The following is a 221,996-nucleotide window of genomic DNA, read 5'->3' as shown; positions in this document are numbered from 1 at the left end:
TCAAACGGGTCGCCGGCACGGAGGGGGCACCGGACGGCGAGGTCTCCAACCTGCTGTTCGGCGACGTGTGCCGCGGTGACGAACTGACCCTGTCGACGCCGTCCGGCGACATCGTCCTGGACGACGCCGAGGACTCCGCCCCCGTCGTGCTGGTCTCGGCGGGCATCGGCTGCACGCCCCTCACCGGCATGCTGTCCCACCTCGCGGCGCTCGGGTCCACCCGCCCGGTGCTGGTCCTGCACGCCGACCGCTCTCCCGCCGAGCACGCCCTGCGCGCCGAGACGCGGGAGCTGGTCGAGCGGCTGCCGGACGCCCGTGCCGTGTTCTGGTACGAGCGCCCCGGCCCGGAGGAACCGGAGGCGCGCAGTGGCCTGATGGACCTGTCCGGCCTCGAACTGCCTGACGGGGCCGCGGTGTTCATGTGCGGTTCGCTGCCGTTCATGCGCGGGGTGCGCGCCCAGCTGCTCGCCGCCGGTGTCCCCGCCCGCCGCATCCGGTACGAGGTCTTCGGTCCCGACCTGTGGCTGGCGGACAGCGCGGACACGGCGCCGGCGCAGACCTGATGACGGTGTCCTGCCCCCTCCGGTCACGCGGCCGGAGGGGGCAGGGCGCTGCCCGCCCGCGCCCGCACGGCCTCGACGGCCTCCCACTGCTCGGTGGTCAAGGTCGCCAACGCGGCGGGGAAGACGCCGTCCTGTTCCTTGAGGATGTGCTCGCGCAGCTGGGCGAGGACGTCCAGCAGCCGGTCGGGCCGGGCCGGGTCGGCCGGCACCCCGTCGGCGGCCTCGGCCAGTACGGCCTCGATCCGGCGGTGTTCCGCTTCCAGGGCGGCGATCCGGTCGGGGAACTCGGCGGCCATCGCGGGGAACAGGCCGTGCTCCTCCACCTGGGTGTGGGGCGCCAGGACGGCCGCGATGCGCCGCGCGAGACCGGCGGCGGTGACGGTGTCGCCCGTGCCGCGGGCCGTGCGCACCCGGCTGAAGAGGGCCACCACCGCGTCGTGTTCGCGGGTGAGTTCGTCGATCGAGGTCAGCGACTGGCAGCCGCAGTACTCGCACATCGCGGCCTCCTGATTGTCTCGCAGAGGGTGGGAGCCGGGGGACGCCGGGCCCGAAGGCCCGGCGGCTCAGTCGGCGGGGGCGGCGGAGGCGTTCGGACGGCTGCTCCGCGGCCGTCCGGCCGAGGCGGGTGGCGGCGTAGGCCAGTGCCGCCGCCGCCACGGCGCCGAAGAGGACCAGGCCGAGCGCGTACGACCCGTACGTGCCGTAGCGGGAGCCCATGACCAGGGGTGGCACGAAGCCGCCCAGGCCGCCGGCGGCGCCCACGACACCGGTGACCGACCCGAGCTTGTTCGCCGGGGCCGGCAGCAGGGCCACCAGGGCGAACACCGCGCCGCTGCCCGCGCCGAGTGCGGCGGCCAGGGACAGGAACGCGGCGGTGCCGACCGGCGTCAGTGCGGGCGTCGAGGACTGGACGAGCGCCGCGGCCAGCACCACCACCAGCGTGCCGGTCACCACCCGCACCGGGCCGATCCGGTCGGAGAGCCAGCCGCCGACCGGGCGCATCGCCACGGCGAGCAGCACGAACCCGGCCATGCGGTTCGCCGCGTCGGCCCGGGTGAGCCCGTAGCCGGTCTTCAGGTAGGTGGGCAGGTAGACGGAGAAGGCGACGTAGCCGCCGAAGGCCACCGCGTACAGCGCGGACGCCTGCCACGTGGTGCCGAGGCGCAGGGTCGGCCAGCCTGCGGGCGAGCGGCACGGTGGGCGCGGTGTGTCCGGGGGCGTCCCTCAGCAGCAGCGCCGCCGCGACCGCGCAGACCGCCAGCACCGCCGCGGTGATCAGGAACGGTGCGGACAAGCCGTGTGCGTCCACGAGTCTCACCGTCGTCAGGGCGCTGATCGCGGTGCCGCCCATGCCCATGCCGAAGACGCCGATGGCGAGGCCGCGCCGCTCGGGCGGGAGCCAGAGGCCGTGGGCGTCGACGAACACCTCTGCCACGCGGGTGCGGTGTGGGCCGGTTCGGTGGCGGGCGTGGCCATGGTCGCGGGGCTCGGCATGCTGTGCGCCCGGCGGCTGCTGTCCAGACGGATCCGGCTGGGCACCGACCCCAGCGACAAGGTGCTGTTCCCGCTGCTGTCCCTGACCTTGCTGCCGCGCACAACGTCTTCGGCGGCGGGTACGACCACCGGGGCACGGTGTCGGTGTGGTTCCGCGCCCTGTTCGTGCTCGGGCCCCGGCCGGAGGCGATCGCCGACGCCCCGCTGCTCTTCCGGCTGCACGCGCTGAGCGCCTGCCTGCTCTTCGCGGCCTGGCCGTTCACCCGGCTGGTGCACGTCTGGAGCGCACCGGTCGGATACCTGGTCCGGGCCTGTCTGGTTACCGGCGCCGCGGCACCCCGGAACCGGTCTCGCGGGCCCGGGCGAAAGCCAGGACGTAGTCCTGGGCGGCGGGACCGGGTCCGGCATCAGGTCGACGGACGTGTTCGCCGTCCTCCCGGGCCGCCCTCGGCCCGCGCCGACCGGCGCGAGCAGGCCGAACGCCTTCCCGTCCTCGCCCTGGACGGCCTGCGTCCCGGGGCACCGCGACCCGCATGACAGTGCCTGCCCTCGCGTAGACTCCGCGCCATGGGTCGATGGGAGCCGAACGCGCGCGGCCGCCTGGAGCAGGCGGCGCTGGAGCTGTACGCGGAGCGCGGCTACGAACAGACCCCGGTGGCCGAGATCACCAAGCGTGCGGGGCTGACGGAGCGGACGTTCTTCCGGCACTTCGCCGACAAGCGGGAGGTTCTCTTCGCGGGCTCCGGCAGGCTGGCGGAGCTGTGCGTGGGCGCCGTCGCGGCGGCGCCCACGACGGCGACGCCGATGGAGGCGGTGGCCGCCGCCCTCGACGCCGCGGCGGGCGTCTTCGAGGAGCGCGGCGACCTGGTCGGCCGGCGGCAGAGCGTCATCGACGCGAACGCGGAGCTGCGGGAGCGGGAACTGATCAAGCTCGCGTCCCTCTCGGACGCGCTCGCCGACGCGCTGCGCGACCGCGGCGTGGACGAACTGACGGCGCGGCTGACCGCCGAGGCGGCGATCGCCGTGCTCAAGGTCGCCTTCAGGCGCTGGATCGACGGGGGGCAGGAGCGACTGCTGCGACCACTGCTCACCGAGTGCTTCGACGTGCTCCGCACGGCATCCGCACGAGGTGCGGTGGGCGCCGGTTAGCCATGCGGCCCGGCCTCCGTGCGGCGCCGGGCGGCGTGCGGGGACCCGAGGAGGTCGACGGACCTCGCTCCGGCCGGCCCGTCTCCCGTACGCCGGGGCCGTCGGTGTCCGGCCGTGCACGCCCAAGATCCGGGACCGCATGGGAGCGACGCCGGGCCCGTCGGTGAACCGGTGTGCAGCGTCGGTGAACCGGTCTACAGCAAGGGGCCGTTGCGACGTAGGTTGTGGTCAAGCACCCACGCCTCGGCTGAAAGACGGACCGCACCCATGAGCGACCCCTCGACGACCCCCGGCAACGCGACGCAGCAGAAGATCGACACGTCCGTGCCGCACTCGGCCCGGATCTGGAACTACTGGCTGGGCGGGAAGGACAACTACCCGGTCGACGAGCAGGCCGGCGACGCGTACACCGCCGTCTTCCCCGGCATCGTCACCATCGCCCGCAGCAGCCGCGCGTTCCTGCGCCGCAACATCACCCACCTGGTCGCCGAGGCGGGCATCCGGCAGTTCCTCGACATCGGCACCGGTCTGCCGACCGCCGACAACACCCACGAGGTCGCCCAGCGCATCGCGCCCGAGACGCGGATCGTCTACGTCGACAACGACCCGATGGTCCTCGCCCACGCCCGTGCGCTGCTCTACTCCACCCCCGAGGGCGCGACCGCCTACATCGACTCCGACGTGCACGACCCCGACGCCGTGCTGGCGGCCGCCGCCGAGACGCTGGACTTCGACAGGCCCGTCGCCCTGATCCTCAGCAACATCCTGGGCCACATCCCCGACTACGACCGGGCGCGCTCCGTCGTCACCCGGCTCGTCGGCGCCCTGCCGTCCGGCAGCTACCTCTCGATCAACGACGGTTCGCGAGGGATCGACCCGGAGTTCGAGCGGGCCCAGGACGCCTACAACGAGAGCGGTGCCGCACCGTACATCCTGCGCACCGTCGACCAGATCACGGCGTTCTTCGACGGTCTGGAACTGGTGGAGCCCGGCGTGGTCCCGGTGACCCTGTGGCGTCCGGAGGCGGGCGCCGACGACCCGAAGCCCATCGGCGAACACGGTGGACTCGCCCGCAAGCCGTGACGTTGTGACCCGCGCCGTACGGAAAGGAAACCGCACCATGTCCACATGGCCGTTGCCCGAGTCGTTCCCCAGCGGTTCGGGCACCGTCCGCTGGAACCGGCTGGGCGCCCCGGGCGGGCGTCCGCTGGTCCTGCTGCACGGCACGCCCTTCTCCTCGTACGTCTGGCGCGCGGTGGCCCGCTCACTGGCACGCGACCACCAGGTGTTCGTCTGGGACATGCCCGGCTACGGGCTGTCGGAGAAGGCCGCCGGTCAGGACGTGTCGCTGGCCGCGCAGAGCCGGGTCTTCGCGGAGCTGCTGGACCACTGGGGGCTGGAGCGGCCCTTCGTGGCCGCCCACGACTTCGGCGGTGCCGTCGCGCTGCGGGCGCATCTGCTGCACGGCGCCCGGTACGGGGCACTCGCCCTGGTCGACCCGGTCGCGCTGGCGCCCTGGGGATCGCCGTTCTTCCGGCTGGTCCGCGACCACGCCGAGGTCTTCGGGCAGCTGCCCGAGGCGCTGCACCGCGCGCTGGTGCGCGAGTACGTCGGTTCCACCGGTGGCCCGGGGCTGCACCCGGCGGTCCTGGACCGGCTGGTCGAGCCATGGCTCGGCGAGTCGGGGCAGCCGGCCTTCTACCGGCAGATCGCCCAGGCGGACCAGCGGTACACCGACGAGGTACAGGACCGGTACGCCGGTATCGACGTCCCCACGCTGGTCTGCTGGGGTGAGGACGACGCCTGGATTCCCGTGGCCAAGGGACGCGAACTCGCCGGTCTCGTCCCCGGCGCCCGGTGGGAGCCGATCGCCCACGCGGGCCATCTGGTGCAGGAGGACGCGCCCGCCGAGCTGACGGCGGCCCTGCTCGACTTCTTCCGCCGCCTCTCCTGACGCCCGCGCGCCCCGCGGGGCGGCGGGCGTGCCACAGGGCGGGGCCCCGGGAAACCTGCGTTTCCCGGGGACCCCGCCCTGCTGGGCGATCTCCCGGTCAGGCGGGGGTGATGTTCTCCGCCTGCGGGCCCTTCTGGCCCTGGGTGATGTCGAAGGTCACGGCCTGGCCTTCCTGCAGCTCGCGGTAGCCCTGAGCGTTGATGTTGGAGTAGTGCGCGAAGACGTCGGGGCCGCCGCCGTCCTGCGCGATGAAGCCGAAGCCCTTTTCAGAGTTGAACCACTTGACAGTTCCGCTGGCCATGCCTTTTTGCCTTTCAGCCGTTATCGGATCCGCACCGCGCGAACCCGGAGGTGGTCGTCCTGGTCCTCCGGCATTGCACAGCAAACCGCCCGCACTCCGGCGCGGGCGGTCTGGGCGAACCACGACATCTGCTGCTGACGCTACACGGCATGTCCGAGCCTCACCAGTGAGTAAGGGGTGTGAGCGGGAACCTTGTTGCCGACCGGGGCCCTCGGTCACCGCCTCGCGGGCCCTCGCTGCGCCATCCGGGGGACACGGCGAGGCGGCCGCACGACCCGGTTCCGGAAGTGGTCTAGCTATGAAGAGTCCACACACGGAGTCGGAGATCGATATGACCGTCAGGAAAGCGCTGGCCCTGGTGATCGGCGCTGTCATGTGCACCGGCGTGCTGGCCACCGGCTGCGCCCGGGAGCACGCGGGCGCCTCCTCGCAGGACGCGCACGCAGCCGGGAGTTCCGCGACCCCGCCCCCGGCCCCGCGCCCCGCTCCCCCGCGTTCCTTCCCCCGTCCGCTGCCCGGGGTCGGGCCGGTCCTGCGCGACCGTCTCCCGGCCGGGACCCGGCAGGCCCTGGTGGTCACGGGTGAGACCGAGAGCTCGTCGCAGGCCCAGGTGGTGCTCTACGAGCAGTACCCGGCCGAGGGCTGGCGCGCGGTCGCCGGTCCGTGGCCCGCCCACAACGGCCTGCGCGGCTGGACCGACGACCACGAGGCGGGCGACCTGCACACGCCCATCGGTGTCTTCGGGCTCAGTGACGCGGGGGGCCGGCTGCCCGACCCGGGCACCCTGCTCCCCTACGACGAGGATCCGGACTTCTCCGTGTCGGGTACCGGCTATCTGGGCGAGCCCCTGGAGGGGTCGTTCGACTACGTGATCGCCATCGACTACAACCGGGTGCCCGGCACCACGCCGCTGGACAAGACCCGCCCCCTCGGCGAGGACAAGGGCGGCGGGGTCTGGATCCACGTGGACCACGACGGGCCGACCAACGCCTGCGTGTCCCTGAGCCAGGAGCACATGCGCGCGTTGCTGACCGCCCTGGACCCGGACAAGGAGCCGGTCGTCGTCATGGGCCCTCGAGAGGTCCTGACGCGGTAGGGCGTCCCGGACCGCGTGGCGGCCCGGGTGCCGTGCTCAGCCGACGGGCGGCATGTCGGTGGGCTTCGAGTCGAGACCGGCCCTGCGCTCCCGCCAGGCGCCCCGGGTGAAGTCCGGTATCTCGACGGGGCGGCCGCCCCTGGCCAGCGACGTGACGCTCAGCGGAACGGGCGCGCACCAGGCGGCCGAGTCGTAGACGTCGATGTCCGGCACCAGGCCCGCGCGCATCAGCTGGACCGTGCGCCACTGCAGGACGTAGTCCATGCCGCCGTGGCCGCCGTTGTTCGCGGCGTCGTCGCCGACCTTCTGCCACAGCCAGTGGTCGTACTCCTTGCGGTAGCCCTCGAAGTCGCGCCAGGTGTGGCCGCTGTGGTCCGGTTCGACGTAGATGCGGGCGCCGGTCGGGGCGGGTCCCGCGTAGTCCTCGACGATGCCGCGGCTGCCGGCGAGGGTGTTGATCCGGCTGTAGGGCCGGGGCGAACTCACGTCGTGCTCCGCCCGGATCGTCCTGCCCTTCGCCGTTTCGATCATGCAGGTGACCAGGTCGCCGTTGATGTAGGTCTCCTTCCAGGAGGGGTGGTCCCGCGGGACGAAACGGGCCCGGTAGTCGGCCAGCCCCTTCGGGGCCGTCGTGGTGGCGCGCAGGGTGGTCATGCGGTCGCCGCGGTTGACGTCCATGGCCGCCGCGATCGGGGCCAGCCCGTGCATGGGGTAGAAGGAGGCGGTGCTGCGGGTGTGCCACAGGCGTCGCCAGGAGTCGGTGTAGTAGGTGTCGGAGAAGAGGAGTTCGCGCAGGTCGTGCAGGTAGCCGCCGTGGCCGTTGGTGATGTCTCCGAACAGGCCGTCGTGCGCCGCCTTCAGCATGGCCAGCTCGTTGCGGCCGTAGTTGCAGTTCTCGGACAGGAGCAGGTGCCTGCGGGTGCGTTCGGAGGTGTCGACGAGGTCCCACAGCTGGCGCAGTTCCGTCGCGATGGGGAGTTCCACGACGGCGTGCCTGCCGCTGAGCAGCGCGGCCCGGCCGTGCTCGTAGTGGAACTCCCAGGGCGTGGCGACGTACACGAGGTCGATGTCGTCGCGTCGGAGCATCCGGGCGTAGGAGTCGGCGGAGCCGCCGTACTCGGCGGGGCGCGGGTTGCCCTTGCTCTCCAGGCGGTCGGCGGCGCTCTTGGCCCGGTCGGCGCGGATGTCGCAGACGGCGGTCACGGTGCAGCCGGGCACGGCCGCCCAGCCGGTGATCATGCTCCCGCCCCGGTTGCCGAGGCCGATGATCCCGACGCGGACGGTTCTGTGGGCGGCGAAGGGCACGCCGATCATCGACTTCTGGCCGGGCCTGCGGCGGGGCGCCTGCTCGGCCGCGGCCGACGCGGAGGGGGCGGCGGTTCCGAGCCCGGCCGCGAGCGCGCCGGTGGCGGCGGCCGAGCCCAGGAGCAGGCGGCGGGAGACAGCGGGCGTTTCGGGCATGACGGCAACACTCCTCGTGGCGTTCGCATCACGGTCGGGGCGCGGTCGGGCAACGTCGGGCTGTCGAACACTTTCGGGGCATGACTCTGCGGGGTCTGCCGTGACATGTCAATACGTGCTCGATACAAAGCCGTTCCGAGCACTTCCGCGCACCAAAATGGGCCTATCGAGGTGCCTGAGGGGCGCCGGAGGGGCGCCGGAGGGGCGCCGGAGGGGCGCCGGAGGGGCCGCTACATTCCGTCCTGCACCACCCCGCGCGTGGAGAGCGTGACGGGGTCCTTGTTGGTGAAGTCCCTCGGCGGGATGCCCGGGTGGTGGCCCTCGCCGGGTGGTGGCGCCTGGTCGCGCGGGCCCAGGGTGAGCCGGGAGACGACGCGGTACCGGTCGCTCCGGCAGAGGGAGTGCACGTACTCGACGGGTCGGCCCCGGGTGTCGGTGGTCAGGCGTTCGAAGGGCAGCGCCGGGGAGAGTTCGGGCACGTCGAGCAGGTCGGCCTCCGCGCGGGTGACCACGGTGGGTTCGATGGACTGCACGGCCTCGCTGACCCGGACGTCGTGCCGCTCACCCAGGTGCTCGTACAGGTCGCCCTGCTCCAGTTCCTCACTGGTCAGATCCGAGACGAGGTCGGCCGGTACGTGCAGGTACTCGATGGCCATGGGCGAGCCGTCGACCAGGCGCAGGCGCGCCACGTAGTGGATCTGCGCCGCCGGTGACATGCGCAGCTTGCGGCCCAACCGGGCGCCCGCGGGCAGGGTGCGGACCTCCAGGAGCCTGCTGGTCCAGGCACCGGAGGCCTGCGGGAGGCTGAAGGCCTGCCGGCCGGAGACCAGTTCCTGGGTGATCTTCTCGGCGGCGACGAACATGCCCCGGCCGTGCTCGCGCACCAGCAGTCCTGCGACCACCAGTTCGTCGACGGCGGCCCGCAAGGTGGGCCGGGAGACGCCGAGTTCGGCGCACAGGGTGCGCTCCGAGGGGATCGCGTCCCCCGGGCGCCGTTCCTCGACGAGTTCCAGGATGGCGTCGCGGACGCGCTCCCGCTTGAGCACCGCACCGGAGGCGGCGGCGATCTCCATGCAGTGCTCCCTGACTGGTCTGCTGGTCAGCCGAGCTCACCTGTCCAGATCGGCCGCGAACCAGCCACATCTCGCACCGGACCGGCCGAGAAACCGCGCATACGTGAGGGGTTGACGCCCTCATTGGTCCATGCCACCTTCGAGCAACGCCGACCGGTAAGCCCTGCGTCCCTTACTGGTCAAGTGCGGGTGCGTCGTCGTCCCTTCCAGCTCTCCCCGAGGAGGGCGGTCAGAACAGCCGCTCCTGAGCGGGCGAGGGCCGTGCCCGTCCCTTGCGGCGCGGGGTGCCGGGGGCGGGTGCGGTCTCGCCGAACAGGGGGGCGGTGCCGTACTCGTCCGGCTCGGCCGGGACGGTGGCGGGTCCGGTGCCGACGTTGAGGACCAGTGGGGCGTCCCGGTCGAAGTCGCCCGGCGTCATCGCCACCCACTCACGGTCCTGCCGCTCTCCCACGCACCGACACCTCTCTCGCGCCGCCCGCCGCGACCACGCGACGCTACCAGCCCCGTGAGGGCCGTGTGATCACGGCTCCCACCCGGCACGCATCCATCGTTCCCGGACAGCCGGGGCCCGACGCATCATGATTGATCTCACCTGGACGGTGTTCGACAAGGGCGAGGCCCGGCCGAAGGCCGCCCGTACCTTCCTGACCTGGCTGGCCCGGCCCGAGCAGGACGTGCGCTGGGACATCGAGAAGGCGTTGGAGACGGCGCGGGTACGCCCCCGTCCACCCGGCGTACCCGGAGGTCCCGAAGGCGCTCGGGCAGGCGGTCGTCGCCGTGTTCCTGGGGCGCAGCACCCCCGAGAAGGCGCTGCGGGCCTGCGCCGACGACGCCGACGCCGCCCTGCTCATACCGCGTTGAGGAGCCACACCGCCATGCCGCGCCTCCCCCGCCCCGACGGAGACCAGCGAGCACTCCTGCGAGTACGTCCCCTGGTACCTGCACCACGACAGCGAGATCGACCGGCTGCGGCTGCCCGGAGGCGCCTGTCTGGGCATCGTGGACGAGAACGTGGCCGAGTACGAGCGCACCCGCGACGCGCTGGAGTGCGGGGCGCCGCTCACGGTCGAGGGCACCATGGAGTACGCGCCGCAAACCATCCACAGCATCGTGACCGGCACGCCGCGCACGGTCTGCGGCAACGTGCCGAACCACGGTCTGATCGAGAACCTGCCCGCCCGGGGCACCGTCGAGGTGCCGTGCCTGGTCGACTCCGCGGGCATCCAGCCCACCCGCATCGGCGTGCTGCCCCCGCAGTCGGCGGCCCTCAACCGGGCCTGCCTGAGCACCACCGACCTGGTGGTGCGGGCGACGACGGAGGACGGCCCCCGGCACATCAGACACGCGGCGACGGCCGACCCGGCGACGGCGGCGACCCTCAGGGTCGAGGAGATCTGGCGGCTGTGCGACGACGTGGCCGCGCCCACAGGGACCGGCTGCAACCCGGGCTGCGGGGCGCACTGGCCCTCTGAGCCGACCGTCACGCGGCCGGACTGGTGCGGCCCCGCGTACGGGGGAGAACGCGGGGCCGCACCAGCAAGCTATCGGAGTAACCGGCCGTCTGCCAGACCCGGCGTCGCCCCGACCGCCACGAACCGGCCTCCCCCGGCCCCGACTCGGCCCTCCGCCCCGGCCTTCCGTCGGGCGCCTTCACCCGACCGGCGGACAGGAGCGTCGCCGGGAGCGGGGCGCGCCGCGACGCCGTGCCTGCGGGGCGGGCCGTGCCGGGCACACACTGAGGTCATGGGTAGCTCCGATCCGCCGACGGCGGTGTCACGGCGTTTTTCCGACGGGCCCATGAGCGTGGCGGCGGCCCGCCGGTTCGTGCGTGCCGCCCTGGACGGTGCCGCCTCGGACCTGGTGGGCACGGCCCAGCTCCTGGTGAGCGAGCTGGTCACCAACGCGGTGCTGCACGCGCGCACCGAGGTCGAGGTGAGCGTGGCACGCCTCGACGGCCGGGTGCGGGTACGGGTCGGGGACCGGCGGCCGAGCCGCGGACTCGTACCGCAGCGCTGCTCTCCGTACTCGGGTACGGGACAGGGACTGGCGCTGGTGGAGCACTTGGCCTCGCGGTACGGGACGGACAGTGGTGACGCGGGCAAGACGGTGTGGTTCGAGCTGTGGCCCGACGGTCCCCCGCCGCCGTCGTCCGGGTGGGGGGCCGCCGGGCCGGCGCGGGCCGGCGAGCGGACGGTGACGCTCGTCGACGTGCCGACCGCCCTGGAGTCGGCGTGCCGACAGCACCGGCACGTGGTGCTGCGCGAGCTGGTGCTCGCCGCGTCCGCGGGAGACCTCCTCGGGGTGCCGCCCAGGGACCTCGTGGCAGCCGACGACGTCAACAACGTGATCAGTGCCTGTGTGACGGCGGCGCTGGAGGGACCGGTCCCCGACTCCGGCCTGCGCACCCTGACCCTTCCGCTGCCGGCCGACGCCGTGCCCGCGGTGAGAGCCCTGCGCCGCGTACTCGACCTGGCCGAGGAGCGGGCCCGGGAGGAACGGCTTCTCGCCCTGCCGGCCCTGCCCCGCGGCCGCGCCTTCCAGGAGTGGCTCTTCGACGAGATCACCGCACAGCTGACCGGGGACCCGCCGACCGCCTGGACCGTGGTCCCCCGCGAGCCCGAGATCAGCTCCGCCGAGCTCGTGCCGTGGGACGTCGGCCAGGTAGGGGCCAGCAGGATGCCGACCATCGCCGCCGACGAGGGCAACCGGATCGTCGCGGCCAACGGGGCGGCGGCGGACCTGCTGGGCTGGGGACCGGACGACCTCGTCGGGCGCCGCCTGACCACCCTCATCCCCGAGCACCTGCGCGGGCGGCACACTGCCGCGTTCACCTCGATGCTGCTCACCGGTCGCACCCGCATCGTGGGACGCTCCGTACCGCTTCCGGCGCTCCACCGTGACGGGCGGCTGGTCCCGGTCCGGCTGTACATCCAGACACAGGAGACGGCCGAGGGCCGCACCGTGTTCGTCGCCCAGCTCGTCCCGCGGGCGACCACGTTCCTCGACGGGCCGAGGACTCCCGGCAGAATCAGGGAGGCGGCCGGCGGGGAACCCGACGGAGGCCGGTCACGGACCGTCCCGGAGGCCGACGCCGGGACGGCCGGTGCCCGGGACGGCTTGTCGGCGCTCGACCGGCTCACCCTGCTGGCCGAGTTGGGGGCGCAGCTGAACAACACGCTCGACCTGGAAGAGGGGCTGCAGCGCGCCGGTCGGCTGCTGACGCGGCGGCTGGCCGACTGGTGCGTGGTGGACCTGTTCACCGCCGACGCGCGCGTGGACCGGGCCTGTGTCGTCCACCGGGATCCCCGCGCCCTGCGTCCTGGGGCGTACGAGGGGACGCTCCCGGAGGTCTCCGAGGAGTCGCGCGGCCCGCTGGCCCGGGTGCTGCGCGGCGCCGGGCCACTCCTGCTCACGCACGCCCCGCAACCGGGCCAGACCGAGAGTGCGCTGGACCGGGCGTACGTCGCCCTGTTCCGGGAGCTGGGGGCGGGCAGCGCCGTCGTCGCTCCGCTGCGGGCCCGCCGCAGGATCTTCGGCGCCCTCACGCTGGCCCGCTCGCCCGGCGGCCGGCCGTTCACGGAGGAGGACCTGACGCTGGTCGACGACCTGGTGCACAGTCTCGCGCTGGGGGTGGACAACGCCCGCCTGTACCAGGACACCCGCTCCATCGCCGAACGGCTCCAGCGTTCGCTGCTGCCGGTGCTGCCGGAGGTCGAGGGGCTGCGGCTGGCCGCCCGCTACGCCGCCTCCTCGACGACCGCGCAGGTCGGCGGGGACTGGTACGACAGTTTCGTCGTGCCCGGCGGGAACACCGCGGTGATCATCGGTGACGTCACGGGGCACGACCTCGACGCGGCCATCGCGATGAGCCAGTTGCGCAGCATGCTCCGCGGCATCGCCGTGGACCACGAGGAGCCGCCCGCCGAGGTGCTGCGCCGGCTGGACCTGGCGAACCACAGTCTCCACCGGGAGGCGACCGCCACCTGTGTCTACGGCCTGGTCAAAGGCCCCGCGCACGGCCCCTGGGAGCTGACGCACTCCTCCGCCGGCCATCCGCCGCCGCTGCTCACCACGCGGGACGGCCGGGCCCGCTATCTCGACGGCGGTGCCGGGATGCTGCTCGGCATGGACCCCGACGCGGCCCGTCGCACGGCGCGTGACGCGCTGCCTGCCCACTCGACGCTCCTGCTGTACACCGACGGCCTCGTCGAGCGCCGCGACGAGCCCCTAGACGACGCCCTGGAACGGTTGCGCCGGTACGCCGCCGATCTGGCCCACGAGCCCCTGGAGACGTTCTGCGACGAGCTGTTGATCGGTCTGGGGGCGGACACCGCGGACGACATCGCGGTCCTTGCCGTCCGCCCCGTGCCGCCCTCGTCCGGGCGGCCCGGGGCGGACGAGGAGTGACGATCGGGCCGCCGGGCGCCGTCCGCCCTGCCCGTTCGGGCATCTCCTTCTGCCTCGGCGGCTCCTGACGTCGGCGCGAGGGCGGCGATAGCGTCACCTCGTGAGCATCACGTCCCGGCGAGCGGCCAGATGAACGACGAGCGGCTGACCGTGGCGCAGACGGCCGACGACCCGCACGGCCCCCGGCCGAAACCCGATCGGCCCGGGTCGGACCAGCCGGAACAACCGGAGCAGCCGGAACAGCCGGAGCAGCCCCGCAAGCGAAAGCGCCGTGGGCCGGGGCCTGTCGCCCTGTTGCTGCTGCCGGCTCTCGTGACCGTCACCGGCGTGGCCGCCTTCCTGGCGCTGGGCGGACTGCCGAACCCGTGGCCCGACGACGACTCCGCCGCCGACCCGTCCGCCGCGGTCGGCGTCGACCCCTCGTACATCCCCTGGCTGCGCAAGGCGGCCTCGGCCTGCACCGTCCTCGAGCCGTCCGTGCTCGCCGCGCAGATCGACCAGCTCTCGGGCTGGAGCGACGACTCGGACGAACTCTCGGGACAGAAGGGCATCGCCGCCTTCACCGACGACGAGTGGCGGACCTGGGGCAAGGACGACGACGGCAACGGGCGGTCCTCGCCCCGCGATCCGGCGGACGCCATCATGGCGCTGGGCCGGCGGGACTGCTCGCTGGCCGGGAAGGTGACCGAACTGCGCACCGAGGGCAGGGTCAACGGCGACCTCGTGGAACTGACCCTCGCCGCGTACGCCGCGGGACCGGACGCCGTGACCGAGGCGGGGCGCGTGCCCGCGGCGGCGAAGACGTACCTCGCCGAGGTCCAGGCCCTGCTGCCCCGTTACGAGGCACTCGACCGGGAGGACTCCGGCAGCGCGGGCTCGGCGGCGGGCGCCCTGCTGACCGCGCCGGTGAACCCGCTCACCATCACCTCGCCCTTCGGGTCGCGGGAGCACCCGCTGACCGGGGTGACCAAGCTGCACACCGGCGTGGACTTCGCCGCGCCGCAGGGCGCGCAGGTCGTGGCGGCGCGACGGGGCCGTGTCGTGTTCGCCGCGCTCACCAGCGCGTACGGCAACCGCATCGTGATCGACCACGGAACCATTCAGGGCAAGCGGGTGGAGACGACCTACAGCCACCTCTCCTCCCTGGGGGCGACGGTCGGACAGACCGTGGAGGCCGGGGCCCCGATCGGGCGGGTCGGCTCCACCGGCCTGTCCACCGGCCCCCACCTGCATTTCGAAGTCATCCTCGACGGGTACTACACCGATCCGCGCCCCTGGGTCCTCCCGAGCGGGGTTTGATCCGGCGGATCGTGTCGAAGGACTCAACATGACCCAGTCCAAGCGCGAGACAGAGCGGAAGTACGAGCCGCCCTCCGGCGGCGTCGCCGGGCTGCCCGACCTCACCGGCGTCGGGCCCGTCGCCTCGGTCACCGCGACCGGGTCCGAGGAACTCGACGCGGTGTACCACGACACCGGGGATCTGCGGCTCGCCGCTTCCTCGGCCACGTTGCGCCGCCGTACGGGCGGTCCGGACGCGGGCTGGCATCTGAAGCTGCCACTGACCGGGGACACCCGGGAGGAGGTGTGGGCTCCCCTGTCGGACGACGTACCCGAGTCGCTGCGCGAGCTGACCTTGTCCCGCACGCGAGGCGTTCAGCTGCGTCCGGTCGTGCGCATCCGGTCCACCCGGACCGTGCGGCAGCTGCGCGACGCGGAGGGCAGGGTGCTCGCCGAGCTGAGCCTCGACGAGGTACGCGCGGACGCGGCGGCGTCCGGCGGTGGCCGTGCGGAGTGGGGCGAGCTGGAGGTCGAACTCGCCGACGGTGTTCACGCCGGGCTGCTGGACGTCGTCGAGAAGAAGCTCCGGAAGAAGGGGATCGTCCGCGCCGACAGCCCGTCCAAGCTCGCCCGGGCGCTGCGGGAGACGGGGGCGGCGGTGGAACGAGCGCGTCCCTCGGAGGTGGTGGCCGGATCTCCCGGCGCGTACGTGCTCGCGTACGTGAGCGAGCAGGCCGGCAAGCTGGTGTCGCTGGATCCGGCGGTCCGCCGTGACCTGCCCGACGCCGTGCATCAGATGCGCGTCACGTGCCGACGGCTGCGCGGTTGCCTGCGCTCCTACCGCTCGGTGCTCGACCGGCGGGTCACCGATCCCGTGCGCGCGGAACTGCGGTGGCTGGCGGGCGAGTTGGGAGTGACGCGCGACCAAGAGGTGCTGGGCGAACGGATCGGCGCCGCGCTGGCGGAGCTGCCGGACGAACTCGTGCTGGGTCCCGTCGCCGCCCGGCTGCGCGTGTGGGAGGTGTCCCACGGCGGCGAGGCGCGGTCCCGTACGCGGGAGGCCCTGGCCTCGCCCCGCTATCTGCGCCTCCTGGACGCGCTGGACGCCCTGGTCCGGCAACCGCCCCTGCGCGCCAAGGCCGCGGGGAAGCCCGCCCGTACGATGGCCCGGGCGGTACTCAAGGAGTACGGCCGTCTCGCCGGACGGATGGACCACGCGCTGGCGCAGCCGGCCGGCCGGTCGCGGGAGACAGGGCTGCACGAGGCGCGCAAGGCCGCCAAGAAGCTCCGCTACGCGGCCGAGGTCGCGCGTCCCGCCCTCGGCAAGCCGGTCGCCCGGCTCGGCAAGCGTGCCAAGGCGGTGCAGCAGCTGCTCGGCGAGCACCAGGACGCCGTGGTCGCCCAGGACACCCTGCGGAGGCTGGCGGTGGCCGCCCACGGGGCGGGCGAGTCCGCGTTCACCTGGGGACTGCTGCACGGCCGGGAACGGGCGGGGGCCGACGCCCGGCAGCTGGAGCTGCCCGAGGTGTGGCGGGCGGCGTCGGACCCCGCGCTGCGGGCACCGCTCGAACACTGACCGGCGGTCGCGCCCGGATCGGGGGCCGACTCGCACGATCACGCGAAACGGGCGACCCCCGCGAACATGCGAGACGGCCGACCCCCATCAGCATGCGAGACGGCCGACTCGCACGAGCATGCGAAACGGCCGACTAGCATGATCATGCGAGACGGTCCGCTCTCACGCCGCGCGGGCCCGCTCCGGCACCGCGCGCAGCGGCGCCGCCGGGGTGCGGGTGGCGCTGACCCGGTAGGTGATCCGGTCCGGGTCGGCGAGCGGCTCGCCGAGCGCTATCCGGCCCGCGGCGTGCAGCGTGTCGCACTCGGCGGTCGGCAGCGCGACGTAGCAGCCGCCCCGGCCGGTGGCGGAGTCCAGGGGGCGCCAGTAGCTGTATCTGCGCCGCCCGTCCGCCCGCACGGTGACGAAGACGGGGGTGCGCGCGTCGGTGACGATGCGCAGGACCTCGGCCTCGGCGGCACCGAGCCGGTCGGGGCGCCGGGCCCCACGGAAGTCGGTGGTCTGCGGGCGGGCGGCGGCGGTGAGCGGCATCGGCTGTGGCCTTTCCAGGTCAGTGACTCGAGAACGCCTACCCGGTCCGGCCGGTGTTGATCTCGATGGACGGCATTCTTCAGCACGGCACTGACAACTCCTGCCCGGAGTCTTGCCGGATCGATGACTCAGCACTTAAATCACACCTTGAACTAAGCCTCCGCGCCAAGCGGTTGGCGGATCCTGTCCGCTTCCCCAGAAAGCTCTCGCATGAGACTCAGATCCTTGGGTGTCGCGCTCGTCGCCACGGCGGCGCTCGTCACCCTCCCCGCCCCGATGACGGCCACCGCGGCCGACACTCCCCTCTCCCAGGGCCGGACGGCCACGTCGTCCTCGGCCGAGAACTCCGGAACTCCGTCACGGAACGCCGTCGACGGCGACACGAACACCCGGTGGTCGTCGGCCGCGAGCGACGACCAGTGGCTCCAGGTCGACCTCGGCGCCACCGCCTCCGTCACCCGGGTCGTGCTCGACTGGGAGGCGGCCTACGGCAAGGACTACAAGATTCAGCTCTCCCAGGACGGGAACACCTGGACCGACGCGAAGACGGTCACCGGCGGCGACGGCGGCACCGACACGCTCGACGTCTCGGGCCAGGGCCGCTACGTCCGCATGCAGGGCGTGCACCGGGCCACCCCGTGGGGCTACTCCCTGTGGGAGTTCCAGGTCTTCGGCACCACCGGCGGCACCACGCCCGGCGGTTCGTGCGACACCGCCGACGCCGCGCAGGGCAGGCCCGCCTCCGCCTCCTCCGTGGAGAACGCCGGGACTCCCGCCGCGGCGGCCTTCGACGGCGACGCCGGCACCCGCTGGTCCAGCCAGGCCTCCGACCCGCAGTGGGTGCGGGTCGACCTGGGCGCCGTACGGGACCTGTGCAAGGTCGACCTGAACTGGGAGGCCGCCTACGCCAAGGACTTCCGGATCGAGGCCTCCTCGGACGGGCAGAGCTGGCAGACGCTGAAGAGCGTCACGGGCGCCACCGGCGGCAAGGCCTCCTACGACGTCAGCGGTGCTGGCCGCTACGTCCGCATCCACGGCACGGCCCGCGCCACCGGCTACGGCTACTCGCTCTGGGAGGTCGCCGTGCACACCGGCACCACCGGCACTCCCCCGGTCGAGGGCGGCGGCGACCTGGGACCGAACGTCATCGTCGTGGACCCCTCCACGCCGAACCTCCAGCAGAAGTTCGACCAGGTCTTCGCCCAGCAGGAGTCCAACCAGTTCGGCAGCGGGCGCTACCAGTTCCTGCTGAAGCCGGGCACGTACAACGGGATCAACGCGCAGATCGGCTTCTACACCTCGATCTCCGGTCTGGGTCTCAACCCGGACGACACGCAGATCAACGGTGACGTCACCGTGGACGCGGGCTGGTTCAACGGCAACGCCACGCAGAACTTCTGGCGTTCGGCCGAGAACCTCGCCATCACGCCGTCCAACGGCACCGACCGCTGGGCGGTCGCCCAGGCGGCCCCGTTCCGCCGGATCCACGTCAAGGGCGGCCTCAACCTCGCCCCCAACGGCTACGGCTGGGCCTCCGGCGGCTACATCGCCGACTCGAAGGTCGACGGCACGGTGGGCCCCTACTCCCAGCAGCAGTGGTACACCCGGGACAGCTCGGTCGGCGGCTGGACCAACGGCGTCTGGAACATGACGTTCTCGGGCGTCGAAGGGGCTCCGGCGAGCAACTTCGAGACCGGTCCGTACACCACCCTCGACACCACGCCGGTCTCCCGCGAGAAGCCCTTCCTCTACCTGGACGGCAACGAGTACAAGGTGCGCGTGCCCGCCAAGCGCACCAACGCCCGTGGCGTCTCCTGGCCGGCCAACGCGGGCGGCACCTCCCTGCCGCTCAGCCAGTTCTACGTCGTCAAGCCCGGCGCGACCGCGGCGACCATCAACGCCGCGCTCGACCAGGGACTCAACCTGCTGTTCACGCCGGGTGTTTACCACATCGACCAGACCATCGAGGTCGACCGGGCGGACACCGTCGTGCTGGGCCTCGGTCTGGCCACCATCATTCCGGACGGCGGGGTCGACGCCATGCACGTGGCGGACGTCGACGGCGTGCGGCTCGCGGGCTTCCTCATCGACGCGGGCCCGGTGAACTCCGACACGCTGCTGCGGATCGGCACGCCGGGCGGGAACGCCGACCACTCCGCCAACCCGACGACCATGCAGGACGTGTTCATCCGCGTCGGCGGCGCGGGACCGGGCAAGGCCACCGACTCCGTCGTGGTGGAGAGCGACGACGTGATCATCGACCACACCTGGATCTGGCGGGCCGACCACGGCGAGGGCGTCGGCTGGGAGACCAACCGCGCCGACTACGGCCTGCGGGTCAACGGCGACGACGTCCTCGCGACGGGGCTGTTCGTCGAGCACTTCAACAAGTACGACGTCTACTGGAACGGTGAGCGCGGCCGGACCATCTTCTTCCAGAACGAGAAGGCCTACGACGCCCCCGACGAGGCCGCCGTCACCCACGACGGCATCGTCGGCTACGCGGCCTACAAGGTCGCCGACTCGGTCAACGTCCACGAAGCGGTGGCGCTGGGCAGTTACTGCAACTTCACGTCCGACCCGAGCATCGTCCAGCACCACGGGTTCCAGGTGCCGGTCAAGCCGGGCGTCAAGATGCGCAACCTCCAGGTGATCTCGCTCGGCGGCATGGGCCAGTACCGCCATGTCATCAACGACACCGGCGCGGCCACGTCGGGGACGGACACCGTGCCGTCCAAGGTCGTCCAGTTCCCGTGACCGGCGACGGCGGGGCCGAGTAGAGGGCCCCAGTACGCGTGACGCGCCCCGCAGTGGTGCGGGGCGCGTCACAACCGCCCGGGCCGAAGACCCGTAGCGCTCAGGCGAGTTGGACGAGGAGGTCGCCGCCCTCGACCTGCTGGATGCGGTTGATGGCGAGCCTGGTCACCGTGCCGGACTTCGGGGCGGTGATGGAGGCCTCCATCTTCATCGCCTCGATGGTGGCCACGGTGGCTCCGGCCTCCACCTCGTCGCCCTCGGCGACGGCGAGGGTGACCACACCGGCGAACGGCGCCGCGACATGGCCGGGGTTCGCCCGGTCGGCCTTCTCCGTCACCGGGACGTCGGAGGCGGCCGACCGGTCGCGGACCTGGATCGGGCGGAGCTGGCCGTTCAGGGAGGACATCACGGTGCGCATGCCGCGCTCGTCGGCGTCGCCGACCGCCTGGAGTTCGATGAGCAGCCGGACGCCGGGGTCGAGGTCGACCGTGTACTCCTTGCCCGGGCGCAGCCCGTAGAAGAAGTCCTTGCTGTCGAGGACGCTGGTGTCGCCGAACGAGGCGCGGTGGGCGTCGAACTCGCGGGCCGGGCCCGGGAAGAGCAGCCGGTTGAGCGTCGCGCGGCGGTCCTTGTCGAGACCGGTGCGGTCGTCCTCGGACAGCTCGGCGAGTGGCCTCGCCTCGGCGCGGCCCCGCAGCGCCCTGCTGCGGAACGGCTCGGGCCAGCCGCCGGGCGGGGTGCCCAGCTCGCCGCGCAGGAAGCCGACCACGGAGTCCGGGATGTCGAAGCGGTCCGGTTCGGCCTCGAAGTCCGCCGGGGAGACACCGGCGCCCACGAGGTGCAGGGCCAGGTCGCCGACCACCTTGGAGGACGGGGTGACCTTCACCAGGCGGCCCAGCATCCGGTCGGCGGCGGCGTACATGGCCTCGATGTCCTCGAAGCGGTCGCCGAGGCCGAGCGCGACGGCCTGGGTACGCAGGTTGGAGAGCTGGCCGCCGGGGATCTCGTGGTGGTAGACGCGGCCGGTCGGGGAGGCGAGGCCCGCCTCGAAGGGGGCGTAGACCTTGCGGACGCTCTCCCAGTACGGCTCCAGGTCGCCGACGGCCTGGAGGTCGAGGCCGGTGGGCCGCTCGGTGTGGTCGGTGGCGGCCACGATCGCCGACAGCGACGGCTGCGAGGTGGTGCCCGCCATGGACGCCACCGCTCCGTCGACGGCGTCCGCCCCGGCCTGGACCGCGGCCAGGTAGGTGGCGAGCTGACCGCCGGTGGTGTCGTGGGTGTGCAGGTGCACCGGAAGGTCGAACTCCCGGCGCAGCGCGGAGACCAGCGTCGCGGCGGCCGGGGCGCGCAGCAGGCCGGCCATGTCCTTGACCGCAAGCACATGGGCGCCGGCGTTCACGATCTGCTCGGCGAGCCGCAGGTAGTAGTCGAGGGTGTAGAGCCGCTCGGAGGGGTCGGACAGGTCGGCGGTGTAGCAGAGCGCGACCTCGGCGACGGCGGTGCCGGTCTGCCGTACGGCCTCGATGGCGGGCCGCATCTGCTCGACGTCGTTGAGGGCGTCGAAGATGCGGAAGACGTCGATGCCGGTGGCGGCTGCCTCCTGCACGAAGGCGTCGGTCACCTCGGTCGGGTACGGGGTGTAGCCCACGGTGTTGCGGCCGCGCAGCAGCATCTGGAGGCAGAGGTTGGGCACCGCCTCGCGCAGGGCGGCCAGCCGCTCCCACGGGTCCTCGGCGAGGAAGCGCAGGGCGACGTCGTAGGTGGCGCCGCCCCAGCACTCCAGGGACAGCAGCTGGGGCAGGGTGTGGGCCACGACGGGCGCCACGGCGAGCATGTCCTTGGTGCGCACCCGGGTGGCGAGCAGGGACTGGTGGGCGTCGCGGAAGGTGGTGTCGGTGACGCCGATGGTGGAGGACTCGCGCAGCCGTCGGGCGAAGCCCTCGGGGCCCAGCTCGGCCAGCAACTGCCGGGAGCCGGCCGCGGGTTCGCCGGCGGGCACGGCCGGCAGCTTGGTCAGCGGGTCGATCAGCTCGGGGCGCTCGCCGTGCGGCTTGTTCACCGTGACGTCGGCGAGGTAGGTCAGCAGCTTGGTGCCGCGGTCGGCGGAGTGCCGGGCGGTGAGCAGGTGCGGGCGCTGCTCGATGAACGAGGTGGTGACCCGGCCGGCCTGGAAGTCGGGGTCGTCCAGGACCGCCTGGAGGAAGGGGATGTTGGTGGCGACGCCGCGGATGCGGAACTCGGCGACCGCGCGCCGGGCGCGGTTCACGGCGGTGGTGAAGTCCCGTCCCCGGCAGGAGAGCTTGACCAGCATCGAGTCGAAGTGCGCGCTGATCTCCGTACCGGCGTGGGTGGTGCCGCCGTCGAGCCGGATGCCCGAGCCGCCCGGCGAGCGGTACGCGCTGATCCGGCCGGTGTCCGGGCGGAAACCGTTGGCCGGGTCCTCGGTGGTGATGCGGCACTGGAGGGCCGCACCGCGCAGGGTGATGTTCTCCTGGGCGAGCCCGAGGTCGGCCAGCGTCTCACCGGCGGCGATGCGCAGCTGGGACTGGACCAGATCGACGTCGGTGACCTCCTCGGTCACCGTGTGCTCGACCTGGATGCGCGGGTTCATCTCGATGAAGACGTGGTTGCCGTCCCGGTCGACGAGGAACTCGACGGTGCCGGCGTTGCGGTAGCCGATCTGCCGGGCGAAGTTCACGGCGTCGGCGCAGATCCGCGTCCGCAGGGCCGGGTCGAGGTTGGGCGCGGGCGCCAGCTCGATCACCTTCTGGTGGCGGCGCTGCACCGAGCAGTCCCGCTCGAAGAGGTGGATGACGTTCCCCTCGCCGTCGGCGAGGATCTGCACCTCGATGTGGCGGGGCTCGACGACCGCCTTCTCCAGGAAGACCGTCGGGTCGCCGAAGGCGGATGCGGCCTCGCGGGACGCCGCCTCGATGGCCTCGCGCAGCTGGGCGGGCTCCTCGACGCGGCGCATGCCGCGTCCGCCGCCGCCCGCGACCGCCTTGACGAACACCGGGAAGCCGACGTCGTCGGCGGCGCGCACGAGTTCGTCGACGTCGGTGGACGGCGCGGAGGACCCGAGCACCGGTACGCCGGCCTCGCGGGCGGCGGCCACGGCACGGGCCTTGTTGCCGGTCAGTTCGAGGATCTGGGCGCTGGGTCCGACGAAGGTGATCCCGGCCTCCTCGCAGGCGCGGGCGAGTTCGGGGTTCTCGGACAAGAATCCGTACCCCGGGTAGACGGCGTCGGCCCCGGCACGGCGGGCGGCGCGGACGATCTCCTCCACGGAGAGGTACGCGCGCACCGGATGCCCCTGCTCCCCGATCTCGTAGGCCTCGTCGGCCTTCAACCGGTGCAGCGAGTTGCGGTCCTCGTGCGGGAAGACGGCGACGGTGCGCGCGCCGAGCTCGTAGCCCGCCCGAAACGCACGGATCGCGATCTCCCCGCGGTTGGCGACCAGCACCTTGCGGAACATTCTTGATCCCTTCAGCCTGCCGGGTGACGAGACCATGGTGTCGGCGCCGCCCTCGGTACGCCATGTGAGCCGGGCCACTCCCGGCTCCGTCATGAACCCGTGCCGCGGCCGTCTGGTCAAGGACTTGCGTGCACCGCGGAGGGGCATGCGTCCACCGCAGAGCGGCTTTCGTTCACGGCAGGGCGGTGGCGAGCCGGTGGCGGATGCGTCGACGCCGGCCGGGGCGCGGGAGGGGGCGGGCGGGGCCGGGGGCGGCGGGGCCGCACTTCCTCAACGGACTTTGGTGGCTCTTTTAAGGCTTTCTGAAGATGACCTTCGAACGGCCGTTTCCACGCCGGTCGCGTCCTAGGCTCTCGAACACCCCCCACAGTCCCGGTGGGCGCGGTCGCGTCCACCGGGTACGGGGGCTCCGTCAGCCGACCGACAAGCCGAGGTGTCCTGCGTATGGGTTCCCGCCGAGCCTCTCGCCCGTCCCGCTCCCACGCTCGTCCCCGTGGCGGGCTCAGGACCCGGGGTACCGCGCTGGCACTGGGCGCCGTCACCTTGACGGCGGGCGTCGGGATCAGGCTGGCCGTCACCGACGGCGACGACGGCGGGGCCTTTGACCGGGTCACCGCGAACGCCGCCGGCCAGGCGCCGAACGCCGAGGACGCGGCGGGCGGTACGGCACCGCTCGTGTCCACGTCGGCGGGCCCGAGCGCCACGGCAAGCCCTTCCCCGAGCAAGAGCGCCGAGCAGAAGAAGAAGCCGAAGAAGACGGCGAGCCCGACGACCAGCGCCGCCGAGGCTCCCGCGCCGACCTCCAAGGCGCCCGTCAGGGCCACCACGAAGAGCGGCAACGACGGGTCCGGCGGCAACGGGTCCGGCGGCGGCAGCGGCTCGGGGTCGGGGTCGGGGTCGGGGTCGGGCAGTGGATCAGGCTCCGGTTCCGGCTCGGGCTCCGGCTCGGGCTCCGGCACCGGCGCGACCGGCGGAGCCGAGGCACAGGTCCTCGCGCTGGTGAACGAGGAGCGGGCCGCGGCGGGCTGCTCTCCGGTCACCGCGAACGACAAGCTGACCCGGGCGGCGGACGACTACAGCGACGTCATGGCGAACAGCGGTGTGATGTCCCACACGGGGCCCGACGGCTCCACCATGGCGAGCCGGGTCGAGGCCGCCGGCTACCAGTGGTCGACGCTGGGCGAGAACATAGCCCGGGGCCAGGCGGACGCCGCCTCGGTGATGGACTCCTGGATGAACAGCCCCGGCCACCGCGCGAACATACTCAACTGCTCCTTCAAGGAGCTCGGCGTCGGCGTCCACTTCGGCGACGGCGGCCCCTGGTGGACCCAGGACTTCGGCACCGGCCGCTGACGCCGGTCACCGCTGCCGGCCCGCGCCCCTCACCGTTCACCGCCGCCGACCGCACGCGCGTCCGCCAGCGCGAACGACACCGTCACCCGTGCGCCCCCGAGCGGGGCACGGGTGATCGTCAGTTCGCCGTCCGCCGTGCGGGCCGCCCGGGCCACGATGTCCAGGCCCAGCCCGGTGGAACCGCCGACGCTGACGCCCCGGGTGAGGGCCGCCTCGGGATCCGCCACGCCCGGTCCGGCGTCGTCGACGGTGAGGTGCACGTGCCTGTCCCGCCGTTCCACGCGCACGAGGAAGCGGGTGCCCTGCGGGGTGTGCCGGAAGACGTTGCCGATCAGGGCGTCGACGACGGCGGCGACGTCGTCCTCGGGGAAGGCCACGGGCGTCGGACGCGGGGTGAGGGAGCGCTCGAACGGCCGCTGCTGCTGGGTGGCGAGGACCGACCAGAAGTCCAGCCGCATGGCGACCACCTCGGCGACGTCGCACGGCTTCGCCGCACCCGCCCCGGCGAGCTGCGCCGACGCCAACGGGGTGCGCGCCGCCGCGATGATCGAGTCCAGCTCGCGCTCGAGCTGCCCCGCCGCGTCCGTGACCCGCTGCGCGCTCGGCGTCGCGCCCATCCGGTCGGCCTCCAGGTAGAGGGCGGTCAGCGGGGTGCGCAACCGGTGCGAGAGGTCCGCGACCAGCTCGCGTTCGACGGCGAGCAGGTCGACGACCCGGTCCGCCATGGTGTTGAACGCCACTCCCGCCTCCTGGAGCTCGGGCGGGCCGTCCGGTTCCACCCGTACTCCGAGGTCGCCGGAGCCGAGGGCGAGCGAGGCGCGCTTGAGTCCCCGGGAGGAGCGGACCACGCGGGCTCCGAGCCGGTCGGCGACCAGCACCGAGCCGCCCACCAGTCCGAGGGCGAGCAGCGCCATCACGCCCCAGGAGGCCGTCACCCCCCGGGTGAGGTCCGCGGCGGGCACGTAGGCCTCGACGACCGCGACCCTCTCGCCCCGCAGGACGACGGGCTGGAGGTACGCCCAGCCGTCCGCGGTGTCGACGGCGAGGGTCTCGCGACCCCGTACGGCCCGGTCGAGCGCCTCCTCGGGCGCGTGCGGGGTCCCGACGAAGCCGCCGTCGGGCAGCCGCACGACCAGCTGGTCGGAGGAGCCGAGTTCCGCGACGGCCTGCTGGACGTCGGCGCGCCGGGTGGTGAGGGCGAGCACCGGCGACAGGGCCGCGGCACGCTGCTCGGCGGCGGTGGTGACCCGGTCGCGGGCCTGTTCGCGGACGAGGAGGGCGAGCGGGATGAGGAACGACAGCGCCACCATGGAGGTGACGGCCAGGGCGATCCCGGCGAGGGCACGTCTCATGGCGCGCTGACCAGCTTGATGCCGATGCCTCGCACGGTGTGAAGGTAGCGGGGCTTTCGCGCCTTCTCACCCATTTTGCGGCGGAGTGCGGAGAGATGGACGTCCACCGTCTGGTCCTCCACGTACGGCTGCTGCCACACCTCGGTGAGGATGCGCTGTCTCGAGATGACCTGGTCGGCATTGGCGGCCAGGTAGGCGAGCAGGTCGAACTCGCGCCGGGTGAGGGGCAGTTCCCGGCCGGCGAGGTGGGCGGTGCGCGCGGTGGGGTCGATGCGCAGGTCGGCGACCTGGAGGACGGGCCGCCGCGCGGCCCGGAGGTCTTCGGGTGCGGAGCGGCGCAGCACGGCGGCGAGCCGGGCCGCGAGCTGACCGCCGGAGAACGGCTTGACCATGTAGTCGTCGGCCCCGGCGTTGAGCAGCCTGATGATCTCGGTCTCCTCGTCCCGTGCGGTGGCGACCAGCACCGGGACGCGGGATATGCCCCGGATCATCCGCAGCACGTCGAGGCCGTCGAGGTCGGGCAGCCCGAGGTCGAGCACGACGATGTCCGGCGGGCTCTGCGTGATGTCGCGCAGCGCCTCGAAACCCTGGTGTGCGGTCTTCACCGCGTAGCCGTGTCCGGTGAGGACCTCGATCAGCGCGGCCCGGATCACAGGGTCGTCCTCGACGACAAGTACGGAGGCCATGGGCAGGCACGTTAGCCGGTCCGTCACTATGGTGTCGTGTCCCGCCTCCTGCGCTACCTGATCATCTGGCTGTCCTGCACGGCGGCCAGTGTCACGGCTGTCATCATCACGATCCACTTCGTGGTGGGCTCGACCCGGCCGACCGCGCCGGTCGCGCAGACGGCGCCGAAGGAGCTGCCGGCCTCGCCCCGGCCGACCGCCTCCAAGACCGTGCGCCCCTCTCCGACCCCGTCGCCGACCAGCCGGAAGCCCAGCCCGACGCCGTCCCGCACCAGCGAGGAGCCGCCGGAGCCGACCGAGACCCCGACGCCGACGCCGAGCCCCCGCACCACTGCCCCGCGACCTCCCGCGGGCGGGGGCGACCCGGGGTGCGAGGAGGGCGGGGCCGGCGTGTACACGGTGCCGTCCGAGGGCGGCAAGGCGACCGTACGGTTCGGCGGCAGCGGGGTGTGCCTGATCTCGGCGGTGCCGAACCAGGGCTTCACGGTGAGTACGGAGCAGAGCGCGCCGCAGACGCTGAAGGTGACGTTCGCGGCGAGTCGTCACCGCTCGGAGATCACCGCGACGACGCAGCCGCAGAGCCGGGCCGACGTCCGCGAGGTCTCATGGTGACGTCCCTCACCCTCCCCCACTCCCTCACTCGCCACCGGCCGGCCGGGGCGGTACCTGCCCGCCGCCGGCCGGCCGGGACGTACGGTCACGTCGTGGCGCAGGCCGTTCCGTCGGGACTGAACGCGGTCGGGGCGGTGTTGGTGCCGCCCTTCCGCGCGGTGAAGCCGAGGGTGACCGTGCCGCCGACCGGGATGGTGGAGGTGCAGGAGGCCGGGGCGACGCTCACCGCGCCGGCGTTCTGGGTGGCGGTGCCTCCCGCCATGTCGGTGATGGTCTGGCCGTCCCCGAAGGCGAACGCCGGCGTCCACGGACCGATGGCGGCGCTCTCGGTGCTGCGGACGCCGATCTCGCCCTGGAAGCCGCCCGTATGTCCTCGGCAGTGGCAAGCGTGTGGGGAAGGGGGACGCGCATTCTTCCGCAGGGGGACCCGTCGGGTGGCGGACGGGCGATGAGACATCATCACTGTTCGCGCAGACCCCAGTGTGAGCCGTATGCGGTGAGCAGGTCCAGGAAGGGGCGTGGCGGGAAGGCTTCCGGGCCGAGGACGCCGCTGCCCTGCCAGGCGCCGGTGGCGAGGAGTTCGAGGGCGACCACCGGGTTGAGCGCGGTCTGCCAGACGACTGCCTGGGAGCCGTACTCGCGCATCGACCACTCGTTGTCGACGACGTGGTACAGGTACACCTCGCGCGCTGCGCCGTCGCGGGTGCCCCTGACCCAGGTGCCGGCACAGGTCTTGCCGGTCATCCGGTCGCCCAGGGTGGCGGGGTCGGGCAGGCAGGCGGCGACCACGTCCCGGGGTGAGACGGCGACCGGCCCGTTCTCGCCGGGAACCAGGACCCCGGCGGTGGAGTCCAGGCCCAGTTCGTGGAGCGTCCTGAGCTTGGCGATGAAGTCCTCACCGAGGCCGTACTTGAAGGTCACGCGGCGCGCGTCCACCCAGCGGGGGATCAGCAGCACCTCCTCGTGCTCGACGTTGACACACTCCACCGGACCGATGCCTTCGGGAAAGTCGAAGGTCTCCGGCTCGCTGAACGGCGCGGTGGTGAACCAGCCGCGGTCCCTCTCGAAGACCACGGGCGGGTTGAGGCACTCCTCGATCGTGGTCCAGATGCTGAACGACGGCGCGAAGTCGTAGCCCTCGACGGTCAGGTTCGCGCCGTCGCGCACGCCGATCTCCTCGATGTCGTCGAAGAGTTCGTCCGCGGCGTACCGGGCGAAGACGTCCGAGAGTCCCGGTTCCACTCCCATGCCGACCAGGGCCAGCCGCCCGGAGCCGGACCAGCGCTCGGCCAGGGCGAACTGTTCGTCGCCGAGCTTCACCCCGCACTCCTCGTGCGGGCGGGAGGCGTGCGGGACGGACAGTGACATCGCCATGTCGAGGTAGTCGGCGCTGCCCGTGAGAGCCGCTTCGAACAGGGGCATCACGAAGCGCGGGTCGGTCGCGTTGAGCAGGACGTCGCAGCGGTGCTCGGCGAGCGTCCGGCGCACGGCGTCGCGGTCCGAGGCGTCCAGCCGCAGGGCGGTGAAGCGGTCGCCGTGCTCTTGGAGGGTCGCGACGGCCGCCTCCGCACGGGCGAGGTCGTAGTCGGCGACGACCATGTGGGTCAGGAACTCCCTGCGGGCCGCGATCCGGGTGACGGCGGTGCCGACACCGCCCGCACCGACGAGAAGTACACGCATGCCGGACACCTTTCTGACTCCTGCCGGGAGGCGGACGTCCCCGGGTACGCCCGATGCAACGGGACGTCGCACGACAAGGTCAACCGTGTTGGCATAAGGTCACCGGTCACGGAACCGGCCGGAGGAGACCGGGACGACGAGGAGGGCACGCGATGGCGAAGCCAGTGGTACGGGAAGGGGCGCGCCGCAGGCGACGGCCCACCCGCCAGGGCACGGTGCTGTCCGAGACGCTCATCGTGCACACCGCGCTGCGGCTGCTGCGCGAGCACGGCGGCGCCGGACTGACCGCCCGGCGCTTGGGCCTCGCCCTGGGCGCGGACCCGAGCACCCTGTACCGGTACTTCGCGGGCATGGACGACCTCACCCGCGCCATCGGCGACGAGTTGATGGGCCGGGCCCTGGAGAGCTGGACGGCGACCGGTCACTGGCGGACCGACCTGCGTGCCCTCGGGCTCGCCATCCACTCGGCCTACCTCGCCCATCCGCAGGCCGCCGTGCTCACCGCGAGCCGGGTCACCGGCCGTCCGCGGGAGATCGCGGTGGACGAGGCCATCCTCGGCATCCTGCGTGGCGCGGGACTGCCGGACGACGACGCGGTCCGGATCTATCACACCTTCATCGACCAGAGCCTGGCCTTCGCGGCGCTCGACGCCGGGGCGCTGGCGCTGACAGCGGAGACGCGCGCGGCGGACGAGGACATGTGGGGCACCACCTACGCACGGCTGCCCGCGACGTCCCACCCCCACATCGCCGCCACCGCCCGGCTCCTGAGCGCGCGGATGCCGCACAGCGCCTATCCGGGCGCCCTGGAGATGCTGCTGGACCACACGGCGGCCCGTCTCTCCCGGAGTGAACCGGTCTCCCGGAGTGAACCGGCCGACGGGTTCCCGACCCGGTAGCCCGGATACCGGTCGCCCCCTGGCGCAGCTCGGTTGGCCCCCCCTGGCGCAGCCCGGTCGCCGCCTGCGCGGCGAGCGGCGAAGGGCCCCTGTCACACATTCCGGGGCTGCCCTGTCAGTAGGGGGTAACGACCACTCGACCGGGAGAACCTGATGGAACCGCGTCTCAACTTCTTCGGCAACCCCTTCGCCGGCAAGGTACTCAAGCACATCAACTCGGCTGCCAAGGTCGCCTCCGAGTCGGGCGTGCCCACGGCGACCCAGGAGCTCGTGAAGATCCGCGCCAGCCAGATCAACGGCTGCGGTTTCTGCACGGACATGCACACCAAGGACGCCACCGCCGTCGGCGAGACCCAGCAGCGGCTCAACCTGGTCGCCACGTGGCGGGAGGCCACGGTCTTCACCGAGGCCGAGCGTGCCGCGCTGGAGCTGTCGGAGCAGGGCACCCGTATCGCGGACGCGGCGGGCGGCGTCACCGACGAGGCCTGGGCCGACGCGGCCAAGTACTACGACGAGGACCAACTCGTCGCGCTGCTCTCCCTCATCGCCATCATCAACGCGTACAACCGCATCAACGTGATCAACCGGCAGCCCGCCGGCAGTTACCGGCCCGGTCAGTTCGGCTGACGACACCGGCCCGGCCGGCAGGCCCGGCCGGGCCTGCGCGTGGTCCGTGTCCGAGACGTCCCCGGGCCCGCTCCGGGAGAACAGGACGGCGCTCGGCGCCGGTTGTAGTGTGGGTGGCCTCCAGGCCGGAAGGAACGTCCATGCACGCCGGGGACGACGTCGACTCACTCGAGAAGGCGACCGAGGACTTCGTCGCGGCGCGCCCGCGGCTCTTCGGCATCGCCTACCGGGTGCTCGGCAGCGCGGCGGAGGCCGAGGACGTCCTCCAGGAGGCATGGATGCGGTGGCAGAAGGCCGACCGCGCCGGGGTGGTGGAGCCGGCGGCCTTCCTGGCCACCATGACGACCCGGCTCTCGATCAACACGGCTCAGTCCGCCCGGGTGCGGCGGGAGACGTACGTCGGGCCCTGGCTTCCGGAGCCGGTCGACACGAGTGCGGATCCGCAGCTGGGTGCCGAACGGGCGGAGGCGGTCGAGCTGGCGGTGCTGCACCTCCTGGAGAAGCTCAACCCGGTGGAGCGGGCCGCCTACGTCCTGCGGGAGGCGTTCGACTACCCCTACGGGCAGATCGCCGAGATACTGGAGACGAGTCAGGCCAACACCCGTCAGCTGGTGAGCCGGGCCCGCAAGCACCTGGCCGCCGAGCGCGGCGAGCGGGTCGGCGCGGCCGAGCACCGGCGCCTGCTGGACGTGTTCCTCACCGCGGCCCGGACCGGTGATCTCAGGGCACTGGAGGACGTCCTCGCCGCGGACGTGGTCAGCTACACCGACGGCGGAGGAATGCGGGGCGCGTCCAGGGTTCCGGTCGTCGGGCGGCCGCGTGTCGCCAAGTACTTGGTGGCCTTCGCGCCCCGTTTCTGGCCGGGGTCACGGGTCCGCCGGGTCGAGGCCAACGGCCGTCCTGCGGTGCTCGTCCAGGTCGGCGAGGACGCGGTCGCCCTCCTGTCCGTCGACGTCTCGCCGGAAGGCATCGACCGGATCATGTGGGTGATGAACCCGGCCAAGCTCTCCCCCTACGTGGACTCGCCGGCCCGCCGAGCGGGAAACCGGTGATCAGTCCACCGTCACCACGACGGAGTGCCGTCCACTCGCGCCGTCGGGCACGGTGCGGGTGCGCTTCTCGGTCTGCACCTCGCCGGTCCGGTCGGTCGCACGCACGGTGAGGTTGTGGCCGCCCTTGGTGGCCGACCAGGCGTACGACCACTGCCGCCAGGTGTCGCGGGAGTCCTCGGCGGCCAGAGTGGCCTCCTGCCAGGGACCGTCGTCGACGCGGATCTCGACCTTGTCGATGCCGCGGTGCTGGGCCCAGGCGACTCCGGCGACCATCACCGTGCCCGCCTTGGGCCGGGCGAACGGTTTCGGGGTGTCGATCCGGGACTGGGTCTTGATCGGTGCCTCGCGGGCCCAGTCGCGCTTGACCCAGTACGAGTCGTAGGAGTCGAACGTGGTCAGCTCGATGTCCTCGATCCATTTGCAGGCCGAGACGTAGCCGTAGAGGCCGGGCACGAGCATGCGGACGGGGAATCCGTGATCGAACGGCAGGGGCTCGCCGTTCATGCCGACGGCCAGCATCGCGTCGCGGCCGTCCATGACGTCCTCCACGGGGCTGCCGATGGTCATGCCGTCCACGGAGCGGGCCACGAGCTGATCCGCCGGGCCGCCCGCCGACGGCCGCCGGACGCCGCACTCCTCCAGCAGGCCGGCGAGCCGGACGCCGATCCAGCGGGCGTTGCCGGCGTACGGGCCGCCGACTTCGTTGGACACACAGGTGAGGGTGATGTCCCGCTCGATCAGCTCCCGCCGCAGGAGGTCGTCGAAGGTCAGCGTCTTCTCCCGGGTGACCCCCTCGCCGTGGATGCGCAGCCGCCAGGCCGTGGCGTCCACCTTAGGGACCACCAGGGCGGTGTCGACCCGGTAGAAGTCGCTGTTGGGGGTGACGAAGGGGCTGATCCCCTCCACCCGGACCTGTGCCCGCCGGGGCACCGCCGGGGCTCGTGAGCCGGGCGGCGGAAGGGTGACGTTCTTCCGGGAGGCGAGCGCCTCCCGCCCGCCCGCGCCGCTCAGGGCCCGGCCCAGGACACCGGTCCCGGCCGAGGCCGCGGCCGCGGCGGTCGCCGCGATCACGAAACGGCGCCGGTCCCAGCCCTCGCCCCGCTCCCCCGGCGCCTCCCGGCGCGGTGCCGGGAGGAGTCCGACGAGGAAGTACACAAGCACCGCGCCGGCGATCGCCCCCAGGACGGAGGGGAAGGCGTCCGTGACGCCGGCGGAGTCGGGCCTGCCGAGGGCCGCCGCGGCGCCGACGACCCCGAAGACGAGGACTCCCGCGGTGCCGGTGCGCCGACGGCGGACGGCGAACGCGCCGAGTGCCAGGGCGAACAGGGTCAGTACGGCGAGGATGCCGAGTTGGAGCACCAGCTTGTCGTTGGTGCCGAAGGTGCGGATCGCCCAGTCCTTCACGGCGGTCGGCGTACGGTCGATCGCGGCTGCGCCCACCGCGACGACCGGGCCGGCCTGCGGGCGTAGGGCCGCCGCCACCAGCTCGGCGACGGCGAGCGCGGTGCCACCCGCCAGGAGACCGCTCAGCGCACCCAGCCCGATGCGGGTCCCTGTCCCGGCCGACGCTTTCCGTGGGGTCTTGTCTTCGTCACTCACGTCGGTAATCCGGGGCTGCGCGGCACGCGGATTGGTGATCGCCTCCGACGAGGCGCAGCATCGGGTCCGCGCACGGCCGGCCGCCGGGGCGGGAGCGGTGCCGGGTCATGGCACATCGCCCCGCCAGTCGAAGCGGCGCGCGTCGCCCGGCCGCGGGGCGTAGGCGGAGCGGCCGCCCGGACCGTAGCGGCCTATCTCTGTCGCCAGTGCCACCCCGCGGCCGCGCTCCTGTTCCGTGAGGTCCGTGACGTCCAGCAGCAGGCCGTCCAGGGGGCCGCCCACCAGATGCGCGTAGACGCGCCCGGCGCGCGGCCCGGGGTTGTCGTGGTCGGCGCCGTAGACCCTGCCGCGCATGAACTCCACCTCATCCATGACGTGAAGCTTCGCATCCGCCACTGACAACGGCCCGCGCGCCGAGGGGCGAGCCGCTGTCAGAACGGTGGTTCGTCCAGCAACTCGAGAAGGCAGCGTGCGCCCGCCGCGGCCGTGGCGGAAGCGGCGGCGCCGGACGCGGTGGGGAAGAGCCTGCCGTAGGCGGCGGCGCGGTTCAGGGCGCTGAGCCGCCAGGCGAGGCTCGCCGCACGCCGCAGCTGGGCCGTCGTACGGCCGGTGTCCGTCCAGGGTTCGAGGTAGGCGTCGCGCAAACGCGGAAGCACCTGTGGTCCGTGGTGCTCGGCGGCCCGGCGGGCGGGGACGGCAAGGCTGGAGAAGGGGTGGGCGACCACGGCGTCGCCCCAGTCGAAGAAGGTGAACCTGCCGGGCGCGGGGTGGAACAGCTGACCGTCGTGCAGGTCCGCATGGTCGAGGGAGTCGGGGACGCCCAGGGCGGCGAGTTCCGCGCACCAGTCCGGCAGGCGGGGGCGCAGTTCCCGCAGCGCGGCCCGGTCGCGCGACGGCAGCGGGGTGTCGTCGAGCCGGTCGAGGACGCCGGGCAGCGCGCCCACGGGCACGGCGGGGACACCCAGGCGTTCGATCTCGCTCGCGCGCGGGCTCAGGGCGTGTTGCACGGCCGCGTACTGGCGTACGAGTTCTTCCCACGCGCCGGGAGTGACCGACTCCCGTGCGAGGACGTCCCGGAAGAGCGGTCCCCCGTCGGGCAGCAGCGACCAGCCCCGGTCGGTGTCCACCGCCAGCGGCCGCAGTACGTGCCCGGGGACCCAGCGGGCCAGCGCCGCGGTCAGCGCGCCTTCGAAGGCACTGGCCGGCGGGTTCGCCTTGAACCAGACCGCGCCGGGTCCCTCCACGCACAGCCGCAGCAGGACGGACCACGGCCGCAGCCGCACCCGCCACTGTCCCGTCGGCCGCAGACCGTGGGCGGTGAGCCCGGCCCGCACCCAGTCGAGTGCCTCGGCGCGCCAGGCCGGTTCCTCCCAGGGGGTGACGGTGTCCTGGTACCGCCCCCGGTCCACGGCCACCGGCGCGTCACTGAACATCAGGTCATCCCAGCATCGTGCGCCGTACGGGGCCACCGGTTTTCGCGCCGCCCGGGGCGGCCGGCACCGGCTGGTGCCGGTACCGGCCGCCCCTCAGGCCGCTGGATCGGACGAGGCGGATCAGGCCAGGTCGAAGCGGTCGAGGTTCATGACCTTGACCCAGGCGGCGACGAAGTCGTGCACGAACTTCTCCTTGGCGTCGTCGCTCGCGTAGACCTCGGCGAGCGCCCGCAGTTCGGAGTTCGAGCCGAACACCAGGTCGGCGCGGCTGCCGGCCCACTTGACCTCGCCCGTGGCGGCGTCGCGGCCCTCGAACGTGGTCTGGTCCTCGGACGTCGACTTCCACGTCGTGCCCAGGTCGAGCAGGTTGACGAAGAAGTCGTTGGTCAGCGAACCGGGCGTCCGGGTGAAGACACCGAGCTGGGACTGCCGGTGGCCGGCGCCCAGCACGCGCAGACCGCCGACGAGGACGGTCATCTCGGGCGCGCTCAGGGTGAGCAGGTTCGCCCGGTCGAGGAGCAGGTACTCGGCCGGCAGCCGGTTGCCCTTGCCGAGGTAGTTGCGGAAACCGTCGGCGGTCGGCTCGAGCGCCTCGAACGACTCGGCGTCGGTGTGCTCCTCCGTCGCGTCCACGCGGCCCGCGGCGAAGGGGACCTCCACCTGGAAGCCGGCTTCCTTGGCGGCCTTCTCGACGGCGGCGGACCCGCCGAGGACGATCAGGTCGGCCAGGGAGACCTTCTTCGCACCGGACCCGGAGTTGAACTCCTGCTGGACGCCTTCCAGGACGCGCAGCACCTGCGCCAGCTCGTCGGGTTCGTTGACCTCCCAGCCGCGCTGCGGCTCGAGGCGGATGCGGGCGCCGTTGGCACCGCCGCGCTTGTCGCTGCCGCGGAAGGTGGACGCCGAGGCCCAGGCGGTGGTCACCAGCTGCGCCACGGACAGGCCGGACTCCAGGACCTTGGTCTTGAGGGTAGCGACGTCCTCGGCGTCGATGACCTCGCCGTCCGGCTCGGGCAGCGGGTCCTGCCAGATCAGGGTCTCCTCGGGTACCTCCGGGCCGAGGTACAGGGACTTCGGGCCCATGTCACGGTGGGTCAGCTTGAACCAGGCGCGGGCGAAGGCGTCCGCGAATTCCTCCGGGTTCTCGTAGAACCGGCGGGAGATCGGCCCGTAGATCGGGTCGAGGCGCAGCGACAGGTCGGTGGTGAGCATCCGCGGGCGGTGCTTCTTCGACGGGTCGTGCGCGTCGGGGATGATCTCCGGAGCGTCCTTGGCCACCCACTGGTTGGCGCCGGCCGGGCTCTGCTCCAGCTCGTACTCGAACTCGAAGAGGTTCTTGAAGAAGCCGTTGCCCCACTGGGTCGGCGTGCTGGTCCAGGTGACCTCGAGGCCGGAGGTGATGGCGTCGCCGCCCTTGCCCGTGCCGTGGGTGTTCTTCCAGCCGAGGCCCTGCTGCTCCATGGGGGCGGCCTCGGGGTCGTCGCCGACGGCGTCGGCGGGGCCTGCGCCGTGGGTCTTGCCGAAGGTGTGGCCGCCGGCGATGAGCGCGACGGTCTCCTCGTCGTTCATCGCCATGCGGCGGAAGGTCTCACGGATGTCGCGGGCGGCGGCGATGGGGTCCGGGTTGCCGTTGGGGCCCTCCGGGTTGACGTAGATCAGGCCCATCTGGACGGCGCCGAGCGGGTTCTCCAGCTCGCGGTCGCCGGTGTAGCGCCGGTCGTCGAGCCAGGTGGTCTCGGGGCCCCAGTAGACGTCCTCCTCGGCCTCCCAGACGTCGGCGCGGCCGCCGGCGAAGCCGAAGGTCTCGAAGCCCATCGTCTCCAGGGCGACGTTGCCGGTGAGGACCAGCAGGTCGGCCCAGGAGAGGTTCTGGCCGTACTTCTTCTTGACCGGCCACAGCAGGCGGCGGGCCTTGTCGAGGTTGCCGTTGTCGGGCCAGCTGTTGAGCGGGGCGAAGCGCTGCTGGCCGGCGCCCGCGCCGCCGCGGCCGTCGCTGATGCGGTAGGTGCCCGCGCTGTGCCAGGCCATCCGGATCATCAGCGGGCCGTAGTTGCCGAAGTCGGCGGGCCACCAGTCCTGCGAGGTGGTCAGCACCTCGGCGATGTCCCGTTTCACGGCCGGCAGGTCGAGGGCGTCGAAGGCCGCGGCGTAGTCGAACTCCTCACCCAGCGGGTTGGCGACGGCCGGGTTCTTGGCGAGGATCTTCAGGTTGAGCCGCTCCGGCCACCACTGACGGTTTCCGCCGCCCTGCGTGGGGTGCGGGGCGCGTCCGTGGGGGACCGGGCAACCACCCGTCTCCTCGGCCTTCGCGTCGGTCACGATGGCGTCGTGGTTCTCGGACATGGGAATCCTTCCGAACGGGGCGGATCAAGGTGCTGGGGAACTGCCTGGGGTGGAGCAGTCGGGGCACAGGCCCCGGTAGATGACCTCGGCCTCGTCTATCACGAAGCCGTGGTCGTCGGAGGCGGTCAGACAGGGCGCGTCGCCGACGGCGCAGTCGACGTCGGCGAGGGCACCGCAGGACCGGCACAGGACGTGGTGGTGGTTGTCACCGACCCGTCCCTCGAACCGCGCCGGGCTGCCGGGCGGTTCGATACGGCGCACGAGCCGTGCCGCCGTGAGGGCGTGCAGGGCGTCGTACACGGCCTGGAGGGAGACGTGCCCCACGCGCCGGCGCACTCCGGAGGTGAGGGCCTCCGCGTCGAGGTGGTCCCCCGCCCGGACGGTCTCGAGCAGCGCGACACGGGCGGCCGTCACCCGCAGTCCCGCCCGACGCAGCTCGTCGGCGGTGGCCGGATTCCGGGAGTTCCGGGATGCCGTCATGGCGGCGAACCTACTCCCTGACACACGAACTACTCAAGGAAACGAGCTACTCCAGCGTGGTAAACAACGTGCGTGGCGGGCACTGGCATGGGATGCCGCCCCGTACAGTGCGTCGACAGGAATGAGTTGCCGGTGCTTTTGAAGACGTTCCGCTGGGCTTTCGTCGTCACCGCCCTCGGCCTGGCCGCGGGCGTGCTCTACGACGGCTGGACCGCCCTCGGCATCGTGGCGATCCTCTCCGTCCTGGAGATCTCGTTGTCCTTCGACAACGCGGTGATCAATGCCGGGATCCTGAAGAAGATGAACGCCTTCTGGCAGAAGATCTTCCTCACCGTCGGCATCGTGATCGCGGTCTTCGGGATGCGGCTGGTCTTCCCGGTGGTGATCGTGGCGATCAGTGCCCGGCTGAGTCCGTGGAACGCGGTGCACCTGGCGCTCACCGACAAGGACCGCTATCAGGAGCTGGTGACGGACGCGCATCCGTCGATCGCCGCCTTCGGTGGCATGTTCCTGATGATGATCTTCCTCGACTTCGTCTTCGAGGACCGGGAGATCAAGTGGCTGGGGTGGCTGGAGCGTCCGCTGGCCAAGCTCGGCAGCGTCGACATGCTGTCGGTGTGCATCGCCCTGATCGTGCTGCTGATCTCCGCGACCACCTTCGGCGCCCACGCCCACCAGCACGGCGGCACGCACGCCGACAAGGCGGAGACCGTCCTGCTGGCGGGCATCGCAGGTCTGATCACCTACATGGTCGTCGGCGGCCTCTCCGGCTTCTTCGAGCAGAGGCTGGAGGACGAGGAGGAACGGGAGCACGAGGCGGAGGAGGCGGCCCGGCGCGCGGGACGGCGGGGTTCACCCGTCGAGCTGGCGGGCAAGGCTGCGTTCTTCATGTTCCTCTACCTGGAGGTCCTGGACGCGTCCTTCTCCTTCGACGGGGTCATCGGCGCCTTCGCCATCACCAACGACATCGTGCTGATGGCCCTCGGCCTCGGCATCGGCGCCATGTACGTCCGTTCGCTGACGGTCTACCTGGTCCGCCAGGGCACCCTCGACGACTACGTCTACCTGGAGCACGGCGCCCACTACGCCATCGGCGCGCTGTCGCTGATCCTGCTGGTCACCATCCAGTACCAGATCAACGAGATCATCACCGGCCTCGTCGGCGTCGTCCTGATCGGTGCGTCGTTCTGGTCGTCCGTGCGCCGCAACCGCGCTCTGCGGACCGCCTCTTGAGCGACCTGGCAGGTGCGCTACATTTTGCATCGCCTTGACCACGATCACTCGCGATCTCTCACGCTACGGAGCCGGCAACGCCATGAGCGACATCGTCAACGGACTCGGCCGGGCCGCCGCCTACGGCGGCCTGGGTCTGGTCCTCCTGGTCCTCGGCATCGTCCTGGTGGACATGCTGACACCCGGAAAGCTCGGCCGGCAGATCTGGGAGCAGCGCAACCGCAACGCCGCCATGGTGCTCAGCTCCGCGCTGCTGGGCATCGGCGGCATCGTCTTCACCTCCATATGGACGACGTACGAGGACTTCGGCAAGGGCCTGGTGTCCACGGCCGTGTTCGGACTGCTGGGGCTGGTGATGATGGCCGTGGCCTTCCTGGTGGTCGACCTGATCACCCCGGGGCGGCTGGGCGCGACGCTGGTCGAGCCGGAGCCGCACCCGGCCGTGTGGGTGACGGCGTCCTGCAACCTCGCGGTCTCCGCCGTCATCGCTGCCTCCATCGCCTGACGCCACTCCTCTTCAGCTGGAGACTCCATCGCCTGACGCCGCTCCTCTTCACCGGAGGCGCCTGATGTCCCCGCGCACCCGGTAGAAGCCGCCCGACGCGGCGTGCAGCGCGTCGACCACGTACCGCGCGCCGGGTTCCCTGATCGCCCTCGGGAACTGGACGTTCCACGAGTGGTCGTACCCTTCCGACACCACGTGGATCCGGGTACGGCCGTTCTCCTGGACGCACTCGACCACGACCGAGCCCGCGGGCGCCGCGGTCACGGTCGCCACGGCGGCGACCGCGGTGGCCGGCGCGTACGTCGGCAGGGTGGCCGCGAGCTTGACGTCGCGGGCGACGGGCACCGAGCCCTGCTGCGCGGCCGCCACCGCCGCCTCGCTCGCGTCCACGCACACCAGGGAACCGTCCGTGGTGACGAGGAAGAGCCGCTCGTCGCGGTACTGCATGGACAGCGCGGAGCCGCCGCCCGTGCCGAGCTTCCACAGCCGGGTGCCGTCCCGGTCGAAGCAGTACACCGAGGACGCGGAGTCCCCGGCGAAGACGAACCGGCCGCCGGGCGAGGTGGCGCACGAGTAGACCGGACTGTCGCAGTGGTACGTCGCCTCGACGGCACCGGTCGCCTTGGACAGCCGCTGAACGGTGTGGCGCGCGGTTCCCGCGTACACCGCGTCGTCCTCCTGCCAGCCGAAGAGCACGGCCCCCTGGGTGGGCGTGTGCCACAACTCGGTGCCACCGTCCGGGGAATGGGCGGTCACGCCGCGGGTGTGGCCGTGGTAGACGGCGCGGTCGTCGGCGCGCACCATCCAGGCGTGCTCACCGCGTCCGCCGCGCGCCCACTGGTGCTCGTCCTCGTGGTCGATGACGGTGAGCCGTCCGGCGCGGTCCGCGACGTTCAGCACGCCCTCGTGGATGTCGAGCCAGAAGATGTCCACGTCGGCCGCGATGTCGTAGGCGGCGAAGGGCAGTTTGGACGACAGGTCGTAGACCCGGCCGTCGTCACAGCCCGCGTAGATCCAGAAGTCGTCGGCGACCAGGCACTTGACGCCGTCCGGCAGTTGGTAGCGGGCGAGGACCTCACCGCCGTGGGCGAGGGTGTAGACGTCGCCCGCCTGGTTTCCCACCCAGCACTTGTCCTCGTCGATGTGGATGCCGAACGCCGCGGAGCCGGTGCGGAACCGCCACAGGACCGGTGCGACGGCGCGGGCCGTGGAGGGCGCGGAGGTCACCTGCCGGCGGGTGACCGCGCGGGGCGCGCGCTGGCCCTGCACGGCGGGCTCGTAGCCCTTGCGGATCTTCTCGCCTATTTTCTTGGCCGCGGCGGCCTCGGCCTTCTGGACGGTGGGGAAGGTCGACGTCTGGATCTGCCCGGTGGCGCCGATCCGGCCGTAGCGCACCGACACGACCTGTCCCTGGACGGTGACTTCGTAGAACTTGTGCGCGCTCCCGTCGTCCTGCGACAGCTCCAGGTACGTCCTCGACATGGCAGACCTCTCCCCGATCGGGCCCCGCGGCGAGTTCCGCGGGTTCCACTGACCGAACCGTAGAAGGTGCCACTGACAATCGGTCGTGGTGAGCGGCCGGGCCGTCCGGTCGGAACGTGCGGTGGTTCAGGAGACGGTCGCGGGCGGCGGAGTGATGCGGGGAACAGGTGTCAGGCGCCCCGCACGCCGCGGGGTCCCCCAGTGGCGCAACATCAGCCCTCCCTTCGCCGGACTCCGTGCCAGGCTGACTCCCGGTACACGCAACCGCCGGTCCGTGCCGACCGGCGCGGACAGAGCGGAGACGGTGATGCTGCTCAGTCTTCAGGAGCGGGAGCGACTGATGATCTACACGGCGGCCAGACTGGCCCAGGAACGCCGGGAGCGGGGTCTCAAGCTCAACCTCCCGGAGGCCACGGCGATCATCTCCTCCTTCCTTCTCGAAGGGGCCCGCGACGGACGTACCAAGGCGGACCTCCAGGACGCGGGCCGGAACGTGCTGCGCCGGGACGAGGTGATGGACGGGGTGGCCGACATGCTCGCCCAGGTCCAGGTCGAGGCGACCTTCCTGGACGGCACGAAGCTGATCGCGGTACAGGGGCCGATCCAGTGAGCGAGCGGCAGCGGCGTCCGGGCAGTGGCAAGTCCCTCGTTCCGGGGTCGGGCAAGGGGGAGTCGACCGGGTTGGTGCAGCCCGGGGCGGAGTCGGCCGACGAGCCCGGCGCGCCGGGCCAGATCCTCTACGGTCCCGGGCCGGTGACCATCAACGCGGGCCGTCCGGTGATCAGTGTTTCGGTCGTCAACACGGCGGACCGCCCGGTCAGTGTCGGTTCGCACTATCACTTCGCCGAGGTCAATCCGGCGCTGAGCTTCGACCGTGACCGTGCCTGGGGGCACCGGCTGAACATCCTGGCCGGCGGGATGCGGCGCTTCGATCCGGGTGCCACCGTCGAGGTCGAACTCGTTCCACTCGGCGGCCGGCGCATCGTGCGCGGGCTGCGCGGCGCATGCGGAGGAGCCCTCGATGGCTGAGATCGACCGGCGCGACTACGTCGCCTCGCTCGGGCCCACCAAGGGCGACCGGATCCGGCTCGCCGACACCGACCTCCTGATCGAGGTCGAGGAGGACCGGTGTGTCGGCGGCGACGAGACCGTCTTCGGCGGCGGCAAGTCCGGACGCGAGTCGCAGGGGCAGTCGCACGCCACCCGGGCCGAGGGAACTGTGGACCTGGTGATCGGCGGCGTCGTGGTGCTCGACCACTGGGGCGTGGTGAAGACCGACGTGGGGATCCGCGACGGGCGGATCGTCGCGCTCGGCAAGTGCGGCAACCCCGACATCATGGACGGTGTCCATCCGGACCTGGTCGTCGGGCCCTGCACCGAGATGGTCAACGGCAGCGGGCTGATCCTGACGGCCGGCACGGTGGACACCCATGTCCACTTCGTCTCCCCGGACATGTCGGTCGTCGCCCTGGAAGCCGGCACCACGACCCTCGTGGGTGGCGGCACGGGCCCGACCGACGGGTCGAAGGCGGCCCTGGCCACGCCGGGCGGCTGGTGGATGGAACGGATGCTGGAGGGGTTCGAGCCGTGGCCGGTCAACGTGCTCTTCCTGGGCCGGGGCAGCACGGTGAACGAGGAGTCCCTGTGGGAGCAACTGCGCTCGGGGATGGGCGGCTTCAAGGTCCATGAGGACTGGGGCGCCACTCCGGCCGTCATCGACACCGCGCTGCGCGTCGCCGACGCGGCCGGGGTCCAGGTGGCGATCCACAGCGACACCCTCAACGAGGCCGGGTTCGTGGAGGACATGCTGCGGGCGGTCGACGGCCGCACGTTTCACGCCTTCCACACCGAGGGCGCCGGCGGCGGCCACGCGCCGGACATCATCCGGATCGCGGGCGAGTCCTGTGTCCTGCCGTCCTCGACCACTCCGACCCGGCCCTTCACCGTCAACACGGCCGACGAGCAACTCGACATCTGCCTGATCGCCCATCACCTGAACCCGAACATCCCGGCCGAACTCGCCTTCGCCGAAAGCCGGGTGCGCGCGTCCACGATGGCCGCGGAGGACGTCCTCCAGGACATGGGCGCCATCTCGGCGATGACCTCCGACGCCCAGGCGATGGGCCGGCTCGGCGAGGTGGTGCGGCGGACCTGGCAGACCGCCCACGTGATGAAGAAGCTGCGCGGTCCCCTTCCCGGCGACGGCCGGGCGGACAACCACCGCGCCCGCCGCTACGTCGCCAAGTACACGATCGTCCCCGCGATGATCCACGGTCTCGAACGCGAGGTCGGGTCCGTCGAGCCGGGCAAGCTCGCCGACCTCGTCCTGTGGGAGCCCGCGCTGTTCGGGGTGCGGCCGACGGCGGTCTACAAGTCGGGCATGGCCGCGATGGCGCTGCTCGGCGATCCCAACGCCGCCGTGCCCACCCCGCAGCCGGTGCTGCCGAGGCTGGGCTACAACGTCCACACCAGGGCCGCCGGGGCGACCAGCGTGGCGTTCGTGGCGCCGGCCGCGATCGAGGACGGCCTGGCCGACCGGCTCGGGCTCGACCGCCGTCTCGTCCCGGTGGAGAACGTACGCCGCCGGACCAAGGCCGACCTGCCGGAGAACGACGCGCTGCCGGACATCGAGGTCGACCCGGACACGTTCACCGTACGCATCGACGGGGAGGTGGTCGACCACGAGCCGGCGACCGAACTGCCGATGAACCACCGTTACTTCCTGTTTTGACCGGGCTCGTCGACCCGTCCGCCGGGACCGCCGCCCTGCTGATGCTGGCGGACGGGCGTTTCCCCGCGGGCGGTCACGCCCACTCCGGCGGCCTGGAGGCGGCGGTCGTGGCGGGGCGCGTGTCGGACCCCGGCACGCTGGAGGCGTTCCTGCGCGGCCGGGTCGCCACCAGTGGGGCCACCGCCGCCGCCTTCGCCGCCGCGGCCTGTGCGGCGTTCGGCGGGCTGCCGGAAGCGGAGACGGGGACGGTCGGGGAAGGTCGGCTCGGCGCGCTCGACACCGAGTTGGAGGCGCGCACCCCGGCTCCCGCGTTGCGTGCCACCTCCCGCAGGCTCGGCCGGCAACTGCTGCGCACGGCCCGGGCGATCGGTCACCATCCCGGGCTCGACGCGCTCGCCGCCGCGCTGCCGGGCGGTCCGCATCAGCCCGTCGCCCTGGGCGCGGCGGCCCGGGCGCTGGGGCTCGGCCCGCACGCGGCGGCGGCGGCCGCGCTGCACGACGCCGCGACCGGCCCGGCCACGGCGGCGGTCCGGCTGCTGGGGCTCGACCCCTTCGCCGTGCACGGCGTTCTCGCCCGGCTGGCACCCGACCTCGACCGACTGGCCGCCGCGGCCACCGGCCACGCCGACGCTCCCGCCGCCGAACTGCCCGCGTACGGTGCCCCGTCGCTGGACATCTCAGCCGAACTGCACGCCACCTGGGAGGTGCGTCTCTTTGCGTCCTGACCGTCACGATACCGAGGAAGAGCACACACACGAGCACCCGCACCCGGCTCCCGCCCCGGGCCGCCTCGCCCGGACTCCGGGGCGGCCGCTGCGGATCGGCCTCGGCGGTCCGGTGGGGTCCGGCAAGACCGCGTTGGTCGCGGCGCTGTGCCGGTCGCTGGCCGACGAGCTGCAGCTGGCCGTCGTCACCAACGACATCTACACCACCGAGGACGCCGACTTCCTGTTGCGCAACGGGGTGCTGCCCGCCGAGCGCGTCCGGGCGGTCGAGACGGGCTGCTGCCCGCACACCGCGATCCGTGACGACATCTCCGCCAACCTCGAAGCAGTCGAGGACCTGGAGCGGAGCCTGCCGCCGCTGGACCTGATCCTGATCGAGAGCGGCGGAGACAACCTCACGGCCACCTTCAGCCACGGCCTGATCCACCAACAGATCTTCGTGATCGACGTCTCCGGCGGCGACAAGGTGCCCCGCAAGGGCGGGCCCGGGGTGACCGCATCCGACCTGCTGGTCGTCAACAAGACGGACCTCGCCGGTCAGGTGGACGCCGATCTGTCGGTGATGGCCCGCGACGCCAAGGCCAAACGCCACGACCTGCCCGTGTGCTTCCTGTCCCTCGTCGAGGACCCCTCGGCGGGCGGGGTCACAGCCTGGGTGCGCGAACGACTGGCCGACGGCGGCTGAGGAGCGTGCGATGACCGAGGCATCCGCCCGGCTGGCCACCGAGCTCGCCCAAGGCGGACCGGGACGGCCCCGCACGAGGATCTCGGTGCTGCGCTCGGGGTGGCCGCTGATGCTGCGCGCGACGGCACCGCTTGCCGCCACCCCGGCCACGGCCTGGGTCTGCCGCACGGCCGACGCCGCCCGCGTCCATCTCGCGGCCGGCGCGGCGGGACCGCTCGGCGGCGACCGGCTGCGCCTGGAGGTCCGGGTGGGGCCCGGCAGCGCTCTCGTACTGGGCGAGATCGCCACCACCCTGCTGCTGCCGGGAACCCACGGCGGTCAGTCGCGCCTGGACGTCCGCATCCACGTGGGCGCGGGTGCCGCCCTGGCCTGGCTCCCGGAGCTGGTGATCGCCGCCCGGGGCTGCCGGCATGTCACGGACACCCGGGTCGTGCTGGAGCCGGGCGCCCGGCTCGTCCTGCGTGAGGAAGTGCTGTTCGGCCGGCACGGCGAGCCCTGCGGCCGGTTCCGCCAGCGGGTTCGCGTCGAGACCGGGGGCGGCCCGCTCTACGACCAGGAACTCGGCGCGGGCCCGGCGGCGCCCGGATGGGACGGCCCGGCCGTTACCGCGGGGCGGGCCGCGGCCGGGACTCTCCTGGTCGTGGACCCCGGCCGCCCGGCGCCCGACGACACCGCTCCCGGCGCGTGCCCCGAACCCGACACGGCCCTCATGGAGCTGTCCGGCGGGGGGATGCTGTTCAGCGCTCTCGCCCCCGACACGGCTGTCCTGCGGCGGCGGCTGGACGGCGCGGCGGCGCGTCTGCTGGGCCGCGCGCACGAGCCCGCGGCCCTCCGGCCGGCCGCCGTGTGACCGGATCAGCCGGCCCGCTCGACGCTCCAGCGCGGCAGCATCTCGAAGAAGGCGACGGCGTCCTCGCGCCACCGAGGCCGCCAACGGGCCGCCACCAGGCGGGCCTGCTCGGCGTACTGCCGCATGTCGGCGCGCATCCGGTCGGCGACGCCGACACGCTCGCCGATCGCGCGAATCTCGGCGATGGTCTCCGGGGTGCAGGCATGATTGCCCAGGGCCTCGTTCACGAAGGCCCGCTCGGAACCGCTCACGGCGGACAGCAGGCGGACGACGGTGTACGTGTGCCTGCCCTCGCGGATGTCGGTGCCGGTCGGCTTCCCCATCGCCTCCGCGTCACCGAACAGGTCCAGGTAGTCGTCGCGCATCTGTCCGCAGATGCCGATCAGGCGGGCGTAGTCGCGCAACTCGGACTCGTGGGCGGCCGGTTGCTCGCCGGCGGCCAGCAGTCCCAGGCGCATGGGTGCGAGGACGGAGTAGCGGGCCGACTTGTGGTCGGCGACGGCGTGCAGGACGTCGTCGCCCGGCGGGGTGTCGGTGAAGTCCCGTTCCAGGTCGACGATCTGCCCCACGAAGGTGTCCGCGGCGGCCCGCGTCTGGACCTCGACCATGGCCTGCCGCACCCCGAGCGGCAGCCCGGCGTCCAGCAGCACCCGCAGGCTCAGGGCGAGCGCGAGGTCGCCCGCGAGCACGGTGAGCCCCAGCGCCGCCCGCGGGTGCGCGGGAAACCGCTCCCGGTAGGCGTAGTACGTGGTGGGGCCGCCCCGGCGAGTGGCGCTGTCGTCGATGAGGTCGTCGTGCACCAGGCCGTGGGTCTGGAGCAGTTCGACGCTCAGCGCGGCGGCGTCCAGCCCTTCGACGGGTTCCCCGGTGACGAGGCGGGCGGCCTCGTACAGCAGCACCACCCGCATCCGCTTGCCGCCCCGCATCGACAACTCGCGCAGCAACTCCAGGCACTCCGGTGCGAAGCGGCTGAACGCCGGTATTTCCAGCACCGCCCCCAGCTCGTCGAAGTACTCGGCGAAGAGCTTCTCGAACCTCCGCTGATGCCCGACGAGCCGGTCCGGCAGCCGCTCGACGCTCACGAAGTCCTCCTGGGGTGGGGCGGATGACACGCACGCAGTGTGTCAGGAGGCTCGGAGTGCCGAACGGTGCGGGTCGAGGTCGTCGCAAACCGGGATAAATGGTCGTTGGAGTTGAAGAAGGTGTGGGCATACCTCCATCCTTCCTTCATGTCTCTCGCGTCTGCCGCCTCCGAACTGTCCGACCTGCGCGACTACGCCTTCGAATGGGCGCTGGTCGACGTGGAGACATCCGGTCTGGTGCCGCGCCGCGACCGGGTGCTGTCCGTGGCCGTGGTGACACTGGGACCGGACGGCGAGCAGACCGGGGAGTTCTCGACCCTGCTGAATCCCGGGTGCGATCCGGGGCCGGTGCACGTGCACGGCCTGACGGCCGAGCGGCTGCTCGGGGCACCGGCCTTCGACCAGGTGGCCGGGCGGATCGGCGCGCTGCTGGAGGGCCGGGTGCTGGTCGCCCACAACGCCCAGTTCGACTACGACTTCCTCGCCCACGAGTTCGCGCGGGCGCGGCTGCGGCTGCCCGTGGCCAGGCGGCTGTGCACCCTGGCCCTGAACCGGCGCGTCGACCCGCCGACCGACGACCTGAAGCTCGGCACGCTCGCCGCGCACTACGGCGTGCCCCAGCTCAAGGCGCACGACGCGCTGGACGACACCCGGGTACTGGCCGGTGTGCTGCGCGCCTCGCTGCGGGAGGCGGCGGAGCTCGACCTGCCGCTGCCCCTGGTGGCCTGCCCGCCGCGGCAGGACCCGCGGTTCGCGCCGCAGCCGCCGAAGACGCCGTGCGCCTTCCGCAACCCGGGACGGCTCACCACGGGCGGGCCGCTGATGCAGGGCATGAAGGTCGCCGTCACCGGGGAGACCCGTACCGCCCGGGCGGACCTGGTGCTGCGGGGCGTCGCGGCGGGGCTCAACATGATGACCTCGGTGAGCAAGCACACCAGTGCGCTGGTCACCAACGACCCCGCCGGAGGCTCGGCCAAGGCGCGCCGGGCACGCGCCGAAGGCGTCCCGGTGATCGACGAGTCGGCTTTCCTGCGGCTGCTCGGCGATGTCCGCCCCGGCACCTCGCACGAGGGGGCGGCGGTCCCCGACCCCGTGCAGGCCCCGCACGCCGTGCCGACCCCCGAAGCCGTGCCCGCCCCGGAGCCGGCGCCCGCGTCCTCCCCCGCGCTGCCGGCCGTGCCGACGCCACGCGAACCGTCCCCGAGCGAGGCCGCCGCTGGTCCCGACCCCGGCAAGAAGCGCGCCGCCAAGCCGCGCGGGCCGCTCTCCGGGCGGCGGGTCCTCGTGCTCGGCGGCACCCACCCCGACGCGGTCGCCGCCCGCACCCGCGTCGTCGAACTCGGCGGGGCCGCGGCCATCAACCTCTCCGCCGGCGTCACCGACGTGGTCGTCCTCGACGGCGGCCACACCGACCGCCGGCTCCCCAGGATCACCGCGCTGCTCCTGCCCGTCCATGACGCCGCTTGGCTGGTCGCACCGGTGGTCACGGAGACGTCGGGGGCGGGTGGCAGGCGCGCGGCCGCCCACGTGCTGCCGCGCGGTGGCGTCGTCGACCTTCCCCTGCCGAAGGGGCGGGGACCGGCGAACCGCTGGACGGTCACCGCTTCCTGGGCCCAGCAGACGGCGTGCGAGATCGACGTGGTGGCCTTCGTGCTGGACGAGGACGAGCAGGTCTCCTTCGACGAGGACTTCGTCTTCTACGGTGCCCCGGAGAACCCGGGCGGCACGGTGCGGCTGCTGAGCGACGGCCCGACCGAGCAGACCGTCAGCGTGGACCTCGCCGCGCTGCCGCCCTCGGCCCGCAAGGTCGTCGTCGCCGCCGCGATCGACGGCTCCCCCGCCTTCGGCGACGTGGGCGCCCTGCACATCGTCTCCGGCCCCGGCACCAGCGCGGCCGCCCTCGTCCAGGCCACGCTGGACGCGGCCACCACCGAGCGCACGATGCTGCTGGCGGAGATCTACCGGCGCGGGCAGGGCTGGCGGCTGCGGGCCGTCGGCCAGGGCTACGACCACGGCCTCGGCGCCCTCGCCCGGGGCTACGGCGTCGACGTGGCCGACTGATCCCAGCCGGGTGCACGCGCGTACACGCCACGGCCCGGCCCCCGCCGAAGCGGGGCCGGGCCGGGATGCGCGCGTCCGCTCAGCCCTGGCGGGCCTTGAAGCGCGGGTCCTTCTTGTTGATCACGTAGGTCACGCCACGGCGGCGCACCACCTGCGCGCCGGGCCTGGCCTTGAGCGACCGCAGGGAATTACGCACCTTCATGGGTCTCTCCTCGCTCGGTCGTGCCGTCGTGCCGTCGCGTCGCTCAGCGTTCCTCGCGGAACGGCACGTGCTCCCCCGCCACCGGGTCGTACTTGCGCAGGACGAGCCGGTCGGGGTCGTTGAGCCGGTTCTTGCGCGTCACGTAGGTGACGCCGGTCCCCGCCGTCGACTTCAGCCTGACGACCGGGCGTGCGGTACTGCGTGCCATGGGTGCTCCTTCCGACCGAAAGCGCGGCAGCCGTTCTGACCCGCGCATGTCAGTCACACCGGCTCAACACCGTCCCCCGCCCGTGCATTCCCCGCGTACCGGCCGGCCCCAGTCCCGGCTCAGCACTCCTGCCACAGCCGGGTCATCACCCGCACCCCGAAGCGCAGCCCCTCCAGCGGCACCCGCTCGTCGACGCCGTGGAAGAGCCGGCCGTAGTCGAGGTCGTGGGGCAGCTTGAGCCCCTTGAAGCCGAAGCAGCGGATGTCCAGCTTGGTGAAGGCCTTGGCGTCGGTGCCGCCCGGGTTGCAGTACGGCACGGGGTGGCCCTCGGGGTCCTCGGCGCGTACGGCGGCGCACATGGCCTCGACGAGCGGGCCGTCGAAGGCGGTCTCCATCGCGATGTCGTGGTTGACCCACTCCCGGGACACCGAGGGCAGGAGCAGGGCGTCGATGGTGTCGATCAGCTCCTGCTCGTGGCCGGGCAGGAAGCGGCCGTCGACGCGGGCGGTGGCCCGGCCGGGGATGACGTTGGTCTGGTAGCCGGCCGTGAACATGGTGGGGTTGGCCGAGTTGCGCAGCACGACCTGCATGAAGTCGGCCACATGGCCCAGCTTGGCCAGTTCGGCGTCCAGGTCCTCGGCGTCGAGGTCGAGGTCGACCCTCTGGAGGCGGGCGGCCTCGGCGAGCAGGGCGCGCACCGGTTCGATCAGCCGGACGGGGAAGGTGTGCCGGCCGATGCGGGTGAGGGACTCGGCGAGGTCGGTGACGGCGTTCTCGTCGTTCGGGGAGGACCCGTGCCCGGCACGCCCGGCGGCCGTCAGCTCCATCCACGCCATGCCGCGCTGGGCGTTCTCGATCGGGTACAGGCGCCGGGTGTCGTCCAGGGCGTAGCTGAAGCCGCCGCCCTCGCCGATCGCCTCGGTGACGCCCGCGAACAGGTCGGGCCGGTGCTCGACCAGCCAGTGGGCGCCGTACTTGCCGCCGGCCTCCTCGTCGGCGAGGAAGGCGAGGACGATCTCGCGGGCGGGCCGGGTGCCGGTGCGGGCGAAGTGCCGGGCGGTGGCCAGCATCACGGCCACCGTGTCCTTCATGTCGATCGCGCCGCGGCCCCACAGGTAGCCGTCGCGGATCTCCCCGGAGAACGGCGGCACCCGCCACTCGGCCGGGTCGGCCGGTACGACGTCCAGGTGGCCGTGGACCAGCAGCGCGCCGCGGGAGGCGTCGGTGCCGGGGATGCGGGCGACGACGTTGGCGCGGCCCGGGGCGCTCTCCACCAGTTCGGAGGCGATGCCGGCCTCGGCGAGCCTGTCCACGACCCAGTCGGCGCAGGCGCGCTCGTCGCTGGTCGGGTTGGAGGTGTCGAAGCGGATCAGCTCCGCGCACAGGTCGACTGCTTCCCGCTGCGCCTCCTCGGAGGCCGGAACGTCCGGAACGGGGCCGGGGACGGTGGTGCTCACGGTGCTCCTACGGTGGCCGTGCCGGAGGCGGCCGGGGTGGGTTCGGTGGTGTCGTCCAGGGCCGTGGTGCCGTACGTCCTGACCCAGCCGGCGAGGCCGAGGACGCAGTAGAGGACGAAGGCGGTCAGCAGGGAGTTCAGGGCGGGGATGCCGCCGTCGTAGAACTTGCCCACGCAGAAGGCGACGGCCCAGATGACCAGGGACATCGGCACCCAGGTCGGCGAGGTGGCGGGCAGGGTGCCCGACTCCCGGGTGGCGTCCAGGGGTGCCCGCATGCGGCGCACCACCCAGTACTCGGCGACGATGATGCCGCCCACCGGCGGGATGGCGACGCCCAGCACGGACAGGAAGTCGGTGAAGTGGGTCATCATGCCGACGGCGGAGAGCAGGGTGCCCGCGATGCCGAGGACGATGGTGACCGCGCCGCGGTGCACGCGCTTGCCGAAGACGACCTGGAAGAAGTTGACGACGCCGAGCGAGGAGCCGTACAGGTTCCAGTCGTTGATCTTCGCGGTGGACATCAGGACGACGAGCACGCCGAAGACGCCGGAGGTGGAGAGCACGATCTGGGAGACCTGGCCGCTGCCGACCATGTGGCCGAGCAGGACGCCGGTGAGACCGACGATGTACTCGGAGAGGATCATCGACGAGGCGCTCTGCAGGAAGACGTGGCTGCCCTTGCGGTTGTAGCGGGTCATCTCCGGGGAGACGATCGCGCCGGTCATGAAGCCGCCCGCGATGGCGGTCGCGGCGACGGCGAGCGGGATGGTCTCGCCGGGCGCCGGGGAGTGGATCAGCTCGGAGAACGAGTGGTCGCTCAGCGCGTCGGTGACCGACCAGGCGACCATGGCGAAGAACAGCGGCGTGACGATCTTCGCGAAGACGGCCATGTACCGGAAGCCGAAGATCACCAGCACGGTGATGGCGACACCGGCGGCCGTGCACCACAGCCAGGAGGGACCGCCGACGAGCGCGGACACGCTGTCGCCGAAGATCGTGTTCTGTACGCCGAACCAGCCGACGAGGCTGACCGAGATGACCAGGCTGACCAGCGCGGAGCCGTTGCGGCCGAAGCCCGCCCAGCGGGTGAGCAGCGGGGTGGCCAGACCCTCGCGCATGCCGGCGAGGCCGATCGCGAAGATCACGACCTCGAGGATCACCGCGCCGAGGGTGAAGGCGAGGAACGCGTCGCCGAACGTCATCCCGACGCCGATGGTGGCACCGAGGGTGAACTGCGAGATGGAGCCGGACTGCGCGAGCCACTGCAGCAGCATCGTCCAGAAGCCGAGCCGTTTGTCGCGCGGGACGCGGGAGAGGGCGTAGTCGTCGCTGCCCACGGCTCCGGTGGCCGCTTCTCCGGCGGGGTTCTTGTGCGTGGTCATGATCACGATCCCCCGGGTTCGCGGCCGAGGGTCTGCAGCCGGGTCAGCGAGCCGTAGCGGGACACGAGGGCGTCGAACTCCTGGTCGTCGTGGAAGTCGAGCTGTCCGCCGCCGTAGGCCTTCGCGGTCTCGACGGCGAACCGGGCGGCGGCCGCGATGTCGGTCTCGTGGCTGGCGCCCGTCTGACAGCCGGGCACCGCCGCCGCGGAGGTGATCGCGAGGCCGACGACGGGAGCCGCCGTCGCCGTGGCCGGCTGCAGGATCGAATTGATGTGGTGTACACCGTTACCGTACGGGGTGATGTCCTGGGTGGTCACCGGGTACGTGACCAAGGGCTCACCGGTCACCACGGCCAGCAGCTCACCGAGCCGCTCGCTCACCTTGAGCACCCAGCCCTCCTTGACGGTGGGCGACAGGGCGAGGCCCTTGTGGTTGATGATCCGGTTGCCCTTGGTGGTGTCGACGGAGAGCACGGCCTCCATCTCGCCGGTGACCTCGTGCCGGTTCATGGTCGCGATGTCGACGGGCGAGTCCATGAACGGCACCGGGTCGTGCGGCGCGGTCGGCGCGGTCGGGCAGATGTGCGTGGCCACGATCACATCACCGTCGAGCACGTCGCCCCGGCGGCGCATGTCGAGCAGCTTGGCGGCGGTGGCGAGCGCCGCGACGGCGCCGTCCGCGTCGGAGACCAGGCCGACCGCCTCCGGTCGCGCCCCGACGCCACCCAGCCGCCCCACCACGCCGAGCGTCCGCGCCGCACCGCCGCTGGTACGGCCGGCCCGGCCCGGTATCCGCACGAGCACGAAGTCCGTCGAGCCGCGCTCGCCGGTGACGGTGGTGACCTCGGCGCCGGAGCCCTCGGGGCCCGCCACGGAGTCGAGGTGGGCGGCGACGCGCTTGCCGTCGACGTCGGGATCGTCGAGCAGATCCACGAGGTCCAGGACGTACTTCAACATGGGCAGTTCTCCTGATCCGCACCGGGGGCGGTGCTCACAGCAGGTTCGGGATCGACTAGCGTTGTCCGCAACTGTTTCCCGTTATCTGCAATACGGGTCTGAATGGTGAGATGCGAGGGAGAGGAGCCGTCATGCCCGGTCGATCCGTCGAGCCCGTGGACCGCAGGACGCCGGCCGGGGCGCTGCAGACCGTCGACCGCGCCCTGCTGGTGCTGCTGGCGTTCGAGCGCACCCGTCCGGACTGGGGCGTCACCGAGATCGCCGCGGAGTTCGGCTGGGACACCTCGGTCGCCCAGCGGCTGCTGTCCACGCTCGCGGGCCGCGGCTTCCTGGTCTCCGACCCGGCGACCCGCCGTTACCGGATCGGCCCGGCCGCCCTGCGCCTGGGCCGCCTCTGGGAACGCTCGGGCTCCCTGGAGCTGCTCGCGGAACCGGTGCTGCAGGAGCTGCGGGCCGCCACCGGTGACACGGTGCTCTTCTGCCTGCCCGACAGCTTCCACATGCGCTGTGTCGCCGCCGTCGAGGGCGAGGAGGGGCCGCTGCGCTACTACCCGCTGGTCGGCGAGCTGTACCCGGCGCACGCGGGCGCCACCAGCAAGTCGTTCTACGCCTTCCTGCCCGACGAGCAGCGCCACCGGCTCTTCCGCGGGCGCCCGATGGCGCGCTTCACCGAGCGCACGGTCACCGACCCGGACCAGTTGGAGAGCGAGTTCCGCACCGTCCGCGCGCAGGGCTACGCGTGGACGGTCGGCGAGTACGACGCCGGCATCGGCACGGTCGCCATGCCGGTGTTCCTCGGCTCGGAGCCCTACGGAAGCCTCAGCCTCGGCGCCGCCAAGGAGCGCTTCCCCGAGGGGCCCGAGGACCGGCTGGAGGTGCTGCACCGCGCCGTCCGGCTGCTGGAGCAGCGCCTGACGCATCCGCCCCAGCACCACCGGCGTCCGCGTTCACCACGCACGTCCCCCACCGCCTGACCGACCGATCCACCGTCTGCGAGGACCGACCCCGTGAATCTCCTGCTCCTGTCCAACTCCACCCAGCACGGCCGCGGCTACCTGGAACACGCTCTCGACACCGTGACCGGCTTCCTGCCGGCCGGGGCCCGGCTGGCCTTCGTCCCGTACGCGCTCGCCGACCACGACGCCTACACCGCCCGGGTCCGGGGCGCGCTCACCGACGCCGGGATCGAGGTGCGGGGCGTGCACGAGGGCGGCGATCCGCTCGCCCGGCTCGGCGAGGCGGACGCCGTGTTCGTCGGCGGCGGCAACTCCTTCCGGCTGCTCTCCGCGCTGTACCGCACGGGGCTGCGGGAGGCGCTGATCAAGGGCGTGGCCGACGGGTTGCCGTACATGGGTGCCAGCGCCGGGACCAACATGGCGGCGCCCTCGCTGCGCACCACCAACGACATGCCGATCGTCGAGCCGCCGTCCTTCGAGACGCTCGGCCTGGTCCCGTTCCAGATCAATCCGCACTACCTCGACCCGGACCCCGACTCGACGCACAAGGGCGAGACCCGCGAGGAGCGGCTCAGGGAGTTCCTGGAGGAGAACGACGTTCCCGTGCTGGGCCTGCGCGAGGGTTCCTGGCTGCGGGTCGAGGGCGACCGGGCCGTGCTCGGCGGCGAGCGCGACGCCCGGCTGTTCCGGCGGGGCGCGGAGCCGCGCGAGTGCGCGGTGGGCTCGGACCTGTCCGAACTGCTCGACGTCCGGTCCGAGTTCGACACCCGCGACTGACAAAGCGGTCTGTCAAAGGCGCCTCGTCGACAATAGCCTGGTGCGGCAAGGCCGTTGTCGACCGAGGAGCCCCATGTCCACCGCGCAGCAGGTACCCGACATCCTCTCCCCCGAGTTCGCGGCGAACCCGTATCCGGTCTACCGGACGATGCGGGACAGCGCGCCCCTCATCCGGCACGAGGCCACTCAGAGCTGGATCGTCTCGCGCTACGAGGACGTCGAGCGCGTCTTCAAGGACCGCGGCGGTCAGTTCACGACCGAGAACTACGACTGGCAGATCGAACCCGTGCACGGCAGGACGATCCTCCAGCTGAGCGGCCGGGAGCACGCGGTCCGGCGTGCCCTGGTCGCCCCGGCCTTCCGCGGGGCCGACCTCCAGGAGCGGTTCCTGCCGGTGATCGAGCGCAACTCCCGTGAGCTCATCGACGCCTTCCGGCACACCGGCCGCGCCGATCTGGTCACCGACTACGCCACCCGGTTCCCCGTCAACGTCATCGCGGACATGCTGGGCCTGGACAAGGCCGACCACGACCGGTTCCACGGCTGGTACACGTCGGTCATCGCGTTCCTGGGCAACCTCTCGGGGGACCAGGAGGTCGCCGCCGCCGGTGCGCGCACCCGGGTGGAGTTCGCCGAGTACATGTTCCCGATCATCCGGCAGCGCCGCGAGAGGCCGGGCGACGACCTGCTGTCCACGCTGTGCGCCGCGGAGGTGGACGGGGTCCGGATGAGCGACGAGGACATCAAGGCCTTCTGCAGCCTGCTGCTCGCGGCGGGCGGTGAGACCACGGACAAGGCGATCGCCGGCATCTTCGCCAACCTGCTGGCGCATCCGGAGCAGTTGGCGGCCGTGCGCGAGGACCGGAGTCTGATTCCACGTGCCTTCGCCGAGACGCTCCGCTACACCCCGCCGGTGCACATGATCATGCGTCAGACGGCGACGGACGTCACGCTGAGCGGCGGCACGATACCCGCCGGTGCCACCGTCACCTGCCTGATAGGCGCGGCCAACCGGGACGGGAGCCGTTACCGCGACCCGGACCGCTTCGACATCATGCGTGACGACCTCACCGCGACGACCGCCTTCTCGGCCGCCGCCGACCATCTCGCCTTCGCGCTCGGCCGGCACTTCTGCGTCGGGGCGCTGCTGGCGAAGGCCGAGGTCGAGATCGGGGTCGGACAGCTCCTGGACGCCCTGCCCGACCTGCGCACGGAGGACGGGTTCGAAGTGGTGGAGCGGGGCGTGTTCACCCGGGGCCCGCAGTCGCTGCCGGTGCGCTTCACACCCGTGGCCCGATGACCCGTGGCCTGACGGCCGGCGCGCCGGCCGTCAGGCCNCGACCGCTGGAACGGCGGCCTGTTGGTGGCGGGCACCCCGGGCAACCGGGAGCAGTACGCCAACGACCGGGCCGACATCATCACGGCACCGGCGCGCCGGCCGTCAGGCCACGACGGGAGTGAAGAGGGCGGGCAGGGCCGTCAGACCGCGCATCCAGATGGACGGGCGCCAGGTCAACTCCTCGGGCTCGACCGCGAGTACGAGGTCGGGGAGGTGCTCCAGCAGGGTCTCGACCGCGGTGCGGGCGATGACGTCGGCGAGCAGGGGCGCCGGGTACGGGCACCGGTGCTCGCCGTTGCTGAAGGACAGGTGCGCGGAGTTCTCGGCGCCGACGTGTGCCTCGGGCCAGAGCTGCGGGTCGGTGTTGGCCGCGGCGAGGCCGAGCACGAGGCAGTCGCCGGCCCGGATCTGCCGGCCGCCCAGCTGGGTGTCGTTGACGGCCCAGCGGCCGATGAAGTTCTGCGTCGGGGTGTCCAGCCACAGCACCTCGTTGAGGGCCTCTCCCACGCTGAGGCGGCCGCCGGAGACGTTGAGGGCGAAGCGTTCGTCGGTGAGCAGCAGCCGGAGCGTGTTGCCGATCCAGTTGGCGGTGGGCTGCTGGGCGGCGGCGATGACGGAGATCAGGTCCTGGACCGTCTCCTCGTCGGTCAGTCCCGCCGGGTGGGTCAGCATCCGGGAGGTGACGTCGGGTCCGGGGCGTTCGCGCTTGTGGCGGACCAGTCGGTGGATGCGCTCGCCCACGCGCGTGTAGGCGGCGACCGGGTCGTCGCCCTCGGCCGCGTCGAGGGAGATGCGCAGGTCCTCGACGAGCTGATGGGTCTCGGCGCCGTTGTGGGGCATCCCGCACATGCGCACGGCGGCGAGCATGGGCAGGGGGTGTGCGTAGCCGCTCATCAGTTCGGCCCGGCCGCTGCCGGCGAAGGCGGCGATGAGCCGGCCGGCGAGCTGCCGGCAGTCCCGGGCCAGCTCGAACTGGTCGATGCCGGCCAGTGCCTGGGTGATGACGCCGGCCCGCCGCCGGTGTTCCTCGCCCTCGGTGAACAGGACGGACGGCTGATGACCGACGTAGGGCAGCAGGGGCCAGTCGGGCGGGATGCTGCCCCACTGGTTCCAGCGGCGCGAGTCCCGGGCGAACAGGTCGTCGTGGCTGGTGACATAGCTGACCTCGGGGTAGCCGAGAACCAGCCAGGCGGGGATGCCGCCGTCGAGGAGCACGGGCGCGACGGGGCCGTGCTCGCCGCGCAGTCCGCGGTACAGCTCCGACGGTGTCTGCTGGTACTCCAGTCCGGCCAGCGGTACGGCGTCCGGGTGCGCGGGGCAGCCCGGCGCGGCGACGGGGTGGGGCGAGGGGTCGAGGTCGGTCACGATGCGCTCTCCTGGGCCAGGGCCAGTTGGTAGAGGTGGTCCACGAGGGTGACCAGCACGTTCTTGCCCGACGTCCGCACCCGCGCGTCGCAGTCGATCAGCGGCACGTGGTCGGGCAGCGCGAGGGCCAGCCGGATCTCGTCCAGGGAGTGCCGGGCGGTGTCGTCGTCGAAGCGGTTCACGGCCACCACGAAGGGGGTCCGGTGGTGTTCCAGCCGGTCTATCGCGTACCAGGAGTCGTCCATCCGGCGGGTGTCCACCAGGACGACCGCGCCGAGGGTGCCGGAGAACAGCCGGTCCCACAGGAACCAGAAGCGCTCCTGACCGGGGGCGCCGAACAGGTACAGCACCATGCGGTCGTTGAGGCTGATGCGGCCGAAGTCGAAGGCCACCGTGGTGGTGGTCTTCGCGGTGACCGAGCCGGTCTCGTCGACGCCGACTCCGGCCTGGGTCATGACCTCTTCGGTGTTGAGCGGCCGGATCTCGCTCACGGAGCGGACGAGAGTGGTCTTGCCGACTCCGAAGCCACCCACGACGACGATCTTCAGCCCGGTCTCCGCGGCATCGGTCAGGGGCTTGCGTCCGGAGGGCGCGGTGGCTTCCGAGGCCGTGGTCGCGGCTGCGGAGGTCGTCGGGTCAGAGGTTGCGGAGCCCATGGAGCACCTCCTGGAGAAGGGCGGTATCGGGGTGCGACGCGGCGGTCTGGCCCAGGCGCGGATGGCGGGCGGTGATGGTTCCGGTGGCGAGCAGGTCGCCGAGCAGGATGCGGACCACCGTGATCGGCAGGGCCAGCTCGGCGGCGAGTTCCACCACGGCCGTGGGGTGCCGGCACAGGTCGAGGATGCGGACGTGTTCCGACTGCATGCCGGCCGACGGCCCGCACTCGGCGACCACCAGGGTGACGAGGTCGAACGAGTCGTCGGCGCGGCTGCGTCCGCCCGTGACCGTGTAGAGCCGGTCGGGTGCGCCGGTGTCCACGGGCCTGCGCGTCACGACGAGCTGCTCCCGGGGACGGCGTGGCGCGGCTCGGCCCTCAGATGGTCGCCGATCTGTTCGACCATCTCGGTCATCTGGTGGCCGACCACGCCGGGGTCGGCGTCCTCCACCGCGACGACGGCCAGGTGCGCGCCCTCGCCCGCCTCCACGATGAACAGCAGGCCACCGTGGAACTCGGTCATGGAGTGCCGCACGCCGCCGGTTCCGTTGCCGAACTCGACCGAGGCTCCCTGGGCGAGGGCCTGGATGCCCGAGCAGATCGCGGCGAGCTGGTCGGCCCGGTCCAGGGTGAGGTGCTCGGTCCAGCAGAGCTTGAGGCCGTCGCGGGAGAGGACGAGGGCGTGGCGGGTACCGGGGGTGCGGTCCAGGAGGTTCTGCAGGAGCCAGGTGAGGCTGTTGTCGGTGGTCTGCATGGTGGGTGCGGGGACGGTGGTTCCTGGTGCTGCGGTCACCGGCCCGTTCCTCCAATCTCACGAGCGACACGAGCGATAAGGGCGAGAGGCGGGGCGAGGGGGGCCGAGGGGGACCGGCATGCGCCGTACGGTGCGATGCGGTGCCGACACGGGCGCCGGTCCTACCCCCTAGTCCGGGGCGGGCGGTTCGGACTCCGGCGCCCCGCCGGCCGCCCCGGACCGCCGCCCGCGGTGGAAGGCGCCGAAGCTGGCCCCGGCGTCGCGGTGGGCGTAAGCCGCCGGGTCGGCGGGCTGCCGGTGGTGGTCCCGCCGTTCGCGCTCGGCCTCGGCCATGGTGCGGCCCGGGGAACGCACGGGCAGGCCGCCCGGCGTGGCCGGTGCGGGGCCGGGTCGCGCCGCCTGTGGGGGCAGGCCGGTCCGCTCCACCGGCCGGACGTCCGGGACGCGCCGCGTGAGTGCCGGGGCTTCCGCGGCAGGGGCGGGACCGGGGACGGTGGAGGCGACGCCACCGCCGAAGGTACGGCCGGTCAGGGCGGGGCCCGGGTCCCGTTGCTGGGCGAGCAGCTGGGGCGGCACCAGGACGACGACGCCCGTGCCGCCGCGTGACGAGGGCCGGTAGCTCACGCCGACGCCGTACTTGGCGGCCAGCCGCCCCACCACGGCGAGGCCGAGGCGCGTGCCCTGCAGCGAGGCCAGGTCGTTCATCCGCCCCGACACCGCCTCTTCGGCGTGGCGCATGGCGGCGTCGGCCATCTTCAGTCCGCTGTCCTCGATGGTGACGACGATTCCGGCGGTGCGTTCCTCCACGTAGACGTGGACCTCGTCGATGGGCGGCGAGAAGTTGGCGGCGTTGTCCATGAGTTCGGCCAGCAGGTGCATGACTCCCTCGGCCGCGTAGCCGGAGATCGCGGCGTTGGTGGAGCAGTGCATCCGGACCCGCTGGTAGGCGGCGATCCGGCCGACGGCGCCGCGCAGGATGCTCTCCATCACGATGGGCCTGTTCCAGGCACGGCTGGAGCGTCCGCCCATCAGGAGGGCCAGGCGGTCGGTGATGAGGCCGAGCTGCGAGGTGCTGTGGTCCAGGCGCAGCAGATCGCCGAGGACTTCCTCGCCGTGACGATCCTGCATGTCCCTCAGGTCGGCGAGCATGCTGACGGCCTTGGCCTGGACGCGGCTGAGGGACTTGGCGGAGGCGGCCTGCGCGGCGGCGGTGCGCCGTTCGCTGTGGGCCAGTTCCCGGACGAACAGCTCGGCGCAGGCACGCGCCCCGGCCCCCCGCGGCCACTCCAGCTCGGCGAGGATGATCTCCGCCGAGGTGCCGTCCCGCAGTTTCTCCACCGCGGCGGGCAGGGTGCTGTTCGTCAGCTGCTCCAGCTCGGCGGTGCCCCTGCGCGCCTCCTGCACCGCCTGCTGCCGCCGTGACTCGGCGTCCGCGGCCTGCCGTACGGCGTCCTCCACCAGTACGGCGAAGCTCTGGACGATCTGACGCAGGTGGGGACCGGAGGCGGGAGCGGTGTTGGCGACGGCCTCGTCCGCGCCGGAACCGTCGCGCACTTGCTGCGCGATGCCCGGCAACGCGACGTTGACCAGGTGTACGAGGCCGGCGTTCTCCTGCGCGAGCTGGGCCTTGAGGGCGCCGATCTCCGACCGCCGGGCCACCGCCGTCCGGCGTGCCCGTCCGACCAGGTAGGAGCCAAGGCCGACGGACACGGCGACGCACAGCCAGGACGTGACGGCGAGGGTCGCGGTCCAGCTGCGGGCCGCCTCCGGAGCGGCCGCCCAGGCGGCGCCCGCGGCCGCGGCGGCGGCCGGCAGCACGAGCAGCGGGATGGCTGGGGTGGAGCGGCGGGGTTTCTGCGTCCGGGGCGGGGTGGGGGGTGCAGACACTGACATTCCGCGGTCCCTCGGGTCCTTGAGAGCGGGGAGAAGGCCGGTCGACCTGGGGCGGCCGCGGGCCGGAGCCGTGCCACCGGGTGAGTCGTGATCACTCCGGCGGGCTTGCGGCTCATGCTAGTCACGGCGTTGACCGCACATGCCGGACCGACCGCAGACCCCACCGAGGAGCGAACTTTCCCGACATCTTGCCAATCGAACGCACCGATGTGGTACAGGCGTTCTGCCTGGGCCGGACGTTCCAGGCGGACGTTCCAGGCCGGACGTTCAAGGCAGATGTTCAAGGCAGACGTTCAAGGCCGGATGTCCCGGGGCGGACGTCGTGGGACCGGGGGTCGCCGAGCGGCTGCCGCTCAGTCGCCCAGATGGCGGGCGAGTGCCCGCGCGACCTCCCGCGCGGCGGGTGCCGTCCAGCGCCTGCGGTGCCGGGCGAGCCGTACCGGCGCGTCGGGGAAGCCGGGTCCCTCGACCCGCACCAGGCGCCCGCGCCGCAGTTCCTCCGTCACCGTGGTCAGGGGCAGCAGGGTCAGCCCCAGCCCGGCCGCGACGCAGTTGCGCGCCGCGTCCACGCTGCCGAACCTGGTCAGCCTCGGCCTGCCGTCCGGCACCTCCAGCAGCCGGCGGGCCAGCGCGTCGCTGTAGGAGCAGCCCTCTTCCAGCAGGAAGTACGTCTCCCCCGCGAGTTCCGGCCAGCTCGCCGTCCGCGCCCGGCCGGCCAGGGGGTGTCCGGGAGCGGCGACGAGGACGAGCGGCTCGCGGCCGACCGGTTCTGACGTCACGTCGGGGAACTCCGCCTCCTCCAGCAGCAGGGCGAGGTCGAGGCGTCCGGACCGCAGTCCCTCCACGCACTCCCGGGTCCCGGCCGCGTACAGGTGGACGTCCACCTCGGGGTGGCTCGTGCGCAGGGCGGCGACCAGACCGGGCAGCCGGCTCGCGCACAAGGACTCCGGACTGCCGATCACGACCCGCCCCGACACGGCACCGCCGTCGTCGCTCCCGGCCCGCAGCCGCGCCACCGCGTCGAGCACCTCCTCGGCCCGCTCCAGGAGCCGGCGGCCGGCGTCGGTGAGCAGCGCGCCGGTGGGCAGGCGGTCGAAGAGCCGCACACCGAGGTCCTGTTCGAGGGCGCGGATGTGCACGGTGACCGTGGACTGGGCCAGATGCAGTTCGGCCGCGGCGGCGGTGAAGCCGCCGGTGCGGGCGAGCACGGTGAAGGTCGTCAGCAGCCGGGTGTCCACGGGAGCCAGGGTATGCGGTTTTCCGATGGAGGGGATCACGAACGATCGTTGGACACGATCAACCCCGGCTGGCAGCGTGGCCGTCATGACGACAGAGATCCTGCGCTACGCGGCCTTCACCCACGACCCGGCGGGCGGAAACCCGGCCGGGGTGGTCCTCGACGCGTCCGGGCTGGACGACACGGCGATGCTCGCGATCGCCGCCGAGGTGGGCTACTCCGAGACCGCGTTCGTCACCGGCAGCGACGTGGAGCGACGGCGGTTCGAGGTCCGCTACTTCAGTCCGCTCGTCGAGGTGGCGTTCTGCGGTCACGCGACGGTCGCGCTGGCCGTCGCCCTGGCCGAGCGGCTGGGCCCCGGCGAGATCGTCCTCGACACGCCCGCCGGTGAGATCCCGGTGTCCACCGCGGCGACGGGAGTGGGGCTGTGCGGGCCACCCTCACCAGCGTGCCGGCGCGGTCGCGCCCGGCTCTCCCCGCCGAACTCGACGCCACGCTGCGGGCGCTCGGCTGGACTTCCGCCGACCTGGACCCCGCCCTGCCCGCCCATGTGGCGTTCGCGGGCAACGACCACCTCGTTCTCGCGGCCGCGTCCCGGGCCCGGCTGGCCGACCTCGACTACGACTTCGACGCGCTCGCCGTGGTCATGCGGCGGTACGGCTGGACGACGGTGGACCTGGTGTGGCGCGAGTCGGCGGAGCGCTTCCATGCCCGCAACCCGTTCCCCGTCGGCGGTGTCGTGGAGGACCCGGCGACGGGCGCGGCCGCCGCGGCGTTCGGCGGGTACCTCCGCGAGCTGGATCTGGTCACCCGGCCGGGCACGATCGCGGTCCGCCAGGGTGAGGACATGGGCCGGCCCAGCGAGCTGGTGATCCAGGTGAGTCCGCGCGATCCGCGCACGCGGGTCACGGGTCAGGCCGTGCCCGTCCCCGGGGCATCCGTCTGAGACCGCCCCGCAACACCGTCTGGGCGACTGTGGGATGCGGTGGGACCCGACTCCGGTTCGGATGGGTGCCATGCGCAGACCCATAACCGTGGCGAAACGCCACTCACGCCTGCTCACCTCAGGCGTCATCCTCGCCGCCCAGTCACTCCTCCTGACCCTGTCCGCGGTCCCGGCCTCGGCCTCGGCCTCGGCCTCGGCCGACGACACCCGGACGCCCGCTCGTGGTACCGCGCACATGGGCGCGGGTGTCCTCGCCCACGAAGGGGTCCAGGGCCGGCCCGTCGGCACCCGTGTCGCCCAGACGGAGGGTGTGGACGTCTCCAGCCATCAGGGCAACGTCGCCTGGTCGACCCTCTGGAAGAGCGGCGTGAAGTGGGCCTATGTGAAGGCCACCGAGGGGAACTCCTACCGGAACCCCTACTTCGCCCAGCAGTACGGCGGTTCGTACGACGTCGGCATGGTCCGCGGCGCGTACCACTTCGCGACCCCGGACACCGCCGGCGGCGCCGCCCAGGCCGACTACTTCGTCGACCACGGCGGGGCCTGGTCCAAGGACGGCAAGACGCTGCCGGGCGTCCTCGACATCGAGTACAACCCGTACGGGGCCACCTGTTACGGGCGGACGCACAGTCAGATGGTGAGCTGGATCCGGGCCTTCCTGGACCGGTACAAGGAGCGCACCGGCCGCAACGCCGCCATTTACACCTCCACCAACTGGTGGACGCAGTGCACCGGGAACTACAGCGGTTTCGGCGCGAGCAACCCGTTGTGGATCGCCCGGTACGCCTCGACCGTGGGGGCGCTCCCGGCCGGCTGGGACTTCCACACGATGTGGCAGTACACCTCGTCCGGGCCGACCGTCGGGGACCACGACAAGTTCAACGGGGCGCTGGACCGCGTCAAGGCCCTGGCCAACGGCTGACGCGGTCCGGTGGAGCGCCGGCCGCCGGTTCAGCGGCCGGTGAGGGTGCCCAGGATGTCGGCGACCTGCTCGCGCACCACGTCCCGGGCCCCGGCGGGCAGGGCACCGATGTCCGTCCGCTCGAGGGTGTGCAGGGCCTCGTCGGCACCCGCGTCGCACGTAGTGGTCTCGCTGAGCACGTCGTAGCCGTCGCGGACGGCGACGCGCAGCCGGTGCCGGCCCTCGCCGTCGGCGTGCACAGCGGTGGCGACCACCAGGGGCGGCGGGCCGCCGGCTTCGGCGGGCTGCTTGCGGTAGCCGCTGGCCACGGGGGTGCGCCAGCGCAGACCGAGCAGCAGGTGACGCTTCGCCATCACCTCGGCCAGGTCCGTCTCGTAGGGGCGGTCGGGGCCCAGCACCGTGGCGCGGGCGTCCAGTACGAGGGCCGCGGGCAGCAGGCAGCGCAGGCTGCTGCCGACGAGGTTGCCGCCGACGGTGGCCGTCCGGCGTACCGCTCCGGTGCCCACCGAGCCCGCCGCCCGGCGCAGTACCTCCGGTACCCGGTCGTCTATGCGGTGCAGCACCACGGCCGCGCCCAGCGACTCGGGTTCGACGGTGGTCGCCTCCGGCAGCCCGCGCAGCGACATGGCCAGCTCCGGGAAGCCGTCGCGTTGCCAGGTGGCCCACACGAGCGTGGCCCCGCCGATGGGCACCGCCCCCTGCGCCATGCACTCCTGTGCTTCGGACACGGACGTGGGCTGACGCAACAGCATGGCGATCGACCTGCTTCCCGGGAGTCGGCGGCCGGACGACACCGCGTCTTCCGCCAGGTGATCACGGTCAGTGGGATTGTCCGTACCGCGGAGGGGGCGCGTACAGAGCTCACTCGTTTCCCGTGTGCGCCCTTCACGCGCCGCCCCGTCACACCAGCGTGGCGAGGAACTCCAGCAGCGCGGCGTTGAACCGGTCGGGCTGCTCGGCGCCCGGGAGATGGCCGGCCTTCTCGACGACGGCCAGGGTGGAGTGCGGGACCAGGCGGTGGATGGACTCCGCCTCCGCCACGGGGGTGTAGACGTCGTCCGCTCCGACGACGACGAGGACGGGCGCCTCCACGGCGGCCAGGACGTCCCGGTAGTCGGGGCGTTCGGCCCGTCCGCGCAGCGCCGCCGCGGCGCCGCGGGGGTCGGTGGCGCACATCATCTCCAGGACGCGGGCGGCCACGTCCGGCATCTCGGTGACGTTGTAGGCGGCGAGCATCTTGTCGATGACCTCGTGCGCGTAGCCGTCCATGCCCTCGGCCAGGAGCCGGTCGGCGAGCCGGTTGCGGAACTCCTTGCCTTCGGGCGTCTCCGCGGGTGCGGAGGTGTCGGACAGGACGAGTGCCCGTACCCGCCGCGGGTGGCGGAGCTGGAACTCCATGGCGATCTGACCGCCCATGGAGACACCGCCGACCACCGCGCGCTCGATCCCCAGGTGGTCCAGGAGCCCGGCGAGGTCGTCGGCGAAGTCGGCGAGCAGAACCTTGCCCGAGCTGACGCTGCTGCGGCCGTAACCCCGCAGGTCGGGAGTGAGGACCCGGTGACCGGCCGCCGCCAGTGCCGTGGCCTGCGGCGCCCACAGGGTGCGGTTGAAGGGGTGGCCGTGGATCAGGAGGACCGGGAGCCCGCCGCCGGGGCCGAAGTCGTCGTACTCGAGCGTGGCGCCGCGCACGGTTGTGGAGTTCATCCACGGAACCCTAGGTCCAGTACGGAGGGTGGCGTACGTCGTCTCACGGGCCGAGCAGCGCGTCGGCCAGTTCGGCGCTCAGTCGCTCGCCGTCCTTGCGGACCAGTGCGGGGACCTGTGCGTTCCACGCCGCCGCGGCACGCTCCAGGGCCTCGGCCCAGGCCCTCCGGGCGCGGCGCCCCATCACCGCCGCGGCGAGGGGCAGGAGCGGGCGGGCGACGGAGCGGCCCCTGACCCGCGCCTTCACGGTCACCCGCCAGCGTCCGTCCGGGGCGGGGCACGGTACGACCGTGACGGTGACGCGGGCGAGTGCGTGCGTCAGGGTTCCGCTCAGGGGGGCGCGGGAAGGGTGGCGGCCATCGCTCGTCGCCTGCCACCATCTGCCGAGGTCGAGGTGCGCGCGTCCGGTGCCGCCCAGGTACTTCTCCCGCTTGCCGTCGCTCGGGCGCAGCGTCGCCGACAGCAACGCCTCGCGCGGCCGTTCGGCACTCGTGAGCCTGAGGACGCAGTCCAGTCGGGCGGGGTGGCTCGGGTCGTCCTCGACGGTGACGACCTCCAGCGCGGTCTCCCGGCGGCGGTCCCAGGCGAGCACGGTGAGGCACTGGTCCGCGTCCGGTTCCCCGTCCTTCTCGTTCACGGGCCGGTACCGCGCGCCCGGCCGCAGGTGCCGACCCTGTGCCAGCACCAGGCCGGGCAGTGGACGGCCGTCGGGCAGCCGCAGGCGCGCTCCCTCGACGTCCGTGCCCTCCGCCAGGTCGTGCAGCGTGGCGACGCACGACTCGAACCAGCGGCGCGGCACGGGGACCAGGGTCACGGTGTGCTGAAAACGGGCCATGCGGCGAGGATGGACGCCCGGAGGGTGCCGCGTCACGAGGGCGGCCGGGCAATGAGGGGGCGACGCTGGCTGCCGGTTTCCGGACGTCGGCGCGGTGCGGGCGGCGTCAGCGTCCGTCCGTCTCCGGACGCCGCGCGACGAACACCAATTCCCGGCCCTCGCGGTCGGGGGCCCCACGCACCTCCCGCAGCACGTACCCCTGTTCGGTCAGGTCGGCCGCCACCTCGTCCCGCTCGCGGAAGCGCAGCGTGGAGTCGGAGGTCAGCACTTCGCCGTCCGCGCCGAAGACGTAGGTCCACCGGAAGGTGACCAGCGGTCCGCTCACGTCCAGGAGCCGGCACCAGCTCTCGACGGTGCCCGTACCGGGGACCTCCGCCACCTGGTGGGTGTGTTCGCGGGTCCACTCCTCCCAGGCGCGCCGGGCCGGGTCCCGCGTCTCGAACACCAGGTGCCCGCCGGGCCGCAGGGCCTCGTACGCGCCGCGCAGCGTCCCCTGCCACGCGGCCCGGCCGGCGATCGCCTGGGCGACGTTCGCCGTCATGGTCGCCAGGTCGACGCGCAGCGCGGGGAGCGAGGTGGCGTCGCCCTCGATCCAGCGCACCCGGTCGGCGCCCGTCCTGCCCCGGGCCACGTCGAGACTGGCCCCGGCGGGGTCGGCGCCGACGACGTCCAGGCCGCGGCCGGCCAGCAGCAGGGCGAACACCCCGGTTCCGCAGCCGATGTCCAGCACGCTCCGTGCGCCGAACTCGTCGGCCATGCGCAGGTACGGGCCGAGGTCGCCGCGGTCGGCCTCGAACACGTCGTAGAGCGCGGCGAGCCGCGGATGCCGGAAGCACTCGTCAGCCATACGGCCGACGATAGCGCCGGGTCTGCCGGGGAACAGGGGTAGGCATGCGCGCACTCGTCATCAACTGCACTCTCAAGCCCTCGCCCCAGCCGTCGAACACGGAAGCCCTCGCCGCCACGGTCATCGCGGCGCTCAAGGGCCACGGGGCGGAGGTGGACGTCGTACGGGCCGTCGACCTGAACCTGAAACCGGGGGTCGAGACCGACATGGGCGACGGGGACGACTGGCCGGACGTGCACGAGAAGCTGCTGGCCTCGCAGATCCTGGTCATCGCGTCGCCGACCTGGCTCGGCCGCCCCTCCTCCGTCGCCCAGCGGGTCCTGGAACGCATGGACGCCATGCTCAGTGAGACCGACGACGAGGACCGCCCGGTCGCCTACAACCGTGTCGCCGGCGTCCTGGTCACCGGGAACGAGGACGGCGCCCACCACGTCATCAGCGAGATCAGCGGCGGGCTCGCGGACATCGGCTACACCATTCCCGGCCAGGCCTGGACCTACTGGCATCTCGGCCCCGGTCCCGGTCCGGACTTCCTCGACGACGAGCGCGGCCACGACTGGTCGGTGTCCACCGGCCGGGCCATGGCGTCCAACCTCGTGCACGCGGCACGCGCGCTCGGTGCGATGCCGCTGCCGGCTCCGCCGTCCTGATGGCGGCGCCGCCCGGGCATGTCTGCCGGGGCGGATACGGGGCATCCGTGCACGAGCAACGACGTACGAAACGCATGAGGAGCTGAGGTCCGCCATGACGCACGACCTGACCCCGAAGTACACGGTCCCCGGCATCGAGCGCGAGGCCGCCGGACGGCTGATCGGTGTGCTGCGGCTGCGCCTGCACGCCCTCAACGACCTGCACCTGACCCTCAAGCACGTGCACTGGAACGTGGTGGGTCCGCACTTCATCGCCGTGCACGAGATGATCGACCCCCAGGTCGACCAGGTGCGCGACATGGCCGACGACGTCGCGGAGCGCATCGCCGCGCTCGGCGGGGTGGCCCAGGGCACGCCCGGGGCGCTGGTGAGCGAGCGGAAGTGGGACGACTACTCCATCGGCCGGGCCGACGCCATCGCCCACCTCGGGGCGCTGGACGTCGTGTACACCGGCGTGGTCGAGGGCATGCGCGCGGCGGTCGAGGAGGCCGGGAAGATCGACACCGCCACGGAGGATCTCCTGATCGGTCAGCTCAGGGACCTGGAGCAGTTCCAGTGGTTCGTGCGGGCGCATCTCGAGAGCGCGGGCGGCACCCTTGCGACGGGCAGTGCGACGTCCGAGGCGGAGGCGGCGGCACGCGGTGCGGACGTCTCGTGACCGGGTCGTCCGGCTCCCGGGGCCCGTGTCCCGGCCGCGCGGCCGGGACACGGGCCCCGGGACGGTTCAGCGGCGGCCGAGGCGGCGTTCGCCGCGACTGCCCTGCTCGTAGGGCAGGTGGTAGTGGGTGAAGACCGCGCCCTCGTCCTCGGCGGCGAGCTCACCGTCCGGGTCGATCCCGGGGGCGTCCTTGACCAGCGACTTGTCGTAGGTCACCTTCAGGTACGACGGCCCTACGGTGGCCTTGTCCACCGGCACGAAGACGAGCCGCCGGCGGGTCGGCAGGCCGATCGTGACCGTGGCGAACGCGGGCCGGTCGGTGAGGGTGTCGAAGTAGATGGACTCCAGGGTCCCGATCTTGCGGCCGTCGTAGTCCACGACGTCGAGGCCGCGCCAGTCACGAATGTTTTCGGCTTCAAACATGCCCAGTTTTCCCTTCCGAGGACGCGCTCACTGTCTTGTTCCCCACTTCGCCCGGCTGTCGCCTGTTTGTCCCCTCAGCGGCGTACGGAGTCCGATCCGGGATAGGCTTCCTGGCCGGAAGGGGGCGCCCGGGCGGCGGACGGGTGCCCGGTGGAGTTCCGGAGGGGGGTACGAGTGTGGATGGCGCAGGCGCCCCGGGTGGCCCGGCCCGCGTGCGGACCGGTGCGGTGTTGGACGTGGGCCCGCTGCCCGGCCGTCCCGGCATCCGTGCCAGCGGTGAGATCGGCGTGAGCACCCGGCTGTCCTGGGAGAACGCCCTGACCGAGCTGTCCCGGCGGCACACCGACGTGTCCTACGTGGAACTGTCCGGCGTGCGGTTCGTCGACGTGGCCGGGGTGACGGCGCTGGCCGTCACCGCCATGAACCTGCCCGTCGGCCGGGTCGTGGTGGAGCGGCCGCCCCCGCAGTTGCCGCGGGTGCTGAACCTCTTCTGGCCGTCCTTGCACCGGATCGAGGTGACGCCACGATGAGCACGGTGACCACCGACGGGACGTTCACCCATCCGGCGCTGTTCTACCGCTCGGAGGGCGAGTACGCCGACCGGACGGTGGCGTTCGTACGGGAGGGGCTGGCCGCGGGCGAGCCGGTGGCGGTGGCCGTGCCCGGCCCCAACCTGGAGCTGGTCAGGGACGGGCTGGGCACCGACGCGCGGGATGTCACCTTCCTGGACATGACCGAGGCCGGGCGCAACCCGGGCCGGATCATCCCCGGGGTGCTGCGGGCGTTCGCCGACGCGCACGCGCGGGTACGGGTGCGGATCGTCGGCGAACCGGTCTGGTCCGGGCGCAGCGCCGCGGAGTACCCGGCGTGCGCCCAGCACGAGGCGTTGATCAACGCGGCCTTCGCGGGCCGTCCCGCGACGATCCTGTGCCCGTACGACGAGACCCGGCTGGCCGCGGATGTCCTGGCCGACGCCCTGATCACCCACCCGACGGTCATCGCACAGGGACGTGAGCGGGCCAGTGAGGCGTACGACTGGCGTGCGGTCGTCGCCCGCTACAACGAGGCGCTCACCTGCCCGCCCGACGCCGACGTCCTCGGTTTCGGGTCCGGGGAGCTGCCCGAGGCACGCCGCTTCGGGGTCGACCGGGCCGCTTCGCTCGGGCTGACCGGGCAGCGGCTGCGGGACGCGGAACTGGCGGTGGCCGAGCTGACCACCAACAGCGTGATCCACGGCGGCGGCAGCGGAACGCTCGCGGTCTGGGCCGAGGCGGGACAAGTGGTGTGCGAGGTCCGCGACACCGGTCGGCTGACGGATCCGCTCGCCGGACGCCGGCCCCCGGAGCGCGGGCAGATCGGTGGCCGCGGACTGCTGCTGGTCCACTACGTGGCCGATCTGGTGCGGGTGCACACGACCGACGAGGGCACCGCGGTCCGCTTCTACCTGGGCGTCTGAGGCCCTTCCGGCCGGGCGTCCGAGGCCCTTGCGCCGGGTGTCCGAGGCACCGTTCCGGGGCTTTCGCCGACCGGACGGCGCTCCGCCAGGTGTGCGTGGCCTGCCACGGGGTAGGCGACCGGGCGTCGGCCGACAGGGTGACAACGACGACCGATCCACCGGGAGGGCACATTATGACGACGACGACCGCACGAGCCGCCGAGCACGCCACGACGGGCATGCCGGAGATCGCGGACCCGTCGAAGGTGGCGCCCCGGGACGCGCGGGAGTTGTCGAAGCTGTTCACCGGGAGGGCACATTATGACGACGACGACCGCACGAGCCGCCGAGCACGCCACGACGGGCATGCCGGAGATCGCGGACCCGTCGAAGGTGGCGCCCCGGGACGCGCGGGAGTTGTCGAAGCTGTTCTTCGGGCAGCTGACCGTGCTGGAGGAGGGCACGCCCGAGTACCAGTACGCGCGCAACACGCTGATCGAGATGAACATGTCCCTGGTCCGCTTCGCGGCCGGCCGGTTCCGCAGCCGCGGGCCGGAGGAGATGGAGGACATCGTCCAGGTCGGCATGATCGGCCTGATCAAGGCCATCGACCGGTTCGAACTGACCCGCGAGGTCGAGTTCACCTCCTTCGCCGTGCCCTACATCGTCGGGGAGATCAAGCGGTTCTTCCGGGACACCTCCTGGGCCGTGCACGTGCCCCGCCGCCTGCAGGAGGCCCGCGTCCAGCTCGCCCGCGCCACCGAGGAACTGCGCAGCCGGCTGGGCCGCAACCCCACCACCCAGGAGCTGTCGGAGCTGATGAGCCTCCCGGAGGACGAGGTCGTCGAGGCCCGTCTGGCGGCCAACGGCTACAACTCCGCCTCCCTGGACGCGACCATCAACGGCAGCGAGGACGGCGAGTCCGCACTCGCCGACTTCATCGGCGCCGACGACGCCGCCCTGGCCCTGGTCGACGACTTCCACGCCCTGGCCCCGATGATCGCCGAGCTGGACGAACGCGACCGGCAGATCATCCACTGGCGCTTCGTCGAGGAACTCACCCAGAAGGACATCGGCGAGCACCTCGGCGTCTCCCAGATGCACGTGTCCCGCCTGATCTCCCGACTGCTGGCCCGCCTGCGGGCCGGCATGCTCANATCATCCACTGGCGCTTCGTCGAGGAACTCACCCAGAAGGACATCGGCGAGCACCTCGGCGTCTCCCAGATGCACGTGTCCCGCCTGATCTCCCGACTGCTGGCCCGCCTGCGGGCCGGCATGCTCACCACCACCTGAGGCGCGGTCCGGCTCAGGCGGCGGTCGTCTTCTTCTTCCGGCTGCCGCGGGTGCGGCTGCCGCTGAGCGCGTCGACGAGTTGTTGGCGGCTCATCTTCGACCGGCCGGCGATGTCCTGTTCGGTGGCCCGCTGGTAGAGCTCGGCCTTGCTCAGCTCCCGCAGCTCGCCACGGGCGGCCGGCGTCCGGCGGGAGGGTGTGGCGGCCTTCTTCCGCGACGTGGCAGACCCTTCGGCGTCCGAGCCGTCGGCGCCCGTCTTCCCGGACCTGGACGCAGCCTGCTTGCCGCCGGAGCTCCCCGGCCTGGACGCGGCCCGCTTGCCGCCCGCGCTCCCGGACTTGGACTCGGCCCGCTTGCCGCCGGTGTCCTTCGCCTGCTCCAGGCTGCCGCGCAGGACTTCCATCAGGTCGACGACGTTGGTGGCCTCGGGCGCCTCCTCAGCGACGGCGACCTGCTCCCCCTCGGCCTTGGCGCGGACCAGCTCGCGGACCTTCTCCTGGTAGGTGTCGTGATAGCGGGCGGGCTCCCAGTCGCCGCTGAGCGCGTCGACGAGACGCAGCGCCATGTCCAGCTCCTTGCCGCGGCCCACCCGCTCCGCCGGCAGTTCCGGCAGCTCCTCGACGGGGTCGCGGACCTCGTCGGCCCAGTGCAGCGTCTGGAGCAGCAGGACCCTGTCCTCGGCACGCAGGGCGGTCAGGTACTGCCGGTTGCGCATGACGAAGGTGGCGACACCCACCTTGCCGGCCTCGGCGAGGGCGGTGCGCAGCAGCTCGTAGACCTTGAGGTACTCCTTGCCGCGCGGGGCGAGGTAGTAGGTGCGGCCGAAGTAGACCGGCTCGATCCGGTCCAGGTCCACGAAGTCCGTGATGTCGAGGGTGCGGGAGCGTCCCGGCGCGATCTCGTCGAGCTCCTCGGGTTCCACGACGACGTACTCGCCCTCGCTCACCTCGTAGCCCTTGACGATGTCCGCGGGGTCGACCTCCTTGCCGGTGCGCTCGTTGACCCGCCGGTTGCGGATCCGGTCCGATGTGCCGCGCTGCAACTGGTGGAAGTGGACCGTGTGGTCCCCGGTCGCCGTGAACAGACCGACGGGCACCGAGACCAGCCCGAAGGTGATCACGCCCGTCCAGATCGCCCGCGCCATGGCCGTCCGCTCCCTACGTGCCGCCCGCACCGCCCGGGCGTGCCCGCTCCGCCCGGTCCTGCCACGCTGCCATCCGGCTGACGTTCCCGCGCGCCGGACGGAGCACACGGGTGGGGAGCCGGGTGACAGCGCGCGGATCGGCCGCGGGCGTTGTTCCCTGTGAGGTGCGGGACGGCAACCGCGCCCAGCGCCCCGGCCGTCTCCCCCGTCGGACAGTCGAACGACTCCGAAGCAATGCCGGAACGAAGCCGAACAGAGGGACGCCCCATGAGCTGTCGCCTGAAGCCGATCACCCGCGAGGAGCATCTGCGCTTCGTCACGGCCCGGCCTTCCGTGAGTCACCTGCAGGTCCCCTCCTGGGGCGACGTGAAGCCGGACTGGCGGGCGGAGAGCCTGGGCTGGTTCGACGAGGGCGGTGAACTGGTGGGCGCCGGGCTGGTGCTGCTGCGGCCGCTGCCGAGGCTGAAGCGGTACCTGGCGTATCTGCCCGAGGGCCCGGTCATCGACTGGGCGGCGGACGGTCTGGAGCGGTGGCTGGAGCCGATGCTCGCGCACCTGAGGGAACGCGGCGCCTTCACGGTGCGGATGGGGCCGCCTGTGGTGGCGCGGCGCTGGAGCACCGACGCCGTCAAGGCGGCGATCGCCGACCCGGGGTCCCGGCGGCTGGGCGACGTGGAGGCGACGGTGCGCGAGCCCGGCGCGGACGACGTCGCCGAGCGCCTGCGCCGGATGGGCTGGCGGCGCACCGAGCCGGGCGGCGAGGACGGCTTCGCCGCGGGCCAGCCCCGGTACGTGTGTCAGGTGCCCCTCGCGGGACGTTCGTTGGAGGATCTGCAGAGCGGCTTCAACCAGCAGTGGCGGCGGAACGTCAAGAAGGCCGAGAAAGCCGGCGTCAAGGTCGTCCGGGGCGACCAGGAGGACCTGCCCACCTTCTACGAGCTGTACGTGGAGACCGCGGAACGGGACCGGTTCGTGCCGCGCCCCCTCGCCTACTTCGAGCGGATGTGGACCGCGCTGACGGCCGAGGACCCGGACCGCATGCGCCTGTACCTCGCCCATCACGACGGCGAGGTGCTCGCCGCGGCCACGATGCTGACGGTGGGAGAACACGTCTGGTATTCGTACGGCGCGTCCACCAGCCGTCGGCGCGAGGTACAGCCCAACAACGCCCTCCAGTGGCGGATGATGTGCGACGCCCGTGAACTGGGCGCGGCCGTCTACGACTTCCGCGGCATCACTGACACCCTGGACGAGAACAACCACCTGCTGGGACTGCTCCGGTTCAAGGTCGGTGCGGGCGGACAGGCCGTCGAGTACCTCGGCGAGTGGGACTATCCGTTGAACAGGGTGCTGCACAAGGCTGTGGCCCTGTACATGGCGCGCCGCTGAAGGGCGCGCCGCGAGGGGGTGGGGGATGTCACGGCTCCTGGTCGTGCAGAACCATCGGGGTGGCGGGCCGGGCCGGTTCGGCGACTGGCTGCTCGCGGACGGGGTGTCACCGGACGTGGTGCACGCCTACGCCGGTGTGCCGCTCCCCCGGCGTCCGGAGCACGACGGCGTGATGGTGCTCGGCGGTGGCTACCTGCCCGACGACGACGTGCGCGCCCCCTGGCTCGCGCCCACCCGGACACTGGTCGCCGAGGCGGTGGAGCGGGGTGTGCCGGTCTTCGGCATCTGCCTGGGCGGACAGCTCCTCGCCCAGGTCGCGGGTGGCACGGTACGGGGTGAACACGGCGAGCCTGAGGTGGGCAGCACGCCGTTGACGCTGCGGCCGGAGGCCGGGGCCGACCCGCTCTTCCGAGGGTTGCCGGAGCGGGTGACGGCGGTCGAGCACCATGTGGACGCGGTCACCGCGCTGCCGCCCGGGGCCGTGTGGCTCATGGCGAGCGAGCGGTGCCCGTACCAGGCTTTCCGGGTCGGCGAGCGGGCGTGGGGCGTTCAGTTCCACCCCGAGGCGGGAGCGGACCGGGTCAGGTCGTGGGACGCCGGTCGGCTTCGCGCCCGGGGGCTGGATCCGGTGGATCTCTGCCGCCGGGCGGAACTCGACGAGCCCGCGGCCGAGGCGGTCTGGCGCGAGGTGGCCAGGCGCTTCGCCGCGGTCGTCGTCGGGTCGTGAGAACGGTCGGTGGATACCGGGCCCATGGGATTCAGCCCTTGAAGGCGCCTCGGTCGGTGAAGGCCAGCTTGGCGAAGCGTTCCCCGATGAGGCGGGTGGGTCGCGGCGTCCGGGTGGATGTCGTCGGGCAGGGGCAGGTCTGCCGCGTCGGCCTCTCCGTAGAGTTCGCGGCCGTCGAGGTAGTACAGGTTCTCGTCGTCGGCGGCCCGCTCCGTCACGATCCGGGACAGCTCGTCCCGGATGACGTTCAGGGTCAGCTTCCCGCTCGCGCGTTCCGCCGGGTCGCCGGTGGCGACGAACCGCAGGCGGCCCTCGGTGAAGTCGGGGGCGAGCGGGCCGGGGGTGTCCTCGTGCACGGGGCACAGGATGGGCGAGACGACGAGCAGCGGGGCGTTGGGGTGGCCCTCCCGGATGGTGTCGAGGAAGCCGTGCACGGCGGGGCCGAAGGCGCGCAGGCGCATGGCGTCGGCGTTGACCACGTTGATGCCGATCTTGACGCTGATCAGGTCGGCGGGGGTGTCGCGCATCGCCCGTGCGGTGAACGGGTCGAGCAGGGCGCTGCCGCCCAGACCCAGGTTGATCAGTTCGACGCCGCCGAGGGAGGCGGCGAGGGCGGGCCAGGTGGTGGTGGGGCTCGCGGCGTCGGAGCCGTGGCTGATCGAGCTGCCGTGGTGCAGCCAGATCCGGCGGCCGGGGTCCGGGGTGGGCTCGACGGGGCCGTTGGTGCGCAGGGCGACGAGTTCGGTGGTCTCGTTGTGCGGCAGCCAGATCTCGATGTCCTTGCTGCCCCCGGGCAGGTCCGCGAAGCGGAGGGTACCGGTCGGGCCGGGCTCGAGGCCCGTCGTGCCGGTGGTCATGTCGATGGTGAGGGTGTTGCCGCCCGCGACACTGCCCCGGCCCGCCGGACGGCCGTCGACGAGCAGGTCGTACACGCCGTCCGGACGCGGCGGGACACCGACGTAGACCCGCTTGGTGGGCAGGGTGTCCAGTTCGAGGACGGTGGCGCGGGTGCGCAGGGCGAGGCGTACGCCGGAGGGCTGGGACTCGGCCATGGCCAGCTGGCCGTCGCTGTTCTGCGCGCGGGCCCGGGCGGGCAGCCGGTGGGGCAGCAGACCGCGCTCGGTGCGCTCCAGGTCCAGGGCGCCCCGCAGGAGATCCGAGGTGATCGGCGTGGTGATCCAGTCGTCCGTGGTGTTCATGTCGCCTCCGGCTGTGGTGCGTCTTGCGAGTCCCGGGTTCCTTCGTTGATTATGCATAAACCTAATTGAGTTAGGCAAGCTGCTTGGACCCGCAGGATTGCGGTCATGGCTTCCTGTGGCAGGAGCGACAGCTTCCAACGGGAAAACGCCACAGGCACCGATCGCCGCTACCGGATCCGTGTGTGTACCGAGCCCCCCGAGATCGACCTGTGCCTGCACATGATCCGGCGCGACTACGGCTCGGCGGTCGCCTCGCACGCCGCCCGGCTGACCTGGCCGCGGGAGAACCTGGCCGGCGACCTCACCTCGCCGGCATCGCCACCCACGCCGGGATGAGCACCCGGACGCTGATCCGCCGGTTCCGGGGGCAGGCCGGCAGCACTGCGCTGCAGTGGCTGCACCGTGCCCGCGCCCGGCAGGCACAACACCTTCCCGTCCCGGTCGCGGCGCGGCCTCGGTGACCGTAGACAGGAGGCATGGGCGCACGCGGCGAGGGGGCCGGCGACGACATGTCGCGGCCTCATCCGGTCACGGTCGGGCACGGCACCGCGGGGCGCGCGGAGCCGGCCGGACTGCCGCGTGATGCCGGTGTCACCTCCGTGGTCGACGTCAGGATGCCCCCCCCGGCAGCCGCCGCGACCCGGCCTGCTGCGGGACCGGTCGGCCCGGTGGATGCCCGAGGAGGGCCTCGCCCACCCGGGGGTGGGAGCGGCGTCTGGGCGGCTTCCGCAAGCCGGGCGCCCGACTCACCCGACGCCCCGGGCGCCCGGCTGCGGGCGGACGACCTGCTCGTCCACGGCAGCGAGGAGGAGGCGGCGGCGAAGTGGGCCGCCCCGGCGTCGGGGCGTTCGTAGCGGTCAAGGCGGAGGCGAAGGCGGAGGGCCATGCAGCGCAAGAGCGGGCGTCGCGGGAAGACGGGCGGCCAGGAGCCGGGAGCGGTCGAGCAGGTCCTGGACGAGCTCTACACCACGCCTCCGTCCGCCTTCGTCGCCCACCGTGAGGAACGCGCCGCGGCCGCCAGAACGGCCGGTCGCAAGGAGGACGCCCGCCGCATCCACGCCGCCCGCCGGCCCACGCTCGCGGCCTGGGCGGCGAACCTGCTGGCGCGCTCCCGGCCGGAGGAGACCCGGCGGTTCCTGGAGCTGGGGCAGGCACTGCGCGAAGCACACCGCACCCTGGACGCCGCCGGGCTCAAGGAGCTGTCGGCGCAGCGCCGGCGCATCGTGACCGCCCTCTCCCGGCAGGCCGCACAGCTCGCCGGCGAGGCCGGGCACCGGCTCTCCCAGGCGGCGCAGCGGGAGGTCGAGTCCACCCTGCGCGCGGCCCTCGCGGACCCGGACGCGGCCGGCCGGTGGGCCGGGGGGCGTCTGGAGGTCTCCCTGACCCCTCCGTCGGCCTTCCCCTCGGGCACCGCTCCGACGGAACCCGCCCGGAGCGAACCGGAGCCGGCACCGGTCCCGAAGTCCCCCCGCACAACGCCCGGGTCCCGGGCGAAGGACGAACTCGCCGAGCGGCGCCGCAAACGGCAGGAGGAACTCGCGCGGGCCGAACGGGAGGCCGAGCGTGCCGAGCGTCGACTGCACGACGCACGCGCGGAGCGGGCGGACGCCGAGGAGTCACTTCGCGCGGCCGACGACGAACTCGCCCACGTCCAGGAGACGGTGGCCGACGCCGAGGAGCGGCTGCGGGCGGCACACGAGGACCGCGACCGGGCCGAACGGAACCGGCGGGAGGCCGAGGAACGGGACCGCACGGCCGCGCACGCGCTGACCGAGGCCGAGCGCGAGGCACGGGCGAGCACGCGCAGGGCGGACCGTCTGAGCGGCCGGGTCAAGTAATACGGCTCGTTCGATTGAGTACCCGTACTCATGAGGCACTTCCCTCCACCGGGGGACGCTTGCCGCACCAGTCGCCCACAGGGAGCCAACCGTGCGTACCACCGCCCCAGTTCGCCGGCCGTCGGCCGCGCGTACCGTCCGCGCCACTCGAACCGTCCGCGCCACTCGAGCCGTCAGCGCCGCTCGAACCGTACGCGCCACTCGAACCGTCCGCCGTCTCGTCCTGGCCTGTGTCGCCGCCGTGGCCGTCCTGACCGGGTGTTCCATGGAGGAGGCCGTCTGCGGCGGTGGCGAGTACCCGGTCCTGACCATCGGTGGCACCGGTGCGGCGTGTGTGCCCAACGGCGAGGAGCCTCCCGAGGGTTACACCCGCTACCCCGAGGGCAAGGTCCCGCAGCACGTGGGTGACAAGTGGGACACCTACTGGCAGACACACACCGTCGACGAGCACGGGAAGGTCGTGGAGGTGCCCGAGGGCGGGTGACTGCCGGTCTCCGCGGTCCGAACACACGCACTGGGTTGCGGCGGCACATACCACGGCGGCGGCCATACGTGGTATACCGACTCGTCAACGCACAGGGCAACAACCGGGGCTGCTCGTCAGCCTTCACGGCCGTGAACCAAGGAGAGTCAACACCATGTCCGAGAGCACGACGCAGTCCGCCACGGAACTGGCCTCGCAGTACAGCGTCCAGGTGAACGACGACCTGGAGCGCAACGTCAAGGAGCAGGAACGTGTCAGCACGGAGATCACGGCTCTCCAGCAGCAACTGGCCGCGCTGCAGCACGACCACGCCCTGCTGGTGAACATGCAGCAGGCACTCGGCATCACCTCGCCGCCCCAGTCGCCCACCGCGCCGGAGCCCGCGGCCGACGCGGCCAGCGTGCCGGCACCGCGGGGCGGTACCGCCCCGGAGTCGGCCACGGGCAAGCGGACACGGGGCAAGAAGGCCACCACCGCGCCCAAGCGCGCCGCCGCCCCGAAGCCGGGCGTCAAGCCGGCCTCGAAGCCGACCGCGAAGAAGGCCACCAGGTCGACGGCCACGACCGCGACCGAGGCGGCCGCCGAGGCACCCACGAAGACGACCGCCAAGCCCGCCACCAAGCCCGCCGGGAAGCCCGCCAGGAAGCCCGCCGGGAAGCCTGCGGCGAAGAAGACGGCGGCCCGGGCCGCCGCGCAGCCCACGCTGGTGGAGCTGGTGCGCGAGCACCTCGCCGGGCAGCGGGAGCCGCGCTCCGCCGCCGAGGTCGCCACGGCGCTGGGCGAGGCCCACTCCGGACGCACCGTCAAGACCACGGTCGTGCGCACCACACTCGAAGGGCTCGTCGCCAAGAACCAGGCCCAGCGCACCAAGCAGGGCACCTCGGTCTACTACACCGCCACCGACGCCACCGCGCAGAAGCAGGACGCCGCGGCCGAGGCCACGTCCGCGCAGAGCGGCAGCTGAGCAACCCCCGGCACCCCGGCGTGACGCGGCGCGCGGCCAGGTGAGAACCGGGTGAGTATCGGTGGATGGGTGTTGTACTGCCGGTGCTCTTCGCACTCCTCGCCGCGTTCAGCAACGCGCTGGCCACCGTGCTCCAACGACGCGCCGCGCTGAGCGTGCCGCAGTCCCAGGGCTTCCGCCCCGGGCTCGTCGTCGATCTGCTGCGACGGCCCGTGTGGCTCGGCGGCATGCTGGCCGTGGTGGTGGCCGGTGTGGGGCAGGCGGTGGCCCTGGCGACGGGGCCGCTGTCACTCGTACAGCCCCTGTTCGTGCTGGAACTTCCGCTGGCCCTGCTGCTGGCCTCGCTGCTGACCGGCAACCGGCTGCCGGAGGCCATGTGGCTCGCCGTGGGCGGGGTCGTCGTGGGGCTCGGTGTCGCGCTGGCCTCGGCCGCGCCGGACGGCGGCGAGGCCGACGTGCCCCTGGACCGCTGGGTGCCGGCGCTGGCGGCCTGCGCCGGGGCGGCCGTACTGCTGGCGGCGGCGGGCCTGAAGCGGCCCGTCGGCAAGGCCCGCGCCGGGTGCCTCGGCGCGGCCACGGCGGTGTGTTACGCGCTGACGGCGGCTCTGATGAAGGACTCCATGCGCGTCCTGGACGCTGACGGCATCGTCGGCTTCTTCACTGCCTGGCAGACCTACGGCTTCGCCCTGGCCGGGGTGTGCGCCGTGCTCCTGCTGGAGCACGCCATGCAGGGCGGCCCGCTCGTCGCCTCCCAGCCCGCGCTCACGCTGGGCGACGCGACGGTGAGTCTGCTGCTCGGCGTGGTCCTGTACCGGGAGGACGTACGCGGCGACTGGTGGGTCCTGCCGCAGCTGCTCGGGGTGGCGCTCGTCGTCGTGGGGGTCCTCAGCCTGGCCCGGCGCGGCGTGGATCTGCGCACCGCCCAGTGAGCGTCCCGCGGGCCGGGCGGCGAAGTGTGCGCACTCCCCCACGGACCCGCGGGTCAGTCGTTTCCGGCCGTCGACCGGCGGCCGGCGGTGCTGGTCGGGATCCCCGAGCCGGCGGTGCTGGTCGTGGTCCCCGAGCCGGCGGAGCGCTGCTGGGCCGGCGGATCGCGCACGCGCTGCCCGCCTGCCGTCCGAAGACGCCCTGATCGCGATGCTGTTCGCGCTCGCCCCACCTCGCCCCGCGCGGCTGACCAAGATGCCCGAAGCGACCACCTGATGCACAGTGGTCACAATCGATCGGCCATCCGGAGGGACGGCATGTCGCAGGCCGCTGCTTCCGACGTCGACAGCACAGCCCCGCCCACCGCGAAGGTGGGGCTGTTCACGCTGACCGCCATGGTCGTCGGGTCGATGGTGGGCGCCGGTGTGTTCTCGCTGCCGGGGCGCTTCGCCGAGGAGACCGGCGTCGCGGGCGCGCTGATCGCCTGGGCGATCGCCGGCACGGGCATGCTGACGCTGGCCTTCGTCTTCCAGTCCCTCGCCGTGCGCAGGCCCGATCTCGACGCCGGTGTGTACGCGTACGCCAAGGCGGGCTTCGGTGAGTACCTGGGCTTCTTCGCGGCCTTCGGCTACTGGGCCGGCTCGTGCGTGGGCAACGTGACCTACTGGGTCCTGATCATGTCGACCGTCGGGTCGGTCTGGCCCGACCTCGGCGACGGGGACACGGCACTCGCCGTCGTACTGTCCTCCGTCGGGCTGTGGGCGTTCTTCTGGCTGATCCGGCGCGGGGTGAAGGAAGCGACGGCCATCAACAGGATCGTCACGGTGGCCAAGCTCGTCCCCATCGTCTTCTTCGTCGTCCTGGCCCTGGTGTACTTCGAACCGGCTGTGTTCGCGGACAACTTCGGCGGCGCCGACTACGCGGGCTCCCTGTTCTCGCAGGTGCGCGGCACCATGCTGGCGACCGTGTTCGTCTTCCTCGGCGTCGAGGGCGCCAGCGTCTACTCCCGGCACGCCCGGCGCCGGTCCGACGTGGGCAGGGCGACGGTGCTGGGCTTCCTCAGCGTCTTCGCCGTCTTCGCGTCGGCGACCATCGTGTCGTACGGCATCATGCCGATGGCCGGGATCGCCGACCTGCGTCAGCCGTCCATGGCGGGCGTCCTGGAGGCGGCCGTCGGCACCTGGGGCCGGGTGTTCATCAGCGTCGGTCTGATCGTGTCGGTCCTGGGCGCCTATCTGGCCTGGACGCTGATGGCGGCGGAGGTGCTCTTCGTCGCGGCCAAGGACGACGACATGCCGCGCTTCCTGCGCCGTGCCAACGCCGCCGACGTGCCGGTGCCGGCGCTGCTGATGTCCTCGCTGCTCACCCAGGTGGTGCTGATCGCCACCAGTTTCTCCAGCGACGCGTTCGACTTCGCGCTCAACCTGACCAGCGCCCTCTCCCTGATCCCGTATCTGCTGGCGGCGGCGTTCGCGGTGCGGATCGGCAGCCGGGACGACCCGCTCACCGCGGGCGGCCGCACCTCGCGGCGCGAGCCGGCCGTCGGGGTCGTCGCCACGCTGTACACCGCGTTCCTGCTGTACGCGGCGGGGCTGAAGTTCGTGCTGGTGTCCTTCATCGTCTACGCCCCGGCGACCGTCCTGTTCGTGATGGCCCGCCGGGAGCAGGGCCGTCGGCTGTTCTCGCCCGGTGAACTCGTCGTCCTGGCCGTCTCCGTGACCGGCGCGGTGCTCGGCCTCGTCGCCCTGGTGGCCGGGTGGATCAGCCTGTGAGTCGTTCCCCCGTCCGTTTTCCCCGCCTCGTACCGCATCCCTCAAGGAGGCCGTGTGACCAGCAACGAGAGCGCCGTGAGGCCCGCGCTCGGCGTCCATTCCGAGGTCGGCAGGCTGCGCAAGGTCCTGGTGTGTTCTCCCGGACTGGCGCACCGGAGGCTGACCCCCACCAACTCCGACGAGCTGCTCTTCGACGACGTCATGTGGGTGGAGAACGCCCAGCGCGACCACGCCGCCTTCGTCGGTGAACTGCGCCGGCGCGGGGTGGAGGTGGTCGAGCTGCACGACCTGCTGGCGCAGATCATGGCGGTGCCGGAGGCGAAGGCATGGCTCCTGGACCGGAAGATCGTCGCCAACCAGGTCGGCACCGGCCTCATCGACGCGACCCGCGCCTATCTGGAGACGCTTTCACCGAGGGAACTCGCCGAGTACCTCGTCGGCGGGCTCGCCACCAGTGACCTGCCCGAGGACTTCCGTTCCCCGCACTTCGCACTGGCCCGCGAGGCGACCGGCGCCCGCGAGTACCTGATGCCGCCGCTGCCCAACACCCTGTACACGCGTGACACCACCTGCTGGCTGTACGGCGGTCTCACCCTCAATCCGCTGTACTGGTCGGCGCGGCACGACGAGACGCTGCTGATGAAGGCGATCTACACCTTCCACCCCGACTTCAAGGGCTCGACGGTGTGGTGGGGCGACCCCGAGCAGGACTGGGGCCAGGCCACCCTCGAGGGCGGTGACATCATGCCGGTGGGCAACGGGGTCGTCCTCATGGGCATGAGCGAGCGCACCTCGCGGCAGGCCATCACCCAGGTCGCCGCCGCGCTGTTCCGCAACGGGGCCGCCGAGCACGTCGTCGTCGCCGGGATGCCGAAGCTGCGGTCCGCCATGCACCTGGACACGGTCTTCACCTTCGCCGACCGCGACGTGGTGACCCTCTACCCCCGCATCATGGACGCGGTGCACAGCTTCTCGCTGCGCCCCGGCGACCGGGCCCCGGGCTTCGACGTCGTCGACGAGGGATCGACGCCCTTCGTCGACGTCGTCGCCAAGGCCCTCGGGCTGCCGAAGCTGAGGGTGGTGGAGACGGGCGGCGACGCCTACGCCTCCGAGCGCCAGCAGTGGGACAGCGGCAACAACGCCGTAGCGGTGGAACCCGGTGTGGTGTTCACCTACGACCGCAACACCCTGACCAACGCGCTGCTGCGTGAGGCCCGGGTGGAGGTCGTCACCATCGTGGGCGCGGAACTGGGCCGGGGGCGCGGCGGCGGGCACTGCATGACATGTCCGCTGGTGCGCGACCCCGTCGGCTTCTGACCGCGGCGACCTCAGCGGCAGAAGCCGTACGCCTGCTCCAGCCACCGGTGCAGTGCCGTGTGCACACTGCCGGGGAGCACGCTGAGCTGTTCGATGGCGGCCCGGTCCCCGGCGGAGGGCGCGATGCCGGCGGTGGTCAGCAGGGCGAGCAGGTCGAGACGGCGCAGGTCGACGGGGTCGACGCGGCAGGGGACGCGCTCGGCGGGGTCGGGCGGCTGGAGCAGGAAGTCGCCCCGGGTGTCGCGGGCGCGCGAGCACGCCGGGGTGGCGGCGGTCGGAGCAGTCGTCGTGTGCATACCGCGGTCCTCCACTGGATGGGTCGCCTCGATGGGGCGCCGTTCTTGACGGCATGAGACACCGGGGCGTCCACGGCGGTTGCGGCCCGCCGCGAGGACCACACGGGGGATGCAATCGGCGTCTTGTCGCACGAACCGGACGGCCGGGCCGGCGCCCGGGCCGGCGCCCCCGGGGTCCCGGCCGCTGCTCCGTACGAGTGGTGCGTTCACGGACACGGTCGTACGGTCGGAACGGAGAAAGGGGAAAGCGGAGACAAGCGACCCCGAGACGGCGGGAGCAGACATGGGCAGGAACCCGATGAGGGCAGCGGTCACACTCTGTGCCGCCGCCGCGCTGGCAGTACCCCTGGGCACGTCCTCCGCCGCGCCGTCGGCGCAGCCGAGGGCACACACCCAGCAGACGCAGGATCCGGCACTGGTCGACTGCTCCGGGCAGCCGCAGATCGGACCCGAGGCGTACGTGCTCGCCTGCGGGGACGGCAACAGCCGCCTGGTCTCCATGCGCTGGTACCGCTGGGACCCGCAGGCCGCGGTGGGCCGGGGCACGAACGCGGTCAACGACTGCGACCCCTACTGCGCGGCCGGTGCCTTCCACTCCTACCCCGTGACCGTCCGCCTCGACCAGCCGACGGCGAGCGGTCAGGGCACGGGCGAGCCGCACTTCACCCGGATCACCCTCACCTACACCGACGGCAGGCCGGACGGTTCCCCCCGCACGGTGACCTACCCCCTGCCCGGCTGACCGGCTGCCGGACCGACGGGCTCGCCGGTCAGTCCGGCAGCGCCAGCCGGCAGGTGTCGCCCGGCTGGAGGCGCACCTCGCGGTCCGGCAGCCGGACGTCGATGGGCAGCGGTCCGGCCTCGGGCACGGCGATCTCCAGCCGGCCGTGCTCCAGCCGGAACCGCACGCCCCAGTGGCCCTGGTAGCGGACGGAGAACCCGTACGACGACAGCGCCGGCAGCGGCACCGGGTCCAGCCACAGGGCGCCCGCGCGGGTCTCGAGGCCGGTCAGGCCGCGCTGGACGAGGTCGAGGGTGCCCGCCATGGCGCCGAGGTGGATGCCCTCGCCGGTGGTGCCGCCCTGGAGGTCGGCGACGTCGCCCTTGAGCGCCTCCTGGAAGTAGTCCCAGGCGTCGGCGCGGCGGGCGCGGGCCAGGATCCAGCCGTGGACGAGTCCGCTGAGGGTGGAGCCGTGGCTGGTGCGGGCCAGGTAGTGGTCGACGGTGCGCTGCCAGGTCCGCTCGTCCAGGCGGTACCCGAGGCGTCCGAAAAGTGCGCGGAGTTCGGCCGGGGAGAACAGGTAGCCCAGCATGAGGACGTCGGCCTGTTTGGACGCCTGGTAGTTGTTGACGCTGTCGTTCTCGGCCTCCAGGACGCGGTCGAGGCGCCGGATGTCGCCGTACTGCTCGCGGTAGCCCGCCCAGTCCAGTTCGGCGAGTTCGCCGTACCCCTCGAACTGGCTGACGACGCCTTCGTGGAAGGGCACGTGGAGGGTGCGCGAGACGCTGTCCCACTGTTCCAGTTCCGCGTCGTCCAGCGCGGTGCGTTCGACGAGTTCGCGGCGGCGGGGTTCGGGCAGGTCGTCGAGGACTTCCAGGGTGCGGGACAGCACCCATGCGGCGGTGACGTTGGTGTACGCGTTGTCGTCGAGGCCCGGTCGGTCGGCGCCGGGGTAGGCCTCGTGGTACTCGTCGGGGCCGACGACGCCCCGGATGCGGTGCCGGCCCACCTGTTCGTCCCAGGTGGCGGAGTCGGCCCAGAAGCGCGCGATCTGCAGGAGCATCTCGGCGCCCCTGGTGTGCAGGAACTCGGCGTCGCCGCTGGCCTCGCAGTACTGCCACACGTTGTACGCGATGGCGGACCCCACGTGGTGCTGGAGGTGCGAGTGGTCGGGGAGCCAGCGGCCGGAGCGCGGGTTGAGGTGCAGCTGCTGGGTCTCCTCGCGGCCGTCGCTGCCGCTCTGCCAGGGGTAGAGCGCGCCGCGCCTGCCGATCGCGCGGGCCGCGGAGCGGGCCTTCTCCAGGCGGCGGTGCCGGTAGTGCAGCAGGGCGCGGGACACCTCGGGGAAGTGCAGGTTCAGGTAGGGCAGGACGAACAGCTCGTCCCAGAAGACGTGGCCGCGGTAGGCCTCGCCGTGCAGTCCGCGCGCCGGTACGCCCACGTCGAGGTCGGCGGTGTGCGGGGAGAGGGTCTGGAGCACGTGGAAGAGGTGCAGGCGCAGGATGCTGCCCGCCTCGCCGGGAACTTCCAGTTCGGCCCGGCGCCACAACTGGCCCCAGGCGGTGCGGTGGGTCACCAGCAGGTCGTCGAAGCCGGGGACTTCGGCCACCCGGTCGACGGCGGCCTGGAGCGGGTCGCTGATCGCCGGGTCGCGTGAGGTGTGCAGGGCGACGACCTTGTCGACGGCGGCGGTGCGGCCCGGTTCGGCGCGCAGCGTCGTGCGCTGGGTGACGCACAGGTGCTCGCGAGCCGCGGTGACCGGCGCGTCGGCGGTGGTGCGGGCGGCCATGCCGATCCGGATGTCCGAGGTGCGGGTCCGGCAGCGCAGCCACACGGTGTCGTCGTCGGCGCATCCGGTGTGCACGTGCGTGAGGTGGTGGCCGTCGAGCTCCCGGTAGCGCGGCACGCCGGAGTTGGTGACGCCGCCGTCGAGGGCGGCCGCCACCTCCAGGTCGGCCGGGCCGCCCTCGACGGTGAACTCCGTGCGCAGGGCGGCGAGGTGGGGATCGGCCATGTGGACCAGGCGCAGCTGCCGCACGGACAGCACACGCTCCCCGTCGAGCCCGAAGCGGGTGAGCCGTTCCAGGACGCCCGAGTCCAGGTGCACGGTCTGGCGGTGGTCGAGCACCTCGGCGGTGTCCGGTGTGAGCCAGTCCCCTCCGGCGGGCCTGAAGCGCAGCGGCAGCCAGTTCGGGAGGTTCACCATGTCCTCGTTCTCCACCTCGCGCCCGGCGACGGTGGAGATGAGGCGGTTGTAGCAGCCCGCCGCGTAGGTGCCCGGGTAGTGCACGTCGTCCGCGGCGCACTCGGGCAGTGCGCCGCGGGTGGCGAAGTAGCCGTTGCCGAGGGTGCACAGGGACTCGCGCAGCCGCTCCTCCGCGGCGTCGTAGTGGTCGTAGTCCCAGGTCGACGGGGTCGCGGTCACCGCGAGCCCGTCCAGGTCCAGTCGGCGACCTCGGGCAGGTCCACCCCGTGTTCGCGGATCCAGTCGTGGTGCCGCAGCCGGGCGTCCTCCATCCGCTGCCGTACGGCCGCCGCGCGCACGGCGAGGCCGGGCACCCGGTCGATGACGTCCATGACGAGGCGGTAGCGGTCCAGGTCGTTGCCGACCACCATGTCGAACGGTGTGGTGGTGGTCCCGATCTCCTTGTAGCCGCGCACGTGCAGATGGGCGTGGCCGGTGCGCCGGTAGGCGAGCCGGTGGATCAGCCAGGGGTATCCGTGGTAGGCGAAGATCACCGGTTTGTCGGCGGTGAACAGTCCGTCGTACTCGAAGTCGCTCATGCCGTGCGGGTGTTCCCCGCTGGGCAGCAGGCGGGCGATGTCGACGACGTTGACCACGCGCACGGCCAGTTCCGGCAGGTGGTGGCGGACGAGCTGGGCGGCGGCCAGCACCTCCTGGGTCGGCACGTCACCGGCGCAGGCGAGCACCACGTCGGGTTCGCGGGTGCCGTCCTCGGTGCCGGCCCAGTCCCAGATGCCGGCCCCGCGCGCGCAGTGCGCCTTGGCCTGTTCCATGGACAGCCAGTCGAAGCAGGGCTGTTTGCCGGCGACGATCACGTTGACGTAGTCGCGGCTGCGCAGGGCGTGGTCGGCGACGGAGAGCAGGGTGTTGGCGTCCGGCGGGAAGTAGACCCGCACGGCTTCGGGGCTCTTGTTGAGGATGTGGTCGACGAACCCGGGGTCCTGGTGGGAGAAGCCGTTGTGGTCCTGGCGCCACACGTGGGAGGTGAGCAGGTAGTTGAGGGAGGCGATGGGAGCGCGCCAGGGCAGGCGGCGGGTCACCCGGAGCCACTTGATGTGCTGGTTGACCATCGAGTCGACGATGTGGACGAACGCCTCGTAGCAGGAGAACAGTCCGTGCCGGCCGGTGAGGAGGTAGCCCTCCAGCCAGCCCTGGCAGGTGTGTTCGGACAGGATCTCCATGACGCGGCCGTGCCGGTCCAGGTCCTCGTCGACGGGCAGTGTCCGCTCCTGCCAGGCCTTGCCGCTGGCGGTGTAGACGGCCTGGAGGCGGTTGGAGGCGGTCTCGTCGGGGCCGACGAGGCGGAAGTCGCGCCGGTCCGTGGTGGCCGCCATGACGTCCCGGAGCAGGTCGCCGAGGACCCGGGTGGGTTCGTGCATGCTCGCGCCGGGTTCGTCGACGGGCACGGCGTACTTCTCCAGCGCGGGCACGGGCAGCTCGCGCAGGAGGAGACCGCCGTTGGCGAACGGGGTGGCGCCCAGGCGGCGCGGCCCCTCGGGGACGGCGGCGAGGACGGCGGGCCGCGGGGCTCCGGCGTCGTCGAACAGCTCCTCGGGACGGTAGGAGCGCAGCCACTGCTCCAGCTGGGCGAGGTGCTCCGGGTTGGTGCGTACGGCGGACAGGGGCACCTGGTGGGCGCGCCAGGTGTTCTCCACGGGCAGTCCGTCGACCTCGGCGGGGCCGGTCCAGCCCTTGGGGGTGCGCAGGACGATCATCGGCCAGCGGGGGCGGCCGGTGGCTCCCTCCTCGCGGGCGGCCCGCTGGATCGCGGCGACGCGGTCCAAGGCGGTGTCCATGGCCCGGGCCATGGCGCGGTGGACGGCGGCCGGTTCGTCTCCGGTGACGTGGATCGGGTCGTGTCCGTAGCCGCGCAGGAGTTCGTCGAGCTCGCTCTCGGGGAGGCGGGCGAGCACCGTCGGGTTGGCGATCTTGTAGCCGTTGAGGTGCAGGATCGGCAGGACGGCACCGTCGAGCACCGGGTCGAGGAACTTGTTCGAGTGCCAGGACGTCGCCAGCGGGCCGGTCTCCGCCTCGCCGTCGCCGATCACACAGGCGACCATCAGGTCGGGGTGGTCGAAGGCGGCGCCGTAGGCGTGCGAGAGCGCGTAGCCCAGCTCGCCGCCCTCGTGGATCGAGCCCGGCGTCTCGGGCGCGACGTGGCTCGGTACGCCGCCGGGGAAGGAGAACTGCTTGAACAGTCGGGCCATGCCGGCCGCGTCGCGGGTGATGTCCGGGTAGGTCTCGGTGTACGAGCCCTCCAGCCACGCGTTGGCCAGCACGGCGGGCCCGCCGTGGCCGGGGCCCCAGACACACAGGGCGTCGAGGTCACGCGCCTTGATGACCCGGTTGAGGTGGGTGTGGACCAGGTTGAGGCCGGGTGAGGTGCCCCAGTGGCCGAGCAGGCGCGGCTTGACGTGCTCCGGGCGGAGGGGTTCGGCCAGCAGGGGGTTGGCCATCAGGTAGATCTGGCCGACGGCGAGGTAGTTCGCGGCGCGCCAATGGGCGTCCAGCCCGGCGAGCTCCTCGTCGGTGAGCTCGGGGGGCGCCTGCTGCGTGTCGACGGACATCGGTGGTCCTTCCGTGTCGGGACAGCCGGTCGGGGCGCGCGGGCACGGGGTGCCCGTGCACATCCCAACCCTGCGCCGACCGGGCGGGTACCCGAGAGGGCCGTTCGGGTCACGTGGTGTTCCGAACGGGTCACGGAGCGCCGGTACCGCGGTGCCGCGGCCGGCGGTGCGTGACGAGGAGAGCACGGTCGTCACCGGCGCCGACCCCGGTGTCGACCGTGCTGGTGCACCGGGTACCCCAACTTCTGCATCACACGCAGGAGTTGCCCAATTTCTGCGGCACGGCTCCGGGACGGCGGCGCGGTGGGCCCGCGATGCTCCCGGCAAGCGGCCGGACAATACCCCCCTGGGTATATCTGTTACGGTGGCCGGGAGAGATACCCCAGGGGGTAATTCGGAAGCGGAAGGAGAGCGTGCCGTGTTCTTTGTCGACGTCCTGGAGACCGAGGGGCTGGGCAATCGCAGCTACCTGGCGGGCGGCCCCGGCTCGGCCGTGGTCGTGGACCCGCCGCGGGACATCGACCGCGTCGTCGCCGCGGCCGCCCGGCGCGGGGTGCGGATCACCGCCGTCGCCGAGACCCACGTGCACAACGACTACGTCACCGGCGGACTGGAGCTGGCCCGCCTCACCGGCGCGCGCTATCTGGTGCCCGCCGGGGCCGAGGTGGCGTACGCGCGCGTGGCGGTGGCCGACGGCGACGTGGAGCCGGTCGACGAGGGGCTGGAGCTGCGCGCGGTGGCCACGCCGGGCCACACCCCGCACCACACCTCGTACGTCCTCCAGGAGGCGGGGCGGGCCGTGGCCGCCTTCACGGGCGGGTCCCTGCTGATCGGCACCGTGGGCCGGCCCGACCTCGTGGAGCCACGGCTGACCGAGGAGCTGGCCCGCGCGCAGCACGCCTCCGCGCACCGTCTCGCGGACCAGCTGGAGGACGGCGTGAGCGTGCTGCCCACGCACGGCTTCGGCAGCTTCTGCTCGTCCTCCGCCTCCGGCGGCGAGCACAGCACCATCGGGGCCGAGAAGGCGGCCAACCCGGCGCTCGTCCAGGACGTGGACACCTTCGTCCGCGAGCTGCTGGCGGGGCTGGACGACGTGCCCGCGTACTACGCGCACATGGCGCCGGTGAACTCCGACGGCCCCGCTCCGCTGGACCTCACCGAACCCCGGCGCGCCGACGCGGCCGAGATAGCCCGGCGCCTTGCCGCCGGCGAGTGGGTGGTGGACCTGCGCTCCCGGGTGGCCTTCGCCGCCGGTCATGTCGCCGGGTCGGTCAACTTCGAGATCGACGGACAGCTCGCGACCTATCTGGCCTGGATGATCCCGTGGGGCAAACCGGTGACGCTGCTCGCGCACAGCGCGGACGACGTCGCCCGCGCCCAGCGCGAACTGGCCCGGGTGGGCATCGACCGCCCGGCCGCGGCGGCGGTGGGCTCGCCGGCCGACTGGGTCGCGGACGGGGACCGGCCGGCCTCGTTCCGGCGCGCCACCTTCGCGGAGCTGGCCGCGGCCCGACGGGACGACGAGGACGTGGTGGTCGTCGACGTGCGCCGGGACGCCGAACGCGCCCACGGGTGGGTCCGGGGCAGCGTGCACCTGCCCGTCCACGAGATGCACCGGCGCCTGGGCGAGGTGCCGCCGGGCACGGTGTGGGTGCACTGCGCGGGCGGGATGCGCGCGGCCGTCGCCGCGTCCGTGCTGGACGCCGCCGGGCGCGAGGTGGTCGCGATCGACGACGGCTTCGCCGCGGCGGCCGAGGCCGGTCTCCCGCTCGTGACGCCCTCGGACGACACCGCCGCATGACGCCGCTGATCCTCGCCCTGGCCGCCGGCGCCGTGGCCGGTGTGTCCCTGGGCGCGCTCGGGGCCGGCGGCAGCATCCTCACCGTGCCCGCGCTCGTCTATCTGCTCGGCTTCACCCCGGCGGCGGCGACCACCGCGAGCCTGGTCGTCGTGATCGTCACGTCGGTCACCGCGCTGGTGGCCCACGCCAGGGCGGGGGCCGTGCGGTGGCGGGCCGGGCTGCTGTTCGCGGCGGCGGGTGTGCTGCCCGCCGCCGGGGCCGGGGCCCTGTCGGCGCGCGTCCCGGAGGCGGTGCTGACGCTGCTGTTCGCGGCCCTGGCCGCACTGGCCGGCCTGCACATGCTGCGCCTGCGCACGCCGCGCGGGAACGGCACCGTGTCGGGGACGCGCGCGGCCGGGGCCGGGGCCGGTCTCGGTGCGGTGACCGGGTTCCTCGGGGTCGGCGGCGGCTTCCTGGCGGTGCCCGCGCTGGTGACCGTTCTCGCGGTGCCGATGAGCGCGGCGGTGGGCACGAGTCTGCTGGTGGTCGCCGCCAACGCCCTGGTGGCCCTCGCGGGCCGGGCGTACACCGCCGTGCACCTGGACCTCGCGCTGCTCCTGCCGTTCCTGGCCGCCGCCGTCCTCGGCGCGTGGGACGGCAGGCGGCTGGCCGCGAAGGTCCCCGCGGGGACGCTGCGACGCGTCTTCGGTGCCGTGCTGCTCGCCGTCGCCGTGGCGATGGGCGCGACGGCGGTGCTGTGATCCGCCCGGCACGCCCGGCGGACGGACGCGGGTCGGGCCGGGCGCCGGGCCGGGTCAGGCCAGGGAGAGGAAGAGCTTCTCCAGCCGGGCCCGCATCTGCGCCGAGTCCCGCACCTCCGGATCGTCACTGGTCATGCACTGCTGCAGTCCCGTGGCGATGATCGAGAAACCGGCCCGGTCCAGGGCGCGGGAGACGGCGGCGAGCTGGGTGACCACGTCCTCGCAGTCCCGGCCCTCCTCGATCATCCGGATGACTCCGGCGAGCTGCCCCTGGGCGCGCCGCAGCCGGTTCAGCGCCGACTTCAGTTCGTCGGCCGACATGTCGAGCTCCACGGTTCTCCCTGTCCTCCACCCGATACCTCACCGATCCCCACATACCCCCGCGGGTATCCTACCCCGCGGGGGGGGGCGAGCAACGAGAAAGGTTTCCCTACGTGAGCACTCCCATCGAACCGGCCACCCCCCTGGCCGCCACCGCCGTGACCACCGGGCAGGCGGCGGCCCGCCTCGGCGAGTTCACCGTCGTCGACGTCCGTTCCGCGGGTGAGTACGCGGGCGGTCACCTGCCCGGCGCGCACAACGTTCCGCTGGAGCGTCTCGACGAGGCGGCCGACGCCCTGGCGGCGGCCGCCGCGCGTGGACCGCTGCTGCTCGTCTGCGCCTCCGGGAACCGGTCCGCCAAGGGCTGCGCGCGCCTGGCGGCGCGGGGCGTCGAGGCGGCCACGCTCGAGGGCGGCACGAACGCCTGGGCGACGGCCGGTCACCCCGTCGAGCGTCCGGCCGGGGCGCGTACGCCGTGGCCCATGGACCGGCAGGTGCGCCTCGCCGCCGGGTCGCTCGTCGCCGCCGGTTTCGTGGCGGGCCGGTTCTGGCGCCCCGCGCACTGGCTGTCCGGCGCGATAGGCGCGGGACTGGTCTTCTCCGGGGTGACCGACACCTGCGGCATGGCCGCGGCGCTGGCCCGGCTGCCGCACAACCGGCCCAGCGGGGACGCCGTCCCCTTCGAGGAGACGCTGGCGCGACTGGCGGCGTGAGCCACGCCTACGACGGCGGGCGCCGATCCCTTTCCGGGGTCGGCGCCCGCCAATTTTGCATGTCGTGCATCTTTGCATACCATGCAGCTTATGTCGGAGAAGGGTGCCGCGGGGGGCGGTCTGCGGGAGCGGAAGAAGCGGGCCACGCGTGCCGCTCTGGCCGAGGCCGCGGTGCGGCTCGCCGCCGAACACGGGGCGGAGAAGGTCACCGTCGAGGCGATCAGCGCCGCGGCCGGGGTGTCCGTGCGTACGTTCTTCAACTACTTCGACAGCCGTGACGACGCCTTCGTGGTCATGGACGCGGACGCGGGCGCACGCATGCGGCGCGCCGTCCTCGACGCACCGGCCGGACTCTCCCCGCTGACAGCCTTGCGCGAGGCCATGGCGGCGGAACTGGCCGAGGCGGAGCAACAGCACGAGCTGTGGCAGCTGCACGCCGAGGTGCTGCACGCCTCGCCGCACCTCCTGGCGCGTGGCGTGGGGGCCCACATGGCGGCCGAGGCGGACCTGGCCGACGCCATCGCCGAACGCCTGCGCGGGGTCGGCGACACGAGCGGTACCGGGTCCGGACCCGGGTCGGGGCCCGGAACCGGCCCCGGGTCGGGGCTCTACCCGCGGCTGCTGGCCGCGGTCGCGGGCGCCGCGGTGCGCACCAGCATGGACCACTGGTCCGCCCATCAGGAGGAAGCCGCCTTCCTCGACGTCTTCCACGAGGTGTTCACCCTCCTCGCCGCCGGTCTCCCGGCACCCTCCGCGTAGCCTCCGCGCCGGGCTCGCGATCCAACAGGACCACCACCGAAAGAGATGCCGTGACCGCTGCTCAGGCGCCCGCCGACGCGCCGCCCACCTCCATGAACCACCGGCAGATACTCCAGGCGATGTCGGGTCTGATGGCCGGCATGTTCGTCGCGATCCTGGCCGGCACGGTCGTGGCCAACGCGCTGCCCACGATCATCGCCGACCTGGGTGCCAGCCAGTCGTCCTACACGTGGGTCGTCACCTCCGAGCTCCTCGCGATGACAGCGACGGTGCCCCTGTGGGGCAAGCTGTCCGACCTCTTCAACAAGAAGCTGCTGCTCCAGCTGTCGCTGAGCATGTTCGTGGTCGGCTCGCTGCTGGCCGGCTTCTCGCACGGCGTCGGACTGCTGATCTTCAGCCGGGTCGTGCAGGGCATCGGCGCGGGCGGCCTGACCGCTCTCGCGCAGGTCGTGATGGCCTCCGTCATCCCGCCCCGCCAGCTGGGCAAGTACGCCGGCATCTTCGGTGCCGTCTTCGCCGTGGGCACCGTGGCCGGACCGCTGGTCGGCGGTGTCCTGGTGGACACCTCGTGGCTGGGCTGGCGCTGGTGCTTCTTCATCGGCGTGCCGTTCGCGCTGCTCGCCATCGCCCTGCTGCAGCGCACCCTGCGCCTGCCCACCGTGAAGCGCGAGGTGCGCATCGACTGGCTCGGCGCCTTCCTGATCGTCGCCGGTGTCTGCTCGCTGCTCATCTGGGTGTCGCTGGCCGGCAACGAGTTCGACTGGGCGTCCTGGCAGACCGGTGCCCTCACGGGCGGCGGCGTACTGCTGCTGGTCGCGGCGGTGTTCGTCGAGTCGCGCACCGCCGAGCCGGTCATCCCGCTCGGCATCTTCAGGAACCGCACGGTCACCCTGACCACCGTCGCCAGCCTCCTGGTCGGTGTCGCCATGTTCGGCGGGACCGTCTTCCTCTCGCAGTACTTCCAGATCTCCCTGGGCAAGTCGCCGACCGTCGCGGGCCTGATGAGCCTGCCGATGATCCTCGGTCTGCTGGTGTCGTCGACCGTCGCCGGACAGGTGATCAGCCGGACCGGCAAGTGGAAGCGGTACCTGGTGGCGGGGGCGGTGATCATGGCCGTCGGCCTCGCGCTGCTGGCCACGATCGACGCCAGGACCAACTTCGGTCTGCTCAGCCTCTACATGGCGATCCTGGGTGTCGGCGTCGGCATGCTGATGCAGAACCTGGTGCTGGCCGCCCAGAACGACGTGCCCGCCGCCGACCTGGGCGCCGCCACCTCCGTGCTGTCGTTCTTCCGCAGCATGGGCGGCACCATCGGCGTCAGCGTCCTCGGCGCGATCCTCGCCAACCGGGTCGCCAGTGAGACGGCCAAGGGGCTCAGCGACGCGGGCATCACCGTGCCGGGTGGCGGAAGCTCGGGCGAGGGCAGTGTCCCGGACATGTCCACGCTGCCCGCCCCGATGCGGACGATCGTCGAGCACGCCTACGCCGTCGCCACGGCCGACCTGTTCCTGATCGCCACGCCGTTCGCGGTGCTCGCGCTGGTCGCCGTCGTGTTCATCAAGGAGAAGCCGCTGAAGACCACCAGCGGTATGGAGCGTCTGGCCGAGGAGTCCGGCGAGGGCCCCGCCACGCCGACCGCCAAGGACCCGGCGCCCGTAGCCTGAGGCACCCGGCGAGAAGACAGCGGGGCCGCCCGTCCGATCCGGACGGACGGCCCCGCTGCCGTGTTGCCGTGTTGCCGTGTTGCCGTGTTGCCGTGTGCCGTGTGCCGTGTGCCGTGTGCCGTGTGCCGTGTGCCGTGTGCCGTGTGCCGTCGGGAGGATTACCCGACGGCACACGGCAGTGCCGGTTCGGCCGCGGATCAGATACCGAACGGTGCCGCGTACCGGACGGTGCCGGCGGGCAGCGGGTGGGCGGCGTTCAGGGTGAGGGCCATCAGGGCCTCGTCCGGGACGTCGATGGTCAGTCGGATGCCGTGGGCCGAGGCTCTGCCGAAGCCGAAGCGGGGGTAGTACTCCGGGTGCCCGAGGACGACGACGTGGTGCTCGCCGAGGCGCTCGGCCGCGAGGAGCCCGGCCCGGACGGCGGCCGTACCGGCACCGCTGTTCTGGTGCTCGGGCCGGACGGCGACGGGGGCCAGGCACAGCGCCGGGCTGTCCCCGATGTGGCAGCGGGTCAGCAGGGCGTGGCCGACCGGGTGGCCGGAGTCGTCCACCGCGACGAGGGACAGGCCCGCGATCCACGCCCCCGGGTCGGCGCGCAGCGCGTCGACGAGGGCGGCCTCCTCCGGGGTGGGGAAGGCGGCGCGGACGATGTCACGGATGACGGGGACGTCGGCGCCGGTCTCGGCGCGGGTGTTCCAGGAACGAGAAGGAGACATGACGGGACGGGAATCCGTTTCTTGTGTGCGTTCGTGGGGTGCGGGGTCAGGCCGCCGCTCGGGACGCGAGGGAGATCCGGGCGCCGCGAAGGACGGCGTCGTGCACGGTCATCAACCTCACCTCCCTGTCCTCCCGCTCCCCTGGAGCCCGATCGAACGCGAACGGTGACCACTCTACCCGTGGGAAGGTCTGCGTCGGGCGAAGTCACCGCGGTTTCCCGGGGCCCGGGACCAATCCGCGGGCCGCGCGGGCCCGGATTACGCGGGGGCATCCCCGCCCGTCGCATTCTTTTGGAGCAACCGTCGTGAAGGAAGCCGTACGCATCGGCAGAAATCCATCGTCCCAACCGGATCTGCAACAGCTGATCCGTGAGGTGGCCCTGGGCGATCAGGACTCCTTCGCCGCCGTGTACGACGCGGTGGCGGGGTCCGTGCTCGGGGTGGCCCGGGCCGTGCTGCGCGACCGGGCGCAGTCGGAGGAGGTCGCGCAGGAGGTGCTGGTGGAGGTGTGGCGCACGGCGCCCCGCTACCGGCCGGAGCGCGGCACGGTGGTCAACTGGATCCTGACCCTGGCCCACCGGCGGGCCGTGGACCGGGTGCGCTCGGTGGAGGCCGCCGCGGCCCGCGACCACAAGGCCGCCCTGCTCGACCGGACACCGGAGTACGACGAGGTGACCGAACAGGTCGAGACCCGGCTGGAACGGGAGCAGGTGCGGCGCTGTCTGCGCACCCTGACCGAGATTCAGCGCCAGTCCGTGACCCTCGCCTACTACCGCGGCCTGACCTACCGGCAGGTGGCCGAGGCCCTCGCGCTGCCGCTCGGCACGGTCAAGACGCGGCTGCGCGACGGTCTCGTCCGGCTCCGTGACTGCCTGGGGGTGAGCGCGTGATGCGCACCGACGACCTGCACAGCCTGACGGGCGCCTACGCCCTCCATGCCCTGCCCGACGACGAGCGGGACGCCTTCGAACGCCATCTGGCGGACTGCGCCACCTGCGAGCAGGAGACCCGGGAGTTCGCCGCCGCGACGGCCCGGCTGGGGCTGGCCGGGACGGTCGTTCCGGGTCCGGCGCTCAAGGACCGGGTGCTGCACCGCATCACCACCGTGCGTCAGGTCCCGCCGGGCGGCGGCACGGTGGAGAAGGCGCGCCGTGTCGTGCCCCGCGGGCGTGGCCTGGCCCGCTGGGCGCTGGCCGCCTGTCTGGCCGCGGCGGCGGGGCTCGGCGGTACGGCGGTGTGGCAGTACGAGCGCGCGCAGGACGCCGGGGAGCGGGCCGCCCGGGCCGGGCAGCGGGCGGAGACCCTCGCCGGGGTGCTGGCCGCGCCGGACGCCGAGTCCCGTACGGCGCGGCTGGCCGACGGGGCGAGCGGGACACTGGTCGTCTCCGAGCGTCAGGACCGGGCGGTCTTCCTGGCCTCGGGCTTGGTCGAACCGCCGCAGGGCAAGGTCTACCAACTCTGGTTCGACGACCACGGCACGATGCGCTCGGCCGGCCTGATGGACCCCGGCAGCACCAGTCAGGCGGTGCTGATGGAGGGCGCCGTCGACGGTGCGGCGGGGGTGGGCATCACGGTCGAGCCGGCCGGCGGGTCGAAGCAGCCGACCTCCGACCCGATCGCGCTGCTGAGCATGCCGGCCTGAAGGGGGTGAGGGCCGGCCCTCACCCCTCACGCACCCGAGTCCTCCGCGGATCGGCGCGGCGGACGCGGGAGGAAGCCGCTGGTGCGTGCCGCGCACTCGGCCCGTCCCGGCCGGTGCCCTCCTTCGTGAACAGGTACTGCTGGACGTCGAGGCAGGCGGCGCGTAAGCCGGCCTCGGAGTAGGCGAGGCAGAAGGTCCACGGGCGCCGGAAGGTCTCGTCGATGCCGAGGGCGTCCACCTCGGCGGCGCGCTCGGTGAACCGCTCGTGCCACAGCCGCAGCGTCTCGGCGCAGTGCACGCCGAAGTCGTCGCGGCCTGCACGGCGACCGCGACCGCGTCACCGACCCCGCCGAGTCCGTCGCGTACGTCTCCCGGGCCCGTGCCGCCGGGGCCCGGGCGGGCATGCTGCTCGTGGCGAACGGCGACCACGCCACGCTCCGCCACCACGCCCGCCGGCACCGCGCCTCGACCGCGGCCGTCGCCCACCTGATCGCGCCGGAAACGGCGCCTTCCGAGCTGTTCGCCCCGGCCCTCGCGGCGGCCGAGCCACCGGTTCTCCGCTCGGCACGGCGCGCCCCGTGCGACTCGGCGCCGGAACCGGTGCGGGAGCCCGGCTGTTAGGCTGGTGGAGACGTTGATCGTGCAGCGAGGAGTCGCGGACATGGTGGGTGACGACGACATCTCCGGGTGAGTCCCGGTCCCGGTAGGCCGCTAGCGGGCGCTTTGGAGCGCCGTCGCAGTGGTCCCGTCGTCGTTCCCTTTTCCCGTCCTCCTTCCCGGGCAGAGGTCTGTTTCCTGCCCCTCACCTCCACGAGGTCGTCTTCATGTCCGACGCCGTCCTTCGCTGCTCCGGCCTGTCTTTCTCCTGGCCCGATGACACCCCCGTCTTCGAGGACCTGTCGTTCACCGTGGGCACGGGCCGCACGGGTCTCGTGGCCCCCAACGGGGCCGGCAAGTCCACCCTGCTCAAACTGATCGCCGGCGAGCTGCGGCCCACCGCGGGCTCCGTGACGGTCTCCGGTGTCCTCGGCCATCTGCCGCAGGCGCTCCCCCTGACGGGCGGCCTCACCGTGGCCGAGGTCCTCGGCGTCGACGCCGTGATCCGGGCCATCGATGCCGTGGAGTCCGGTGACGTGGCCGAGGAGCACTTCACGGCCATCGGCGACGACTGGGACATCGAGGAGCGCACCCGCGCCCAGCTCGACCGCCTGGGCCTGGGCGGCCTCGCCCTGGACCGGCGGCTGCGCACGCTCAGCGGCGGTCAGGTCGTCTCCCTCGGACTCGCCGCCCAACTGCTGAAGCGGCCCGACGTCCTCCTGCTCGACGAGCCCACCAACAATCTCGACGGGGCCGCCCGGAGCAGGCTCCACGACGTGCTCACGGACTACAACGGCTGCCTGCTGCTGGTCAGCCACGACCGGGAGCTGCTCGACCGCATGGAGCGCATCGCCGAACTCGACCGCGGTGAACTGCGTTTTCACGGCGGCAACTTCACCGCGTACGAGGAGGCCGTCCGCTCCGAGCAGGAGGCCGCCGAGAAGAACGTCCGCAACGCCGAACAGGAGTTGAAGCGGGAGAAGCGGGAGCTGCAGCAGGCCCGCGAGCGCGCCGACCGCCGCGCGAGCAACGCCGCCCGCAATCTCAAGAACGCCGGGCTCCCCCGCATCTTCGCGGGCAACATGAAGCGCGGGGCGCAGGAGTCCGCGGGCCGGGCGGGCCAGACCCACGCCAACCGGGTCGGTGAGGCGAGGGCGCGGCTGGACGAGGCGGAGCGGTCGCTGCGCGAGGAACAGCGCATCGCGCTGGACCTGCCGGAGACCCATGTCCCCGCGGGACGCACCCTCTTCCTCGGTGAGCGGCTGCGGATCCGGCTCGGCGAGCGGGACGTGTTCACCTCAAGGGGTGTCGACCTGACGGTCCGGGGGCCCGAACGGATCGCGCTGACCGGAGCCAACGGCGCGGGCAAGAGCACACTGCTGCGGCTGCTCAACGGCGACCTGGACCCGGACGGCGGCGACATCAGGCGCGCCGACGGGCGCGTCGCGTACCTCTCCCAGCGGCTCGACCTGCTGGACGAGGAACGCACCGTCGCCGAGAACTTCGCCGCCTACGCCCCGGACCGGCCGGAGGCCGAGCGGATGAACCTCCTCGCCCGCTTCCTCTTCCGGGGTGCCCGCGCCCATCTGCCGGTCGGCCTGCTCTCCGGCGGGGAGCGGCTGCGGGCCACGCTGGCCTGCGTCCTGTGCGCGGAACCGGCCCCGCACCTGCTGCTCCTGGACGAGCCGACGAACAACCTCGACCTGGTCGGTGTGGGCCAGTTGGAGAGTGCCCTGAACTCCTACCGGGGTGCTTTCGTGGTCGTCAGCCACGACCGGCGGTTCCTGCGCGAGATCGGCGTCGGCCGCTGGCTGCGGCTGGCCGACGGCGTGCTGACGGAGACCGGGGCGCCCGAGATGTGAGCCGCCGGCGGGGAGCGGACGGGCCAGACGGGGCAGACGATCAGGGCATCGTGGTGCCGGGGTGTGCCGGGGTGGCGTGGTGTCCGTTTGCGGTCGGAGGGTGCCGGGCGGCAGGCTGCTGGTGTGGCCACTTTGCTGATCGTGCATCACACGCCGTCGCCGAACTGCCAGGCGATGCTGGAGTCCGTCGTGTCGGGGGCGACCGCGCCCGAGATCGAAGGGGTACGGGTGGTCCGGCGGGCGGCCCTGGCGGCCACGGCCGTCGACGTGCTGGAGGCGGACGGCTGGCTGCTGGGCACCCCGGCCAACCTGGGCTACATGTCGGGTGCGCTCAAGCACTTCTTCGACCAGATCTACTACCCGTGCCTGGACGAGACGCGTGGCCGCCCCTTCGGTTACTACGTGCACGGGGGCAGCGACACCACGGGCGCGGTGCGCGGCATCGAGTCGGTCACCACCGGCCTCGGCTGGCAGCGTGCGGCGCCCGCGGTGAACGTGGCCGGTGAGCCCGGCAAGGCCGACCTGCAGGCCTGCTGGGAGCTGGGGGCCACGCTCGCCGCCGGCCTGATGGACGACTGATCCCGCGGGCGTCTCCCCCGGTGACCGCTCGCACAAGCCACCTGGCCCGGCAGGGTGCCCGGGAAGCGCACGTGCCCGCGCAGTCGGACGGGGACAGGCGGGCCGGCACGCCGAGTTCCGTGAATTGTTCGCGGGTGGCCACGCCGCCGGCGCCGAGCGCGGACGCGAAGGAGGCGGCGACGGAGTCGGGTTCCGCGTCCAGGACCGTCTCGAAGGAGGGCATGTCGTCGGCGAGCCGGGGAACGCCGGCCATCGCCTTCTCCAGTCCCTTCATGACCGGATCCGTCCAGGTGGCGGTGCCCGCCGTACGGTCCGCGAGGCCGAGCGAGAGCAGGATCTCCGTGCTGCCCTGGTTGAGGGAGACCGCCCGTCGCGGCGGCTCGGTGCCCCGGACGTCGTGCCCGCAGCCGCGGACGGTGCGTGGGTGACCGGCCGCGTCGACCGGGGCGCCCGAGTCGTCGGTGGCCGCACCGGCACGGCAGCCGGAGGCCGGCAGGGCGCCGGACAGAAGCAGGAGGGGACCGCGCAGGGCGCGGCGGGAAGGGAGCAGTCGCCGGGGAGCGGGCCGCTGCCCGGCCCCGCTCCCCGGGCCCATGCGCCCGCCCGCGCGTCAGCTCTTGGGCATGAGGACGGTGTCGACGATGTAGACGTTGGCGTTGGCGGTCCTCACGTTGCCGCAGACGACACTGGCGGAGTCGTCGACCTTGTAGGACTCGTCCGAACCCGAGGTGGTCAGCTTGGACTTCTGCAGCGTGTCGAAGGAGCCGTTCTCCAGGTCCTTGGGCGCGAGCTTCTGGCCCACCACGTGGTAGGTCAGGATGTCGGTGAGCATCGCCTTGTCGTTCATGACCTTGTCCAGGTCGGCCTTCGGGATCTTGGCGAAGGCGTCGTTGGTCGGTGCGAACACGGTGATGTTCTCGGCGTTGTTGAGCGTGTCGACCAGACCTGCCTTCTTCACCGCGGACACCAGCGTGGACAGGGCCGGGTTGTTCGAGGCGGCCGTGGCGACCGGGTCCTCGGCCATGCCGTCGAACGAACCGGCGCCCTCCTTCGGCACCGTGGAGCAGGCCGGACCGAAGGGCTCGTCGGAGTCCGCCATGCCGCCGGAGGTGTCGGCCGACTGGTCGTCGGTCGCCGCGGGGGCCGAGGAGGCGGCCTGCGCGGAGTCCGAGGAGCCGCTGTCGCCGTCGTCGGAACAGGCGGCCAGGGACAGGGGCAGGACGGCGGCCGCGACGACGGCGACGGCGGAGCGACGAATGCGGGTGTTCATGGATGATCTCCCTGGAAACGGGCAGCGCGAAGGCTGCGTTGACGCGGAGTTGTGGTGCGGAGCTGAAGTGATGTGCGGCGGGCCGCCGAGTACGCGGTGCCGTTACGTGGTGGCCGGCCGACCCGGGTCCGGGGTCAGCCGCCGGTTCGCTGTCGGCGTGGTGTCGGTTCTTCCCTCACACGGGGAATCCGGAGCGGCCCCCGATCCGGATTGGTCGCTCACCCGATCGAGTGAGGCAGTTTCGGCGACGCCTCTGTGAACTGCGGATTTCCCTGAAATCGCCCGTCAAGGAGTGAGGGGTGCTCAGAACGGCGTCGCGGCCCGCAGGATGAGGAACATCGTGACGGCGGCGTTCGCGGACGACATCGCCGAGACGGCGGTTCCGGCGGCCGCGGCCCAGGCCGCCAGACCTACCGACGTGAACACCGGGGGCCAGGTGCGGACGGCGGGAGCGGGGCCCAGCAGGGCAGCCACCCGGCGGGGCACCGGGCCGGGCGCCGCGAGGCCGGCGAGGGTGGCGACGGGGGTGCCACGGGAGACGAGGGCCGCCTTGCCGATCGCGGTCGCGACCGCGCGGCGGTCGCCGACCACCCCTGCGGCCTCCTCGTCCGCCCACCGCTCCGCCGTGTAGGACACGGCCGTCCGCAGGGGACGCAGGAACGGGTTGGCCAGCGCGGCGAGCCGGACGGCGAGCAGGAAGCGGTGGTGCCGGGCGGCGAGATGGGCACGCTCGTGGGCGAACAGCGCGCGCCGTTCGCCCGGTTCGAGGCAGTCGAGCAGGGCCGTACTCACCACCACGCGGTCCCGCCGTCCGCCGGGCAGCGCGTACGCGTAGGGCACGTCGTCCGGCAGCACGGCCACCCCCGTGCCCGGCAGTCCGGCCAGCGCGCGATGGGCGCGGCGGCGCACCCTGCCGTGTCGCCACAGGGCCCGCGCCGAGGCCGCGACCACCGCGCAGAGCGCGGGAATCGCCGCCTTGCCGACGACTTCGTCGTAGGGCACCGCCGCCCGCACCTCGGGGTCCGACCAGCCGTCGGGCAGCGGGTTGCCCGGCAGTTGGGCGGTGCCGACCACCATCACCAGGGCCAGGCACACGGTGCTGCACAGGGCCATCACCGCGGCGACGGCGGTGAGCAGCCGGGTCGCGGTCCGCGGGTGCAGGTGCTGCTCGGCCAGCCTGGCGATCGGCCACGCCGTCAGCGGCAGGACCAGTGGCAGGAAGACGAAGACCCCCATACGGTGTCAGCCGTCCTCCGCGGCGCGCACGTGCCCCAGCAGTTCGCGCAGCAGCCGCTCGTCGTCCGGGTCGAGGCCGGTGACGAAGCTGGCCAGTACCGCTTCCCGGTCGCTCTCGGCGTCCAGGACCTTGCGCATCTTGCGCGCGGCCAGTCCGGCCTGGTCCGAGGCGGGTGTCCAGGCGAAGGAGCGGCCCGCGCGCTCACGGCTGACGGCTCCCTTCTCAAGGAGCCGGGTCAGGATCGTGATCACCGTCGTGTAGGCGAGGTCGCCGCCGAGGTGCTCCTGCACCCAGCCGGCCGTCGCGGGGCCGTCCGCCTCGCGCAGCGCGGACAGCACCAGCGCCTCGAGCTCGCCCTGCCCCCGCCGCCGCGGACGCCGGTCATCCGTCACGGCCCGCCTCCTTCCACCACCGATCGTCTTCCGGAGCGACATCGTATAAGGCCTTCTTCTACAGTGTTGTAGATTGACGGCAGGCACACGGAACGCGACGAAGGAGAACACAGTGGGAGTTTCCCTGGCCAAGGGCGGCAACGTCTCGCTCAGCAAGGAGGCGCCGGGCCTGACCGCCGTGCTGGTCGGCCTGGGCTGGGACGTGCGCACCACGACCGGCACCGACTACGACCTCGACGCCTCCGCGCTGCTCCTCGACGCGTCGGGCAAGGTGCTCTCGGACGGGCACTTCGTCTTCTACAACAACCTCACCAGCCCCGACGGCTCGGTCGAGCACACCGGTGACAACCTCACCGGCGAGGGCGAGGGCGACGACGAGGCGGTCAAGGTGAACCTCGCCGCGGTCCCGGCCGAGGTGGACCGGATCGTCTTCCCGGTCTCCATCCACGACGCGGAGAACCGGGGCCAGAGCTTCGGCCAGGTCCGCAACGCCTTCATCCGGGTCGTCAACCAGGCGAACAACCAGGAACTCGCCCGCTACGACCTGTCCGAGGACGCCTCCACCGAGACCGCGATGGTCTTCGGCGAGCTGTACCGGCACGGCGCCGAGTGGAAGTTCCGGGCGGTCGGCCAGGGGTACGCCTCGGGTCTCGCGGGCATCGCCGCGGACTTCGGCGTCAACGTCTGATCCGCGTACGGCTCCAGGGCCGGATCCGGGCCCACGCCCGGACCTGGGCCCGGGTGCGGGTGCGGGTCCGGCGGGGTCAGTGGTCCGAGGCGCAGCAGCCGGCCCCGCCGTCGGTGGCCGGGGCGGCGGCCCGGGTGGTGTCGAGGCGGCAGAAGCAGGACGTCTCGACCGGTACGTCCGCGTCCCCGCCGGACGCGGTGCGCCCGGCGGGGGTGGGGGGGAGAGGGTGGCGCGGGTCAGCCGAAGTCGACGTCGCTGCACAGGAAGTACGTCTGGTCCATGTGCGCGGCCTGCCAGATCGTGTAGACGACGTGCCGGCCGCTCAGCCCCGAGGTGCTCACCGGGATCTCGTAGTTCTGGCTGGGCCCGTAGCTGCCCGTACGCGCCACCTGCTGGAGGTCGCCCCAGGTCAGGGCCTGCGTGGCGGGGTCGAAGCCCTGCTTGGTGACGTAGACCAGGAAGTAGTCGGCGCCGTGGCTGGCCTGGTCGTAGAGCTTGACGGTGAAGTCGTCGGTGACGTCCGTGGTCTGCCAGGGACCCACGGCGTCGAGGGAGTTGTAGCGTCCGCTCTCGGTCCGGCCGCCGCTGCAGAGCTGACCGTCGGGGACGACGGCCTCGAAGTTGCTGGCCGAGCCGTTGCGGTACAGGCCGTTCCAGTTCCACATGGCGTTGGGGTTGTCCTGCCACGCCTGCCAGCACATGGGGTCCTCCTCGGCCATGGCCGGGTTCTGGAAGTCGTCGCCCCAGCGCTCCCAGCAGCCGTAGTTGCGGGAGGCGGGGTCGACGACCGAGCCGTGGGCGACGGCGGTGCCGCTCCAGGGGAGCAGGGTGAGCAGGACCGCGGTCAGGGTGCTGAGGGCGAGGGTCGTCGCCCGTCGGGCCCTTCCGGAAGGTGCGGCGCTGGCAAGATTGATGCGATCATGACAACTCATGGGGTCCTTCTTTCGCGTGGGGGACAGGGCGGAGCAGAGGCCTCACGAGCGCGGGTGGGAGCGCTCCCAAAAGTCTTTCGCAGACCAGGCTGCGTCTGGGTAAAGAGATTGACAACACCCCGAATGAGCCAGTTCCCACCGCGCGATGGCGCGTTCGATACGTTCGATACGTTCGACGCTTCTCGATCCGACGGGTGGGCGGGGGAAACGTCCCCCGCCCCCCGTCGTCATGCCGGTGCCTCAGCTGTCACAGCACACGTCGCCTGGAGCGGATCAGCAGCACACACCCGCCGGCGAAGAGCACGCCGCCGACCGCCGCGGGCCACAGACCGAGCCCGGAACCCGTCTCGGCGAGCCCGCCCTGTGCCTGCGGTTCGGGCGCCGACCCGGCGCCACCGCCGTTGCCACCGTTCCCGGTGTTCCCGGTCTCCTCGGGTGCGGCCACGGCGCTGCTCACGTCGTCCGGGGTGTCGGCGGGTGTCGTCGCGGCCCTGGGCTCGGCGCTCGCGGAGGCATCGCCGTCCTGGGTCTCGGCGGCCGGGGGTGCGGTCTCGTCCCCACCGGGCTGCCCGCCGTTCCGGCCCTCGTTCTGGCCGGGGGCCTTCCCGTCGTCCTTCCCGTCGTCCTTCCTGTCATCCTCTCCGCCCGCCTGGCCGTCCTGGCCGTCCTGACCGTTCTGCCCGTCCTGGCCGTCCTGACCGGCGTCCGCAGGCGCCGAGGCCGTGGCGGTCTGCTCGGCCGGGGGCTCGGCGGTCTGCCCGTCGTCGTTGCCGCCGGGCTGCTCCTCGTCGTTGCCGCCGGGCTGCTCCTCGCCCTCGCCCGGCTGGGACCCCGGGGGCGTGTCCGGACCGCACTCGCGGCCGGAGTTGATGCAATCGGCCATCTCGCGCATCAGGTCCTCGTCGAAGACGTTGATGAAGTCGCTGTGATCGGTGACCGGCTTGTGCAGCTGCTCGGGGAAGGAGTCCACGGCGAACAGCGGGGCGGTCTTGCCCCCGTCCGCCAGGCTCGGCGCGGCCACGTCGTACACGATCCGCTGCACCAGTCGCGGGACGGGCCGGAACCCTTCCGGGCAGCTGCCGTCGGCGGCGGCGAAGGCCATGTGGGTGCGGTGGTTGGCGCTGTCGATGTTGCGCCCGTCCCAGCAGCTCTGGAAGGTGAAGGTGCGCACCACGTCACTGCCCGAGGGGCAGAGCGGGTACTTGTCCTTCAGCTGCCGGTCCTCGAAGCCGGTGCAGCTCCAGGAGGCGTTCGCGTTGGTGTTTCCGTTGACGAACGCCTTGGCGTCGCCGGTGATGATGCGCAGCAGCCGCGGCATCTCGGTGACCTTGCCGCGCTCGTTGCCCTCGAACGTCAGGGTGACCTCCGCCGGCGTGACGATCTCGCCCGCGTTGCCCTCGATGCCGCCGCCCGGTGACTGGGCGTCCTGCTCGACGGTGCCGTTCTGGAGCCGCAGCACGGGCCAGTAGTACGAGGACCTGTCGCCCTGGTCGGCGCAGCTCGTGCCGGCGGCGGCCAGGTCGTCGTCGCTGGCGAAGGCGCTGTTGCCCTGGTTGCCGACGTAGTCGTGGAAGTGGTGGGCTCCGTTGCCGACGCCGGGGGCGGCGATCAGGTTGTCCGAGTTGAACAGGCCCTCGGCGTTGACGCCGCAGCTGGTGGCGAAGGAGCCGGTCGAGGCGTTCTTCTGCCGGGGCGGCCGCACGACGTCGGGCTGGACGGACTCGATGTCGACGTAGTCCGCAGCCACGGGGCCGTTGCCCGCCTGGCCTCCGTTGCCGGACTGCTGCCCGTCACCGGACGCCTCCCCCTGGCCGTCCTCCTGCCCCTGACCCTGGCCCTGCTCCTGACCCTGCTCCTCCCCCTTGCCCTGCGGGTCCGGGCTGCCGCTCCCCGCGTCCGCCGACGCGATCTCGGTGCGGCGCAGGGTGCACTGGGCGAGGGTGTCCAGGCCCTCGGGGCGGTCACCGGCCTTGTCGATGGCGGCGGCGATGCGTTCGATGGTCGCCGCGCGCTCCTTCTTCAGCGGGTCCAGGATCGCGCCCTCGTCGATCGTGCCGTCGTCCGCGGTGCGGGCGGCTTCCTGGAGCCCGCCGTAGGCGGCGGCGATCTGCTCGTCGAGGTGGGCGAGTTCGGTGTCGACCTCCGGCCTGGCCTGCTCCGGAACGGCCGTGAGCCGTTCGGTCAGGTCGGGGCAGTCGACGGTGGCCGCGACTCCGGAACTGCCCAGGGGAACGGCGGCGTTGCCGGACTCCGTCGCGGAGGCGAAGACGTTCACGGCCACCAGGCCGCTGCCTCCCAGTATCAGCGCGACCGCTGCGAAGGTCGCGCGCCGCGCCCCGGTCGGGCGTCTGCGCCTGTTGTGTCCCAAGGCGTGCTCCTGTGTCGTGACGGACTGGGACATGAAATGCCCCCGGCTCCATACGGAACCGGGGGCCGGAGCGTTCAACCGCCTCTGGAATTCTCAGCTTTCCCTCACCTCACGGGCGCAGCACCAGCCGGATCGGGTCGCCCTCCTTCTTCTCCAGCCGCGCGACCGCTTCGGCGGCCTCGGCGAGCGGCAGCACCCCGCTGACGGAACCCGAGAAGTCCAGCCGTCCGCCCTGGATCAGCCGCAGGAGCTGAGGCAGGGCCACCGGCATGTCGGAGCCGTAGTGGCCGAGGACGCGCTGCTGGAGGTAGCTGAAGCGGGTCCCGTCCGTGACGGTGAGCGGCTTGTCGGTCAGGCCGACCAGGACCAGCCGCCCCTTGGGCGCGAGGACGGAGACCGCCTGCTCCCGCACGGGCGGCACGCCCGCGAAGTCGAAGGCGGCGGCGAGCCCGAGGCCGCCGGTCACCGCCCGGACCGTCCCGCGCAGCTCGGGGTCGGCGGAGTCCAGGGCGAGGTCGGCGCCCGCGGCCAGGGCGCGTTCGCGGGCGACGGGGTTGGGGTCGACGGCCACGACCGGACAGGCGCCGATCGCCCGGAGCAGTTGTACGGCGTGGACGCCGAGGCCGCCGGCGCCCCACACGCCGACCGCCTCGGCGGGCCGGACCGCGCCGGTCTCGGTGATGGCGCCCCACGGGGTGGACACGGCGTCCGGGATGATCGCGCCCTGCTCGAAGGGGATGGCGTCGGGCAGCGGTGTCATGGCGTCGGCGGCGGACAGGGCGTACTCCGCCCAGCCGCCGTCGTAGTCGACGCCGCGGGTGTACGTGACACCGTCCCTCGTCTCGCCGGCGTGCAGCACGACCCGCTGCCCGGGCGACCAGGCGGTGACGCCCGCCCCGGTCCCGGCGACGGTGCCGGAGACCTCGTGGCCGAGGGTGACCGTGTCGCCCTGGAGGAGCAGCGGGGTGAGGGTGCCGTCGATGAGGTGCACGTCGGACAGGCAGACGCCGGCCGCCTCGACCCTGACCAGCACCTCCCCCGGGCCCGGCTGCGGGCGGGGCACCTCTTCGAGTCGCAGGGTGCGGCTCGGGACGTGCAGGCGGGCGGCGAGCATCTGCGCCATGACGGGACCTCCTCGGTGCGGCGGCGACCCCGGACGGCCCCCAGCGGTCCATCGCAGGTCGACTTGCGTTAACCGTACACCCAACGCAGGGCCACTTGCTTTACGCTGGTCCGATGAGCTCACCGGAACCCGTCGCCCCGCCCCTGCGCCGCCGTGGGGAGCGGATGCGGCGGGCCGTGCTGGACGCCGCGGTGGACCTGCTGTCGAGCCAGGGTCTGGCGGGCGCGACGGTCGGCGCCGTGGCCCGTGCGGCCGGGGTGCACGAGACCTCCGTGTACCGGCGGTGGGGCACGCGCGAGAACCTGATCCTGGACGCGCTGACCACGGAGCTGGACGCCGCGCTGCCGGTGCCGGACACCGGGCGGGTCCGGGACGACCTGCTGGCGTTCTTCTCGGCGCTGGCCCGGCTGCTGGACACCCCGCAGGGCCGGGCGCTGCTGCGGCTGAGCGTCGAGCACGACGACACCCTGGAGGACCGGCGCGGCCCCTACTGGAGCGAGCGTCTCGACCGGGCGGTGGTGATGGTCCGGCGAGGCGTCGAGCGGGGCGAGCTGGCCGCCGGCACCGATCCCGGGCTGCTGATCGAGGCGGTCAGCGGTCCGCTGTTCGTGCGGGTGCTGCTCAGCGGGGCGCCACTGGACGTCGTACTCGTACGGGGGCTGGTGGACCTGGCCCTGGACGGGGCGCGTCCGCGGTGAGCGGTCCGGCTCGTGCCCGACGGCGGTGACGTGAAGGCCGGGATCAGGGGAACCCGGCGGTCGTCGAGGGCGCGGGTGCGCCGAGGACGGAGGAAACCATGGACGGCAGCAGGCCGCTCGCCCTGGTCACCGGGGCGTCCAGCGGAATCGGGTACGAACTCGCCGCGCTGTTCGCGGAGCACGGCTACGACCTCGTGGTCAACGCCGAGGACGAACGGCTGGAGCACGCCGCCCAGCGGCTGCGGGAGACCGGCGTGGAGGTACGGGCCGTACGCGCGGACCTCAGGAACCCCGACGGCGTGGACCACCTGGTCGCCGCCCTGACCGGGCTCACGGTGGACGTGGCGGCCCTCAACGCCGGGGTGGGGCAGGGCGGCGCCTTCGTCGACACCGACCTCGCGGACGACCAGTCCGTCATCGACCTCAACGTGACGTCGACCGTGCGGCTCACCAAGCCCCTCCTGCGGGACATGGTGGCGCGCGGGGTCGGACGGCTCATGTTCACGTCCTCGGTCGCAGCGACGATGCCGGGCTCCTTCCAGTCGGTCTACAACGCGTCGAAGTCGTTCGTCCAGTCCTTCGCGCAGGCCCTCCAGGAGGAGGTCGCGGACACCGGTGTCACGGTCACCTCTTTCATGCCTGGGCCGACGGAGACCGACTTCTTCCGGCGGGCCGGCATGGAGGACACCAAGGTCGGCACCATGCCGAAGGACGACCCGGCGCAGGTCGCCCGGCAGGCGTTCGACGCCGTCATGAAGGGCCGCGGGAAGCTGGTCACCGGTTCGGCGAAGACCAAGGCCCAGGGGGTGGCGGACAAGGTGCTGCCGGACCGCGTCAAGGCGGCCGTACACCGCCGGATGGCCGAACCCGGGACGGCGGCGCAGGACGACGACGGCTAGCACCTCCCGTGGGGCCCGTCCGTCGCCCGATGGGCCCCTTGTGGGCGGCTCGTTCCCGGTGGAAGGATGCCCGGGGCACCGGCTCACCGCACCGAAGGGACCGTCGTGACCGACGACCAGGACCGCCCGCGGGCCGCCGCCGCGTTCGACGCGCTGGGCGCCGAGTACGAGAAGGCGTTCGCCGGGTCGAAGACGCACCGCCGCTCACTGGAGTGGCTGCTGGCGCGGCTCGCGCCGGGCAGCCGGGTGCTGGACGTGGGCAGCGGCACGGGCCGGCCCACCGCCGAGACCCTCGCGAACGCCGGGCACGAGGTGCTGGGCATCGACGTCTCCCCCGTCATGGTGGAGCTGGCCGCACGACAGGTGCCGGCCGCCACCTTCCGGTGCGCCGACGTCCGTGACGTACCGCTCGCGGACGGCTCGTTCGACGCCGTCTGCGTGTACTTCTCGCTGCTCCAGCTGGACCGGCGGGAGCAGACGGATCTCGTACGGCGTCTGGCGCGGTTGCTGAAGCCGGAGGGTCACCTGGTCCTGGCCACCGTGCCGCTCGACGTGGAGGGAGTCGACGCCACCTTCATGGGTCAGCCGGTGCGTGTGACCAGCTTCCCCGCGCAGGAGCTGATCGCCCTGGCCGAGGACGCGGGCCTGGAGGTGCTGACGCAGGAGGCGTCGATGTTCACTCCGGCCCACCCGGACGCCCGGCCGGAGCCGCACCTCTTCCTGCACTGCCGGCGCACGGGGCAGCCCCGGATGGGGTAACTGCGCACGCGCGGACCGGGGTCCCGCGGTCAGAGTGGGCAGCATGACAGAACCTGGCGAGCGACGGCGCCACACCACTTCAACGGCCACGCGCGAGCGTGGCGTGCGGGACGCCCGCGACGCCGCCCGGCACGCCGCCGACGCCCTGTCCGAGCTGATCCGGCACCACCTCGAAGGGGTCTCCGCGGTGTGCCGGAGCGAGGACGGCGGCTGGATCGTCAACGTGGACGTGCTGGAGGTGGCGCGCATCCCCGACACCACCAGCCTGCTCGCCACCTACGAGGTCGAGCTGGACGCGGCGGGCGACCTGATCCAGTACCGCAGGATCGCGCGCTACCGGCGCGGTGCCCAGGACCAGTGAGCGGAACGTGAGGCCCGCACCCGGAAGGACCACCGCATGATCACCTACGACGACGAGGTCGTCTGCGCGCCCCGCGCCGGAACCCTCTACGACGTCCTCGAACTCATCCTCGACCGCGGCATGGTCATCGACGTCTTCGTGCGCGTCTCCCTGGTCGGCATCGAGATCCTCAAGGTGGACGCACGCATCGTGGTCGCGAGCGTCGACACCTATCTGCGGTTCGCCGAGGCCTGCAACCGCCTGGACCTGGAGCACGACGTGCGCTCCAAGACCGTCCCCGAGATGTTCGGCAGCCCCATGGCCAGGACCGTGGGCAAGGCGGGCGCCAAGCGGACGGCGCGCTCCCTCACCGACAAGGTGCGCGACGTCCTCACGCCCGAGCACGAGGAGGAGACGGAGGAGGAGACGGAGGCCCGTCCCCGCGAACGCGCGGAACGCGCCCGGAGCACGCAGCGGCCCCGCAGTCGGTCCGCCGCACGCCCCCGCGACGAGGACGACCGCCCCCGTTCCCGCCCCCGCCGGCGCACCGAGACGGAGGACGAATGACCGCGCCCGCCACCACCGCCCCCGAATCCGCCCACGAATCCGCCCACGAATCCGCCCACGAATCCGCCGCCGCACCGAAGGCCCTCTACGTCTACGGCATCGCCCCCGCCGGGATCCGCACCCCCGGGTCCCAGGGCGTCGACGGCGCCCCCGTGCGGCTGTTGACCGAGTCCGGGCTGTGCGCCGCGGTGTCGGCCGCGCCCCCGCGGCTCCGGCCCCGCCGCCGGGACCTGCTGGCCCACCAGGCCGTCCTGGACGAACTGGCGGCACAGGGACCGGTGCTGCCCATGCGGTTCGCGGTCCTCAGCCCCCGGACCGACACCCTGCTCGCCCAGTTGCGCGCCGACGCGGCCCACTTGACGGAACAGCTCGACGGCGTACGCGGGTGCGTGGAACTCAACGTCAAGGGGACTGTCGTGCCCGGCCACTTCGCCGATCTGGTGCGCCGGGACGACAAGCTGCGGACCCTGGCCCTGCGGACCCGACGCCGGCCGGACTACGAGGCCAACGTCCGGCTGGGCGAGGCGATCGCCCTCGGCGTGCGCCGCGAGGCACGGCGCGCCGCCCGGGAGGTCGTCGACCGACTGGCCCCGCTCGCCGTGCGCACGGCGCAGGGCGCGACCGACGACGAGCAGGTCCTCAGCGCGTCGTTCCTGCTGCGTTCGGCGGACGAACCGCGGTTCAGGGAGGCGCTGGCGGAACGGTCCCGGGCCTGCGGCGACCGGCTGACCCTCAGCGTGACCGGCCCCCTGCCCTGCTACAGCTTCGTCGACCCGCGCCCCACGACGCCGGCCGGCCGGTGACCGCATGGGCATCGTGAGCGGTCTCCTCCTGCTGCCCCTCGCACCGGTGCGCGGCACGGCGTGGATCGCGGACCACCTGCTCCAGGAGGCCCGGCGCCAGGCCCACGACCCGCGCGCCGTACAAGCGCGGCTGGCCGCACTCAACCGGGCCCTGGACGAGGGCGCCATCGACGAGGCGGCCTTCGAGCGGGAGGAGGAGCGTCTGCTCACCCTCCTCGAACGCCCGGCCCGGCCCACCGGCCGTACCACCACCACGAAACCAGCGCGGAGACGACACCTATGAACGACAGCAGGACGGCCATGGCGGCGGCCGTGGCGGGCGGATACCTCCTGGGGCGCACCAAGAAGGCCAAGCTCGCCTTCGCGGTCGGCTCCTACCTCGTGGGCAGACGCGTCGGCCTCTCCCCCGGCCAGGTCCTCGGCCAGGGACTGGGCAGCCTGCAACGGGCGCCACAGTTCCAGGAGTTGACCGACCAGGTCCGGGGCGAGCTGCTGACCGCCGGACGCGCGGCCGTCACCGCCGCGGCGAACCGCCGCCTCACCGGCCTCGCGGACACCCTCCGCGACCGTACCGACGCGCTCACCGACGAGAGCCGACGGGACGACGGCCAGGACGACTACGACGACCACGACGACTCCTGGGACGAGAACGCTCCGGACGAGGACGCCTACTTCGACGAGGAGGACCGCGAGGAGGACCGACGGCCCGCGCCGGCGCCGCCCCGGAAGACGGCCAAGAAGGCTCCGCCGCGCAAGGCCGCGCCTCCCGCGAAGAAGGCGGCCAGGAAGACGGCCGCCAAGAAGGCTGCCGGACCGGCCGAGCGGACCGCGGCCCCGCGCACCGGGCGCGGAGGTGGGCGGGCATGACCCCCGACCGGCAGGGTGACAGTGGAGCGTCTCCGCTCGGTGACCTCAAGGACGCCTTGGGCGGCTACCTCTCCGCCACAGGTCACAGCCTCGTCGGCAGGGCGGGGGAACGGCTCGGGTCGCTGACCGACCGCCTGACCGAGTCGGTCGGCGGCGGTGACTCCAAGAACAACGGCGGTGACTCCAAGAACGACGGCAGTGGCTCCAAGAACGACGGCAGTGGCTCCAAGAACGACGGCAGTGGCTCCAAGAACGACGGCAGTGGCTCCAAGAACGACGGCAGTGGCTCCAAGAGCGGCGGCGGTGGTTCCAAGAGCGGCGGCGGCAGCGTCAAGGCGACGCACATCATGGAGACCGTCGACATCGGCGTCCCCCTGCGCACCGTCTACGACCGGTGGACGCAGCTCCAGGACTTCAGCGGCTTCACCAAAGGTGTCCAGAGCGTCAGCCCCCATGACGAGGTGACCTCGGACTGGACCGCCAAGATCGCCTTCTCGACCCGCGGTTGGAAGGCGACCGTCCAGGAGCAGATCCCCGACCAGCGGATCGTCTGGACCTCCGAGGGCGCCAAGGGCAGTACCAACGGGGTGGTCAGCTTCCACGAACTGGCACCCCGGCTGACCCGGGTCGTCGTGGTCGTCGAGTACTACCCGGCGGGCTTCTTCGAGAAGACCGGCAACCTCTGGCGCGCCCAGGGACGGCGGCTGCGGCTGGACCTGAAGCACTTCGCGCGGCACGTGACCCTGGCGGACGACGAGGAGGTCGAGGGCTGGCGCGGCGAGATCCGCGACGGCGAGGTCGTCAAGAGCCACGAGGAAGCGCTGGAGGAGGAGAACGCCGAAGAACCCGATGAGTACGAAGACGATGAGGGGGACGAAGAGGACGCAGAGGACGAGTACGAGGACGACGAGGAGGAGCCGTATGCGGACGAAGGAGACGAGGAAGACGACGAGGACGACGAACGTTCCCGCCCGCGTCGCTGAGGACTCCGCCGCGGGGAGTACGCGGTGACCGACCTCGACCACCGGTACCCGGGCCCGGAGACGCAGTCCTACGGTCCGCCCTCCGGCAGCCTCGCCGACCTCCTGGAACGCGTCCTCGACAAGGGCATCGTCATCGCCGGCGACATCAAGATCGACCTGCTCGACATCGAACTGCTGACGATCCGGCTGCGGTTGTTCATCGCCTCGGTGGACACCGCGAAGAAGGCGGGCATCGACTGGTGGGAGACCGATCCCGCGCTGTCGTCCCGGGCCGCCCGGGACGCGCTCGCCGAGGAGAACGCGCGGCTGCGGGAGCGCCTCGACGCCCTGGAGGGGACCGCCGAGGAGACCACCGGAGCCGTGCGATGAGCACGACCGCCGCCGGACCGGCGGCCCCCGGCATCGTCTGCGCCTTCGCCGTCACCCGCACCCCGCCGGATCCGGCCGCCCTGGCCGCGGCGAGGGGACACGAGGAGGGTGGCCCGCTGCGCGTCCTGAGCGCGGGAGACCTGTGCCTGGTCGTTCAGGACGTCCCCGCGACCCTGTTCGACGAGGAGGCGCTGACGGAGCGTCTCAACCGGCCCGACGACCTCGAACGCTGCGCGCGCGCCCATCACCGGGGCGTCGAGGCCGCGGCCGGGCGGGGCCCCGTCGTGCCGCTGCCGATGGCGACCCTGTACCGCGGCGACCTGACCGCGGCGCGGGCCGTCGCCGCCCGGCGGCCGGTGCTGGACACGCTGCTCGACCGCCTCCGCGACCGTACGGAGTGGGCGGTGAAGGTGCACGCCGCCGAGCCCCCGCCCGAGTCCGCCGCGGACACCGGCGCCCGCACCGGCTCCGGCGGACGCGCCTATCTCAGCCGGGTCAGCGCACGGCGGCGCGACCGGCAGAGCGCCCACGACGAGGCGCTGGCCGAGGCGGAGGCCGTCGACGCGGAGCTGCGGCGGTACGCGGTCGCCGCGACACGGCACCGCCCGCAGAGCGAGCGGCTGACGGGCCGCCGCGCCCCGCAACTGCTCAACATCGCCTACCTGGTGGAGGACGCGCGGCGTACCGCCTTCGCCGAAGCCCTGGCGCGGCTCACCGCCGACGGCCGGCATCGGGCCGTACGGGTCGACGCCTCCGGCCCGTGGATCCCGTACTCCTTCGCCCGCTGGGACGAGGACCCGCAGGCCGGAACGGACCGGGAGGCCGCTTCGTGACCGCCTCGGACACCCGTACGCCGGGCCCGGCCCCCGTGCCCTGGGGCGGACCGGAGCCGTACGCACCGGTCGGGGTGCCCCTGGTCGACCTGCTGGACCGGGTGCTGGCGACCGGAGTCGTGGTCAGCGGCGACCTGGTGCTGGCCATCGCGGACGTGCCGCTGGTGCGGATCTCCCTGCACGCGCTGCTGTCGTCGGTGAACGAGCGGGTGCCCGCTCCCTGGCCGGACAGCGGGCCGCTGTGACCGCGCCCCGGGCCCACGCCCTGGACCTGGATCCCGAGCGGGTCACCAACGACCTGGCCGCGCTGGTCCTCACCGTGGTGGAGTTGCTGCGCCAGCTCATGGAGCGCCAGGCTGTGCGCCGCTTCGACGAGGGGACGCTGAGCGAGGAGCAGGAGGACCGGCTCGGTACGGCGCTCATGCTGCTCGACGAGCGCATGGACGACCTGTGTGCCCAGCACGGCCTGAGCCGCGCCGATCTGAACCTCGACCTGGGACCGCTCGGACCGCTGCTGGCGGACCCGGAACCGTAGGGACGCCCGGCACGAGCGATCGTTATGATGGCGCAGAATCGCTCAAACGAACATTCTCGGGTGGGGAGACCTGATGCGGGAGCCGGTCGATCTCAGGCGCCAGCGGATACTTGCGGCGGTCCAGGCGCGCGGTACCGCGCGGGTGCGTGATCTCGCCGACGAGTTGCAGGTCTCGGTGGTCACCGTGCGCCGGGACGTCGAGGAGCTGACGCGCGAGGGCAGGCTGAGCCGCGGCCACGGGGTCGTGCGGTCGACGCTGCCGGCCCGGGAGACGGCCCACGAGCAGGTCCCGGCGGGCGGGGACCGGGTGGCCGTGGTGGTTCCCGTACGGCACTCGTACCTGACCGAGACCCTGCACGGGGCGCGCACGGTCCTGGAGCGGGCCGGTGTGCGCATGGCCCTGCATCTCGCGCCGCAGGCATCCGGTGCGGAGCGCCCGCTGGTGGAGCGGGCGCTGGCCGACGGCGCGGACGGGCTGCTGATAGCGCCGCGGTGGCGCGGCCGGGCCGACGAGGAGGCCGACCACGAGTGGCTGGCCGGGATCGGGGTGCCGACGGTGCTGATGGAGCGCCGCCCGTGGCGCGGCAGCGCGCTGCACGCCCTGGACTCGGTGTGCTCGGACCATTGGTACGGCGCGCACCTGGCGGTGGAGCACCTGGTGGGGCTCGGGCACCGGCGCATCGTGTTCGCCACCCGCCACGACAGCCCCACCGCCCGCTCGCTGCGGGCCGCCTTCACCGAGATCGCCGGGGCGCATCCCCTGGTGGAGCAGTGGGCGTGGACACTGGTCGCGCCGGAGGCCGGGGCCGACGGGCCGTACTCGGCGGACGAGACGGCGGAGCTGCCGGCGCTGATGCGCAAGGTGGGTGCGACGGCGATGGTGCTGCACGGTGACGTGGACGCGCTGATGGTCGTCCAGCGGCTCGCGGAGGAGGGCGTGCGGGTGCCGGAGGACTGCTCGGTGGTGGCGTACGACGATGTCGTGGCCGGTCTCGCCTCGCCGCCGCTGACGGCCGTGTCGCCGCCGAAGGCGGAGGTCGGGCACGCGGCGGCGGAGCTGCTGCTCCAGCGACTGGCCGAGACTCCCGGCAGTCGGCAGCCGGGCCGGCGGGTCGAGCTGCTGCCGCGGCTGATGGTGCGTGGATCGACGGACCGGTCGGTCGAACCGTTCGACGAATGAGCGTTTGAGCGTTTCATTTTCTTCTGATCGATCTATTGACCGTTTGAGTCAGGGCGTTCAGGATTCCCGTGTCTCGAAGAGTCGTGTCCGCGCCCGCGCGGACCCGCAGGAGCCGCGGAGGCACCATGCCCGGACGACCCAGCCGTCGCTCCGTGCTCGCCGCGATGACCGCCCTCCCCCTGACAGGAGCCGCGAGCGCCTGCAGCGGGGGGAATGGCGCATCGTCGGCCCGCACGGGCACCACCACCCGCATCACCTTCTGGTCCGCCCTGCGCGGCAGCCAGGAAGTGGTCGACGCGTTCAACCGCACCCACCGGAACACCCAGGTGGAGTTCCAGCAGATCCCCTCCGGCGGGCAGGGCGGCTACGCCAAGCTCAGCAACGCCGCCCGGGCCGGGAACGCTCCCGATGTCGCCACCCTCGAGTATCCGCAGGTCCCGGGGTTCGCCATCGACGGCGTCGCCCGCGACATCACCGACCTGGTCAGTGACGGTCTGCGCCGCAAGCTGCTGCCGCAGGCGCTCGGGCTGACCACCTTCGAGCGCCGGGTGTTCGCCGTGCCGCTGGACGTCGAGCCCATGGTGATGCACTACCGCGCCGACCTCTTCGACCACTACGGGCTCGAAGTCGCCCGCACCTGGGACGAGTTCGCCGAGCAGGCGGCGACCGTGCGGCGCAAGGCACCCGACCGCAGGCTGGCGCTCTTCCCGACCGACGGGATGACCCAGTTCGCCTGCTACGCCTGGCAGGCGGGCGCCCAGTGGTTCGACACCTCGAAGGGCGCCTGGAACGTCTCCCTCGCCGACGCGCCCTCCCGGCGGGTCGCGGAGTACTGGCAGGGGCTGATCGACCGGGACGACGTCTTCATGAACGCCGTCGAGAGCAGGCAGTCGGACGCGCAGATCGGCAACGGACTGGTCCTCACCCGGCTCAGCGGCGCCTGGGACGCCGGCGCCCAGATGAACGCGCGGCCCGGGCAGAAGGGCCAGTGGCGGATCGCGCCGCTGCCGCAGTGGGACACCGGCAGCCCCTCGGCCGGCACGCACGGCGGTTCGACCTTCGCGGTCACCGAGGACAGCAAGCATCCGGAGGCCGCGATGGAGTTCATCGAGTGGCAGGTCTCGCACCCCGACGCCCTGCGCGCCCGGCTCTCCAGCGGCGCCAGCAGCCAGTACCCGGCCGCCCCCGGCCTGGTCGCGGCGGGCCGCGACGCGTTCGACCGCTCGTACTACGGCGGTCAGGACATCTACACCCTGTTCGAGCAGGAGGCCGAGAAGATCGGCGACCAGTGGCTCTGGGGCCCGAGGATGAGCGCCACCCAGAAGGTCATGCAGGACTCCTTCGCCCGCGTCAGCGGCGGCCAGGGCAGTCTCGTCGAGTCGCTGCGCACCGCCCAGGAGGGCACCATGCCCGACCTCAAGGCCCTGGGCCTGTCCACCACCCAGCACAGCACCTGAGCCGACGAAAGGCAGGTGACACACCCATGACCACGACCACCCGCTCACGGGTGCCGGCCGGCGCCGTCCGCGCCGCCTCCCCGGCACCCTCCGCCTCGGGCCTGCGGGCCCGCAGAGCGGCCAAGCGCCGTCAACTGACCGCCGCCGGCGTCCTCATGACACCGTTCTTCGCCCTGCTGGTCACCGTCTTCCTCATTCCCGTCGGCACCGCCGTCCACCTCAGTTTCTTCAGCGACGACCAGCCCGGCCTCGGCTTCGGCCCCGAGCGCACGGTCTTCGTCGGGCTGCGCTCCTACGCGGCCGTCCTCACCGACCCCACCTTCCTCGGCGGGCTCGGCACGGTCGCCCTGTACTGCCTGATCTACATCCCGCTGATGGTCGTCGGCGCGCTCGCCCTCGCCCTGCTCCTCGACTCCGGCGTGGTCCGGCTGCGCGCCTTCGCCCAGCTCGGTCTGTTCCTGCCGCACGCGGTGCCCGGCATCATCGCGGCGCTGATCTGGCTGTACCTGTACACGCCCGGCATCAGCCCGGTGATCGAGCTGTTCGCGAAGGGCGACATCACGATCGACTTCCTGGGCGTGCACACGGTGATCCCGTCCATCGTGAACATCGCCCTGTGGAGCAACCTCGGCTACAACATGGTGGTCTTCTACGCCGCGCTCCAGGCCGTGCCGCGCGAGGTGATCGAGGCGTCCGTCGTCGACGGCGCGGGACCGGTGCGCACGGCGCTCCAGGTCAAGACGCCCCTGGTGCGGGCCTCCATCGTGATGGTCTCGATCTTCACCCTGATCTGGGCGCTCCAGCTGTTCACCGAGCCGATGCTGCTCAGCCAGTCCTCCCCGATGATCAACTCGCGCTTCTCGCCCAGCATGTACATCTACGACGCGGCCTTCACCCGCAACAACTACAGCCTCGCGGCGGCCGCCTCGGTGGTCCTGCTGGTGTGCACCATCGCCCTGTCCTACGGCGTCACCCGCTTCACCGGCCGCGCCGACTCCGAGGAGGCCCGATGAGCGCCGCCGACAGCTCCCTGCTCCGCCCGAAGCTGCTGGGCCGGGCCACCGTCAACGTGGTCGTCGCGGTCTCCGTCCTCTACACACTGCTGCCGGTGCTGTGGCTGGTGCTGGCCTCGACGAAGAACCGCGACGCGCTGTTCAGCAGCGACCTGCTGTCCCTGAGCGACTTCTCGCTCCTCCAGAACCTGGGGGACCTGTTCGCCATGGACGGCGGGCTGTACGGCCGCTGGTACGTCAACAGCCTGCTGTACGCGGTGATCGGCGCCGCCGTCGGCGCGCTGGTGAGCGTGGCCTGCGGCTACGCCTTCGACAAGTACCGCTTCCGGCACAAGGAGAAGCTGTTCGGCCTGGTCCTCGCGGCGGTCATGGTGCCGCAGACGGTGCTCGCGCTGCCGCTGTACCTGATGGCCTCCGAGGCCGGCCTGGTCAACACCTTCTGGTCGGTGTTCATCCCGGTGCTGTTCAATCCGTTCGGCGTCTACCTCGGCCGGATCTTCGCGCGGGGCTACGTGCCGGACGAGGTTCTGGAGGCGGCGCGGGTCGACGGGGCCGGTGAGCTGACCACGTACGCCCGGGTGGCGCTCAGGATGCTCGGGCCCGGTCTGATCACCGTCTTCCTGTTCCAGCTGACCGCGATCTGGAACAACTTCTTCCTCCCCATGGTGATGCTGTCCGACCAGGACCTGTATCCCGTCAGTCTCGGCCTGTACCAGTGGAACAGTTCGGCGTCCGTGTCGCCCGAGTACTACCCCGTGGTCATCATGGGCTCGCTGCTCGCCGTACTGCCGCTCATCCTCGCCTTCGTGCTGCTCCAGCGATTCTGGCGCAGCGGCCTGACCGCCGGAGCCGTCAAGTGACCGTGCACGCCCCCGGACCCGGCCGCCGGCCCCGTGCCGCCGTGGCCATGTCCCCGGACGCCGCCTCGGCCGTCCTCGACCCCCAGTCCCTCGCCGCGTTCCGCCGGGTCTGCGACCTCGCGCCGTTCCCGGTGCTCGACGACCTGTCCACGGCGCGGGCGAGATCCGTACTGGCGGACGTGGAGCTGCTGATCACCGGGTGGGGCTGTCCGCCGCTGGACGCGGAGGTGCTGCGGGCGGCGCCCCGGCTGCGGGCCGTGGTGCACACGGCGGGCAGTGTCCGCGGGCATGTCACGGACGCGTGCTGGGAGCGGGGCGTCGAGGTCTCCTCGGCCGCCGCGGCCAACGCGCTGCCGGTGGCCGAGTACACCCTCGGCATGATCCTGCTGAGCGGCAAGCGGGTGCTGGAGCGGGCCCGCGACTTCCGGGTGTCCCGGACCCGCGGCAACTGGCTGCGCACCTCGCGCGGTGTCGGCAACTACCGGCGCACGGTCGGCATCCTGTCGGCCTCGCTGATCGGCCGCCGGGTCATCGAGCTGCTGCGGCCGCACGACGTCGAGGTCCTCCTGCACGACCCGTACGTCACGGACGCGGAGGCCGCCGGGCTGGGCGTCGAGAACGTGGGGCTGCCCGAGTTGTTCGCGCGCTGCGACACCGTCAGCGTGCACACCCCGCTGCTGCCCACGACCCGCGGCCTGGTGAGCCGTTCGCTGATCGACGCGATGCCCGCCGACGCGGTGCTGATCAACACCTCCCGCGGGGCGGTCGTCGACCAGGAGGCGCTCACCGACGCCGTGGCGGCGGGCCGGATCCGGGCCGTGCTGGACGTCACCGACCCCGAGGTGCTCCCGCCGGACCACCCGCTGTGGGACTGCGAGCACGCCCTGATCACCCCGCACCTGGCCGGTTCCGAGGGCAACGAGTGGCGCCGGCTGGCCGATCTCGCCCTCGCCGAGACGACCCGCTGGGCGTCCGGTTCCGGCTTTCTCCATCCCGTACGACGCGAAAGGCTGGCGTTCCTGGCATGAGCATCCCGTTCGAACTGCCCACCGAGGACCGTGCGTCGAGCCCGTACACCGGTTACACCCGGGCCCACTGGGAGGCCGTCGCGGACGGGCTGCTGTGGGCCGCGTGGCGCTGGAGCACCCCGGGCCGCGCCCTGCTCGACCTGCCGGGACGGCCCTCGCGCTCGGGTGTGCGCTCCGACGGTCTGGAGGGTTTCGCGCGGACGTTCCTCGCGGCGGGCTTCCGCGTCGCGGGCGCGGGCGGCGAGGATCCGCACGGCTGGCTGGACCGCTACGCGGAGGGCCTCGCCTCGGGCACCCGCTCCCCCGGTCGCGACGACACCGAGTCCTGGCCGCTGATCCTCGACCACGACGTGCAGGGCCAGCCCATGGTCGAGTCGGCTTCGGTGGCGCTGGGGCTGCGGCTGACCGCACCGTGGCTGTGGAAGAACCTCGACTCCGGGGTCCAGGACCGGGTGGAGGAGTGGCTGCGCGGGGCGCTGCGGCACGTGCCGGCGCCGAACAACTGGTACCTGTTCCCGTACACGGTCGCCGGGTTCCTGGAGTCGGTCGGCCGCGGCGACGCGGAGACGGCCGCGGCCAGGGAGCGGGCGCTGGGGCTGATGGAGGGCTGGTACCGGGGCGAGGGCTGGTACGCCGACGGCGACGGACGCGCCTTCGACCACTACAACGGCTGGGCGCTGCACCTGTACCCGGTGCTCGACGCCCACCTCGGCGGCGACATTGGGGCCCTTGCCCTTTACGGGGACCGGCTGCGCGCCCACCTCGACGGCTTCGCCCTGATGTTCGGGGCCGACGGGGCGCCGCTGCACTTCGGCCGTTCGCTCACCTACCGCTTCGCCGCGTCGGCGGCCGTGGGCCTGGGCGCGCTGACCGGGCACACCCCGCTGACGCCGGGTGCCTCGCGGCGGCTGGTGAGCGGCAGCCTGCGGTACTTCGTGGACCGCGGGGCGCTGACCGACGAGGGGCTGCTCGGCCTGGGCTGGTACGGTCCGCACGAGGCGACCCTGCAGCCGTACTCGGGCCCGGCCTCCCCGTACTGGGCGTCGAAGGCGTTCGTCTCGCTCCTCGCCCCGGCGGACCACCCGCTGTGGACGGCGGCGGAGGAGCCCGCGCCGGTCGAGGAGGCCGACCGCGTCCTGGCCCTGTCCGCGCCGGGGCTGCTGGTGCAGGCGACCCGCGGCGACGGGATCGTACGGCTGCACAACCACGGCAGCGACCACGTCCGGCCGCACGAGGGCGAGTCGGCGGCCGACGACGACCCGCACTACGGCCGGCAGGCCTACTCGACCCGGACGGGTCCCACGGCGCGGGAGAACGTGGCGGACAACCACCTGTCGGTCGAGGTGAACGGCCGGTCCAGTGTGCGGCGCCGCGTCCATCCGCTGGGAGCGGGCGACGGCGCCGGCTGGGGCTGGGCGGCGTCCTGGCACCGGCCCGTCTTCGTGGACGGACCGCCGATGGTGCCGGGGCTGCGGGTGGAGAGCGTGACGGTGGCCCGGGGGCAGTACGAGCTGCGGGTGCACCGGGTCGTCGGGGCGCCGCCCGGGGCGCGGGTCACGCACACCGGGTGGGCCACCGGTCCCGAGGAGCCCGTGACCTCCGCGCTGCACGGCCTCTACGGCTGGGAGCCCGGGGCGGAGACCGTGCGCGCCCCGCAGGGCACCGCGTATGTGCCGTGGGCGGAGGTGCCCCGGCTGTCCGGCGCGGCGGGCGGCACCTCCGTGCACGTCAGCCTGGCCGCGCTGACCGGTGAACCGGTGAACGTCCCGGTGGCCGACGCGGTCGCGGAGGTGGCGCCCGGTGGGGACGCCGTGGAGGTGGTCTGGTCGGCCGACGGCGCCCGCACCCGGGTCTCGTTCGGGCCGGTGGGGGTGACGCACACGGAGGGCTAGTTCGGTACGACGCTTCGAGGGCTCCGATCCGCGGTCGCGGTCGGAGCCCTCGCCGTGCGCGCTCTCCCCGTGCGCGCTCTCCCCGTGCGCCCTCCCCCACCGGCCCGCTGCCCCGCGCTCGCTCCCCTGTGCCCGCTCCCCCGTGCGCACGCCCCCGGTGGCGCGCCGCGCCCGGGCCGGTGACGCTGGAACGGCACCCGTGAGAAGGAGCCGTCTCCATGCGCAAGTCGTCGTGCACCGTGATCACGGCCCTGGCCGTGTGGGTCCTGTGCGCCGCTGGAGCGGAGGCCGCAGTGCTCCGCTCCCCGGACCTTCCGGGCGAAGTGACGGCGACCGAGTGCATCCAGGGCGGCGGAGTGATCATCATCTCGGCGGACGGGGAGGGGGCCGACTCCTTCACGAAGCTCTGCCGGGGCGGCATCCACGACGGACAAACCATCATCTGAGCCAACCGCCTCCGTGTACCCATGCCTTGAGTCCCGAACGCTGGGTACGCGGTCACGGCCCACCACGGCAGTCGGTACTCGAACACGAACGGGCGCGTGCAGCGGCCCGCCCAGAACGGAGAAAGGCTGATGAGCGAGGCCAACCCCCTCAAGCGAGTGGCCCGTAAGGTGACCGAGGGCCTGCACGGCGAGGCCGGCGGTCCGCCGGACGGCGTACCCGGCAGGCCCAGCCCCGAGTCGCCCCCCGTCGCCGAACCCACCGAACCCCGCGAGCCGCTGCCCCCGAAGCCGGACCAGACCGGCCCGGACACGGTGTCGCCGACCGGTCAGCCCACCGGCGCCGACCAGGCCCGGGTGGCGCAGTCCGGCAGCTACCTGACGGACGCCCAGGGGACTCGCCTGTACGACACCGACCACTCGCTGAAGGCCGGGCCGCGCGGTCCCGTACTGCTGCAGGACCACCATCTGCGCGAGAAGGTCATGCACTTCGACCACGAGCGCATTCCGGAGCGCGTGGTGCACGCCCGGGGCGCTGGCGCGCACGGGGTGTTCCAGAGCTACGGCACGGCGGCCTCGGTGACCAAGGCCGGGTTCCTGGCCGCGGACGTGGAGACGCCGGTGTTCACGCGGTTCTCCACGGTGGTCGGCTCGCGCGGGTCGTCGGACACCGTGCGGGACACGCGCGGGTTCGCGACGAAGTTCTACACCAGTGAGGGCGTCTTCGACCTGGTCGGCAACAACATCCCGGTCTTCTTCATCCAGGACGCCATCAAGTTCCCGGACGTCGTGCACTCCGTGAAGCCGCACCCCGACCGGGAGATCCCGCAGGCGCAGAGCGCCCACGACACCTTCTGGGACTTCGTGTCGCTGCACACCGAGGCGACCCACCACACCATCTTCTTCATGGGCGACCGGGGCATCCCGCGCTCCTACCGGATGATGGAGGGCTTCGGCGTCCACACCTTCCGGCTGGTGAACGCCGAGGGCGCCACGACGCTGGTGAAGTTCCACTGGAAGCCCAAGCTGGGCGTGCACTCGCTGGTCTGGGACGAGGCGCAGCTCATCAACGGCGTCGACCCGGACTTCCACCGCCGGGACCTCGCCGACGCCATCGAGGCGGGCGCGTACCCGCAGTGGGAGCTGGGCATCCAGACCTTCCCCGACAACCCGGAGCAGACGTTCGAGGGTATCGACCTGCTGGACCCGACCAACATCGTGCCGGAGGAGCTGGCGCCGGTGCAGCCGGTCGGGCTGCTGACCCTGAACCGCAACCCGTCCAACTTCTTCGCCGAGACCGAGCAGATCGCCTTCCACGTCGGGCACCTCGTACCGGGTATCGACGTCACCGACGACCCGCTGCTCGCGGGGCGGCTGTTCTCGTACCTGGACACGCAGATCACCCGTCTGGGCGGCCCCAACTTCCCGCAGCTGCCGATCAACCGGCCGCAGGCGCCGGTCAACGACATGCTGCGCGACGGCATGCACCAGACGGCCGTGCACCGGGGCGTGGCGCCCTACCGGCCCAACTCCCTCGACGGCGGCTGCCCGTTCACCGCGGGCGCGGACACGAGCGCGTTCATCGAGGCTCCGGTGCGGGTGCCGGAGGGGAGGAAGGTCCGTGAGGCGCCGGAGTCGTTCGCGGACCACTTCAGCCAGCCGCGCCGCTTCTGGCTGAGCATGAGCCCGGTGGAGCGCGAGCACATCATCGGCGCCTACACGTTCGAGCTGGGCAAGTGCTACGAGCAGGCGATCCGGGAGCGGACGCTCCAGGTCCTGGCCAACATCGACCCCGAGCTGTGCGCGGGCGTCGCCGAGGGCCTCGGCCTGCCTGTCCCGGAGCCGACCGTGCCCCTGGCCGACGTCGAGCCCAGCCCGGCGCTGTCCCAGGTGGGCCGTACCTGGCCGCTGGACGGCAGGGTCGTCGGCATCGTGACCGGCGGCGCGGACCTGGAAGGCGTGGCGGCCGTGCGGGAGGCGGTGCTGAGCGCCGGGATGGTGCCGCTGATCGTGGCGCCGACCGGCGGCACCCTCGGCTCCGGCGACGCCGCGCTGACCGTGCAGCGCAGCTATGTCACCGCGCGGTCGGTCGAGTTCGACGCGGTGCTGATCGCGGGGACGCCCGACATGGGCGGCGACGCCTACACCCCGCGGGACTACAAGGCGGGTCCGGCGCCCGCGGGGCCGGGGACGGTCGACCCGCGGGTGACTCTGCTGCTGTCGGAGGCGTTCCGGCACGGCAAGGCGATCGGTGTCTGGGCCGGCGGCACGCCGGCGCTCGAGGCGTCGGGGGTGCCCACCGACGCTCCGGGTGTGGTCGTCGCCGACTCCGGCACCGCCGCCCTGGAGCGGGTCACGGAGCTGATGGGCTCGCACCGGGTGTGGGAACGCTTCACCACACCGCGGGGCTGATCCACCGGACCGCGGGGCCGGGCACCGACGTCGGTGCCCGGCCCCCTGGTGTGTTCAGCACAGGACGCGCAGCGCGCCGGGCAGCACCCTGGCCGTGACGGGTACGACGGCCTCGACCTCGCCGTCGGCGCCGTAGGGTATCGCCCGGTCCGCCTCGATGCGGACCTCCCGGCCGCGCAGGACCCGGACCTGGGGCCGGTGGACGTGGGCGCCCGTCGACAGTTCGTTCATCAGGGCGAAGAACAGCCGCCGCGGCGCCTCGTGGATCATCACCACGTCGAGCAGGCCGTCGTCCACGCGGGCGGAAGGGGCGATGAGGCGGTTGAAGCCGTAGTAGCCGGAGTTGGCGGCCACCGCCGTGTAGCCGGTGAAGGCGTGCTCCTCGCCGTCGACCGTGACGCGGTAGCGCGTCGCGCGCCAGCCCGCGACGGCCCGCACCGCCCCCGCGTAGTAGGAGGCGGCCCCCCGCAGCAGGCGCGTGGTGTTGGCGTGCCGGTTGGCGAGCGCGTCGACACCGGCGTACACGCTGCCGAGGACCACGGTGCGGTCGTGGACGGCGGAGGTGACCTCGACGGTGTCGACGGGGCGGGGGTCGCCGTGCAGCAGCACCTCGGCCAGTTCGGCCGGCTCGGTGGGCAGCCTCAGTGCCCGGGCGAAGTCGTTGCCGCGTCCGGCCGGGACGAGCCCGAGCACGGTGCCGGTACCGCTGAGGGCGCCGCCGATCCCGCCCGCCATGCCGTCACCGCCGACGGCGAGCACCACGCGGCCCCGCTCCCCGGCCTGCCGGGCGAGTTCGCGGGCGTGCGCGAGGCTGTGGCTGTACTCGGTCTCCAGCCCGGCCCCCGCCTCCCGCAGCAGCCGGGCCACCCCGAGCAGCGCGGCGGCCGAGGTGGCGCCGCCCGCGGTGGGGTTGACGACGGCGGTGAACTGTCGCATCGATGTGCCTCCGGGCTGACGGGTGGTGCCGGACTGTTGTCTCACGGGGTTGGGCGCGTGCCGTTCGCCGGGGTCAGTCCACGGGCAGCAGGACGCCCGGGCTGAGCAGCCCTGCGGGGTCCAGGCTCCGCTTGACGGCGCGCAGGGCTCCGACACCGAGGGGGCCCGCCTCCCGGACGTACCAGTCGCGGTGGTCGGTGCCCACCGCGTGGTGGTGGGTGATGGTGCCGCCCGCGGCGAGGATCGCCTCGTTGGCGGCGTGCTTGGCCCGGGCCCAGTGCGCCACGGCGTCCTCGCCCTGGGCGGAGACGACCGTGAAGTAGAGGGAGGCGCCGTTCTCGTAGACGTGCGAGATGTGGCACATGACCAGGGGCGGGGTGCCGGCCTCGGTGAGGGTGGCGGTGAGCGCCTCGCGGACGGCGGCGTAGAGGGCGGGGAGGCGGGACCAGTAGGCCGCCGTCTCCAGGGTCTCGGCGAGCGCGCCGGCGTCGAGCAGCGAGTCGCGCAGGTACGGCGCCGAGTAGCGGCCGTGGGCCCAGCGCTCCCCCGGTTCCTCGCCCGCGAAGGTGCCGCCGCTCTCGCGCAGGACGGCGGCGGCGCCCTCGCGGCGGTGCGCGGTGTCCTCCTCGGTGCCCTCGAAGCCGACGACCGCGAGGCATCCGGCGTCCTGGTGCTCCAGAGAAGCGCCGATGGCGTCGGGCTGGGCGAGGCCGATCAGGGTCTCGGTCTCGTCGGACAGGCGCAGCACCGTGGGGCGCGGGCCGTCCTGGGCGAGCCGGCGCAGGGCCGTGGCGCCCTGCTCGAAGGAGGCGAAGCGCCAGCCTTCGTAGCGGCGGACCCGGGGCACGGGCCGCACCCGTACGGTGACGGAGGTGATGACGCCGAAGGCGCCCTCGGATCCCAGGACGAGCTGGCGCAGGTCGGGTCCGGCGGCCGAGCGTGGGGCGCGGCCCGTGTCGAGGGTGCCCGAGGGGGTGGCGAGGGTGAGGCCGAGGACCATCTCGTCGAAGCGGCCGTAGCCGGCGGAGGCCTGTCCGCTGGAGCGGGTCGCGGCGAAGCCGCCGACGGTGGCCCACTCGTAGGACTGGGGGAAGTGGCCGAGGGTGTACCCGTGCTCGGCGAGCAGTGCCTCGGCCTCGGGGGCGCGCAGGCCGGGCTGGAGGGTGGCGGTGCGGGAGACCTCGTCCAGGTCGAGCAGGCGGTTCATGCGGCGCAGGTCGAGGGCGACGAAGGCGCCGTCGCGCCCGGGGGCGAGGCCGCCGACGACGGAGGTGCCGCCGCCGAACGGGACGAGCGCCAGACCGTGCTCCGCGCAGGCGGCCAGCACGGCCAGGACCTCGTCGTGGCCGTCCGGGAGGACGACGGCGGCCGGGGCGTCGGTGGTGTCGCCGGTCCGCATCCGCAGCAGGTCGGGGGTGGACTTGCCGCGGGTGTGCCGGATGCGGCTCTCCGCGTCCGTGCGCACGTCGTCCGCACGGCCCCCGACGGCCGCCTCCAGCGCACTCCGGGCGGCCTCGCCCAGCGGTGACTCCGGTACGGCGATCTCCTTCAGCGGGAGCGCGGCGGCGTCGCGGGGTGTGACGCCGAGCAGTTCGCGCAGCAGCCCGGTCACTGTGTCGGGCAGCGGCGTCGCCCTGGCCGGGTCGCCCCAGCCGTTCCACAGCATGTCCATTGCCTGTCGTCCTCACGGTCGCTTCGAGGGATGCCGTCCGCACCGCCCCGCTGGGCGTTACACTGTGACACATGACGCCCAATCGTCACAACCACTCGAGCAGGCAGACCCCCGCCGACAACGACACGGTGCTGGACGCCGTGCGCGACTGCGTGATGGCCGTCGGGGTGCGCCGCACGACGATGACCGACGTCGCCCGCCGTGCCGGCGTCTCCCGGATGACGCTGTACCGGCGCTGGCCGGACGTGCGGTCCCTGGTCGGCGATCTGATGACCCGGGAGTGGATCGCGGTGGCCACCGGCGCCGTCCCCGGACCACGGCAGGACACCGGCACCCGCCCCCGCATCGTCGACGGCCTCGTGACCGGGGTGGAGGCGTTCCGCGCCCACCCCCTCTTCCGCAAGATCGTCGACGTCGATCCGGAGCTGCTCCTGCCCTACGTCCTCGACCGGCGCGGGGCGAGCCAGGAGGCTCTGCTGGAGCTGCTGTCGGACGCGCTGGAGGAGGGCCACGCCGACGGGTCGGTACGCAGGATGCACACCGGGCGGCAGGCACGGTCGGTGCTGCTGGTCGTCCAGTCCTTCGCCCTGTCGCTGCGGACCATGACCGACGAGGACGACGCCGAGCTGACCCCCGCGGCCCTCCTCGCGGAGCTGCGCACCATCCTGGAGAGGACCCTCACGCCATGAGCCCCACCGACAGCCCCGCCGCCGGAGCCTCCCTGTCCGCCGCACGGCGCTCGCGCGAACTCACCGAGGCGGTGGGCGGTCCCGTCGTGGACGTCCTGGTCGTCGGTCTCGGCGCGACCGGGGCCGGCGCCGCCCTGGACGCCGCCGCCCGCGGCCTGAGCGTCGTCGCGGTGGACGCCCACGACCTGGCCTTCGGCACCTCCCGCTGGAGCTCCAAGCTCATCCACGGCGGTCTGCGCTACCTCGCCTCCGGCCAGCTCGACGTCGCCCACGAGAGCGCGGTGGAGCGCGGGGTGCTGATGGAGCGCACGGCGCCCCACCTGGTGCGCGCCCAGCCCTTCGTACTGCCGCTCACCCCCCTGGTCTCCCGCGGCCAGGGTGCGCTGGCCTGGGCCGGCTTCCGGGCCGGGGACACCCTGCGCCTCGCGGCGCGCACCGCACGGGCCACGCTGCCCGCGCCGCGGCGCCTGTCCGCCGTGGAGACCCGCCACCTCGCCCCGGCGCTGCGCTCCGACCGGCTGCGCGGGGGTCTGCTGTCCTGGGACGGCCGGCTCACCGACGACGCCCGGCTGGTGACGGCGCTGGCCCGGACCGCCGCGGCCCGCGGTGCGCGGATCCTGACCCGGGTCAGGGCGCTGGAGCTGACCGGGTCCGGCGCCCGCGTGCGCGACGAGCTGACCGGCGAGGAGGGCGTGATACGGGCCCGCGCGGTGGTCAACGCCTCCGGGGTGTGGGCCGGCGACCTCGTGGACGGCATCCGCATCCGCCCCTCCCGCGGCACCCACCTCGTCCTGCGCTCCGAGCACCTCGGTCCGCTCCCGGCGGGCCTGCACGTGCCGATCCCCGGGGAGACCAACCGCTTCGTCCTCGTCCTGCCCCAGGGCGACGGCCGGGTCTACGTGGGCCTCACCGACGAGCCCGTGGACGGGGACGTCCCGGACGTGCCGGAGGTGCCCGAGACCGACGTCGGTTTCCTGCTCGACGTGCTCGGCTCGGTACTGGAGATGCCGGTCCACCGCGAGGACGTGGTGGGCGCCTTCGCGGGTCTGCGCCCCCTGCTCGACACCACGCCTTCGGGCCGGCCCGGCGCCGGGCCCCGCACGGCGGACGTCTCCCGCCGGCACGCCGTGCTCACCTCGTCCGAGGGCGTGATCACCGTGGTCGGCGGCAAGCTCACCACGTACCGGCGCATGGCCGAGGACGCCGTGGACGCCGCCGTCGCCGCCCGCGGCCTGGCCGCCGGCCCGTCCCCCACGGCCGCGCTGCCCCTGGTCGGCGCGGCCACCCCGCACGCCCTGGCCGGACTGCGGGCGCCACGCCGCCTGATATCCCGCTACGGCACCGAGGCCCCGGCCGTCCAGGCCCTCGCCGCCCGGGATCCCCGCCTCGCCGAGCGCGTACTGCCGGACCACCCCGTCACCGGGGCGGAACTGGTGTGGGCCCTGCGCCACGAGGGCGCCCTCGACGAGGCCGACCTGCTCGACCGGCGCACCCGCATCGGCCTGGTCCCCGAGGACCGCGCGGCGGCCCTGAACGCCGTGCACGGCCTCGTCGCCGAGATCGGCGAGAGCGGCGAGAGCGGCGAGCTCACGGCGGACCGGGGCTGAAGCCGGCCGCGGCTCCCGGCCGGCACGGCAGCCGCCCGGCTCGCGGGCTGGGGCGCCGAGCCGGGCGGGCCGGCCGAGCGGACTCGGCCGGAGCGGCAGGCGGCCCGGAGAGCGGGCGCCTGCCCGGTCAGGTGTTGCGGTCGTCCTCCTGGACGGCCCTGCGGAGTTTCGCCTCGATCTTGTGCCGGGACTGACCTCCCTCCTTGACGTACTCCGTCATCGCGGTCCGCGCGTCCCGGTCCAGGTCGCGCCAGGCCCGTACGGCCGTCTCATAGGTGTCCGACTGCCGCGGGGTCCACTGATGCTGCGTGGGTGGCCCGTACGAGTCGCGCAGCTCCTCGACCCGGTGCTGTGCCAGGTCCGCCGCGCGGCGCTTGTGCACGAGCTCCTCGAATGTGTGTGCCACCACACTTCGACCGTAGTCAGCGCGGCGCCGTCGCGCGCGTCGAACCCGGCACGGCCGCTGCGGCCGATTCGTTCCGGTCCGCTCAACTGGTCCACGCGAGCGGCGATGGGCCTTAACATCAAGCCACCGACGACGGCCGGGCATATGCGGCACACGAGAGGTGAGGGCAGCGTGGCGGAGATCGAGGGAGCGGCAGTACCGGAGCGGCTGCTGATCACCCGCACCACCACGGGCGACGGCGTCAGCCTCGTGATCCTCGCCGGAGAGGTCGATCTGGACGGCAGCAGTCAGCTGCGCGAGGTCCTGCTGGCATCGGTGGAGTCGGGGCCGGGCACGGTGGTGGACTTCGGCGAGGTGGGGTTCCTGGACTCCAGCGGCATCAACGTACTCATCTCCGCGCACCGGGCCGCCGAGTCCCGGGGGGTCTGGTTCCGGCTCGCCGCGCCGCGCGACGCCGTCGAACGCGTGCTGCGGCTGGTGGGCGTCGACGCGCTCATCCCCTGCTACCCGAGTGTGGAGCAGGCCCTGACCGCCTGACGGGGTCAGGTCAGCGGCAGGCGCGCGTACACCGTCTTGCCCGTCGCGTGCGGCTTGGTGATGACCTCGTCGCACAGCCGCGTCACGATCTCCAGCCCGTGCCTGCCGACCCGCACGGGGTCACGGGGCAGGAACGTGGGAAACGCGTCCCCCGTGTCCGACACCGCGATCTCCACACCGTCGCCCACCAGGGTCAGCTCCAGCCGGCAGGGGCCGGGCGCGTGCCGCAGCGCGTTCGTCACCAGTTCGCTCGTGACCAGGCGGGCGGCGTCCAGGAAGGTGTCCGCCAGGTCCACGCCCCGCTCGGCGAGGCGTGCGACGAAGCCCTGCACGACGTCCCTGGAGGCAGGGATCATCGCGGATCCGCCCCTGAACTCCACCACCGCGGACACGACGGAGCCGTCCGCGGTATCGGGTCCGTGCGCCGGATTCATACCGAGCCTCACCGTCCGGTCCGGGGCCGAGTGGAGGGAGCGAAGGTCCCCGGCTCTCACGATACGCACCAGGGCGCTCCCCACGATCCGTTTGCCCCAACTTCCGCCGGACGCGCCGGTTTTTGAACGGACCCGGCCGACTCGGCGGGAAACGGCACCGCCCCCGGCCGGTGCGGGACGAGGGCGGTACCGGAAACGGTGGGACAAATCGACGGGTCAGGAGGCGGTGCAGGTGCCGACCGTGGGCGCGGCGTCGCTGCCGTTCTTCGCCGCGGTGAACCCGAAGCTGGTGGACGCTCCGGCCGCCAGGGTGCCGTTCCAGCTCGGCCGCACCGTCATGACGTTGCCGCTCCAGGTGGGCGTGCCGTTCCAGAGGGAGGAGACGGACTGCTGCGCGGGCAGGGTGACCGTCGTGGTCCAGGAGCTGATCGGCTCGCTGCCCGCGGTGATGGTGACCTGGCCGTTGTAACCGCTGCTCCAGTCCGCGGTCCTGGTGTACGTGGCCGTGCAGCTCGCGGTGCCGTCGCCCGGGTCACCGGGATCGCCCGGGTCGTTCGGGTCACCGGGGCCGCCCGTGCCGCCGAGGGCGGACAGGACGGCGTCGTAGGCCGGCTTCTCGTTGTAGTCGCCGTCGAACAGCAGCGGGGTGCCGCTGCTGCGCCACGAGTACTTGTCGGTGACGCCCCAGACGGTCATGCCGGTGCAACGGCTCACCGCGAGGCAGGCCTCGACCACCTCGGTGTAGTCGGCGGCCTGCGCGGAGCCGGAGCCCTCGATGTCGAGCTCCGTGATCTGCACGTCCACGCCGAGGTCGGCGAAGCGCTGGAGGTTCGGCCGGTAGTCGGACGGGACCGGTGAGTTGCTGTTGAAGTGGGACTGGAAGCCGACGCAGTCGATGGGCACGCCACGGGACTTGAAGTCCTTGACCATGTCGTAGACGGCATTGCTCTTCGCGTTGACACCGTCGGTGTTGTAGTCGTTGTAGCAGAGCTTGGCGGCCGGGTCGGCGGCGCGGGCGGTGCGGAACGCCTCCTCGATGAATCCGTTGCCCAGCTTGTCCTGGAAGGGCGAGCTGCGCCGGGCGCCGCTCCCGCCGTCCTGGAACGCCTCGTTGACGACGTCCCAGCTGTGGATCTCCCCCTTGTAGTGGCCCATCAGGCCCTTGATGTGGTCGTTCATCGCGGTGCGCAGGTCGGAGGCGCCCAGCGAGCCCACCCAGGAGGGCAGTTGGGAGTGCCAGACGAGGGTGTGGCCGCGCACGTCCATGCCCTGGCTCTGCGCGTGGTCCACGATCCGGTCGGCGGAGGTGAAGGTGAAGGTGCCGCGACTGGGCTCGGTGGCGTCCCACTTCATCTCGTTCTCGGGCGTGACCGAGCTGAACTCGCGGTCCAGCGTGGCGGCGTAGTCGGCCTCGCCGAGGTGGCTCGCCGCCACGGCGGTGCCGAAGTAGCGGCCCTGGCCGGCCGCCGCGGACCCGAGCGTGTCGGCGGCTTCGGCGGAGTGGGCCGCGGCCGTCAGCGCGGCCGCGGCCACGAGACCGGCGGTGGCCGCTCTCGACAGGCGTCTCAAAGTCATGCTCATGTCATCCCGTCCCTTGAATCGGTGTGCGGAGGCCGTTCGGAAGGGCGGAAGCCGCCGAACTTCGCCCGGGAAGGTCGAAAGTTTCGGACTGATTTCCGAATGTCGCGGAGGAGATTACGGACTCCCGTCCGCGAGGTCAACGCCCCGTCACCACCGCGTCACGCTCACCCGTGCGGCCCGACCGCGTGCGCGATCCGGGGGTGGTGGCGCATTCTTGCTGTGTCGCCCGCGCGGCGGCGCACGGACGAGGTGGGGCCGATGAGCACAGGCGCCGAGAACGCGGGGCAGACCGCCCGGATGCCCGGACGGCTGACGGCGCTGCTGATCGACGCGTCCACCCGGGCGATCGGCGCGGCCGGCGGCCGTGTGGGCGGCGTGTACCTGCGTTCCCCCACCCCCGGCCTGCTGCGGCTCGCCGTCCTCACCGGACTGCCCGGACAGCTCTTCCGCCCCTGGTGGCGCCTGCACACCGACAGCCCGTTCCCGGTCGCCGACGCCTACCGGCTGGGCGTCCGCGTGGTGCTGCCCAACGCCGCCGAGACCATGCGCCGATACCCGCAGTTCGCGGCCGGTCTGCCCTTCCCCTTCGGGTCCCTGTACGTGCCGGTCGCCGGCGCGAGCCGGACCTACGGCGTGCTGACCGTCCTGCGTCCCCCCGCCCCGGACGCCGCCGACGTGCTGGAGGGCGCGGACCGCGTGGCCGGGCTGGCGCAGGACCTGGGCGCGGCCCTGGAGCGGCTGGACGCCGAGCACGACGCGCCGCCGGTCGCCTGGGAGGGCGAGCCGCTGTGTGTGCGGCCGCCCGCCTCGCAACGGCACGCGCAGCGGGCCGGAAGTTTCGGCTGGGAGCCGGACTCCGGCACCGTCACCCTCGACGAGCCGCTGTGCGCCCTGCTCGGCGTCGCGGCCGAGGTCGCCGGGACCCGGGCGGCGCTCGAGACGCTCACCGGCGTCCTGGCCCCCGACGACGGACACCGGATCGCCGCGGCGCTGCGGGACACCACCGCGGGCCGGCCGCCGCGGCTGCCCTTGTACGTGCGCACCGCGGACGGTTCACTGCGCCTGGTGGAGCTGTGGCGGCCGCAGTCCGCACCGCCCGTCGGCGGGCCGGTGCGCGGCGCCGTGCTCGACCCCTTCGCCGGCACCGTGGCCGACGCCGCGGCCGACCTGCTGCCCGAGGGCGTCATGTGCGTGGACCGCCTCGGCACCGTCGTCTACGCGAATCCCCGCGCCGCCCGGTTGCTGGGCGGGCCACGGGCGAGGCTGCTCGGCCGCTCCCTGTGGGAGGCCGCGCCCTGGCTGGACCAGGCCACCTACGAGGACCACCTGCGCGGTGCCCTGCTCTCCCCGGAGCCGGTCCGCTTCCACGTCCGGCGGCCGCCCGACACCGGCCGCCGCACCACGCCGCAGCCCTACGAGGGTGACTGGCTCGCCGTCTGCGTGTATCCCGGGCCGGACTTCCTGACGGCCACGCTCCGCCCGGCCAACCGGGTGGCCGACGCGTCCGCCGGCCTCACCCCCGAGCACGGGGTTCCCGAGGGCGCCCCCGAGCCCGAGCCGGGCGACCCGGCTCCGCCGATCGCCACGACGGCACCGGAGTACCGCCCCATCGTCCTGGCCGTGGCCCTCACCGAGGCGGTCACCGCCCGCCAGGTGTCCGCCGTGGTCGTACGGGAGCTGCTGTCGGCGTTCGGCGGCCGTCGGCTCGCCATCTATCTGCTCCAGGACCGTCATCTGCATCTGGCGTGGGAGACGGGCTTCCCGCCCGGCTTCCTCACACCCTTCGAGGGGGTGCCGCTGGACGCCCGGCTGCCGGGGGTCGAGACGCTGACCAGCGGCAGGCCGCTCTTCTTCGACTCGATGCACGCGCTGGCCTCCGCGTATCCGGGCATCCCGCTGGACGCCACGGAGGGCGCCCGTGCCTTCCTGCCGCTGATCGCCTCCGGGCGGCCGGTCGGCTCCTGCATCCTCGGCTTCGAGCGGTCCCGGGGCTTCAGCGCCGAGGAGCGCACGGTGCTCACCGCCCTCGCCGGGCTCATCGCCCACGCCATGGAGAAGGCCCGGCGCTACGAGTCCGAGACCGCGCTCGCCCGCGGGCTGCAGGAGGTGCTGCTGCCCCGGCGGCTGCCCGCGCACCCGCTTCTCGAGACGGCGGGCCGCTATCTGCCCGGCACCCAGGGGATGGAGGTGGGCGGGGACTGGTACGACGTGGTGGCGTCCGGGGACGGCATGGCCCTGGTCATCGGGGACGTGCAGGGGCACGGCGTGCAGGCCGCGGCCACCATGGGGCAACTGCGCAGCGCCGTGCGCGCCTTCGCCCTCGGCGACCGTCCGCCCGACGAGGTGATGAGCGGCGTCAACCACCTGCTGGCCGACCTGGACCCGGGCCTGTTCGCGAGCTGCTGCTACATCCGGCTCGACCCCGCCACCGGACGGGCCTGCGCGGCCCGCGCGGGACACCCGCCACCACTGCTGCGCCACCCGGACGGACGCACCGAGACCCTCGACCTGCCCGGCGGGGTGGTGCTCGGGGTGGACCCGTGCGCGCCCTACCCACTGACCGAGTTCGAAGTGGAGCCCGGTGCCGTCCTCGCCCTCTACACGGACGGCCTCGTGGAGCGGCCCGGCACCGACATCGACGACGGGATCACCGCCCTGCGCCTCGCGCTGGCCCGGGCCGGGGCGCCCGCCGCGCGGCCGGGGAGCCGTTCCCTCGCGGGCGTCGCGGACCGGATCGTCGTGACCGCCCGGCACACCACGGACCGGCCCGACGACATCGCCCTGCTGCTCGCCACCCGCCGCGCCCGCCCCGGGAGCACCGGATGAGTACGGCCGTGCCCGCCCGGGAGACACCCGGTGCGAACGCCCGCGGGACCCGTCCGGCGGAACCGCCTGTCACGCGGGGTGCCCCTCGCCTCCCGGGGCCCGGCAGTGTAGACATGAGCACATGGTCCGACTGATGGGTCGATCGGGAGAACGGTCACCCCGTCGTCCCGGCGGCCCGCACGCCCGACACCGGCAGGACGCGGACCGGTCACGGCGGGGAGCGGACGCGGGGCGGCCCGCCTCGGCGCTGCGCTCTGCGCTGTCCGGGCGCAGCGTGGCCGGCCAGGTCTTCGTGATGAACGTGGTCATCGTGCTGCTGCTCGTGGTGGCCGCGGCGGTCGCGCTGGTGCTCCAGGTGCGGCACGACAGCACGGTGGAGGCCCGCAACCGGTCCGTCTCGGTGGCCGAGACGTTCGCCAACTCCCCCGGCATCCTGGAGGCGCTGCGCGGCCCCGACCCCACGGCGGTGCTCCAGCCCCGCGCCGAGGCGGTGCGCAGGGCCACGGACGTGGACTTCGTGGTCGTCACCAACACCGAGGGCATCCGCTACACCCACCCCAAGCCGGACCGCATCGGCAAGAAGTTCGTCGGGAACATCGCCCCCGCGCTGGCCGGGAAGACGGTGACCGAGGAGATCGAGGGCACCATCGGCCCGCTGGTCCAGGCCGTCGTGCCCGTCGAGGACCCCGACGGCAGGGTGGTGGGCCTGGTCTCGGCCGGCATCACGACGGAGAACGTGGGCGGTGTCGCCGACCGCCAGCTGCCCCTCGTGCTCAGCGCGGCGGCCCTCGGACTGGCCCTGGCGACGGGGGGCACGGCCCTGGTGAGCCGACGGCTGCTGCGGCAGACGCACGGCCTGGGGCCGCACGAGATGACCCGGATGTACGAACACCACGACGCCGTCCTGCACAGCGTCCGCGAGGGCGTACTCATCGTCGGCGGGGAGCTCAGACTGCTGCTCGCCAACGACGAGGCGCGGCGCCTGCTCGACCTGCCCGCCGACGCCGAGGGCCGGCACGTCAGCGCGCTCGGCCTGCCGTCCGACCTGGCGGAGCTGCTGGCCTCCGGCCAGGCCGCCACCGACGAGGTGCACCTGGTCAAGGACCGGCTGCTGGCCATCAACCAGCGGCCCACGGACGTACGGGGCGGTCCGGCCGGCAGCGTCGCGACGCTGCGCGACTCCACCGAGCTGCGGGCTCTGTCCGGCCGGGCGGAGACCGCCCGGGAGCGCCTGGACATCCTGTACGCGGCCGGGGTGGGCATCGGCACCAGCCTGGACGTCACCCGCACCGCCGAGGAACTGGGCGAGCTGGCCGTGCCCCGGTTCGCGGACTACGTCACCGTGGACCTGTTCGACACCGTGCTGGCCGGCGGCCAGCCGGACGGCGCGACGCCACTGCGCCGCACCGCGCTCAGCGGCGTCAGCGAGGAGGCCCCGCTCTATCCGGTGGGCCGGCAGATCCGCTACGTGGACTCCTCCCCGCAGGGCCGCACCCTGCTCACCGGCCGGGCCGTCCTGGAGCCCCGCCTCGGTCAGGCCCCGGGCTGGCAGGCACAGGACATCGAGCGCTCCGCGCAGGTGGTGGAGTACGGCGTCCACTCGCTGATCACCGTCCCGCTGCGCGCGGGCACCCTCGTGCTCGGGGTGGTGAGTTTCTGGCGTTCGGTCAAGCCCGAGCCGTTCGACGAGGACGAGCTGGCGCTCGGCGAGGAACTGGTCGCACGGGCCGCGGTCTCCATCGACAACGCGCGCCGCTACACCCGCGAGCACAGCATGGCGGTGACCCTCCAGCGCAGTCTGCTGCCCCGCAGGCTGCCCGACCAGAACGCCCTGGACGTCGCCTACCGCTACCTGCCCGCGCAGGCGGGGGTCGGCGGGGACTGGTTCGACGTGCTGCCGCTGTCCGGGGCCCGGGTCGCGCTCGTCGTCGGCGACGTCGTCGGGCACGGGCTGCACGCCGCGGCCACCATGGGCCGGCTGCGCACGGCGGTGCACAACTTCACCGCCCTCGACCTGCCGCCCGACGAGCTGCTCGGGCTCCTGGACGAGCTGGTCGGACGGATCGACCAGGACGAGGCGGCCGACGACAGCGCCGCTCCCGTGACCGGCGCGACCTGCCTCTACGCGATCTACGACCCGGTCGCCGGTTCCTGTGTGATCGCCCGGGCGGGCCATCCGCCGCCGGCCCTGATCCGGCCCGACGGCACCGTGGAGTTCCCCGAGGTGCCCGCGGGGCCCCCGCTGGGCCTGGGCGGCCTCCCGTTCGAGACGACGCAACTGCGGCTGGCGGAGGGCAGCCGGCTGGTCCTGTACACCGACGGGCTGGTCGAGGACCGCATGCACGACATCGACGTCGGTCTGGAACAGCTGCGCCGGGCGCTGGAGACGGCCGGCGAAACGCCGGAGGAGACCTGCCGGACCGTCCTGGACGCCCGGCTCCCGGACCGGCCGGGCGACGACATCGCCCTGCTGGTCGCCCGCACCCGGACGCTGGGCCCGGACCAGGTCGCCGAGTGGGAGGTCCCGAACGATCCGGCGGCGGTCGCCGAGGTGCGTTCCCAGGTCACCCGGCGGCTGGGCGAGTGGGGTCTCGACGAGCTGACGTTCACCACGGAGCTGATCCTCAGCGAGCTGGTCACCAACGCGATCCGGTACGGCGGCGAGACCGTCCACGTCCGGGTGCTGCGCGACCGCAGCCTGATCTGCGAGGTGTTCGACAGCAGCAGCACCTCGCCCCATCTGCGCTACGCGGCCATGACGGACGAGGGCGGGCGCGGCCTGTTCCTGGTGGCGCAGCTCGCGGAGCGCTGGGGCACCCGCTACACGCCGGCGGGCAAGGTCATCTGGGCGGAGCAGCCGGTGCCCTGACGGGCGCCGGGACGGTCGCCTTCGGGCCGGGCGGGCGCGACAGCGGTCGCCCCCGAAGGGGTGCGGAAGCGGTCACCCTCGATCCCGTACCAATGCCGTGCGGGACGGGTGTTCAGTACGCCGATTGTCGGGTAGGAAACTTTCCTATCAGTGCCCGGGCACTCCCGACCCCCCACAACACCTGGAGATTCCGTGAGGCACCCCTCCTCCGACCCGGCGCGCCCCGCAGGCCCCTCGCGCCGTACCGTGCTCGCCATGGCATGCGTGTCCCTGGCGACAGTCCCCCTGCTCACCCCCTCGCGGGCCGCGGCGGCGTCCGCACGCGCGACGGGACTCGACGACCCGGCGAAGAAGGAGATCGCCATGCAACTGGTGTCGAGCGCGGAGAACTCCTCGCTCGACTGGAAGGCGCAGTACCGGTACATCGAGGACATCGGTGACGGCCGCGGCTACACCGCGGGCATCATCGGCTTCTGCTCCGGCACCGGTGACATGCTCGGCCTGGTGGAGCTGTACGCCGAGCGCAGCCCCGGCAACGTCCTCGCGTCCTATCTGCCGGCGCTGCGCCGAGTGGACGGCTCCGACTCGCACGAGGGCCTCGACCCCGCCTTCCCGGACGACTGGCGCCGGGCCGCCGACGGCGACCCCGAGTTCCGCCGGGCTCAGGACGACGAGCGCGACCGCGTGTACTTCGACCCGGCCGTACGGCGCGGCAAGGAGGACGGGCTGCGGACTCTGGGGCAGTTCGCGTACTACGACGCGATCGTCATGCACGGCGACGGCGGCGACCCGCTGAGCTTCGGCAGCATCCGGGAGCGCGCCCTGGGCAGGGCCCGGCCGCCGGCCCAGGGCGGGGACGAGGTCGCCTACCTGCACGCCTTCCTCGACGAGCGGGTGTGGGCCATGAAGCAGGAGGAGGCGCACAGCGACACCAGCCGGGTCGACACGGCCCAGCGCGTCTTCCTGAACGAGGGCAACCTGGACCTGGAGCCGCCGCTGGACTGGCAGGTGTACGGGGACAGCTACCACATCGGCTGACCCGGCCCGGCCCGGCCCCGGCCTCGGCCTCGGCCTCGGTGAGGCCATCGATCCCTTCCCGGGGCCGCCGGGCACGACGCGGGCCGCGGAACCGGCCGTATGCCGGGTTCCGCGGCCCGTGTGCCGCACGATCCGTACCGGTGTCAGTGCCGGAAGGTGTCCTTGCCCTTCTCCTTGGCCTGCCGGGCGTCGCCCTTGGACTGCGCGGCGCGGCCCTCGGCCGTCATCCTCTCGTTGCCGACGGCCCGGCCGACCGCTTCCTTGGCCTTTCCCTTGGCCTGCTCCATCTTGGCCTTGGACTTCTGATTGCCGGCCACAGTGCTTCACCTCTCGGCGTTCGCTTGCGATGTCCTGTCCGGCGGGTCGCCCGGTGCTGCGGGTCCAAACGTGCGGACGCCCGGCAGGGGTGTCCGGCAGGGCGCCGGGTACGAGCACCGGCAAGGAAGTACGTCGTCGACTCGGAGGAACGTCATGGCCGGAGTACTGGACCGGATCAAGCGGTTCGCGCGCAGCCCGCAGGGCCGCCGGGCGGCCGAGCAGGTACGCCGGGCCGCCTCGGACCCGCGCCGCCGCGCGCAGGCCCAGGAGATGCTGCGCAAGTTCGGCAAGCGCCGCTGAGTGCCTGAGCGCCGGGGAGCCGGCGGGGCGGTCAGTTCTGACCGGCGTGAGTGTGGCTGTGGGACGTCTCCGGCGGGCAGCTCCGGTCCCCGCCGGGGCGGTCTCGGTGCCAGTCGCGGACCGCGACGGTCAGCGCGCACAGCATGGCGGCGACACCGGTGCCCACCGACAGGGCCACGGCCTCGTGGTAGTCGTCGTGGGTGGCGTTCAGCGTCAGATAGAAGAGCCCCGGCAGTGCGGCGGTGCCCACGGCGCCGCCCAGCCGTTGGCCCGTCTGCAGGGCGCCCCCGGCCGCGCCCGCCATCCGTACCGGCACGTCGCGGAGCGTCATCGTGATGTTCGGGGAGATCACGCAGCCGCTGCCGAGTCCGCCGAGCAGCAGGGCCGGGACGGCGAGCCAGGCGGCCAGGCCGGAGGGCGCGAGCCAGAGCAGCAGCGCGGTCGTGCCCAGACCCACCATGACGGCGACCAGTCCCCAGACGGTCAGCAGCCGCCCCAGCCGTTCCACCAGCCGGCCCGCCACGGCCGCGGCGACGGCCGAGCCCACGGCGAACGGGGTCACCGCGAGGCCGGACATGAGGGGTGAGTAGCCCAGCCCGTTCTGGAAGAAGAGCGCGAAGACGAGCCACACCCCGCTGAATCCGACGAAGTACAGGGCGCCCAGTCCCGCACCGGTGGCGTAGCCGCGGGTCTCGGTGAGCAGTCCGGGTTCCAGGAGCGGCTGACCGCCCCGCCGGGCGACGCGGCGCTCCCACCGCGCGAAGGCGAGCAGCACCAGCGCTCCCGCGGGGAACAGCCACCACACCTTGGTGAGGCCGCCGCCCTCGGCGAGGACCAGGGGCAGCATCAGCGCCAGGATCCCCGCACCGAGCAGCGCCACCCCCACGGGGTCGAGGTGCCCCCTGCCGCCGGGCGCCACCCGGGGCAGCAGGCGGAAGCCGAGGAGCAGTGCGAGCAGGCCGACCGGCACGTTCACGTAGAAGATCCACCGCCAGCCCTCGGGTCCCGCCAGCGCCAGGATCAGACCGCCGACGACCGGTCCCACGGCGCTGGAGACTCCCACGGTGGCGCCGAAGAGCCCGAACGCGCGCCCGCGTTCCGCGCCCCGGAACAGCTGCTGGATGAGCGCCGAGTTCTGCGGCGCCAGGCTGCCCGCGGCGACTCCCTGGGCGAGCCGGGCGGCGACCAGCAGTTCGATGCCGGACGCGGCCCCCGCCGCCGCGCTGAAGAGCACGAAGGCGGCCAGGGCCACGAGGAAGACGCGGCGCCTGCCGAACGCGTCGCCGATCCGTCCCGCGGTCACCAGGGTCAGGGCGAACGCGAGCGCATAGCCGGAGACGACCCACTGCACGGACGACGGCGAAGTGTGCAGCCCCTGCTGCATGGAGGGCAGGGCCACGGCGACGATCGTCACGTCCAGCAGGGTCATGAAGCCGGCGACCAGGGTGACCCACAGGGCCCGCCACCGGTTGGGATCGAGTTCGTCGTCCGGACGCTGCACACGGGCTCCCCTCGTGAGGCTGCACGGGACGCGCCACTTCGCCCCACGCCTGCGTCACCCGTGACCGGCTCTTCAAACACCGGGTACCGGCCCGTACCCGAGCGCCGGACCGGAGCCCTCAAACCTCAACCATGAGATCCCATAAGGTGTTCTTATGACCTCATAGACCGGACCCGCGTACCGACTTAGGCTTGCCTTAGCTTAGGCTTCCCCGAGAGTCGATCTGTCACCGCTCGAAGGGAACCTGAACATGCCCCGCCCACTGCGGGTAGCCATCGTCGGATCCGGCCCGGCCGGGATCTACGCCGCTGACGCCCTGCTCAAGTCCGAAGTGGCCGCCGACCCCGGTGTTTCCATCGACATCTTCGAGCGCATGCCCGCCCCGTTCGGGCTCATCCGGTACGGCGTCGCCCCCGACCACCCGCGGATCAAGGGCATCATCACGGCCCTGCACCAGGTGCTCGACAAGCCGCAGATCCGCCTCTTCGGCAACGTGAACTACCCGAGCGACGTCAGCCTGGACGATCTGCGCGCCTTCTACGACGGTGTGATCTTCGCCACCGGCGCCACGGCGGACCGGGCCCTGTCCCTCCCCGGCATCGACCTCGACGGCTCGTACGGCGCGGCCGACTTCGTCGCCTGGTACGACGGCCACCCCGACTTCCCGCGCACCTGGCCGCTTCAGGCGGAGAAGGTCGCCGTCCTCGGTGTCGGCAACGTCGCGCTCGACATCGCGCGCGTCCTCGCCAAGACCGCGGATGAGCTGCTGCCGACCGAGATCCCGCCGAACGTCTACGAGGGTCTGAAGGCCAACAAGGCGCTGGAGGTCCACGTCTTCGGCCGCCGCGGTCCGGCACAGGCGAAGTTCAGCCCGATGGAGCTGCGGGAGCTGGATCACTCCCCCAACATCGAGGTGATCGTCGACCCCGAGGACATCGACTACGACGAGGGCTCGATCGCGACCCGGCGCGGCAACAAGCAGGCCGACATGGTCGCCAAGACCCTGGAGAACTGGGCGATCCGCGACGTCGGCGACCGGCCGCACAAGCTGTTCCTGCACTTCTTCGAGTCGCCCTCGGAGATCCTCGGCGAGGACGGCAAGGTGGTCGGCCTGCGCACCGAGCGCACCGAGCTGGACGGCACGGGCAACGTCAAGGGCACCGGCGAGTTCAAGGACTGGGACGTCCAAGCGGTCTACCGGGCCGTCGGCTACCTGTCCGACCAGCTCCCCAAGCTGCCGTGGGACCTGGACTCGGGCACGGTCCCGGACGTGGGCGGCCGGGTCGTCCAGGAGTCCGGCGAGCACCTGCAGTCGACGTACGTCACCGGCTGGATCCGGCGCGGCCCGGTCGGTCTGATCGGCCACACCAAGGGCGACGCCAACGAGACGGTGTCCAACCTGCTGGACGACTACGCGAACGGCCGTCTCCAGACGCCCGCCTCGCCCGCTCCGGAGGCGGTGGACGCCTTCCTCGACGAACGGAACGTCCGCTTCACCACCTGGGACGGCTGGTACCGGCTCGACGCCGCGGAGAAGGCGCAGGGCGAGCCGCAGGGACGTGAGCGCGTGAAGTACGTCGAGCGTGAGGACATGCTCCGGGAGAGCGGCGCCTGAGCCGTGGTGCCCGGCGCCGGCCGCCTCCTCGGGGGCGCCGGCGCCGGGTCGGTCCCGTCGGTGGCGGGGCTCAGCCGAGTTCGTACTCGAACCAGATCCGGTGCGTGCCGTCGGCGTCGACCGCGAGGCCGCCGGACCCGGTGATGCCGGTCAGTTCGCCCGTGCCGCTGGCCGGCACCACGGTGAAGAACTCCGCCGAGCGGTCGCTCCCGGTCGTCGTCGCCGAGTGCACGAAGCTGAACGCGCCTTCGCGGCCGTCCAGCGTGCCCTCGAAGGACTCCATGGCCAGGTAGGTGCCGACGCCGGTCTCCTGGTCGTAGGCGGCGGTGAACACGGTTGCCGAGCGGCCGTTGATCGCCCCCTCGAACCGCTTCTCCATCGTCGCCACGCCCACCGGGAGCCCGGTGGTCACGGCGATGCCCGGCGTCACGTCCGCCGGGGTGAAGGCTTTCACTGTGAATGTTCCGGACGCTTTCATACGGCGACCGTATCGCCCGCCTCCGACAGTCGTGGGTGACGGTGACCGGGGCCCGGCGGGGGACGTCCCGCCGGGCCCTCGACGGGTGGACGCACGGCCGGGTTCAGATCTCCAGTTCGCCCTCGATCCGGCGCAGCTGGTGGCGGGCCATCGCCAGGTTGGCGCGGTTCGCGTCCAGCACCAGGTAGAGGAACAGCCCGTTGCCGCCGCGACCCTTGAGCAGGCGGATCATGTGGTACTGGGTGTTCAGCGTGATCAGGATGTCCTCGATCTCGTCCTTGAGACCGAGGTGCTCCATCGTGCGCAGTTTGGACCGTACGACGTCGGTGTTGCCTGCGGCGGCGACCTCCAGGTTGAAGTCCTTGCCGCCGCCCAGGGTGCCGAGCGCCATTCCGCTGGTGTAGTCGACCAGCGCGACGGCGGTCGCTCCGTCGATGGAGCTGAGGCATTCCTTGAGCGAGGTCTCCAGGTTGGCCATGGTGGTTTCCTTTCCGGACGTGATCGGTGGGCGATCGGTAGGCGATCGGTGGTTCAGGCCGGCCGGTGGTGGCCGCCGGCCTGGGGGGTGGGCTCGTGGGCGGGGCGCTGCGGGGTGCGCACCGGCAGGGTGCCGATGGGGCGGGCCGTCCGGTCGGGGAGCGGCGTGACGGGTTCGGCGGCCGGGGCACGGCCGCGTTCCGGCCCGATGCGGGCGACGACCAGTTCCCCTATCCGTGCGCCGCTGCGCCGGCCCTCCAGGTGCAGCCGGCCCACGTTGACCCGGCCGTCGGCGAGCAGCGTGAGCACGGCGGCCGGACCGGCGGCGTACGTGGCGACGTAGCCGTCGGCCCCGCGCAGCAGCAGTTCGCGGAAACCGCCGCGCGCGGTGGCTTCGGCCATGCGGTGCGCGACCCCGAGGGCGGCCGCGGTGAGCGCGGCGAGTCCCTCGGGCTCGGTGCCCGGCGCGTCGTGGGCCAGGACGAGCCCGTCCACGGTGGCCGCCAGCGACCCCGTCAGCTGGGGCACGCGGTTGCGCAGTCGGTGCAGTTCGTCCAGGACGTCGCTCTCGACGGCCATGAGCAGTCTCCTTTCGTCGCGCCTGCGGCGCGCGCGGATCACAGGGCCTCCAAGGCGTCTCGAAGCCGTCGCAGCAGGGCCGTGTCGGGGTCGTCCCACACGACCGCCCGCGGTTCCGGGCCGGGCGGCAGGGGCGGGGCGGCGGGTGGCGCCGCGCGGACGAGGCCGTCGGCGGCCAGGCGGCGCAGTTCGACGAGGGTGTGGTAGGTGCGGCAGGCGAGCGCCGAGGCGATCTCCGCGGCGGTACGGACGCCGTCGACCTGCGTCAGGGTGCGGCCGCGCCGCACGGGCAGGGCGGCGGCCTCGGTGCCCGCCACCCGGGTCAGCGGGAGGGTGTCGATGGCGGGGTCGGGCCAGATGCGGTCCAGCAGGGCGCGCCGGCGTCCCGACTCGCGTACGACGACGTCCACCGGCACGGAACGGACCGCGCCGAGCCAGTGCACCGCGCCCGGCCGGAAGCGCCGGGCGCGTGTGTCGTGGGCCAGGACGAAGTACGCGGCGTCGAACAGCGCGCCCAGGTGGCAGACCTCCAGCGCGCCGGCGGCGAGACTGCCGCTGTCCACGAGCCGGTGGCCGACCCGGTGCTGTGTCCCGCCCCGGTCGACCGCCTTCCACCAGCCGTCCGGCGGGACCGCGCCGCTGCGGGTGAGCAGCGCGCCCAGGTCGGGGGTGAAGGCCGACTCCACGTGCACGACACGGCCCGCCTTGAGGTAGACGATGCCCCGCTCGCCCGACAGGGCGCCGGTCGCTCCTTCGCGCGCGAGGGCGCCGAGGGCGTCCGCCGTCGTCTCGTGCGCGGTCCAGGTGGTCGTCACCCGGGTCATCCGAGCACCAGCCGGTCCGCCATCTCGGCCAGCCGGATGCGGGCCAGGGCGAGGTTTCCGTCGTTGCGGTCGAGCCACAGGTGCAGGAAGACGGTGCTGTCGAACGGGGTGCTGACGAACCTGAGCAGGTGGTAGGCGTCGCCCGTGGTGGCGATCAGATCCTCGACCGGGGGTTCCTTCCCCGGCTCGACGCCGCCGCCCGTGCCGCCCGCCGCCAGGGAGCCGCTCTCCGCGACGTGCCGGCCCAGCTCGGCCGTCTCCGCGGCCGTCGCCTCCCAGTCGCCGCCCGGCGCCTCGCCGACGGCGCCGAGAGCGAGCCCGCTGATCCAGTCGACCAGGGACGCGCCGCGCGCGCCGGGCAGCCGCATGGCTTCCAGCAGACTCTCGTCGATTCCGGGCACGCCGGATCCCCTCCCCTGCACGGCTGTACCGCGAACGTGACGACGACACTACGGAAAGTGCACGCATCTGGTGAGCGCTTTGGCATTTTCCAGAGGAACGTGCGCCCACTGCGGCATACTGCGGCGTTTGGGCCGGTCCGGGGAACAGGAGCGTGCCCGGGCCGAGACGGGCAACCCGGGGGGCATGGCCCGACTGCATCTCCCCCATCGCGGGAAGCACACGAAGGACGAACCGGCCGAGAAGCGGACGGACGAGGACTACGGTCCGGACGCGGCCACCGAGGACGCCGCCCCGGATTCCCCCGTCGAACTGCCGAAACGTTCGTGGTCCGCGCTGCTGCGGCGCGTGGTCGCCGAGTTCAAGGACGACGAGCTGACCGATCGCGCCGCCGCCCTGACCTACTACGGGATCCTGTCGCTGTTCCCGGCCCTGCTGGTGCTGGTGTCGCTGCTCGGCATCGCCGGGGAGTCCGCCACCCAGGAGGTCCTGGACAACGTACAGAAGCTCGCGCCCGGATCCGCGCGGGACGTCATCACGAACGCGGTGGAGCAACTGCAGGCCAAGGCGGGCCTGGGCTCCGTGCTGGCGGTGGTCGGCCTGGTGGGCGCCGTCTGGTCGGCGTCCGGGTACGTGGCCGCGTTCATCCGCTCCGCCAACGCGGTCTACGACATGCCCGAGGGGCGCCCGGTGTGGAAGGTGCTGCCCCTGCGGGTGGCCCTGACCGTGGTGCTGCTCGTGCTCGCGGTGGTCAGCGCGCTCATCGTGGTCTTCACCGGGAGCCTGGCCCGGCAGGCGGGCACCGCGCTCGGTGTCGGCGACACCGCGCTGACGGTGTGGTCGATCGCCAAGTGGCCGGTGCTGGTCCTGCTGGTCACCTGCATGATCGCGATCCTCTACTGGGCCGCGCCGAACGCCCGGGTCAAGGGCTTCAAGTGGGTCTCCCCCGGCAGCCTGGTAGCGCTGCTGATCTGGCTGCTCGCCTCCGCCGGGTTCGCCTTCTACGTGGCCAACTTCGGCTCGTACAACAAGACGTACGGCACCCTGGCCGGCGTGATCATCTTCCTTGTCTGGCTGTGGGTCACGAACCTGGCCGTCCTGCTCGGCCTGGAGTTCGACGCCGAACTGGCCCGGCAGCGGGTCATCGACGGTGGCCATCCACCCGAGGAGGAGCCGTACGTGGAGCCGCGCGACACCCGGGCCTGGAACGAAGCGGACCGGCGGCGCGCGGCCGGGGGCGAGGGCGACGGGCCCGGCTGAGGCCCGGGACCTAGGGGAGGATCGAGTCGACGTATCCGCCGTCCACCCGGACGGCCGCGCCGGTGGTGGCGGACGCGAGGGGGGAGCTGAGGTACACCACCAGGTTGGCGATCTCCTCCGGTTCGATCAGCCGCTGGAGCAGCGACTGCGGCCGGTGTTCGCGCATGAAGACGCGCTGCGCCTCGTCCCAGGGCAGGTCGCGGTCGACCAGTTGATACACGAAGTCCTCGACGCCCTCGGTGTGGGTGGGGCCCGCGATGACGCAGTTGACCGTGACCCCGCTGCCCGCCGCCTCCTTGGCGAAGCCGCGGCCGACTCCGAGCAGGGCCGTCTTGGAGACTCCGTAGTGGATCATCTCGGCCGGGATCACGACGGCCGAGTCACTCGCGATGTACAGCACCCGGCCCCAGCCGCGGTCCCTCATCCGGGGGAGATGGGCGCGCGTCAGCCTGACGCCCGTGAGGACATTGATCTCGAAGTAGCGGCGCCACTCGTCGTCACTGATCTCCAGCGCGGGCGCGGCGCCGAAGACGCCGAGGTTGTTCACGAGGATGTCCACGTCGGGCAGCGCCCGGAGGGCCCGCTCGGTGCCCTCCTCGGTGCCGAGGTCGGCCGCGACCGGCACGAACACGCCGTCCGGCACCTCGGCCCGCAGTTTCCCGACGCTCTTCTCCAGGCGGCCGGCGTCGCGCCCGTTGACGCCCACGGTGGCGCCGGCCCGGGCCAGCCCCGCGGCGATCGCCGCCCCGATGCCCTGCGAGGAGCCCGTCACCAGTGCGGTACGTCCGCCGAGGTCGAGGTTCATCAGGTCGCTCCTTCTCGTGCCGTACGGTCGGTCGGGTTGCTCCTGCCCACCCTCGCCCACGACCCACCCGTCACCCGGCCGGCCGCACGTGCGCCGCGCCGCGGCACGCCCGGTCGGCGGACCCCCCGGTGCTCTCGGCTGACCTGCGGCGACAATACTTGCCTACGTCCGTGCCCCTGCTGCCCGATGGACCCATGCCGACCTCTTCCACCGCCCGCCCCACGTATCCGCCCACGCTGTGGGCCGCTCGCGGCCGCCATGTCGGCTCCGCGGCCGAGGACACCGTCCGGCACACGCTGCAGCGGCTCAAGGACGACCACGTCGTCGACGACTTCCTGGAGCCGCCCGACGAGCCGACGGCCGAGTCCGGGGCCGCCGGGACGCCCGGCCCGCGGATCTTCGAGGCACGCTGGAAGGCTCCCGGGGCCGTGACGGTGCGGGCCAGACTGATCCTGGAGCCTGCCTCGGCGGGCAGGCAGGAGTGGACGCTGCTGGCGGAGGCCGAGGATGCCTGGGACCTGGCCTGGCCCTCTCCCGCCACCGTGTTCTGGCCGGACGACCCGGACGTCACGTGGGACCGGGACGCCGCCACGGGGCTGCGGCTGCGGGGCATCAACACCCTGCCGGACGACGACAAGGCCGTACGCAGGCTGCTCAAGGAGGCGGGGCGCAGCCCGTGGAACATCCATGTCGTGGTGCACGAGGCGATGACCCCGGACCACCGCGGCCGGGTGCCGCTGGCGCAGTGGCTGCCGCCCGGCCTGCGGCACCGGGTGGTCGAGCACCGCGCCGCGCCGCAGCAGTTGCGGGTGGTGAACTGGGCCCTGGAGGACTTCGGCGTCCAGGTGCCGCGCGGCGGCGCCGTGGTGCTGCCCGGCACTCCGGCCCCGGCCGACTACGCCGCCGGCGACTTCTCCGTCCGCACCGTCTTCCTGGACGGCTCCGAGCCCACCGGACTGATCGCCGCGGTGACGTCCTTCGCCGCGCTGGCCAGGCCGCTGCCCGACGAGGCGGTGGCGGCCCTCGGCTCGCTGCGGGAGGACTGGCGGCTGCTGACGCTGGAGGAGGAACTGGAGCGCGAGCGCAAGCTGGTGGCGATGTACGCCGAGGCGCTCCAGGCCATGACCCAGTCCCGCGACCTGTACCGGGAGGCGGCGGAACGGGCGGCCGAGGCCCTCGCCGTGTACCGGGAGTCCGCCGGCGCCGCTCCGGCCGGGCCGCCCCCGGCCGATCCACCGGCGTCCCCGCTGCGCGGGCTGACCCGCACACTGGACCGGTTCCGGGGCGCCGCCCGCGCATCGCGCCCCCGGTCCGACGGCGGGGCCGCCGGCGAACCGCCCCGGTCCGGCGAGTGATCCCGCCGCCCTGCTGACGGGCGTGGTGGTCCCCCGGCCTCGGCCGACCGTGGTGTCCCCCGGCCTCAGCTGAACAGGGGGAAGCGGGCCGCGTCCGCTCCCAGGGCACGCTGTTCGGCGGCGGTCAGGGGCGTGCGTCCGGTGGCCGCGCGGGCGTAGTGCTCGTCGCCCCAGTCGATCGTCACCGGGCGGCCCAGCAGGCCGTCCAGGGTGGCGCGGACCGCGGCCAGCCCGGCCGGTGCCGGCCCGGGGGCGGCGGGCAGGGCGACGGTCAGGTCGAGATGGTGGACGGTCGCCTCCACGGCCAGGGTGAGCATGAGGTCGCCGGCGGTCAGGACATGCCCCTGGGTGCTGACCGGCCGGTCCGGAGCGGCGCCGCCCGCGGCCCGCGCGGCGGCGGCGAGGGTCTCCAGACACACCTCCTTGAGCTGCCCGAAGTCGAGGAACATGCTCGCGGCGACCCGGTTGTAGCGTCGTCCGTGGGCCGCGCCGACGGGGTTCGGTGCCCAGTCCGTCCAGTAGGTGACCGCGTCCCGGTCGGGCGGGGCGGCGGCCGGCGTGTGCAGGGCCACCAGGGCCCGCTGGGCGTCGGCGAGGAGGTGGAACATGAGGTCGCGCACCGCCCACCCGGTGCAGCCGGTCGGCAGCCACGACTCCTCGTCCCCGAGCGGGCGGACGACGCCCGCCAGCGCCTCGTAGGCGTCACGCACGACGTGCGCCGGTTCCGTGAGGTCTCCGCATCGTGTGGTCATGGCGTCACCCTAGGGGGCGTCGTTTCGATCGGTCGGCGCCGGTCGAAGACTGCGGCAGCCGGCGCCCCAGGCCCCGCTGAGGGCACCCTCACGTGTCATCCGGCGCGAGGTGGATACGCGGACGGCACAGGAGCACGGCCCGTCCCGGAAGGTCAGCGACGCCATGGACAGCCAGCACGAGAGCGCCCCCGCTTCCCGCCCACCGGAGTCCTCCCGTTCGGAGACCACACTCCGCGTCAACGGCAAACCGCACACGCTCACCGTCGACCACCGCCGCGTCCTGCTGGACCTCCTGCGGGAGGACCTCGGTCTCGCGGGCGCCAAGAAGGGCTGCGACCACGGGCAGTGCGGGGCGTGCACGGTCCTGGTCGACGGGCGGCGCGTCAACAGCTGTCTGCTGTTCGCGGTCGCCCTGGACGGCTGCGAGATCACCACCGTCGAGGGCCTCGCCGGGGACGGCGAGGAGCTGCACCCGATGCAGCGCGCCTTCCTGGACCGCGACGCCTTCCAGTGCGGGTACTGCACGCCGGGTCAGATCTGCTCCGCGGTCGGCGCGCTCGCCGAGGCCGCGGCCGGGCACCCCTCCCACGTCACCGACCCGGCGACGCCCTCCGGTGAGCCCGTCCCGCTCGGCCGGGACGAGATCCGGGAGCGGCTGAGCGGCAACCTGTGCCGGTGCGGTGCGTATCCGCGTATCGCCGACGCGGTCGAGGACGTGATCCCGTGAAGTCCTTCGCCTATGTACGCGCGGGCAGCGTCGAGGAGGCCACCGAGGCCTTCGCGGCCCACCCCGGCGCCCGTTACCTCGGCGGCGGCACCAACCTCGTCGACCTGATGAAGCTCGGCGTGGAGACGCCGGCCGCGCTCGTCGACGTCACCCGGCTGCCCCTGGACACCGTGGAGGAACTGCCCGACGGCGGGCTGCGGGCCGGCGCGATGGTCCGCAACAGCGACCTCGCGGCCCACCCCGCGGTGCGCGACCGCTACCCCGCCCTGTCCCAGGCGCTGCTGGCGGGCGCCTCCGGGCAGCTGCGCAACGCCGCCACCACGGGCGGCAACCTGCTGCAGCGCACCCGCTGTCCGTACTTCCAGGACGTGTCCAAGCCCTGCAACAAGCGGGAGCCCGGCACCGGCTGCGGCGCCCTCGAGGGCGTGCACCGCGACCACGCGGTGCTCGGCCACTCCGACCAGTGCATCGCCACCCACCCGTCGGACATGGCGGTGGCGCTGGCCGCCCTCGACGCGCGCGTGGAGCTGCACGGCCCCGAGGGCACCAGGAGCGTGCCCGCCGCCGACTTCCACCGGCTGCCCGGGATGCACCCGGAGCGGGACACGGAGATCCACCCCGGTGAGCTGATCACCGGCGTGCTCCTGCCCGCGGCCACCGCCGGGCTCCCCTCGGCGTACCGCAAGGCCCGCGACCGGGCGTCGTACGCCTTCGCGCTGGCCTCCGTCGCCGTCGTGCTGGACCTGGCGGACGGGGTGGTGGAGCGGGCCGGGATCGCCTTCGGGGCGCTGGCGCACCGTCCCTGGCGGGCGCGGCGGGCCGAGGACGCGCTGCTGGGCGCGGCGCCCACCACGGCGGCGTTCGAGCACGCCGTCGACCTGGAGCTGGCCGCGGCCGAACCGCTGCGGGACAACGCCTACAAGGTGCCGCTGGCCCGCCGGCTGGCCCTGGACGTACTGGGCCGGCTCGCCCCGCCGGCCACGACCTGACGACTCCGGCGTCCACGAGGAGGACTCCATGACCGCCACCGATGCCGTCCTGGGCGCTCCCGTCGAGCGCCGGGAGGGGCGGGAGAAGGTCACCGGCACCGCCCGCTACGCCGCCGAGTTCGACGCGCCCGGCCGCGCCCAGGCCTGGCCCGTGCCGGCGACGGTCGCCCGCGGCCGGGTGACCGGCGTCGACACCGCGCCGGCGCTCGCGCTGCCCGGCGTACTCGCGGTGCTCACGCACGAGAACGCGCCCCGCCTCGGGGAACCCGACGACCCAACCCTGGCCGTGCTGCAGGGGCCGCACGTCCCGCACCGGGGCTGGTTCGTGGGTCTGGTGGTGGCCGAGACCCTGGAGGCGGCCCGCGCGGGCGCCGCCGCCGTCCGGGTCACCTACGAGACCGAGCCCCATGACGTGACGCTCACCGCCTCGCACTCCGGGGCGTACGTCCCCGAGTCGGCCAACGGAGGATTTCCGGCCGTCACCGAGCACGGGGACCCGGACGGTGCCCTCGCCTCCTCGGCGGCCCGGGTGGACGTCGAGTACACGGTGCCGCCGCTGCACAACCACCCCATGGAGCCGCACACCAGTACGGCGCACTGGGACGGCGACCGGCTGACCGTGCACTCCTCCAGCCAGGGCTCCACGGCCGTACAGAAGGAACTGGCGCGCATGTTCGGGCTGCCCGAGGACCGGATCACGGTGCGCGCCGAGCACGTGGGCGGCGGCTTCGGCTCGAAGGGCACGCCGCGGCCCGAGGTGGTGCTGGCCGTCATGGCGGCACGCGAGACCGGACGGCAGGTGACCGTCGCGCTGACGCGTCGCTACCTGCCCGCCGTCGTCGGACACCGTGCGCCGACCCTGCACCGGCTGCGCCTGGGCGCGGACACCGGCGGCCGGCTCACCTCCCTGGTGCACGAGGTGACGACGTACACCTCACGGGTGAAGGAGTTCGTGGAGCAGGCCGCGGTCCCCGCCCGGGTCATGTACGGCACCCCCGCGCTGCGCACGCTCCACCGCGTGGCGGCGCTGGACGTGCCCACGCCCTCCTGGATGCGCGCCCCGGGCGAGTGTCCCGGCATGTACGCGCTCGAGTCCGCCATGGACGAACTGGCCGCCGAACTCGGCGTCGACCCGGTGGAGCTGAGGATCCGCAACGAACCGGAGACCGAGCCGGACAGCGGAAAGCCCTTCAGCAGCAGGCACCTGGTGGAGTGTCTGCGCGAGGGAGCCCGGCGCTTCGGGTGGGAGGGCCGCGACCCCCGTCCCCGGTCCTGCGCAGCCGGTCCCCTGCTGATCGGCAGTGGGGTGGCATCGGCCACCTACCCCGTCATGGTCTCCCCGTGCGTCGCCTCGGCGCGGGCCCTGCCGGACGGCGGTTTCCTGGTGCGGGTCAACGCCACCGACATCGGTACGGGCGCCCGTACGGTGCTCGCGCAGGTCGCGGCCGACGCCCTCGGCGCCGCGCTGGACCGGGTGCGGATCGAAGTCGCCGACAGCGGCATCGGGTTCGCCCCGATGGCCGGTGGTTCCTCGGGCACCGCGTCCTGGGGGTCGGCCGTGCACGAGGCGTGCGCCCGGCTGACCGGCCGGCTGGCGGAGCGCTCGGGGCCACTGCCCGACGAGGGGATCACCGCCGAGGCCGACACCTCCGGGACGGTGGACGCCGAGAGCCCCTACGCCCGGCACGCGTTCGGCGCCCATTTCGCCGAGGTGACCGTGGACACCGTCTCCGGTGAGGTACGGGTGACCCGGCTGCTCGGTGTCTTCGCCGCCGGGCGCATCCTCAACGCCCGTACGGCCCGCTCCCAGTTCATCGGGGGCATGACGATGGGCCTGGGCATGGCGTTGACCGAGGACAGCACGATGGACCCGGTGTTCGGCGACTTCGCCGAGCGCGACCTGGCGTCGTACCACGTGCCCGTGCACGCCGACGTGGCGAACGTGGAGGCGCACTGGGTCGACGAGGAGGACGACCACCTCAACCCCATGGGCAGCAAGGGGATCGGTGAGATCGGGATCGTGGGCTCGGCGGCGGCCGTCGGCAACGCCGTCCACCACGCCACCGGCATCCGCTTCCGCGAACTGCCGCTCACCCCGGACCGGGTGCTCACCGCGCTGCTCGAACACGAGCATCCCGCGGGCATGCTGGGGGTCTGAGAACGAGCGCGCGGTCCGCGCCGGACGACCTTCCGGCGCGGACCGCGTCGTGTGCTCGGGGAGTGTGCTCGGGCGGGCGGGGACCTCAGTCCGCGGCGGTACGGCTCGCGACGGCCACGCGGCGAGCCGGCCTGCGCCGCGCGGAGGCCGGCGAGGCCACCCGCACGCACAGCGCCGTCAGCGCGACGAGCGAGGCGACCACGGCCACCGCGACCGCGATCCAGGCGGGGGCCAGCGTGAGATCCGTGACCGGGGACACCCGCGCCGAGGGGGTGGCGCTGCCGTACAGCTTGGCCGCGGCCAGCGCCGCCGGTCCCACGACGGCAGCGGCCAGCAGCGGCACGGCCGGCCGCACGGTCAGCAGCAGGGCCAGCACCAGGCAGAGCGCCGACAGGCCGAGGGCCACCCCGTAGGCCGGTGCGGAGGCGTCGCCGCGGTGCAGCGGGAAGTAGGCCACACCGCACCCGGCCAGGACCGCGACGGTGAGCCAGGCCGGCCAGGCCGGACCCCGGGCGGCCCGCCGTGCCGCACGGGCCTCGTCGCGGTCGCGGGCGGTACGGGCCTTGTCGCGGTCACGCGCGGTGCGAGCCTTGTCGCGGTCACGCGCCCCGTGGGCCTCGTCGCGGTCACGCGCCGTACGGGTCTCGTCGCGGTCGCGTCCCCGGCGGAACGGGCGTGACGGCCTGCGGCGTTCGCGGCCGCGGCGGTCGGCTCCGGTGAACGCGCCGGCGCGTCCCGCCGGCCCGGCGGCGGGCTCCCGTCCGTCGTCCTCGTCGGCCGCGTCCTGGGCCGCCCGCAACCGCCGGGCGTCGGGCCGCTCCGGGCGCACGTGTCCGTCCTCGGCGAGCCGGCCGATCAGTTCGACCAGTTCCTCGACGGGCCGGCCGGTGGCGGCGGCCCGCACGGCCTCCTGCCCGCAGTGCGGTTCCAGCGGTGTGCGGTGCAGCAGCGCCATCAGCCGGGTCACGTCCTCCACGGAGCGGCACTCCGCCGCGGCCCGGATCGCCTCGTCCGCGCTGTCCGAGTGGCGCGGCGGCCGGGTCAGCAGGCCGACCAGCCGGGTGACGTCCTCGACGGAACGGTTCACGCCGACCGCGCGGAGCGCGTCGATCGTGGCCTGCGCGTACTGGGGCGACTGCTCCAGCATCGTGATCAGGTCGACGACCTCGTCCAGCGGCCGGTCGGCCACGGCGGCGCGCACCAGGTCGCCGACGGGATCACCGTACGTCTGCGCTGCCCCGTCCTGGGCGTCGGCGTCGGCTTGCGCGTCGGCGTCGGGTTCGCGGGGGCCGGGCCCGGGCTCCTGGGAGCCGGGACCGTCGGGGCCGGAAACGGGGAGGTCGGGGTCGGGCTCGAGTTCGGGGAGGTCGGCGTCGTCGAAGTCGACGTCCCACATGTCGCTGTCCCGCTCGGGGGAGGGCCGCTCGGCGGAGGCCCGGGCACCGTGGTCCGCGCCGGGCGGTCGCGCCGTGCCGGTGGTGGCGGTCGTCTCCCCGGTGGGAAGGTCCAAGGCGGATATGGCGTACTCGGGCGAGCGAGGTGATGAAGAGCCGGTGGTCATGATCTCTCCGTGTGGTGGGGGTGCGGCCGCCCTGCGTCCCCGACATGCGACTCGCGCTGTGTGCTGCCCATTACTAGGCACGTCCGCCGTGCCCTGCCACTCCGGTGGGCCACAGGGATGAGAGACCCCGTCCGGCGGTCTTGCCGCCGCCGCGAGCGGGCATCCGGGTAAGGAGGCGCGTGCCGCGCGCCGGAGGAGGGGGGCACGTGGACACGACCACTGTGATCGTCGTGGCGGTGCTGCTCGCGGCGATCGTCCTCGCGGCGGCGGTCGCCGTGCTGGTGCGCCTGGTGCGCACCCGGCGGGACCTCAGGCGGGCCGGCCTTCCCACGGGGCCGCGCTGGGTCTTCTGGGGCGCCGTCCTCTATTTGGTGCTCCCGGCGGACCTGTTGCCCGATCCGGTCTACCTGGACGACATCGGCGTGCTGCTGCTCGCCCTGCGCTCCACGCGCGGCCGGATCGGCGGCCGGCGCGGCGTCCCGGACCGGCGGCGGACCACCGGACCGCCCGGTGACTACGCAGCGTAAGGAAACCATTCACCCGTTCGATTCGTATAAGTCTCTGGAAGCCGAAGGAAGTCGGCGGACCAGGTGACGGCACAAGGGGTCGTCACCTGATCGGCGCAGCACCGACTAGGGAGAGACGATGCAACCGTTCGCGCTCAACTACGCACGGCCGGCAGTGGAGTTGGAAGCCACCACTCCGTACGTCTACGACTCCGGGCTGCAGTTGAACGTGCTCCTGGACGGGCGGGTGGCCGCCTGCGACCACGCACTGCTGAGAGAGCTGGGGACCACGACCTCCACCGCGGGGTCGAAGACTCACTTCGACGACTGACCACGGGCCGTCGAGAATGACCGTGTTGATCCTGACCAGTGAAGAGGACGTCACCGCGGACATGGTGGTGGTGCACCTGAACGCGTCGGGAGTACCGGTGGTCCGCCTGGACCCCGCCGACCTCACCGACTCCGTCGCGCTCTCCGGCGAGTTCGTGCACGGCTCCTTCCGGGGCCATCTGTCCTCGGGGGGACGTCTGGTGAGCATCGGGGGGCTGCGGTCCGTCTGGGTGCGCAGGCCGGGCGGCGCGGCGACCCGGGCCGCCGAACCGTCCCCCTGGCTGACCGAGGAGGCCGGCCAGGCGCTGTACGGCATGCTCCGCGGCTCGGGGGCACGCTGGATGAACCAGCCCGACGCCGCGCACCGGGCCAGGTACAAACCCTGGCAGCTGCGTCTCGCCCAGCAGTGCGGGCTGCCCGTGCCGGCGACGCTGATCACGACGTTTCCCCGGGCGGCGCGCGAGTTCGCCGAGCGCTACCCGGACCTGGTGGTCAAGCCCGTCTCGGGCGCCCATCCGCAGGATCCGCCGCTGGCGGTGCCGACCAGCAGGGTTCCGCCCGAGGCGGACTTCTCCGCCGTCGCGCACGGCCCGACGCTGCTGCAACGCCGGGTCGCCAAGCGTGCCGACATCCGGCTGACGGTCGTCGGCGACGCGTTGCTGGCCGCTCGCAAGACGGCACTCTCGAGCCTGGACCCCGCGGAGGTGGACGTCCGTTTCACAGCGTCGGACGAGCCGTGGCGGCCGGCCGAGGTACCGCCGCGCGTCGCCGAGGGGGTCAGGGCCTACCTGCGGGCGGCCGGACTGGCCTACGGCGCCCTCGACTTCGCCGAGGACGGCGACGGCACCTGGTGGTTCCTCGAGTGCAACCAGTCGGGGCAGTTCGGCTTCGTCGAGGTGGACACGGGCCAGCCGATCGCCCGCACCATCGCCGAGTGGCTGGCCCGGCCCGACGCCGCGGATCCGGTGGACGCGGGCGGCGGTCCGGGCACGGCGGCGGTCGGGTGAGACTCGGTGCGCCCGTCACGGGGCCGTCCCGGGACGTGGCCGCCCGTCGGCGCGGGCGCGACCGTCCGTCGGCGCGCGCGGGCCGTCCGTCAGCGCGGGCGCGGGCCGGGCAGCAGGGCGGTGCGCTGCCAGCCTGCGCCGGGGGACGGCTGGCGTTCGGCACCGGGCAGGTGCCCGGGGGCGCGCAACGGACGCATGACCACCTCCAGTTCCCTGCTCACACGCTCGGCGTCCCGCCGCACCTGGTCGGGGACGTCACCGCGTTCGGCGACGAGTCGGTCGTAGATGGGGGAATCCTGGAACACCCGTCAACGTGCCTTTCGTGTCGTCCGCCCCCGTACGGAGGCGCGACTGAGCAGTCTAGGCGCACGTTCACGCGGTGGTGCGCATTCCGCCAGGATGTGAACGGCCCTTCGGGCGCCGGTCGTGGAGCCGGGCCGCACGATCACGAGACAGGTTCCCGTGTCGTGGTTCGGACCGGCGCGGGCGGTCCGAACACGACACGGGCCGTGCGGTGCGGCGGTGTCACACGGCCAGCGACAGGCCGCCCTCACCCTCCGCGTCCAGCGCACCGACTTCCTGCGCACGCCCCTTGGCGAGCAGCAGCGCGTCCGCCTTCGCCACCGCGTCGTGGACGCCGGTCGTCGCCATCATCACGCACAGTGTGTAACTGACGTCCGCCAGCTCCCGCGCCGCCTCCGGCCTTTCCCTCTCCGCCTGAGCGATCCGCAGTGACGCGTACCGCGTCAGCAACTCCCTGACGACCTTCGGGTCCGGTTCGAGCACGAAGCGCCCCTCTCTCGGTTTTCGCTGCGTATGCCCGAACCCAGTCGAAACAGTCGCACCATGGACGCCCCCGTTCGCAATTGACCAAATCCCGTCCTTTCCTGTCCGACCGCCACCACGAGCGGTCGACGAGTCGGTTGAAAGCGGACGGATCAGCCGTCACTGTCGCAGTCGCAGTCGCAGTCGCAGTCGCAGTCGCAGTCAGGCGACCTGGCCGCTGTGCAGTGCGGTGTACGCGCCTCCCCCGGCCAGGAGTTCCTCGTGGCTGCCGGTCTCCAGGATCCGGCCCTCGCCCATCACCACGATCCGGTCCGCGCCCCGCACGGTGGACAGCCGGTGCGCGACGACGAACGTGGTGCGCCCGCGCAGCAGCCGGGCCAGGGCCTGCTGGACCAGCGCCTCCGAGCGGGTGTCCAGCGCCGAGGTGGCTTCGTCGAGGATGAGCACCCGGGGATCCCGGATCAGGGCGCGGGCGATGGCGAGGCGCTGGCGCTGCCCGCCCGACAGCCTTGCCCCGTGTTCCCCGACCAGGGTGTCCAGGCCCTGTGGCAGCCGGTCGACGAACTCCAGGGCGTTGGCGTCGCGCAGGGCGCCGCGCACCGTCTCCTCGTCGGCGTCGTCCATGCCGTAGGCGACGTTCTCCCGGATGGTGCCGTCGAACAGGATGGACTCCTGCGGCACCACCGAGACGAAGCGCCGGTATGTGCGCAGGTCGAGGGTGTTCATGTCGGTGCCGTCGAGCAGCAGCCGGCCCGAGGTAGGCCGCAGGAAGCCGATCACCAGGTTGAGCACGGTGGACTTGCCGGCGCCGGAGGCGCCCACCAGGGCGATGGTCTCGCCCGGTTCGACGGAGAGGGTGAAGTCGCTGACCGCGGGCCGCCCGTCGCTCTCGTAGAGGTGACCGACCCCCTCGAAGGTGACGGCTCCGTGCAGCGAGGTCAGCTCCTTCTTGCCCTCGTTGTCCTCCAGTTCCGGGGCCTGGAGCACCTCGCCGACCGAACGGACGGACTCCAGGCCCTTGGTGATGACCGGGGCGAGGCCCGCCAGCGTCGTCGTGGAGTTGGTGAGCGTGGTCAGGAAGGCGCTGAGCATGACGACGTCGCCGGCGGTGACCCCCCAGACGTCGTAGTACGAGATCAGCGCGGCACCCGCGAGCACCAGGACGCCGACCACGTTGAGCACGACCCAGGACAGCGAGCCGAAGCGGCCGTTGACCAGGTCCAGGCGCATCCCGGAGGTGAGCAGCCGGTCCAGGGTGCCGTCCATGCGGCGCAGCGCCTTGCCCTCCAGGCCGTGGGCGCGGGTGACCGGGATGAGCCGGGTCATCTCCGTGACGCGGGAGGACAGGGTCTCGACCTCGTGCCGGAAGCGCTCGTTGTGGGTGCGCAGCCGGGCCCGGAGCCTGGCCACGAGGACGGAGGCGGCGGGGACGACGACGAGGAAGACGGGCAGGAACTCGGGGGTGCGCACGGCGATGATGACGAGGCCGCCGGTGAGCACGGTGAACGCACCGAGGCCGGTCTCTGCGGTCTGCTGCACCATCTGTTCCACCGTCTCCACGTCCCGGACCACCTTGGCCTGCAGGACGCCCGCGCTGACCCGCGAGTGGTAGCCGATGGAGAGCTGCTGCATGCGCGTGCACAGCGCGGAGCGCAGGGCGGTTCCCATGCGGCGCACGCTGCCGTACAGGAGACGGACGTACAGCAGGTGCAGCGGGTAGTTGACCACCAGGATGAACAAGATGATCCCGGTGCTGGTCCACAGGTCCTCGATCGGTCCGTGCTGGACGACGGTGTCGATGATGGCGGCGGTGATGAGGGGCAGCAGCCAGACGGGGCTGTGCTTGACCGTGAACACGGCGACGGCGCCGGCCAGTCGGCGACGGTCGGCGCGGAACAGGTAGACGAGTGTGCGTATCGGGTGTTCGCCCCGGTAGCGGTGATCGAGCGGCTTTTCCATCGACGACGCCATCGGCGTGGTCCTCCTGGTGACCGAGTGGGGCAAGCGCTTGCTTCCCGCGCTTTCCTACCCCGTCGGCCAGGAGTACGCCACACCGTTCCGCGGAGTACGCCACACCGTTTTGCACCATGGAAGGGGACCCGCGCCTTCTCCCCCGTGGAGGGCGCGGGTCCCGGTCTCCGAGGGTGCGGTGGTTCGCGGTTGCGAGGTTGCCGGCCTCGGTCCCCGAGGGCGCGGGTCTCAGTCCCCGAGGGTGCGGGCGAGCTCGGTGGTGGCGCGCGTGATCTCGGTGTCGTCCTCGGCCAGCAGTCGCTCCAGTCCGTCCCGCCGGGCACGGACGGCCTGCCGCGCCGCCCGCTCCCAGGCCACCGGGTTCTCACGGTGGTTGAGCAGCTTGGGGTAGACGGTGGCGGTGGTCTCCCACTGGCGGGCGTCGGCGATGTTCTTGAGCAGCTGGATGATCTGCGCCCGGCAGCTCACCTGGGGCCGCTGCGCCAGCTCCCACAGGAAGGGGACGGTCGCGGCGGTCGCCTGTTCCACGACGAAGCCGTACTGGCAGATGCGCTTGCGCAGGTCGCCGAGGGCGGCGCGGGCGGTTTCGGCGTCACCCCGGGCGACCTTGCGCAGCAGCCGGGGAATGGCCGCCGCGGAGCCGGTGGAGTCCTGGATGTCACTCCAGGGCACACCGTCGAGGCCCGCCAGCAGGGCGGCGGTGCGGGGCGAGCCGGGCGGCTGCGTCTGACGGTCGGTGCGCTGGATGCTCGGCTCGGGTGTCGGAGCGCTGCGCATGGTGTGGGGCCCTTCCGCGGCAGTCGGGTCAGGTGAGGGGGCGGGTCGACAACGTGGCCCAGACCGTCTTGCCCGCCGGAGGACGCGGGGCCCAGCCCCACTCCTCCGCGAGGGCGTCGACGATGCACAGGCCGCGTCCGTGCTCCCGGAGTGCGGAGCCGTCGGACGGGTCGAACACGGGTCCGTTGTCCCCGGGGTCGGAGACAGTCAGCGTCAGCCGGGCCGGGCCCAGTACGAGCCCGAGCCTGATCTCCGGCGCGCCGGCCGCAGCCGACGGCACCGCGTGCGTCACGGCGTTGGAGACGAGTTCGGTGACCACGAGGACCGCGTCGTCACCGCGGTGCTCGAGCGACCACCCGCGCAGCGTGTCCCGCGTGAAGCTCCGGGCCCGGGCGAACCCCTCCCCGCCGCACGCGACGCGCAGCACGACGGAGACTGGCGGGCCGCCGGGGGCGGGACGCCGCGCGTGCGGAGCCGGCAGCGGCAGATCGGTCCGGCCGACGGCCCCTCGCGCCGGAAACGGAAGCCCTCCGGAGCGGCTCGTCGCGCCTGCCTCCGACACGGGTTCGCCGGGCGACCGGAGCGTTGGATGCGCAGGTGACGGCACAGCATCTCCCTGATGCGACGTCAGAACGGGACCTCAACCGGGGGGTTGACGCCACAGCTATTATCCACGCTTAGAGCGCTCGCGTGCAATTGCACGAGAAATTGCGCGAAAAAAGTCGGATGGGGGCGCTCGGGGACCGGCACGGCTCGGTCCGCTCCCCCGAACAGCAAGGAGACCGCGGTGCCACCAGCGCGCAACGGAGTGCAGGCCAGCTTGTTGGACGCCTGCTGGAAGAAGAGTCGGCACAGCAACGCCGAGGGCAACTGCGTCGAGGTCGCCCTCGTGGACGGAGGCATCGCGATGCGCAACTCCCGCTATCCCGACGGCCCCGCACTCGTCTACACCCCGGCGGAGGTGGCCGCTTTCCTGGCCGGCGCCAAGGACGGCGAGTTCGACCACCTGCTGTAGGGCGGGCGCGGCGCGACGACGCGGCGGCGGGGTGGCCCGCAAACGGAGCCCAACTACCCGATTCCTACGGGTGGATGCGGCGAGCGCCGATGGGATGAGATAGTCTTTCCCTCAAGTCTGCCGGTCTGCTGGGAGTCAGGATGTCCGCCGCGTCGCATCGCATCTCCCGTCTCGAGCCCTATCTGGACCGGGCCGAGCCGGCTCCGACCCTGCTGAAGATGCTCGTCGGCGTGCAGCTGGCGGGCTTCCGCGAGGACGCCGGCCTCTCCCAGGACCAGGCCGCCCGCGCCGTGGGGTTCAGCGGCGCGAAGCTCTCGCGCATCGAGTCGGGCAAGGGCCGCAAGCCCCCTACCGAGAGCGACGTCCGTGCGCTCCTCGAGCAGTACGGCACCGACGCCTACGAGGCCTCGGTCCTGCTCAAGCTGTTGCTGCGGGCCGGCGAACCGGGTTGGTGGCAGCGGTACGACAAGCGCCTGATGCCCGAGTGGTTCGACCGTCTGGTCGGTCTTCAGGAGGCCGCGGCGACCATCCGTACCTTCGAGATCCAATACGTCCCCGGTCTGCTCCAGACCGAGGCCTACACCCAGGCCGTGGTCGAGCGCGGTCTGCCGAACGCCCCCGCGGGCGAGGTCCGGCGCCGTGTCGAACTGCGCAAGCGCCGGGCGGAGTTGCTGGCCCGTGTTGACGCGCCGCAGCTGTGGGCGATCATCGACGAATCCGTGCTCCTGCGCGTGCTGGGCAGCCGCGACGTCATGCGTGAGCAGCTGGAGCACCTCGTCAGGATGGCGGAGAAGCCCCATGTGACGCTGCAGATCGTGCCGCTGGACGTGACGAACGCGTCGGCCCCCGCGATTCCCGTCACCTATCTGCGTTTCGGCGGCGCCGATCTGCCCGACGTGGTGTATCTGGAGCACATCAAGAGCGCCAACTTCCTCGAGGACCGGGACGAGACCGAGGAGTACCGGGTCGCGCTGGACCGGCTGGCCGACGAGGCGCTGACTCCGCGCGAGTCACTGGACCGGCTGCGCGAGACGATGGCGACGCGCTACGCCGCCGGCAAGTAGTAGAGCGGCCACGGCACGAGGGGCCACACGCGTCGCGTGTGGCCCCTCGTGCCGTCGTGCGGTGACCGGCCCGTCGGCGCGGGCGCTCAGCGCAGGCGCCCCAGCCCGCCGAACTCGATCCACTCTTCGGTGAGCTGACGCGGCGCCACCTCGGTGTCCGGGCGCCAGGTCGAGACCTCCACGAGTCCCGGCTCCAGGATGTCCATGCCTTCGAAGAGGGCCTCGACGTCCTTGGGCTCACGCACCCGGCCCCAGTGGCCCTGCGTCGCCTGGTCCATGAAGTCCGTGACGAACTTCCGCACCTCGGCGTCCTCGCTGACCAGCTGGCACATCACGGCGAAGCTGCCGGGCGCGAGCCGCTCGGTCACCCGGCGGACGACCGCCTTGGGGCCGTCGGTGTCGCTGTCCGGGATGCAGTGGAAGACCGAGTTGAACAGGACGGCGACCGGCTGCGAGAAGTCGATCAGGCGCTGAGTGTCCGGGTGGGAGAAGATCTCCTCCGTCGCACGCATGTCGGCGTGGATGACGGCGGTCTGGTCGTTCTGGTCGAGCAGGGCCCGGCCGTGGACGAGCACCATCGGGTCGTTGTCGACGTAGACGACCCGGGAGTCGGGGGCGACGCGCTGGGCGACCTGGTGCACGTTGTCCTGGGTGGGCAGGCCGGAGCCGTGGTCCAGGAACTGGCGGATGCCGTAGTCCTCGACGAGGACGCGGACGACCCGCTGGAGGAAGCGCCGGTTGTTCAGCGCCAGCCGGCGCGTGCTGGGGACGACCTTGTCGAGTTCACCGACGGCCGCCCGGTCGGCCGCGTAGTTGTCCTTGCCGCCAAGATAGAAATCGTACATACGTGCCGCTGTTGGCACGTTGGCGTCGATCTCCGTGGACAGCTGCTTGTCGGCTTGCATCGTTCCCCCAGCTCCGTACGGGCGCCAACTGGACTGGCATGACAGACAGTACATCCTAAGGACCCGGTGGTCAGCCAAACCAGAGGGCGGAACAAGTGGCCGCCAACCTGTTTTCGGTGCAACGGAGTTGGCGGCCACTCACCCGTCTCAGCCGCGCGCGGCCAGATACGCGTCCACTCCGGCTGCCTTGTGGGCCTCCTCCACGCCGACCAGGCCACCGAGCGCCTTGGCGTCGGGCTTCAGCACATAGGTGGACCGGCTGGCCGGCGCGGTCACGTAGGCGAAGTTCTGCGGGGTGCCGAGACCGGTGTCGGCGTTCTTCTGCGAGCGGTGCGCCTTGACCACGTCCTGCCGGGTGAGGCTGCCGCCCGCGCAGGCCTTCTTCAGGTCGGTGCCCATCAGCTGGGCGGCGTTGTATCCGGAGAGCACGCCGGAGTCGACGGGCTCGCCCGGGTACGCCTTCTTGTAGGAGGCGGCCATCTTCTTGACGCCCGGCAGGTCGGAGCTGACCGCCGGTGCGGCGCTGACCACGTGGACCATGGCCTCCAGCGCCGCCGCCGCGGGCGTCTTCAGCAGCTGGGGAGCGTAGCCGGGCGCGCTGGTGACGATCGGCACCTTCAGACCGCGGGCGGCGGCCACGCCGGCGAGGGAGGCGGTCTGGGCGGGCCCCGCGCTGATCAGGATCGCCTTGACCCCGGCCTTGCCCAGCGCGGACACCTGCGCGGTCAGGTCGGTGTCCGTGGCCTTGATCTTCTGTCCGGCGACCTTCATCCCCGCCTGCTCGGCGGCCCACTCGGAGCCCTCCAGCGCGTTGGCGCCGTAGTCGCCCTCGAAGTAGACGTGACCGATCGTGTCGCCCTTGGCGAGCTTCTCGGTGCGGGTGAGGAAATCGACGGCGGCGATCATGTCGATGTCGTAGGTGGTGCCGAGGACCTGTACGGAGTCCCGGCCGAGCAGGGAGGCCGCCCAGGCCTGCGGGAAGGTCAGCATGTGGTCCCGCTCGATGTCGTCGAGCAGGGCGGCGACCACCGGGGAGCCGATGACCTGGGGCAGGGCGACGACGTCCGGCGCGATGTCGGCGTAGGCGGTGACCGCCTTCTGCACGTCGTAGCCGTGGTCCTTGACCACGATCTCCACCTGGCGTCCGCAGATGCCGCCCGCGGCGTTGGTCTCGTCGGCCCACATCTGCTGGGCCTGCACGATGCTCTTGCCGAGGGTGGCGTAGGGGCCGGTGAGGTCGGTCAGCGCGCCGAGTCTGATGGTCTTCTCGCTGACTCCGGGGCCGGACTTGACGCCGTCGGCGGCGTCGTCGGTGCTCCCGCCGTCCGCCTTGGAGCTGCAGGCGGTGCCCGCGAGCAGCACGGCGGCCAGTGCCGCGGCCAGGGCGGCGGTCCGGGCGGTGCGGGGCCTGGGGTGCGTGACGTTCACGGGGTGTGCTCCTTGGCTCGTGCGGTGGTGTCGGTGGTGGCGGTGGCAGCGGGGCCGGCGTCGGTGGGTCCGGGCGAGGGACCGGTGCCGGGCGGGCCGGTGACGGGTGGGCGGCGGCGCAGGCGGGCTCGGGTGCGGCGGGCCAGTCCATGCAGGCCGTCGGGCGCGTAGAGGAGGATGACGACGATCGCCGCGCCGTAGAGGTAGCGGGAGGCCTCGGTCGGGCCGATCGAGCCGCCGCCCGACCCCGGCGTCGCCACCAGGGGCAGCTGGTCGGCGTAGCGGGTCATCAGCAGGGGCAGCGCGGTGACGAAGACGGCTCCGGCGGTGGCTCCGGCCACCGAGCCGAGGCCGCCGATGACGATCATGGCGAGGTAGTCGACGGAGAGGGCGAGGGAGAAGTAGTCGGGCACCACGCGGCGGAAGGAGAGTGCGAGCAGGACGCCGGCGAGACCCGCGTACATCGACGAGACGACGAACGCGGCCGAGCGGTACCGGGCCACGTGCACGCCCATCACGGACGCGGCGGTCTCGCTGTCGCGCAGCGCCACCAGGGCGCGTCCGGGCCGGCCGCGCAGCAGTCCGCGCGCGGTGAACCAGGTGAGGCCGAACAGGGCGAGGCCCAGGTACCAGAGCCGTTCCTCGGCACCGAACGGCACTCCGAGGACGGTGAGGCCGGGATCGGACTCGGCGAAGGTGAAGCCGCCCAGCTCCAGCGGTGGCACCGAGCGGCCGTTGAAGCCGCCGGTGACGGAGTCCGCGGTGAGCAGGACGTGGTGGCCGAGGAAGACCAGCGCGAGGGTGGCCACGCCGAGGTAGATGCCCTTCACGCGCCCGGCGACGGGACTGAACAGGCCGCCCGCGGCCCCGGCGAGCAGGACGGCGAGGACGAGGGCCACGGCGGGTGGCAGCCCGGGGCCCGGCTCGCCCGCCAGCCAGACGTAGCCGTAGGCGCCGACGGCGAGGAAGAAGGCGTGCCCGAGGGAGAGTTGCCCGGCGGTGCCGCTGAGCAGGCCGAGCCCGACGGCGCCGATGGCCGCGGCCATCGAGAACAGGCCGATGCGCAGCCAGAAGGCGTCCAGGTAGAAGGGCAGGGCGCACAGGAGCAGGGCGGTCAGCAGGAGCGGACCGCGCTTGAGGAGGAGCGGACGCGGGTCAGACACGGGCCGCTCCCTTCGCCGCGAAGAGCCCGGCGGGGCGCACCAGCAGGACGAGCACCATCACGGCGTACGGCGCGACGTCGCCGAAGCCCTCGCCGAGGACGTGCAGGTCGGACTGGTAGCCGGCGACGAACGCCTCGGTGAGGCCGATCAGCATGCTGCCGACCAGGGCGCCGACCGGGGAGGTCATGCCGCCGAGGATGGCGGCCGGGAATGCCTTCAACGCGATCTGTCCGGTGGCGCGTTCCAGTCCCGGCGCCGGGAAGGCGACCAGGAAGACGGCGGCGAGCGCGGCGAGGCCGCCGGCCAGGCACCAGGCGACGGTGCGTACGCGGGTGAGCCGTACGCCCATGAGGGCGGCGGCCTCGCGGTCCTCGGCGGCCGCGCGCAGCGAGAGCCCCCAGGGGGTGAAGCGGAAGAGGGCGAAGGCGCCGCCGATGGCGACGGCGGACACGACAATGGCGGCGATGCGGCTGTCGGCCACGGTCACCGGGCCGAGGTCGGTCACGGCGGAGCCCCAGGGGTCGCCGAGCGGCAGCAGGTCGCCGCCGATGCGCCGGGCGAGGTCGGTGACCAGGACGATGTCGATGCCGATGGTGACGATGGTCTGGATGTGGGCGGCGTGCGGGTCGCTCCCGCCGACGCGCTGCAGCACCAGCCGGTCCAACGCCCCGGCCACGGCGGCCGTCGCGAGGACCGCGACGGCCAGCGCCCCGGCGAAGCCGATGTCGTCGTGGAGGACGGCGACGAGGTAGCCGCCGAGCAGCAGCAGGGAGCCGTGGGTGAAGCTCAGGACGCCGGAGGCCTTGAAGACGGTGACGAAGCCGAGGGCGATCAGGGCGTAGACGGAACCCAGGGCGAGTCCGCCCAGGAGGCTGTCGAGGAAGCCGTTCATGCCGCGTCCTCCCCCGTGGTGTCGGTGCCGAGGTAGGCGCGGAGCACCTCGGGGTCGCGCCGGACCTCGTCGGGGGTGCCGTGGGCGATGGCCCGGCCGAAGTCGAGGACGGTGACCTCGTCGGCCAGCCGCATGACCAGGCCCATGTCGTGCTCGACCAGCACGACGGACAGGCCGAGTTCGGCGCGGATCTCCCGGACGACCTCGGTCATCCGGGTGCGTTCGGCGGCGTTCATGCCGGCCACGGGTTCGTCGAGCAGCAGGACACGGGGCTCCAGACACAGGGCGCGGGCGAGTTCGACGCGTTTGCGGTCGCCGTACGACAGCAGCGCGACGGGTGAGTCGAAGTGCGGGCCGAGGCCGGTCAGTCCGGCGATCTCTCGGGCCTTCGCGAGGTGTTCGCGCTGTTCCCGCACGGCGCGCGGCAGACGCAGGGCACTGGCGGCGAAACCGGCGTGGGACAGCGCGTGCCGGCCGAGCATCAGATTGTCGGCGACGGTGCCCTGGGTGGTGACGATGTTCTGGAAGGTGCGGGCGACACCGAGGGCGGCGATGCGGTGCGGGGCAAGCCGGGTCAGTTCGGCGGCGCCGAGCCGTACGGAACCGGCGGTGGGACGGTACAGGCCGGACAGGACGTTGAAGCAGGTGGACTTGCCGGCGCCGTTGGGACCGATGACGGCGTGCACGGTGCCGGGGGCGACGGTGAAGGAGACGTCGTCGAGGGCGAGGAGACCGGCGAAGCGCACGGTCACGCCGCGTACGTCGAGCGCGGGCGGTGCGGCGGCGGGGGCGGTCACGCGGCCCCCTTTCCGTCGGCACTGTCGGTGCTCTCGCCCAGGTAGAGGCGGCGTACGGCGTCGGTGCGCGCGAGTTCGGCGGCGTCGCCGGACAGCCGGATCTCGCCGACCTCCAGGACGTACGCGTGCTCTGCGAGCGACAGCGCCATCCCGGCGTTCTGTTCGACGAGGAGTACGGCGGTGCCCTGGGCGTTGATCTCGCGGACGACCTCGGCGATGCGGTCGACCATCATCGGGGCGAGCCCGAGCGAGGGCTCGTCGAGGAGGAGCAGGCGGGGGGCCGCCATCAGGGCGCGGCCGATGGCCAGCATCTGCTGCTCCCCGCCGGACAGCAGACCGGCGGCCTGGCGGGTGCGTTCCGCGAGCCTCGGGAACAGGGTGAAGACGCGCTCCCTGGCCTCACGGACCTGCGCGGGAGCGCGCCGGTTCAGGCCGAGCCCGCCGGCCCGCAGGTTCTCGTCGACGGTGAGTCCGGCGAACACCCGCCTGCCCTCGGGCACCTGGACGACGCCGGCGCGCACTGCGGCGACCGGGTCGCGGCCGTCGAGCACCGTGTCGCCGTAGCGGACGCGGCCGGCCGTGATCGCGCCGCGGTGCAGGCGCAGGGTGCCCGAGACGGCCCGCAGGAGCGTCGTCTTGCCGGCGCCGTTGGCGCCGAGCAGTGCGACGACGGCACCGTGCGGGACGGTCAGGGACACGGAGCGGAGGGCGGACAGTGCGCGCCCGTACGTCACGTCGAGGCTCTCGACGTGCAGCGCGGGCGCGCCGTCCGGTGGTGCTGCGGGCATCGCGGCTCCTTGGGACCGGGCCGGAGGGGCACGGTGACGGGTGAACGGGGGAGCTCACGACAGCACGGGCCCCGGTGGCCGTACAGGGGGATCGGGCGGGGTCGCTGCGGGGTCCCAGTCCGGGGCGGGCGAGTCTGTGCGGATGCCCAGACGGGCGGGGCGGGCTGATGTCCGGGGGTTCCCACCGACGGCGCGGGGCGGGGCGCCCCGGACGCTCCCGTGCGGGCGGCCGTCCCGCCGGAACGCCCGGAGACCGTCCGGGGTGCCGCGGCGTCCGGAGCCCCACCGCGGCGCGGGGGCCGGACGGCCGCCGAGGCGCCCGCGGCCCGCACTGCCCGGGACGCCGCACGTCCGGCTTCGGCGGTCGGAGCCGACGACCGGGGCGATCCTCGGGCAACCCGGACGGCCGCCCCGCCCGGCCGACGGGAAGCCCCGGGCCGCTCGGCGCCGGTCCGGGGCTTCTGGGGGGACTCCGACGCTTCCGGTCTCCGGGGCTTCCGGGTCTCCGGCGGCTCCGGGTCTCCGGGGCCTCCGGCGGCTCCGGGCCTCCGGGTCTCCGGGGCCTCCGGGCCTCCGGGCCTCCGGGCCTCCGGGCCTCCGGGCCTCCGGGGGACGGTTTCCGGACATCCCCCACCGCGCGCCTCAGTCGCGCAGGACGCGCCGGGCGGTGAGGGCCAGGCTGAACTCGACGACGTCGGCCGGGCGGGCCAGGGAGCGGCCGGTGAGTTGTTCGCAGCGGCGGAGGCGGTTGAGGACCGTGTTGCGGTGGCAGTACAGGCGCTCGCCGGCGCGCTGGGCCGAACCGTCGCACTCCAGCCACGTGGTGAGGGTTTCCAGCAGCACCTCGCGGTCGGCGGGCTCCAGGCGGAGCAGGGGGCCGAGTGCCTTCTCGGCGAGGGCCCGGCCCAGCTCGGGACTGGAGACGACCAGCGCGGCGGGGAGCTGGTCGGCCAGTCGCACCGTGCCGCCGGCCGCGGGGCAGATGGCCAGGGCGGTGTCCGCGAGCCTGCGGGCGTCACCGACGGCGGCGAGTCCGTCGACCGGGCTGCCGACGCCGATCCGCAGGCCCGGGAAGGGGACGTGGGACGCGGTCCCGGGCTGCTGCGGGTCCGTGAGCCCGTCGCGGGCACCGACCAGGACGATGCCGTAGTCGACCTCGGGCCCGGCGTGCCAGTGGACGCGGGCCCCGGGCGGTACGGCGGCGGCGCGGGCGGCGTCGGACCGGGCCGGGGGTCCGCCGGTGACGGCCACGACGACGTATCGGCCCTGTTCCGGCAGGTCCAGGGCCCGGGCGGCCTCGGGCAGGTCGGCGATGCGGCCGGTGCCGTCGAGCAGGCCGGCCGCCAGCAGCCGGGCCCGGTTCTCGCGGCGCCGGCCGATCTGCCACTCGGTCTGCCGGTAGGCGTCCGCGACGAGGGTGCAGTGCTCGTCGACGAAGTTCCACACGTCGGCGGCCACGTGCACGAGGAGCCGCACGTCCTCGGGTGCGGCCCTGGACGTCTCCTCGACCAGCCGCTGCCACACCAGCGAGCCGCCCAGGCGGAAGGCGTGCAGCAGGGCGTCCAGCGGGAGGCCCTGCCCGGCGCGTGCGGCGCCGATCCGCCAGGAGCAGCGACGGGCGGCGTCGCGGGCGCCGCGCGGGTCGAGCAGCGAGGCCACGCTGTGCCGCAGGGAGCGGTGGGCCTCCTGCCAGGTGGCGGTGGGGTCCTTCGTGACGGCGGCCCGGTAGGCGGGCTCCTGCTCCTCCAGCAGGGCCACCAGGCGGTCGGTCAGATCGGGCAGGTCGTCGAGCAGGCTGCGGGCGGCCCGGTGCAGGACACGCAGGGCGTCGGCGTCGATCAACGACGTGACGCCGGGTGTCCGCGGGCGTGGAACGGGCGTCAGCCCGGTGCGGATCGCTGCTCGTGACCGTACGGCGGCGTGCTGCATCGCGGTCCTCCCCAGGGCAGGGCTTGCGGAGGCGCCGCCGCGCGACGGGCCGTCCCGCCGCGCCGGGCCTGCCCCCTGACTCGTCCTGCCCCGAAGGATGGCATACCGTCCGGTCGGTCCCTAGGGTTGTGCACCGGTCTTTTCCTGGTGTCCGGCCACCCGCCGGGCCTCCTGTGCCTGTTCCGCCTGGCCGACCACGCGGGCCAGCTCCAGGCGGGACCGGACGCCGAGTGCGGCGAACACCTTGCGGAGGTGGTAGTCGACGGTACGGGTGCTCACCGCGAGGGTCAGCGCGATCTCGCGGTTGGTGGCGCCCTCGGCGACGTACCGCGCGATGCGCAGTTGCTGCGGCGTCAGGCGGGAGAGGCGGGTCGGCGTTCCGGCACCGGTGGCGTGCGGGGCGGCCCCGAGGGCGCGCAGTTCGGCGCGTGCCTGTGCGGCCCAGACGCCGGCGCCGCAGCGCTCGAAGCCGGCCAGCGCGGCACCGAGGCGGCCGCGGGCCTCGCGCGGTCTGCGGCGCCGGCGCAGCCACTTGCCGTACAGCAGCGCGGTGCGGGCCCGTTCGAAGTCGCCGCCCGCCTCGTCGTGCCGGGTGAGCGCGCGCCGGTAGAGGTCGTCGGCGTGGTCCGGCGGGGCGAGGAGCGCGTGGCAGCGGGCCAGTTGGGCGCCGGCCTGCGGGTCGGCGCCGAACGCCGCCCAGCCGGCGAAGTCCGTCAGAACCTCACGGGCGTCCTCCTGTCGTCCGGCGAGGACCGCGGCCTCCACGAAGCAGGGCACGGCCAGCCGCCAGACCGCGAAGTGGCCCCGCCCCGGCCCCGGGAGGACGAGGAGTCCGAGCCGGTCGGCGGCGTCGAACGGACGTCCCCGGCCGAGGTCTGCGCGGGCCGCCGCCCACTGGGCGAGGGTGGCCGCCTGGGCGAGCCCGTGCCGCCTGGCCGTGTCCAGGGCCGCCGTGACGTGCCGGGCGACGACGTCCGGGTCCTCCTCGATCGACGCCGCGAGGGCCAGCACGGCCCGGTGGTGCGCCGCCGTGTTGCGCTGCCCGGCCCGCAGCGCGGTGCGCAGCCCCTCCTCCGCGTGGGTGCGGGCCTGCGGGTGCCGGCCGGCGCGCAGTTCGGCGTAGGCGAGGTACTCCAGTGCCTGCGGCTCCAGCGCGTCCGACCCGAGCTGCCGGGCGGCGGCCAGGGCCCGGGCGCCGGCGCCGCGGGCCGCGTCCATGTCGCCGAGCAGCAGCGCGGCCGCCGCCGAGCGCAGCAGCGGCTCGGGCCGGTCCTCGGTCCTGCCCCGCTCCACCACCTGCCCGAGCGGGGCGCCGGCCCGGTCGAGCCGCCCTTCGAGCAGCGCCCGCATACCGACGCGGTGATCACGCACGGCGGACGCCGTGTGCGCCGCGGTGGGGCGGGCGGCGGTGTGCCGGTGCGGTTCGAGGGACCCGGCACCGCGCAGCGGCCGCGGTGGTTCGGGGCCGAGCGAGGCCAGGCACGCGGGCAGGTCGCCCGCCGCCCAGGCCGCGTCGGCGGCGGCCAGAGCGGCGGTCGCGGCGTCGGCGGGCGCGTCCGCGGCGAGCAGGGAGGCCGCCAGCAGCAGGGACTGGTGGGCGTCGCCGACCGGGCCGTCCCTGAGTTCCACGAGGCCGCGCACCAGCTCGGCCCGGCCCCGTACGGCAACGGGTGCGGCGCACTCTCGGGCCGCGGCGAGGAGCGGGCGGGCCCGTTCGGGGCACCCCGCGAGCAGGGCCTGCTCGGCCGCGGCGGTGTACCGCTCCGCCCGCCCCGCTCCGTCGGCCGTCAGCTCGGCGGCACGCGCGTACGCCGTCGCCCGCAGCCGGTGCGGGGCCGGCACCGTGCCGTCGGCCGCCACCGCCGCGAGCCGGTCCGCCTGCGCGGGGACCGGCGCCGGGCCGCTCAGGGACCAGGACCGGTGCAGCAGTCCCGGGAGCCGTTGGCCGCCGTTCTCCAGCACGTCGGCCAACGCACGGTGCACGGCGCGGCGCCGGTCCGGAGCGGCGGTGGCGTACACCGTACGGCGGACCAGCGGGCTGTGGAAGCGGAGCCGGTCGTCGGCCAGGGCGAGCTGCGCGGGCAGCGGTTCCGGACAGGGCCCGGGCCCAGGTGCCGGCCGCAGGCACCGCAGCGCGTCACGGACCAGGCCCGCGTCGACGTCCGGCCCGTCCGAGGCCCGTACGGCCGCCGCCACCGCCAGCAGCAGGTCCCGTTCCTGGGCGGACGGGTCCGTCGGCCTCCCGCCCGCGGCCTCGACGAGGGCCGCGGCGTCCGCCAGCGGGCTGCTGGACAGGGGCCGGTGTCCCCGCAGTTCGGCCGGTGACAGCCTGCGCACCAGGGCGGCGAGGAGGCCCGGGTTGCCCTCCGCCTCGGTCAGGAGCTGCTCGCGGACGTCCGGGGCGGCGGCGCCGTCGGTCATGTCGTCGAGCAGGGCGGCCGCCCGCGGCGGTGCCAGCGGGTCCAGGCGGACGACGGGCAGGCGGGCGAACTCCGGGGCGACGGCACGGTCCGAGGCGACGGAGAGGAGCAGGCCGACCCGCCCGACGGTGCCCAGGTGCTCCGCCGCGCGGGCGAGCGCGGTCCGGGCCGGGGCGTCCCACAGGTGCGCGTCGTCCACGCACACGAGCAGGGGTGTCTCGCCGGCCGCCGCCCGCAGGGTGTCGAGCAGTTGCCCGTCGGTGACGGGCGCGCCGTCCGGGCCCGGGCCACGGCCAGGGCCGAGGTGGAGTACGGGACCGGCCCGGAAGGAGCGGGCGGCCCACTGGAGCAGAGTGGTCCGGCCCAGCCCGGGTTCGCCGGTCAGCAGGAGCCGGCCGCCACGGGTGGGCAGCCTGTCCAACAGCGCGCGCAGTGCCTTCCGTTGAGCGCTGCGGCCGTGGATCCGCACGGCCGTGCGTACGGTCGTCTCTCCGGTCATTCCCGGGAGGTTACGCGCGCGTAACCCAAGGCGGAAGGCACCCATCCGCCCGGCTCCGTCGCGGTTTCGGGGCTGTCACCTGCGGTGGTGCGCCGTGCGGGCGGCCCGCGCACTGTGCCGGCGCCCAACCGGCGCCGGCCGGGGTGATGCGGCGGCACAACGGACCGGCGACGGCCGCGAGTGTCCGCGACCGCAATGCTGTACTTCGCGATCGTCCGCCCTGTCCGGACGCCCGGTCGGTGTGGCACGCTCGGCGTCGGCCGGGCTGTGGCACGCCGGCCGTCATGGAGGAACGTCGGCGGGCCCCGTACCGGGCCCGGCACCGTGGAGAGGCGACCGCATGCGCACCGGACTGCTCGGCACCGGCCCCTGGGCGGACATGGCGCATGCCCCCGCGCTGGCAGGACACGCGGAGCTGGACTTCGTGGGGGTGTGGGGGCGCCGCCCGGAGGCCGCCAAGGAACTGGCGGAGCGGCACGGCACGCGCGCCTACGACGACCTCGACACCCTGCTGGCCGACGTGGAGGCTGTCGCCGTCGCGCTGCCCCCGGCCGCGCAGGCCGACCTGGCGGTGCGCGCGGCGCGGGCCGGATGCCATCTGCTGCTCGACAAGCCGCTCGCGCCGACGGTGGCGCAAGGGCGGGCGGTGGTGGAGGCGGCCCGGGCGGCGGGCGTCGCCTCGGTGGTCTTCTTCACCACCCGGTTCCAGCCCGAGACCGAAGCGTGGATCGCCGAACAGGCCGCCGGGGACGGCTGGTTCACCGCGCGGGCGCAATGGCTCGGCGCCGTGTTCGGCGGCGGGGACAGCCCGTTCGCCGACTCGCCCTGGCGGCGGGAGAAGGGCGCCCTGTGGGACGTGGGACCGCACGCCCTGTCCGTGCTGCTGCCGGTCCTCGGTGACGCCCGGCGCGTGGCGGCGGCCGCGCCGGGCCCCGGTGACACCGTCCATCTGGTTCTCGACCACGCGGACGGGGCGTCCAGCACGCTCACGCTCAGCCTGACGGCGCCGCCCGCCGCGGCGGGTGCCACGGTGGAACTGCGCGGCAGGTCCGGAGTGACACTCCTCCCGGAGACCGCCGAAGGTCCGGTGCCCGCCCTGCGCCGGGCCGCGGACGCGCTGCTCGCCGCCGTCGGCGGCGGGCGCCCGCATCCGTGCGACGCCGCGTTCGGACTGCGGGTCACCGAGATCCTCGCCGAGGCCGAGGCCCTGCTGACCGACCGGGGGTGACCGCGGTCAGCCGTCGGTCCGCCCCGGCTCGAAGGACTCGTCGAAGGATTCGTCGCTCCATCGGAACCAGGCCCGGTCGCCCTTGATGTGCAGCAGGAACTCGGCGACCGGGCCGTCGGGCGACACCAGCCGCACCCGTCGTTCGATCTCGGCGTAGGCCGTCTCCCACTCCGCCCAGTGCTCGGCGTCGCCCCGCTCCGCGAGGGCGAGTTCGCGGGCGAACAGGTCCTGGACGGCACCGTAGGCCGGGCCGGCGCGGAACCGTCCCGACAGCCAGGGGAAGTCGGCGTCCTCGATCAGGATCTCCCCGATCTCCGCGCCGGCTTCTCCGCGGTCCCCGTTGCCCGGCATCCCGCGCACGTGCCAGGTCTCGCCCTCGAACCCCATGTCGCCTCCGCCGGCCCCGCACCGGTGATCACCTGTGCGGGGACAGCATGCCATTCGCCGCCCGCACCGGGCCGGAGTCGCCCCCGGCCCGGTCCGATTCGGTCAGCGCACGGCCGCCGCGGGACGGAAGTTGATCCGTTCCCGCACGACCGGGTAGCCGGCCTTGGCGAAGTTGGCGGCCATGGGATGGTTCCCCCGGTCCGTGGCGGCGGAGACGAACTCCGCGCCCCGCTCGATCAGGAAGTGGGTGCACTCGGCCAGCAGGTCGTATGCGTATCCGCGCCCGCGGTGTTCCGGCAGGACGCCGATGAAGCCGATGCACGGGCCGGACGGGTTGTGCGCGGGGATGTGCATACCCGCGAGTTCGCCCTGCGGCGTGTACGCCACCTGCCACCACTCCCGCGGCGACGGGCACCAGCGGAAGAAGTCGAGCTCCGCCTGTGCGGCCCGGTCGAGTCCGCCCTCCGCGATGTCCATCAGCGCGTGGGCGTCCAGGGTGACGGAGTGGATACGGCGCAGTGCGTCGAAGAACACCGCGTCGTCCGGCTCCGGGCGGAAGTCCAGTCGGCCGGGCCGCTCGGGGAGCCCGCACTCCGGTGTCCACCGGTACAGGAAGCGTTCGACCAGGAGGTCGTACCCGGCCGCCCGTGCGGCGGTGAAGCGTGCCTCGGTGGCGGTACGCACGGCGGGGTCCTCGCGCCAGGTACCGGGCGGGTTCAGTTCGAGTTCGACCTGCCAGGGCGCGGTGCGCAGGAGTTCGGCTCCGGCTTCCTCCTCGCCCTCGGCCACGTCGAACCAGTTGACGGTGACGGGTTCGGTGTCGTCGGGGCCGCCCCACCATGCGGCCCGGGCGACGACGGTGCCGTCGCGCAGGGCGACCCGCTTCCAGTCGGGGCGGTGGCGGGTGAGCCGGTGGCCCTCACGGGCGCCCAGTGGGTCGGACAGGGTGTCGAAGAGATGGGCGTCGCTCGCGTCGAGCGCGCGGATGACCAGATCGGTCACGGGTTCCTCCGGGAGATGTACGCGTGGTGCGCTCCCGGTCAGTCGAGGTACGCCGGGACAACGGGGAGGGAGCGCGAGAGTGAGGTGGACTGCACGGCTCTGCCCTCCTTCCGTCGGTCTCAGGGCGTGGGGCACAGGCTACGAGACGCCGGGCGGGTTCGGCCACCGGTTTTCGGGTGTGGATTAAACGGGCCTTAAACAGCGGTTAAGCGTTCCTCCGTGCGGTTCACTCACCCCAACTCCCAGCTGCGGAAACGTATTTGGGGCCGGTCGGAGGAGGTTGGCCGGACCGCTGGTGCTGCATAGCATCGGCCCACGTTGTGAGAGCGCTCTCAGAACCTCGCTCCCGCACTGCCATGCCCCGATCACTCTGGAGACCCCCCACATGACCCCTCGTCACCAGCGTCCGCTCGCCCGCCGCAAGCTCCTCGTCGCCCTCGGCGGCCTGGTCGTGGCCGCCCCCGTCGCCGCCGCCGTCGCGCCGCACGCCCTGGCGGAGGTCGGCTCGGACGACGCGGCACCCGAGGCGGAGGCCGACGGCGGCCTGCCGTTGACGATCGTCAACGGCACCGGCTCCTTCGGCAACGCCGACGTGCACGTCTACATCGTCGGCAACGTGGACGGCCGCCAGGTGCGGGTCACCCCCGACGGCACCGTCGCTCCCGTGGCCCTCTCCGACAACGGCGCCGACGGCTACACCGACTACGCGATCGGCCTCGCCGGCAGCGGCGAGACCAAGCTGAACCTGCCCCACCTCTCCGGCCGGATCTACGTGTCCCTGGGCGAGAAGCTGAGGTTCAAGGTCGTCGCGGACGGCGCCGGCAACGCCGCGCTGCAGTACCCGGCGGGCTGGGTCGAGTCCGACCCCAACTACGGGGTGCTGCACGACTGCGCGGAGTTCACGTACAACTCCTCCGGGATGTTCTGCAACACCACCATGGTCGACATGTTCAGCGTGCCGCTCAGCATCCGGCTGACCGGCGCCGACGACCAGACGACCGGCACCGTACGGCCGGGGGGCCGGGCCGCCGTCTTCGAGGCGGTGCGGAAGGTGGAGGAGTTCGCGCCGCTGGTCGTGGACGACACCCGCGTGATCGCGCCCGGTCACGGGCTGGACGCCGGTCTGTTCCCGAAGGACTACCTCGCCCCGTACATCGACGAGGTGTGGAGCACCTACACCGGCAAGGACCTCAGGATCACCACCAACGCCGGGACCTTCACCGGCCGGGTGCGCGGGGACCGGCTGACCTTCGACGGGCCCGCCCAGGTGTCCTTCGCCAAGCCGTCCACCCGGGACGTGCTGTTCTGCGACGGGAACCTCGCCGCGCCCAACGACGGCACGACCGGTCCCGTCGCCGCGGTCCTCGGCGCGGGCTTCAACCGCTCCACGCTGGTCTCCTCGGCCGACCAGCCCACGACCGACCCCGCGACGTTCTACGGGACCGCGCTGACCAACCACTACTCCAAGGCGGTGCACGCGGCGACCGAGGACGGCAGGGCGTACGGCTTCGCCTTCGACGACGTGGCCGACTTCGCCTCGTACATCCAGGACACGGCGCCCACCGGCTTCCGGCTGACGCTCGGCGCCTTCTAGGGACCGGCCGCGGACGTCCACCCGCCGGGCTCTCCGCGTGCGGGCGGTGCGGTGGCGTAGGAGCGTGGTGGTGTGCGAAAGGTGCCCGCCCTGTCACCACGTCGGGACGAGGACCGGCGGAGCTGGCTGAGCGGGGCGCCGCCGCCCCGCTGGGTCCGGGTGCTCCCGCCGGCCCTCGTCGTGGCGATCTGCGCGGCCACCCTGCTCAGTCACGAGCCGCTGGAGATCGGGTTCCTGCTGGGTGCCATCCCGCCGCTGGCCGTTCTGTCGTACGGACCGCTGGCGACCGCCGTGCTGGGCGGTGTGGTCATCGCGTTGCTGCACACCCCGGCGCTCCAGCTCGACCGGCCGGGCGACGCCGACCTGCTGACCATCGTCTTCGTCGCCGTGCTCAGCGTCTTCGTGTCCTTCGTGCGCAGTCACCGTGACGCCCAGCTGGGTCTGGAACGCACGGTCGCCGAGGCCGCCCAGCGTGCCGTGGCTCCCCCGCTGCCCGAGCGCGTCGGGGCGCTGCGGTGCACCGGGCTGTACCGGGCGGCGCAGCGCGGGACGCTGGTCGGGGGCGACTTCTTCGACGTGCGGGACGGTCCCTTCGGCGTACGGGTGGTGATGGGGGACGTGCAGGGGCACGGCCTGGCGGCGGTGTCGACGGTCGCCTCGCTGCTGGGGGCGTTCCGGGAGGCGGTGCTCGACCGGCCGGACCTCGCGTCGGTGGCGGGGCGCCTCGACCGCAGGCTGCTGGTGGACTCGGCGGACGCGCGGCACGCCGAACTGTTCGCGACGGCCGCGCTGCTGGAGTTCTCCGCCGACGCCCTCGAGGTGCGGGTCGTCGTGTGCGGGAACCCGCCGCCCCTGCTGCTGCGGGGTGCGCACGCCACGGAGCTGGAGGTGTCGCCGTGGACGCCGCTCGGGCTCGGCCTCGCGGACGCCGGGGCGATCGAGGCGTGCACGGTGGCGCTGCGCCCCGGCGACCGGCTCTTCCTCGCCTCCGACGGCGTGGTCGAGGCGAGGGACGCCGGCGGGGCGTTCTATCCGCTGGCCGAGCGGCTGAGCACGCTCGCGGGCGAGGAATCCGCGGCGCTCCCGGACCTGGTCTGGGCGGACCTCGTGCGTTTCTGCCCGGACGTGCAGGACGACGTGACGATGCTCGTGCTCACTCCCTCGCCGCCGGCTCCCGGGATGCGCGGGCCGGTTCCGCATTGAATGGTGTTATCGGGATATTCGGGACCGACAACAGCACGGCACCGAAGCAGCGATCCGGATCCGAGGAGCACTGATCATGTCGACGTCACAGCCCGACGCCTCCCGACCCTCCGAAACCGGTACGGGGGGCGACCGCGCCACTCCCGACGACCTGCTCCACGCCCGCACCGGCACGGAGGTGTCCCCGGAGGACCTCGTCCTGGCGGCCGGCCGGGACGTCACCCCGCAGAACCTGGAGTGGGCCAGGCGCAAGCTGGCCGACGAGGGCCCCTCGGCCCTCGACAAGCTGCTGCCCTGACCGCGGTGAGCCCCCGGCCGGACGAACTCCTCGGCCGGGGGATCACCGCGTCGTGCTAGGACTCGGGCAGCTCCGTCTCGTCCTCCACCACGTGCACCGCGGCCTCCTCGGCGCCGGCGGCTCCGCCGTCGATGCCGACGTCCTCCGCGACCGTCTCCTTGGTCGTGTCGGTGCGTACGCCCTCGTCGGGGGCGACCAGACGGCCCGAGCGGTCGGTGCCCGCCTCCGGGTCGACCGGTTCTCCCTCGCCCTCGGGCTCGTCGCCCACGCCGTCCCCGTCGGGCGCCGACACGTCGGGCACCTCTTCGGCCAGCCGTTCGTCGAGGGTCTCGCCGTCGTGCTGCTCGGCGGCGGTGGTGCCGTGCTTGGTCACGCCCAGGGGCTTCTCCGGCGGGGAGTAGCCCTCGTCGAGGGTGTCGTCGTAGGTCCGCTCGTCGAGGGCGTCCTGGAGGTCGAGGGGCGCGGCGTCCTCCTGCTCCTCGTTGCTACCGGTGGGCTGGTAGGCGTCATCGGCCATCGGGTCCGTGCCCATCGCTGCCTCCCTCTCGCGCTCGCGTCGGCTCGGTGGTCTCGCTGTCCGGTTCGCGTTTCCCGATACGCGATCTCTAACCCGGGGGTGCGACGCGGATCTCCAGGTCGGTGATGCGGTGGGGGGCCCAGTCGCGGGCGTAGGCGGGCGGGGTGCCGCCGGGGCCGGTGAGGGCGGCGACCGGGATCCGCCGGGCGGTGTCCACGATCTCGGCGGCTGTGGTGTTCTCGTTGTTGCCGCTGGTGGAGCCCGAGGAACAGCCGGTGTAGTAGCCGATCGGGATGGACTCGTGCCCCGTGAGCAGGCAGGGCGGGCGGACCCCGAGCCGGTGCAGCTCGTCGGCGACCCGGGCCCAGTCCCCGCGGCTGTCGACGTTGCCGTTCACGGTGCCCACGAGGACCGAGAACTGGACCGCCAGATGCCCGGCCACCGCGAGCGCGACCAGCGTCGCGGCCACCGGCCGCCACCGGTCGCGCCCAGTTTTGACCAGGTGCCACAACGCGTCGGCGACCGGGAGGGCGAGCAGGGCGTAGGCGGGCTGGAGGAAGCGGGGCGCCGCGTAGCCGATCATGAACAGGTACGGCACCGCGGCGGTGACGGCGCAGACGAGGGGGACCAGCGTCGCGGTGGCGCGGCGGGCCCGGACGGCGACGACCGCGCCGAGGACGGCGACGGCCGGGAGGAGCAGCCACCACAGGGTGACGACCGGGTGCGGCATGTCTCCGGTGCACGGGCGGCACAGGCCCCGTCCGCCCAGGCTGCGCATCTGGTCGTCGACGGCGATGTTCCAGCCGAGGCCGCCCTGGATCTCGGAGGCCCTCCCCAGCCGCTCCCCGAGGCCGCCGTACCAGGCGTACGCCTCCACGACCCACTCCCCTCCCCCGACCGCCAGGCCGCCCGCGAGGGCGAGCAGCAGCGGCCAGTGGCGGCGGACGAGGACCAGGACCAGCAGCGGCACGGCCACCCAGACGGCGTCCGTGGGCCGCATCATCGCCATCAGCAGGGCCCCGGCGGCCGCTCCCCACAGCGCGCCCCGCGCGGAGCGCCACCGCCGGCGTCCCGGGGCCCCGAGTGCCCGCAGGGTGCAGCCCACGGCGACCAGGGCGCCGATCGCGACCCAGTAGTTGGGCATGGCCTGCGGGCCGTAGAAGAGGGTCACCCACAGGGTGGCGAAGAACGCGCCGGCCGTGGCGAGGACCCGGGCGGGGAACAGGCCCTTCCAGGCGCGCAGGGCGAGGTACAGACCCAGGCCCGAGAGCACGGCGAGGTACACGCGCAGCAGTTCGGTGGAGGCCGACCAGGAGGCGACGGGCGCCACCAGCAGGGAGACGCCGCGGGAGCGGGGCGCGCTGAAGAATGCGGCGGGGTGGTGGGCGGTGACCTGGCTGGTGTACACGATCTCGTCCCAGCCGAGCCCCATCGAGGGGTGGACGAAGACCAGTTGGGCCAGGGTGAAGACGGCGGCCACCGCCGCGAGCAGCGCGTCGCCGCGTAACCGCCGTGGGGTTCCGGACGCCTTCGTCGCCGCGCCCCGCCGTCCGTCGACAAGCATGGCGTTCACGCCGTCGGCCATCGTGCACCCCTCACCCCCGCTCGTCGCGGGGCCGCTCGTTCCTCACCTCCTGCCGCCCGTGGCGGGGGCCGGAATCCCGGAAAACATGATCAAACTAACCCGTGTGTCTCCGAAACGCAGGGCGGAAATCCGCCAGTCGCGCGCTGTCATCCGTCTCCCGGACCCGACCGGTCGGCGACGCCCGGGCGGCGGTGCGGGGGCTGCTCAGGGGTGGGCCGCCACTTCGGCGCGGAAATGCCGAGGGTGACGGGCTCTTCCCCCTTCACGTGGACCTCGATCCCGTGGTGATGGATCGTCAGGGGCGGCCCGGCCAGCAGCGAGTACGACGCCCGGTCGGGGCCGATCTCCACCCGCAGGCACCGGCCGCGGAACTGGAGCCGGAAGGCGAGGCGGCTGAACTTCTCGGGCAGGCGGGGCGTGAAGCGCAGGCTGTCGCCGTCCCGTCGGGTGCCGCCGAACCCGGCGACCAGCGCCATCCACGTACCGGCCAGTGAGGCGATGTGCAGTCCGTCGCGGGTGTTGTGCTCCAGGTCCGCCAGGTCCATCAGGGCGGCCTCGGTGGCGTAGTCGTACGCCAGCCTCAGATGTCCCGTCTGCGCGGCCACGACGGCCTGGCAGCACGCGGACAGGGAGGAGTCCCGTACGGTCAGCGGCTCGTAGTAGGCGAAGTTCGCGGCCATCTGGTCGTCGTCGCAGTGGGCGTCGAACCAGCTGCCGCAGGTGTACATGGCCAGCACGAGGTCGGACTGCTTGGTCACCTGCTTGCGGTAGATGTCGAAGTAGGGGAAGTGCAGCATCAGCGGGTACTGGTCGGCGCCGGTGTTCGCGAAATCCCAGCGCTGGTGGCGGGTGAAGCCCGCGTGCTGCTCGTGGACGCCGATCTCCTCGTTGTAGGGGATGTGGACGGCCTCGGCGGCGTCCCGCCAGGCGGCGCTCTCCTCCTCGTCGACGCCGAGCCGGGTCGCCTCCGCCGGGTGGCGTTCGCACACGTCGGCCGCGGCGAGGAGGTTGGAGCGCGCCATGAGGTTGGTGTACGTGTTGTCGTCGACCACGGCGCTGTACTCGTCCGGTCCGGTGACGCCGTCGATGTGGAAGACGCCGTGGTGGTCGTGGTGGCCCAGCGAACGCCACAGCCGGGCCGTCTCCACCAGCAGTTCCAGGGCGGTCTCCCGTTCGAAGCCGGTGTCGCCGGTCGCCGCGGTGTAGCGCACCGCGGCGTGCGCGATGTCGGCGGCCACGTGGAAGGCGGCCGTGCCGGCGGGCCAGTACGCGGAGCCCTCCGAGCCGTCGATGGTCCGCCACGGGAACGCGGCACCGCGCAGCCCGAGCTGGGTGGCGCGGTCCCGGGCCGCGGGCAGGGTGTCCTGCCGCCAGCGCAGCGCCTCGGCGACGGCCTTGGGGGCGGTGTAGGTCAGCACGGGCAGTACGAACATCTCGGTGTCCCAGAACGCGTGGCCGTCGTATCCGGAACCGGTCAGTCCCTTGGCCGGAATCGCGCGCTGCTCGGCGCGGGCGCCGGCCTGCAGCACATGGAACAGGGCGAAGCGGACGGCCTGCTGGATCTCCTCGTCGCCGTGCACCTCGACGTCCGCGCGGGCCCAGAAGTCGTCGAGGTAGTCCCGCTGTTCGGCCACGAGACCGTCCCAGCCGCCGTGTGCGGCGGCGGCCAGCGCCGCCTCGACCTGGTCGCTCATCGCGGGCCGGGAGCGGGCGCCCGACCAGCCGTGGGCGACGGTCTTCTGCACCCGCAGCCGCTGTCCCGGATCGAGGACCGAGGTGATGGTCAGGCGGGACACGTCCGTGTTGCTCTCGCTGCTGGTGGTGATCTCCCCCGGGGCGTCGACGACGTGGTCGGCGGCCACGGCGACCCTGAGGCCGCTGCGCCGGGTGCGGTGGACCAGGCGCAGCCGGGAGCCGATGGCCAGGTCCTCCTCCGGCTCCAGCGGGGACTGCAGGGCCTGGGCCGCCCTGGGGTCGCCGTCGGCCGACGGCAGGCTCTCGTTGGCGACCAGTTCGGACTGGATGACGATCCGGGTCCGGCTGTCGACGGGCTCGACCTCGTACTCCACGGCGGCGATGGCGCGCTGGGTGAGGGAGACGAGGCGGGTGGAGCGCACCCGGACGGTCGTGCCGGCCGGGGACGTCCACTCGCAGCTCCGCTCCAGCACACCGCGCCTGAGGTCCAGGGTGCGTTCGTGCTTGCCGAGCCGCCCGTAGCGCAGGTCGAAGGGCTCGTCGTCGACCAGCAGCCGCAGCAGCTTGCCGTTGGTGACGTTGATGACGGTCTGGCCCGACTCCGGGTAGCCGTAGCCCGCTTCGGCGTACGGCAGCGGGTGGAGTTCGTAGACGCCGTTGAGGTAGCTGCCGGGCAGGCCGTGAGGTTCGCCCTCGTCGAGGTTGCCGCGCCAGCCGACGTGCCCGTTGGACAGGGCGAAGACGGACTCGCTCTGCGCGAGGAGGCCGAGGTTGAGCGCCGTCTCGCGCACCCGCCAGGGCTCCACGGTGTACGTCCGGTTGGTGATCACGCGCGGCCTCCCAGCTCGGCGAGGTCCTTGACGACGCGGTCGGCGCCGTGGGCGTAGAGGGCGTCGGTCTGGCCGACGCGGTCGACGCCGACGACGTAGCCGAAGTGTCCGGAGCGGCCCGCGTCCATGCCGGCCAGCGCGTCCTCGAAGACGGCGGCGCGGGACGGTTCGACGCCGAGGTCGCGGGCGGCGGCCAGGAAGGTGTCGGGGTGCGGTTTGCCCGGAAGTTTCCTCTCCCGGGCCACCACGCCGTCGATCCGTACGTCGAACAGCCGCTCGGCGTCGATGGAGTGCAGCACGTCCCGGGTGTTGGCGCTGGAGGAGACGATCGCGGTGGCGAGGCCGGCGGCGCGGACCGCGTCGATGTAGCGCAGTGTGCCCTCGTAGGGTTCCACGCCGCCGGTGCGGATCTTCTCCAGGAGGAGTTCGTTCTTGCGGTTGCCGACGCCGTTGACGGTCCGCGCGTCCGGAGGGTCGTCGGGGGTGCCCTCGGGCAGCTCGATGCCGCGGGAGGCGAGGAAGGAGCGGACGCCGTCGGCGCGGGGGCGGCCGTCGACGTACTGGTCGTAGTCGGAGTCGGTGAAGGGGCGGAAGTCCGCGCCGTCCCGCTCGCGCAGGAAGGCGTCGAAGGTCGCCTTCCAGGCGGCGGCGTGCACCACCGCCGTCCTGGTGACGACCCCGTCGAGGTCGAACAGGCAGGCCTGGATGTCGTCGGGAAGTCCGAGCTGCGTCGTCATACCCCCCACAGTTCCCCGCCGGGGCGGGTCCGATCAGGTGACACACTGTGGGGTGTGCCGCTGACGTTCGACGACCTGCTCGCCCGTGCCCGCCGTCTCCCCCGGGACGGGCGGCGCGCGATCCTGGGCATCGCGGGCAGTCCCGGCGCGGGAAAGTCGACGCTCGCCGGGAGTCTGGTGCGGGAACTGAACGGCACGGGCGAGCCGTGGGTGGCGCACGTGCCGATGGACGGCTTCCACCTCGCCGACGCCGAACTGGACCGGCTGGGCCGCCGGGACCGCAAGGGCGCACCGGACACCTTCGACGCGGCCGGGTACGCGGCGCTGCTGGGGAGGCTGCGCGAGGAGCGTGCGGAGACGGACGGCGACATCGTGTACGCGCCCGGTTTCGAGCGGGAGCTGGAGCAGCCGATCGCCGGGGCCGTACCGGTGCCGCCCACCGCGCGGCTGGTCGTGACGGAGGGCAACTACCTGCTGCTGGAGAGCGGGGCATGGGCGCGCGTGCGGCCCCGGCTCGACGAGGTGTGGTTCTGCGCACTGGACGAGGCGGAGCGCGTCCGGCGGCTCGCGGCGCGGCACGAGCGCTTCGGCAAGTCCCCCGCGGACGCGGCCGCGTGGACGATCGGGCCCGACCAGCGCAACGCCGACCTGGTCGCCGCGACCCGGCACCTGGCCGACCTGGTGGTACCGGCGGACGCGGTGACGGGCCCGCCCCCGGGCGCGCGGGGTCCGGCGCCGTCAACGCCTGTCTGAAGCGGTCACTTCTCGTCGAAGTCGTCGGGGCGGACGTGCGCCTCCTCCAGGGCCTCGCGCATGGTCCGGCCGGTGCCGCCGGGCGGGCGGGGCTCGTCCTCCTCGGGCCGGCTCCGGGGCTGCTCGAGAACGTCGTCGGTGGTGTCGGTCTTCGGCCGGTTCTCTTCCGGGACGGTCATGATGTCGGCTCCTCGTCCGTGTCTGCGGGTCCTTCCGTGGCGGCGGGTTCCCGGGCGACGCGGTGCTATCCCCGTCCGGGCCATGCGGTTCCCCTCCGGGGCGGGGCGGTGTCATCTCCGCCCGGGGTGGGCGCTGCCGTCCCCGGGGCGGGCGCTGCCGTCCTCCTCCTGCGGGGTGACGCCGTGCCGTCCCCCGTCGGGAGCGGCACCGTGCCACCTCGGTCCGAGACGTGCGGGTGCCGTCCCCTCCAGGGCGGCACCGTGCCGTCTCCGCCGGGCGGGGCCGGTGTCCCCTCCGGGGCGGCGCCGCTGTCCCCTCCGGGGCGGGGCCGGTGTCGTCCCCCTGGGCGGTGCGGTGCCGCCCCCTCCGGGGCCGCGCCGGGGCCGTCCCCGTGCGCGGCGGTCCGCCCTGCCCGGCGCAGGGGGTGAGCTATGTTGACCTCCGTGGGAGACATGGGAGACAAAGGAGGCGCACCCGTGCCATCGCCGCAGCAGGCACGTGCACAGGCGTCGGCGATCACCTCGGGACGGGCGGCCCCGCCCTCGGAGGTCTCCCCCACATCGCGGCTCAGGACGCTGTTCGACCGGCCCCGCCTCTCCCCGGGACAGCGGCGCATCGCGCAGTACCTCATCGAGCACCTCACCGAAGCGGCGTTCCTGTCGATCACCGACCTGGCCGACCGGGTGGGCGTGAGCCAGCCGTCGGTGACGCGGTTCGCCTCGGCGGTCGGCTTCAGCGGCTACCCGGCGCTGCGCGAGCAGCTCCAGGCGATCGCGCTGGGCGGCCGGGGCGGTTCCGCGGCCGAGGAGAACCGGGGCAACGAGCTCCAGGCGGCCGTGGACGCCGAGATCGAGAACCTGGAGAACCTGCGGCGCGACTTCGCCGACGCGGACCGGGTGATCGACGTCGGCCGCAAGCTGGCCGCCTCCGCGCCGCTGACCGTCCTCGGCCTGCGCATCTCCGTCTCGCTCGCCGAGTACTTCGCCTACGCGGCCCGCCGGGTCCATCCCGACGTACGCCTGGTGACCCGGGGCGGCACCGTCGCCTACGACGCGCTGCTCCAGTCCCGGGAGGCGGGCGGTACCTGGGTGCTGGCCTTCTCCATGCCCCGGCACGCCCACGAGACCCTGGGCGCCGTGCGGGTGGCACGCGGTGCCGGGCTCAAGGTTGCGCTGATCACCGACCTGGCGCTCGGCCCGGTCGTGGACGAGGCCGACGTCACGTTCGCCACGGGTACGGGATCCCGGCTCGTCTTCGACTCCTACGCGGCACCGGGCGTGATGTGCGCGGCGCTGCTCCAGGCCATGACCGACGCGGATCCCGAGCGGACGCAGGCCCGGCTGGAGGAGTACGAGCAGGTCGCGGACCAGCACCAGTTCTTCCTGCGGGACTGAGCGGGCGAGCGGACCCCTCCCCCGGTCGGGCCGGGACGGCGATTGGTCGGCGCAGACGGGGGCCATCCCCGTCAAAGCAGACATGAATGTTTTCATACGTCTTGCAAAGCAGATGGCATATATAAATACTGCTCACGGATCGCGCCCCGGCCGCCCCGGAACGCGTCCGCACCTGCCGCGAACACTCGGCCCGCCGAATTCCTACCCGCTCCGGCGCACCGGGTGTTCCGGTCGGGCATCGCCTGCGCGAGCGCCCGCGGCGGTCCCGGTCGTCCCCTGGACCGGGGCCGCCCCCACCCGTCGCCCACCCCGTCGACGCCGCCCTCCCGGAAGCGATGATCATGCCCCTGACGACCACGCGCATCAGCCCGGACTGGCCCTGCCAGGTCAAGACCCCCGGCAGCTACGACTGGGAACGCTCGGCCACCAGGTGGCTGCGCGAGCTGGTCCCGGCGCGCTATGCCGGCTATCCGGCCCTGATCCGGCACCCGGTGCTGCTCGCCCGGCACGCGCAGATCCAGGTCCAGCACGAGATCCGGGTGGCCCGCACCGCGCTGCAGACCGCCCGGGCGGACCTGCCGCGGCTCGGCCTGCACGAGGCGGCCATCGAGCACACCATCAAGCTGTACGCGGCGGAGGTCCTCCAGCTGCAGCACATCGCGCGCAGCGTGCGGGCGGTCACCGAGGCTCTGGCCGAGCGGGGCGCCGCGGGACGCTGACCGGCCGGCACCCCTCAGCCCACCGGATGCCCCGGGCGGATGGTGCGCGCGTCGGCGAGGCGCAGCAGCGGGCCACCGGCGGTCTTCTCACGCCCGCCCCACTCGACCGGTTCGAGGACGAAGCCGACGTGGTCGCCCCCCGGGGTGCGCTCCACGACCCGCCCGACGAACCACGCCTCGGCGTCCTCAAGTACGGCGGCCCCGCCGTACGCCTCCCGCCAGCGGACCCGCCGGAACTTGTCCACGTCGTCGCCGCTGCGCCCGCCGAACAGCTCGGCCGTCTCCCGCTGGTCGCGGGCGAGCAGGTGGACCGCCAGGACGTCGGCGGACCGTGCGACGCGGAAGGTCCGGTTGACGTCGGAGATCCAGACGGCGTACCGCACGGGCCGGATGGAGCACTGCGAGGAGAAGCCGACCAGGCAGCCGGCCCGTTCCCCGCCCGCAGCGGCCGTGACCACGCACATGTCCGGGTCGAGCCGGTCCAGGAACACGTCCATGGCGGCCATGCTAGGCCGCCGGGGCGGCTCAGGTGGCGAGCAGGCGGCGCAGGGCCGCGCGCAGGGCGGTGACGAAGGCGTCGCGGACCGGCTCGTCGAGGGCGTCCAGGGACAGGTAGGGGTTGAGGTCCTCCAGCTCGACCAGCAGCAGCTCGCCGTCGGGCGCGCGGCAGGCGTCGACTCGCTGGATGCCGTGGTCGACACCGTTCCACTCGATGAACCGCCGCGCGAAGTCGAGGTCGGCCACGGTGGCGTCGTACGGCTCCAGCCGCCAGCGGCGGTCGGGGTGCGGCGCGTGGAGGGCGTACTGGTAGTCGTGGTCGACGAAGTAGAAGGAGACCTCGTAGGCGAAGTCGACACGCGGCTGGACGAGGAGGTCCCCGGCGCCGCTCAGCTCCTGAGGCACGCGTCCCGCGGGGACGATCCGCAGGCCCGCCGAGTCGGCGCCGAGCCGGGGCTTGACGACGTACTCGTCCGCGACGGGCAGCAGGTGCAGGTCCTCGGCGCGGTCGACGGTGGGGATGACCGGGTGTCCCGCGGCGGTCAGGTCGAGCAGGTACTGCTTGCCGAGCATGTCCGCCCTGCCGGTGAGCTGGTTGTAGACGCGCGTCCCGCACTCGGCCGCGCGCTCGCGGAAGGCGTCGTAGGCGGCCTTGTACTCCTGCACGGGGCCGCTGTTGCGGACGACGACGGCGTCGAAGGCGTCCAGCAGCGCCGTGGCGTCCCGCGGATGGCACAGGGCGAGGTCGAACTCCTCGCGCAGCCGGGAGGTCAGGAAGATGTCCTCGTCGCAGTAGCGCCGCCCGCGCGCCTGGTAGGCCAGGTCGGTGACGTACAGGATGCGGGGGCGGACGAACGGCATGCGGGACTCCTCCGGGGCTGACCGGAAGTGATCGTATGCGACCGGCGTGGCGCAGCGACGGGTGCACTCAGTTCCCTCCACTCGCTGCACTGAGTGCCACGGACCTCGCCGGGCTGCTACGTTCCCCTCCATGAGCACCAGCAGTGCGGCGCCCCGCCGCGGGGACGGGACGGACGCGGCGGAGGTCCGGCCGCCGATGCGGGACGCACTGGTCGCGGCGGCGTTCCGGCTGTTCCTCGAGCGGGGGTACGAACAGACCACCGTGGACGACATCGTCGCCCTCGCCGGCGTCGGACGGCGTTCCTTCTTCCGGTACTTCCCGTCGAAGGAGGACGTGGTCTTCCCCGACCACGAACGGTGCCTGACCGACATGAAGGCGTTCCTGGCGGACTCCCCCGAGGACGCCGACCCGGTGCGGCGGGTGTGCGACGCGGCCCGGCTCGTCCTGCGCATGTACGCCGAGAACCCGGCGTTCTCCGTGCAGCGGTACCACCTCACCAAGAAGGTCCCCGGGCTGCGCGCCTACGAGTTGTCGGTGGTGTGGCGCTACGAGCGCGCCCTCGCCGAGTATCTGCGCGGCCGGCTGGGCGGGCGGCCGGACGGGATCCTGCGCGCCGACGTGATCGCGGCCGCGGTGGTCGCGGCGCACAACAACGCCCTGCGGTCCTGGCTGCGTTCCGACGGCCGCGACGACGCGGGTGCCGCGGTGGACCACGCGCTGGCGTACGCGCAGTCCGCGTTCGGCGACATGCCGGTGCCGCCGCGCGGCGAGTCGCCCGAGGACGTGGTGGTCGTGGCCGCGCGCCGCGGGACACCCATGTGGCAGGTGTTGCGGGAGGTCGAGACGGCGTTCGGGCGGGACTGACGGCCGGGCCCCGCCCCGCGCCCGCTCACTCACTCGTCCTCAATCAAGGGTACCGAGTGCCTTTACGAGTGACACTGAGTGCCATACGCTGTGGTGCGTGCACGGTGGCACGGTGAGCCGCGCACACGCGTGCCCGGTGACCGCGCACGCGGGATTCCGGCCCGAGTGCAGGGAGTTGACCAGCGTGTACCACTCAGGAAACGTCGCTCAGCAGGCGGCCGGCCCCGCGACGGGCCTGCTCGACCCCAAGGCCAAGGCCCAGGCCCCGGACACCGAGGCCGTCTTCTACCAGCGCTGCACCTGGTGCGGCACCGCCATGTACCACCGGGTGCTGTGCCCGGTCTGTCGCGGCAGCGAGCTGCGGACGGAACGGAGCCAGGGCACCGGAACGGTGCGCCACGCCACCGTGGTGCACCGCAACACCCCTGCCGCGCGCAACGTTTCCCTCATCGAGATGGCCGAGGGTTTCGTGCTGCGCGGCCGGGTCATGGGCCCGCTCATCGGCATCCACAGCGGTGACCGGGTGCGGCTGTCCACGGCCAAGGACCCGGTGCGCGGCGAGCCGGTCTTCCAGCTGGTCGACGAGCCGTACCGGGCCTGGACCTGAGGGCAGGTCAGTTCCCGGCCGCCGCCGGTCCGGACGTCAGCGTGATGCGGATCCCCACGGTGCCGTCGAGTCCCCGGCGCAGCCGGCTGCCCATGAGGGTGAGCAGGCCGACGACGCCGTACTTGCGGACCAGCAGCTTCCGGTAGCGGGCCGTGGTGGCGGGGTCGCAGATCTCCGCCGTCCCCGGGACCTGGTCGCCGGTCGGCCTGCCGCGCACGTCGCAGGGCCCCACCAGGACGTCGGCGCGGTTGCGGACGCGCTTGACCTTCCAGGAGTCGGCCACCGTCCAGACACCGAGCGCGTCCCCGTCCCGCACGACCCACACCGGGGTGGCGACCGGGGTGCCGTTCTTGCGGAAGGTCGTGACCAGCAGGTACTTGCCGGCGCCGAGCCGGTCCAGTGACGCGTCGTCGTCCATGATCCGGGAGTCTAGACCCGTACACGGACGGCCCGCGGCCCCCCGCCTCACCCCAGGGCCGCCGCCATCCTCCGCACCGCCTCCGTGAGCACCTCCGGCGAGGTCGCCAGGTTGAGCCGTACGTGTCCCGCCCCGCCGCTGCCGAAGGGAATGCCGGAACTGAGGGCCACCCGGCCCCGGTCCAGGAAGACCTCCGCCGGGTCGTCGCCGAGGCCCAGGGCGCGGCAGTCGAGCCAGGCGAGGCAGGTCGCCTCCCCCTGGCGGTGGACGACCCCGGGCAGCCGCTCCGCGAGCAGGCCGGTGAGCAGCCGCCGGTTCTCCTCGAGCCCGGCGAGCACCGCGTCCAGCCAGGCGGTTCCGTCGCGCAGGGCGGCGGTGTGGGCGAGGACGCCGACGTGGCTCGGCCCGTGCCCGACCTCCTCGGGCATCCGCGCCAGGTCGGCGGCGGCGCCCGGTCCCGCGAGAGCCAGGGCCGCCTTGAGCCCGGCCAGGTTCCAGCCCTTGGACGCCGACATCAGCGCGAGGCCGCGCTCGGCGCCGGGCACGCTCAGGTAGGGCACGAACCGGGCCTCGCCGGTGACGACCGGCGCGTGGATCTCGTCGGCGACGACCCGGACGCCGTACCGCTCCGCGAGGGCGGCGACGGCCGACAGTTCGTCGGCGGTGTGCACGGTGCCGGTCGGGTTGTGCGGGCTGCACAGCAGGTAGGCCGCCCGTCCGCCGCCCGCGACGGCCTGCCGGAACGCCTCTTCCAGCACCCCGAGGTCGATCCGCAGGCCGGGGCCGAGCGGTGCCTCGACGACGCGCCGGTCCATGTGGGTGACGAACTCGTAGAACGGCGGGTACACCGGCGGGTTGACGATCACCGGGTCGCCGGGCTCCGTGACCAGCTTGAGCATCTCGACGACGCCCAGCATCACGTCGGGCACGATCGCCGTGCGCTCCACGGCCAGGTCGTCCCAGCCCCATCGCTTCCCGGCGAAGGCGGCGAGGGCCTCGGCGTAGGCGGTGCCGACGGGGTAGCCGGTGTCGCCGAGTTCCATGGCGCCGGTGACGGCGCGCACGACGGATCCGGCGAGCGGCACGTCCATCTCGGCCACCCACAGCGGCAGTACGTCCGCGGGGTAGGTGCGCCACTTCATGCTCGTACGCCGGCGAAGCTGCTCCAGGCCGAGCGCGTGCAGGGGGTTCGGCTCACCGGACTGGTCCCGCGGGATGCTGGTCATGGGCCCAAGATAGGACGCCGCGGCGAGACGGGGGAACAGGACGCCGGCCCGGTGAACACCGCGCCTCCCGCCGCCGTATGGGAGGAGGGCGCTCGACGTCCGGTGGCCCCCGCGGCGGCGACGCCGCGCGGTCGGGTTCGGGAGCACACGCATGAGGCACGCACGACGACGCATCGTCCGGCGAGCGGCACGGCTGGCGGCCGTCGGCGGGCTGCTGCTCGGGGGGACCATGGTCACCCGGGCGGTGGCGAGCGAACCTCCCGGCCCGTCCGCCGCGCCGCACACCCTCGCGCAGACCGCGTCCGGCGCCGGCCTCGTGGCCCGGCTGGGCAGCGACCGTACGGCGGGTCACTGGGTCGGCTCCGACGGGCGGCCGGTCGTGGCGGTCACGGACGAGTCCACCGCCGAGGCGGTGCGGCGGGCCGGTGCTACGGCGAAGGTGGTGCGGCACAGCATGGCCGAGCTGAGGTCGGCGGCCTCGACGCTGCGTGCGGCGCCCCGGGTGACCGGTACGGCGTGGGCGCTGGACTACCGGTCGAACGAGGTGGTGGTGCGCGGTGACCGCACGGTCTCCGGGTCCGACTGGTCGCGGCTGACGGGGGTCGCCGAGGGCATCGGGGGGTTCGTCCGCATGGAGCGCACCGAGGGCGTGTTCACCACCCGCCTGAACGGGGCGGAGCCGATCCTGTCCACGGCGGGGCGCTGCTCGGCGGGGTTCAACGTGACCGACGGCACCAGCGACTTCATCCTGACCGCGGGCCACTGCGGGCCGACGGGCTCCGTCTGGTTCGGTGACGGCAAGGCGGACCGGCAGATCGGCAGGACGGTCGCCGGGAGCTTCCCCGGGGACGACTTCTCCCTGGTGGAGTACGCGGGCGGCAAGGCGGGCGACGGCGCCGAAGTGGTGGCGGTGGGCGGCGGCAAGGGCGTGCGGATCACGGGGACGGGTGAACCGGCCGTCGGGCAGCGGGTGTTCCGCAGCGGGAGCACCAGCGGGCTGCGCGACGGCCGGGTGACGGCGCTGGACGCGACGGTCAACTACCCGGAGGGCACGGTCACCGGCCTCATCGAGACGGACGTGTGCGCCGAGCCCGGGGACAGCGGCGGGCCGATGTTCTCCGAGGGCGTCGCGCTCGGCGTGACGTCGGGAGGCAGCGGTGACTGCGACAAGGGCGGTACGACGTTCTTCCAGCCGCTGCCGAAGGCCATGGAGTCGCTCGGGGTCCGGCTCATCGTCTCGGGCCAGGAGGGTGCCGCCGCGGGCACCTCGGCCCCCTCGGCGGCGGGTACCTCGGGCGCGGGTGCGTCCGCCCCGGTGACGCGCGTCGGCGGTACGCCCCTGCTCGCCCGGCTCACGGACCGCCGGAACGTCGGCCCGGGGCTGCTGGTCGTCGCGGGCAGCCTGGTGGCGCTGGTGGCCACGCGGTGGATCCGGACGGAGCAGGACCGCAAGGCCTATCGGCGGCAGTACTCGGCGACGTGGGGCTGATACCCGGGCCGGTGCGAGGGCCGGCCCGTGGTCGCTGCCGACGGGCCGGGGGCGAGGAGTCCGGGGGCGCCGGTCAGGCGGCGTTCACGGACTCCGGGGCCGCGTTGGCCCACTCCATGACGAGCCGCTGGTACTCCGCGCGCTGCTCGACGCTCAGTGTCCCGCCCGACCGGAGCCACAGGGCCCGGATCTCCTCGTTGACCTCGGCAGCCGATCGCTCGGAGGAGGGTTCAACAGTGGTGGACATGATGTGAAGCATACGGCGCCCGACGTGAAGACGATGTGAGTAATCGCGAGCCAAGCGGACATATCGGACCGTGTTACTGATCACGTCGATCTTCTCATCTGTCAAGACCTACGGGCGAGTTCGTTCCCGCCCGATGTGTTCTGCCGCACACGGCCCGCCTCACCTCCGAGCACCGTGAGGCGCCGCGGCGCGGGCCGGGTGCCCGGGTCCGTCAGGTGCCCGGCTTGCGGCCGTACACGTAGACGTCGTCGCCCTTCTTCAGCAGCGACCAGTACTTCTTGGCGTCGGTCTTCGTCATGTTGACGCAGCCGTGCGAGCCCGGCGGGTTCCACATGCTGACGCCGACGGAGTGGAAGGCCTGGCCCCCGTCGAAGAACTGGCTGTAGGGCATCGGCACGTGGTAGATGGTCGAGACGTGGTCGATGTTGCGCCAGTAGACCTTCTTCAGGCCGGTGCGGGTCTCGTAGCCGTTGCGCCCGGTGCGGACCGGGACCGGCCCGTACACCAGCTTCTTGCCGTCCTGGATCCAGCTCAGCTGGAGGCTGAGGTTCACACAGGCGATGCGGCCCTTGTCGGTCGGGCACTTGCCGGATTTGTTCGGGTTCTTCCCGACGGCCTTCTGCTTCGTCATCAGGTCCATCACCCCCCAGGTGATGGGACCCGCGTAGCCGGCGTCGGGCGTGATGCCGTGCTTGGTCTGGAAGGCGCGGATGGCCTTGCAGTCGGCGGTGGACTGCTTGCCGTCGGCCTTGCGGCCGAGGAACTTCTCCGCCTTCTTCTGGTACGGGCCCGCCTTCGCGGTGCAGCTCGCGGCCTGGGCCGGTGCGGCCGTGAGCGCGAGTGTGAGCGGTGCCACCAGTGCGGTGATCCCGAGTGCGACGGCTCCCCGTCGGCGTGTGTCCCCCATGGCCGGTCATGCCTTTCACGTCGAGGCGGTGCGCTGGGCGGAAGGTCGCCTTGGTGCGATCCCCGCCTGTTGGACCGCCGCCCGGCGGCTTTGGTTGCGCGCCGTCCGCCGCCGCGACGAAACAGTGACAAGGCCACCGGGCGGCCCTTACCCGTCAGTCCGTGCCGTCCGGCTCCTCCACGGCCCGCCGGAAGCCCGTGTTGACCGCGGTCAGACCGCCGTCGACCGCGAGGGTGGTGCCGGTGATCCAGGAGGCGTCGTGCGAGGCGAGGAAGGCGACGGCCGCCGCGATGTCCTCGGGCTCGCCGACCCGCCCCAGCGGGTAGAGCCCCCGTACCGCCGCCAGCTCCTCGTCCCGGCCCTCCCAGGCCGTGGTGCGCACCGTGCCCGGCGTCACGAGGTTGACCCGGACACCGCGCGGGGCGGCGTGCCCGGCGAGGGTGCGGGTCAGCGAGGCGAGCCCGGCCTTGGCGGCGCTGTAGGCGTGGTTGCCGAAGTCCTGGACCCCGTTGACGGAGCCGATGCTGACGATCGCGCCGCGTCCCGAGGCGGCGAGGTGGGGCAGCGCGGCCCGGCAGCAGCGGTAGGCGCCGGTGAGGGTGACGTCGAGGTCGCGCGCCCAGACCTCGTCCGGCTCGTCCTCGAAGAGCGGTGCGTCGGGCGTGCAGGCGTAGGCGTTGTTGACCAGCACGTCAAGCCCGCCGAAGGCGTCCACGGCGTGGGCGACGGCCGCCTCGACGGACGCCCGGTCGCTCACGTCGCAGGTGAACGCCTGGACGGCCAGTCCCCGTTCCGTCAGCTGCGCCGCCGTGCGCCGCGCCGCGGCGAGGTCCGTGTCGGTCAGCAGTACCCGGGCCCCCTCCGTCGCGAGCCGGCGCGCGGTGGCCGCGCCGATGCCCCGGGCCGCGCCCGTCACGAGTGCCGTGTGGTCGGTGAAACGCCTGGTGTCCGTCATGGGCCCGACGGTAGTACCGCGACGATCACAGCGGCAGATACCGTGCGGCCATGTCCGCGTTCCTGCGGCAACTCCCCGCGCTCATAGGCGTTGTCGTCGGAGCGCTCGGTTCCTGTCTCGCCGTGGTCCGCAGCGACCGGGCCCGGTTGCGGCGGGAGAGCGAGGTCCGCTGGAAGGAGCGCAGGCCCGCGGTGCACGCCGACCACGCGCGGACCCTGAAGACCTCCGTCACGCTGACGTACCGGGTCGCCGCCCATCCCTCGGCAACGACCCGCACCCGCATCCGCCGGCTCCCCGGGAGGCCGCGCCGGCCCAGGCCGAGGCCGCCGTCGCCCGGGACGCGGCCGGTGAGGCACTGCTCCTGCTGGGCAGCGAGGACGTGGCGAAAAGGCGCGGGTCCGGGTGGTGGCGGTGCTGGAGACGGAACGCTTCCTGCGCGAGGAGACCCGCGATCCGGAAGCCTGGCGGGCCCTGCTGGAAGGGCAGCGCACCCGCGAGGGCTGCTGCACGGCCGTACGGGAGGACCTGGCCCTGCCGCCGGGGCACGGCGCCCGGTGGCCGCTGCCGCCCGTCAGCGGTAACCGGTGACGTCGGCGGGCTTGTCCGGGTCCTGGACCTCGACGAGATAGCGCCAGGCGTCCGGGCGGCTGCCGTCGAGGTCGGTGAAGCCGTACTCCTGGGCGAGACCGCCGCTGGAGAGTGACTGCCCGTTGAAGCGCGCGACGCCGGGGTCGGCGGCGAGTGCGGTGACCGCGCGGCCGACGTAGCGGGGTGTCTCGGAGATGGCGAAGTGCGGGACGCGGTCGAGGGCGTCGCGCCAGTTCTCCTCGCGTACGCCGAAGTGGTCGAGCATCATCTCCGAACGCAGCCAGCCGGGGGTCAGCGCGACCGCCGTGGCTCCGCGGGGCCCCAGCTCGTGCCCGAGGGAGAAGGCCATGCGCAGGACGGACGTCTTGGCGAGGTCGTAGAAGAACGAGTTGCGGTAGTGGTCACGGTTGTAGGCGTCGGTGCCGTCGGTGACCTCGACGACCAGTCCGCCGGGGCGGCGCAGCAGCAGCGGCAGGGCGTGGTGGCTGGTGACGGCGTGGGTCTCGACCGCGAGCCGCAGCAGCCGGAGGCCGTTGCCGAGGTCGTGCTCCCAGACCGGGCTGTCCCACTCGAAGAGGGTCTCGCCGCCCCAGATGTCGTTGACCAGGAGGTCGAGGCGGGCCTGTTCGCGGGCGATGCGGTCGACGAGGGTGGCGACCTGCGCCGGGTCGAGGTGATCGACGGGTACGGCGATGCCGTGGCCGCCGGCCTCGGTGACCAGGTCGGCGGTGTCCTCGATGGTCTCTGGGCGGTCGTACTCCGAGCACCGGGTGCGGGTGCTGCGGCCGGTGACGTAGACGGTGGCGCCGGCCGCACCCAGTTCGACGGCGATGCCCCGTCCGGCGCCGCGGGTCGCCCCGGCGACCAGTGCGACCCTGCCCGCCAGCGGACCCTTCGGTGACCCTGTCATGTCCGGCTCCCGTTCCTCTCCCTCACGTGCCGCACGAGTTCATGTCCCGCACGGGCTCACGCCCCGCACGGGCGATGTCGTGTTCGAGGGTGCCCGGGAAGCCGGACGTCTTCTGTCACCTTTACCGCGTGTCCGGGGCGATCTTGCAGGCGATCGCCCCGGGCGGGTCAGTGCCCGCGCTTGATCCACTCCTCCAGGTGGGGGGCCTCGGCGCCGATGGTCGTGGGATCGCCGTGACCGGTGCGGACCTCTGTCTCGGGCGGGAGGACCAGCAGCTTGTCGCGGATCGAGTCGATGATCGTCGGGAAGTGGGAGTAGGAGCGGCCGGTCGCGCCCGGTCCGCCCTGGAAGAGGGTGTCGCCGGTGAAGACGGTGCCGAGGCCCGGGTCGTAGAGGCAGACCGCGCCGGGCGCGTGCCCCGGGGTGTGCAGGACGGTCAGGTCGGCGCCGGCGGCCTCGATGACGAGGCCGTCGGTCAGCCAGGCGTCCGGGTCACGGTCGGGGTGGGTCTGCTGCCACAGGGGCAGGTCGTCACGGTGCAGCCAGATGGTGGCGCCGGTGCGCTCGGCGAGCGCGGGCGCGGCGTTGACATGGTCGTTGTGGGCGTGGGTGCACACGATGGCGGTCAGCCGGCGGTCCCCGACGGCCTCGGCGATCGCGTCGGCGTCGTGGGCGGCGTCGATGACGACGACCTCGTGGTCGTCGCCGACGAGCCAGACGTTGTTGTCGACGTCCCAGGTGCCGCCGTCGAGGCTGAACTGCCCCGAGGTGACGACGCGTTCGATGCGGGGGGCCATCACAGCAGCACCACCGAACGCAGTACGTCACCGGCGTGCATCCGGTCGAAGGCCTGCTCCACCTCGTCGAGGCGGATCGTCTCGGTGACGAACTTGCCGAGGTCCAGGCGGCCCTGCAGGTGGAGGTCGATGAGCATCGGGAAGTCGCGGGAGGGCAGGCAGTCGCCGTACCAGGACGACTTGAGCGAGCCGCCGCGGCCGAACACGTCGAGCAGGGGCAGTTCCAGCTTCATCTCGGGCGTCGGCACACCGACGAGGACGACGGTGCCGGCCAGGTCGCGGGCGTAGAAGGCCTGCCGGTAGGTCTCCGGGCGGCCGACGGCCTCGATGACGACGTCCGCGCCGAAGCCGCCGGTCAGTTCGCGGATCGCCTCGACGGGGTCGGTCTCGCGGGAGTTGACGGTGTGGGTGGCGCCCATGGAGCGGGCGGTCTCCAGCTTGCGGTCGTCGATGTCCACGGCGATGACCTTGGAGGCGCCCGCCAGGTACGACCCGGCGATCGCCGCGTCGCCGACGCCGCCGCAGCCGATGACGGCGACGGTGTCGCCGCGGCCGACGTTGCCGGTGTTGATGGCGGCACCGATGCCGGCCATCACCCCGCAGCCGAGCAGCCCGGCCACCTCGGCGGAGACGGCCGGGTCGACCTTGGTGCACTGTCCGGCGGCGACCAGGGTCTTCTCGGCGAAGGCGCCGATCCCGAGGGCCGGGGAGAGCTCCTGGCCGCTCGAGGCGAGGGTCATCTTCTGCTCGGCGTTGTGCGTGTCGAAGCAGTACCAGGGCCGTCCGCGCCGACAGGCCCGGCATTTGCCGCACACGGCACGCCAGTTGAGGATCACGAAGTCGCCGGGGGCCACGTCGGTGACACCGGCGCCGACCGACTCGACCACGCCCGCGGCCTCGTGCCCGAGCAGGAAGGGAAACTCGTCGTTGATGCCGCCCTGCTTGTAGTGCAGGTCGGTGTGGCACACCCCGCAGGCCTGGATCTTGACCACGGCCTCGCCCGGGCCGGGGTCCGGCACGACGATCGTCTCGATCCGCACCGGTTCGTCCTTGCCCGGCGCGATCACGCCGCGTACTTCCTGCGCCATGCTCTGACCCCTTCCTCGGCCGTTCAGCTTTCTCCCAGACCCTACGCGCAAGTGATCGGAAAGGGGCAGGTGACGGGGCGGTTCGCGGGGTGCGGCCGGCCGCCCGTACACCGGCGGCTCGCCCGGCCGGACGCCCACGTAGCCTGAGTGCCCCGCCCGCGTGCCGAAGGAGCGACGTGACCACCGCGGAGCCGGAGACCGGTACGCCCGCCTGGGCGGCTGCTCCTGTCATACGTACGACCGCACCGCACGGTCCTGTTCGCGGGCGTCCTGCTTTCCCTGGTCACCGGCGCCACGGGGCTGTGGCTGCCGCTGGGGCGCGTGAGCTGATCGACGACCTGGCGCACGACCGGGCCATCACCGGGGCGCTGCCGGCCATGTCGGGGCTCGTGGTCGCCAACACGGCGCTCGGCGCGCTGGGTTCGTACGTGCTGCGGCGCACCGCGGAGTCGGTGGTCCTCGGGGCGCGGCGCACCCTGTCGTCGTGTCTGCTGCGGCTGCGGATCACGGCGGTGGACCGCACCGAGCCGGTGACCTGATGGCCCGGATCACCGCCGGCACGACCCTGCTGCGCAAGGTCACCACCGACCCCCTCATCGGCCTCGGTACCGGCGGGCTGACGCTGGTGGCGACGCTGGTGATGACGGGTGTGGTCGATCCGGTGCTGCTCGGGGTGACGCCGGCGGTGATCGTGGGGGCGGGCACGGTGCCGGGTCTGATCGTGCCCCGCATCAATCGCGCGAGCCGGCAGGCGCAGGACGCGGTGGGCGTGATGGGCGCCGCGCTGGAACGGATCCTCGGCGCGCTGCGCACGGTGAAGGCGTCGGGCGCCGAGCCCCGTGAGGAGCGGGCGCTGCACGAGGCGGCCGAGGAGTCCCGGCGGCAGAGCGTGCGCGCCGCCAAGTGGTCGGCCGCCGCGGGCAACACGGCCGGGCTCGCGATGCAGATCGTGGAACGGCTGCCGAACGGACTGGAGACGCTGGTCGGGCATCACGGCACCAAGCTGTCCGGGGGCGAGCGCCGGGGGTGCCCCCCAGGCCGTTCAGGCACTGGGGGAGGGTGGCCATCGCCCGTGCGCTGCTGCGCAGGCCGCGCCTGCTGCTGCTCGACGAGGCCGCCTCGCAGCTGGACGCGGTCAACGAGGCGGCGCTGCGCGACACCGTGACGGACGTGGCCCGGACGACCACGGTGCTGGTCGTCGCGCACCGGCTGTCCGCCGTGACGATGGCCGACCGGATCGTGGTGATGGACGCGGGGCGGGTCCGCGCGGTCGGCACACACCGGGAACTGGTGACCGCCGATCCGCGGTACGCGGAGCTGGCGGCCACCCAGTTCCTGGCGACCGGCGGCTGACCGAGGCGTCAGCCCAGGGCGGGAACGGCGCCGAAGAGAGGCGAGACCAGACCGGTGACCTGCTGGAGCTGCTCCAGGTCGTGCAGCCGGTTCAGCTGCTGGGACGGGAGGGGCATCTGCGCCCGGTCCTCGACGGGCATGTCACCGACCGCGAGTGAGTCGAGGGTGTTCGTCACGCTGAGCTTCTCCGTGCCCAGCGGGCCCCCGCCGGCCGCGCTCGCCATCGGGGCGGCGAGACCGGTGACACCGGCGGCGAGCCCGACAACGGCGACGATACGTCGTGTTGAGATCATGTGCTGAGCAACGCCGGCGGGCCGGGGACGGACACGGGCCGGCGGCGCCGGTCACCCGTGAGGACCAGCGTGACGGTCGCCGTTGCCCTGGGCGCCGGGACGGAGGAAGCTCGAAGGAGAGGGCCGAAGCGGCCCGTTCCCGATCCGGGCCGCGGCCTTCGAAGTGCGAAGGAGGTCGTCATGAGCACCACGGCAGGCCCCGGCTTCGACACCGAAGCACTGCGCCGGGGCATCGAAGGAAAGACGGCGGCACCCCTGTTGTCGCTGTACGCGCGGGACGCGGAGGTCCGCATCGTCGACCGGTACGACCAGCCGAGCCGCCCCAAGGTCCTGCACGGCAGGGACGAGATCGCCGAGATGCTCGACGACGTCTACGGCCGTGACATGACCCACCGGATGGCGCGCTGCGTCGTCCAGGGCGACCAGGCCGCGTTCACCGAGGAGTGCACCTATCCGGACGGCGTGCGGGTCCTTGCCGAGTCGATGCTGTCGCTGCGGGACGGCGAGATCGTCGAGCAGACCATGATCCAGGCGTGGGACGAGTAGTCGGGGGCGATCAGGTCAGCGTGTCCAGGCGCTGCACTCCATGACGTCGCCCGCCGCGACGCCGTACTCCGGCTGTGCCTCGGTGAACGTGGTCTCCGGGCCGAGTACGGCGCCGGTGGCCGGGTTCGTGATCAGCATGCGGCGCACGCCGGTCCCCCCGTGGACGTGGGCCTGGCCGCGCCGGCCGAGGCGGTCGGTGACCTCCCCGGCGGGCCGCAGTCCGCCGGTGTCGGCGAGGAGCCGGGTGGGCGACCTCCTGCCCGCCGCCGCGGCACAACTTCCGCACGCTGCCCCGTATCCGCAGCGAGTCCCCCGCCTTCGACCTGCACCGCTCCCCCACGGCCGGCGCGGAGCGGGAGCTGACCCTCCGGTGACCGGCGGGGAGAGCCGTTCCTCGACCGCCCGGGTGCTGATCGACGAGATCGAGGGCCATCTGCTCGTCGCCGCCCGCGAGGAGGGGCGTACGGCCGCCGAGCGCGCCGGGCGGCTGCGCGGAGAGTACGAGGAGCGGTGCCGGGCGCTGCGGCGCCGGCTGCTGGGGCGTGCGCGGTGTGCGGGTGTCCTGCTCCTGGAACGGGTGCAGTCGGGACCGGTCCCGTATGTCGTCCTCGCCCGCATGTGTGAGCCGGCCCGGCACGGGTAGTCGCCCGTCAACGGATGAGGCATGCATGTTCTCTGCACCACTCCCCCGGAAGGAGGTCCGTGACAGCGCACTCCAGAAGAAGCGACCGGGCCGCTTCCTCCGACACGGAGCGGCTCGGTCCGCACCGGGCGGCGTCCTCACGGGCGCTGCCCGTCCCTCTTTCCGCCGCCCCTCACCGCGGCGGCAGCCGGTGCAGCTCGACGTCCCCGACCCCGCCGTCGGCGACCGTGACGGTCATGTAGGTGCGGTACGGCTGACGGCGACGGTCCGTGGGCGAGCCCGGGTTGAGCAGCCGCAGGCCGGTGTCGGCGGTGGTGTCCCAGGGGATGTGGCTGTGCCCGAAGACGAGGACGTCGAGGTCGGGGAAGCGGGCGGCGCAGCGCGCCTCTCGCCCCTGTGCGGCGCCGGTCTCGTGCACGACGCCGAAGCGCAGGCCGCCCAGGTCCGCGTACGCCACTTCGGGCAGCCGGGCGCGCAGGGCGGGTCCGTCGTTGTTGCCGTACACCCCGACGAGTCTGCGACTGCGGCTCTCCAGCAGGTCGAGGGTGGCCGTGTCGACCCAGTCCCCCGCGTGCAGGACGACGTCCGCGCGCGGGATCTCCGCCAGCAGCGGCGCCGGCAGTTCCTTCGCGCGCTTGGGCAGGTGGGTGTCGGACGTGATCAGCAGACGCACGTGGTCCAGTTTAATCGACAGGTAAAACTGTGCAGTCTCGGCTGGACAGTTTTAGCTGTCGAATTTACGGTGGGGCCAGGCGCCGGCCGGCAGGCACGGCGCCGCCACCGACGCGGGCCGGGCCGGACACCGGCGAACCCCGAACCATCCGAAAGGCACCACCTCATGACCGTCACCGCCCTCGACCGCCGCACCGCCCTCGTCGTGGTCGACCTGCAGGCCGGTATCGTCGCCGCGCCGACCGAGCCGTACTCCGGCGCCGAGGTCGTCGCCCGGAGCGCCGAACTGGCCGAAGCCTTCCGGGCCCGCGACCTGCCCGTGGTGCTGGTCCGGGTCTCCTTCGCCGCCGACGGGGCGGACGCCGTGCCCGGGCGCACGGAAGCCACAGGCGCCGGCGGTCCGCGGCCCGAGGGCTGGGACGTCGTCGTCGACGAACTGGCCGGGCACCCCGGCGACATCACCGTCACCAAGCGCAACTGGGGCGCGTTCCACGGCACCGGCCTCGATGTCCAGCTGCGCCGCCGCGGCGTCACCCAGATCGTGCTGACCGGCATCGCCACCAGCATCGGCGTGGAGTCCACCGCCCGCGCCGCCCACGAGCACGGCTACCACGTCACGCTCGCCACCGACGCGATGAGCGACATGAGCGCCGAGGCGCACCGCGGCAGCGTCGAGCGGATCTTCCCGCGCCTGGGCGAGACGGGTACGACGCGGGAGATCCTGGAGCTGCTCGCCAAGACGCACGGCTGACGGGCCGAACGCCGCCCGTCAGCCCGCGTCGGTGCGCCGCTTGAGCGGCTCCCACCAGGCCCGGTTGTCCCGGTACCAGGCGACGGTCTCGGCCAGCCCGGCCGCGAAGTCGCGGCGGGGTCGGTAGCCCAGCTCCTCGCGGGCCTTGCTCGAGTCGACCGAGTAGCGCAGGTCGTGGCCCTTGCGGTCCTCGACGTGCACGACCCGGTCCGGGCCCGCGCCGCAGGCGTCGAGGAGCAGGCCGGTGAGGTCGCGATTGCTCAACTCGGTGCCGCCGCCGATGTTGTAGACCTCGCCGGCCCGGCCGGCGGTGCGGACCAGGTCCACACCGCGGCAGTGGTCGTCGACGTGCAGCCAGTCGCGGACGTTGCGTCCGTCCCCGTACAACGGGACCCGGCGGCCGTCCAGGAGGTGGGTGACGAACAGCGGCACGAGCTTCTCGGGGAACTGGTGCGGGCCGTAGTTGTTGGAGCACCGGGTCACCCGTACGTCGAGGCCGTGGGTGCGGTGGTACGAGAGGGCCAGCAGGTCGCCCGACGCCTTCGACGCGGAGTACGGGGAACTCGGCCGCAGCGGATGCTCCTCGGTCGCCGAGCCGGACTCCACGGAGCCGTAGACCTCGTCGGTGGAGACGTGCACGAAGAGCCCCACGCCGTGGCGCAGGGCGGCGTCCAGCAGGTTCTGGGTGCCGACGACGTTGGTGAGGACGAAGTCGGCCGCGGCGTGGATCGACCGGTCCACGTGGGACTCGGCGGCGAAGTGCACCACCTGGTCCGCCCCGGCCGTCAGCTTGTCCACGAGCACCGGGTCCCGGATGTCGCCGTGCACGAACTCCAGCCGGGGATGGCCGAGTTCGAGGTTGGCGGTGGTTCCGGCGTAGGTGAGGGCGTCCAGCACGGTGATCCGGGGTGCCCCGGGCTCGTCGGAGGCGAGGAGCCTGCGGACGTATCGGGAGCCGATGAATCCGGCGGCGCCGGTGACCAGGATGTTCATGAGCGGTTCGGTGCCTTGCTGCGGTCGGGGACGGAGGCTGCGGACGCCGGTGACGCTACCGGTGTGCGCTGCGCCGCTCGCCACGGGCCCGGAACGCGCACCGCGCCGGCCTCGAGGCCGACGCGCTGGGCGGTGTCGCCACCCTCGGGGCTCGCTCAGTCCTCGCCCCGGACGATGTTCGACTCCTGGCCCGGCTGCGGTGCGCGGGGGGCGCTGCCGTCCTCGACGGCCGGCACGCAGGTGCGCATCACGCCCCTGCTCCGCAGGCGGCGGGCTTTTGACCAGCCGGTCTCCAGCCGACGGCTAGCGGCTTTGTCGCCGGTGTCCGTGGTCACGGGGCATCATCTTCCTTCTGGTTCCGCGTCTTCCGCGATGGTGCGCTCGCCCTCCCGGGTCCCCTCGTGGGGCGCCGTGAAACACCGGGCGCATGTGCCCTGCGGTGCCTACGGGTTGGGCCGGGCCACGCTGATGTCACCCAGCGCCGACTCCGGGTCGCGTTCCATGGCCAGGTCGCCGAGGGAGACGATCCCGACCGGGTGGCCGTCGTCGACGACCGGGACACGACGGACGGCGTGCTCGCGCATCAGCTCGACGGCATGGCTCAGCTCCTCGTCGGACCGCACGGTCACCATGTCGTCGCTGCAGGCACCGGCCACGGTGGTCTGCTCCGGGTCACCGCCCTCGGCGAGCGACCGGATCACCAGGTCGCGGTCGGTGACCAGGCCGCGCAGCCGGTCGCCCTCCGTGACCAGGACGGCGCCGAGGTCCCGGTCGCGCATGATGCGGGCCACGGCCGTGACGGAGGTCAGCGGCTCGACGGTCACCGGGTCGCCGGTCATGATGTCGCGGACGTACTGGGTCATGGGATGCTCCTCGGTTGCCTGGCTTCTCCACTCGCTCGTGGCACCTGGCTTCTCCACTGGTTCATGGCTGCCTGGCCTTGCCACCGGCTCGTGGTGTGACCGGGCGGGTACCCGGCGTGGCGCCGCCCGCACCTCGGCGACATCGGTGCCGTGGGGCGCGGCCCGGAGCGCTCAGCCGCCGCCCACCGGGATCTCGCTCCACACCTGCTTGCCCCCGCTGACCGGCAGGGTCCCCCAGGTCGCCGACATCGCCTCGACCAGGAGGATGCCGCGTCCGCCCGTGGCCTCCCAGCCGATGCTGGTCGGCTTGACGGGCGTACGCGGCGAGGCGTCGGCGACCGCGACGCGCAGCCGGCCGCTGATCAGGGTGAGGTCGAGCCGCACCTTGCCGTCGGTGTGCACCAGCGCGTTGGTGACCAGCTCGGAGACGATCAGCAGGACGCCGTCGATGTCGTCGTCGGGTACCTCCCAGGAGCGCAGGGTGCGCCGGGTGAAGCGGCGGGCGTGCCGCACGGCCTCCGGCAGCCGCCACACCGACCAGCTCTCGCGCAGCGGGCGCAGGGCCATGCCGTCGTAGCGCACCAGCAGCAGGGCGACGTCGTCGTTGCGGCGGGCGTTGCCGAGCAGGGCGTCGGCGACGAGCCCGAGGTGGGTGGGGTCGGAGACGGCCAGCGCGTGCGCGAACCGGTCCATGCCCTCGTCGATGTCGGCGCCGGGCGACTCCACGAGGCCGTCCGTGGTGAGGGCGATCAGGGTGCCGGGCCGCAGTCCCAGCGGGCTCATCGGGAAGTCGGCCTGCGTCACCACACCGAGCGGCGGGCCGCCCTCCACCTCCGCGATCTCCGTGCTGCCGTCGGGGTGGCGCAGCACCGGCGGCAGGTGCCCGGCCCGCACGCACCAGGCGGAGCCCTGCTCCATGTCGAGGTCGACGTAGACGCAGGTGGCGAAGAGGTCGGTCTCCATGCCGGTCAGCAGGCGGTTGGCGTGCGAGACCACCACGTCCGGCGGGTGGCCCTCGACGGCGTAGGCGCGCAGGGCCGTGCGCATCTGGCCCATGAGGGTGGCCGCGCCGGCGCTGTGGCCCTGGACGTCGCCGATGACGAGGGCGACGTGGTGGTCGGGCAGCGGGATCACGTCGTACCAGTCGCCGCCCAGCTCCAGTCCCGCCGTACTGGGCAGGTAACGGGCCACGGCGACCGCGCCGGGCAGCTTCGGAAGGCGGCGCGGCAGCAGCTGGCGCTGGAGCATGCCGACCAGCTCGTGCTCGGCGTCGAAGGCGTGGGCGCGCATCAGGGCCTGCCCGGCGAGGCCCGCGGAGGCGGTGAGCAGGGCGCGCTCGTCGGGGCCGAAGTCGTGCGGGGCGTCCCAGCCGATCAGGCAGGCGCCGGCCATACGGCCGCCCGCGGGCAGCGGCAGCACGGCCAGGCCGCCGGGGCCGACGTCGGCGAGGGCGGGTTCCAGGTCGCCGGTGCCGGCGGGCCAGATCCGGGCCCGTCCCTCGCGCAGCGCGGCGGCGAGGGTGGGCATGGCCCGTACCGGCGCGTCCGGCCACTCGGTGCGCCACTCCAGGCGCCACAGCTCGGGCCAGGACTCGGGGTCGGGCGGGTCGAGGACGGTGACGACCAGCCGGTCGTTCTCCAGCTCGGCCAGCGCGATCCGGTCGGCGCGCAGCGGTCTGCGCAGGGCGGCGACGACGGCCTGGCTGACGTCGCGGACGGTCCCGGCGGTGGCGAGCGCGGCGGCGAGCCGCTGGACGCGGGCGACGTCGGTCACGTCCGGGCGCAGGGTGGAGGCGTCGACGACGGTGCCGACCAGGCGGGCCGGCCGGCCGTCACCGCCGGGCAGCAGGCGCCCGCTGAGCCGGAGCCACTTCGGCGGGCCGGTGGGCTGCAGCACCCGGAACTCCAGCTCGCGCTCGCCGATGGTCATGTGGTCGGACTCGGTCACCGACATCAGCGACGGCAGGTCCTCCGGCACGGCGAGGCCGAGCAGCGTCTCGACCTTGCCGTCGAATTCCTCGGGGGCGAGGCCGAACAGACGCAGGATGTCACCTCCGACCTCCGCCCGGCCGGTGTCCATGGCCAGGGTGAAGGCGTCCGGCCGGAGCTCACCGGACTCGGCGGTGTCGACGGCCTCGGCCGGGGCGGGGCAGGTCATGGCCTCGGCGATCAGTCCGAGGCACTCGCGGTCGTCGGCGTCGAACCCGCCCGCGCGCTCGGTCAGGACGAGGAGGCAGCCGCCGCCGTCCCCGTGCACGGGCAGGACGGCCAGCGAGAAGCCGCTCGACGGCACGTGCCGCGACTCCGCCGATCCGGCGAACTCCTCCGGCCCGATCCACACGGTCTCGCCGGCGCGGTGGGCGTCGGCGACCGGGGAGCCGCCCGCGGCGGGATAGCTGTCGCGTACGCCGTACAGGGTGCGCGGCACACCGGCCGACGCGACCAGGCAGAGCAGCTCGCGGTCGTCGCCGGGCGTGTAGAGCGCGGCGAAGGAGGCGCCCGCGAAGACCAGCGCCTGCTCGAGGATCCCGCGCAGCCGTTCCTCCGGCTCCGGGCCGGCCGCGATCGCCTTCAGGGCGCCCTCGGCACGCAGCGCCTTCGGTCCGCGTTCCGTAGTGCCCTCTTCGACCACGTCGCCATTACAGCGCTTATGGGACATCTGCGCAGCCCCTACGGACCGGGTACGGGCGTTCAGAGGCGCTCAGGGGCTCGCGGACATGCGCTTCGCGCCGCCGAGCGGCGCGGGCGGGCACGTGCCGAGGGACACGGGCCGAGGGACAGGGGCCTCGGGACAGGGGCCTCGGGCCTCGGGACACGGGACACGGGACCGGACATCACACGTTCCGTACACGCACGCCGGACACGAACCGGTGCGGCACGCGACGCGGCACGGAGCCGGGCAGGGTGGTCCGGGGCCCGGGGGCTGCCGCGCAGGTGACCGAGGCCCGGGCGCCGTCCACCGGACACCGCCCGCCCGGCCGGCACGACCATCGGGCCGCCGCCGGCCCCGCCCGGTCCGCCGGGGGGCCGGGCAGCGGCCCGGAGGGCGATTCCCGTCAGCCCGTCAGCCCGTCAGCCCGTCGGCCCCGAGCCGTCCCCGCTGCCCATGTCGTCGCCCGCCGCACCGGGCCCGTCACCGGCGTTCCCCGCCTCCCCGGCACCCGCGCCCGCACCGCCGGGCTGCTCGCCACCGGGCTGCTCGCCGCCCGCCTGCTCACCACCGCCCGCCTGGTCGCCCGCGCCGCCGGCCCCTTCGTCGCCGAGGGTGGCGCCGACCGCCTCCAGGGCGGTGGTGACCGGCTGGAAGAAGGTCTCGCCCCCGGCAGTGCAGTCACCGCTGCCGCCGGAGGTCAGGCCGATCGCGAGGCCGTCCCGGGTGAACAGGGAGCCGCCGCTGTCGCCCGGCTCGGCGCAGACGTCGGTCTGTATGAGGCCCGTGACCGTGCCCTCGGGGTAGTTGACGGTGGCGTCCAGGCCGAGGACCTGACCGTCGGCCAGTCCGGTAGTGCTGCCCATGCGGAAGACCTCCTGACCGACCGTCGCCTCGGCCGCCCGGCTGATCGGCAGGGTCTGGTCGCCGAGGTTCACCTCGCTCGGGGCCTCGGTCGCCGGGTCGTCGTACCTGACGAGCGCGAAGTCGCCCTCGCCGGGGAAGACCGCCTGGTCGACGGTGGCGATCGGCTGCCCGCCCTGCGCGTCGGACCACTGGTCGGCCGCGACCCCGCAGTGACCGGCCGTCAGGAAGGCGGGTGAGCCGTCGCCCGCGGTGACGTTGAAGCCGAGCGAGCAGCGCGCTCCGCCGCCGAAGATTGCGTCGCCGCCCGACGCGAAGGTCTTGAAGGTGCCGGCGGACTTCCTGACGGTCGCCATGCCGGAGCCGAGGCCCTCGACGGTCGACTCGAGGCGGTCCCACCGGTCGCCCGTGACGGTGCTGTCGGCGGTCACCAGGATCTTGTTGGTGCGCGGGTCGATCGCCCACGAGGTGCCCGGGATGCTCGCCTCGGACTTCAGGGTCTGCGCGCCGCTCCTCAGCTCGCCCATGCTGTTGTCGACCTCGCGGATCTCCGCGCCCGCCTTCTTCGCCTGCACGACGACCTGGTTGTCGTCTCCGGGCACGACGTTGACGACGAGCTGCTGCGCGCCGGAGTCGTAGTAGGAGCCGGCGAAGGTGTCGCCGAGCAGGCCGGCGAGGCGTGAGGCGAGATCCGACGCGTCCGCCGCCTTGAGGGTCCTGGGCGCCGCTGCGGCGTCCGAGGAGCCGCCGTCCTGCGAGGCGTTGGCGTTCGGCAGCAGGATGGCGGCGGCGCCGAGCGCGACCACACCGCCCGCCGCCATCGCGGCCTTGCGCTTCGGGATTCGCTTGTGACTCAACCTACTCGACCTCCTGGGACCGGGGTTGGTGCCGCCGGTCCGGCAGCTGTTGGGGGGCGCCCGGACGGCTGTTGGTACGCACGGGCCGGTCGGGGTGTTCAGACGGACCGTCGAGTCGCACCGGAGGCACGCCGTTGCACGCCACTTCGGCACCCTCCGCGTTCGTTTGGCGACGTACTGTTCCGATCACGGAGCGGAATGACTGCTTCAGCGAATCTGCACATCGAATGCCCAACCCGGTCACTCTCGTCGGCGCATCTGCACAAGCCCGCGGCGGCCCGTACGCCTTTGGGGCGGGAGTGTCCCAATCGCCTACGCGCGGGCAAGGGATCGCACGGGCCGATGTCGCCCGCCGTGTGAAGAAGTCGCCGCGAAGGCGTGCGCCCTCCTGCACGCTTCGGTGCCCGGACCTTGCAAGTGCGCTGGTGAGAGGGGTGATTGATTGGAAGCCCGGACCGGCCGCGTGCTTTGATCCATCGCACCGCGGGGGCCGCGGAGGGCTCTGGAAACGGGCGCCCGGCGCCTGCGGCCGCGGCCGTCATCTGTCCCCAGAGGGGGCCGCTCCCCCCTTGTGAAATGGCTATACGAAGGGAAGTTCCATCATGAACTCCACCCCCCAGGTTGAGACCGTCGAGATCTCCGACGCCGACCTCGACAACGTCTCCGGCGGCCTGAACGTGAACGCCGTCGGCACCGTCACCGGCCTGGTGGACGGCATCGCCCCGGTCTCCGGCGTGCTCAACACGGCCGTCGGCACCGTCGAGGGTGTCACCGGCCTGAACACCGCCCCGGTCACGGGTCTGGTCGCCGGTCTCTGATCGCGCCCTTGCGTCGCTGAGTCCCGGAGCCGTCCAGGTTCCGGGACTTTTCGGCCGTTCTCATAGAGCCCGGGATACGTCAGCCGTGCAGTTCCGCCAACAGGCCCTCACAAAACTCCAGTCACCGGACGAGCTCGACCTCCCGGTGCGTTTCGCCCGTCCCCAGGGCTGGCTGGTGCTGTCCGTGACCGTGGTCGCGATGGCCGCCGCGTCCGTGTGGGCGGTGGGCGGCTCGGTGACCTCCACGGTCTCCGCGCCTGCCATCCTCACCCACGGGCAGGGCAGCTACCTGCTGCAGAGCCCCGTCTCCGGGCAGGTCACCGCGGTCCTCGCCCGCCCGGGTCAGCGGCTGGCCGCCGACGCCCCGGTGCTCAAGGTCCGCACCGCCAAGGGCGAGACCGTGGTCCGCACCGTCGACGCCGGCCGGGTCAGCGCGCTCGCGGCCACCGTGGGGCAGATCATCCAGACCGGCGCGAACGTCGCCTCGGTCGAGAAGGTCGCCCACGCCGACGACCCCCTCTACGCCACCGTCTACGTCCCCGCCGAGAACGCCGCCGCCGTCCCCGCGCACGCCTCCGTCGACCTGACCGTCCAGTCGGTGCCGACACAGCAGTACGGCGTCCTGCACGGCGAGGTGAAGTCCGTGGACCGCTCGGCGCAGTCGGCGCAGACGATCGGCGCGTTCCTCGGGGACAGCTCGCTCGGCGAGCAGTTCACCGAGGACGGCAGGCCGGTGGCCGTGACGGTCCGGCTGGCGGTCTCCGAGTCCACGAAGAGCGGCTACGAGTGGTCCTCGGCCGACGGGCCGCCGTTCGAGCTGACCTCCATGACCCTGGCCTCGGGCTCGATCCGGCTGGCCGACCAGCGTCCCGTCGATTGGCTGCTGCCGTGAGCACCGCACAGGAGACCCGGGGCAGGCGCCGTGCCGCCCCGCCGAGACGCAGCGTGCCGAAGGGCCGCGCGAAAACCGTCCGCACGCCCACCGTGCTCCAGATGGAGGCGGTGGAGTGCGGCGCCGCCTCCCTCGCGATGGTGCTGGGGCACTACGGCCGCCATGTCCCGCTGGAGGAGCTGCGTATCGCCTGCGGTGTCTCCCGCGACGGGTCGCGCGCCAGCAATCTGCTGAAGGCGGCGCGCAGTTACGGGTTCACCGCCAAGGGCATGCAGATGGACCTGGCCGCCCTCGCCGAGGTGACGGCACCGGCCATCCTCTTCTGGGAGTTCAACCACTACGTCGTCTACGACGGCATGGGGCGCCGGTTCGGGCGGCGCGGCGTGTTCATCAACGACCCGGGCAAGGGCCGCCGTTTCGTGTCCCTGGAGGACTTCGACGGGTCCTTCACCGGTGTCGTGCTGACCATGGAGCCCGGCGACGACTTCACCCGCGGCGGTCGCAAGCCCGGTGTGCTCGGCGCGATGCCCGCCCGGCTGCGCGGAACCGCCGGCACGCTGCCCGCCGCCGTGCTGGCGAGCCTGCTCCTGGTGGCGGTCGGCGCGGCGGTGCCCGCGCTCAGCCGCACCTACATCGACATGTTCCTGATCGGGGGGCAGACCTCGCTGCTCGGCGTGCTGTTCGCGTCGATGGGTGCCTGTGTGCTGCTCACGGTGGTGCTGACCTGGCTCCAGCAGGCCAACCTGCTGCACGGCCGCATCATCTCCTCGACCCTCTCCAGCGCCCGGTTCCTGCGACACCTGCTGCGGCTGCCGGTGACCTTCTTCTCCCAGCGCAGCCCCGCCGACCTGGTGCAGCGCCTGCAGTCCAACGACGCCGTCGCCGAGACGCTGGCCCGCGACCTCGCCGCGGCGGGGGTGGACGCGATCGTGGTCGTCCTGTACGCCGTGCTGCTGTACACGTACGACCCCCAGCTCACCTTCGTCGGCATCGGTGTGGCGCTGCTCAACATCCTCGCGATGCGGGTGGTGATCCGGTTGCGCGCCACCCGTACGGCGAAGCTGCGGGCGGACACGGCGCGGCTGACCAACACCGCGTACACCGGCCTCCAGCTGATCGAGACGATGAAGGCGACGGGCGGCGAGGACGGCTACTTCCGCAAGTGGGCCGGCCAGCACGCCACCACGTTGGAGGAGCAGCAGCGGCTCGGGGTGCCGAGTGCCTGGCTGGGGGTGGTCGCGCCGACGCTGGCGACGCTGAACAGCGCGCTGATCCTGTGGATCGGCGGCATGCGCGCGGTCGAGGGCCACATCTCGGTCGGTCTGCTGGTCGCCTTCCAGGCGCTGGTGGTCCGCTTCACCGCCCCGCTGACGCGGCTGAACGGTGTCGCGGGCCGCATCCAGGACTTCGCGGCCGACGTGGCCCGGCTGAAGGACGTGGAGAACTTCCGGGCGGACCCGCTCTACGACCGCCCCGGCGGCAGCGACTCCACGCGCCGGCTGCACGGTCACGTCGAGCTGCAGAACGTCTCCTTCGGCTACAACCCGCTCGACAAGCCGTTGCTGACCGGTTTCGACCTGACCGTCGGGCCGGGGCAGCAGGTGGCCCTGGTGGGCGGTTCGGGCAGCGGCAAGTCGACGGTGTCACGGCTGATCTCGGGCCTGTACGCGCCCTGGGACGGCGTGATCCGCATCGACGGGCAGCGGCTCGACGACATCCCGCGCGGGGCGCTGGCGTCGTCCGTCTCCTTCGTCGACCAGGACGTGTTCCTGTTCGAGGGCTCGGTGCGCGACAACGTGGCGCTGTGGGACCCGTCGATCCCCGACGACGCCGTGGTGGACGCGCTCAAGGACGCCGCGCTGTACGACGTGGTGATGCGCAGGCCGGGCGGCATCCACAGCCCGGTCGAGCAGGACGGCCGCAACTTCTCCGGCGGGCAGCGCCAGCGCCTGGAGATCGCGCGGGCCCTGGTGCGCCGGCCCAGCATCCTGGTCCTGGACGAGGTGACCAGCGCGCTGGACGCGGAGACCGAGCTGGTGGTCATGGACAACCTGCGCCGGCGCGGCTGTGCCTGCGTGGTGATCGCGCACCGGCTCAGCACGGTGCGGGACAGCGACGAGATCGTCGTCCTGGAGCACGGCACGGTCGTGGAGCGCGGGCGGCACGCGGAGCTGGTGGCACACGGTGGCGCGTACGCGGCGCTGGTCAGGGAGCGGTGAGATGACGAGCGTGCAAGAAGGACACGGCGACCTCGTCCTCGGGGCGCTCGGCTCGCTGGGCACCCGCGTCGACTGCGCCGGCTTCAACCGCCTCGACCTGGAGGGGCCGCAGGTGCTGTGGCTCGTGGTGTCCGGCGCGGTGGACCTGTTCGCGGTCGACGCCGGGGAACAGGGGCACTGGCACCACCTGGGGCGCCTGGAGGCGGGTTCGGTGCTGCTCGGGCCGGTCGCCGGGCCGCAGCACACGCTGGTGGCGCGTCCGCTGAGGGACTGCGTCGTGCACCGCATCGCACTGCGCGAGCTGTACCAGCCGGCGAACACCCAGACGTGGTCCTACGACGCGTACGGCAACCCGCAGTACGTGCCGCCGACGACGAGCCCGCTGGAATACGCCCTGGCCCTCGGCGTGGGCCGCGGTCTGACGGTCCTCTTCCAGGCGCCGATGGCCACCGAGCGGGCGGACGCGCCCAACGACGACGACGTGTTCTGGATGCAGGTCCCGCCGGGCAGCGTGCAGTACGGGGCGGTGTACGGCGAGGAGGCGGCCGCCGACCTGCTGATGGACCCGGCGCTGTGGCAGAGCGTGGTCGACCAGCAGTACCGGCTGCTGACCACCCTGGACCGCTGGATCGAGCAGCTGGAGCGCACCCACGAGACGCGTACCGCGGCCGGTATCAAGGCCGGTGAGGCGGTGCGCGCGCAGGCCGACCGGACGCTGCTGGCCTCCATCGGCAAGCGGTCGGCGCAGCGCACCACGGCCGCCGACGCCGACGCCACGTACGCGGCCTGCAGGCTGGTCGCCCGCGCCGCCGGGATTCCGCTCGCCGAGCCGGCCCTGGGCGGCACCGAGAGCGACCGGCTCGACCCGGTGGAACGCATCGCGCTCGCCTCACGCGTGCGCACCAGGTGCGTACGGCTCGAGGACCGCTGGTGGCGCGACGACGTCGGGCCGCTGGTCGGGCACCGGACCCTGTCGGGGGCGCCGGTGGCGCTGCTGTGGCGGCGCGGCGGCTATGTGGCCGTGCACCCGGCGACCGGTCGTGAGACGCCGGTGGAGAAGGCGAACGCCGGGGAGTTCGAGCCGCGCGCGGTGATGTTCTACCGTCCGCTGCCCGAGCGCCGGCTCGGTCCGCTCAGGCTGCTGCGGTTCTGTCTGTCGGGCACCCGCGGGGATCTGACCGGTCTGCTGCTCGCCGGCCTTGTGACGGTGGGGCTCGGCGCCCTGGTGCCGATCGCGACGGGCAAGGTGCTCGGCGAGTTCGTGCCGAAGGCCCAGACCGGGCTGATCGTGCAGGTGTGTCTCGCGGTGATGCTGAGCAGTGTCGTCGCGGCGGCCTTCATGCTGTTGCAGAACCTCACCATCCTGCGCCTGGAGGGCCGGATCGAGGCGACGCTCCAGCCCGCCGTGTGGGACCGGCTGCTGCGGCTGCCGACGAAGTTCTTCACCGAGCGCTCCACCGGCGAGCTGGCGAGCGCGGCCATGGGCATCAGCGCGATCCGCAGACTGCTGGCGGGGGTCGGTCCGACGGTGGCCCAGTCGGTGACCGTCGGTGCGGTGAACCTGGTCCTGTTGCTCTGGTACAGCGTGCCGATGGCGCTGGCCGCGATCGGCATGCTGGTGGTCGTCGCCGGGGTCTTCCTGGGCCTCGGGCTGTGGCAGGTGCGCTGGCAGCGGCGGCTGGTCAAGCTCACCAACAAGCTGAACAACCAGGCGTTCCAGACGCTGCGCGGGCTGCCCAAGCTGCGGGTGGCGGCGGCCGAGAACTACGCCTATGCGGCGTGGGCGGAGCGGTTCGCGCACAGCCGGGAGCTGCAGCAGCGGGCGGGACGGATCAAGAACCTCAACGCGGTGCTCGGCGCGGTGTACCTGCCGCTGTGCACGCTGTTGATGTTCATGCTGCTCGCCGGTCCGGCGCGCGGTTCGATGTCGGCGGCGGAGTTCCTCACCTTCAACGCGTCGGTGACGATGCTGCTGACCTCGGTGACCCAGTTGACCGGCGCGTTCGTGTCGGGGGTGGCGGCGCTGCCGCTGTTCGAGGAGATCAGGCCGGTGCTGGACGCGACGCCCGAGGTGCGGACGGCGAGCACCCGGCCGGGGCCGCTGTCGGGGGCGATCGAGGCGCGTCGGCTGTCCTTCCGGTACACCGACGACGGGCCGCTGGTCCTGGACGACGTGTCGTTCGCGGTGCGGCCGGGCGAGTTCGTGGCGGTCGTCGGCCCCAGCGGCTGCGGCAAGTCGACCCTGCTGCGGCTGCTGATCGGCTTCGACCGGCCGCTGTCGGGCAGCGTCCTGTACGACGGCCAGGACCTGGCCGCGCTGGACCAGTCGGCGGTGCGCCGGCAGTGCGGCGTGGTGCTCCAGCACGCGCAGCCGTTCACCGGCTCGATCCTGGACGTCATCTGCGGCACCGAGCCGTACACGCCCGAGGAGGCGATGGCGGCGGCCGAGATGGCGGGGCTCGCTGAGGACATCAGGCGGATGCCGATGGGCCTGCACACCATCGTGTCGGGCAGCGGGGCGGTCTCCGGGGGCCAGCGGCAGCGGCTGATGATCGCGCAGGCGCTGATCCGCCGGCCGCGCATCCTCTTCTTCGACGAGGCCACCAGCGCGCTGGACAACGAGACGCAGCGCACGGTGATCGAGTCCACCAAGGCGCTCAACGCCACCCGCGTCGTGATCGCGCACCGTCTGTCCACGGTGCTGGACGCCGACCGCGTGATCGTGATGGAGGACGGCAGGGTCGCCCAGCAGGGCCCGCCGGCCGAGCTGCTCGCCGACACGGGCGGCCGGCTGCACGAGCTGGTGCGGCGGCAGCTGGCCTGACCGGCGCTCACATGGGTACCTGTTGCCCTCATGCGGATCAGCGTGGTGGATGTGGGGTCGAACACGGTCCGGCTCGTGGTGGCGGACGCCGAGGGCGGGGTCCCGCTGCCGGTGCACACGGCGAAGTGGCGACTGCGGCTGTCGGAGCAGGTCAGGCCGGGCGGCCCGGTCCCCGAGGAGGCCGTGGAGCGGCTCGTGTCGGCGGTCGCCGACGCGAGCAGGACCGCGGACCGGTGGGGTGCCTCGGGACCGCTGGCCTTCGCGACCGCCGTGGTGCGCGCCGCGCCGAACCGGCGTGAGGTGCTGCGCACCGTCCAGGCCCGCACCGGCGTGCCGCTGTGCACCCTGCCGGGCGAGGTGGAGGCGGAGCTGACGTTCCTCGGGGCCCGGCGCTGGATGGGCTGGCGTGCGGGTCCGCTCGCCCTGCTCGACATCGGCGGCGGATCGCTGGAGGTCGCGTTCGGGCGTGGCCGGCTGCCCGGCTTCGTGGCCTCGCTGCCGCTGGGGGCGGCCCGGCTGACCCACGAGTTCCTGGCGGGTGGCCAGGACCCGGCGTCGCGGGACCAGGTCAAGGCGTTGCGCCGCAAGGTCCGCCACCAGCTGCGGGACGTGGCGGCGCGGATCCGCTGGGAGGGGCCGCGGACCGCCGTGGCCACCTCGCGGACCTTCCAGCAGCTGGGGCGGCTCTGCGGTGCCCCGCCCGGCCGGCACGGGCCGTTCATGGAGCGGCGGATGCTCTGCTCGGACCTCGGGGACGCGGTCGGCCGGCTGGCCGCCCTGTCCGCCGACGAGCGAGCCCGGCTGCCCGGCATCTCCGCGCCCCGTTCGGCGCAGAGTCTGGCCGGCGCCGTCGTGGGGCACACGGCGATGAAGCTGACCGGTCTCGAGTCGGTGACTCTCTGTCCCTGGGCGATCCGGGAGGGAGTCCTGCTGCGCCACATCGAGGACGGCCCGTCCTGGTGGGCCGAGGTGGTCCGCCACAGCGACGAGGCCGTGGCAGCGGCACCGGTGCCGCTGCGCCTGGCGTCCACGTCCAACTGAACAACCGGAAGCAGTACGAGGAGAGGAGAATTTCGTGTCCCAGAACGGCGAGCACGACCACAAACAGCCCGAGACCTCCATCGAGGAGGTGCTGCGCGAGATCGAGGAGTCCAGGCCCCGCGACGCGGAGTCCGACGAGGGCGAGCACCGGGGCGAGGCGGGGGACGCCACCTCTCCGAACACCGGCGCCCAGAAGGACGTCGAGGGCGAGTGACACGCGGCTCCGCGGCCGGGGGTGCCACGGCGGTGTCCGGGTACTCGCGGCGCATGGAGTACGACCGCGAAGGACCACGACTGCCGACGCCCCGGGGACCGGTCTCCGAGGCCGTCGGCGCCCGTCTGCGCGGGACGGGACCGTTGCCGGGCCCCGAGACCGTCGCCGCCGCGCCGGTGTACGGCGACGATCTGCAGCTCGCCCTGTACCAGTGCTACGAGCTGCACTACCGGGGGTTCGCGGGCGTCTCCCCCGACCTCGAGTGGGACCCCGGCCTGCTGGGCGTCCGCGCCGAGCTGGAGCGGCGCTTCCTGTCCGCCCTGCGGGACGGCACCCCGGTCCACGAGAGCGTGGCGGACGCGGTCGGGGCGCTGCTCGTCGAGCCCGTCCACGGCGAGGGCGTCAGTCACTTCCTGCGGGACGAGGGCGAGTTGTGGCAGCTGCGCGAGTACGCCGCCCAGCGCTCCCTGTACCACCTCAAGGAGGCCGACCCTCACGCCTGGGTGCTGCCGCGGCTGTGGGGCCGTTCGAAGGCGGCGATGGCGGCGGTGGAGTTCGACGAGTACGGCGGCGGCCGCGCCGACCGGGTGCACGCCCGCCTGTTCGCCGACCTGATGACGGACCTGGGCCTGGACATGACGTACGGGGCCCATCTCGACGCCGCCTCGGCCGAGTGCCTGGCCACGGTGAACATGATGTCCCTGTTCGGCCTGCACCGGGCCCTGCGCGGCGCGCTGGTGGGGCATTTCGCGGCGGTGGAGATCACCTCGTCGCCCGGGTCCCGGCGGCTCGCCGAGGCGATGCGCCGCACCGGTGCCGGACCGGCCGCCGAGCACTTCTACGACGAGCACGTCGAGGCCGACGCGGTGCACGAGCAGATCGTGCGGCACGAGGTGATCGACGGCCTGCTGGAGCAGGAACCCTGGCTCGCGGCGGACGTCGCGTTCGGCATCGACGCCACCGGGCATCTGGAGGACCGCTTCGGCGCCCAGTTGCTCGCCGCCTGGCGGGCGGGACGGTCGTCGCTGCGCACCCCGCTGCCGGCCACGCCGCATGTCCGTGCGGGAACTTTTCATATTTCGTGACGGCCGGGGTACCTGGGGTCCGTGAATTTCATGGTGCTACCGGGCGTCTATGCCCCTCAGGAGGACACCGCCCTGCTGGCCGGTGCGCTGTCCGACGAGTCGTTCCCGCCGGGCGCGGCCGTGCTCGACGTGGGCACCGGCACGGGCGCACTCGCCCTGGCGGCGGCGCTGCGGGGCGGCCGGGTGACCGCGGTGGACGTGTCGTGGCGCGCGGTGTGTGCCGCGCGGCTCAACGCCGCCCGGGCCGGGCTGCGGATCCGCGTCCGGCACGGCAACCTCTTCACGCCCGTACGCGGTGAGTCGTTCGACCTGGTGCTGGCCAACCCGCCGTACGTGCCGGCACCCACCGGCGGCCGCCGGCCGCGTGGTGCCGCCCGGGCCTGGGACGCGGGCCACGACGGCCGCATGGTCCTGGACCGGATCTGCCTGGATGTGCCCGGCCTGCTGCGGCCCGGTGGTGTGCTGCTGCTCGTGCAGTCGGCGCTCAGCGACCCCGCGAGGACCGAGGCGCTGCTGCGCGAGGCGGGCCTGAAGGCCGCGGTGACCCGGCGGCGGCGGATCGCGTTCGGTCCCGTGGTGCGCGGCCGGGAGCGCTGGCTGCGGCAGCGCGGGCTGCTGTCCCTGGCCGAGCACGAGGAGGAGCTGGTGGTCGTCCGTGCCGAACTCCCCGTCTGACACCCCTCGCCCGGCCGGGGCCCCGCGCCGGATCAAGGTCCAGCGCCGGGGGCCGCTCCTGGTGGAGGGGCCGGTGGAGGTGGAGCTGGAGGACGGGACGACGGTGTCCTCCGACCGCTTCCGGGTCGCACTGTGCACCTGCCGTCGCAGCCGGCGCTATCCCTGGTGCGACACCAGCCACCGCGCCCGGTCGTCCGGGGCCGGTGACGGGCCGGCCGCGAAGGAGTGACCGGCCCCCGGGCCGGGAGGACGGCGGACGGCCCCACTCCGTCCGCCGTCCCCGGTGCGGGCCCGCGGGACCCGTACGGCGGCGCTCGCACTCCCCAGTGGCGAGCAGCCGGTCACGCCGCACGGTTCCGGCGGTCCCGGTCTCTCAGAACGTGAAGACGCTCGCGCTGCCCGCGTTCTTCACGCACTCGTTGGCGAAGGTGCGTTCGTAGGAGAGGCGCCGGCCCTGCCAGACGCCGTCGACGGTGACGACCACGGGGGCGTACTCCCGGGTGCACATCACCGAGTCCTCGGCGGCCAGAGCGCCGGGGTCCCCGTCCGCGGCGCGCAGCTCGGCGCAGGCCGCGTCGGCCGCCGGGTGGGTGCCGGAGACGGTCGGGGCGCAGGTCAGGGTGACCGCGCGCAGGGGTGCGGCGGTGGCAGCGCTCTCTCCGTGCCCCACGGTCAGCACCAGGGCCGAGGGGGCGTAGAGCGACGCGGGGGCGGTGGCCGGGGAGGCGAGGGAGGCCCCGGCGAGGGGCCCGCAGACGGCGGTGGCCGTCAGGCCCAGAGTCG

213 protein-coding genes and 14 pseudogenes (2 of these 227 only partly in view) are annotated in these 221,996 nt (G+C 73.1%); 122 read left to right on the top strand and 105 right to left on the bottom strand.

Annotated elements, in window-relative coordinates:
- Positions 1-563, top strand: partial view of a globin domain-containing protein gene (locus ABS735_RS16070; RefSeq protein WP_373905495.1) — the 3' end only. The gene continues 667 nt to the left of window position 1, outside the view; 563 of the gene's 1,230 nt are visible here — the last part of the coding sequence; its start codon lies beyond the left edge, outside the window; it ends in the stop codon at positions 561-563.
- Between the two features lie 23 nt (positions 564-586).
- On the opposite strand, the gene ABS735_RS16065 is transcribed toward ABS735_RS16070, so the two are convergent.
- Positions 587-1,060 (bottom strand): hemerythrin domain-containing protein, encoded by a 474-nt coding sequence (locus tag ABS735_RS16065; protein WP_373905496.1) that lies wholly within the window; start codon positions 1,058-1,060, stop codon positions 587-589.
- 100 nt (positions 1,061-1,160) lie between these two features.
- Positions 1,161-1,965: pseudogene (locus ABS735_RS16060) on the bottom strand (MFS transporter); the annotation flags it as partial.
- Here ABS735_RS16060 and ABS735_RS16055 point away from each other — a divergent pair.
- From ABS735_RS16055 to ABS735_RS16040, 4 genes and pseudogenes are all read left to right on the top strand, one after another.
- Positions 1,966-2,456: pseudogene (locus ABS735_RS16055) on the top strand (respiratory nitrate reductase subunit gamma); the annotation flags it as partial.
- 168 nt (positions 2,457-2,624) lie between these two features.
- The gene (locus ABS735_RS16050) at positions 2,625-3,206 is read left to right on the top strand and encodes a TetR/AcrR family transcriptional regulator (protein ID WP_373905497.1); all 582 of its coding nucleotides are present in this window, start codon (positions 2,625-2,627) and stop codon (positions 3,204-3,206) included.
- Positions 3,207-3,473: 267 nt separating this feature from the next.
- Positions 3,474-4,289: an SAM-dependent methyltransferase gene (locus ABS735_RS16045; RefSeq protein ID WP_373905498.1), complete on the top strand. Its 816-nt coding sequence runs from the start codon at positions 3,474-3,476 to the stop codon at positions 4,287-4,289.
- A 37-nt stretch (positions 4,290-4,326) separates the two neighbouring features.
- Positions 4,327-5,160, top strand: a complete 834-nt coding sequence (locus ABS735_RS16040; protein ID WP_373905499.1) for an alpha/beta fold hydrolase — start codon at positions 4,327-4,329, stop codon at positions 5,158-5,160.
- A 97-nt stretch (positions 5,161-5,257) separates the two neighbouring features.
- Here the strand turns inward: ABS735_RS16040 and ABS735_RS16035 are convergent, their stop codons facing one another.
- Positions 5,258-5,461: a cold-shock protein gene (locus ABS735_RS16035; RefSeq protein WP_003978336.1), complete on the bottom strand. Its 204-nt coding sequence runs from the start codon at positions 5,459-5,461 to the stop codon at positions 5,258-5,260.
- A 331-nt stretch (positions 5,462-5,792) separates the two neighbouring features.
- Between ABS735_RS16035 and ABS735_RS16030 the strand changes: the two genes are divergently transcribed.
- A complete protein-coding gene (locus ABS735_RS16030) occupies positions 5,793-6,557 on the top strand; it encodes a hypothetical protein (protein WP_373905500.1) in 765 nt (254 codons plus the stop codon).
- A 36-nt stretch (positions 6,558-6,593) separates the two neighbouring features.
- Here ABS735_RS16030 and ABS735_RS16025 read toward each other — a convergent pair whose 3' ends face one another.
- The 3 genes from ABS735_RS16025 to ABS735_RS16015 all read right to left on the bottom strand — a co-directional run bounded on the left by ABS735_RS16025 (position 6,594) and on the right by ABS735_RS16015 (position 9,542).
- Positions 6,594-8,018, bottom strand: coding sequence for a Gfo/Idh/MocA family protein (locus tag ABS735_RS16025; RefSeq protein WP_373905501.1), 1,425 nt, complete (start codon positions 8,016-8,018; stop codon positions 6,594-6,596).
- 230 nt (positions 8,019-8,248) lie between these two features.
- The gene (locus ABS735_RS16020) at positions 8,249-9,091 is read right to left on the bottom strand and encodes a GntR family transcriptional regulator (RefSeq protein ID WP_373905502.1); all 843 of its coding nucleotides are present in this window, start codon (positions 9,089-9,091) and stop codon (positions 8,249-8,251) included.
- A gap of 229 nt (positions 9,092-9,320) precedes the next feature.
- Positions 9,321-9,542, bottom strand: coding sequence for a hypothetical protein (locus ABS735_RS16015; RefSeq protein WP_373905503.1), 222 nt, complete (start codon positions 9,540-9,542; stop codon positions 9,321-9,323).
- 139 nt (positions 9,543-9,681) lie between these two features.
- Here ABS735_RS16015 and ABS735_RS16010 point away from each other — a divergent pair.
- The 5 genes and pseudogenes from ABS735_RS16010 to ABS735_RS15990 all read left to right on the top strand — a co-directional run.
- Positions 9,682-9,952 (top strand): annotated as a pseudogene (locus ABS735_RS16010) (ABC transporter substrate-binding protein); the annotation flags it as partial.
- Between the two features lie 78 nt (positions 9,953-10,030).
- A pseudogene (locus ABS735_RS16005) lies at positions 10,031-10,399 on the top strand (family 4 glycosyl hydrolase); the annotation flags it as partial.
- A gap of 489 nt (positions 10,400-10,888) precedes the next feature.
- A complete protein-coding gene (locus ABS735_RS16000; RefSeq protein WP_373906202.1) occupies positions 10,889-13,498 on the top strand; it encodes a SpoIIE family protein phosphatase in 2,610 nt (869 codons plus the stop codon).
- Between the two features lie 129 nt (positions 13,499-13,627).
- On the top strand, positions 13,628-14,797 hold the full coding sequence (locus ABS735_RS15995; protein ID WP_373905504.1) for a M23 family metallopeptidase: 1,170 nt from the start codon (positions 13,628-13,630) through the stop codon (positions 14,795-14,797).
- A gap of 28 nt (positions 14,798-14,825) precedes the next feature.
- Complete coding sequence (locus ABS735_RS15990) at positions 14,826-16,352, top strand: CYTH and CHAD domain-containing protein (protein ID WP_373905505.1); 1,527 nt, start codon at positions 14,826-14,828, stop codon at positions 16,350-16,352.
- Between the two features lie 162 nt (positions 16,353-16,514).
- Here the strand turns inward: ABS735_RS15990 and ABS735_RS15985 are convergent, their stop codons facing one another.
- The gene (locus tag ABS735_RS15985) at positions 16,515-16,883 is read right to left on the bottom strand and encodes a hypothetical protein (RefSeq protein WP_373905506.1); all 369 of its coding nucleotides are present in this window, start codon (positions 16,881-16,883) and stop codon (positions 16,515-16,517) included.
- A gap of 210 nt (positions 16,884-17,093) precedes the next feature.
- On the opposite strand from ABS735_RS15985, the gene ABS735_RS15980 reads away from it, so the two are divergent.
- Positions 17,094-19,640 (top strand): discoidin domain-containing protein, encoded by a 2,547-nt coding sequence (locus ABS735_RS15980; RefSeq protein ID WP_373905507.1) that lies wholly within the window; start codon positions 17,094-17,096, stop codon positions 19,638-19,640.
- Positions 19,641-19,740: 100 nt separating this feature from the next.
- Here ABS735_RS15980 and ABS735_RS15975 read toward each other — a convergent pair whose 3' ends face one another.
- Complete coding sequence (locus ABS735_RS15975; protein WP_373906203.1) at positions 19,741-23,115, bottom strand: pyruvate carboxylase; 3,375 nt, start codon at positions 23,113-23,115, stop codon at positions 19,741-19,743.
- 444 nt (positions 23,116-23,559) lie between these two features.
- Between ABS735_RS15975 and ABS735_RS15970 the strand changes: the two genes are divergently transcribed.
- Positions 23,560-24,468 carry a CAP domain-containing protein gene (locus ABS735_RS15970; protein ID WP_373905508.1) on the top strand — a complete coding sequence of 303 codons (909 nt, stop codon included), beginning with the start codon at positions 23,560-23,562 and terminating at the stop codon, positions 24,466-24,468.
- 29 nt (positions 24,469-24,497) lie between these two features.
- Here the strand turns inward: ABS735_RS15970 and ABS735_RS15965 are convergent, their stop codons facing one another.
- The 3 genes from ABS735_RS15965 to ABS735_RS15955 are packed head-to-tail and all read right to left on the bottom strand — an operon-like array spanning position 24,498 to position 26,838.
- A complete protein-coding gene (locus ABS735_RS15965) occupies positions 24,498-25,820 on the bottom strand; it encodes a sensor histidine kinase (protein ID WP_373905509.1) in 1,323 nt (440 codons plus the stop codon).
- On the bottom strand, positions 25,817-26,506 hold the full coding sequence (locus ABS735_RS15960) for a response regulator transcription factor (protein WP_373905510.1): 690 nt from the start codon (positions 26,504-26,506) through the stop codon (positions 25,817-25,819). The genes ABS735_RS15965 and ABS735_RS15960 overlap by 4 nt, the downstream gene beginning before the upstream one ends.
- A 53-nt stretch (positions 26,507-26,559) precedes the next feature.
- Positions 26,560-26,838: a hypothetical protein gene (locus tag ABS735_RS15955; protein WP_373905511.1), complete on the bottom strand. Its 279-nt coding sequence runs from the start codon at positions 26,836-26,838 to the stop codon at positions 26,560-26,562.
- Between the two features lie 58 nt (positions 26,839-26,896).
- On the opposite strand from ABS735_RS15955, the gene ABS735_RS15950 reads away from it, so the two are divergent.
- The gene (locus ABS735_RS15950; RefSeq protein ID WP_373905512.1) at positions 26,897-27,118 is read left to right on the top strand and encodes a hypothetical protein; all 222 of its coding nucleotides are present in this window, start codon (positions 26,897-26,899) and stop codon (positions 27,116-27,118) included.
- 85 nt (positions 27,119-27,203) lie between these two features.
- On the opposite strand, the gene ABS735_RS15945 is transcribed toward ABS735_RS15950, so the two are convergent.
- Both ABS735_RS15945 and ABS735_RS15940 read right to left on the bottom strand, forming a co-directional pair.
- Positions 27,204-27,575, bottom strand: coding sequence for a cellulose binding domain-containing protein (locus tag ABS735_RS15945; protein WP_476755882.1), 372 nt, complete (start codon positions 27,573-27,575; stop codon positions 27,204-27,206).
- Positions 27,576-27,577: 2 nt separating this feature from the next.
- The gene (locus ABS735_RS15940) at positions 27,578-28,798 is read right to left on the bottom strand and encodes a saccharopine dehydrogenase family protein (protein WP_373905513.1); all 1,221 of its coding nucleotides are present in this window, start codon (positions 28,796-28,798) and stop codon (positions 27,578-27,580) included.
- Between the two features lie 152 nt (positions 28,799-28,950).
- Here ABS735_RS15940 and ABS735_RS15935 point away from each other — a divergent pair, with 152 nt between their 5' ends.
- From ABS735_RS15935 to ABS735_RS15925, 3 genes are all read left to right on the top strand, one after another.
- On the top strand, positions 28,951-29,697 hold the full coding sequence (locus ABS735_RS15935; protein ID WP_373905514.1) for a TetR/AcrR family transcriptional regulator: 747 nt from the start codon (positions 28,951-28,953) through the stop codon (positions 29,695-29,697).
- Between the two features lie 153 nt (positions 29,698-29,850).
- Complete coding sequence (locus tag ABS735_RS15930) at positions 29,851-30,324, top strand: carboxymuconolactone decarboxylase family protein (protein WP_373905515.1); 474 nt, start codon at positions 29,851-29,853, stop codon at positions 30,322-30,324.
- A gap of 140 nt (positions 30,325-30,464) precedes the next feature.
- Positions 30,465-31,376 (top strand): RNA polymerase sigma-70 factor, encoded by a 912-nt coding sequence (locus tag ABS735_RS15925; RefSeq protein WP_373905516.1) that lies wholly within the window; start codon positions 30,465-30,467, stop codon positions 31,374-31,376.
- Here the strand turns inward: ABS735_RS15925 and ABS735_RS15920 are convergent, their stop codons facing one another.
- The 5 genes from ABS735_RS15920 to ABS735_RS15900 all read right to left on the bottom strand — a co-directional run bounded on the left by ABS735_RS15920 (position 31,377) and on the right by ABS735_RS15900 (position 37,231).
- Positions 31,377-32,975, bottom strand: coding sequence for a sulfite oxidase (locus ABS735_RS15920; protein ID WP_373905517.1), 1,599 nt, complete (start codon positions 32,973-32,975; stop codon positions 31,377-31,379).
- Positions 32,976-33,080: 105 nt separating this feature from the next.
- Positions 33,081-33,347, bottom strand: coding sequence for a hypothetical protein (locus ABS735_RS15915; protein ID WP_373905518.1), 267 nt, complete (start codon positions 33,345-33,347; stop codon positions 33,081-33,083).
- A gap of 59 nt (positions 33,348-33,406) precedes the next feature.
- Positions 33,407-34,408 carry an aminoglycoside phosphotransferase family protein gene (locus ABS735_RS15910; protein WP_373905519.1) on the bottom strand — a complete coding sequence of 334 codons (1,002 nt, stop codon included), beginning with the start codon at positions 34,406-34,408 and terminating at the stop codon, positions 33,407-33,409.
- Positions 34,409-34,528: 120 nt separating this feature from the next.
- Entirely contained in the window at positions 34,529-36,751 is a 2,223-nt protein-coding gene (gene katG / locus ABS735_RS15905; RefSeq protein WP_373905520.1) for a catalase/peroxidase HPI, read from the bottom strand.
- 24 nt (positions 36,752-36,775) lie between these two features.
- Positions 36,776-37,231 (bottom strand): Fur family transcriptional regulator, encoded by a 456-nt coding sequence (locus ABS735_RS15900; protein WP_373905521.1) that lies wholly within the window; start codon positions 37,229-37,231, stop codon positions 36,776-36,778.
- Positions 37,232-37,363: 132 nt separating this feature from the next.
- Between ABS735_RS15900 and ABS735_RS15895 the strand changes: the two genes are divergently transcribed.
- On the top strand, positions 37,364-38,464 hold the full coding sequence (locus ABS735_RS15895; protein ID WP_373905522.1) for a DUF475 domain-containing protein: 1,101 nt from the start codon (positions 37,364-37,366) through the stop codon (positions 38,462-38,464).
- An 82-nt stretch (positions 38,465-38,546) separates the two neighbouring features.
- Entirely contained in the window at positions 38,547-38,969 is a 423-nt protein-coding gene (locus ABS735_RS15890) for a DUF350 domain-containing protein (RefSeq protein ID WP_373905523.1), read from the top strand.
- A 48-nt stretch (positions 38,970-39,017) separates the two neighbouring features.
- Here ABS735_RS15890 and ABS735_RS15885 read toward each other — a convergent pair whose 3' ends face one another.
- Positions 39,018-40,451, bottom strand: coding sequence for a WGR domain-containing protein (locus tag ABS735_RS15885; RefSeq protein ID WP_373905524.1), 1,434 nt, complete (start codon positions 40,449-40,451; stop codon positions 39,018-39,020).
- A gap of 307 nt (positions 40,452-40,758) precedes the next feature.
- Here ABS735_RS15885 and ABS735_RS15880 point away from each other — a divergent pair, with 307 nt between their 5' ends.
- The 6 genes from ABS735_RS15880 (at position 40,759) to ABS735_RS15855 (ending at position 45,442) form a co-directional block, all read left to right on the top strand.
- Complete coding sequence (locus ABS735_RS15880; protein WP_373905525.1) at positions 40,759-41,061, top strand: urease subunit gamma; 303 nt, start codon at positions 40,759-40,761, stop codon at positions 41,059-41,061.
- A gap of 74 nt (positions 41,062-41,135) precedes the next feature.
- The gene (locus ABS735_RS15875; RefSeq protein WP_476755881.1) at positions 41,136-41,480 is read left to right on the top strand and encodes an urease subunit beta; all 345 of its coding nucleotides are present in this window, start codon (positions 41,136-41,138) and stop codon (positions 41,478-41,480) included.
- Positions 41,473-43,182, top strand: a complete 1,710-nt coding sequence (locus tag ABS735_RS15870; protein ID WP_373905527.1) for an urease subunit alpha — start codon at positions 41,473-41,475, stop codon at positions 43,180-43,182. The genes ABS735_RS15875 and ABS735_RS15870 overlap by 8 nt, the downstream gene beginning before the upstream one ends.
- A 41-nt stretch (positions 43,183-43,223) precedes the next feature.
- The gene (locus ABS735_RS15865; RefSeq protein ID WP_373906204.1) at positions 43,224-43,907 is read left to right on the top strand and encodes an urease accessory protein UreF; all 684 of its coding nucleotides are present in this window, start codon (positions 43,224-43,226) and stop codon (positions 43,905-43,907) included.
- Entirely contained in the window at positions 43,897-44,592 is a 696-nt protein-coding gene (gene ureG, locus ABS735_RS15860) for an urease accessory protein UreG (protein WP_373905528.1), read from the top strand. Before ABS735_RS15865 ends, ureG begins: the two co-directional genes overlap by 11 nt.
- A 10-nt stretch (positions 44,593-44,602) precedes the next feature.
- On the top strand, positions 44,603-45,442 hold the full coding sequence (locus tag ABS735_RS15855) for an urease accessory protein UreD (protein WP_373905529.1): 840 nt from the start codon (positions 44,603-44,605) through the stop codon (positions 45,440-45,442).
- 5 nt (positions 45,443-45,447) lie between these two features.
- Here ABS735_RS15855 and ABS735_RS15850 read toward each other — a convergent pair whose 3' ends face one another.
- Positions 45,448-46,524, bottom strand: a complete 1,077-nt coding sequence (locus ABS735_RS15850) for a polyprenyl synthetase family protein (RefSeq protein WP_373906205.1) — start codon at positions 46,522-46,524, stop codon at positions 45,448-45,450.
- 147 nt (positions 46,525-46,671) lie between these two features.
- On the opposite strand from ABS735_RS15850, the gene ABS735_RS15845 reads away from it, so the two are divergent.
- A complete protein-coding gene (locus tag ABS735_RS15845; protein ID WP_373905530.1) occupies positions 46,672-48,585 on the top strand; it encodes a TerD family protein in 1,914 nt (637 codons plus the stop codon).
- 79 nt (positions 48,586-48,664) lie between these two features.
- On the opposite strand, the gene ykgO is transcribed toward ABS735_RS15845, so the two are convergent.
- The 5 genes from ykgO to ABS735_RS15820 all read right to left on the bottom strand — a co-directional run bounded on the left by ykgO (position 48,665) and on the right by ABS735_RS15820 (position 52,790).
- A complete protein-coding gene (ykgO, locus tag ABS735_RS15840; RefSeq protein WP_114533933.1) occupies positions 48,665-48,787 on the bottom strand; it encodes a type B 50S ribosomal protein L36 in 123 nt (40 codons plus the stop codon).
- Positions 48,788-48,830: 43 nt separating this feature from the next.
- Positions 48,831-48,995 (bottom strand): 50S ribosomal protein L33, encoded by a 165-nt coding sequence (gene rpmG / locus ABS735_RS15835; RefSeq protein ID WP_019330754.1) that lies wholly within the window; start codon positions 48,993-48,995, stop codon positions 48,831-48,833.
- Between the two features lie 119 nt (positions 48,996-49,114).
- On the bottom strand, positions 49,115-50,452 hold the full coding sequence (locus ABS735_RS15830; RefSeq protein WP_373905531.1) for a M20/M25/M40 family metallo-hydrolase: 1,338 nt from the start codon (positions 50,450-50,452) through the stop codon (positions 49,115-49,117).
- On the bottom strand, positions 50,449-51,834 hold the full coding sequence (locus ABS735_RS15825; RefSeq protein WP_373905532.1) for a cytosine permease: 1,386 nt from the start codon (positions 51,832-51,834) through the stop codon (positions 50,449-50,451). The genes ABS735_RS15830 and ABS735_RS15825 overlap by 4 nt, the downstream gene beginning before the upstream one ends.
- A 2-nt stretch (positions 51,835-51,836) precedes the next feature.
- Entirely contained in the window at positions 51,837-52,790 is a 954-nt protein-coding gene (locus ABS735_RS15820) for a DUF1177 domain-containing protein (protein ID WP_373905533.1), read from the bottom strand.
- 131 nt (positions 52,791-52,921) lie between these two features.
- Between ABS735_RS15820 and ABS735_RS15815 the strand changes: the two genes are divergently transcribed.
- The 3 genes from ABS735_RS15815 (at position 52,922) to ABS735_RS15805 (ending at position 55,823) form a co-directional block, all read left to right on the top strand.
- On the top strand, positions 52,922-53,764 hold the full coding sequence (locus tag ABS735_RS15815) for an IclR family transcriptional regulator (protein WP_373905534.1): 843 nt from the start codon (positions 52,922-52,924) through the stop codon (positions 53,762-53,764).
- 33 nt (positions 53,765-53,797) lie between these two features.
- Positions 53,798-54,523, top strand: a complete 726-nt coding sequence (gene pepE, locus ABS735_RS15810; RefSeq protein WP_373905535.1) for a dipeptidase PepE — start codon at positions 53,798-53,800, stop codon at positions 54,521-54,523.
- 73 nt (positions 54,524-54,596) lie between these two features.
- Positions 54,597-55,823: a cytochrome P450 gene (locus tag ABS735_RS15805; protein WP_373905536.1), complete on the top strand. Its 1,227-nt coding sequence runs from the start codon at positions 54,597-54,599 to the stop codon at positions 55,821-55,823.
- A 141-nt stretch (positions 55,824-55,964) separates the two neighbouring features.
- On the opposite strand, the gene ABS735_RS15800 is transcribed toward ABS735_RS15805, so the two are convergent.
- From ABS735_RS15800 to ABS735_RS15775, 6 genes are all read right to left on the bottom strand, one after another.
- Complete coding sequence (locus ABS735_RS15800) at positions 55,965-57,227, bottom strand: cytochrome P450 (protein ID WP_476755832.1); 1,263 nt, start codon at positions 57,225-57,227, stop codon at positions 55,965-55,967.
- Positions 57,224-57,883 (bottom strand): GTP-binding protein, encoded by a 660-nt coding sequence (locus ABS735_RS15795; RefSeq protein ID WP_373905537.1) that lies wholly within the window; start codon positions 57,881-57,883, stop codon positions 57,224-57,226. The genes ABS735_RS15800 and ABS735_RS15795 overlap by 4 nt, the downstream gene beginning before the upstream one ends.
- Positions 57,864-58,220: a DUF742 domain-containing protein gene (locus tag ABS735_RS15790; protein ID WP_373905538.1), complete on the bottom strand. Its 357-nt coding sequence runs from the start codon at positions 58,218-58,220 to the stop codon at positions 57,864-57,866. The genes ABS735_RS15795 and ABS735_RS15790 overlap by 20 nt, the downstream gene beginning before the upstream one ends.
- Complete coding sequence (locus ABS735_RS15785; RefSeq protein ID WP_061446693.1) at positions 58,217-58,636, bottom strand: roadblock/LC7 domain-containing protein; 420 nt, start codon at positions 58,634-58,636, stop codon at positions 58,217-58,219. The genes ABS735_RS15790 and ABS735_RS15785 overlap by 4 nt, the downstream gene beginning before the upstream one ends.
- Positions 58,637-58,804: 168 nt before the next feature.
- Entirely contained in the window at positions 58,805-60,529 is a 1,725-nt protein-coding gene (locus ABS735_RS15780; protein WP_373905539.1) for a sensor histidine kinase, read from the bottom strand.
- 353 nt (positions 60,530-60,882) lie between these two features.
- Positions 60,883-61,767 (bottom strand): LysR family transcriptional regulator, encoded by an 885-nt coding sequence (locus ABS735_RS15775; protein ID WP_373905540.1) that lies wholly within the window; start codon positions 61,765-61,767, stop codon positions 60,883-60,885.
- A gap of 85 nt (positions 61,768-61,852) precedes the next feature.
- Here ABS735_RS15775 and ABS735_RS15770 point away from each other — a divergent pair.
- Positions 61,853-62,712: pseudogene (locus tag ABS735_RS15770) on the top strand (PhzF family phenazine biosynthesis isomerase).
- Between the two features lie 70 nt (positions 62,713-62,782).
- Positions 62,783-63,634 carry a lysozyme gene (locus ABS735_RS15765; protein ID WP_373905541.1) on the top strand — a complete coding sequence of 284 codons (852 nt, stop codon included), beginning with the start codon at positions 62,783-62,785 and terminating at the stop codon, positions 63,632-63,634.
- A 29-nt stretch (positions 63,635-63,663) separates the two neighbouring features.
- Here the strand turns inward: ABS735_RS15765 and ABS735_RS15760 are convergent, their stop codons facing one another.
- From ABS735_RS15760 to ABS735_RS15745, 4 genes are all read right to left on the bottom strand, one after another.
- A complete protein-coding gene (locus ABS735_RS15760; RefSeq protein WP_373905542.1) occupies positions 63,664-64,386 on the bottom strand; it encodes an FAD binding domain-containing protein in 723 nt (240 codons plus the stop codon).
- A gap of 148 nt (positions 64,387-64,534) precedes the next feature.
- The gene (locus ABS735_RS15755) at positions 64,535-65,338 is read right to left on the bottom strand and encodes an alpha/beta fold hydrolase (protein WP_373905543.1); all 804 of its coding nucleotides are present in this window, start codon (positions 65,336-65,338) and stop codon (positions 64,535-64,537) included.
- A 43-nt stretch (positions 65,339-65,381) separates the two neighbouring features.
- Entirely contained in the window at positions 65,382-66,173 is a 792-nt protein-coding gene (locus ABS735_RS15750) for a hypothetical protein (RefSeq protein ID WP_373905544.1), read from the bottom strand.
- Positions 66,174-66,279: 106 nt separating this feature from the next.
- Entirely contained in the window at positions 66,280-67,020 is a 741-nt protein-coding gene (locus ABS735_RS15745) for a class I SAM-dependent methyltransferase (protein WP_373905545.1), read from the bottom strand.
- Between the two features lie 44 nt (positions 67,021-67,064).
- On the opposite strand from ABS735_RS15745, the gene ABS735_RS15740 reads away from it, so the two are divergent.
- Together ABS735_RS15740 and ABS735_RS15735 are read left to right on the top strand one after the other, a co-directional pair.
- Complete coding sequence (locus ABS735_RS15740; protein WP_373905546.1) at positions 67,065-67,670, top strand: flavodoxin family protein; 606 nt, start codon at positions 67,065-67,067, stop codon at positions 67,668-67,670.
- Positions 67,671-67,764: 94 nt separating this feature from the next.
- Positions 67,765-68,328 (top strand): Dps family protein, encoded by a 564-nt coding sequence (locus tag ABS735_RS15735; RefSeq protein ID WP_373905547.1) that lies wholly within the window; start codon positions 67,765-67,767, stop codon positions 68,326-68,328.
- A gap of 66 nt (positions 68,329-68,394) precedes the next feature.
- Here the strand turns inward: ABS735_RS15735 and ABS735_RS15730 are convergent, their stop codons facing one another.
- The gene (locus ABS735_RS15730; RefSeq protein WP_373905548.1) at positions 68,395-68,751 is read right to left on the bottom strand and encodes a PRC-barrel domain-containing protein; all 357 of its coding nucleotides are present in this window, start codon (positions 68,749-68,751) and stop codon (positions 68,395-68,397) included.
- Positions 68,752-68,927: 176 nt separating this feature from the next.
- On the opposite strand from ABS735_RS15730, the gene ABS735_RS15725 reads away from it, so the two are divergent.
- The 5 genes and pseudogenes from ABS735_RS15725 to ABS735_RS15705 all read left to right on the top strand — a co-directional run bounded on the left by ABS735_RS15725 (position 68,928) and on the right by ABS735_RS15705 (position 71,481).
- Positions 68,928-69,281, top strand: a complete 354-nt coding sequence (locus tag ABS735_RS15725) for an STAS domain-containing protein (protein ID WP_373905549.1) — start codon at positions 68,928-68,930, stop codon at positions 69,279-69,281.
- Entirely contained in the window at positions 69,278-70,207 is a 930-nt protein-coding gene (locus ABS735_RS15720) for an anti-sigma factor RsbA family regulatory protein (RefSeq protein ID WP_373905550.1), read from the top strand. The genes ABS735_RS15725 and ABS735_RS15720 overlap by 4 nt, the downstream gene beginning before the upstream one ends.
- A 137-nt stretch (positions 70,208-70,344) precedes the next feature.
- Positions 70,345-70,491, top strand: a pseudogene (locus ABS735_RS15715) (RNA polymerase sigma factor SigF); the annotation flags it as partial.
- A gap of 16 nt (positions 70,492-70,507) precedes the next feature.
- Positions 70,508-71,350, top strand: a pseudogene (locus ABS735_RS15710) (RNA polymerase sigma factor SigF); the annotation flags it as partial.
- Positions 71,344-71,481, top strand: a complete 138-nt coding sequence (locus ABS735_RS15705) for a sigma factor-like helix-turn-helix DNA-binding protein (RefSeq protein ID WP_476755880.1) — start codon at positions 71,344-71,346, stop codon at positions 71,479-71,481. The pseudogene ABS735_RS15710 and the gene ABS735_RS15705, both read left to right, overlap by 7 nt.
- A 13-nt stretch (positions 71,482-71,494) precedes the next feature.
- On the opposite strand, the gene ku is transcribed toward ABS735_RS15705, so the two are convergent.
- Entirely contained in the window at positions 71,495-72,625 is a 1,131-nt protein-coding gene (ku, locus tag ABS735_RS15700) for a non-homologous end joining protein Ku (RefSeq protein ID WP_373905551.1), read from the bottom strand.
- Positions 72,626-72,892: 267 nt separating this feature from the next.
- Between ku and ABS735_RS15695 the strand changes: the two genes are divergently transcribed.
- Positions 72,893-74,014, top strand: coding sequence for a lipid II:glycine glycyltransferase FemX (locus ABS735_RS15695; protein WP_373905552.1), 1,122 nt, complete (start codon positions 72,893-72,895; stop codon positions 74,012-74,014).
- 25 nt (positions 74,015-74,039) lie between these two features.
- Positions 74,040-74,741 carry a type 1 glutamine amidotransferase gene (locus ABS735_RS15690; protein ID WP_373905553.1) on the top strand — a complete coding sequence of 234 codons (702 nt, stop codon included), beginning with the start codon at positions 74,040-74,042 and terminating at the stop codon, positions 74,739-74,741.
- A 31-nt stretch (positions 74,742-74,772) separates the two neighbouring features.
- Here the strand turns inward: ABS735_RS15690 and ABS735_RS15685 are convergent.
- Positions 74,773-75,940: pseudogene (locus ABS735_RS15685) on the bottom strand (GDSL-type esterase/lipase family protein).
- A 201-nt stretch (positions 75,941-76,141) separates the two neighbouring features.
- Here ABS735_RS15685 and ABS735_RS15680 point away from each other — a divergent pair.
- The 7 genes and pseudogenes from ABS735_RS15680 to ABS735_RS15650 all read left to right on the top strand — a co-directional run.
- Positions 76,142-76,371 (top strand): annotated as a pseudogene (locus ABS735_RS15680) (AraC family transcriptional regulator); the annotation flags it as partial.
- Positions 76,372-76,824: 453 nt separating this feature from the next.
- Positions 76,825-77,778 (top strand): coiled-coil domain-containing protein, encoded by a 954-nt coding sequence (locus tag ABS735_RS15675; protein ID WP_373905554.1) that lies wholly within the window; start codon positions 76,825-76,827, stop codon positions 77,776-77,778.
- A 223-nt stretch (positions 77,779-78,001) separates the two neighbouring features.
- The gene (locus ABS735_RS15670; RefSeq protein ID WP_373906207.1) at positions 78,002-78,262 is read left to right on the top strand and encodes an SCO0607 family lipoprotein; all 261 of its coding nucleotides are present in this window, start codon (positions 78,002-78,004) and stop codon (positions 78,260-78,262) included.
- A 154-nt stretch (positions 78,263-78,416) separates the two neighbouring features.
- Positions 78,417-79,226 carry a hypothetical protein gene (locus ABS735_RS15665; RefSeq protein WP_373905555.1) on the top strand — a complete coding sequence of 270 codons (810 nt, stop codon included), beginning with the start codon at positions 78,417-78,419 and terminating at the stop codon, positions 79,224-79,226.
- 65 nt (positions 79,227-79,291) lie between these two features.
- On the top strand, positions 79,292-80,155 hold the full coding sequence (locus ABS735_RS15660; protein ID WP_373905556.1) for a DMT family transporter: 864 nt from the start codon (positions 79,292-79,294) through the stop codon (positions 80,153-80,155).
- 315 nt (positions 80,156-80,470) lie between these two features.
- Positions 80,471-81,925 carry a basic amino acid/polyamine antiporter gene (locus ABS735_RS15655; protein WP_373905557.1) on the top strand — a complete coding sequence of 485 codons (1,455 nt, stop codon included), beginning with the start codon at positions 80,471-80,473 and terminating at the stop codon, positions 81,923-81,925.
- Between the two features lie 54 nt (positions 81,926-81,979).
- On the top strand, positions 81,980-83,242 hold the full coding sequence (locus ABS735_RS15650) for an arginine deiminase (protein ID WP_373905558.1): 1,263 nt from the start codon (positions 81,980-81,982) through the stop codon (positions 83,240-83,242).
- An 11-nt stretch (positions 83,243-83,253) separates the two neighbouring features.
- On the opposite strand, the gene ABS735_RS15645 is transcribed toward ABS735_RS15650, so the two are convergent.
- Entirely contained in the window at positions 83,254-83,538 is a 285-nt protein-coding gene (locus ABS735_RS15645) for a hypothetical protein (RefSeq protein WP_373905559.1), read from the bottom strand.
- A 283-nt stretch (positions 83,539-83,821) separates the two neighbouring features.
- Here ABS735_RS15645 and ABS735_RS15640 point away from each other — a divergent pair, with 283 nt between their 5' ends.
- Positions 83,822-84,280, top strand: a complete 459-nt coding sequence (locus tag ABS735_RS15640; RefSeq protein ID WP_373905560.1) for a hypothetical protein — start codon at positions 83,822-83,824, stop codon at positions 84,278-84,280.
- Positions 84,281-84,308: 28 nt separating this feature from the next.
- Here the strand turns inward: ABS735_RS15640 and ABS735_RS15635 are convergent, their stop codons facing one another.
- The gene (locus tag ABS735_RS15635; protein ID WP_373905561.1) at positions 84,309-86,684 is read right to left on the bottom strand and encodes a glycoside hydrolase family 65 protein; all 2,376 of its coding nucleotides are present in this window, start codon (positions 86,682-86,684) and stop codon (positions 84,309-84,311) included.
- A complete protein-coding gene (locus tag ABS735_RS15630) occupies positions 86,681-89,071 on the bottom strand; it encodes a phosphoketolase family protein (protein ID WP_373905562.1) in 2,391 nt (796 codons plus the stop codon). Before ABS735_RS15630 ends, ABS735_RS15635 begins: the two co-directional genes overlap by 4 nt.
- Before the next feature lie 418 nt (positions 89,072-89,489).
- Between ABS735_RS15630 and ABS735_RS15625 the strand changes: the two genes are divergently transcribed.
- Together ABS735_RS15625 and ABS735_RS15620 are read left to right on the top strand one after the other, a co-directional pair.
- Positions 89,490-90,872, top strand: a complete 1,383-nt coding sequence (locus ABS735_RS15625) for an MBL fold metallo-hydrolase (RefSeq protein ID WP_373905563.1) — start codon at positions 89,490-89,492, stop codon at positions 90,870-90,872.
- Positions 90,869-91,612: a sulfite exporter TauE/SafE family protein gene (locus ABS735_RS15620; protein ID WP_373905564.1), complete on the top strand. Its 744-nt coding sequence runs from the start codon at positions 90,869-90,871 to the stop codon at positions 91,610-91,612. Before ABS735_RS15625 ends, ABS735_RS15620 begins: the two co-directional genes overlap by 4 nt.
- Positions 91,613-91,666: 54 nt before the next feature.
- Here the strand turns inward: ABS735_RS15620 and ABS735_RS15615 are convergent, their stop codons facing one another.
- Positions 91,667-91,945, bottom strand: a complete 279-nt coding sequence (locus ABS735_RS15615; RefSeq protein WP_003978241.1) for a metal-sensitive transcriptional regulator — start codon at positions 91,943-91,945, stop codon at positions 91,667-91,669.
- Positions 91,946-92,046: 101 nt separating this feature from the next.
- On the opposite strand from ABS735_RS15615, the gene ABS735_RS15610 reads away from it, so the two are divergent.
- The 3 genes from ABS735_RS15610 to ABS735_RS15600 all read left to right on the top strand — a co-directional run bounded on the left by ABS735_RS15610 (position 92,047) and on the right by ABS735_RS15600 (position 95,069).
- Positions 92,047-92,646, top strand: a complete 600-nt coding sequence (locus ABS735_RS15610; RefSeq protein WP_373905565.1) for a rhodanese-like domain-containing protein — start codon at positions 92,047-92,049, stop codon at positions 92,644-92,646.
- Between the two features lie 81 nt (positions 92,647-92,727).
- Positions 92,728-93,405 (top strand): TetR/AcrR family transcriptional regulator, encoded by a 678-nt coding sequence (locus ABS735_RS15605; RefSeq protein WP_373905566.1) that lies wholly within the window; start codon positions 92,728-92,730, stop codon positions 93,403-93,405.
- A gap of 92 nt (positions 93,406-93,497) precedes the next feature.
- Complete coding sequence (locus ABS735_RS15600; RefSeq protein ID WP_476755879.1) at positions 93,498-95,069, top strand: MDR family MFS transporter; 1,572 nt, start codon at positions 93,498-93,500, stop codon at positions 95,067-95,069.
- A gap of 197 nt (positions 95,070-95,266) precedes the next feature.
- On the opposite strand, the gene ABS735_RS15595 is transcribed toward ABS735_RS15600, so the two are convergent.
- Entirely contained in the window at positions 95,267-95,785 is a 519-nt protein-coding gene (locus ABS735_RS15595) for a GNAT family N-acetyltransferase (RefSeq protein WP_373905568.1), read from the bottom strand.
- Between the two features lie 305 nt (positions 95,786-96,090).
- Between ABS735_RS15595 and ABS735_RS15590 the strand changes: the two genes are divergently transcribed.
- A complete protein-coding gene (locus tag ABS735_RS15590; RefSeq protein WP_373905569.1) occupies positions 96,091-96,675 on the top strand; it encodes a sigma-70 family RNA polymerase sigma factor in 585 nt (194 codons plus the stop codon).
- Positions 96,675-97,427 (top strand): anti-sigma factor, encoded by a 753-nt coding sequence (locus tag ABS735_RS15585; RefSeq protein WP_373905570.1) that lies wholly within the window; start codon positions 96,675-96,677, stop codon positions 97,425-97,427. Before ABS735_RS15590 ends, ABS735_RS15585 begins: the two co-directional genes overlap by 1 nt.
- Before the next feature lie 112 nt (positions 97,428-97,539).
- Here the strand turns inward: ABS735_RS15585 and ABS735_RS15580 are convergent.
- Positions 97,540-97,752, bottom strand: a pseudogene (locus ABS735_RS15580) (class I SAM-dependent methyltransferase); the annotation flags it as partial.
- A gap of 77 nt (positions 97,753-97,829) precedes the next feature.
- Here ABS735_RS15580 and ABS735_RS15575 point away from each other — a divergent pair.
- From ABS735_RS15575 to ABS735_RS15565, 3 genes are all read left to right on the top strand, one after another.
- Positions 97,830-98,048: a hypothetical protein gene (locus ABS735_RS15575; protein WP_373905571.1), complete on the top strand. Its 219-nt coding sequence runs from the start codon at positions 97,830-97,832 to the stop codon at positions 98,046-98,048.
- A gap of 203 nt (positions 98,049-98,251) precedes the next feature.
- Entirely contained in the window at positions 98,252-99,886 is a 1,635-nt protein-coding gene (abc-f, locus tag ABS735_RS15570; protein WP_373905572.1) for a ribosomal protection-like ABC-F family protein, read from the top strand.
- Positions 99,887-100,009: 123 nt separating this feature from the next.
- Positions 100,010-100,465, top strand: a complete 456-nt coding sequence (locus ABS735_RS15565; protein ID WP_373905573.1) for a flavodoxin family protein — start codon at positions 100,010-100,012, stop codon at positions 100,463-100,465.
- A 220-nt stretch (positions 100,466-100,685) separates the two neighbouring features.
- Here ABS735_RS15565 and ABS735_RS15560 read toward each other — a convergent pair.
- From ABS735_RS15560 to ABS735_RS15545, 4 genes and pseudogenes are all read right to left on the bottom strand, one after another.
- A pseudogene (locus ABS735_RS15560) lies at positions 100,686-101,060 on the bottom strand (ABC transporter substrate-binding protein); the annotation flags it as partial.
- Positions 101,061-101,075: 15 nt separating this feature from the next.
- On the bottom strand, positions 101,076-101,735 hold the full coding sequence (locus ABS735_RS15555; RefSeq protein WP_373905574.1) for a fasciclin domain-containing protein: 660 nt from the start codon (positions 101,733-101,735) through the stop codon (positions 101,076-101,078).
- A gap of 303 nt (positions 101,736-102,038) precedes the next feature.
- Positions 102,039-102,971, bottom strand: coding sequence for a M56 family metallopeptidase (locus tag ABS735_RS15550; protein WP_373905575.1), 933 nt, complete (start codon positions 102,969-102,971; stop codon positions 102,039-102,041).
- A 6-nt stretch (positions 102,972-102,977) separates the two neighbouring features.
- Positions 102,978-103,406, bottom strand: a complete 429-nt coding sequence (locus ABS735_RS15545) for a BlaI/MecI/CopY family transcriptional regulator (RefSeq protein ID WP_373905576.1) — start codon at positions 103,404-103,406, stop codon at positions 102,978-102,980.
- Between the two features lie 70 nt (positions 103,407-103,476).
- Between ABS735_RS15545 and ABS735_RS15540 the strand changes: the two genes are divergently transcribed.
- Positions 103,477-104,052: a TerD family protein gene (locus ABS735_RS15540; RefSeq protein WP_059296699.1), complete on the top strand. Its 576-nt coding sequence runs from the start codon at positions 103,477-103,479 to the stop codon at positions 104,050-104,052.
- 236 nt (positions 104,053-104,288) lie between these two features.
- Here the strand turns inward: ABS735_RS15540 and ABS735_RS15535 are convergent, their stop codons facing one another.
- The 3 genes from ABS735_RS15535 to ABS735_RS15525 form a co-directional block, all read right to left on the bottom strand.
- Positions 104,289-104,984, bottom strand: a complete 696-nt coding sequence (locus ABS735_RS15535) for a lytic polysaccharide monooxygenase auxiliary activity family 9 protein (RefSeq protein ID WP_373905577.1) — start codon at positions 104,982-104,984, stop codon at positions 104,289-104,291.
- A 247-nt stretch (positions 104,985-105,231) separates the two neighbouring features.
- On the bottom strand, positions 105,232-107,385 hold the full coding sequence (locus ABS735_RS15530) for a DUF1996 domain-containing protein (protein WP_373905578.1): 2,154 nt from the start codon (positions 107,383-107,385) through the stop codon (positions 105,232-105,234).
- Between the two features lie 76 nt (positions 107,386-107,461).
- A complete protein-coding gene (locus tag ABS735_RS15525; protein WP_373905579.1) occupies positions 107,462-108,475 on the bottom strand; it encodes a zinc-binding dehydrogenase in 1,014 nt (337 codons plus the stop codon).
- Positions 108,476-108,588: 113 nt separating this feature from the next.
- Between ABS735_RS15525 and ABS735_RS15520 the strand changes: the two genes are divergently transcribed.
- The 21 genes from ABS735_RS15520 to catB all read left to right on the top strand — a co-directional run bounded on the left by ABS735_RS15520 (position 108,589) and on the right by catB (position 126,413).
- Positions 108,589-109,173, top strand: a complete 585-nt coding sequence (locus ABS735_RS15520; RefSeq protein ID WP_373905580.1) for a TetR/AcrR family transcriptional regulator — start codon at positions 108,589-108,591, stop codon at positions 109,171-109,173.
- Positions 109,174-109,271: 98 nt separating this feature from the next.
- The gene (locus ABS735_RS15515; protein ID WP_373905581.1) at positions 109,272-110,072 is read left to right on the top strand and encodes an SDR family NAD(P)-dependent oxidoreductase; all 801 of its coding nucleotides are present in this window, start codon (positions 109,272-109,274) and stop codon (positions 110,070-110,072) included.
- Between the two features lie 105 nt (positions 110,073-110,177).
- Entirely contained in the window at positions 110,178-110,831 is a 654-nt protein-coding gene (locus ABS735_RS15510; protein ID WP_373905582.1) for a class I SAM-dependent methyltransferase, read from the top strand.
- A 43-nt stretch (positions 110,832-110,874) separates the two neighbouring features.
- Complete coding sequence (locus ABS735_RS15505) at positions 110,875-111,192, top strand: gas vesicle protein GvpO (RefSeq protein ID WP_373905583.1); 318 nt, start codon at positions 110,875-110,877, stop codon at positions 111,190-111,192.
- 36 nt (positions 111,193-111,228) lie between these two features.
- Entirely contained in the window at positions 111,229-111,738 is a 510-nt protein-coding gene (locus ABS735_RS15500) for a gas vesicle structural protein GvpA (protein ID WP_373905584.1), read from the top strand.
- Positions 111,735-112,541, top strand: a complete 807-nt coding sequence (locus ABS735_RS15495) for a GvpL/GvpF family gas vesicle protein (protein ID WP_373905585.1) — start codon at positions 111,735-111,737, stop codon at positions 112,539-112,541. Before ABS735_RS15500 ends, ABS735_RS15495 begins: the two co-directional genes overlap by 4 nt.
- A gap of 4 nt (positions 112,542-112,545) precedes the next feature.
- Complete coding sequence (locus ABS735_RS15490) at positions 112,546-112,824, top strand: gas vesicle protein GvpG (protein ID WP_373905586.1); 279 nt, start codon at positions 112,546-112,548, stop codon at positions 112,822-112,824.
- Positions 112,821-113,408 carry a hypothetical protein gene (locus ABS735_RS15485; RefSeq protein ID WP_373905587.1) on the top strand — a complete coding sequence of 196 codons (588 nt, stop codon included), beginning with the start codon at positions 112,821-112,823 and terminating at the stop codon, positions 113,406-113,408. Before ABS735_RS15490 ends, ABS735_RS15485 begins: the two co-directional genes overlap by 4 nt.
- Positions 113,405-114,391, top strand: coding sequence for an SRPBCC family protein (locus ABS735_RS15480; RefSeq protein ID WP_373905588.1), 987 nt, complete (start codon positions 113,405-113,407; stop codon positions 114,389-114,391). Before ABS735_RS15485 ends, ABS735_RS15480 begins: the two co-directional genes overlap by 4 nt.
- 24 nt (positions 114,392-114,415) lie before the next feature.
- On the top strand, positions 114,416-114,760 hold the full coding sequence (locus ABS735_RS15475; RefSeq protein WP_373905589.1) for a gas vesicle protein: 345 nt from the start codon (positions 114,416-114,418) through the stop codon (positions 114,758-114,760).
- A complete protein-coding gene (locus ABS735_RS15470; protein WP_373905590.1) occupies positions 114,757-115,593 on the top strand; it encodes a GvpL/GvpF family gas vesicle protein in 837 nt (278 codons plus the stop codon). The genes ABS735_RS15475 and ABS735_RS15470 overlap by 4 nt, the downstream gene beginning before the upstream one ends.
- A gap of 35 nt (positions 115,594-115,628) precedes the next feature.
- Positions 115,629-115,838 (top strand): gas vesicle protein, encoded by a 210-nt coding sequence (locus tag ABS735_RS15465; RefSeq protein WP_055421623.1) that lies wholly within the window; start codon positions 115,629-115,631, stop codon positions 115,836-115,838.
- On the top strand, positions 115,835-116,128 hold the full coding sequence (locus tag ABS735_RS15460; RefSeq protein WP_373905591.1) for a gas vesicle protein K: 294 nt from the start codon (positions 115,835-115,837) through the stop codon (positions 116,126-116,128). Before ABS735_RS15465 ends, ABS735_RS15460 begins: the two co-directional genes overlap by 4 nt.
- Before the next feature lie 73 nt (positions 116,129-116,201).
- Complete coding sequence (locus ABS735_RS15455) at positions 116,202-117,308, top strand: substrate-binding domain-containing protein (RefSeq protein WP_373905592.1); 1,107 nt, start codon at positions 116,202-116,204, stop codon at positions 117,306-117,308.
- Positions 117,309-117,433: 125 nt separating this feature from the next.
- On the top strand, positions 117,434-118,765 hold the full coding sequence (locus ABS735_RS15450) for an ABC transporter substrate-binding protein (protein WP_373905593.1): 1,332 nt from the start codon (positions 117,434-117,436) through the stop codon (positions 118,763-118,765).
- A gap of 26 nt (positions 118,766-118,791) precedes the next feature.
- Complete coding sequence (locus ABS735_RS15445; RefSeq protein ID WP_373905594.1) at positions 118,792-119,778, top strand: carbohydrate ABC transporter permease; 987 nt, start codon at positions 118,792-118,794, stop codon at positions 119,776-119,778.
- Positions 119,775-120,638, top strand: coding sequence for a carbohydrate ABC transporter permease (locus ABS735_RS15440; RefSeq protein ID WP_373905595.1), 864 nt, complete (start codon positions 119,775-119,777; stop codon positions 120,636-120,638). The genes ABS735_RS15445 and ABS735_RS15440 overlap by 4 nt, the downstream gene beginning before the upstream one ends.
- Complete coding sequence (locus tag ABS735_RS15435) at positions 120,635-121,666, top strand: hydroxyacid dehydrogenase (protein WP_373905596.1); 1,032 nt, start codon at positions 120,635-120,637, stop codon at positions 121,664-121,666. Before ABS735_RS15440 ends, ABS735_RS15435 begins: the two co-directional genes overlap by 4 nt.
- Positions 121,663-123,558 carry a DUF2264 domain-containing protein gene (locus tag ABS735_RS15430; RefSeq protein ID WP_373905597.1) on the top strand — a complete coding sequence of 632 codons (1,896 nt, stop codon included), beginning with the start codon at positions 121,663-121,665 and terminating at the stop codon, positions 123,556-123,558. Before ABS735_RS15435 ends, ABS735_RS15430 begins: the two co-directional genes overlap by 4 nt.
- Before the next feature lie 218 nt (positions 123,559-123,776).
- The gene (locus ABS735_RS15425; RefSeq protein ID WP_373905598.1) at positions 123,777-124,004 is read left to right on the top strand and encodes a hypothetical protein; all 228 of its coding nucleotides are present in this window, start codon (positions 123,777-123,779) and stop codon (positions 124,002-124,004) included.
- Between the two features lie 129 nt (positions 124,005-124,133).
- Complete coding sequence (gene catB / locus ABS735_RS15420; RefSeq protein ID WP_373905599.1) at positions 124,134-126,413, top strand: catalase CatB; 2,280 nt, start codon at positions 124,134-124,136, stop codon at positions 126,411-126,413.
- A gap of 54 nt (positions 126,414-126,467) precedes the next feature.
- Here the strand turns inward: catB and ABS735_RS15415 are convergent, their stop codons facing one another.
- Together ABS735_RS15415 and ABS735_RS15410 are read right to left on the bottom strand one after the other, a co-directional pair.
- Entirely contained in the window at positions 126,468-127,349 is an 882-nt protein-coding gene (locus ABS735_RS15415) for a diacylglycerol kinase family protein (protein WP_373905600.1), read from the bottom strand.
- A 73-nt stretch (positions 127,350-127,422) separates the two neighbouring features.
- Complete coding sequence (locus tag ABS735_RS15410; RefSeq protein ID WP_373905601.1) at positions 127,423-129,021, bottom strand: FAD-binding oxidoreductase; 1,599 nt, start codon at positions 129,019-129,021, stop codon at positions 127,423-127,425.
- Between the two features lie 71 nt (positions 129,022-129,092).
- On the opposite strand from ABS735_RS15410, the gene ABS735_RS15405 reads away from it, so the two are divergent.
- Both ABS735_RS15405 and ABS735_RS15400 read left to right on the top strand, forming a co-directional pair.
- Complete coding sequence (locus tag ABS735_RS15405; protein WP_373905602.1) at positions 129,093-129,710, top strand: TetR/AcrR family transcriptional regulator; 618 nt, start codon at positions 129,093-129,095, stop codon at positions 129,708-129,710.
- Positions 129,707-131,317, top strand: a complete 1,611-nt coding sequence (locus ABS735_RS15400; protein ID WP_373905603.1) for a glycerol-3-phosphate dehydrogenase/oxidase — start codon at positions 129,707-129,709, stop codon at positions 131,315-131,317. Before ABS735_RS15405 ends, ABS735_RS15400 begins: the two co-directional genes overlap by 4 nt.
- A gap of 127 nt (positions 131,318-131,444) precedes the next feature.
- On the opposite strand, the gene ABS735_RS15395 is transcribed toward ABS735_RS15400, so the two are convergent.
- Positions 131,445-131,723 (bottom strand): hypothetical protein, encoded by a 279-nt coding sequence (locus ABS735_RS15395; RefSeq protein ID WP_373906208.1) that lies wholly within the window; start codon positions 131,721-131,723, stop codon positions 131,445-131,447.
- A 171-nt stretch (positions 131,724-131,894) separates the two neighbouring features.
- Between ABS735_RS15395 and ABS735_RS15390 the strand changes: the two genes are divergently transcribed.
- On the top strand, positions 131,895-132,260 hold the full coding sequence (locus ABS735_RS15390) for an STAS domain-containing protein (RefSeq protein WP_373905604.1): 366 nt from the start codon (positions 131,895-131,897) through the stop codon (positions 132,258-132,260).
- Positions 132,261-132,265: 5 nt separating this feature from the next.
- Here ABS735_RS15390 and ABS735_RS15385 read toward each other — a convergent pair whose 3' ends face one another.
- Both ABS735_RS15385 and ABS735_RS15380 read right to left on the bottom strand, forming a co-directional pair.
- Complete coding sequence (locus ABS735_RS15385) at positions 132,266-132,694, bottom strand: ATP-binding protein (RefSeq protein WP_373905605.1); 429 nt, start codon at positions 132,692-132,694, stop codon at positions 132,266-132,268.
- Between the two features lie 216 nt (positions 132,695-132,910).
- The gene (locus ABS735_RS15380; protein ID WP_373905606.1) at positions 132,911-134,275 is read right to left on the bottom strand and encodes a glycoside hydrolase family 10 protein; all 1,365 of its coding nucleotides are present in this window, start codon (positions 134,273-134,275) and stop codon (positions 132,911-132,913) included.
- Between the two features lie 258 nt (positions 134,276-134,533).
- Here ABS735_RS15380 and ABS735_RS15375 point away from each other — a divergent pair, with 258 nt between their 5' ends.
- The 3 genes from ABS735_RS15375 to ABS735_RS15365 all read left to right on the top strand — a co-directional run bounded on the left by ABS735_RS15375 (position 134,534) and on the right by ABS735_RS15365 (position 141,008).
- Entirely contained in the window at positions 134,534-137,101 is a 2,568-nt protein-coding gene (locus ABS735_RS15375) for a SpoIIE family protein phosphatase (RefSeq protein ID WP_373905607.1), read from the top strand.
- 121 nt (positions 137,102-137,222) lie between these two features.
- Positions 137,223-139,970 carry a SpoIIE family protein phosphatase gene (locus ABS735_RS15370; protein ID WP_373905608.1) on the top strand — a complete coding sequence of 916 codons (2,748 nt, stop codon included), beginning with the start codon at positions 137,223-137,225 and terminating at the stop codon, positions 139,968-139,970.
- 192 nt (positions 139,971-140,162) lie between these two features.
- A complete protein-coding gene (locus ABS735_RS15365) occupies positions 140,163-141,008 on the top strand; it encodes a chitosanase (protein ID WP_373905609.1) in 846 nt (281 codons plus the stop codon).
- 143 nt (positions 141,009-141,151) lie between these two features.
- On the opposite strand, the gene ABS735_RS15360 is transcribed toward ABS735_RS15365, so the two are convergent.
- Positions 141,152-141,325 (bottom strand): CsbD family protein, encoded by a 174-nt coding sequence (locus tag ABS735_RS15360; protein ID WP_373905610.1) that lies wholly within the window; start codon positions 141,323-141,325, stop codon positions 141,152-141,154.
- 154 nt (positions 141,326-141,479) lie between these two features.
- On the opposite strand from ABS735_RS15360, the gene ABS735_RS15355 reads away from it, so the two are divergent.
- On the top strand, positions 141,480-141,626 hold the full coding sequence (locus ABS735_RS15355; protein WP_102927213.1) for a hypothetical protein: 147 nt from the start codon (positions 141,480-141,482) through the stop codon (positions 141,624-141,626).
- 31 nt (positions 141,627-141,657) lie between these two features.
- Here the strand turns inward: ABS735_RS15355 and ABS735_RS15350 are convergent, their stop codons facing one another.
- Complete coding sequence (locus ABS735_RS15350; protein WP_373905611.1) at positions 141,658-143,127, bottom strand: MFS transporter; 1,470 nt, start codon at positions 143,125-143,127, stop codon at positions 141,658-141,660.
- A 250-nt stretch (positions 143,128-143,377) separates the two neighbouring features.
- Here ABS735_RS15350 and ABS735_RS15345 point away from each other — a divergent pair, with 250 nt between their 5' ends.
- Entirely contained in the window at positions 143,378-144,742 is a 1,365-nt protein-coding gene (locus tag ABS735_RS15345; RefSeq protein ID WP_373905613.1) for an FAD-dependent oxidoreductase, read from the top strand.
- Between the two features lie 70 nt (positions 144,743-144,812).
- Here ABS735_RS15345 and ABS735_RS15340 read toward each other — a convergent pair whose 3' ends face one another.
- The 5 genes from ABS735_RS15340 to ABS735_RS15320 all read right to left on the bottom strand — a co-directional run bounded on the left by ABS735_RS15340 (position 144,813) and on the right by ABS735_RS15320 (position 147,501).
- Positions 144,813-145,220, bottom strand: coding sequence for a DUF3224 domain-containing protein (locus tag ABS735_RS15340; protein ID WP_373905614.1), 408 nt, complete (start codon positions 145,218-145,220; stop codon positions 144,813-144,815).
- Positions 145,221-145,323: 103 nt separating this feature from the next.
- Positions 145,324-145,698: a roadblock/LC7 domain-containing protein gene (locus ABS735_RS15335; protein WP_373905615.1), complete on the bottom strand. Its 375-nt coding sequence runs from the start codon at positions 145,696-145,698 to the stop codon at positions 145,324-145,326.
- Between the two features lie 53 nt (positions 145,699-145,751).
- Positions 145,752-146,276: a roadblock/LC7 domain-containing protein gene (locus ABS735_RS15330; RefSeq protein WP_373905616.1), complete on the bottom strand. Its 525-nt coding sequence runs from the start codon at positions 146,274-146,276 to the stop codon at positions 145,752-145,754.
- 38 nt (positions 146,277-146,314) lie between these two features.
- On the bottom strand, positions 146,315-147,100 hold the full coding sequence (locus tag ABS735_RS15325; protein ID WP_373905617.1) for a hypothetical protein: 786 nt from the start codon (positions 147,098-147,100) through the stop codon (positions 146,315-146,317).
- Positions 147,097-147,501 carry a hypothetical protein gene (locus ABS735_RS15320; protein WP_373905618.1) on the bottom strand — a complete coding sequence of 135 codons (405 nt, stop codon included), beginning with the start codon at positions 147,499-147,501 and terminating at the stop codon, positions 147,097-147,099. Before ABS735_RS15320 ends, ABS735_RS15325 begins: the two co-directional genes overlap by 4 nt.
- Before the next feature lie 184 nt (positions 147,502-147,685).
- Here ABS735_RS15320 and ABS735_RS15315 point away from each other — a divergent pair, with 184 nt between their 5' ends.
- Positions 147,686-148,759 carry a YihY/virulence factor BrkB family protein gene (locus ABS735_RS15315; protein WP_373905619.1) on the top strand — a complete coding sequence of 358 codons (1,074 nt, stop codon included), beginning with the start codon at positions 147,686-147,688 and terminating at the stop codon, positions 148,757-148,759.
- A gap of 10 nt (positions 148,760-148,769) precedes the next feature.
- Here ABS735_RS15315 and ABS735_RS15310 read toward each other — a convergent pair whose 3' ends face one another.
- Entirely contained in the window at positions 148,770-149,564 is a 795-nt protein-coding gene (locus ABS735_RS15310) for an SDR family NAD(P)-dependent oxidoreductase (RefSeq protein ID WP_373905620.1), read from the bottom strand.
- A 194-nt stretch (positions 149,565-149,758) separates the two neighbouring features.
- Here ABS735_RS15310 and ABS735_RS15305 point away from each other — a divergent pair, with 194 nt between their 5' ends.
- A complete protein-coding gene (locus ABS735_RS15305) occupies positions 149,759-150,919 on the top strand; it encodes a hypothetical protein (RefSeq protein ID WP_373905621.1) in 1,161 nt (386 codons plus the stop codon).
- A gap of 65 nt (positions 150,920-150,984) precedes the next feature.
- Here ABS735_RS15305 and ABS735_RS15300 read toward each other — a convergent pair whose 3' ends face one another.
- Positions 150,985-151,671 (bottom strand): maleylpyruvate isomerase N-terminal domain-containing protein, encoded by a 687-nt coding sequence (locus ABS735_RS15300; protein ID WP_373905622.1) that lies wholly within the window; start codon positions 151,669-151,671, stop codon positions 150,985-150,987.
- A gap of 163 nt (positions 151,672-151,834) precedes the next feature.
- Here ABS735_RS15300 and ABS735_RS15295 point away from each other — a divergent pair, with 163 nt between their 5' ends.
- Genes ABS735_RS15295 through ABS735_RS15285 form a run of 3 tightly spaced genes read left to right on the top strand, consistent with a single transcriptional unit; the run spans position 151,835 to position 155,545 of the window.
- Positions 151,835-152,398 carry a (2Fe-2S)-binding protein gene (locus ABS735_RS15295; protein WP_373905623.1) on the top strand — a complete coding sequence of 188 codons (564 nt, stop codon included), beginning with the start codon at positions 151,835-151,837 and terminating at the stop codon, positions 152,396-152,398.
- A complete protein-coding gene (locus tag ABS735_RS15290; RefSeq protein ID WP_373905624.1) occupies positions 152,395-153,387 on the top strand; it encodes an FAD binding domain-containing protein in 993 nt (330 codons plus the stop codon). Before ABS735_RS15295 ends, ABS735_RS15290 begins: the two co-directional genes overlap by 4 nt.
- 28 nt (positions 153,388-153,415) lie before the next feature.
- On the top strand, positions 153,416-155,545 hold the full coding sequence (locus ABS735_RS15285) for a xanthine dehydrogenase family protein molybdopterin-binding subunit (RefSeq protein WP_373905625.1): 2,130 nt from the start codon (positions 153,416-153,418) through the stop codon (positions 155,543-155,545).
- An 85-nt stretch (positions 155,546-155,630) separates the two neighbouring features.
- On the opposite strand, the gene ABS735_RS15280 is transcribed toward ABS735_RS15285, so the two are convergent.
- A complete protein-coding gene (locus ABS735_RS15280) occupies positions 155,631-157,106 on the bottom strand; it encodes a hypothetical protein (protein WP_373905626.1) in 1,476 nt (491 codons plus the stop codon).
- A gap of 206 nt (positions 157,107-157,312) precedes the next feature.
- Between ABS735_RS15280 and ABS735_RS15275 the strand changes: the two genes are divergently transcribed.
- The 3 genes from ABS735_RS15275 to tgmB all read left to right on the top strand — a co-directional run bounded on the left by ABS735_RS15275 (position 157,313) and on the right by tgmB (position 158,949).
- On the top strand, positions 157,313-157,633 hold the full coding sequence (locus tag ABS735_RS15275; protein ID WP_373905627.1) for a DUF1232 domain-containing protein: 321 nt from the start codon (positions 157,313-157,315) through the stop codon (positions 157,631-157,633).
- Between the two features lie 118 nt (positions 157,634-157,751).
- On the top strand, positions 157,752-157,943 hold the full coding sequence (gene tgmA, locus ABS735_RS15270; RefSeq protein WP_003978169.1) for a putative ATP-grasp-modified RiPP: 192 nt from the start codon (positions 157,752-157,754) through the stop codon (positions 157,941-157,943).
- A gap of 16 nt (positions 157,944-157,959) precedes the next feature.
- Entirely contained in the window at positions 157,960-158,949 is a 990-nt protein-coding gene (gene tgmB / locus ABS735_RS15265; RefSeq protein ID WP_373905628.1) for an ATP-grasp ribosomal peptide maturase, read from the top strand.
- An 89-nt stretch (positions 158,950-159,038) separates the two neighbouring features.
- On the opposite strand, the gene ABS735_RS15260 is transcribed toward tgmB, so the two are convergent.
- The 5 genes from ABS735_RS15260 to ABS735_RS15240 form a co-directional block, all read right to left on the bottom strand.
- The gene (locus ABS735_RS15260; protein ID WP_373905629.1) at positions 159,039-159,254 is read right to left on the bottom strand and encodes a hypothetical protein; all 216 of its coding nucleotides are present in this window, start codon (positions 159,252-159,254) and stop codon (positions 159,039-159,041) included.
- 220 nt (positions 159,255-159,474) lie between these two features.
- Entirely contained in the window at positions 159,475-159,735 is a 261-nt protein-coding gene (locus ABS735_RS15255; RefSeq protein ID WP_373905630.1) for a DUF5133 domain-containing protein, read from the bottom strand.
- Positions 159,736-159,936: 201 nt separating this feature from the next.
- Positions 159,937-161,706, bottom strand: coding sequence for an ABC transporter ATP-binding protein (locus tag ABS735_RS15250; RefSeq protein ID WP_373905631.1), 1,770 nt, complete (start codon positions 161,704-161,706; stop codon positions 159,937-159,939).
- Positions 161,707-161,934: 228 nt separating this feature from the next.
- Complete coding sequence (locus ABS735_RS15245) at positions 161,935-162,483, bottom strand: hypothetical protein (RefSeq protein WP_373905632.1); 549 nt, start codon at positions 162,481-162,483, stop codon at positions 161,935-161,937.
- A gap of 28 nt (positions 162,484-162,511) precedes the next feature.
- On the bottom strand, positions 162,512-162,910 hold the full coding sequence (locus ABS735_RS15240; RefSeq protein WP_373905633.1) for an ATP-binding protein: 399 nt from the start codon (positions 162,908-162,910) through the stop codon (positions 162,512-162,514).
- A gap of 360 nt (positions 162,911-163,270) precedes the next feature.
- Here ABS735_RS15240 and ABS735_RS15235 point away from each other — a divergent pair, with 360 nt between their 5' ends.
- Both ABS735_RS15235 and ABS735_RS15230 read left to right on the top strand, forming a co-directional pair.
- Positions 163,271-163,498: a DUF397 domain-containing protein gene (locus ABS735_RS15235; protein ID WP_373905634.1), complete on the top strand. Its 228-nt coding sequence runs from the start codon at positions 163,271-163,273 to the stop codon at positions 163,496-163,498.
- Between the two features lie 140 nt (positions 163,499-163,638).
- A complete protein-coding gene (locus ABS735_RS15230) occupies positions 163,639-164,562 on the top strand; it encodes a helix-turn-helix domain-containing protein (RefSeq protein ID WP_373905635.1) in 924 nt (307 codons plus the stop codon).
- An 86-nt stretch (positions 164,563-164,648) separates the two neighbouring features.
- On the opposite strand, the gene ABS735_RS15225 is transcribed toward ABS735_RS15230, so the two are convergent.
- The 8 genes from ABS735_RS15225 to ABS735_RS15190 all read right to left on the bottom strand — a co-directional run bounded on the left by ABS735_RS15225 (position 164,649) and on the right by ABS735_RS15190 (position 175,383).
- Positions 164,649-165,467, bottom strand: a complete 819-nt coding sequence (locus tag ABS735_RS15225) for an SAM-dependent methyltransferase (RefSeq protein WP_373905636.1) — start codon at positions 165,465-165,467, stop codon at positions 164,649-164,651.
- 147 nt (positions 165,468-165,614) lie between these two features.
- A complete protein-coding gene (locus ABS735_RS15220) occupies positions 165,615-166,895 on the bottom strand; it encodes an ABC transporter substrate-binding protein (RefSeq protein ID WP_373905637.1) in 1,281 nt (426 codons plus the stop codon).
- A complete protein-coding gene (locus tag ABS735_RS15215; protein WP_373905638.1) occupies positions 166,892-168,058 on the bottom strand; it encodes a branched-chain amino acid ABC transporter permease in 1,167 nt (388 codons plus the stop codon). Before ABS735_RS15215 ends, ABS735_RS15220 begins: the two co-directional genes overlap by 4 nt.
- The gene (locus ABS735_RS15210) at positions 168,051-168,950 is read right to left on the bottom strand and encodes a branched-chain amino acid ABC transporter permease (RefSeq protein ID WP_373905639.1); all 900 of its coding nucleotides are present in this window, start codon (positions 168,948-168,950) and stop codon (positions 168,051-168,053) included. The genes ABS735_RS15215 and ABS735_RS15210 overlap by 8 nt, the downstream gene beginning before the upstream one ends.
- The gene (locus ABS735_RS15205; protein ID WP_373905640.1) at positions 168,947-169,747 is read right to left on the bottom strand and encodes an ABC transporter ATP-binding protein; all 801 of its coding nucleotides are present in this window, start codon (positions 169,745-169,747) and stop codon (positions 168,947-168,949) included. The genes ABS735_RS15210 and ABS735_RS15205 overlap by 4 nt, the downstream gene beginning before the upstream one ends.
- On the bottom strand, positions 169,744-170,535 hold the full coding sequence (locus tag ABS735_RS15200; protein ID WP_373905641.1) for an ABC transporter ATP-binding protein: 792 nt from the start codon (positions 170,533-170,535) through the stop codon (positions 169,744-169,746). Before ABS735_RS15200 ends, ABS735_RS15205 begins: the two co-directional genes overlap by 4 nt.
- Positions 170,536-171,177: 642 nt before the next feature.
- On the bottom strand, positions 171,178-172,464 hold the full coding sequence (locus ABS735_RS15195; protein ID WP_373905642.1) for a PucR family transcriptional regulator: 1,287 nt from the start codon (positions 172,462-172,464) through the stop codon (positions 171,178-171,180).
- A 120-nt stretch (positions 172,465-172,584) separates the two neighbouring features.
- Positions 172,585-175,383 (bottom strand): helix-turn-helix transcriptional regulator, encoded by a 2,799-nt coding sequence (locus ABS735_RS15190; protein ID WP_373905643.1) that lies wholly within the window; start codon positions 175,381-175,383, stop codon positions 172,585-172,587.
- Positions 175,384-175,723: 340 nt separating this feature from the next.
- Here ABS735_RS15190 and ABS735_RS15185 point away from each other — a divergent pair, with 340 nt between their 5' ends.
- Positions 175,724-176,611 carry a Gfo/Idh/MocA family protein gene (locus tag ABS735_RS15185; protein WP_373905644.1) on the top strand — a complete coding sequence of 296 codons (888 nt, stop codon included), beginning with the start codon at positions 175,724-175,726 and terminating at the stop codon, positions 176,609-176,611.
- Between the two features lie 6 nt (positions 176,612-176,617).
- Here the strand turns inward: ABS735_RS15185 and ABS735_RS15180 are convergent, their stop codons facing one another.
- The gene (locus ABS735_RS15180; RefSeq protein ID WP_373905645.1) at positions 176,618-176,998 is read right to left on the bottom strand and encodes a hypothetical protein; all 381 of its coding nucleotides are present in this window, start codon (positions 176,996-176,998) and stop codon (positions 176,618-176,620) included.
- Positions 176,999-177,100: 102 nt separating this feature from the next.
- The gene (locus ABS735_RS15175; RefSeq protein WP_373905646.1) at positions 177,101-178,000 is read right to left on the bottom strand and encodes a GNAT family N-acetyltransferase; all 900 of its coding nucleotides are present in this window, start codon (positions 177,998-178,000) and stop codon (positions 177,101-177,103) included.
- Positions 178,001-178,385: 385 nt separating this feature from the next.
- Here ABS735_RS15175 and ABS735_RS15170 point away from each other — a divergent pair, with 385 nt between their 5' ends.
- From ABS735_RS15170 to ABS735_RS15160, 3 genes are all read left to right on the top strand, one after another.
- Positions 178,386-179,594 carry a glycoside hydrolase family 64 protein gene (locus tag ABS735_RS15170; protein ID WP_373905647.1) on the top strand — a complete coding sequence of 403 codons (1,209 nt, stop codon included), beginning with the start codon at positions 178,386-178,388 and terminating at the stop codon, positions 179,592-179,594.
- Between the two features lie 72 nt (positions 179,595-179,666).
- The gene (locus ABS735_RS15165) at positions 179,667-180,797 is read left to right on the top strand and encodes a PP2C family protein-serine/threonine phosphatase (RefSeq protein ID WP_373905648.1); all 1,131 of its coding nucleotides are present in this window, start codon (positions 179,667-179,669) and stop codon (positions 180,795-180,797) included.
- A 76-nt stretch (positions 180,798-180,873) separates the two neighbouring features.
- Entirely contained in the window at positions 180,874-181,095 is a 222-nt protein-coding gene (locus ABS735_RS15160; protein ID WP_373905649.1) for a hypothetical protein, read from the top strand.
- Between the two features lie 55 nt (positions 181,096-181,150).
- Here ABS735_RS15160 and ABS735_RS15155 read toward each other — a convergent pair whose 3' ends face one another.
- The 4 genes from ABS735_RS15155 to ABS735_RS15140 form a co-directional block, all read right to left on the bottom strand.
- Entirely contained in the window at positions 181,151-181,627 is a 477-nt protein-coding gene (locus ABS735_RS15155; protein ID WP_373905650.1) for a DUF5709 domain-containing protein, read from the bottom strand.
- 73 nt (positions 181,628-181,700) lie between these two features.
- Positions 181,701-183,197: a hypothetical protein gene (locus tag ABS735_RS15150; protein ID WP_373905651.1), complete on the bottom strand. Its 1,497-nt coding sequence runs from the start codon at positions 183,195-183,197 to the stop codon at positions 181,701-181,703.
- 146 nt (positions 183,198-183,343) lie between these two features.
- Positions 183,344-185,722: a glycoside hydrolase family 65 protein gene (locus tag ABS735_RS15145; RefSeq protein WP_373905652.1), complete on the bottom strand. Its 2,379-nt coding sequence runs from the start codon at positions 185,720-185,722 to the stop codon at positions 183,344-183,346.
- On the bottom strand, positions 185,719-186,459 hold the full coding sequence (locus tag ABS735_RS15140; RefSeq protein WP_373905653.1) for a beta-phosphoglucomutase family hydrolase: 741 nt from the start codon (positions 186,457-186,459) through the stop codon (positions 185,719-185,721). Before ABS735_RS15140 ends, ABS735_RS15145 begins: the two co-directional genes overlap by 4 nt.
- 54 nt (positions 186,460-186,513) lie before the next feature.
- Here ABS735_RS15140 and ABS735_RS15135 point away from each other — a divergent pair, with 54 nt between their 5' ends.
- A complete protein-coding gene (locus ABS735_RS15135; protein ID WP_373905654.1) occupies positions 186,514-187,212 on the top strand; it encodes a nucleoside/nucleotide kinase family protein in 699 nt (232 codons plus the stop codon).
- Positions 187,213-187,217: 5 nt separating this feature from the next.
- Here the strand turns inward: ABS735_RS15135 and ABS735_RS15130 are convergent, their stop codons facing one another.
- On the bottom strand, positions 187,218-187,391 hold the full coding sequence (locus tag ABS735_RS15130) for a hypothetical protein (RefSeq protein WP_373905655.1): 174 nt from the start codon (positions 187,389-187,391) through the stop codon (positions 187,218-187,220).
- Between the two features lie 477 nt (positions 187,392-187,868).
- Between ABS735_RS15130 and ABS735_RS15125 the strand changes: the two genes are divergently transcribed.
- A complete protein-coding gene (locus tag ABS735_RS15125) occupies positions 187,869-188,786 on the top strand; it encodes a MurR/RpiR family transcriptional regulator (protein WP_373905656.1) in 918 nt (305 codons plus the stop codon).
- Positions 188,787-189,121: 335 nt separating this feature from the next.
- Positions 189,122-189,505, top strand: coding sequence for a hypothetical protein (locus tag ABS735_RS15120; protein ID WP_030872223.1), 384 nt, complete (start codon positions 189,122-189,124; stop codon positions 189,503-189,505).
- Between the two features lie 14 nt (positions 189,506-189,519).
- On the opposite strand, the gene ABS735_RS15115 is transcribed toward ABS735_RS15120, so the two are convergent.
- Complete coding sequence (locus tag ABS735_RS15115; protein WP_373905657.1) at positions 189,520-190,011, bottom strand: flavin reductase family protein; 492 nt, start codon at positions 190,009-190,011, stop codon at positions 189,520-189,522.
- Positions 190,012-190,030: 19 nt separating this feature from the next.
- Positions 190,031-190,864, bottom strand: coding sequence for an ATP-grasp domain-containing protein (locus ABS735_RS15110; RefSeq protein ID WP_373905658.1), 834 nt, complete (start codon positions 190,862-190,864; stop codon positions 190,031-190,033).
- 130 nt (positions 190,865-190,994) lie between these two features.
- Between ABS735_RS15110 and ABS735_RS15105 the strand changes: the two genes are divergently transcribed.
- Together ABS735_RS15105 and ABS735_RS15100 are read left to right on the top strand one after the other, a co-directional pair.
- Complete coding sequence (locus ABS735_RS15105) at positions 190,995-191,729, top strand: TetR family transcriptional regulator (RefSeq protein WP_373905659.1); 735 nt, start codon at positions 190,995-190,997, stop codon at positions 191,727-191,729.
- A gap of 184 nt (positions 191,730-191,913) precedes the next feature.
- Entirely contained in the window at positions 191,914-192,336 is a 423-nt protein-coding gene (locus tag ABS735_RS15100) for a Zn-ribbon domain-containing OB-fold protein (RefSeq protein ID WP_373905660.1), read from the top strand.
- A gap of 7 nt (positions 192,337-192,343) precedes the next feature.
- Here ABS735_RS15100 and ABS735_RS15095 read toward each other — a convergent pair whose 3' ends face one another.
- Together ABS735_RS15095 and ABS735_RS15090 are read right to left on the bottom strand one after the other, a co-directional pair.
- Positions 192,344-192,754: a PPOX class F420-dependent oxidoreductase gene (locus tag ABS735_RS15095; RefSeq protein WP_373905661.1), complete on the bottom strand. Its 411-nt coding sequence runs from the start codon at positions 192,752-192,754 to the stop codon at positions 192,344-192,346.
- A 47-nt stretch (positions 192,755-192,801) separates the two neighbouring features.
- Positions 192,802-193,980 carry a MalY/PatB family protein gene (locus ABS735_RS15090; protein ID WP_373905662.1) on the bottom strand — a complete coding sequence of 393 codons (1,179 nt, stop codon included), beginning with the start codon at positions 193,978-193,980 and terminating at the stop codon, positions 192,802-192,804.
- A gap of 151 nt (positions 193,981-194,131) precedes the next feature.
- Between ABS735_RS15090 and ABS735_RS15085 the strand changes: the two genes are divergently transcribed.
- Complete coding sequence (locus ABS735_RS15085; RefSeq protein WP_373905663.1) at positions 194,132-195,469, top strand: S1 family peptidase; 1,338 nt, start codon at positions 194,132-194,134, stop codon at positions 195,467-195,469.
- Positions 195,470-195,542: 73 nt separating this feature from the next.
- On the opposite strand, the gene ABS735_RS15080 is transcribed toward ABS735_RS15085, so the two are convergent.
- From ABS735_RS15080 to ABS735_RS15070, 3 genes are all read right to left on the bottom strand, one after another.
- Positions 195,543-195,728 (bottom strand): hypothetical protein, encoded by a 186-nt coding sequence (locus ABS735_RS15080; RefSeq protein ID WP_373905664.1) that lies wholly within the window; start codon positions 195,726-195,728, stop codon positions 195,543-195,545.
- 199 nt (positions 195,729-195,927) lie between these two features.
- Positions 195,928-196,623: a L,D-transpeptidase family protein gene (locus ABS735_RS15075; RefSeq protein ID WP_373905665.1), complete on the bottom strand. Its 696-nt coding sequence runs from the start codon at positions 196,621-196,623 to the stop codon at positions 195,928-195,930.
- Positions 196,624-196,777: 154 nt separating this feature from the next.
- Entirely contained in the window at positions 196,778-197,578 is an 801-nt protein-coding gene (locus ABS735_RS15070) for an SDR family NAD(P)-dependent oxidoreductase (protein ID WP_373905666.1), read from the bottom strand.
- Between the two features lie 50 nt (positions 197,579-197,628).
- Here ABS735_RS15070 and ABS735_RS15065 point away from each other — a divergent pair.
- Positions 197,629-198,166 (top strand): annotated as a pseudogene (locus tag ABS735_RS15065) (hypothetical protein).
- On the opposite strand, the gene ABS735_RS15060 reads toward ABS735_RS15065, so the two are convergent.
- The 3 genes from ABS735_RS15060 to ABS735_RS15050 form a co-directional block, all read right to left on the bottom strand.
- Positions 198,150-199,076 (bottom strand): SDR family oxidoreductase, encoded by a 927-nt coding sequence (locus ABS735_RS15060; protein ID WP_373905667.1) that lies wholly within the window; start codon positions 199,074-199,076, stop codon positions 198,150-198,152. The pseudogene ABS735_RS15065 and the gene ABS735_RS15060 sit on opposite strands and share 17 nt — an antisense overlap.
- Before the next feature lie 167 nt (positions 199,077-199,243).
- Positions 199,244-199,873 carry an MBL fold metallo-hydrolase gene (locus ABS735_RS15055; protein ID WP_373905668.1) on the bottom strand — a complete coding sequence of 210 codons (630 nt, stop codon included), beginning with the start codon at positions 199,871-199,873 and terminating at the stop codon, positions 199,244-199,246.
- The gene (locus ABS735_RS15050) at positions 199,873-200,961 is read right to left on the bottom strand and encodes an S-(hydroxymethyl)mycothiol dehydrogenase (protein WP_373905669.1); all 1,089 of its coding nucleotides are present in this window, start codon (positions 200,959-200,961) and stop codon (positions 199,873-199,875) included. Before ABS735_RS15050 ends, ABS735_RS15055 begins: the two co-directional genes overlap by 1 nt.
- A gap of 176 nt (positions 200,962-201,137) precedes the next feature.
- Between ABS735_RS15050 and ABS735_RS15045 the strand changes: the two are divergent.
- Positions 201,138-202,314, top strand: a pseudogene (locus tag ABS735_RS15045) (ABC transporter transmembrane domain-containing protein).
- Between the two features lie 8 nt (positions 202,315-202,322).
- Here ABS735_RS15045 and ABS735_RS15040 read toward each other — a convergent pair.
- Complete coding sequence (locus ABS735_RS15040; protein WP_373905670.1) at positions 202,323-202,607, bottom strand: hypothetical protein; 285 nt, start codon at positions 202,605-202,607, stop codon at positions 202,323-202,325.
- 180 nt (positions 202,608-202,787) lie between these two features.
- Here ABS735_RS15040 and ABS735_RS15035 point away from each other — a divergent pair, with 180 nt between their 5' ends.
- Complete coding sequence (locus tag ABS735_RS15035) at positions 202,788-203,153, top strand: nuclear transport factor 2 family protein (protein WP_373905671.1); 366 nt, start codon at positions 202,788-202,790, stop codon at positions 203,151-203,153.
- A gap of 15 nt (positions 203,154-203,168) precedes the next feature.
- Here the strand turns inward: ABS735_RS15035 and ABS735_RS15030 are convergent.
- A pseudogene (locus tag ABS735_RS15030) lies at positions 203,169-203,396 on the bottom strand (CU044_5270 family protein); the annotation flags it as partial.
- Positions 203,397-203,523: 127 nt separating this feature from the next.
- Between ABS735_RS15030 and ABS735_RS15025 the strand changes: the two are divergent.
- Positions 203,524-203,796, top strand: coding sequence for a hypothetical protein (locus ABS735_RS15025; protein ID WP_373906234.1), 273 nt, complete (start codon positions 203,524-203,526; stop codon positions 203,794-203,796).
- 172 nt (positions 203,797-203,968) lie between these two features.
- Here ABS735_RS15025 and ABS735_RS15020 read toward each other — a convergent pair whose 3' ends face one another.
- Positions 203,969-204,469, bottom strand: a complete 501-nt coding sequence (locus tag ABS735_RS15020; RefSeq protein ID WP_373905672.1) for a metallophosphoesterase family protein — start codon at positions 204,467-204,469, stop codon at positions 203,969-203,971.
- Between the two features lie 165 nt (positions 204,470-204,634).
- Here ABS735_RS15020 and ABS735_RS15015 point away from each other — a divergent pair, with 165 nt between their 5' ends.
- Positions 204,635-205,219: a hydrolase gene (locus ABS735_RS15015; RefSeq protein WP_373905673.1), complete on the top strand. Its 585-nt coding sequence runs from the start codon at positions 204,635-204,637 to the stop codon at positions 205,217-205,219.
- Positions 205,220-205,237: 18 nt separating this feature from the next.
- Here ABS735_RS15015 and rfbB read toward each other — a convergent pair whose 3' ends face one another.
- The 5 genes from rfbB to ABS735_RS14990 form a co-directional block, all read right to left on the bottom strand.
- On the bottom strand, positions 205,238-206,212 hold the full coding sequence (gene rfbB, locus ABS735_RS15010; RefSeq protein ID WP_373905674.1) for a dTDP-glucose 4,6-dehydratase: 975 nt from the start codon (positions 206,210-206,212) through the stop codon (positions 205,238-205,240).
- Between the two features lie 155 nt (positions 206,213-206,367).
- A complete protein-coding gene (locus ABS735_RS15005; RefSeq protein WP_373905675.1) occupies positions 206,368-206,547 on the bottom strand; it encodes a hypothetical protein in 180 nt (59 codons plus the stop codon).
- A gap of 108 nt (positions 206,548-206,655) precedes the next feature.
- Positions 206,656-207,075, bottom strand: a complete 420-nt coding sequence (locus tag ABS735_RS15000; protein ID WP_373905676.1) for a CBS domain-containing protein — start codon at positions 207,073-207,075, stop codon at positions 206,656-206,658.
- A gap of 171 nt (positions 207,076-207,246) precedes the next feature.
- Positions 207,247-209,733 carry a SpoIIE family protein phosphatase gene (locus ABS735_RS14995; RefSeq protein ID WP_373905677.1) on the bottom strand — a complete coding sequence of 829 codons (2,487 nt, stop codon included), beginning with the start codon at positions 209,731-209,733 and terminating at the stop codon, positions 207,247-207,249.
- Positions 209,734-210,146: 413 nt separating this feature from the next.
- The gene (locus ABS735_RS14990) at positions 210,147-211,445 is read right to left on the bottom strand and encodes a S1 family peptidase (RefSeq protein ID WP_373905678.1); all 1,299 of its coding nucleotides are present in this window, start codon (positions 211,443-211,445) and stop codon (positions 210,147-210,149) included.
- Between the two features lie 602 nt (positions 211,446-212,047).
- Between ABS735_RS14990 and ABS735_RS14985 the strand changes: the two genes are divergently transcribed.
- From ABS735_RS14985 to ABS735_RS14945, 9 genes are all read left to right on the top strand, one after another.
- A complete protein-coding gene (locus tag ABS735_RS14985) occupies positions 212,048-212,263 on the top strand; it encodes a type A2 lantipeptide (RefSeq protein ID WP_373905679.1) in 216 nt (71 codons plus the stop codon).
- Between the two features lie 85 nt (positions 212,264-212,348).
- Positions 212,349-213,155, top strand: coding sequence for a biotin/lipoyl-containing protein (locus ABS735_RS14980; protein ID WP_373905680.1), 807 nt, complete (start codon positions 212,349-212,351; stop codon positions 213,153-213,155).
- On the top strand, positions 213,152-215,374 hold the full coding sequence (locus ABS735_RS14975; protein WP_373905681.1) for an NHLP family bacteriocin export ABC transporter peptidase/permease/ATPase subunit: 2,223 nt from the start codon (positions 213,152-213,154) through the stop codon (positions 215,372-215,374). The genes ABS735_RS14980 and ABS735_RS14975 overlap by 4 nt, the downstream gene beginning before the upstream one ends.
- Before the next feature lies 1 nt (position 215,375).
- On the top strand, positions 215,376-218,198 hold the full coding sequence (locus ABS735_RS14970) for an NHLP bacteriocin export ABC transporter permease/ATPase subunit (protein ID WP_373905682.1): 2,823 nt from the start codon (positions 215,376-215,378) through the stop codon (positions 218,196-218,198).
- 30 nt (positions 218,199-218,228) lie between these two features.
- Entirely contained in the window at positions 218,229-219,239 is a 1,011-nt protein-coding gene (locus tag ABS735_RS14965) for a Ppx/GppA family phosphatase (RefSeq protein WP_373905683.1), read from the top strand.
- 34 nt (positions 219,240-219,273) lie between these two features.
- The gene (locus ABS735_RS14960; protein ID WP_373905684.1) at positions 219,274-219,453 is read left to right on the top strand and encodes a hypothetical protein; all 180 of its coding nucleotides are present in this window, start codon (positions 219,274-219,276) and stop codon (positions 219,451-219,453) included.
- Positions 219,454-219,506: 53 nt separating this feature from the next.
- Positions 219,507-220,538: an iron-containing redox enzyme family protein gene (locus tag ABS735_RS14955; protein WP_373906209.1), complete on the top strand. Its 1,032-nt coding sequence runs from the start codon at positions 219,507-219,509 to the stop codon at positions 220,536-220,538.
- A gap of 30 nt (positions 220,539-220,568) precedes the next feature.
- Positions 220,569-221,213 carry a HemK2/MTQ2 family protein methyltransferase gene (locus ABS735_RS14950; RefSeq protein ID WP_373905685.1) on the top strand — a complete coding sequence of 215 codons (645 nt, stop codon included), beginning with the start codon at positions 220,569-220,571 and terminating at the stop codon, positions 221,211-221,213.
- On the top strand, positions 221,194-221,442 hold the full coding sequence (locus ABS735_RS14945; RefSeq protein WP_373905686.1) for a CDGSH iron-sulfur domain-containing protein: 249 nt from the start codon (positions 221,194-221,196) through the stop codon (positions 221,440-221,442). Before ABS735_RS14950 ends, ABS735_RS14945 begins: the two co-directional genes overlap by 20 nt.
- A 144-nt stretch (positions 221,443-221,586) precedes the next feature.
- On the opposite strand, the gene ABS735_RS14940 is transcribed toward ABS735_RS14945, so the two are convergent.
- Positions 221,587-221,996, bottom strand: the 3' portion of a protein-coding gene (locus ABS735_RS14940) for a protease inhibitor (protein ID WP_373905687.1). Its footprint extends 25 nt past the window's final position; the window shows 410 of its 435 coding nt (coding positions 26-435); the start codon falls outside the window, past its right edge — the gene reads right to left on this strand; the stop codon is at positions 221,587-221,589.

The organism is Streptomyces sp. MMCC 100 (assembly GCF_041538145.2).
In the GTDB taxonomy this organism is placed as follows: domain Bacteria; phylum Actinomycetota; class Actinomycetes; order Streptomycetales; family Streptomycetaceae; genus Streptomyces.
This window is presented reverse-complemented; position numbering and strand designations above follow the sequence as displayed.

What these genes read in the sequence shown, in the direction of transcription:
- ABS735_RS16065 (WP_373905496.1), bottom strand. Translation starts at nt 1,060, where the DNA reads ATGTGCGAGTACTGCGGCTGCCAGTCGCTGACCTCGATCGACGAACTC.
- ABS735_RS16050 (WP_373905497.1), top strand. Translation starts at nt 2,625, where the DNA reads ATGGGTCGATGGGAGCCGAACGCGCGCGGCCGCCTGGAGCAGGCGGCG.
- ABS735_RS16045 (WP_373905498.1), top strand. Translation starts at nt 3,474, where the DNA reads ATGAGCGACCCCTCGACGACCCCCGGCAACGCGACGCAGCAGAAGATC.
- ABS735_RS16040 (WP_373905499.1), top strand. Translation starts at nt 4,327, where the DNA reads ATGTCCACATGGCCGTTGCCCGAGTCGTTCCCCAGCGGTTCGGGCACC.
- ABS735_RS16035 (WP_003978336.1), bottom strand. Translation starts at nt 5,461, where the DNA reads ATGGCCAGCGGAACTGTCAAGTGGTTCAACTCTGAAAAGGGCTTCGGC.
- ABS735_RS16030 (WP_373905500.1), top strand. Translation starts at nt 5,793, where the DNA reads ATGACCGTCAGGAAAGCGCTGGCCCTGGTGATCGGCGCTGTCATGTGC.
- ABS735_RS16025 (WP_373905501.1), bottom strand. Translation starts at nt 8,018, where the DNA reads ATGCCCGAAACGCCCGCTGTCTCCCGCCGCCTGCTCCTGGGCTCGGCC.
- ABS735_RS16020 (WP_373905502.1), bottom strand. Translation starts at nt 9,091, where the DNA reads ATGGAGATCGCCGCCGCCTCCGGTGCGGTGCTCAAGCGGGAGCGCGTC.
- ABS735_RS16000 (WP_373906202.1), top strand. Translation starts at nt 10,889, where the DNA reads ATGAGCGTGGCGGCGGCCCGCCGGTTCGTGCGTGCCGCCCTGGACGGT.
- ABS735_RS15995 (WP_373905504.1), top strand. Translation starts at nt 13,628, where the DNA reads ATGAACGACGAGCGGCTGACCGTGGCGCAGACGGCCGACGACCCGCAC.
- ABS735_RS15990 (WP_373905505.1), top strand. Translation starts at nt 14,826, where the DNA reads ATGACCCAGTCCAAGCGCGAGACAGAGCGGAAGTACGAGCCGCCCTCC.
- ABS735_RS15985 (WP_373905506.1), bottom strand. Translation starts at nt 16,883, where the DNA reads ATGCCGCTCACCGCCGCCGCCCGCCCGCAGACCACCGACTTCCGTGGG.
- ABS735_RS15980 (WP_373905507.1), top strand. Translation starts at nt 17,094, where the DNA reads ATGAGACTCAGATCCTTGGGTGTCGCGCTCGTCGCCACGGCGGCGCTC.
- ABS735_RS15975 (WP_373906203.1), bottom strand. Translation starts at nt 23,115, where the DNA reads ATGTTCCGCAAGGTGCTGGTCGCCAACCGCGGGGAGATCGCGATCCGT.
- ABS735_RS15970 (WP_373905508.1), top strand. Translation starts at nt 23,560, where the DNA reads ATGGGTTCCCGCCGAGCCTCTCGCCCGTCCCGCTCCCACGCTCGTCCC.
- ABS735_RS15965 (WP_373905509.1), bottom strand. Translation starts at nt 25,820, where the DNA reads ATGAGACGTGCCCTCGCCGGGATCGCCCTGGCCGTCACCTCCATGGTG.
- ABS735_RS15960 (WP_373905510.1), bottom strand. Translation starts at nt 26,506, where the DNA reads ATGGCCTCCGTACTTGTCGTCGAGGACGACCCTGTGATCCGGGCCGCG.
- ABS735_RS15945 (WP_476755882.1), bottom strand. Translation starts at nt 27,575, where the DNA reads ATGTCTCATCGCCCGTCCGCCACCCGACGGGTCCCCCTGCGGAAGAAT.
- ABS735_RS15940 (WP_373905513.1), bottom strand. Translation starts at nt 28,798, where the DNA reads ATGCGTGTACTTCTCGTCGGTGCGGGCGGTGTCGGCACCGCCGTCACC.
- ABS735_RS15935 (WP_373905514.1), top strand. Translation starts at nt 28,951, where the DNA reads ATGGCGAAGCCAGTGGTACGGGAAGGGGCGCGCCGCAGGCGACGGCCC.
- ABS735_RS15930 (WP_373905515.1), top strand. Translation starts at nt 29,851, where the DNA reads ATGGAACCGCGTCTCAACTTCTTCGGCAACCCCTTCGCCGGCAAGGTA.
- ABS735_RS15925 (WP_373905516.1), top strand. Translation starts at nt 30,465, where the DNA reads ATGCACGCCGGGGACGACGTCGACTCACTCGAGAAGGCGACCGAGGAC.
- ABS735_RS15915 (WP_373905518.1), bottom strand. Translation starts at nt 33,347, where the DNA reads ATGGATGAGGTGGAGTTCATGCGCGGCAGGGTCTACGGCGCCGACCAC.
- ABS735_RS15910 (WP_373905519.1), bottom strand. Translation starts at nt 34,408, where the DNA reads ATGTTCAGTGACGCGCCGGTGGCCGTGGACCGGGGGCGGTACCAGGAC.
- katG (WP_373905520.1), bottom strand. Translation starts at nt 36,751, where the DNA reads ATGTCCGAGAACCACGACGCCATCGTGACCGACGCGAAGGCCGAGGAG.
- ABS735_RS15900 (WP_373905521.1), bottom strand. Translation starts at nt 37,231, where the DNA reads ATGACGGCATCCCGGAACTCCCGGAATCCGGCCACCGCCGACGAGCTG.
- ABS735_RS15890 (WP_373905523.1), top strand. Translation starts at nt 38,547, where the DNA reads ATGAGCGACATCGTCAACGGACTCGGCCGGGCCGCCGCCTACGGCGGC.
- ABS735_RS15885 (WP_373905524.1), bottom strand. Translation starts at nt 40,451, where the DNA reads ATGTCGAGGACGTACCTGGAGCTGTCGCAGGACGACGGGAGCGCGCAC.
- ABS735_RS15880 (WP_373905525.1), top strand. Translation starts at nt 40,759, where the DNA reads ATGCTGCTCAGTCTTCAGGAGCGGGAGCGACTGATGATCTACACGGCG.
- ABS735_RS15870 (WP_373905527.1), top strand. Translation starts at nt 41,473, where the DNA reads ATGGCTGAGATCGACCGGCGCGACTACGTCGCCTCGCTCGGGCCCACC.
- ABS735_RS15865 (WP_373906204.1), top strand. Translation starts at nt 43,224, where the DNA reads ATGCTGGCGGACGGGCGTTTCCCCGCGGGCGGTCACGCCCACTCCGGC.
- ABS735_RS15855 (WP_373905529.1), top strand. Translation starts at nt 44,603, where the DNA reads ATGACCGAGGCATCCGCCCGGCTGGCCACCGAGCTCGCCCAAGGCGGA.
- ABS735_RS15845 (WP_373905530.1), top strand. Translation starts at nt 46,672, where the DNA reads ATGTCTCTCGCGTCTGCCGCCTCCGAACTGTCCGACCTGCGCGACTAC.
- ykgO (WP_114533933.1), bottom strand. Translation starts at nt 48,787, where the DNA reads ATGAAGGTGCGTAATTCCCTGCGGTCGCTCAAGGCCAGGCCCGGCGCG.
- rpmG (WP_019330754.1), bottom strand. Translation starts at nt 48,995, where the DNA reads ATGGCACGCAGTACCGCACGCCCGGTCGTCAGGCTGAAGTCGACGGCG.
- ABS735_RS15825 (WP_373905532.1), bottom strand. Translation starts at nt 51,834, where the DNA reads ATGACCACGCACAAGAACCCCGCCGGAGAAGCGGCCACCGGAGCCGTG.
- ABS735_RS15820 (WP_373905533.1), bottom strand. Translation starts at nt 52,790, where the DNA reads ATGTTGAAGTACGTCCTGGACCTCGTGGATCTGCTCGACGATCCCGAC.
- ABS735_RS15815 (WP_373905534.1), top strand. Translation starts at nt 52,922, where the DNA reads ATGCCCGGTCGATCCGTCGAGCCCGTGGACCGCAGGACGCCGGCCGGG.
- ABS735_RS15805 (WP_373905536.1), top strand. Translation starts at nt 54,597, where the DNA reads ATGTCCACCGCGCAGCAGGTACCCGACATCCTCTCCCCCGAGTTCGCG.
- ABS735_RS15795 (WP_373905537.1), bottom strand. Translation starts at nt 57,883, where the DNA reads ATGGGCTCCGCAACCTCTGACCCGACGACCTCCGCAGCCGCGACCACG.
- ABS735_RS15785 (WP_061446693.1), bottom strand. Translation starts at nt 58,636, where the DNA reads ATGCAGACCACCGACAACAGCCTCACCTGGCTCCTGCAGAACCTCCTG.
- ABS735_RS15780 (WP_373905539.1), bottom strand. Translation starts at nt 60,529, where the DNA reads ATGTCAGTGTCTGCACCCCCCACCCCGCCCCGGACGCAGAAACCCCGC.
- ABS735_RS15765 (WP_373905541.1), top strand. Translation starts at nt 62,783, where the DNA reads ATGCGCAGACCCATAACCGTGGCGAAACGCCACTCACGCCTGCTCACC.
- ABS735_RS15760 (WP_373905542.1), bottom strand. Translation starts at nt 64,386, where the DNA reads ATGCTGTTGCGTCAGCCCACGTCCGTGTCCGAAGCACAGGAGTGCATG.
- ABS735_RS15755 (WP_373905543.1), bottom strand. Translation starts at nt 65,338, where the DNA reads ATGAACTCCACAACCGTGCGCGGCGCCACGCTCGAGTACGACGACTTC.
- ABS735_RS15750 (WP_373905544.1), bottom strand. Translation starts at nt 66,173, where the DNA reads ATGGCCCGTTTTCAGCACACCGTGACCCTGGTCCCCGTGCCGCGCCGC.
- ABS735_RS15745 (WP_373905545.1), bottom strand. Translation starts at nt 67,020, where the DNA reads ATGGCTGACGAGTGCTTCCGGCATCCGCGGCTCGCCGCGCTCTACGAC.
- ABS735_RS15740 (WP_373905546.1), top strand. Translation starts at nt 67,065, where the DNA reads ATGCGCGCACTCGTCATCAACTGCACTCTCAAGCCCTCGCCCCAGCCG.
- ABS735_RS15735 (WP_373905547.1), top strand. Translation starts at nt 67,765, where the DNA reads ATGACGCACGACCTGACCCCGAAGTACACGGTCCCCGGCATCGAGCGC.
- ABS735_RS15730 (WP_373905548.1), bottom strand. Translation starts at nt 68,751, where the DNA reads ATGTTTGAAGCCGAAAACATTCGTGACTGGCGCGGCCTCGACGTCGTG.
- ABS735_RS15720 (WP_373905550.1), top strand. Translation starts at nt 69,278, where the DNA reads ATGAGCACGGTGACCACCGACGGGACGTTCACCCATCCGGCGCTGTTC.
- ku (WP_373905551.1), bottom strand. Translation starts at nt 72,625, where the DNA reads ATGGCGCGGGCGATCTGGACGGGCGTGATCACCTTCGGGCTGGTCTCG.
- ABS735_RS15695 (WP_373905552.1), top strand. Translation starts at nt 72,893, where the DNA reads ATGAGCTGTCGCCTGAAGCCGATCACCCGCGAGGAGCATCTGCGCTTC.
- ABS735_RS15690 (WP_373905553.1), top strand. Translation starts at nt 74,040, where the DNA reads ATGTCACGGCTCCTGGTCGTGCAGAACCATCGGGGTGGCGGGCCGGGC.
- ABS735_RS15675 (WP_373905554.1), top strand. Translation starts at nt 76,825, where the DNA reads ATGCAGCGCAAGAGCGGGCGTCGCGGGAAGACGGGCGGCCAGGAGCCG.
- ABS735_RS15665 (WP_373905555.1), top strand. Translation starts at nt 78,417, where the DNA reads ATGTCCGAGAGCACGACGCAGTCCGCCACGGAACTGGCCTCGCAGTAC.
- ABS735_RS15660 (WP_373905556.1), top strand. Translation starts at nt 79,292, where the DNA reads ATGGGTGTTGTACTGCCGGTGCTCTTCGCACTCCTCGCCGCGTTCAGC.
- ABS735_RS15655 (WP_373905557.1), top strand. Translation starts at nt 80,471, where the DNA reads ATGTCGCAGGCCGCTGCTTCCGACGTCGACAGCACAGCCCCGCCCACC.
- ABS735_RS15645 (WP_373905559.1), bottom strand. Translation starts at nt 83,538, where the DNA reads ATGCACACGACGACTGCTCCGACCGCCGCCACCCCGGCGTGCTCGCGC.
- ABS735_RS15640 (WP_373905560.1), top strand. Translation starts at nt 83,822, where the DNA reads ATGGGCAGGAACCCGATGAGGGCAGCGGTCACACTCTGTGCCGCCGCC.
- ABS735_RS15630 (WP_373905562.1), bottom strand. Translation starts at nt 89,071, where the DNA reads ATGTCCGTCGACACGCAGCAGGCGCCCCCCGAGCTCACCGACGAGGAG.
- ABS735_RS15620 (WP_373905564.1), top strand. Translation starts at nt 90,869, where the DNA reads ATGACGCCGCTGATCCTCGCCCTGGCCGCCGGCGCCGTGGCCGGTGTG.
- ABS735_RS15605 (WP_373905566.1), top strand. Translation starts at nt 92,728, where the DNA reads ATGCAGCTTATGTCGGAGAAGGGTGCCGCGGGGGGCGGTCTGCGGGAG.
- ABS735_RS15600 (WP_476755879.1), top strand. Translation starts at nt 93,498, where the DNA reads ATGAACCACCGGCAGATACTCCAGGCGATGTCGGGTCTGATGGCCGGC.
- ABS735_RS15595 (WP_373905568.1), bottom strand. Translation starts at nt 95,785, where the DNA reads ATGTCTCCTTCTCGTTCCTGGAACACCCGCGCCGAGACCGGCGCCGAC.
- ABS735_RS15585 (WP_373905570.1), top strand. Translation starts at nt 96,675, where the DNA reads ATGCGCACCGACGACCTGCACAGCCTGACGGGCGCCTACGCCCTCCAT.
- ABS735_RS15575 (WP_373905571.1), top strand. Translation starts at nt 97,830, where the DNA reads ATGCTGCTCGTGGCGAACGGCGACCACGCCACGCTCCGCCACCACGCC.
- abc-f (WP_373905572.1), top strand. Translation starts at nt 98,252, where the DNA reads ATGTCCGACGCCGTCCTTCGCTGCTCCGGCCTGTCTTTCTCCTGGCCC.
- ABS735_RS15555 (WP_373905574.1), bottom strand. Translation starts at nt 101,735, where the DNA reads ATGAACACCCGCATTCGTCGCTCCGCCGTCGCCGTCGTCGCGGCCGCC.
- ABS735_RS15550 (WP_373905575.1), bottom strand. Translation starts at nt 102,971, where the DNA reads ATGGGGGTCTTCGTCTTCCTGCCACTGGTCCTGCCGCTGACGGCGTGG.
- ABS735_RS15545 (WP_373905576.1), bottom strand. Translation starts at nt 103,406, where the DNA reads ATGTCGCTCCGGAAGACGATCGGTGGTGGAAGGAGGCGGGCCGTGACG.
- ABS735_RS15535 (WP_373905577.1), bottom strand. Translation starts at nt 104,984, where the DNA reads ATGAGTTGTCATGATCGCATCAATCTTGCCAGCGCCGCACCTTCCGGA.
- ABS735_RS15530 (WP_373905578.1), bottom strand. Translation starts at nt 107,385, where the DNA reads ATGTCCCAGTCCGTCACGACACAGGAGCACGCCTTGGGACACAACAGG.
- ABS735_RS15525 (WP_373905579.1), bottom strand. Translation starts at nt 108,475, where the DNA reads ATGGCGCAGATGCTCGCCGCCCGCCTGCACGTCCCGAGCCGCACCCTG.
- ABS735_RS15520 (WP_373905580.1), top strand. Translation starts at nt 108,589, where the DNA reads ATGAGCTCACCGGAACCCGTCGCCCCGCCCCTGCGCCGCCGTGGGGAG.
- ABS735_RS15515 (WP_373905581.1), top strand. Translation starts at nt 109,272, where the DNA reads ATGGACGGCAGCAGGCCGCTCGCCCTGGTCACCGGGGCGTCCAGCGGA.
- ABS735_RS15505 (WP_373905583.1), top strand. Translation starts at nt 110,875, where the DNA reads ATGACAGAACCTGGCGAGCGACGGCGCCACACCACTTCAACGGCCACG.
- ABS735_RS15500 (WP_373905584.1), top strand. Translation starts at nt 111,229, where the DNA reads ATGATCACCTACGACGACGAGGTCGTCTGCGCGCCCCGCGCCGGAACC.
- ABS735_RS15495 (WP_373905585.1), top strand. Translation starts at nt 111,735, where the DNA reads ATGACCGCGCCCGCCACCACCGCCCCCGAATCCGCCCACGAATCCGCC.
- ABS735_RS15490 (WP_373905586.1), top strand. Translation starts at nt 112,546, where the DNA reads ATGGGCATCGTGAGCGGTCTCCTCCTGCTGCCCCTCGCACCGGTGCGC.
- ABS735_RS15485 (WP_373905587.1), top strand. Translation starts at nt 112,821, where the DNA reads ATGAACGACAGCAGGACGGCCATGGCGGCGGCCGTGGCGGGCGGATAC.
- ABS735_RS15480 (WP_373905588.1), top strand. Translation starts at nt 113,405, where the DNA reads ATGACCCCCGACCGGCAGGGTGACAGTGGAGCGTCTCCGCTCGGTGAC.
- ABS735_RS15470 (WP_373905590.1), top strand. Translation starts at nt 114,757, where the DNA reads ATGAGCACGACCGCCGCCGGACCGGCGGCCCCCGGCATCGTCTGCGCC.
- ABS735_RS15455 (WP_373905592.1), top strand. Translation starts at nt 116,202, where the DNA reads ATGCGGGAGCCGGTCGATCTCAGGCGCCAGCGGATACTTGCGGCGGTC.
- ABS735_RS15450 (WP_373905593.1), top strand. Translation starts at nt 117,434, where the DNA reads ATGCCCGGACGACCCAGCCGTCGCTCCGTGCTCGCCGCGATGACCGCC.
- ABS735_RS15445 (WP_373905594.1), top strand. Translation starts at nt 118,792, where the DNA reads ATGACCACGACCACCCGCTCACGGGTGCCGGCCGGCGCCGTCCGCGCC.
- ABS735_RS15440 (WP_373905595.1), top strand. Translation starts at nt 119,775, where the DNA reads ATGAGCGCCGCCGACAGCTCCCTGCTCCGCCCGAAGCTGCTGGGCCGG.
- ABS735_RS15430 (WP_373905597.1), top strand. Translation starts at nt 121,663, where the DNA reads ATGAGCATCCCGTTCGAACTGCCCACCGAGGACCGTGCGTCGAGCCCG.
- ABS735_RS15425 (WP_373905598.1), top strand. Translation starts at nt 123,777, where the DNA reads ATGCGCAAGTCGTCGTGCACCGTGATCACGGCCCTGGCCGTGTGGGTC.
- catB (WP_373905599.1), top strand. Translation starts at nt 124,134, where the DNA reads ATGAGCGAGGCCAACCCCCTCAAGCGAGTGGCCCGTAAGGTGACCGAG.
- ABS735_RS15415 (WP_373905600.1), bottom strand. Translation starts at nt 127,349, where the DNA reads ATGCGACAGTTCACCGCCGTCGTCAACCCCACCGCGGGCGGCGCCACC.
- ABS735_RS15410 (WP_373905601.1), bottom strand. Translation starts at nt 129,021, where the DNA reads ATGGACATGCTGTGGAACGGCTGGGGCGACCCGGCCAGGGCGACGCCG.
- ABS735_RS15405 (WP_373905602.1), top strand. Translation starts at nt 129,093, where the DNA reads ATGACGCCCAATCGTCACAACCACTCGAGCAGGCAGACCCCCGCCGAC.
- ABS735_RS15400 (WP_373905603.1), top strand. Translation starts at nt 129,707, where the DNA reads ATGAGCCCCACCGACAGCCCCGCCGCCGGAGCCTCCCTGTCCGCCGCA.
- ABS735_RS15385 (WP_373905605.1), bottom strand. Translation starts at nt 132,694, where the DNA reads ATGAATCCGGCGCACGGACCCGATACCGCGGACGGCTCCGTCGTGTCC.
- ABS735_RS15380 (WP_373905606.1), bottom strand. Translation starts at nt 134,275, where the DNA reads ATGAGCATGACTTTGAGACGCCTGTCGAGAGCGGCCACCGCCGGTCTC.
- ABS735_RS15375 (WP_373905607.1), top strand. Translation starts at nt 134,534, where the DNA reads ATGAGCACAGGCGCCGAGAACGCGGGGCAGACCGCCCGGATGCCCGGA.
- ABS735_RS15370 (WP_373905608.1), top strand. Translation starts at nt 137,223, where the DNA reads ATGGTCCGACTGATGGGTCGATCGGGAGAACGGTCACCCCGTCGTCCC.
- ABS735_RS15355 (WP_102927213.1), top strand. Translation starts at nt 141,480, where the DNA reads ATGGCCGGAGTACTGGACCGGATCAAGCGGTTCGCGCGCAGCCCGCAG.
- ABS735_RS15345 (WP_373905613.1), top strand. Translation starts at nt 143,378, where the DNA reads ATGCCCCGCCCACTGCGGGTAGCCATCGTCGGATCCGGCCCGGCCGGG.
- ABS735_RS15340 (WP_373905614.1), bottom strand. Translation starts at nt 145,220, where the DNA reads ATGAAAGCGTCCGGAACATTCACAGTGAAAGCCTTCACCCCGGCGGAC.
- ABS735_RS15335 (WP_373905615.1), bottom strand. Translation starts at nt 145,698, where the DNA reads ATGGCCAACCTGGAGACCTCGCTCAAGGAATGCCTCAGCTCCATCGAC.
- ABS735_RS15330 (WP_373905616.1), bottom strand. Translation starts at nt 146,276, where the DNA reads ATGGCCGTCGAGAGCGACGTCCTGGACGAACTGCACCGACTGCGCAAC.
- ABS735_RS15325 (WP_373905617.1), bottom strand. Translation starts at nt 147,100, where the DNA reads ATGACCCGGGTGACGACCACCTGGACCGCGCACGAGACGACGGCGGAC.
- ABS735_RS15315 (WP_373905619.1), top strand. Translation starts at nt 147,686, where the DNA reads ATGGCCCGACTGCATCTCCCCCATCGCGGGAAGCACACGAAGGACGAA.
- ABS735_RS15310 (WP_373905620.1), bottom strand. Translation starts at nt 149,564, where the DNA reads ATGAACCTCGACCTCGGCGGACGTACCGCACTGGTGACGGGCTCCTCG.
- ABS735_RS15305 (WP_373905621.1), top strand. Translation starts at nt 149,759, where the DNA reads ATGCCGACCTCTTCCACCGCCCGCCCCACGTATCCGCCCACGCTGTGG.
- ABS735_RS15300 (WP_373905622.1), bottom strand. Translation starts at nt 151,671, where the DNA reads ATGACCACACGATGCGGAGACCTCACGGAACCGGCGCACGTCGTGCGT.
- ABS735_RS15295 (WP_373905623.1), top strand. Translation starts at nt 151,835, where the DNA reads ATGGACAGCCAGCACGAGAGCGCCCCCGCTTCCCGCCCACCGGAGTCC.
- ABS735_RS15285 (WP_373905625.1), top strand. Translation starts at nt 153,416, where the DNA reads ATGACCGCCACCGATGCCGTCCTGGGCGCTCCCGTCGAGCGCCGGGAG.
- ABS735_RS15280 (WP_373905626.1), bottom strand. Translation starts at nt 157,106, where the DNA reads ATGACCACCGGCTCTTCATCACCTCGCTCGCCCGAGTACGCCATATCC.
- tgmA (WP_003978169.1), top strand. Translation starts at nt 157,752, where the DNA reads ATGCAACCGTTCGCGCTCAACTACGCACGGCCGGCAGTGGAGTTGGAA.
- tgmB (WP_373905628.1), top strand. Translation starts at nt 157,960, where the DNA reads ATGACCGTGTTGATCCTGACCAGTGAAGAGGACGTCACCGCGGACATG.
- ABS735_RS15250 (WP_373905631.1), bottom strand. Translation starts at nt 161,706, where the DNA reads ATGGCGTCGTCGATGGAAAAGCCGCTCGATCACCGCTACCGGGGCGAA.
- ABS735_RS15245 (WP_373905632.1), bottom strand. Translation starts at nt 162,483, where the DNA reads ATGCGCAGCGCTCCGACACCCGAGCCGAGCATCCAGCGCACCGACCGT.
- ABS735_RS15230 (WP_373905635.1), top strand. Translation starts at nt 163,639, where the DNA reads ATGTCCGCCGCGTCGCATCGCATCTCCCGTCTCGAGCCCTATCTGGAC.
- ABS735_RS15225 (WP_373905636.1), bottom strand. Translation starts at nt 165,467, where the DNA reads ATGCAAGCCGACAAGCAGCTGTCCACGGAGATCGACGCCAACGTGCCA.
- ABS735_RS15210 (WP_373905639.1), bottom strand. Translation starts at nt 168,950, where the DNA reads ATGAACGGCTTCCTCGACAGCCTCCTGGGCGGACTCGCCCTGGGTTCC.
- ABS735_RS15200 (WP_373905641.1), bottom strand. Translation starts at nt 170,535, where the DNA reads ATGCCCGCAGCACCACCGGACGGCGCGCCCGCGCTGCACGTCGAGAGC.
- ABS735_RS15195 (WP_373905642.1), bottom strand. Translation starts at nt 172,464, where the DNA reads ATGCAGCACGCCGCCGTACGGTCACGAGCAGCGATCCGCACCGGGCTG.
- ABS735_RS15190 (WP_373905643.1), bottom strand. Translation starts at nt 175,383, where the DNA reads ATGACCGGAGAGACGACCGTACGCACGGCCGTGCGGATCCACGGCCGC.
- ABS735_RS15185 (WP_373905644.1), top strand. Translation starts at nt 175,724, where the DNA reads ATGCGCACCGGACTGCTCGGCACCGGCCCCTGGGCGGACATGGCGCAT.
- ABS735_RS15180 (WP_373905645.1), bottom strand. Translation starts at nt 176,998, where the DNA reads ATGGGGTTCGAGGGCGAGACCTGGCACGTGCGCGGGATGCCGGGCAAC.
- ABS735_RS15170 (WP_373905647.1), top strand. Translation starts at nt 178,386, where the DNA reads ATGACCCCTCGTCACCAGCGTCCGCTCGCCCGCCGCAAGCTCCTCGTC.
- ABS735_RS15160 (WP_373905649.1), top strand. Translation starts at nt 180,874, where the DNA reads ATGTCGACGTCACAGCCCGACGCCTCCCGACCCTCCGAAACCGGTACG.
- ABS735_RS15155 (WP_373905650.1), bottom strand. Translation starts at nt 181,627, where the DNA reads ATGGGCACGGACCCGATGGCCGATGACGCCTACCAGCCCACCGGTAGC.
- ABS735_RS15150 (WP_373905651.1), bottom strand. Translation starts at nt 183,197, where the DNA reads ATGGCCGACGGCGTGAACGCCATGCTTGTCGACGGACGGCGGGGCGCG.
- ABS735_RS15140 (WP_373905653.1), bottom strand. Translation starts at nt 186,459, where the DNA reads ATGACGACGCAGCTCGGACTTCCCGACGACATCCAGGCCTGCCTGTTC.
- ABS735_RS15130 (WP_373905655.1), bottom strand. Translation starts at nt 187,391, where the DNA reads ATGACCGTCCCGGAAGAGAACCGGCCGAAGACCGACACCACCGACGAC.
- ABS735_RS15120 (WP_030872223.1), top strand. Translation starts at nt 189,122, where the DNA reads ATGATCATGCCCCTGACGACCACGCGCATCAGCCCGGACTGGCCCTGC.
- ABS735_RS15115 (WP_373905657.1), bottom strand. Translation starts at nt 190,011, where the DNA reads ATGGCCGCCATGGACGTGTTCCTGGACCGGCTCGACCCGGACATGTGC.
- ABS735_RS15110 (WP_373905658.1), bottom strand. Translation starts at nt 190,864, where the DNA reads ATGCCGTTCGTCCGCCCCCGCATCCTGTACGTCACCGACCTGGCCTAC.
- ABS735_RS15105 (WP_373905659.1), top strand. Translation starts at nt 190,995, where the DNA reads ATGAGCACCAGCAGTGCGGCGCCCCGCCGCGGGGACGGGACGGACGCG.
- ABS735_RS15095 (WP_373905661.1), bottom strand. Translation starts at nt 192,754, where the DNA reads ATGGACGACGACGCGTCACTGGACCGGCTCGGCGCCGGCAAGTACCTG.
- ABS735_RS15090 (WP_373905662.1), bottom strand. Translation starts at nt 193,980, where the DNA reads ATGACCAGCATCCCGCGGGACCAGTCCGGTGAGCCGAACCCCCTGCAC.
- ABS735_RS15085 (WP_373905663.1), top strand. Translation starts at nt 194,132, where the DNA reads ATGAGGCACGCACGACGACGCATCGTCCGGCGAGCGGCACGGCTGGCG.
- ABS735_RS15080 (WP_373905664.1), bottom strand. Translation starts at nt 195,728, where the DNA reads ATGCTTCACATCATGTCCACCACTGTTGAACCCTCCTCCGAGCGATCG.
- ABS735_RS15075 (WP_373905665.1), bottom strand. Translation starts at nt 196,623, where the DNA reads ATGGGGGACACACGCCGACGGGGAGCCGTCGCACTCGGGATCACCGCA.
- ABS735_RS15070 (WP_373905666.1), bottom strand. Translation starts at nt 197,578, where the DNA reads ATGACGGACACCAGGCGTTTCACCGACCACACGGCACTCGTGACGGGC.
- ABS735_RS15060 (WP_373905667.1), bottom strand. Translation starts at nt 199,076, where the DNA reads ATGACAGGGTCACCGAAGGGTCCGCTGGCGGGCAGGGTCGCACTGGTC.
- ABS735_RS15055 (WP_373905668.1), bottom strand. Translation starts at nt 199,873, where the DNA reads ATGGCCCCCCGCATCGAACGCGTCGTCACCTCGGGGCAGTTCAGCCTC.
- ABS735_RS15050 (WP_373905669.1), bottom strand. Translation starts at nt 200,961, where the DNA reads ATGGCGCAGGAAGTACGCGGCGTGATCGCGCCGGGCAAGGACGAACCG.
- ABS735_RS15040 (WP_373905670.1), bottom strand. Translation starts at nt 202,607, where the DNA reads ATGATCTCAACACGACGTATCGTCGCCGTTGTCGGGCTCGCCGCCGGT.
- ABS735_RS15035 (WP_373905671.1), top strand. Translation starts at nt 202,788, where the DNA reads ATGAGCACCACGGCAGGCCCCGGCTTCGACACCGAAGCACTGCGCCGG.
- ABS735_RS15015 (WP_373905673.1), top strand. Translation starts at nt 204,635, where the DNA reads ATGACCGTCACCGCCCTCGACCGCCGCACCGCCCTCGTCGTGGTCGAC.
- rfbB (WP_373905674.1), bottom strand. Translation starts at nt 206,212, where the DNA reads ATGAACATCCTGGTCACCGGCGCCGCCGGATTCATCGGCTCCCGATAC.
- ABS735_RS15000 (WP_373905676.1), bottom strand. Translation starts at nt 207,075, where the DNA reads ATGACCCAGTACGTCCGCGACATCATGACCGGCGACCCGGTGACCGTC.
- ABS735_RS14995 (WP_373905677.1), bottom strand. Translation starts at nt 209,733, where the DNA reads ATGTCCCATAAGCGCTGTAATGGCGACGTGGTCGAAGAGGGCACTACG.
- ABS735_RS14985 (WP_373905679.1), top strand. Translation starts at nt 212,048, where the DNA reads ATGAACTCCACCCCCCAGGTTGAGACCGTCGAGATCTCCGACGCCGAC.
- ABS735_RS14970 (WP_373905682.1), top strand. Translation starts at nt 215,376, where the DNA reads ATGACGAGCGTGCAAGAAGGACACGGCGACCTCGTCCTCGGGGCGCTC.
- ABS735_RS14965 (WP_373905683.1), top strand. Translation starts at nt 218,229, where the DNA reads ATGCGGATCAGCGTGGTGGATGTGGGGTCGAACACGGTCCGGCTCGTG.
- ABS735_RS14955 (WP_373906209.1), top strand. Translation starts at nt 219,507, where the DNA reads ATGGAGTACGACCGCGAAGGACCACGACTGCCGACGCCCCGGGGACCG.
- ABS735_RS14950 (WP_373905685.1), top strand. Translation starts at nt 220,569, where the DNA reads ATGGTGCTACCGGGCGTCTATGCCCCTCAGGAGGACACCGCCCTGCTG.